This window comes from Tateyamaria algicola (assembly GCF_047715485.1).
Taxonomy (GTDB): domain Bacteria; phylum Pseudomonadota; class Alphaproteobacteria; order Rhodobacterales; family Rhodobacteraceae; genus Tateyamaria.
The window spans coordinates 1,238,582-1,461,510 of record NZ_CP180422.1; the positions used below are offsets into that span (position 1 = coordinate 1,238,582).

The window sequence follows — 222,929 nt, forward strand, 5'->3', positions numbered from 1 at the left end:
ATTAGCGGGAAGACTTACGACTAAGTCTATGTTTCCATGGAAAAACTCAATACAACTTGCACCGCGCATCAATGGCCAATTGAGACCTTTCATTGAGGAATATGATCCAGCGACGATCGGGTCAGCCGATGACAGAGTTCAAAGCTATTGCATCCGACCGACCCTTACCAACATCAACATACCAGATCTTAAAACGCCCATAACGAAGCCTGAGGACTTCGATTTCAGCACATTTGATCTCTTCCGTGAGATGTCGCAACACTTACCGAATGCAGTTGTTCGCTCTCGGTGGCATCAAAACATGGGTACAACATTCAAGTCTGGCTTTTTCAATCTTGCTGAAGTTCCACAAGGCAAATGGGACATGAACTCTGGGCCGCTTGCACCAATCAACAATCCATTTTTAACTAAAGGTTGGTTAGACGCTTCATTTGAAAAGAGGAAAGACATCGCGGAACAGTTCAGACGTTATACGCAAGCGATCCTTTACTTCATTCAAAATGATGAATCCGTACCAAAACCAGTAAGACTGTTTTTCTCAGATTTTGGGCTTCCTGCGGACGAGTATACTGATACCGGAAATTTACCCTCGGCCGTTTATGTCCGGGAGGGGCGACGCCTTTCCGGAGAAGACACGTTCACCCAACATCACATTGAAGGCGGCGGAGTGGACGACTGCGAAGCAGTATGCGAAGGGAGGTATTTTCTCGATTGCAAACCGGTTGTTTGGCGTGAAAATCAGAAAGGCAACAATATCGTGCGCGAGGGGATGTTCTTTTCGCCCAGTGAACCCCTTAAGTACTCGATCCCAAGCTGGGTCATGCTGCCAAAGCGAAATGATGTGCTTAACTTGATGTCACTGTGCGCTGTTTCAGCAAGTCATGTTGCGTTTGGATCGTTCCGGATGGAGCCAATCTGGATGGAAATTGGCAATGTTGCTCCAATTATTGCGCACTTGGCGGATGAGCGGCGTTTATTCCCTCACGATGTTGATGCCAAGTCTGTTCGGGAGATTCGAGACCGTGACTTGATGCTATTCAGAGAGAACGATGTCGTTGCAGCCTGAAGTATTTACAAAAGACTGAAGTATAGCGGTTGAGCGCGACAGCAATATTGTTGGATACTCACCTACCCATCCATTTTCAGGGCACTGATGAACGCCTCTTGCGGGATATCCACCTTCCCGAACTGGCGCATCTTCTTCTTCCCCGCCTTCTGCTTGTCCAGCAACTTCCGCTTGCGCGTGGCGTCCCCGCCGTAGCATTTCGCCGTGACGTCCTTGCGCATCGCGGACAGCGTTTCGCGCGCGATGACCTTGCCGCCAATCGCCGCCTGGATCGGGATTTTGAACATGTGGCGGGGGATCAGGTCTTTGAGCTTTTCCACCATCGCGCGCCCGCGCATTTCGGCCCGGTCGCGGTGCACCATGATCGAGAGCGCGTCGACGGGTTCGTCGTTCACGAGGATCGACATCTTGACCAGGTTGTCCTCGCGGTAGCCCGTCAGTTGGTAGTCAAAGCTCGCGTAACCCTTTGTTACGGATTTCAGGCGATCATAGAAGTCGAACACCACTTCGTTAAGCGGCAGATCGTAGACCACCATCGCGCGGGTGCCGGCATATGTCAGGTCCAGCTGGATGCCGCGCCGTTCCTGGCAGAGTTTCAGCACGTCGCCAAGGTAGTCGTCAGGCACGAGGATGGTCGCCTTGATCCGCGGCTCTTCCAGGTGGTCGACGATGGAGAGGTCGGGCATGTCGGCGGGGTTGTGCAACTCGAGCATCGTGCCGTCGCGCATGTAGACGTGGTAGATCACCGAGGGCGCGGTGGTGATCAGCTCGATATTGTATTCCCGCTCGATCCGGTCGCGGATGACCTCGAGGTGGAGCAGCCCGAGGAAGCCGCAGCGGAAGCCGAAGCCGAGCGCGGCGGAGGTTTCCATTTCGAAGCTGAAGGAGGCGTCGTTGAGCGCGAGTTTGTCGATGGCGTCGCGCATGTCCTCGAACTCGGCCGAGTCCACGGGGAAGAGGCCGCAGAAGACGACCGGTTGTGCGGGTTTGAAGCCGGGGAGCGGTTCGACCTCTTTGCGTTCGTGCGTGATGGTGTCGCCGACGCGGGTGTCGCGGACCTGTTTGATGCTTGCCGTGAGGAAGCCGATTTCGCCGGGGCCGAGGCTGTCCACCATCTCCATCTGCGGGCGGAAGACGCCGACGCGGTCGACGTGGTGGAGCGTGCCGTTGGAGAGGAACTTGATCCGTTCCCCTTTCTTCAGCCGTCCGTCGATGACGCGGATGAGGACGATGACGCCGAGGTAGCTGTCATACCAGCTGTCCACCAGCATGGCCTTGAGGGGCGCGTCGGGGTCGCCGGTGGGGGCGGGGAGCAGTTCGACGATCGCCTCGAGCGTTTCGTGGATGCCCTGGCCGGTCTTGGCCGACACCGCGATGGCGCCGGACGCGTCGATGCCGATCACATCCTCGACCTGTTCGGCGACGCGGTCGATGTCGGAGGCGGGCAGGTCGATCTTGTTGAACACGGGCACGATTTCGTGGTCGGCGTCGATGGCCTGGTAGACGTTGGCGAGCGTCTGCGCCTCGACCCCTTGGGTGCTGTCCACGACCAGCAGGGAGCCTTCGACCGCGCGCATGCTGCGCGACACTTCGTAGGCGAAGTCGACGTGGCCGGGGGTGTCGATGAGGTTGAGCACATAGGCCTCGCCATTGTCGGCCGTATAGTCGATGCGCACGGTGTTGGCCTTGATGGTGATCCCGCGCTCGCGTTCGATATCCATGCTGTCGAGCAGCTGTTCCTTCATGTCCCGGTCGGCCACGGTATTGGTGGACTGGATGAGCCGGTCGGCGAGGGTCGATTTCCCGTGGTCGATATGGGCGACGATGGAGAAATTGCGGATATGTGAAAGCGGTGTCATGGTTGGGATATGTAAGGGTTTTTGAGGTTTGGCAATGGGGTTGGTGTCGCAGGTGGGGTGCTGGTGTGAGTGAAGTTGATTTTTCGGACCAAGAAAGTGCAACAGCGTGGTTTGAGGCGCAAAGCGACGAGAAACGGTGCGCGATGGCCAGCCGGGCGGCTTTGCGCATGGTGGCAAATATCGGCCGCGTTGATGATCCATCACGGCACCGGCTTGCGTTGTCTGTTTTGCGCGCGATCATAACGTCAGCGGCGTGCGGCGTGGGTCACACCGCTGAAGTGCGAACGATGTTACACTCCGCCGCCCGCTCCGCCACCTTCTCCGCCCGCTCCTCCGACTCCGCCGCCCTCTCCGCCATCCCTTCCTCCATCCGCTCCGCAGCCCTCTCCGCCGACTCCGCCGCCCGCTCCGCCGCCGCCTCCGCCGACTCCGCCTTCTCCGCCCGCGCCGCCGCCTTCTCCGCCCGCTCCGCCGCCTTCTCCGCCCACTCCGCCCGCTCCGCCGCCTTCTCCGCCACTCAAACTGATGCTGCATTCGATCCAGAAGCTTTGGTCAGATCAGCGGTATGGAGCGGTACTCCTGTTCCCGACGCGATCTTTCTTGCCCACGGCGTTTTCATGCAGAGCCTGTACAGCCACCCGGACTGGGCGTTTTGGGCACAGTGGTATCGCGGCATGTGGGATGGCACATTTCGCAACTGGGAGTTGGCGACTGAGGTGGCGCTGATCCCGGATGAGGTTTGGGAAGGCGAGGATGCGGTGGGCAAGGTAGCGGAGGCGATCCGGGGGATTGAGGCCGAGCGCGCCGAAAAGTTTGATCGCCCTGACAATGTGCCCGAGCTACAACGGCAAAAGCTCTTGGATCATGTTCAGCGCCTGCTTGCAGCGCCTGACATGACCGCCTTGGCCGCGGAAGGTGCTGCGGACACGCTGGAGCGCGCAATTGCGCAATATCTCAAAGAGGCTCCGGCGAACTGCCTGCCGGATGCGTTGCAGCACTTGGAGGGCGTGCCGCCGCTGTTTAGGCGGATAGCGACGACGGTGAAAGGCACCGAGCGCGCGGATGCTAAGGAAGCGAAGTTGGCGACGGTTGTTGAGGCGCTGAACGCCAAGATTGCGCGGCTGGAGGCAGATTTGCATGATGCCCGAGCGAAGACGGTTCATGGGCTGTTCACGCAAAACGCGCTGAAAGCTGCGGGTACGACGTTTGGCGCTGGCCTTGTTGGATCGCTGGGTTTGGCAGTGAGCCATTTCTTTGGAGAGTGGCCGAGTGATATCACGTTGGAAAACCTGCGCGGATGGCTCTCTGATGTCAGCACGGCTGAGCCAAAAACGGCTGAGCCAAAAAGCGAGGCGCAGACACTCCCCTCGGATATTGAGGTTTAGCCTGTAGCGCAGTTTTTTGGTCGGGGCTTGGCGGGCTGAAGCCCCCTACGGAGGTGCGCTGGAACCCACGCTTCCCCTCTCGTGCATCGGCTGACGCCGATACCCTGCCGGGTTACGCGCGCGACCCTTTGGGTCGCACGCTTAAATCGCGCGGTCCACGGCGTCGGCGGCGCGGGTGATGTCGCGCCCGACGCCCTTGGCGGTTTCACAGGCGGCGAGGGTCACGGTGGCAGTGACGGCGAGCAGGATCAGGACGGTGCGGGACATGGGGCCTCGGATGTTGTTTTGCGCAGCAATAGCCTGTGCCGCATGGTCGGTCAAACCTGCGCTGTCTCAACTTCTTCGTGAATTGCTCTTGGTTGCAAAATCCGCCATAGTCACGCCATCAGAGCGGGCAAACCCGCCAGAGCAGAGACGGGCCATGAAACCAACCACGATACTGATCGCGGGCGTTGCCGTACTGGCGCTGACCGCATGTTCGAGCGGTGGCAGCCGCTATTCCTCCGCCAATGCCGTGCGCACTGCGGCTGTGCCCTTTGCCACGGGTCCGATCTTTTCGGCCTGCCAAAGCGCCGGGCGCAAACAGGCCAGCCGTGCGCGCTGCGGCTGTGTGCAGGCGGTCGCCGATCAATCGCTGACCTCGAGCGAGCAGCGGCGCGGCGCGGGCTTTTTCAGCGATCCGCACCAGGCGCAGGTCGTGCGCCAGTCGGACAATACGCTGGACGAACGGTTCTGGCGCAAGTGGAAGGACTACAGTTCCAGCGCCGCACAGATGTGCACCTAGAGGTCGCGCATCCAGAATTGCAGCGGCTTTTCCGTTTCGACCGCCTGATCCACGTCTTTCCACGGGAAATGCGCCACCACGCCGGGTAGGCGGACATAGCCGCGCCCTTCCCAAAAGCTGTCGAGCGACCGATAGGCCGGGGGACGCAAGGGGTGGTCAGAGGGGCGCACCACGGCCGCAAAGCAGATGTATTCGTATCCCATGCCGCGCGCGTATTCCTCGCGCAGATCAAAAAACCGGTGCCCGATCCCCCGCCCCCGATAGCGCGGCAGCAGTACGCTTTCCCCGCAATAGAACGTTTTTTCGATGTTCACCGTCTTTCCGGTGAAGGCGGAAGAGAAATCATCGGCATGTTCGGACAAGGGCGCCCCTGTCGCTGCCCCGACCAGCCAATCGCCGTCATAGGCCCCGACCACGATGGACTGCGGGCTTTGTTCGTAGACCTGCAAATAGCGGCGTTCGTAGTTGTAGTCGCCGTCATAGAGATAGGGCCAGTCGCGAAACACGGCGATGCGCAGGCGGGCGACATCATCCAGCGCTTCGGTCACGGCAGCGCCGGTGAGGGGTTCGACCCTCATGGGCTGACCTGCCGCACCCAGTCGGCGAGGTTGTAATAGGTGGTGACGCGGGTGATCTGCCTGTCCGTGACCTCGAAAAACGAGCCTGCGGGCAGGCGGTAGGATTGGCCGCGTGCGGGCGGCAGACCCTCGTCGCTTTCCAGGTAGGTGCCATTGACCATGTATTCGGCTGCGGCGCGGGTGCCTGTGGCATCGCTCAAGATCACGAGGTCGGTCAGGGTCTCGCTGTAGCAGCAGTTCATGTGCGCGCAGAAGGCGGCGAATGCGGCCTTGCCGGTGCGGATCTTCCCTTCGTTCACGTGATGGGCCACGTCGTCGGACAGGCAAGCCAGCATCCCGTCCACATCCCCTGCATTGAAGGCGTCGAAGTAGCGGGCAATCACGTCCATCAGCGTATCTCCTGTGCCGGGCCCCAGCGGTCGATCAGCCGGGCGATGATCTGGTCGCGTGCGGACCGGTAACTTTCCAGCTTGGCCTCGCGCGTTTCGCCGAGGCCCGTGGGGTCGAGGATGGGCCAGTATTCGACGTCGAGGTGGTAGTAGCGCGTCAGTTCCAGCGCGCGCCGCTGGCTGGCGGGACTGAGTGCGACGACCAGATCGAAAGAGCTGAGATCATCGCCCCAATCCTCCATCTCGTCAAAGCTGCGCGAGCGGTGGCGGCTGAGTTCGACGTCGAGTTCCTGGCACACGGCGATGGAAAAGCCGTCGATTTCCATGTCGTTCTTGACCCCGACGGACTGCACATAGGTGCCCTGCCCGTAGAACTTTTTCATGATCCCCTCGGCCATGGGGGACCGGACCGCATTGTGATCGCAGCAAAAGAGCACGGATTGCGGGAGGGGTTTGATCATCTATCCGCCGAAGTGAAGGACGCAGATCAGGGTGAACAGGCGGCGGGCGGTATCCGTGTCGACCTCGACCTTGCCCTCGAGCCGTTCCTGCAGCACGCGGCTGCCCTCGTTGTGGATGCCGCGCCGGGCCATGTCGATGGTTTCGATCTGGGAGGGGGGCAGTTTCTTGACCGCCTCGAAATAGCTTTCGCAAATCTGGAAGTAGTCCTTGACCACCTGCCGGAAGGGGCCGAGCGACAGGTGAAATTCCGCCGCCTTTTCAGCCGCTTCCGTCTCGACGTCAAAGACCAGCCGCTTTTCACGGATCGACAGGCCGACGTGGTAGGGCCCGGCGGGCACGGCGCGCCCGTCGCGTTCGGGCAGGACGAATGTGTTGTCCTCGAGCAGATCGAACATGGCCACCTTGCGCTCTTGCTCGATCTCGGGCGTGGGCGGGGGCAGGTTCGCGTCGTCAAGGGTGATCTGGGCAATGCGTGTCATGGGTATGCGTCACTGGACAAAAGGGGCATCCGACGATGCTTACGCAAGCGTTTGGGCTAACACAATGGCGCGTCCGTAATTTCGCGATTTGGTCCCTGCGCGGCCCTCAACCGTTGAGTTTGCGCAACCGTGCCGTGACCGACAGGCCATGCGCCTCGAGGCTTTCGGAGGCGGCAAGCCGTTCGGCGCCCGGGCCGATGGCGCGCAGCGCCTCTGGCGTCATCTGCGCAAGCGTCGTGCGTTTCACGAAATCCATGACCGACAGACCGGAGGAGAACCGGGCCGAGCGGGCCGTGGGCAGCACGTGATTGGGGCCGCCGATATAGTCGCCAATCGCTTCGGGCGTCCATTGCCCGAGAAAGATGGCGCCTGCATGGGTGATCTTGTCTGACAGCGCGTTGGGGTCGGCGACGCACAACTCGAGGTGTTCGGGCGCGATGCGGTCGGACAGCGCGGCGGCCACATCAAGATCGGGCACCGTGATGATCGCCCCGAAGTCACGCCAACTGGCCCCGGCGATGGCACGCCGTTCCAGCGTCTCGAGCCGTTTGTCCACCGCCTCGGCCACCGCGCGGCCGAAATCGGCATCCGTGGTGATCAGCAGGGATTGCGCGCTTTCGTCATGTTCGGCCTGGCTGAGCAGATCGAGGGCGATCCAGTCGGGATCGGTGTCACCATCCGCGATCACCAGGATTTCGGACGGCCCGGCAATCATGTCGATCCCGACCTTGCCGAAAACCCGCCGCTTGGCCGCTGCCACAAAGGCGTTGCCGGGGCCGGTGATCTTGTCCACGGGTGCAATCGTGTCGGTGCCATAGGCCAGCGCCGCAACCGCCTGCGCCCCGCCAATGCGGTAGATCTCATCCACGCCGGCAATCTGGGCGGCAAGCAGCACGAGCGGGTTCAGCACGCCATCCGGCGTCGGCACGGTGATGGCGAGCCGCCCCACCCCAGCAACTTTGGCCGGGATCGCGTTCATCAGCACGGAGGATGGGTAGCTGGCCAGCCCCCGGGCACGTAGAGACCCGCCGCCGACACCGGCGTCCAGCGCCAGCCCAGTGTTGCGCCCGCCGCGTCCGTCCATTGCGCATCTTCCGGCATCTGGCGTTCGTGATAGGCGCGGATGCGGGTGGCGGCGAGGTCCAGTGCGGCGCGGTCGGCAGCGTCGACTTGCGCGGTGGCCTCGGCAACTTCTTCAGGCGTGATGCGCAGCGTCTCGGGCGTCAGCGTGATGCGGTCGAATTTCTCGGTCAGGTCGATCACGGCAGCGTCACCGCGTGCGCGCACATCCGCGATGATGTCTGCCACCACGGCGTCCACGTCGGGGCTGTCCTCGCGCTTGGCGTTTAACAGCGCGGTAAAGCGGGTTTCGAAATCCGCATCGGCGTGGTCAAGAAACTGGGGCATTGGCATTTCTCCGTTCACGCCGGGACATAGCGGGGCATTGGTGCGGTCTCAAGGGCAGGCAGGTTCATGCGGGATGCGAGGTGCGCACCATGATCGCATCGCTTTCCAAACCTGCGGCGCCGCGAATGGCATTGGGGATTTCGCCGCTATGGACAAAGCCGTGGCGCGCGTAAAATGCAATCGCGCGGGCATTGTCGCGGTTCACGTAAAGCTCAAGCTGCCAGACGCCATTGGCCTGCGCCCAGTCGAAAATGGCCGCCATCAACCCATCGGCCACACCAGCGCCGCGTGCGGCTGCAACAACGTAAAACGGCCCAATCTCTGCGCGGTGATTGCCACGAGGGATGGTGTTGCGATGGACGCCTGCAAGGCCGACGAGGGTATCGCCCAGAAAGGCGAGAAATCGATCCCCGTGGTCCAGGCGCTGCGCCTCTGCCTCGACAGAAATGGCGCGCGCCTCGTCCTCGGTCAGAATGAACGCTTCGGGATGCTGCGCGATGCCCTCGAGGCGCAAGGCGCGCCACGCCGCGACGTCTGTCGCGGTCGCGGGCCTGACGGACAGGTCAGTCATCGTGGGTCGGAACGGCCTTGGACGGGGCCACGTAGGGGCGCGTGACGTCTTTCAGGGTCGCCTCGATCGCCTCGACAGACAGGCGGATTGCGCCATCACCCGCCAGCGTCAGGAGGATGTCCCCTGCCCCGTCTTCGCCCGCCTCGAAAGCGATGGAGAGCAGTGACAGGATGGTGTCCTTGTCCGACCGGTCGATGCCGTTGCTCGCCACTTTCAACACGTGATCAAAGGCCAGCACGGTCTGGACGCGTTCCGGCGCGTGGCGGGATTTGCCTGCGTCCTCCCAGCGGAACCGATTCAGCAGCAGGGCAAAGCGGCGTTGCCGGCTGTTCCATTTCATTTCGGTGATGGGAAAGACCGCATCCTGTGCGAGGGACGAGATCACCGACAGGTCTTCGCTGTCCAGCGCGCCAAGGTTCAGCGGCGCCTCGCGCCCGTCCTCGAACCGCGCGTCGGTGTTGGTGTCGTTCATTCGCCTTGCACCCGTTCGATATCAGCGCCCACGCCGGACAGTTTGCGCACGACATGTTCATAGCCGCGATCCAGGTGATAGACCCGTGCGACGCGCGTTTCCCCTTCCGCTGCCATGCCCGCGAGGATCAGGCTGACGCTGGCGCGCAGGTCGGTGGCCATCACAGGCGCGCCTTTCAACTTTTCAACGCCTTTGACAGTCGCCGTGCCGCCATGCACTTCGATATCCGCCCCCATACGCATCAGTTCGGGCGCATGCATGAACCGGTTTTCGAAAATCTTTTCTTCCAGGACGGAGGTGCCCTCGGCAGTGCAGAGCAGCGCCATCATCTGCGCCTGCAGATCCGTGGGGAATCCCGGGAAGGGTTCGGTCGTGACGTCCACCGCCCGGATGCGCCCGTTCTTGCGCTGCACCTTGAGGCCCTTGGCCGTCTCTTCGACACTGATCCCGGCGGCGTCGAGTTTTTCGCAGAACGCCCCCACCAGATCGATGCGCCCGCCCAGCAGCTCGACCTCACCGCCGCACATGGCGGGGGCGAGCATGTAGGTCCCCAGCTCGATCCGGTCGGTGACGACGCGGTGGGTGGCGCCGTGCAGGCGATCGACCCCCTGGATCGTGATCGATGACGTGCCGTCGCCCTCGATCTGTGCGCCCATGGCGCGCAGGCAGGTGGCGAGGTCCACGATCTCGGGCTCGCGCGCGGCGTTGTTGATCACCGTGGTGCCCTTGGCCAGCGTGGCGGCCATCATGATGTTTTCCGTCGCCCCGACAGAGGCGAAGGGGAAGTCGATCACCGCCCCTTTCAATGTGCCGCCATCCGCCTTGGCGTGCAGGTAGCCGTCACGCAGGTCGATCTCGGCCCCCATCTTGATCAGCCCGTCGGTGTGGATGTCCATGGGGCGCGCGCCGATGGCGCAGCCGCCGGGCAGGGAAACCTCGGCATGTCCTTCGCGCGCCAGGAGCGGGCCCAGCACGAGGTTGGAGGCCCGCATCTTGCGCACGATGTCATATTCGGCTCGGGTGTTGATGTCGCCGTGGCAGGACATGGCCAGCACCTGCCCCTCTTGCAGCGAGGTCACCTCGGCCCCCAGCGATTGCAGCAGTTGCGTCATGGTGCGGATGTCGCTGAGGCGCGGTGCATTGGTCAGCGTCAGCGGCTCATCGCTGAGCAGGGTGGCGGGCATCAGGGTGAGGCAGGCATTCTTGGCCCCTGCAATCGGAATTTGCCCGTTCAGCGGACTGCCACCGCGTACCAAAATACTATCCATCGTCCTGCTCCTTGGGCTTGCCCATATCGTTGCCTGTGTCCTGACGCGCCCGTGCCTGTGCCTTGCGTTTGGCCATATTGGCCTTGAGCGCCGCCTTGAGGCGTGCGTCGCGGTCGGCATTGGCTTTGGATTTGGGTGCGGATTTATCTGCCATGCGCACTCTGTATCGCAGGGGGCATTGGGCGTCCAGAATGGGCTTGCGCGGGGGGCGATTGAGTCTAATCACCCGCCCACGGCGCTGTGGTAGCTCAGTGGTAGAGCACACCCTTGGTAAGGGTGAGGTCGAGAGTTCAATCCTCTCTCACAGCACCAGCCGGTCCTCTGCCTGTCGAAATGTCTTGCCCAGTCGAAACGTCCGGTCTCGACTGACGCGCGTCCCTGCGGGCCATGTTGAGTGCCAGAGTTCAATCCTCTCTCACAGCATCAGACTCAAAACATATCATGATCGTGTAACACGCCGGCATGCATATGCGTTCGTCGGCGCGTGCCGGTTCGGTCGTTGGATGCACCCTGTACCTTCATTGTTCTTCAAATATGCAATCGCACCGCCAGCGTTCAGCGATCGAGTTGCATATTTTCCGGAACAATGAAGCCTACTCTGCAGCGACTGACATCGGTACGCGCATCTGGCTCAAGCGGCCTGCCACGTCGCCGCACAGATGGGTCCAGCGTCCGTTGCACATGGTGGCCTCGATCCGGCGGGTGTCAGCATTGATGATAGTGAGGTCCGCGCGCTGTCCGGGTGCGAGCGTGCCGCGGTCGCTCAGGCCCATGATCTCTGCCGGGCGGGACGAGATCATGGCCCAGGCCTCGGGCAGCGTGCGCAGGCCCCTGTCGACCAGCGCAAAGGCCGCTTGCGCAAGGGCTGGGTAGTAGTAGTCGGACACCAGCGCGTCACAGGCCCCTTCCGCAATCAGTGTCGTGGCGGCGATATTGCCCGACTGGCTGCCGCCGCGCACGATGTTCGGCGCGCCCATCAGGATCGGATCGTCCCACGTGCGGGCCACCACGGCCGCGCCCATCGAGGTTGGAAACTCACAGATCTTGGCCCCGATCATGGAATAGCGTTCGCGCGTTGCCCCGTCACCATCGTCGTGGCTGCCATAGGTCACGCCCATGCGGTCGAACGCGGTGGCGAGGTTGCACAGATAGCGGGGCACCTCGCTGTCGCGCGCCTTGGCGGCGTTGACGAGGGCCATGTGGTCCTCGGCGCTGCGCCCCGCCTTTTTCGCCCAAAGCACGATCTTTTCCGGCTTGGCGGCGGCAAAGGCGACGGCCTCATCGAGGTGGTTGTTGAAGATCACGTAGTCGATCCCGAACTGCGAAATGGCGGCAAGCAGGCGGTCCTGGCTGTCCATCGTGTGGGTTTCGCAGCGGATCTGAACCCGCAAGTCGGTCTGCATCTGCGCCTTGTAGGCCGCGTGGGCCGACAGAAAGGCCTCGGCATAGTCCGGGCCGCGATGCCCGCCCTCCCACGACCAGCTTTGCGCCATCCAGGCGGTGGTGACGCCATTGGCCGCCGCATCGCGGTCCGTGCCGACAAGGCCCGTCAGATAGGGGAACGGGGCCGAGGGGCGCGGGGCCATGTGGTGTTCGAAGGCGTCGCCATGCAGGTCGATGATGCCCGGCATGACGAGGTAGCCTGACAGGTCCAGCGATGGCAGCGTGGCCTCCGAGATCGCGCCACCTTCGACGCTGATGGGTGTGTCGGCCAGGATGCCGTCGCGCAAAACGCGGGCACCGATCAGGCGCAAGGTCGGGGCGTGATAAGGCATCTGAATGCTCGGGCGTGAAAGAACTGAAATGATCCTGATTTGCAGCAGTTTAGCCTGTGGATATGTCGTTGGCATGACAGCCGCGCGCAAATCGCCCCGCGCTCAGTCAGCGCCAAGCGTCAGCGTCACGCGATCCCCCGCAAACCACGTGCGCCCGTACTCGACGGGTCGCCCGTTTGTGTCAACGTTGATGCCGACGCTGCGCAAGATCGGGGCCCCTTCGGCAATCCGCAGGTGCAGGGCCTGCGTCGCGGTGGCCGCCTTGGCCGTCAGCCGGGTCGAGGCGCGGGTGTAGTCGGACACCCCGGCTTTGGTAAGGGCCGCCGTCACCGAGCCCGAGACGCGCAACGCGTCCGGCAGGTCGGGAAACGGTGCTGCGGGAAAGACCGAGCGGAACAGAGCGATAGGTTGCTCATCTGCAAGGCTGAGCCCTTCATAGGCATGCACCAGCGCATCTTCGGCAATCTCCAACGCCTCCCGTTCGGCGGGGCTGGCCAGCCGGGTTTCGACAGACAGCACGGTCTTGGCCGGGGTCCGGCCCGCGGCAACGAGGTTCTGGTGAAACCGCACCCGCTTGCCGATGGGATAATCCGTGGGTGTCTGGGCGACAAATGCACCCGCGCCGCGCCGTGTGTGCACGGTGCCTGCCTTAACCAAAGCGCTGAGCGCATGCCGCACGGTGTGCCGGTTCACCCCGAACCGCGTGGCCAGTTGCGCCTCGGTCGGGAGCTTGTCACCGGGCAGGTAGAGCCCCTCGGCAATCTCGCCCGACAGGGTGGCAGCAATGGAGGACCAGATCGGGGTGCGCGGCATCTGTCACTGAACTTTCACAAATGATGCGTGGACGCGCCGGACCGACTCGCCTATGATTTGTCTAGTTGTATAGCAATCTCGACAACTTCGCAAGGTGTATAGATGGACGGATCATCGGACCCGAATGCAGCCCGCACGGCGTGGCTGTCGGTGCTGGCCAAGGCGGATGCGACGGATGTCGCGGCACATTGGGCCGCCGCCGCCCTGAACCCTGACCATGAGACGCTGCGCGCCCCGGAAATCGGTGCGGTGATGGTGCGCGGCCGGGCGGGGGCGGTCGGCGCGCCCTTCAACCTTGGTGAAATGACAGTGACCCGCGCATCGGTGCGCCTTGCCTCGGGCGAGGTCGGCCATGGCTATGTGCAGGGTCGCAGCAAGGAGCACGCGCGCCGCGCCGCGCTGGTGGATGCGCTGATGCAGACCGATCGGGCCGCAGAGGTCGAGGCCGCGATCATTGCCCCCTTGCGCGACAAGGCAGCCGCCCATCGCGCCGACCGTGCGGCCAAGGCTGCGGCCACCAAGGTCGACTTTTTCACAATGGTGCGGGGGGAGGACTGATGGATCACGCAAGCCTTGCGGGCGGTTTTGCCGACCCGCCCCACCAATCCGCGGATGCCTTTCGCGCGATCATGCAGGCCATGGCCCGCCCCGGAACCATCTGCGATGTGGCGGGGGCCGTACCGCCCGCCCCGCTGTCGGTGGCGGCGGGAACCGTGCTGATGACGCTGTGCGACCCGGACACGGGCATTCACCTGACAGGGGATTTTGACACGGCAACAGCGCGCGATTGGATCACCTTTCACACGGGCGCGCCGGTGGTGGATGCACGGGACGCCGCGTTTGTCGTTGGCGCGTGGGACGCGCTTGATCTTGCGCCCCTGCCCATTGGCACGCCGGAATATCCGGACCGCTCTGCCACCGTGATTGTGGAGATGTCGGCGCTGGAGACGACCGGTGCCACGCTGCGCGGGCCGGGCATCAAAGAGACAGCGGCCCTGAACCTGCCCGAACGGGTGGCCTTTCAGGCGAACGCGGCGCTGTTTCCGTTGGGGCTGGATTTCATGTTCACATGTGGGGCGCAGATTGCCGCCCTGCCCCGCAGCACAAAGGTGTCCTGAGATGTATGTGGCGGTGAAAGGCGGCGAACAGGCGATTGATGCGGCCCACGCGTGGTTGGTCGAGGAACGGCGCGGGCCGGTGGATGTGGCGGAGTTGTCCGTCGATCAGATCAAGGGCCAGTTGAAGCTGGCGGTGAACCGGGTGATGGCCGAAGGCTCGCTATATGATCCGGACCTGGCCGCGCTGGCGATCAAGCAGGCGCGCGGTGACATGATCGAGGCGATTTTCCTGATCCGCGCCTATCGCACCACCCTGCCCCGCTTTGGGGGCTCGGCGCCTGTGGATACCGATGCGATGGCCTGTGACCGGCGCGTGTCGGCCACGTTCAAGGACGCGCCGGGCGGTCAGGTGCTGGGCCCGACCTTTGACTACACGCACCGTCTGCTGGATTTCAAACTGGCGGCGGATGGGGAGGTGACTGAGGCGCCGCGACGCGAAGATGACGCCAAGCCCAAGCCGCACATCATGTCCTTTCTGGATCGCGAGGACCTGATCCAGCCGGAGCCTGAGGGTGTGCACACGCCCCCCGATTTGACCCGCGAACCACTGGAACTGCCTGCTGCCCGCGCCCTGCGCCTGCAATCGCTGACGCGGGGGGACGAAGGGTTTGTGCTGGGCATGGCCTATTCCACCCAGCGGGGATACGCGCGCAACCACGCCTTTGTCGCCGAGCTGCGCATCGGCACCTGCGCGGTCGAGATGGACATCCCCGAATTGGGCTTTGCCATTGATATCGGCGAGGTGGAGTTGACCGAATGCGAGACGGTGAACCAGTTTCAAGGGTCAAAGACCGAGCCGCCCCAGTTCACGCGCGGTTATGGGCTGGTCTTCGGCATGTCCGAGCGCAAGGCGATTTCGATGGCGCTGGTGGACCGTGCGCTGCGCTGGAAAGAGTTGGGCGAGGACAATGTTGGCGCGCCGGCGCAGGACGAGGAATTCGTGCTCTACCACGCCGACAATATCCAGGCGACGGGGTTCCTGGAGCATATCAAGCTGCCCCACTACGTCGATTTCCAGTCCGAACTGGAACTGATCCGCAAGCTGCGTCGTGAGGCGATGGGGCTGTCTGAGCATCAGGAGGCTGCGGAATGATCTGCGTGTGGTCTTTGCATATTTTTGGAACAATGAAGGTGCAGGGATGAGCGAATACAACTTTGCATATCTCGACGAGCAGACCAAACGGATGATCCGGCGCGCAATCCTGAAAGGGCTGGCCATCCCCGGCTATCAGGTGCCCTTTGCCAGCCGCGAGATGCCCATGCCCTATGGCTGGGGCACGGGCGGTGTGCAGGTGTCGGCGGCGGTGATGACCGAGGCGGATGTGTTCAAGGTGATCGACCAGGGGGCGGACGATACGACCAATGCGGTGTCTATCCGCCGGTTCTTTGAGCGCACGGCTGGGGTCGTCACGACAGAGGCGACGGGTGAGGCCACGGTGATCCAGACCCGCCACCGCATCCCCGAAGAGCCGTTGAGCGAGGATCAGATCCTTATCTATCAGGTGCCGATCCCCGAGCCGCTGCGGTTCCTCGAACCCTCAGAAGTCGAGACCCGAAAGATGCACGCGCTTGAGGATTATGGGCTGATGCATGTGAAGCTGTACGAGGACATCTCGGCCCACGGCGCGATTGCAACCGCCTATGCCTACCCCGTGCGGGTCGAGGGGCGCTATGTGATGGATCCGTCGCCCATCCCAAAGTTCGACAATCCCAAGCTGGGCATGGCCGCGATTCAGCTGTTTGGCGCGGGCCGCGAACAGCGGATTTACGCCCTGCCGCCTTACACACAAGTGGTCAGCCTCGACTTTGACGATTTCCCGTTCGAGCCTAGCAAGGCGGATCACCCGTGCGGATTGTGCGGGGCGACCGACAGTTATCTGGACGAGCTGATCGTGGACGATGCCGGGGGGCGGATGTTCATGTGCTCGGACACGGATTTTTGTGCAACCCGCCGCGCGTCGGGTCACGTCGGCGCCCAAGGCGTTCCCGAGATGGAGGATACGGCATGATCAACCAATTGCGCATATACGAGGTGCCTCCGGGCAATGCAGGCCCCTTTCTGGACCGGTTTCGCGACCATGCCGCGCGCCTGATGGCCGCGCATAGGTTTCGCATTCAGGCCATGTGGACGGATCAGGCGGAGGGGCGCATGCGCTTTGTCTACCTGCTGTGCTGGCGCGATGAGGACGAGATGAAACAGGGCTGGGCCGCATTCATGGCCAATGAAGAGTGGGCGCAGATCAAGGCGGACACCGCCGCGCGACATGGCGACTTTGTTCTTGGTATCGAGGATATGGTTCTGACCCCCACCGACTTCAGCGCAGCGATCGGAGACCTGGCATGACACCCCTGTTGCAGGTCGAGGGCCTGTCCAAATTCTATGGTCAGCGGATTGGTTGCGCCGAGGTCAGCTTTGATCTGTTTCCGGGCGAGGTGATGGGCATTGTCGGAGAAAGCGGGTCGGGCAAGTCGACCTTGCTAAACTGTCTGGCCGGGCATCTGCCCCCGGACGGAGGCCGCGTGCTGTTTGACACCCGCGCCGAGGGGTTGCGCGATACCGTCACGATGAGCGAGCCGGAGCGGCGGATGCTGGGACGCACCGACTGGGCCTTTGTCCACCAGCATGCGCGCGACGGGTTGCGCATGAACGTCAGTGCGGGCGGCAATGTGGGCGAGCGGCTGATGGCCGTGGGTGCGCGCCACTATGGTGACATTCGCGGGGCTGCCATCGACTGGCTGGGCCGGGTCGAGATCGCGGAGGATCGCATCGACGACCGCCCGCGCCAGTTTTCCGGCGGTATGCAGCAGCGTTTGCAGATCGCGCGCAACCTGGTCACCGGCCCGCGCCTTGTGTTCATGGACGAACCCACCGGCGGTCTGGATGTGTCGGTGCAGGCGCGCCTGCTGGATTTGTTGCGCGGCCTGGTGCGCGAGATGGGGCTGAGCGCGATCATCGTGACCCATGATCTGGCCGTGGTCCGCCTGCTGGCGGATCGGTTGATGGTGATGAAGGATGGGCATGTGGTGGAAACCGGGCTGACGGATCAGGTGCTGGACGATCCGCAGCACGCCTATACCCAATTGCTGGTGTCGAGTGTGTTGCAGGTGTGAGTGCGCTGGGGGCCAGCCCCCAGACCCCCGTGGTATTTATGGTCAGAAGAAGACTTGGACATGATTGAGATCGAGAACGTTGCCAAGAGTTTTGTCCTGCACAATCAGGGCAGTACGGTGATCCCTGTGATGCAGGGTGCATCGCTGGACGTGGCGCGTGGGGAATGCGTGGCGCTGATCGGGGCATCCGGTGCGGGCAAGTCCACGTTGATGCGGATGATCTATGGCAATTATACCGCGCAGGCGGGCCGGATCGTGGTTGGGGATGTCGACGTCGCCTCGGCCCCGCCGCGTGACATCCTGAGCTTGCGCCGCGAGACATTGGGCTATGTCAGCCAGTTTCTGCGCGTTGTGCCCCGTGTGCCGACGCTGGATGTGGTGGCCGAGCCGTTGCGCGCGGTGGGTGTAGATGAGGCCGCGGCCCATGCGCGGGCGCGCGATCTGCTGGCGCGGCTGAACATTCCGGAGCGTTTGTGGGGGCTGAGCCCGACCACCTTTTCCGGCGGCGAGCAACAGCGTGTGAACATCGCGCGGGGCTTTGCCCATGACTACCCTGCCCTGTTGCTGGATGAGCCGACAGCCAGCCTCGATGCCACCAACCGCGCCGTTGTGCTGGGGTTGATCGAGGCGGCCAAGGCGCGGGGCGCTGCCATTGTCGGGATTTTCCATGATGAGGCAGCGCGGGCGCAGGTTTGTGACCGTGAAGTGGACGTGAGCGCATTCGCCCCGCAGGCTGCGGCATGAGGGGGCGCCTGATCGCCGTTGTCGGCCCGTCCGGCGTGGGCAAGGACACGGTGATGGATGCCATGGTTGCGGCCGACCCACGCCTGGGGCTCGTGCGCCGCGTGATCACCCGACCGACAGAGGCTGGCGGCGAGGTGTTTGACGGCGTGACCGTGCCTGTTTTCAACGCGATGCGGGATGCGGGTGAGTTTGCCCTGTGGTGGCCTGCGCATGCGCTTTTCTACGGTATTCCTACCGCTGTCGACGCAGAGCTTGCCGCCGGGCGTGACCTGCTGGCCAATCTGTCGCGCGGCGTGCTGGTCAAGGCACAGGCACGGTTTCCGGGGCTTGTTGTGATTTCGCTGACTGCCTCGACCGACGTGTTGGCCGAGCGGCTGGCGCAACGCGGGCGCGAGGATCGGGAACAGATCACGCGCCGGCTGGCGCGGGCGGGGTCGGGCCTGCCTGACGGGGTGGATGCAGTTGAGATCGACAATTCTGCCGACCTTGATGCGACGGTGCGTGCCGCGCTTGGTGCGCTTTACCCGGTGAGGGCGTAGCGGTGGATTTGATGGAACATACCCGCCGCATCCTCGCCCAGCAGCGTCAGGCCTGTCATGCGATAGGGTGCGAGGGTGAGCTGCGACAGCGGCGTTTCCAGTGCCGCCTCGGTCGCGGTGGCCAGATCGGGGTCGAGGCGACCGCTCAGCGTAAGGTGGAACCGGAACTCATCCAGCACGTACGGATACCCCCACTGCACCAGATGTGCGTCCTGGGCCGGGCTGAGGCGCGCGGCGCGCCGCTTGGCCAGTTCGGCGTCGGTGGCGGGGGCGCGGAAGGCGTCCAGTTCTTTCACCACGCGTGCCGCCAAACCCGCAAGGGCGCTGGCGTCACCAGTTGGCACGAGGGCGAGGAACCGGCCGAGCCGCGCAAGATGCAGACCGTCCAGCGTGACCGGGCTTGCCGTGGCGCAAAGGGCTGCCAGAGCGTTCTTCAACGCCTCGGGGCTCATGCCGTCTGCCAGCCGGAAGGGCGGTTTGATGGTGCCGTGAAACCCGTACTTTCGGGGCGTCGCCGTGATCTGCGGCAGGTCCAGCCCGTCCATCGTGGGATGGGTGCGGGCCGCGCCCGTGGCACTGTCCCAGCCCAGCCAGTCCGCGCCAAACTCGGCCAGGGGCGTGCCCGGTTCGGGCGTGTAGTAGACGGCGTAACGATGAAACATGACCCAACCCATTCCAGTTCGAGATGACAGGCACATGACACAAGACACGATCCTCGCCAACGCCAAGCTGATCCTCGAAGACGAGGTGGTGACCGGCTGTCTGACCCTGCGCGACGGCCAGGTGGCGGCCATCGACACGGGCGCGTCTGTGCCGACCGGCGCGAAGGACTGCGACGGCGACTACCTCGCGCCCGGCCTGATCGAGCTGCACACCGACAACCTTGAGCGTCATATCTCCCCCGCCCCCGGGTGCCCTGGCCCCACGGCCCTGCGATCCTGGCCCATGACCGGGAACTGGCCGGGTGCGGGATCACCACCGTCTTTGACGCAATGCGCGTCGGGTCCATCCCCTCAGGCAAGGGGCGCTACCTGAAATACGCGCGCGAGTTGTCGTCAGAGATGCTGGCCCTGCGCGCGCAAGGCGTCCTCAAGATCAGCCACTTTCTGCACCTGCGCGCCGAGATTTGCTCGGAAACATTGCCGGACGAGTTGGCCGAATTCACGCCCGAAGACCGCGTGGGCATTGTCAGCCTGATGGATCACACACCCGGGCAGCGCCAGTTTCGCGACCTCGCCAAGATGCGGGCCTATGTGATGGGCAAGAACAACCTGACGGACGCAGAGTTTGATGAGCATGTCGCACGGTTGCAGGATTTGCAAAGCCGTTTGGGCGCGAAACACGAGGCGGCGGCGGTGGCCGAAGGCGTGCGGCTGGGCGCGGTTCTGGCCAGCCATGATGACACCACTGCACCGCAGGTTGCCACCTCGGCGGGACACGGAGTCGCCGTCGCCGAATTCCCCACCACCGTTGAGGCGGCCCAAGCCTGCCGTGATCATGGCATCGCCATCATCATGGGCGCGCCCAACCTTGTGCGCGGCGGGTCGCATTCAGGCAATGTGGCGGCGGCCGATCTGGCAAGGCACGATCTGCTGGACATTCTGTCGTCGGATTACGTGCCTGCCGCCCTGCTGATGTCCGCCGTGCAACTGGGCGACATCTGGGGCGACATGGCGCGTGGCATTGCCACCGTCACCGCCAATCCGGCGCGTCACGTGGGGCTGGAGGATCGGGGCGTGCTGGCCATTGGCAAACGCGCGGATGTGGTCCGATTTGCCCATGTGGACGGGATCGCCGTTGCGCGTCAAGCGTGGAGCCAGGGCGTGCAGGTCGCTTGATCGGGGTGCCGTATCGGCTACGGTGCTTTCATGAAAAACACCTGTGATCTGTGCGACGACTATCGCGATGTCCTGACTGTCCTGCCCTTTGGCCTGCACCACTATGGCGGCACCGCCGCGTTCCATGGGCCAGTGGAAACCGTCAAATGCTTTGAAGACAACAGTCGGATCAAGGAGTTGTCCGCCACGCCCGGCGCAGGCCGTGTGCTGGTTGTCGACGCGGCGGGATCGCTGCGCCGCGCAGTGTTGGGCGACATGATCGCGGGCGCATTGGCCACCAATGGCTGGGCCGGGATCGTGATCTGGGGGGCTGTGCGCGATGTCGTCGAGATGGGCGAGCTGGACCTTGGCGTGATGGCCCTGGGCCATGTGCCGATGCCGGGCACGCGGCGCGGTGAGGGTCACATTGGCCTCGATCTGATGATCGGCGATGTGCTGGTGCAGCCGGGCGCCTATCTGGTGGCTGATGTCGAAGGGGTCGTGCTGTTTCCCAAAGAGGGGCCGCGCCCCTAGCCTGCCCAGATGCTGCGCGGCACCATGACCTCGCCCCGCGCGAGCAGACGTGCGGTGCGGGTGACACCGGCGGAGATGAACTTGAACCCATCCGCCCCGTTTTCGAATTGGACGCGCACGTCCATCGTGCCCATCGGGTGTTCGATCTGGAAGGTTGCGGGGGATGTCTCCGGTACGGTTGCCAGCCCTTCGGCCACCGTACCCGGCGCAAGCGCGCAGGCGGCGAGGCATTGCGAGCCGGTCACGGCCAAGGTGGGATGCGTCGTCCATGGCATGAAGTAGCGCGCGGCCATGTTGCTCCCTTGCGCCGGTGCGGCGATCAGGCCAACCTTGGGGACGACTGACTTGGTCACATCACCAAAGCCCATGCGTTTGCCTGCTTCCATGCGCAGCGCTTCGATGCGGGCAAAGAGTGCTTTGTCCTCGTCCAGCACCTCTTGGCTTTCGTGGCCCGTGATGCCCAGATCAGCGGCGCGCGCGATCATCATGGGCATGGCGACATCCACGCAAGAGACCTCGATACCGTCAATCACATCAATGGCTTGGCCGGTGGGGAACAGCGCGCCGGTACGCGCGCCGACCACCTCCATGAAGTTCAGTGGCACGGGGGCTGCCGTGCCCGGCACACCGTCGATGGCCACATCCCCGTCATAGGTGACGGCGCCGCCGGGGGTCTGCACCTCTGCCTCGACCAGCGCACCGGTGTTGACGGCGCGGATGCGCACGCGGGTGACATCGCCCGTCACCGGCACCAGCCCCATCTCGATCGCGGCCGGGCCGACACCGACAAGGATGTTGCCGCAGGTGGGGGCGAAGTCGACCAGCCGTTCCTCGACCGCGACTTGCGCGAAGAAGTAATCGACATCCGCCGCCGGGTCATCCGAGCGCGACAGCATCGCCGTCTTGGTGGTCACGGCATTGCCCCCACCCAGCCCGTCGATGTTGCGCGAATTGCCTGCGCCCATTGCGGTCGCCAGCACCTCGGCCAAGGTCTCGCGATCATCGGGCAGGTCGGCGCGGTTGAAATAGGGCCCGCGCGATGTGCCGCCCCGCAGGAACAGGTAGGGAATGGCGGTTTGGGTCATGTCAGCGGCCATGGCAGATCGACGTATTCCTGAAGCAGTCCGGGCGGGAAATCACGGTTGAGCAGGCCCGCCATGCCACACATAAACCCGATGCCGATGGCTGTATAGGCGGCGGCAAACCCGGCGCTGCGCCCGGCGCGCACCTTGATGAAGGCAAAGAGGAAGATGGCGAGCGCGAGGATGAAACCAAGGAGCGCGGTCAGGACCAGCAACGCGGCAAACCACGCCAGTGTGGCCCAGAGCCCATGAGCGTTGTCGGGCGCATCCGTGACCTCGCGGTCGGCAAAGATCGGGTGCACCTCGGGGCGCAGCATCATCTGCACCAGCAGGATCACACAGCCCACGATGGCGACACCGGCCACAAAGGTCGGGAACACGCGGTCAGCCGAGGCATAATCGGGGATCATCGCGGCATTGGTGAACGCGACCAGCAGATAGCCGAGGATCACCAGCAGGAAGATCATGGGCGCGCGTTTGGTGCCGGCCTCGACCTCGCCCTCGGCCATGATGGATTTGGCCTGGCGCAGCCCCACGACGACCGAGATCACGGTGATGATGATCAGCACGATCACGATGGGGGAGAAGATATAGTCGATCCCCTCCTCGAACCCTTTGCGAAAGCGCGAGCGGGCGATCTGCACCGCCTGGTTGGCGTAGGTTTCCGCCGGGTTGGACAGGACAAAACCGATCAGGAAGGCGGGCCGCGACCAGTCAAAACGGCGCATCATGATGCCGAGGAGGCCGATGCCGAAGAGCGCGACGAGGTCCATCAGGTTTTGCCCCGACTGGAAGGCGGCGAAGCTGATGATCATGAAGAGGAAGGGCGCGAGCAGGCCAAAGGGCACTGTCGTCAGGCGCGCAATCCCGCCAGATGCGGCGATGCAGATGAGCGTGCCCACAACGTTGGCCATCGCGAGCAGCCAGACGATAGCGTATGTGATGTCGAGGTTGTTTTTCAGCATCGACGGCCCGACCTCGATATTGCCCGAGCCGAGCAAGGCAATTGCCCCGATGAAGATGGCCATGGAGCCCGAGCCGGGAATGCCGAAGAGCAGCGTGGGCACGAGCCCACCGCCTTCCTTGGCGTTGTTGGAGCTTTCGGGGCCGATCACGCCGCGCACTTCGCCCTTGCCGAAATTAGACTTGTCCGGTGTGGTCTGGACCGCGTGGCCATAGGCGATCCAGTCGACGACCGACCCGCCAAGGCCGGGGATGACGCCCACGACGACGCCGATGATGGAACAGCGCACGGACAACCAGATATTGGCGAACCAGTCCTTGACCCCCAGCAGCCAGCCACCGCCCAGTGCAGAGCGGTCGGAAATGGCGCGGTCCTGGCGCAGCAGCGCCACGATTTCGGGGATGGCAAAGATGCCGAGGCCCACGATCACCAGTTTGAACCCGTCCACGAGGTAGGGCATGTCGTAACTCGCCATGCGCAGAGCGCCTGCGCTGTCGCCTTCGCCGATTGTGCCCATCATCATGCCGAGGCCCGCCGCCGCGATCCCCTTGATCGCGACACGGCCTGCGAGGATGCCGACCATGGAGAGGCCAAAGATGGTGATCATCAGCAGCTCGGGCGTGCGGAATTCCAACACAATGGGACGTGCGACAAGGATGAACACGGTGAGGAAGGCGGCCCCGACCAGCCCGCCGAACAGGGACGAGGCAAAGGCGGCAGACAGCGCCCGCGCGGCCTCGCCCTTCTTGGCCATGGGAAAGCCATCGAGCACGGTCGCCTGGCTTGCCGATGATCCGGGGATGCCCATCAATACGGATGCGAATGTATCAGAGGTTGGAACGACCGCCACCATGCCGATCATCAAGGCAAGGCCCAGCACAGGGTCCATCCCGAACATGAAGGGCAAGAGCAGGGACAGGCCGGCAATGCCGCCTAGCCCCGGAAACACACCGATACACAGGCCCATCACGACACCAAGCACCAGGTAGCCCAGCACGATGGGTTGGAAGATCAGCCCCGCAGCATCACTGAGGGCGGGCAATGCAAGCGTGAAAAAATCCATGAGACTGTCTTTCGGTCAGCCGTGGCAGACAGAATTGCCCACTCTACCGGCGGGGGGCTCGGGGTGGGCAAGCGCTGCCCACCCCCTTTGCATCACTTCAGCGACACGCCATAGCGGTCCATCAGCCAGGTGGTGACAAAGGTTTTTGCCGCATCCGGCACGGATGTCGCGCTGTTGAGCGCGCCTGTCGCTTCGTCGCCTGTCATCTGGGGATACTTGCCCAGACGCGCACCCGAGATTTCGGCAAAGTCTGCGCGGGCTTTGACCGCTTCGAACGCTGCTGTGTAGGTCACGATGGCATCACTGGATGCGCCCGCAGGCAGGAACACCATTTTCTGCGCAGGGAAGCCCGCGACAAAGAACGCTTTCCACGCATCCCATTGCTCGCCGCTGGTTTCGCAACCCTCCGTGGCTTCGCAGACCTCTTTGAACGTGGGCATGTCGGGGAAGGTCGGATCGCGCACGACGTTGCCGTCCGCATCCAGCGCGCCCCAACTCATCATCGGCACGGCTGTGCCCGCCTCGACCAGCGGTGTCACACCTTTGAGGTAGGACGAGGATGTCTGGTAGTCGATGTTGGCTTCGCCGCGTTCGAACATCAGGCGACCGTCACCGCGCCCCTTGATGCCGAACACCGGTTCGACATTCAGGCCCAGCATTTCCCATGCCAGCAGCGGCACGAGGTCAAGACGCGTCGCGCCCTGGCTGCCATAGATGAAATCGGTGTCACGCAGCGCCGAGGCATCAAGCCCGTTCATCTGACCGGCCAGATCGGGCGGCAGATAGGCGACACCGCCGGTGCCGGACGCCAGCACGACGTTCCAGTCCGTGTATTCATAGCGCACGCGCGGATCGCCCAGCAGATAGGGGAACTGGGTCGAACCGGACGAGCCAAAGATCAACGTGCCTTCACTGTCGTCATAGGACTGTTCCTGGAACCAGTTGGCCCCTTTGGTCGAGCCGGCACCGGGCATGAATTTCACCACCACCGTGGGCTGGCCGGGCAGTGCCTCGGACAACAGGGGCGCATAGAAGTTCGCCCATTTGGCCGAGCCGCCGGTTTCCGAGAACGGGATCACCCATTCGACGGTCTTGCCTGACAGGTCGATGCCGTGGCCACCGGCCATCACCTCGGTTGTGGTTGCAAAGCTGGCGGCAACAACCGCAGCTCCAAGGGCGGCCCGACGGGCCGTTTTGTGTAGTGTCATTGTCTTCCTCCCAATGTGCGCGGCCTCCTCCTCGGGGCCGCTGTCACGAATCGACGGGATTGCCCCGTCTCATAAATCGACGTTAACTGTTGAAACTTGCGTGAAGCTAACGGATGCGGAAATTTTCGTGCGGATTGCCATTGTCGAAGACAACGAAAGCGTGGCCAAGGGAATTTCCTATCGCCTTGAAGACCGCGGGCATGCGACCGATCTGATCCACGATGGCGCGATGGCTGACGTGTTTTTGCAAAGCGATTCCAATGACATCGTCATTCTGGACGTGAACCTGCCCCACCTTGACGGCCTGTCGGTCCTGCGCAACCTACGGGCCCGTGGGGACGCGCGCCCCGTGTTGCTGCTGACCGCCCGTGCCGAGGTGGAGGCACGGGTGGCGGGCCTTGATGCGGGGGCGGATGATTACCTGACCAAGCCTTTTGACATGGATGAGCTGGAAGCGCGGGTGCGTGCATTGTCGCGCCGCAGGGCCCAACCTGTCGAGACGCAGCACACCTTTGGCAGGCTGGTGTTCAACCTGCAGACCCGCAGTTTGTCGGGCGGCGGCAGCATGCTGGACCTGCCCCGGCGCGAAGTGGCCGTGATCGATGCGTTGATGACGGCCCAAGGGCGCGTCGTGGCCAAGGCCGAGCTGATCGAACAGGTCTATGGCACTGGCGCAGATGTGGAAGAAAGCGCGATCGAGGTCCATGTCTCGCGCCTGCGCAAACGCCTGCGCCCCCACGGCGTCGATATCCGCGCCCAGCGCGGGCTGGGCTACAGGTTGGTTGTGACATGAGGCGCTCCTCTCTTCGCCTGCGCCTGTTCGTCATAATTCTGGCGCCACTCCTCGCGATTTCTGTGGGCGCTGGCATCTGGCGGGTGAGCGAGGCGCGCCAGACGGCGCAGGACCTTTACGACAATGCGCTGTTGATCACGGCGCTGGCCGTGTCGCGCGATGTGGCGCTGGCCGATGGCGATCTGATCTCGCCCGAGACGCAGGATTTGCTGGCCGAAACCGCCGGGGGGCCGGTGCGCTATCACGTCTATGCGCCCGATGGTGTGTTCGTCACCGGCTATGCCGTGCCGCCCATTCCAATCGACATAGGCGCGACACAGACCGAACCCTATGCGTTCTTTGATGCCACCTATCGTGGGCGCGATGTGCGGGTCTTGCGGTTGAAATACGTGACGCAAATCGACGGGTTCTCGGGCACATTCACCGTGACGCTGTGGCAGGATCAGGGGCTGCGCCAGGCCTTTGTGGCCGCGCTGGCCTATCGCGCGCTGGCGGTGATTTCGGTGCTGATCCTCACCACGGGGCTGGTGGTCTGGTTCGGGGTCAATCTGGGCCTCAAACCACTCCTTGACCTCGAAGACGCGATCTCGCGCCGCAACCCCGAAGACCTGAGCCCGATCCGCCGCCATGTGCCGATCGAGACCAGCGGCATTGTGGAGCGTTTGAACCGGCTGTTCGGCCTTGTCAGCCAGTCGATGGAGGCGCAGGCCGCCTTTATCTCGGATGCGTCCCACCAGTTGCGCAACCCGATTGCCGGGGTGCGCGCGTTGGGCGAGGCGATCCTGACGGCGCGATCACTGGACGCCGCCAAGGAACGCGCTGGCGACCTCGTCACGGCGGCAGAGCGCGCCGGTGATCTGGCAGAGAACCTGATGACATTGGAACGCGCCCGCGCGGCAGTCGGCGATGCGACGCATCCCGTGGACATCGCGCAGATGCTGCGCAGCACGGTGGCCGATTTCGAAGGGCGCGCCGCGCGGATGGGCGTCACCCTGACGCTGACCGGTGCGCAAGAGAGGGCGGTCCTGCGCGTAGATCGCACGATGATCCAGGAAGCCGTCAAGAACCTGATCGACAATGCGTTGCTGCATGGCGGACCGGCCCTTGGCGCCGTCACCGTGGCCCTGCACCAGGGGCACGCATGGCGGATCACGGTCGCGGATGACGGCCAGGGCGTGCCTGCCGACGATTTCCCAAAGATCCTGGCGCGGTTCGGGCAGGCAGATCCAAGCGATGGTAGCGGCCTTGGCCTGTCCATCGCCGAAGCCGTGGCACGCAGGCATGGCGGCGCGCTGACGCTGGACGCGGTGCCCAAAGGGTTCAGCGCGTCGATGCGCCTGCCGCGCAGCGCCTAGCGGCCCATCGCATAGGCCTGCATCAGGCGCGGCGTGGCCGCGGCCCTGAGCACCCCGTCAGGCATCCGCATCGCTGCCGTCAACCGGCCCACGGTCCAGGGCGCGGCGACCTCTAGCGCATGTCCCTTGTCCCGCAGTGCATTCAGGGTGTCCTCGGCAAAATGCGGTTCGGCCATCAGATGACCGGGGCGGATGTCGCGCGGATAGAAGCTGGCTTGGAGGTGTGCCGTGTGGAACAGTGGCGCGTCGATGGCCTCTTGCAGGTTCATCCCGTGATGGGCAAGGCGCAGGAAGAAGGCGAGTTGCCACTGATCCTGCTGATCCCCGCCCGGCGTGCCAAAGGCCAGCGCCCGCCCGTCTTCATGCAGCGCCAGTGACGGCGACAGGGTGGTGCGCGGGCGACGACCCGGGGCCAGGGATGTGGGCAACCCCTCGGTCAGCCAGAACATCTGGGCGCGGGTGTTCAGGGGCACGCCCAGCCCCGGCACGACGGGATTGGATTGCAACCAGCCGCCCGATGGCGTGGCAGAGACCATGTTGCCCCATTGATCGACCACGTCGATATGCACCGTGTCGCCCTTGCGGTTGGTCAGGTGCGCCATTGTCGGCTCGCCACCGCCCACGCCCTTTGCCTGCGGTGCCACGCGGGTCGTGCGGGTGTGATAGGCGTCGACCTGGGCCTCGTATCCGGGGATCACGCCGGGGCGGTGATCATGCGTGGCGGTTTCGGTGATGTCTGCGCGATGCGCATCGGCATGGGCCTGTGACAGCAGCGTCTCCAGCGGCACCTCGGCATGATCAGGGTCGCCATAGTAGGCTTCGCGGTCTGCAAAGGCGCGTTTGAGCGCCTCGGTCGTCAGATGCACAAAGTCGGCGCCGTTCGGGTCCATGTCGCCCACGGGATCGTTGCGCAGCATCTGCAAACATTGCAGCAGCGCTGGCCCCTGGCTCCACGGCCCGCATTTGAAGACCTCCCAACCGTGGTGATCCACGCTGATCGCGGGTTCATATGTGGCGCGCCAGTTGGCCATGTCTTGCCCGCTCAGCACGCCCTTGCGCCGTTCGCCCGTGCCGTCCATGACGCAGGCCTCTGCCATGTAGTCGTCGATGGCTTGCGCCACAAACCCGCTGGCAAAAGCGCGCCGCGCCGCCTCGATCTCGGCCACGCGGCCTGTGGCACGTTCGGCCTCTTGCAACAGACGTTCCCAAAAGGCGGCGAGGTCCGGGTTGGCAAAGAGCGCGCCAGCCTGCGGTGCCTGCCCCCCGGGTGTCCAAACCGATGCCGATGTCGGCCATTCCTTGGCGAAAAAGGCGGCCTGCCCTGCAATCGTGTCCGCAACCCGTGGCAAGAGCGGATGGCCCGCCCTCGCATAATGGATCGCGGGTTCGAGCACGTCGCGCAGGCGCAGGCGCCCGTGATCGCGCAGCATCAGCATCCAGGCGTCAAAGGCGCCGGGCACCACCGTTGCCAGCAGGCCTGATCCTGGGATCATCTCCAGCCCTTCGCCGCGGTAGTGATCGAGTGTTGCGCGAGCCGGGGCGACACCCTGCCCGCAGACCACCACAGGTGTCTCGCCCGCCACGCGGATCAGCGCGGGCATGTCGCCCAGGGGGCCGTTCAAATGCGGCTCGACAACGTTGAGGACAAAGCCCATGCCTGCCGCCGCATCAAAGGCTGATCCGCCCGCCTCCAGCAGCTTTAACCCCACCGCAGAGGCCAGCCAATGGGTGCAGGTCACCATGCCAAAGGTGCCGGAGAGTTCGGGGCGGGTGGTGAAGGTCATCGGGTACACTCGGGTGTGGGGGTCACCCGCCATGTGTCGCCCGGACAGGGAAAAGATGCAAAATCAAAAAGGTTGCGGCGGGCCACTTGGGGGTGGGCCCGCCGCGCTCGGATCACGGCAGACGGGACAGCAGGCCCGCCGGTCCGAGAGTGTGGGTGCCAATCAGGGCAGCAAAACGCTGTCGATCACATGGATCACACCGTTCGAGGTCAGAATGTCTGCCTGCGTCACGTTTGATTTCTCGACCTTCACGCCATTGCGCCCGTCGATGTGGACGTTCTTGCCGTTCACCGTCGCCACGCTCAGGCGTTTGCCCGCCAGATCAGCAGCCAGCGTCTGACCGGGCAGCACGTGATAGGTCAGGATGGCGGTCAGCTGGTCCTTGTTTTCGGGCTTGAGCAGGTTTTCGACCGTGCCCGCGGGCAGCTTGGCAAAGGCCGCATCGGTTGGGGCAAAGACGGTGAAGGGCCCGGGGCTTTTCAGCGTGTCGACCAGATCGGCCGCCTGTACGGCTGCAACGAGCGTAGTGAACGACCCGGCGGCGACGGCGGTGTCGACGATATCGGGCTGCGTGGTCATCTCGGCGCAGGCGCCAAGGGCGGCAAGAGTGGCACCTGCCACGGACATCTGGATGAAGGAACGGCGTTTCATAATCTGGTCTCCTGTTCAGTTCGGGCGCTGCTGGCCGTCGCAATTTGTCAGTGGGAATATTTCCCACAAGCGCCAAAGTGACGCAGCGCGCGTGCATTTCAAGGATTTGCGTGGAAAAAATTTCCACGGCTCGTATTGTGCGGTTATGGCAAAGACGGATCAGACAGGCGGATCGGACGCATTTCAGCGTGTTCTCAGGGGGCTCCTGCGCCCCCTCGTGCGCACGATGATTGCGCATGGGCTGACAGCGCCGGTGATCTACGGCCTGCTCAAGCGTGTCTTTGTCGAGGTGGCCGAGGAATCCTTTCGCCTCGACAACAAGCCGCTGACGGACAGCCGCATTGCGATGCTGACCGGTGTGCACCGCAAGGACATCCGCACGATCCGCGCTGAGGAAGACGGCAGCCCGGCGCAGGCCCGGCGCAAAAGCGCGCTGCTGGCGACCGTGATTGGCCAATGGATGACGCATCCGGATTTCGCCGACGGATCCGGCGCACCAATGTCCCTGCCCCGCGCCGCCGAAGGCACTCCGAGCTTTGAGGCGCTGGTGCAATCAGTGAGCAAGGACGTGCGCCCGCGCACCGTGCTGGACGAGTTGAACCGCGCTGGCCTGATCGACACGGGCGATGACGGTATGCTGCACCTACGGGCCGAGGCGGTTGTGGGCACGGCGACCCCCTCGGACAAGGAGGTCTTTTTCGGCGCCAATGTCGGGGACCATCTGGCCGCAGCGACCGAGAACCTGTTGTCGGACACGCCGCCCTTCTTTGAACGATCGGTATTTTACAACCAGTTGAGCAGTGACAGTGTGGATGCGGTCGAGGCCGCGGCCCGCGCGCAGTCCCAGGCGTTGCTCGAAGACCTCAACCGCCAGAGCAGCGCGTTGCACCGCAAGGATGGCGAGAGCGCGGGCCCACGCCAACGCTACCGCCTTGGCATATACTTTTACCGCGAGGATACCGATCCCGCATCAGACGCACAAAGGCCCGAAGACACGTGACACGTATGAACCGACGCCACACCCTTGGCCTATTGGGCGCCACCGCGATTGCGGGCTGTGCCCCCGGCATTCCCGTGGCCCAACTGGGTGAGGACCCGTTCGAGGGTGGCATCGGCGGCACCGGCATTGTTGGCGTGATGACCGGAACCGGCAGCGTGCTGGTCAACGGGCTGCGCGTCGAGCTTCCCTCCGCCACCCGCATCTTTGCGAACGGGCGACGCGTGGGCGATAGCGCGCTGGTGCCCGGCATGGCGCTCAGCATCGTTGCGCGCACCCGCGCCGACCGGTTCGAGGCGCAGCGCATCGATATGGACGCCCCCTTGATCGGTGTGTTGCAGCGCCATGGCGGCGGCTATGCGATCAACGGCACCGGGTTGAGCCTGGATGGCGTTGCCGCTGCGCGTCTTGTGGGTCACCGGGTGCTGGGCAGCGGTGTCTGGCAGGCCGATGGCCGGTTGCGCACCAGCCTCTTGTCTGCCGCACCGGATGGTCCTGACAGCGTGTCCGGGGTTCTGGTCGGGTCGGCGGCGCAAGGCTGGCAGATCGGGCAGACGCCCTTGCGCACCACAGCCGCCAATCGCCTGACAGCCGGGCAGTTTGCCGTGGCCAACGGGCGTTTTGCTGACGGCGTGCTGGCGGCTGACACGGTGCAAATGGGCCGCTTCCGCGAAGGCGGGGGCACGTTGCGGCAATTGTCGGTCGAGGGCTATCTGGAACCCATCAGCACGGCACCGGGTTTCCGGGTGTCCGGCCTTGGCCACAGCTTTGACCAGCGCCTTGCACTGGACCCGTTCGCCGCGCAACGCGCAGTCTATTTCGGCCCCTATGACGGGCGGTTCCGCGCCCGCCGGGCCGTTCTGCTGCCCGAAGCGCAGATACAGCGGCGCGCCTTGTTGCAGCCCGATGATGGTGCAAAGTTCGCAGAAGGTTTGACAGGCCCTGCGGCACGCGCCGTGGGCACCACCTAAGCGCGTCTAGACCGAAACGGCTGCCAGCAAAGTGTCGCGCGGAATATCCCCTGCGCGCCCGCGCAGTTTCTCCGCACCCCGTTCCAGCACGAGGAACTGATCCCCCAACTCGCGGGCGAAATCAAAATACTGCTCGACCAGCACAATCGCCATGTCACCGCGTGCGCGCAGTTGTGAAATCACGCGCCCGATCTGCTGGATAATGTTGGGCTGGATGCCCTCGGTCGGTTCATCCAGCAACAGGAGTTTGGGCCGGGTGACAAGCGCGCGGGCGATGGCCAGTTGCTGCTGCTGCCCGCCTGAAAGGTCCCCGCCACGGCGGCTCAGAAACTCCTTGAGGATGGGGAACAGATCGAAAATCTCGTCCGGCACCGTGCGGTCACTGCGTGGCAGGCAGGCAAAGCCGGTTTCAAGGTTTTCGCGCACCGTCAGGAACGGAAAAATCTCGCGCCCCTGAGGCACATAGGCGACGCCCTGTTGTGCCAACGCATGGGCACTGGCGCGCCCGATCTCGACCCCGTCCAGATGGTAGGAGCCGCCCGAGCGGGGATGCGTGCCCGAGATCGCCTTGAGCAGGCTGGTCTTGCCCACGCCATTGGTGCCCATCACGCAGGTCACTTCGCCCCGCTTGGCGGTGACATTGACCCGGTTGAGGATCTGGCTGCCGCCATAGTGCAGCGTCAGATCGCTGATCTGCAGGACTTCATCGGCCAAGATACACCTCGATCACTTTCTCATCCGCCGTCACGTGGTCCAGCGACCCTTCGGCCAGCACGGACCCTTCGTGCAGCACGGTCACCTTGCAGTTCAGGCGGCGCACGAATTCCATGTCATGTTCCACCACCACAACCGCGCGCGTCTTGGCCGCCTCGACCAGAATGTCGGTCGTGTGTTCGCGTTCTGCAGGGGTCATCCCCGCGGCGGGTTCGTCCACCAGCAACAGGCGCGGGTCCTGTGCCAGCAACATGCCGATCTCGAGCCACTGTTTTTGCCCATGGCTGAGTTCGCCCGCCTTGCGGTGCAGCTGGTCAGTCAATCCGATCTCATCCGCCAACCGTGCCACCGCGGCATGATCCTCGCGTGCGGGGCGAAAGCGGAGCACGGCCCAGGGGCTGCGATCCTTTTTCAGCGCCATCATCAGGTTGTCGGTCACCGACTGGTCCTCGAACACCGTCGGGCGCTGAAACTTGCGCCCGATGCCCGCCTGCGCGATCTGGCTTTCGGACATGGAGAGGAGCGACACGGACTTTTCGCCAAAAATCGCGCGGCCCTCGTCCGGTTTCGTTTTACCCGTTATGATGTCCATGAAGGTTGTCTTGCCTGCCCCGTTGGGGCCGATCACGGCGCGCAATTCAGGCTCGCCGATCTGGAAGGACAGGTTGTTGATCGCCTTGAACCCGTCAAAAGACTTTGACACGCCGGAGACTTCGAGAAGGGTGCTCATTTATCTGCCTCCCTTTCGCGCAAGGACCCTGCATCGGGGCCGAGGTCCGCACCGTGGCGGTTCGGGCCGGGCATCAGATCAATCAGCCCACCGATGCCCTTGGGCGCAAAGAGCGTCACCACAACAAAGGAAAAGCCCAGCAGGACGGTCCACCAATCCACCCAGGAGATCGTGTAGAAGCCGAGGTTCACATCCGGCGCCTGCCCGCCTGTGAACCATGTGGAGACAAGGGAGACAAAGGCCGCCCCGATCACCGCACCGTAAAGCCGCCCGCGCCCGCCGATGGCGACCCAGACCGCAAGGTAGATCGAGGCGATGGGGGCAATCTCCGCCGGATTGATGATGCCCGCCTGTGGGTAGTAGAGCGCGCCGGCAACGGCCGCGATGACCGCCGTGAGGGTGAAAACGGTCAGCTTGTAGGCCTCGACCGAATAGCCCAGAAAGCGCACGCGCGCCTCGTCATCGCGAATGGCACGGATGACGGAGCCGAACTTGCCCGACACCACCCAGGCACAGAGCAGATAGCCAAGGCCCAGCGCCACTGCGGAGGCCCATAGGAACCAGATCGACACGGTTGATTGCGGCACATCGCCAAGGCCGGGCAGGTTTTGCAGGCCGGAGAGCCCGTTATTGCCGCGCAGCCCACTGTCGTTCTGGAACAGGTAGAGGGCGAGGGCCAGTGTCATCGCCTGTGTCAGGATCGAGAGGTACACACCCGTCACCCGGCTGCGGAAGGCGAGCCAACCAAAGATCAGCGCCAACAGGCCCGGCACGATCACCACGGCGGCCAGTTGCAGGGGCAGCGAATGGGCAACGGCCCAGATGGGCGGGAATTCGGAAGCGCCGACAACGCCGAAGATCTGCGTGGCGATGCCTTGCGATATCTCTCCGGCCGTGGGGGGCAGCGGGGCAGCCGCAAGGCTTTGCACCACGATGATTTCGGTGCGCGCATACATCAGCCACATGCCGATGGCGTAACCGCCGATGCCGAAAAACGCCATGTGCCCGAGGCTGAGGATGCCGCAATAGCCCCAGACGAGATCCATGGCGAGCGCGACGAGGCAGAGGCACAGCGTCTTGCCCAGCGTCTTGACAAAGCTGGTCGAGATGACGCCGATCCCGAACCCTTCGGACAGCACCGTGACGCCAAGCGTGAACAGCGCGAGGCAGGCGATGAAGATCAGCACCGAGGGGTGGCGCGCGATGAAAGGGCGGGGTTTTTGTGCATATTTGGGGAACAATGAAGCTGTATCGGTCATGCCCTACGCCTCCGCCGCGCGGCCCTTGAGGGCGATGATGCCCCGGGGGCGGAACTGGATGAACAGGATGATAAACAGGATCATGTAGGTTTGCGCCGCCAGCGTGTTGGACGGGTTCAGCCACTCGATCCCCTTTTGCAGGAAGCCGACCATGGTGGCGCCCAGCAGCGTGCCCCAGATGTTGCCGACCCCGCCCACGACCACGGTCATGAAGGATTGAACGATGTAGTCGGCGCCCATTTCCGAGGTGACCTTGGCATAGAGCCCGATGGCAACACCTGCGATGCCTGCGATGCCCGAGCCGAAGCCGAAGGTCAGCATATTGATCCGATCCGGGTTGATGCCCATGGAGGCGGCCATGCGCGGGTTCTGTGTGACGGCCCGCACCTCGAGCCCCAGCCGGGTGCGGTTCATCACGATCAGGAACACGGCCAGGAAGATGAGGGCGAGGATGAAGATCGCGATGCGGATATAGCTGATCGCCACGATGTCGTTGATCACCATGGACCCGTCGAGCCAACCCGGCGCCGTCAGCGGGCGGGCCTGGGTGCCAAATATATTCTTCGCCAGTTGTTGCAGCGCAATGGACACACCGAACGTGGCCAGCAAGGTTTCCAGCGGGCGGTGGTAGAGCCAGCGGATCACCAACCGCTCCATCGCGACACCGGCGGCGAAGGTCACCATGAACGCCAGTGGGATCGCGAGCAGGATCGACAGGGTGTGATCGGGCACGAAGAGTTGCACGACATAGCCCGTATAGGCGCCCATCATGATGAATTCGCCGTGCGCCATGTTTATGACGCCCATGACGCCGAAGGTGATGGCAAGGCCAATCGCGGCGAGGAAATAGATCGAGGCGAGCGATACACCATCAAGTACCAGATCCGCCGTCTGGTTCAGCGCGACGCTGGTTTCGATGCCTGACAGCACGTCCTGCGCGGCGATGGCGACATTGGGCGGGGCCCCGATGAACACCTCGAAGAATTGGAATGCCGCGAGGGAGGCGTCGATCTCTTCCACGGTGGCGGCGGGTTCGGCCAAGCCTTGTTCGACCAGCGTGGCAAAGGCGGCATTCCGGGCGCTGTCGGTGGAGAGGGTGGCGACCTGCACGCCCGCCACGGCACCGCCGTCGATGTTGCGGATCAGCGCCTCGCGCACCTCGCTGGGCGGGATCAGGGGCGGTGCCAGATCGTTGCGCACCAGCAGCGCGTAGGCGTCGACCTTGGGCAGTGCGTCATCGCCCGGTTCAAGAACGCGCACGACCTCTGGTGATTGAGGGACGGCCTCGGCCACTTCGATCCGTGTGGCGACCAGCGGGTTCAGCGCGGCGCGCGCATCCACGCCCAGATCACCCTTGAAGAACGCAATCGCATCGATGCGTTCGCTATCGTCGGCACCGAACGCGATCGTCAACAGACGCTCTTGCCGGGTCATGAGGGCGGCCAGCGCGGGGCTCGGCTCTGTCGCGATCACATCGCGCAGGGCGCCCAGATGGCTTTCCTTGGGGTCGCGGGCAATCGCATCGAGCGCAAGGCGGCGAATGGCGGGGCTGTCATCGGTCAGCTGGAATTTGACCAGCGAGGCAGCGATCAGGCCGCGCACACCACTGTTGGGTTTGAGCTGCTTGTAGCCCTTGTCCTCGACCTCTCCGATCTCGGCCCCATCGGCCACGTCAAAGATGCGGATCGTGTCGCGGTCGATCTCTTCGGCAAAGACGAACAGACCCGTTTCTTTTTCCTGCCACACCTCTTTGGCCTGCCAGCGTTCCATCACGTCCTGCGCGGCGGGCAAGCCACTGGCGGTCAGTGCGTCAATCGCGGGCTGGATGGTGCGGCGCGAGGCCTTGGCGATCTCATCGCCATGGGTCTGCATCAATTGCTGGATGGGGGCGTCGGCGTTCTGGGCAGCCGCAGGCAGGGCGCACATCACGCACCAGATCATAAACAGCAATCGTCGCATGCGCACGTGTTCCTTGATGGACCGGAGGGCAGCGCGCCGCCCCCCGGAGTGTCATTTGAGAGTGATCAGTAGTTCGACTTGATCTGCACGCAGGTGCTGGTTTCGGTGTTGTACATACCGCAACCCAGTTCTTTCCAATCGGACTTGAGCACAGCCGATTCCGGCAGGAAGTCGGTCCAGGCATCGCCCGGCACTTCGGCTGTCTGGCTGATGATGTCGAACTGCCCGTCTTCCTGGATTTCGCCGATCAGGACCGGCTTGGCCAGGTGGTGGTTGGGCAGCATGACGGCCGTGCCGCCCGTCAGGTTCGGGAATTCCTGACCATACATTGCGTCGCGCACCGCATCGACATCTGTCGTGCCTGCCGCAGTGGCCGCGTTCACCCACATGTTGAAGCCGATATAGTGGGCCTCCATCGGGTCGTTGGTCACGCGCTCTTCACCCATGCGGGCTTTCCACGCTTCGACCCATGCGTCGTTGGCATCGGATTCGGCGGATTGGAAATAGTTCCATGCGGCGAGGTGCCCGACGAGGTTGGAGGTGTCGAGACCGGCAAGTTCTTCCTCACCGACCGAGAAGGCGACGACGGGGATGTCATCGGCAGAGATACCGGCAGCGGCCAGTTCCTTGTAGAAACCCACGTTGGCGTCGCCGTTGATGGTCGAAATCACGCCGACTTTCTTGCCGTCTGCGCCCAGCGCGACAACGTCGGCGACGATTTTGGACCAGTCAGAGTGGCCAAAGGGTGTGTAATTCACAAAGATGTCTTCGCCCGCGATGCCCTTGTCCTTCAGATAGGCCTCGAGGATGTTGTTCGTGGTCCGGGGATAGACATAGTCGGTGCCCAGCAGCGCGAATTTCTCGACACCCAGTTCCTCGAGGAAGTAGTCGGTGGCCGGGATCGCCTGCTGGTTGGGCGCGGCGCCGGTGTAGAAGACGTTTTTGGAGGATTCTTCACCCTCGTATTGCACAGGGTAGAACAGAAGGCCGTTCAGTTCCTCGATCACGGGCAGCACGGATTTGCGCGACACGGATGTCCAGTTGCCGAAAATCACGTCAACCTCGTGCACGGTCAGCAGCTCGCGCGCCTTTTCCGCGAACAGTGGCCAGTCGGAGGCGGGGTCGACAACCACGGCTTCGAGCTCGCAGCCCAGCACGCCGCCAGCGGCGTTTTGCTGTTCGACCAGCATTTCCATAGTGTCTTTGAGCGTGGTTTCAGAGATCGCCATCGTGCCAGACAGCGAGTGCAGCACGCCGACCTTGATGGGGGCGTCGCAGGCCAGTGCGGGCAGAGCGGTGCCCATCAAAATAGCCGCGGTTGTACCGAGAAGGGATTTTTTCATTGCGTTTCCTCTAGCGCATCACACCAGGGGCATTGCGAAACAGGCAGACACGCCTCATATCACCCCCGGCACATTCATGTTGCCACGTGCGGTGGTGTTCAGGTTTCCAGGCCAACACTGCCGCACATCCAAACAGCCCCTGTCGGGCCGCTCGGGCATTTATGAAGGTCGTGTTGCGGGGGCCGAGTCCGGTCTGCCTGTTTGTTGTGCTAACAACAGCCCATGATTGTTTTTTGGGCAGGTTTCGCGGTGTGTGCGCAATAAATCAGCGATAAAATCGCACTGATGCGCAGTAATCAGCCGTCGAGCAGCAAGTTTTGGCAATCTTGGACCCGCACCATCGCCTGCCGCTTTGCCATCCGCGCCAGCTTGGGATCCGTGCCGAAGACGGCCGTGGTCAACATGGCGGAATGCGCCATCTTGGCGTCGATCCGCATGTTCAGGGTCTCGCGGGCCTGATCGCGCGGCATGATGGCCTGAAGGATAGAGACAAATTGCAGCCGCTGCGCCTCAAGCACCTCGGCGCGGTCGTCGTTCATCAGCCACGCATGTTCCATTTCAGCAGAGATGCGACCGGCACAGCCTGCAAACAAACGCAACAGCGCGTCGTCAGCGAATGCGGGGCCCGGCAGGCACAAGATGATCAGGGCGCGCAGTATTTGCGTCCTTTTTCTGCTCATAAATTAATCTATGCAGCATATTTTGCGCCGCGCAAGCGTGCAGTTTGAAAACTTTTAGCCGCCGCCATGTCATTGCCTGCGCGGTTGATCGCAGAACACCGTGCGGGCCAGCTTGGGCAAAGCGCCTGAATTTCAGATAGTTATACGGCGCTGATCAGGGGCGGCTCTACTTGGCCCAGACATCCAGCAGCGACAGCGACATCGCATCTTTCGTGTCGGCGTAGATCGCCACGTCGAGCGGTTCTTGACCGAACCGGTTGGCAAGAGAGATCAGTTCGCCACTCTCGATCTCGCGATGCGCCATGCTGTAGGGCAGCCACCCCACCCCAAGGCCCCGCAACACGAGTTCCCGGATGCCGCTGGAAAACGCCGTTTCGCAGGTGGGGTTGCCGCTGAAGCCCTGTGTGCCGAACATGCGTTCGCCCTTGCGCAGGACCTCTGCAAAGTAGCTGTTGTCGGGATAGACAATGGCAGGTGTGTCGGCCGGCACGTCCCCGTTGTCCTTGACCGCATAGCGCAGCGGCCCACCGACCACCGGCACAAGATAGTCGATGCCCCAAAGTGCGCGCCGGATACCCGGCCCGAACTGCAACGTCCCTGCGTTTTCGGATTCGTAGCACAGCAGCATGCTGGTATCGCCGCGCAGGAACATCGACACGCAGTCCCGCAAATTGCCCGCCCGCAGCCTGAACCGCAACGACGGCAGATCGCGCTTGGCCCGCAGCGCCATGTCGGGAAAGGTGGAAAACACCGGGGCGTGTTGTGCCGCGATGGAAACGGTCGAACTGGCAGCATCGAAATGCACAATTTTTGCGCGCAGATCCCGGATACGAGTGACCAAGGCCCGGATCTCTGCCTCGTTGGAAAACAGCGCGTCGCTGATATCAACGCGATTGGTGCCCCGGTCGAGAACACGCACCCCAAGCCAATCCTCGAAACTGCGAATGCGCCTTGAAAACGCAGGCTGGGTTATGTTTCGCCGGGCAGCAGCGCGGGTCATGTTGCGCTCTTCCAGCAACACCAACACATCGTCCAACCACTGCATATCCATGCGCAACACCCCTCTTTGCCCAAAGCAACGGTATGAGCGGCCCAACAAAAAAGCACTATTTTTCCGCCATGCACTTAGCGAAGCTTGTGGCCGACTCAGAGCGGAGGACCATGGGGCGTGACCGAAACCGATCAGATCGCTGAGCGCGATGCATCCAACTCACCGGAATTGACCGCCAGCCTCTGCAAGGAGCTGTCGATTGCCCTTGCAAAATTTCCCAAGGTGCGGCTGGGCCACCTGCCGACCCCGCTGGAGCCGATGGACCGGCTGAGCGAAATCCTTGGCGGGCCGCGTTTGTGGGTCAAACGGGATGACTGCACCGGGCTGTCGTCGGGCGGGAACAAGACCCGCAAGCTGGAATACCTGATGGCCGACGCCCAGCAACAGGGGGCGGATACGATCATCACGCAAGGTGCAACGCAATCCAACCACGCCCGACAAACCACGGCGGCGGCGGCGAAACTCGGCATGGCCTGTCACATCCTGCTGGAGGATCGCACGGGGTCGAACGATCCCAACTACATCATGAATGGCAATGTGCTGCTTGACCGTCTGCATGGCGCGAGCGTGTCCAAACGCAACGGCGGCACCGACATGAATGCCGAGATGGAGGCGCTGGCCGAAACCCTCATCCAGGATGGCAAGACACCCTATATCATCCCCGGCGGCGGCTCGAACCCGATCGGGGCCTTGGGATACGTGAATTGCGCCCGCGAACTGGCGGAACAGGCGGCACAGACGGGTTTGACGATTGACGCGCTAGTGCACGCGACGGGCAGTTCGGGCACCCAAGCCGGACTGGTCGCAGGCCTGGCCGCGATCCAGAGCGATATCCACCTGCTGGGCATCGGAGTCCGCGCGCCACAAGACAAACAGGAACAGATGGTCTTTGACCTGGCCCAGCGCACGGCAGACTACATGGGCACCGGATTGCACATCGCGCGCAGCGATGTGCGGGCCAATTGCGACTATGTCGGGCCGGGTTACGGCCTGCCGACGGATGGCATGATCGAAGCCGTCAAACTGCTGGCACAGACCGAGGGGCTTTTGTTTGATCCCGTCTATTCCGGCAAGGGCCTTGATGGGTTGATCGATCAAATCCGCAAAGGCTACTTTGACGGAATGGACAACGTGGTGTTTCTTCATACCGGCGGGAGCGCGGCACTTTTTGGATACACAGACACGTTTGGCCTGCCCGGATATACGGAATAACAAACAAAAAAAGCACTTCAACAAGGAGACTAGGAATGTCACTCAAAAACAAAATCTTGACGGCGACGTTGCTGACAGCGATCAGCGCGCCCGCCTTCGCCGAGGAAGTCAAGATCGGCGTACCAACCTGGACGGGCGCGCAGGCCATCGCGCATCTGCTGGGCGCGGTTGTCGAAAACCGCATTGGCGGCACTGTGGAATTTGTGCCCGGCAACAACGCGACCATCTTCCAGGCGATGGATCAGGGCAAAGGCGATATCGACGTGCACCCTGACGTTTGGCTGCCCAACCAGGAAAGCTTTACCAAGCAGTATGTGGATGGCGCCGGCACGGTGACCCTGTCCTCGAACCCCTATGCGGGCAACCAGGGCTTCTGCGTGTCCAAGGACTTTGCAGCCGCCAACGACATCACCGACATTGCTGATCTGGGCCGCCCGGATGTGGCCGCGCTGATGGACAGCGATGGCAATGGCAAGGGCGAGATGTGGATCGGCGCACCCGGCTGGGCCTCGGCCAACGTGAACGAGGTCAAGGTGCGCGACTACGGCCTGCTTGATTTCATCGAGCCGATCCGCGCCGAGGAAAGCGTGAAAACCGCGCGCATCAAGGATTCCATCGCAAAGGGCGAAGGCTATGCGTTCTATTGCTATGAGCCCCATGCCGTCTGGTATCAGTTCGACGTTGTCATGCTGAGCGAGCCGACATTTGACCCGGCGAAATACGTCATGGTGCAGCCCTCGGATGATGCCGACTGGTATGAAAAATCCAGCGTCGCCACCAAGGACGACCTGAAAGAGGTGCAAATCGCATGGTCGAATTCGCTGGCTGATCGTTCGCCTGCGATTGCGGAATTCTTCGAACGCTTCTCGCTCGAAGCCAGCGATGTCAGCAACTTTGCTTATGAGATCAGCGGCAAGGGTCGTGATCCGGCTGAAGTGGCCAAAGAATGGGTCGACGCCAACCCCGAGCGTGTTGACGCGTGGCTGGGTCTGTAAGCTGCAGATGACCTGAAAAGACCGTTGGGCCCGACATGTGCGGGCCCATCCCACCCACCGGCACTGCCCCTGCGCCGCGCCCCCGGAAAACGGACCCCGTCATGAGTGATGAAACCGTTATCGAAATCTCCAATGTCTGGAAGATTTTTGGCGCGCACCCCAAGGACGCGTTGAAGGCGATCCGCGAACAGGGGTTGAACAAGGCCCAAGTGCTCGACAAATTCAACGCCGTTGTGGGCGTGGCCGATGTCAGCCTGTCGGTCAATCGGGGCGAGATTTTCTGCATCATGGGCCTGTCCGGCAGTGGCAAGTCGACCCTGGTGCGCCACTTCAATCGCCTGCTCGAACCCACCGATGGCCAGATCCTGATCGAAGGCACCGATGTCATGGGCCTGGGCCCGAAAGAGCTGCAATCCTTCCGCAATCGCAAGATCGGCATGGTGTTCCAGAACTTTGCCCTGATGCCGCACCGCTCGGTCCTCGACAACGTGGCGATGCCCTTGGAAATCCGGCAGGTCAGCAAGAATGACCGCATGCGTCAGGCCGCCGCGATCCTCGACATTGTCGAGTTGGGCGCGTGGGGATCCAAGTTTGCACATGAATTGTCGGGCGGCATGCAACAGCGCGTGGGGCTGGCCCGTGCGCTGGCCGCCAACCCGGACGTGTTGTTGATGGACGAACCCTTCAGCGCGCTTGATCCGTTGATCCGCCGCCAGTTGCAGGATGAATTCATCCGTCTGTCGAAAATCCTCAAGAAAACCACCGTATTCATCACGCACGATCTGGACGAGGCCGTGCGCATCGGCGACCGCATCGCGATCATGCGCGACGGGCGATTGGTGCAAACCGGCACGGCCGAAGACATCGTGATGAACCCCGCCGATGACTATGTGGCCGATTTCGTCGCTGGCATCTCGCGCCTCAAGGTCGTCCATGCCCATGCGGTGATGCAGCCCCTTGATGCCTACATGCAGCGCGAAGGGCCATTGGCCGATGGTGCGCCCCGCGTGGGCGCCGACGAAACACTCAGCACGCTGATCAATCTGGCGATTGATCATGACAGCGCAATCCTCGTCACCCGGGACGAGGCTGACGTTGGCGTCATCACCCGCAGCGATATCCTGCGCACCGTTGTTGAAGGGACCGAAATGTCATGAAAGATGATATGCAAAACCCGCTGGAAGCGACGGATACCGAAGCCGCCCTTGCCTACGCATCAGAGCGGCGCGACAACATCCGCCGGTTTGTTCGGACGAACCCAGATTACTACATCGCGCAATTCGACAAGATCGGCGAAAGCGCCAAGTTCACCGCGACCTTCAATGCCATGGCCGGTCTGTTCGGACCCGTCTGGTTCGGTGCGCGCGGGTTGTGGTCATGGGCCCTGCCCTTCCTGATCCTGGAAACGCTGGCCTTCGTCCAGATGGCGCGGGGGCTGTTCGGCGATCTGGCGGCCGATGCCTTTGCGCGCATCGCCTCGATCGAAGGCACGCTTGAACTGCGCCGCCAACAACTGGCCGCAGCCATCGAAAGCGAGTCGGATAAGGTCGACGTCTATCAACGCACCGTCGACTCGCTCGAGGGGGCCATCGGCGGCATCCGGGCCGAGGCCGAGGCGCTGTCGGAACAGGGGATATGGATTGCCCTAACCGGCCTGATCATCCTGATCGTCGTCAAGGCCGTGCAGGCCACCGTTGCCAACTGGGCCCTTGAGTCGCGTTTTTCCGAGTGGCTGTCGAACTCCGACGTGCGCTCTGGCCTGCCCGTGCCGCACATCGTCTTCAGCGCGATTTTCATGGTGCTGATCGTGGTCGCCGCCATGATGCACTACAGCTTTCCGGGTCGCTTCAGCCTGCTCAGCGACTTTCCGACCAACCCGGAGTACCGCCTGACCAGCATCGCATGGGTCGAGGCGTTCTTTGCCTTCTGCGTGGCCAATGGCGAGGTGCTGTTTGACTTCATCACTTATGGTATCCGGATGATCCTCGACGCGCTGGAGCTGGTCTTTGTCAGCACGCCGTGGATCGTGATCGCGAGCCTTATCGTGCTGCTCACATGGCTCACCGCTGGCATTCGCACCGCGATCTGGTCGGCGGCTTTCCTGTCCTACATGGGGCTGTTGGGGTTCTGGGAAAAGGCGATGACGACGCTGGCGCTGCTGGGCACCGCCGCCTGCCTTTCGATCATCATCGGCATCCCGCTGGGGATGTTCTGTGCGCGCCGCCCACGGTTCTATTCGTTCATCCAGCCCATCATGGATTTTATGCAGACGATGCCCGCCTTCGTCTTCATGATCCCCGTGATCGCGTTTTTCGGCACCGGCAAACCGGCCGCCGTTGTCACCACGATGATCTTTGGCGGCACGCCTGTTGTGCGCCTGACTGTCCTTGGCCTGCGCGGCGTGCCGGATAGCGTGCGCGAGGCCGCAATCTCGTTCGGGGCGAACAAGTGGTATCTGCTGACGCGGGTTGATCTGCCCCTTGCCAGTCCGTCCATTCGGGCGGGGATCAACCAGACGATCATGCTGTCGCTGGCGATGGTTGTTGTGGCCTCGCTGATCGGGGCCAAGGGACTGGGCGAGGACGTGCTGGAAGCGCTGCAATACGCCAATGTCGGTCAGGGTATCCTGGCCGGGTTCGCGATCCTGTTCTGCGCCATGATCCTTGATCGTATCGTGCAGGGCCAGCGCAAGTGACACCCCTCGTTCTGGTCCATGGGTTCATGGGCGGAAGTGGGCAATGGGCGCCGCAGATGCGCGCCCTGGCGCAGCATCAGGACATCATCGCCGTCGATCTGCCGGGGTTCGGCAACAGCGCAGACCAGCCCCCCATTGCGGCGATCCGCGAATTTGCGGACTGGGTGATCGGGGACCTCACGCGCCGCGGGGTTGGGCGCTATCACCTTCTGGGTCATTCGATGGGTGGCATGATCGCGCAAGAGATCGCGCGCCTGGACAGTGAGCGCATTGAACGATTGGTTCTATACGCAACGGGCGCCGTGGGCGTGTTGCCCGGACGGTTCGAGACGATTGAAACCAGCAAACAGCGGGCGGTAAGCGACGGGGCACGGGCCACCGCCCGACGCATCGCCGCCACCTGGTTTCTGGATCGCGAAGACGCCCCCGCATTCGAAGGCTGTGCAGCAATTGCAGAGCAGGCCGGGCTGCCCGCAATCACGGCGGGGCTTGACGCCATGCAGGCCTGGTCAGGCGAGGGATCACTGGCGCAGATCAGCGCCGAAACGCTGGTGATGTGGGGCGATGGCGACCGCACCTATCCGTGGCAACAGATCCAGTTGCTGTGGCAGAACATCCCAAAGGCCGGTCTGGCCGTCATACCCGGATGCGCCCACGCCGTTCACCTGGAAAAGCCGGATATGTTCAACGCGTTGCTGCACGACTTTATCGGGCCGCGGGACAGGTAGGCCGCCCGCCCGCCGCTACATCCTGAAAACCAGCGTCGACACTGGCGACAGCCGCGCGATCCGGGCCGAGTTTGGGCCCAGCAGCTTGTCTGCCATGTCGGGCTTGTGCGCCCCCACGATCACCATGTCCGCGTTGCTTTGCCCAATGGCTTTCAGCACCTGTTCATAGACCACGCCGATTTCAACGATGTGCTGCACCTGTTCACGGTCAGGCAATGCGGATTTGACCAGCGCATGCAGCGCCTCGTTTGCCGCCTGCGCCGCCTCTTTCAACGTGCCATCCTTGAAAAAACTGCCCACCCAGGACGAGTTGTAGTCGGGCAGGACAGTCACCACGCTGAGCGTCGCGTCGTACAGGTTTGCAAGGCGATCCGCCTCTCTCAGCAGGCTGCGTGCGTCTTCGGAATGGGTCAGATCGACCGCGCAAAGAATATGCTCTGTCATGCGATTGCTTCCTCAGCCTCATGTGTACGCTTGCGGCGCATTTGCAGCAGCCAGACCACCAGCAACAACAGCAGCGCAGGGATGTAGAACAGCTCTTTGGGTGCGCGGTCTGCGGCGACGTCCAGTTCGACCACCTCCCAGTCAAAGTCGATGCCCAACTGTTCGGCGGGTCCGCCAAAGTTCAGGTTGTCGACAAAAATCTTGCCGTCCTCATCGCGGAATTCGATACCCGCACCGTTCAACAATCGGGTGCTGCCATCCTCGCCCATCGGGCCCACCGGCAACAGGTACCGCGCGTCCACCATATCCCCGTTCAGGTTCTCGCCCGACAGGCGCACCCGCAGCGATGCATTGTCATCTGCCGCCTCGGCCATCGTGAACAGCTCGGCCCCTGGACGCGAGACAAATTCAGGCTGCAACTGGTTCAGGAAGTATCCCGGCTGGAACAGGATGAACGCGGCCAGCAATAGCGCCGCACTTTCCCACAGTCGTGATTTCACCATGAAGTAGTTCATCGTGCCCGCCGCAAAGAGCAGCATGGCAATCAGCGCGGTGATAAAGACGAACACGGCCTGCACCGGCCCCACGTCGATCAGCAGCAGATCGGTGTTGAAGATGAACAGGAACGGCAAAAGCGCGGTCCGGATCGAATAGAAGAACGCTTGGAAACCGGTCTTGAGCGGATCCCCCTTGGAAATTGCGGCGGCCGCGAAACTGGCGAGGCCCACAGGTGGCGTCACATCCGCCATGATCCCAAAGTAGAAGACGAACATGTGGACCGCGACCAGCGGCACGATCAGACCGTTTTGCGCACCCAGTTCAACCACGACCCCGGCCATCAGCGACGACACCACGATGTAGTTCGCCGTTGTCGGCAGACCCATGCCCAGGATGATCGAGATCACGGCAACAAAGAACAGCATGGCGAGCAGATTGCCCCCCGACAGGAACTCGACAAATTCGGCCATCACCTGGCCAATGCCGGTCAGCGTCACAGCGCCGACGATGATCCCGGCAACACCCATCGCAGCCGCAAGGCCGATCATGTTGCGCGCGCCCGCGATCATGCCTTCGGCAATGTCCGAAAACCCGTTCTTGATCTGGCCCACGACGTCACCCTGTTTGCGGAAATATGCCTTGAGCGGGTTCTGCGTGAGCAGGATGAAAAGCATGAACACCGTCGACCAGAACGCCGAGAGGCCCGGCGATTTCCGCTCGATCATCAGCAGGTACATCAACAGCAAAATCGGCATGAGGTAGTGGATGCCGGTTTTGAAAATCTCCTTGGTTGGCGGCAGGTGCTGCATGGACTCAAGGCTCATGTCCAAATCCGGCCCCTGCGCGGCAAAGCGGACGGCGGCGATGTAGGCCACCAGTATCAGCCCAAGGATCACATAAAGCGACGCGCCCCCGAAAACCGAGCCGAGCGTGTCGACAACCAGACCGGTCGCAAACAGCAGGCCGCCCGCAATCACGATGGAAATGGCGATGATAAAGATCGCGCCCAGCATGAACTTGATCGGGTTCATGCGGCTGGTGCCGGTCATGCCCATCTTCAGCGCCTCGAGGTGGACGATGTAAACCAGGGCGACATAGGAAATCGCCGCCGGGACAATCGCGGTCTTCACCACCTCGACATAGGAAATCCCGACATACTCTGTCATCAGAAAGGCTACGGCCCCCATCACAGGCGGTGTCAAAACGCCGTTGATCGAGGACGACACCTCGACCGCGCCCGCCTTGGTGGGGGAAGCCGACCTTTTTCATCAGCGGGATGGTGAACGTGCCGGTGGTCACGACGTTGGCGATGGACGATCCCGAGATCAGGCCCGTGGCGGCAGAGGCGATGACGGCGGCCTTGGCCGGTCCGCCACGCAGGTGGCCAAGGGCGGCAAAGGCGAGTTTCAGGAAGTAGTTGCCCGCGCCCGCCTGGTTCAGAAGCGAGCCGAACAGCACAAACAGAAACACGAACCCAGAGGACACGCCCAGAGCGACGCCGAACACGCCCTCGGTCGTCAGCCACATGTGGCTCATCGCCTTGTTGAAGGATGCCCCCTTCCACTGCACGACTTCGGGCAGTCCGGACCACGACCCGAAGAAGACGTAAGCGAGGAAGAACAGGGCCACGCCCATCAACGGCAGACCAAGCGAGCGGCGCGCAGCCTCGAGCAGCAGGACGAGGCCCACACCGGCCATGATGACATCTGTCGTGCTTGGGTTGCCGGTCCGCTGCGCGACGCCGCGATAATCCCACCATAGGTAAGACGCGGCAATCGCAGCGACGATCGCCACCACCCACGTGATTTTCGGGATGTGGTGGCGCGGGCTGGATTTCAGGCCGGGAAAGGCAAGGAAGGCAAGAAGAACGGCAAAGCCGAGGTGGATCGCGCGGGTCTGCGTGTCATTCCACACGCCCATGCCCAGCATGAAGGGCAAGGGAGATGCGATCCAAAGCTGGTAGATGGCCCAGACCAGCGGCAGATACCAAAGGGCCGCCTTGTCAAAGCCTCCGGTCGGGGACCGTCCGCCTGTATCCGCATCCGCAAGGATGTCCTCCAGAGCGGTGTCGCCCTTGTTGGTTGCCGCGTCCGTCATACCATCCCCCAGCTTTTATCTTGTTTTGGGTGTGCTCCGGCCCGCGCGCAACGCGGGGCCGGAACCTTTGTCATGGCGATGCCGGATTACATCCAGCCACGCTCGGCATAGTATTTTGCGGCACCGGGGTGCAGCGGTGCAGACAGACCGTCCTTGATCATCTGCTCTTCTGTCAGGCGACCGAAGGCGGGGTGCAGTTTCTTGAAGTCATCGAAGTTTTCAAAGATCGACTTCACCAGCACATAGACCACCTCGTCAGGCGTTTTCGCATCTGTCACGAAGGTCGCCTTGGGGCCCCAGGAGGCCACATCGTCTTCGTTGCCCGGGTACAGGCCCGCGGGGATCGTGGCCGCAGCATAGGCCGGGTTGGAGGACAGCACCTTGTCTGTGCCCGATGTGGTCAGGTCCAGCAGTTTGATGTCACAGGTCGATGTCGCTTCCATGGTCGAGCCATTGGGCAGACCGGCGGCCCAGATGGCGGCGTCGATCTTGCCGTCGCACAGGGCGGCGGATTGCTCGGAGGACTTCAGTTCGGCAGCCAGGGCGAAATCAGATGGCGACACGCCAGCGGCTTCCATCAGAACATCCGCCAGAACCCGTGTCCCGGACCCGGGGTTGCCGATGTTGACGCGCTTGCCCTTCATTGCACCGACACTGTCGATGCCGCTGTCGCCGCGCACCATCACGTGCATCGGTTCGGGGTGGACCGAGAAGACGGCCCGCAGATCGCCGTAAGGCTCGTCACCGTCAAAGGCGCGCACACCTTCGATGGCCGCCGATTGCACGTCCGACTGCACGACGCCAAAGTCCAGTTCGCCCTCACGGATCGTGCGGGTGTTGTAGACAGAACCACCCGTCGATTCGACCGAGCAGCGAATGCCGTGCTCTTTGCGTCCCTTGTTCACCAGACGGCAGATCGCGCCACCGGTGGGGTAGTAGACGCCGGTCACACCGCCGGTGCCGATGGTGATAAAGGTCTGCTGGGCACTTGCCGCCCCGGCAAGACCCAAGGTCGCGGCCAGCGCTGCGCCCGTAAGAATATTTTTCACAAACATATGGTTTTCTCCCTGATGAGGTTTGCGGTTCTTGGTTATGAGGCCCAGTTTTCTCCCAGGCGGTCAATCTGTATTTCAGCGGCGCGGATCATATCCTCGGCCTCGGGGCCTGCGCGCGCAAGCAACATGCTGACAATTGCCTCCATCAGCACGAGCGTTGCGACATATGATGAAAAGAATTGCGGGCTTTCTGTCGAGGTGACAAAGCCGTAATCGGAAAATTGCAGCGCGGGTGACGTCCGGCTGTCGGTAATGACCAATGTGACGGCACCTGCCTCTTTTGCGACCTTTAGGGCGGCGATGGTGCGGCGCGCATAAGGTGCCTTGGCCAGTGCAAACACCACATCCCCGGGGCCAAGCCGCGAGAGCGAGGGTGACAGTTCGGTGCCATTGCGCCCCACCGTCTTCCAGTTGGCCTTGAACCAATGGGCCATGTAGGCAAAGTAGTCCATGATCCCGGCCGACCCTTTGGCCCCGACCAGCAACACCGTGCGCGCATCGTGCAGACACTGCACTGCCGCATCCAGTCGTGCCGGGTCAATCGCGCCCTGAAGCGTTTCGATATTGGCGATGCACGCCGCTGCCTGGTGCCGCAGGATCGCCGCGCTTTCCTGTTCAGAGGCGGCAATGCGCAGCGAATGCGCCCGCTCGGAAAAGGGTGAAATCTTGCGTTCGACGGCTTCACGGCCATCTTCGCGCATCTCTTCGTAATCGACATAGCCCAGCGCGCGCGCCAGCCGGGAAAACGTTGCGGGCGACACGCCACTCGTCGATGCGACAGCGCGCAAGGACCGCGTGGCCACATCGACCGGGTTCTCAGCCACATACTTTGCTGCAATCTGCAGCTTGTCGCTCAGCCCGGCATAGGACCCGTTGATGCGGTCCTGAATGGTCACGGTGTCGTCCACGAATCCCCCAATGCGGCGTGAAACTGACTGTTTCAATTGTTTTCCGTCTTGTCAACTTTTGAAACAAATGTTTCATTTGAGCGCAACCAAGGGACTCACCATGTCAGATTCCGCACTCCCCTCCCATGCTTCCGTTGTCGTCATCGGGGGCGGCATCATGGGCTGTTCTACCCTTTATCACCTGGCGGAAATGGGCCTGTCCGATGCTGTCCTGCTTGAACGCAACACGCTGACGTCCGGCACCACATGGCATTCCGCAGCGCAGGTGCGCGCCTTGCGGCACTCGCACAACCTGACGCGCATGATCCAGTACTCGGTCGATCTGTATTCCCGCCTTGAACAGGAAACCGGGCAGAATGTCGGGTGGATACAAAAGGGCAGCCTGTCAATTGCCACCACACCGGATCGGGCCACACATGTACGCCGCCAAGAGGCATTGGCCCACGCCTATGGCATTGCAGCCAACTGGATCAGCGCTGGCGAAGCGAAGGAACGCTGGCCCCTGATGAATGCGGATGACGTGCTGGGCGCCGTGTGGTCGCCCGAAGACGGTCGTGTGTCACCCTCGGACGTGTGCGCCGCACTGATCAAAGGTGCAAAATCGCGCGGCGCCCGCATTTTTGAAAAGACAGGGGTCACCGCCGTTTTGACCCGCGATGGCCGCATCACCGGCGTGGAAACCACACAAGGTACGATACGGTGCGACGCGATTGCCCTGTGTGCCGGGCTGTGGTCGCGCGAGATTGGGGCGATGGCGGGCGCAGAGGTACCCGCCCTCGCCTGCGAGCATTTCTATCTGCTGACCAAGCCCATTGATGGCATCACGGGCAACATGCCAACGCTCAGCGACCACGACAACCATCTGTACATTCGGGATGACAGCGGCGGCCTGTTGGTCGGGTGTTTCGAACCCATGGGCAAACCCATCGCTCCGGGCGTTCTGGGCAAGGATTTCGAATTCGGCTTGCTGGGCGAGGACTGGGACCATTTCGAGCCGATGATGTTGAACGCCCTCAACCGTTTGCCCGCGCTCGAGACGGCGGAGGTCAAGATGCTGCTCAACGGGCCAGAGAGCTTTACGCCCGACGGGATGTTCATGCTGGGCGAGACTGCTGAAACGCGCGGCCTGTTCCTGGGGTGCGGGATGAACTCGGTCGGCATGGCGTCGGGTGGCGGGGCCGGCATGAACCTGGCCCATTGCATCGTGCACGGGCACACAGCCTACGATCTGGGCGAAGCGGATGCGAAACGCTTTGCACCGGTATTCAACTCGGTCGATCACCTGATGGCCCGCGCACCCGAGATCCTGGGCACGCATTACGAAATTGCCTATCCCGGCCGCCAGTTGAAAACGGCCCGTGATCTGCGCCGCCTGCCCCTGGATGCGGAGTATCGCGCGGCGCAGGCCCATATGGGGCAGGTCTATGGCTGGGAACGCCCTCTTTACTTCGGCAAGACGCATCAGCCGCAGATGTCATTCGGGCGCCCCGACTGGTTCGAAAACGTCCGCGCCGAAGTACAGGCCGCCCACGAAAGCGCCGCGATCTTTGACGCCTCCCCCTTTGGCAAGATCGAGGTCCAGGGGCCAGACGCCTGCGCCTTTCTGCAACATGTCTGCATGCGCAACATGGATCGCCCCGCAGGACGCGCGATCTATTCCGCCGTGCTGAACGCACGTGGCACATACGAGTCCGACCTCACCGCTCACCGCATCGGGCATGATCACTATCGCCTGTTTGTCGGAACCAACGCGATCAAGCGCGATCTGGCCTGGCTGGCCCGGCATTCGGCAGGCTTTGACGTCACCCTGACCGACAGCACCGAAGATTACGCCGTTCTGGGCCTCATGGGGCCAGAGGCCGCCCGGATTGCCGCTGAAGTCGGCGCAGCCGAGTTGAACGATCTCGGTTACTTCCACGTGGGCCCGGCGCATATCGCAGGCAAGCACGTGCGCGCGGTGCGCATGTCCTATGTCGGTGAAGCGGGCTGGGAGATCACTTGCAAATCGGGAAACGCCCCGGCCATCTATGCGGCCCTGACCCAAGCCGGCGCGCGGCCCGCGGGCCTGTTTGCACAGACCTCGATGCGGATCGAGAAGGGGTTTGCGGCCATGGGCCACGAGTTGGACAGCGATATCAGCCCCGTGGGTGCAGGTATGGAAGGCATGGCCAAGACGCAGGGCGGCTTTGTCGGCGCAGACGCATTGGCGGAGCGGGTCAAGACCGAGACGCGATCGCTGGTGACCATCCTGTTGGACGACGATGATGCGGTGCCGATTGGGCATGAACCCGTGTATCTGGGCAACCGGATCATCGGGCAAACCACCTCGGCCGCCTATGGCTACCGTGTTGGTGCGCCCATCGCGTTGGCGCATGTCAGCGATGTGCAGGACGGGGCCATCATCACGCTGGACATTGCCGGGGTCAGGGTGCCGGGCCGCATGCAGATCGCGCCCGCCTTCGATCCGAAGGGCCTGAGGATGCGACCTTGAACCCCATTCCCAGGATCACCGTCGCCCCGAACGGCGCGCGTTTGCGCAAGGCAGATCATGCCGCCCTTCCCATGACGGCGCAGGAGTTGGCGCAGACCGCGTACGCCTGCCAAATCGCGGGTGCTGATGCAATTCACCTGCATGTGCGTGACGCACAAGGGCGTCACAGCCTTGATCCGGATATCTACAGAGATGCCATGGCGGCGGTGTCGCAAAGCGCGCCGGGCATGGGCATTCAAATCACGACCGAGGCCGGGGCGCGCTACGACGTCGCAGACCAGTTGCGTCTGCTGCAAACCCTGAAACCCGCAGCGGCCAGTATCGCCATCCGCGAAATAGCGCGAGCGCCTGAAATGGTGGCAGAGGTCTATGCCACGGCATCGACGCACAAAACGGATGTGCAACACATCCTCTATGGCCCCGGCTGCCTCGATCAGTTGCAAGACTGGTGGGCGCGCGGCTGGGCGCCCGAAACCATGCGGGATGCCATACTCGTTCTGGGCCGATATGACCCGCCGCGCGCGGGCAGGCCGGATGAGGTGAAGCCACTGGTGGATCTTGCGCACCGGGCCGGGCTGCGCGTCACTGTCTGCGCCTTTGGACCGGACGAACAGGCGTGTCTGTTGGCAGCAGCCGACATGGGCTGTAACCTGCGAGTCGGCTTCGAAAACAACCACGTTGCGCCAGCCGGAACCGTTTGGCCCGACAACGCAACGGCAGTGGCGTCCTTGCGAACTGCATTGCATACACATGTGGTAACAGGTTCACGCGACGCCAATCATGCTCAACCCAACGGAGTGTTCTGATGTCCCACGTCTTTCCTCGTCACTGCCACAAGACCCCGCCCGTCGCGGTGCGCGGCGCGGGCTGTTATCTTTATGACGACACGGGCAAGGCCTACCTTGACGGGTCGGGTGGTGCAGCGGTGTCCTGCCTTGGGCACGGCGATGCGGATGTGATTGCGGCGGTACAACAGCAGGTGGCCGACCTCGCCTTTGCCCATACCGGTTTTCTCACCTCCGAACCTGCGGAGGCGCTGGCGGATTTGCTGGCCGCACATGCGCCGGGGCGATTGGACCGGGTCTATTTCGTCTCTGGCGGGTCTGAGGCGACCGAGGCGGCGATCAAGCTGGCGCGGCAGTACTTTGTCGAAACGGGACAGCCCGAGCGGCGGCATCTGATTGCGCGCCAGCAAAGCTATCACGGCAACACGCTGGGTGCGCTGGCGGCGGGCGGGAACGCACTGCGCAAACGCCAATTCGAACCGCTGCTGGTCGAAGTGAGCCACATCGCGCCCTGCTACGAATATGTTCTGCGCGCCGATGACGAGAGTGCTGCGGAGTACGGGCAGCGCGCCGCGCAAGAGCTGGAGGACGAAATCCTGCGCCTCGGGCCCGACACAGTCATGGCCTTCATGGCGGAACCGGTGGTCGGTGCGACCCTTGGCGCGGTGCCTGCGGTCGAGGGGTATTTCAAACGCGTTCGCGAGGTTTGCGACCGATATGGCGTTCTGTTGATCCTGGACGAGGTGATGTGCGGGATGGGGCGCACGGGTCATCTGTTCGCCTGCGAGGCAGACGGGATTGCCCCGGACATCCTGTGCATCGCCAAGGGCCTTGGGGCCGGGTATCAACCCATCGGCGCGATGCTGTGCACCGACGTCATTTACGACGCGATCAAGGACGGCAGCGGGTTCTTTCAACACGGGCACACCTACCTCGGGCATCCCGTTGCCGCCGCCGCGGGTCTGGCGGTGGTGCGAAAGATCCTCGACCAGAACCTCGTGCAGCGGTCTGCCACGCAGGGCAAAACCTTGGCCGCCGCCTTGCACACACGCTTTGGGCAACATCCCCATGTCGGAGACATCAGGGGGCGTGGCCTGTTCCAGGGGATCGAACTGGTCGCCGACAGGGAAACCAAGGCACCGTTCGATCCGGCGCGCGGTCTGGCTGGCAAGATCAAGGCAGCGGCCTTTGAGGCCGGATTGATCTGCTATCCGATGCCGGGAACGCGCGATGGGCGGATTGGGGATCATGTCCTGCTCGCCCCGCCTTTTATCATCGCGGATGATCAGATCAATGAGTTGGTGAGCAAGCTGGGCGACGCCATTGATCGGGTCGTCTGATGGCGCAGCTATTCGGGAAAGCGCTCGGTCAAGATAGGCACACCTAGCGCCTTATCCTCACGCCTTTACGCTTAATCGCGTTCGGCAACATCCGGCCCTGCCCGGCGCCCAAGGCTCCAATTCATAGCTGAAACCGGCGGTTTCATAGACCGCCTCGTCAAACGCGGTTGCGCAGCGCAACAGTGTGCATACCTCTTCTTTGCTGCATCCCATGTCCAGCCACCCGTCCTTGAGGGGGCAGGTCATCATCTGGACATCAAGGCAGTTGTCGCTCAGTTCCCTGACTTTGGGCGCATAGGTTGCGCCCTCGTCCGGCCCAAGGAAATACGCCTGCAGCATGCCTTGAAAGTCGTCCGGCGAAAGGTGGGCAAGCGATGCGCCGACCTCCAGCCCATGCGCCCGGCTGGCGGCACGCATGACACTGACGGTCTCATCCTCACCGTAGCGCGCCGACAGTTCGCGAAACACTGCGAGGTAAATCCGCCCCCGATCCCGGACTGCGCTGTAGTGGAGTGTGGTCATCTCATCCTTGATCATTGTGCTGCCACCGCTTCGATTTCCAACAGCCACGCTTCGTCGAAAATACCGGCGATGATCACCGTCAACGCAGGCTCGTGTGCGCCCAGGACCTTTTTTCGCACGGCGCTGTTTTCGGCGCGGTATTTGCGATCCGACAGGTATGTCGTGTGGCGCACGATGTCGCCCATGCCCATACCCGCCGCCGCAAGCTGTGCCTCGACGTTTGCCCAGGCCTGTTCTGCCTGCGCGGTAAACGTGTCGGGCACGCTGCCGTCGGGGCGCACCGGAATTTGTCCGCTGACATAGACAGTGCGCGCACCACCCGACACAGCAACGCATTGCGCGTATCCGCTGTTGAGCGTGTGTGCCTGCGGGGACGTGATGTAATCGAGGGTCATGGCGCGCCTTTCACTGGTTCGAGGTTCGCCGCAACGCTATGCGCCACGGGGCCGCCCTCTCAACGCAGAAGACCTCTGGCAGAGGCATAGAAATACTAAGTCTGCATTGGCGATCATTTGTGCCATTCTTGGGCGGAAAGGATCGACATGACCTACAGGCTTCCATCATTGAACACCCTGCGCGCTTTCGAGGCCGCGGCCCGGCATCTCAGCTTCAAGACGGCCGCAAGCGAGTTGGGGGTGACGGCCGGCGCGGTCAGCCAGCAGGTCAAGAAACTCGAGGCGTCGTTGGGCATTGCGTTGTTTCGCCGCCTGCCGCACGGCTTGCTCTTGACCCATGAGGCAGAAACCTATCTGCCTGCCGTCACCAAGGTCTTTGAAGATCTGACCGCAGCGACCGAAGCCATAGCGCCAGAGATCAACGGCAAGAAGTTTCGGGTCGGTGTCTGCCCCTCGATCAAGGACGTGCTGCCAGCGCAGTGGCCACACCACACCGACACCCTGAAACACCATATCCGCGAGCGTGTCGAAACCGGTGATGTCGCGATGATCTGGACCAATGAAATCGACTGCCTGATCCGCAAGGCCGGCGGACCTTACGGAGAGCTGGCTGTCGCCAGTGTTCCCGGCGCACCCCCGTTGCATTTCGTGTGCAGGCCAGGTGTCGCGGACTGCCGGCAGTCGCAGGCCATCCTACATGACCTGTTCCACCACTTTACACCGGCTGTTTCCTCAAAGTGACCGCGGGCGAGTGGGCAATGATCGCCGCCTGCAGCCCAAAGCCGATCATGGCCACCCACAGGCACGCCTGCGCGCCGAAGGCACCGCCGACCAGCGCGGCAATGCCCGCACCCAGTGGGCGCGCACCGCGGGACAAAACGTTGATGGCCGACACACGCCCCAGCAGGGCGTTCGGGGTCACGGACTGGCGCAATGTGTTGGTGCTGATCACCCACAGCGTCGGCCCGATGCCGAGCAGCAGAAAGCTGATGGCGGCAAGCCAGGGCGATGGCACCCAGATCGTGATCACCATCAGGAGTGACGCGACGAACCCGCATATCGGGCCAACGGCGATCAAAGTGCCGAATGGCAGCAAGTGCAGCATCCTTGGCGCCAGAAAGGCCCCGCCCAGCATGCCGAGCCCCAACAGGCTCATGATCGCCCCCGTTTCCGATGCTGACAGGTGCAGATTGCGGATTGCGTAAGGCACGAACACCGCCATGAGGACAAAGAAGGCGGCGTTAAAAACGAATTGAGTGGCAAAGACCGGGGCGAGATAGGGATGCCCGAACACAAAGGCCGCCCCGTCCCGCACCTCTCTCCATGGGTGTTTCGTGGCAACGGGCGCGCGCGCAGGTTCAACGATGCGCGCCAGCAACGTCGCCGCCGCAATGGAAAGCCCACAGGCGAGCGCGAAAGCCGCCGCAGCGCCTGTCCAGCCCACCAGGGCGCCCCCGATGGCAGGCCCCGCGACAAAAGCCGACGTTGCGGCAAGTTCAAGCCGGCCATTCGCCCTGCCATAGTGGACTGAGGGCACAAGGGACGGGACCAACGCAGGTGCCGCCACAGTGAAGACAACGGTCCCGCACAATCCGATCATCCCGACAAGCCCCAGCACCCCAAGCGTCAGTTGATCGGCCATGAGCAGTGCGATGATCACTGCCAGCGATGTCGCGCGCACCGCCTCGGCAGTCGCCATCAGCCTTTGGCGCGGCATCCGGTCTACCAGCAAACCGGCGGGGATCGCCACCACCAGAAACGGTATGGTCAGCGCCACCTGCAGCCAGCCGACCTGCGCCACTGACGCGCCCAGAACGATCACTGCAATCAAGGGGGCCGCCGCCAGCACTATCTGTTCCGCCGATTGGGCAAGAAGGTTGGACCAGGCAAGACAGGCAAAGTTTCGACCGAGGGACGTTGATTGGGCGTGTTGCATCGTGGCGTCCGGGTTTGTTTGGCATGTCCCCAGTTGTCCGACGCTGTCCAAAACCGCACCAACCGTTTCTTGCGCATTCGTTCTGCCCGTTTCGGCGTGCGCGCGCGCATGGAGCAGCGCCCCGCCGTCCGCCGCATTATCGCCTTTCCATTTGCCCCGTCCTCGCTATCCTCACCGCCAAGATGAACCTGAACCGACGTCATTTCCTTGCCACCTGCGCCACGTTGAGTGTTGCCGCCTGTACGGGCGGGACACCCTCCCGGGCACCCTCGGGCGGGGGTGGTTTGCCAGCGGATTTGCGACCCACCCGCAATCCTGGTTTCGATGCGTGGGTGCAGGCGTTCAAGCCCCGTGCAACCCAGTCGGGGATCAGTGCCGCGACCTTGAATGCAGCGTTTGCCGATGCGGGGTATTTGCCCGGCGTCGTCACCCGCGACGGAAACCAGATCCAAACCCGCCGCACCCTCGAAGATTACCTGTCGATCACAGCCTCTGACGAACGGATCGCCAAGGGGCGTGCCGCCTATTCCAGAAACACCGGAACGCTGCGCGCCATCGAAGCACAATATGGCGTCAGCGCGTATATCGTGGCCGCGATCTGGGGTGTGGAAAGCCAATATGGCGAGAAACGGGGCGAGATACCGGTGATTTCTGCCACGGCGACCCTCGCTTATGACGGGCGTCGAGGTGACTTTTATGAATCGCAGCTGCTGGCCGCGTTGCGCATTCTTGATCGCGGCGACACGACACTGGCGCAACTGACCGGCAGTTGGGCCGGGGCGATGGGCCATACGCAGTTTATCCCCACATCCTATCAATCCTTTGCCGTTGATTTCACGGGCGACGGACGGCGCGACATTTGGGGCAGCGACCCCGCGGACGCGCTGGCCTCGACCGCGAGCTACCTGTCGCGCAACGGCTGGCGCAGCGGTTTGAAATGGGGGGCAGAATCTGGCACCGGTGGCCCCACGGGGCGCACGATCCAGCCGCAACGCGACGGGGTGCAATTCACCGTCACGCGCAACTTCAATGTGCTGAAAAGCTATAATAACTCAGACCTCTACGCGATTGGCGTTGGTCATCTTGCGGATCGGATCGCCGGGGCTGGGCCACTGCGAGGCACCTTCCCCCCGATGCCAATGGGCTGACCAAGGCGGATCGGTTGGCCGTCCAACGCGGGTTGGCGCGGCGCGGCTATGATGTCGGGACACCCGATGGCGTCATCGGCACAAAATCAAAGGCCGCCATCAGCGATTTTCAACGGCGTCAGGGCCTGGATGTCACAGGCGTTGCGACCCAAGACGTACTGGCGCGCCTGCGCTAAGCCCGGCACAAACACCCGATCTCGTTCAGCCAACCAACGCCTTGCATCTTGCTTTATGCTCCTAAATTCGTAAATATTCGCATATAAGAATTTATGGGGGTAAAGATGAACTTCAACCGACGGTCATTCCTGTCACGCGGTGCCGCGCTGTCTGCTGCGGCGTTGTCACTGCACCCCAAACTGCTGCGCGCCGACATCGGTGCAGCAACACTCACCACCGTCAGCGACGGAAGCCTGGTGCTGCCGGGAAGTTTCATTTTCGAGCCGATGCAACAGGATCAGCTCGCCCCAATTCTTGCTGATTTCGGCATTTCAAACGATCACCTGACCCCGGAATGCAATCTCGCGCTGTATCAGGATCAAGAGCGGACCGTTTTGTTCGACGTTGGCGCGGGGCCTGATTTCATGCCGACGGCAGGTCAGATCCTGAACAGCCTAAACGCTGCCGGTGTCGCGCCCGAGGACGTGACGCATGTCATCTTTACCCACGCGCATCCGGATCACATCTGGGGGTTGCTCGATGAATTTGACGACCCGCTTTTCTACAACGCGACCTACATGATGGGCCGGGCCGAGTGGGACTATTGGTGGAACCCGGAAACGGTGAACACGATTGGCGACGCGCGCGCCGCCTTTGCTGTGGGGGCCAAACGCCGGATGGAAGCCATCGAAGATAGCGTAGCGTTCTTTGATGATGGGCAAGAGGTGCTGCCCGGTATCGCCGCCGTGTCATCCCCCGGACACACGCCTGGCCACATGAGCTTTGAGATCCGCAGTGGCACCCAAAGTGCCCTGATCCTCGGCGATGCAATCGGCAATCACCATGTCGGGTTTCGCAAACCGGAGTGGATCAGCGGCTCGGACCAGGACGGCGCGTTGGCGGTCCAGACGCGGCAAATGCTGTTTGACCGGATCACATCCGAAGACATACAGATCGTCGGCTTTCACCTGCCAGAGGGCGGTATGGGCCGGGTCGACCGGGATGCAGAGGGGTATGTCTTTGTACCCGGAGCGGCATGATGCGCGGCCTTCTTGCACTGTTGGCCGTCGTGGCCCTACCCGTCTTCGCCAGCGAAGACATTGCGGACCAGTATCCGGGATCGCTTCTGTACTCGAAACCTGTCGAGGTCATCCCGCATGTGTGGTCGGCCATCGGGGCAACCGCGCCTCCGACCTATGAAAACAGCGGCCACAACAACAACCTCAGCTTTATCGTGACTGGCGACGGAGTTGTCGTGATCAATGGCGGCGCGGCTTACCTGTTGGCCAAGGCCCTGCATGACGAGATCAAGGTGATCACCGATCAGCCGGTAAAGCTGGTGATTGACGAGAACGGGCAGGGTCACGCGATGCTGGGCAACTCGTATTGGGCAGAACAGGGTGTGCCCATCCTGGCCCATGTGGATGCCGCCCACGAGATCGAAGAGCGGGGCAATCGCATCCTCGAGAACATGAAGCGGTACAATCGTGACAAGGCCGAGGGCACCTTTGTCGCGCCGCCGACCCACACGTTCGAAGACAATGAGGTCATCGAGATGGGCGCGTTCCGCATCGAGGTGCTGCATCTGGGCCCCGCGCACGGCCCCGGCGACACGCAGGTGTGGTTGCCCGAACAGGGCATGGTGATTGCGGGCGACATGGCCTTTCACGAGCGGATGTTGCCGATTTTCGAAGACACCATCATATTTGACTGGATCGAGACATGGGACTGCTGTTTTGAACCACTTGGCGCCACCTATGTCATTCCGGGGCATGGGCATCCGACCAACATGGCGCAGGTCCGGCGGTACACACGCGACTACCTTTTGCATCTGCGCGCAGTCGTCGGGGCGCATCTGGAGGCGGGCGGCGATCTGGCCGACGCCTACTATGTCGACCAATCGCCCTACGCCCATCTCGATACGTTCGAGGAGCTGGCCACGCGCAATGCGGGCCGGGTGTACGAGCAGATGGAGTTCGAGTGATCGACGGGTTTGCGCCAGATCAAGGACACAGCATCAACCGTTGGGTAGGTCATCCGGAAAAGACCAAAGGCGAGGCGCGTATTCAGCGGTTCGAGCCTGACACACCGATGGAGCGTTACCTGCTGGGCGGCATGTTGATGGGGTTCGGCAGCATGCTGGCCGGGGGCTGCGCCGTGGGCGCAGGCATGTCCGGTGGCGCAGTGCTTGCCGTGACCGCGTGGCTTGCGGTCTTCTGCATGTGGGTGGGCGCGGTGCTGACCAGCCTTGCCCTCACCTTCCGCCTTGATCGGGCGGCGATAGCTGGCTGACCTATTGTGCCGCCAGCGGCTGTCGTGCCAGGGCGCATTGGGTCCACAGCTGCCCGAGCGCGTGGATCAGCCGGTCGATATCCGCCGCTGAATGCACCGGCGACGGCGTGATCCGCAAACGTTCGGTCCCCTTGGGCACCGTGGGGTAGTTGATCGGCTGGATATAGATACCGTGGTCGCGCAACAGGATGTCCGAGATGTATTTGCATTTGACCGGATCGCCGACCATCACCGGGATGATGTGGCTGGGGTTGTCGATATGCGGTAAGCCGATTTCATCCAGCCGCGCGCGCACGGCGGCCACCCGGTCCTGCTGCGCCGCGCGTTCTGCCCCGCTGGACTTCAGATGACGGATCGAGGCTGCGGCCCCGGCTGCCACCGCTGGCGGCAGGGCGGTGGTAAAGATGAACCCGCTGGCAAAGGAACGCACGAAATCGCACAACTCGCCAGAGGCCGCGATATAGCCACCCATGACGCCAAAGGCCTTGCCCAGCGTGCCCTCGATCACGGTAAGGCGGTCCATCAGCCCTTCACGCTCGGCAATACCGCCGCCGCGGGGCCCGTAGAGGCCCACGGCATGCACCTCATCGAGATAGGTCATGGCGTTGTAGCGGTCGGCCAGATCGCAAATCTCGGCAATGGGCGCGATGTCACCGTCCATCGAATAGACGGATTCGAAGGCGATCAGCTTGGGCTGGTTCAGCGGCAGCGCGGCCAGTTTCGCCTCCAGATCGCGCAGGTCGTTGTGTTTCCAGATCAGCTTTTGCGCCTTGGAATGGCGGATGCCTTCGATCATGGACGCGTGGTTCAGCGCGTCCGACAGGACCACGCAACCGGGAATGCGCGCCGCCAATGTGCCAAGGGCGGCCCAATTCGACACATAGCCCGAGGTAAAAAGCAGCGCCGCCTCCTTGCCGTGCAGATCGGCCAATTCGGCCTCGAGCAAAACGTGGTCATGGGTGGTGCCTGAGATGTTGCGAGTGCCCCCTGCCCCGGCCCCCGTCCGATCCAGCGCGGTGTGCATGGCGCTTAGCACCGCAGGGTGCTGGCCCATCCCGAGATAGTCGTTCGAGCACCAGATGGTGACCTCGCCCGGTCCGTTGTGACAGGTCGCTTGGGGGAACGTGCCGCGATGGCGCTCAAGTTCGGCAAAATCGCGATAGTTTCCGTCGTCGCGCAGTTGGTCGAGTTCGGACCGGAAGAAGTCTTGGTAGTTCATCAGTTCTCGGCAGCCTCGGCAACGATATCGGCCAGCAGTTGCTGGACCTTTTGCATTTCACCCTCGGGGTATTGACGGTAGCCGATCATCACCCCGTCCGCGTCCTCGGCGACAAAGATACCGTAGGGGCAGTGGGCGATGTTCATCGGGTTTGCTTCCATCACCTCGCGCGACAGGACGGCAGAGCAGAAGATGTAGATGTCCGCCTCTTTGAACAGCGCGACCGTGCTGCCTACATCCGGGCCCGTCCGGTTCAGCATCTCGCCCGTGTGACTGACATAGTCGATGACCAGCCCCTGGCCGACAATCGCGCTTTCCAGAGCAAAGGCGGCATCCTCGAAACTGCCATCGAACGGTACGGTGATGGCCTCATCCGCATGCGCTGCTGCCGCCGCACCGAGGGCAGCGGCGAAAATCAGATGTTTCATGGACAGTCCTCCTTTTTCCCATGCCGTTCGATTTTGACCGGGTTTCGCAGCCCGTCCCTTGAGCAAGGTCAAGGGGCGGGGCCTATTTGCGATCAGCCGAACATGTCGGTGGTGATGCCCGTGTACCACCCTTCGGATTCCTCGTAGGTGGCCTTGCGCACTTCGGCGGATTCCCCGGTTTGCGAGATGAACCCGTCAACCTTGGCGATCTTTTCGTCCGTCGCCTCGTATGTGGCGCCAACCTTGACCCCGTCATTGGCGTCGATCAGCGACCAGCAGGTATTGGAGAATTTGGCCGGGAACACCTTGGATCCCGTCAGCGCGCCGCGCACGGCGTTGGCACAGACCTTGGCCTGGCTGTTGGCGGAAAAGCCTGATTTCGGCATATCGCCCTGCTGGCTGGCATCGCCCAGCACATAGACATCCGGGTCGGCCTTGGTCGACATGTCCGCGGCGTTGACCGGGGCCCAGTTGCCGTCAGTCACACCCGCGATGTCGGCGATCCTTCCTGCTTTCATCGCCGGAATCACGTTGCAGACGTCCACATTGGTGTCTTCGCCGTCGATGGTCACCACCATGTTGGCCGGGTCAACGGACACATTGCCGCCACCAAAGTCATCCCCGATCCAGTCGATCATACCCTCGTAGTGGTTGGCCCAACCTTCCTGGAACAGCGCCATTTTCGAGAACTTGGGCTTGGGATCGGCCACGATGATCTTGGCCGTTGGATTGTTGGCCTTAAGATAGTGCGCAACCATGGATACGCGCTCGTATGGTCCGGGCGGGCAGCGATAGGGGTTGGGTGGGGCTACCATGGCGAATGTGCCACCTTCGGGCATCGCCATCAGTTGCGCCTTGAGCAATTCGGTCTGTGAACCGGCCTTGTACGCATGCGGCATCGCGTTTTGCGCGGAGATGTCCCAGCCAGGGACGGCCATATCGACAAAATCGATGCCGGGGCTGAGGATCAGCTTGTCGTATTTCAGAGATGCGCCACCCGCCAGCGTCACCGTCTTGGCATCACGGTCGACCCCCACGGCCCAGTCATGCACGACATTCACGCCATTCGCGGCAAGGCCGCCATAGCTGTGGCCGATCTCGTCAATCTCCTTGAACCCGCCGAGGTAGAGGTTCGAGAAAAAGCAGGTGTAGTAGGTGCGCGTCGGTTCGATCAGCGTCACATCGACCGCGCCCTTGCTGTCCTTGGCGATGTAGCGCGCCGCGGTCGCCCCGCCTGCCCCGCCGCCGATCACGACGACGCGCGGTTTGCCATGGCCATCGGCCAACACCATCGGCGCGGCAACGCTTGCCGCGGCAATGGCAGATGTTCCAAGAAATGTCCGTCTGTTCAAAGTCATGTTTCTCTCCTCCCTAGGGTCGCCTCAATTTTCGAGGTCTTTGAAATACGCAGCCAACGCCGCGATCTCTTCGTCGCCCAATCGCCCGGCGATCATCTGCATGACCGGGTGATTGCGTTGCTTCTTCTTGTAGGCGTGCATGGCCACGACAAACTGATCCTCGGGCCAGAGCGTGATGGACGGAATGCCATCGTCACCCCCACTCACCTGATGGCATGTCGTGCATTCTCCGCTCAGGTAAGCGCCATATTCCGGGTCCCCCACAAGGGCGAGGATGGCCGGATCAAGGTCATGATCCTGCGCCTGTGCTGTCGGGTCCGCTTCGGGGATGTTCGACGGATCGTCCGAGAACTGCCGCAAATAGACGATCAGGTCGGCGCGGGCCTTGGGATCCCTGATCCCGCGAAAGCTCATCCGCGTTCCGCTTGTCATGGCGCGCGGATTTTCCAGGAACACATCGAGCGTGTCCGCATGCCATTCGAGCCCGCCCGCACCCGCGCGCTCGAAGCTCTTGGAATAGCGGAAGTCATCGAGGCTCGCGGCCTTGCGTCCGAAGAGACCGTTCAAATGCGGCCCGCTGCGGTGCTTGGCGCCTGATCCGATCTGGTGGCACCCTTTGCACTGCTGAAACACCTTTTCACCCGCCTCGGCATCGCCGGTCTCTGCCTGCACCGGCAGGGACAGCAGCCCAGCGATGGCCCATGGCAAGAGATATGCAAGCGCGCGGGTCATCATTACTCCGCAAAGGTCTCGAGATAGGCCGTGATCGCGGTGAGGTCCTTGTCCTTCTTCAGGCCGGCAAAGGCCATTTTCGTGCCTTTCATGTAGGCCTTGGGCTTGGCAAGGAAGGCGGCAAGCGCTTCCGGCGTCCAGGTCCGCCCCTCGGCCCCTGCCGCGACAAATCCGTCCGAGTACTTGAAGCCATCCACGGCCCCCATCGTGCGCCCAAGAAGGCCGTTCAACTGTGGACCGGACTTGTTCCTGGCACCATCACCGACGGCGTGGCAGGCGGCACATTTCTTGAAAACCTTTTCGCCATGCGCCAGCACTTCGGGATCGACAGAGGCAACTTGTGTGGCCTCTGCGCCCGCCGTTTCTGCCGGGGCTGTGTCAGCGGTAAAGGTTGGCCCCTCGGTTGCGGCGGCGTGGTTCATCACCGACTCGCCGCCATCGTCGGGCGTCACGTCAAGGAAGGTCGCGCGCATCGTGATCGTCACGCTGTCCTTGCAGTTTTCCATGCAGGGTTCGACAGACCATTTCGCGTATTCCGTATCGGCCCTGTCGTCGATGATGAAACCATCCGCGTTGTACATTGCGAACTCGGCAAAATTCTCGTGGCTCAACTCGAACTCATCATCCACCAGATCATTGGAATAAAGGATGTAGGCCACGATGGCATATACCTCGTCATCGCTGAGCGTTTGGGCTGCACCAAACGGCATCGAACGGTGCACGTAATCCCAGACCGTGGACAGATATGGCCAGTAGGAGCCCACGGTTTTCACAGGATCCTTGTCGCCAAGCGTATCGAACCCGCCCGCAAGAACGGGCCAGTTATCCACGCCTTCGGCAAAGTCGCCGTGGCATGAGGCACAGGCATCGGCAAAGACTTCTTCGCCCGTAAACACGTCGCCGCGCCCTTCGGGCAAGCCGCGCCCGTCGGGCAGGATATCGACATCCCACGCGGCCACTTCTTCGGGGAGGGCGGCGCGGCCCAGGCCATAACGCCCCTCGATCTGCGGTGCAGGTTCGGCGACGGAACCACTTGTCACGCGCGCCGCAGCCGCGGCCTGGATCTCGGCCACCTTCAGTTCCAGTTCTGCCGCGCGGGCGGCTTCGGCATTCGCCTTGTCGGCCGCGGTGCTTGCCTGCGCGGAAACCTGATCGACCCGCGTTTCCAGCACCTCGATCTTGTCGCTGGCATAGTCGCGGTTCATCACGCCAAAGGCGACACCAAGGACAAGGGCGGTGCCGCCCAGCGCGGGAATAAGGAAATTAGGAGACTTCGACATTCTCGGCGATCCCTTGTGCGTTTACATACCAGGTCTGGATGCAGTTGTTGTGATAGACGGAGTTTTCACCGCGCTGTTCGCGCAGTTGCGCCTTGGTCGGCTGGACGTAACCGGTGTCATCCATGGCGCGGGATTGCAGCAGCATGTCGCTGCCGTCCCAATCTGTGTCGAGGTAGAAACGCGTCAGCGCCTTTGTATCGCCTTGCTTGCCCAAACGCGCGGTTTCCCATGTGATGCCGCCATCCTTGGACACGTCCACGCGCGTGATCTGGCCGTGGCCCGACCAGGCGAGACCGGAAATGACCATCGGCCCCGGACCATGTCCCACGGGCGATTGCGGGCTTGGGGTGGTGATGACCGATTTGGCATCCATCACCCATGTCCATTTACGGGCCGTGCCGTCCTCAAGAACATCCGTGTACTTCGACGTCTCTTCGCGGCTTTCGACGGCGGCATCGGTCACTTCGATGCGGCGCAGCCACTTGACCCACATGTTGCCTTCCCATCCCGGCACGACGAGGCGCACCGGATACCCGTGCTCCATACGCAAAGCCTCGCCATTGGCCTTGAACGCGACAAGCACGTCGTCCAAGGCTTTTTCCATCGGGATCGAGCGGCCATTTGATGACGCATCCGCGCCTTCAACATAGACCCATTTGTCGGGCGAGATGTCTGCGCCCGCCTCTTGCAGCAGGGTGCGCAGCGGCACGCCGGTGTATTCCATGTTGTGGATCATGCCGTGGGTGAACTGCACACCGTTCAACTGTGCGCCCGCCCATTCCATGCCCGTATTGGCCGCGCATTCGCAGAAATAGACGTGGTTTTCACGCGGGAACCGTTCGAGGTCGGCATAGGTAAAGACCAGCGGTTGATCGACCAACCCGTTGATCATCAGGCGAAAGTCCTGCTTGGACAGTTCGATCGCGCCTGAGTGATGCCGCTCGAACGCGCAGCCCTGCGGGGTGATCGTGCCGTCCAGTGCATGGATCGGGGTAAAGTTGATGGACGAGATCGGCGAGGCGGTCAACCACTCCACGTTGCGGCGGACCACATCACTTTCGAAGCTGATGGGCAAGCCATAGGGTGTTTCATCGACACCCGCGCCCGTGTAGGTCGCCCAGTCCTGCAATTCGGTGATCAGCGGGTCGGGTCCGTTCGCCGACGCGGTCCCTGCAACGGTGCCTGCAGCCACGGCTGCACTGCCGCGTAGGAAGGCCCGTCGGGATGGTTTGAACATATCATCCATGTCTGAGGTTTCCCTTTTCTATACGCCTGTGACGACGACGCTGTTGTTGTCCTGGTTGACCGTGACGGTGCCCATTTTGCGGATGTGGTTTTCGACCACGTCCCAGATTTGCGGCCCTTCGGTATCTTCGTTGACCGATGCCCACCCCGCGACGGTGTATGCGTGTGCCGGGTCAATGGCCTCGCCCGTCTTGAGCAGGGTCATCTCGCTGATGCGGCTGCCTTGCGGCTGGCTGACGTCGATGCGGTAGCCCAGCCCGCCGGTGCGCACCATGTCGCCGCCCTGCTGGTAATAGGGGTCGGGGTTGAAGATGTTGTCGGCCACATCCTCAAGCACGACCTTGAGAAATTCGCCCGTCATTTCCGTGCGGTAGGCTTTGCCATAGGTCATGGAGGTGACGTTGAAGATATCCTCGCGCGTGATGTCCTGACCGGGGATCAGGGAGGGGCCCCAGCGCACGCCGGGGCTCAGCGCGATCTCCGCGTCGCGCTCACTCAGCAGCGCGTCGCAGATCAAATCGTCCCACGTGCCGTTGAAGTTGCCGCGACGATAGAGAAGGCTGTCGGTCTGACCGATGACCTCGCTCAGTTCGGCCTCGAATGGCGCACGTTCTGCGTCAATCAACGCGGCCATGTCGGCGTCGGGTTCTATCACGTCCGAGAAGATGGGGATCAGTTTCGAGCGATACCCCATCATGCGCCCGTCGCGGATGTCGAGGTCGATCCGCGTCACGAACTTTCCGTTGGACCCGGACGGGAAAATCAACGTCTCGCCAGACAGGACGGGTTCGGGCAGCGCGTCATGGGTGTGGCCCGACAGGATCACGTCGATGCCGCTGACGACCGTTGCCATCTTCTTGTCGACGTCAAAGCCGTTGTGGCTGAGGACGACAACACATTCAGCCCCTGCAGCACGAACCTCATCCACCATGGCCTGCATGTTCTCGTCCCGGATGCCGAAAGCGTATTCCGGGAACATCCAGCCGGGATTGGCGATGGGCATGTAGGGAAACGCCTGCCCGATCACGGCGATCTTGGTGCCGCCACGCTCGAACATCTTGTAGGGCGGGAACAGTTCGGTCGGTTCGTCCCATTCGACGTCGAATATGTTCTGGCCAAGGGCTGCAAATGGCAGGCTTTCGACCAGTTCGTTCACACGGTCAGATCCCAGCGTGAATTCCCAGTGGAACGTCATCGCGTCCGGTTCCAGCGCGTTCATGACGTTGACCATGTCCTGGCCTTGCGTCTTGAGGCAGGTGTAAGAGCCGTGCCATGTATCGCCCCCATCCAGCAGGATCGCGTCAGGGCGGTCAGCGCGAATTGCATTGATGACCGTTGCCACACGGTCCAACCCGCCGACGCGCCCATAGCCTTGTGCAAGAGCTGAGAAGTCACCCGAGCTCAACGCGTAGTGGCTGGGGCTGCCATCCGCGATGCCATAGAGTTTGCGAAAATCAGCGCCGGTGACATGGGGCACCGCCCCCTTGTTGGCGCCGACCCCGATGTTCACCGACGGCTCGCGGAAATAGATGGGTTTGAGTTGGGCGTGGATGTCCGTGATGTGGATCAGCGACACATTTCCGAATGTGTCGAACTGCAACAACTGGTCCTGCGTCAGCGACTGTTGCGCCGCCAGCCGCGCCCAGTTGCCAAAACCCGAGGTTCCCAAAAGGGCCGAAGCCGCCATGCCAACCTGAAGAATGTCACGCCGCGAGATCATGTGTGATCAATCCCTTAATACATATGCGTATGTTTGAATTTATACGCGAGAAATTGGCCCCGCACCCATGGGTACGAGGCCACGTTACAGATCAGTTGCGGACGGAAGGTGTCTCGATCGACAACCCTTGGCCGCGCGACGCCAGATAAAGCTCAAGCGCCTTGAACTCATCCCCGCCTTCCTTGAACGGCGTGGCGCGGATGTTTTTCATGCACCCTTTGAAGCGTCCGTGGATGGAGTTCAGCTTGGCATTCTTCAGGCGGTAGGTCGGAAACCCGTTGATCTGGCCCTGGCTCAGGTGATCCGCGCGGATCATCACACCATAATTGTCCTCGTGACAATTCGAGCAGGACATATCCAACTGGCCGACGCGGGTGTAGTAGAGTTCCTTGCCCTGCTCCCAGAACGGGGCTGCGTCACCGTCGATGGCCACGTCCATCGGCATGCCGCGCGACTGCAAACCGATCAGCGCCGTTACGGCCGTCATCTGACCACCCGACCACTTCCAGGGCTCCGCGCCCATACGCTCGGTCCGGCAATCGTTCACCAGGTTTTCCACGGTCACCAGTTCGCCGTCTTGCACCCGGGGCAGCTGCGTGCGCAGCCCCGCGAAGTCCTCGACATTCTCGTGGCACGACGAACAGGCCTTGCCCTCCGTCCCGTCCACTTTGTCGAACAGATCAATGCCCTGATCGACAAACACAAAGGCCGGGTTGTCGAAATCGTCGGTTTCCAGCGCCTGTGTTTCGCCGGAACGGAAGCGCCATCCCGAATAGATCGTGTCCACATTCTCCATGTGTGCAGGTGCTGACGTCTCAGTGACAAAGGACTGACCTTCGATGGTGAGCGTGTTGCTGTCTTGGGCAAAGGCAGCGCCGGCAAAGCCGACGACCGCCAGAGTCATCCATGGTTTCATGTTCATTTTGGTCCCTCCCTGGCTGACCCGGACCGGGTCTGGCTGGATCGTGTCGCTCTTAGGAGACTTCGATCTTCTTGCTTGTGTCGTAGACAGACCCGTCGTCGTCATACCACGTGAACTTGAACTCGCCCGTTTCCGGCACGACGGCCTCGAACTGGAAGTAAGGGTTGGTCGAAATCGCGGGTTCCAGCGTCACGTCGATCACGTTCTCGCCGTTGAAGTCGGCGGTAAAGCGATTGATGATCGAACGAGGGATGACGTTGCCATCATCGTCCTTGCGCTGACCGCTTTCCATCTTGTGGCTGATCAGGGTCTTGATCGTGATCGTGTCGCCAGCAGCCGCCGATTTGGGGACCTTGACGCGGGGTTTCACACCAGATGCCATGTTGTTTCTCCTCGTCTATCTGATCAGCCGCCGCAGCCGCCGATGGTCACTTTTACGTTGGCCGATGCCTTCTGGAACGACCCGTCTTCCATCTGCGCGATGGCGACGACGTTCTGAGTGGTAGCCAGACGGATGCGTGTGGATGCGCTGCGCGATGCGCTCAGCGGGCCGAACGTGAACGTGGCCACGTTGGGCACGGGGTTGCCATCGGCAAACAGCGTGATGGCGACCGCGCCTGGGACGCTCACCTCGACCGGAACAGTATTGCCATTTTCGGCGATCTCAGGCGCGGTCAGTGTAATCGCCCCTTCGCCAAGCGTCGCACCGCCGGTCAGCTCCGTGATTGCGTCATCGGTCAGCGATGCGAACGCAGGCAGCGAGCCCATCGCCGTCGCCGCCATGCCTGCCGAACTCAGGATCAGCAGATTGCGCCGTGTCAGTTTCATGTCATTTCTCCTCGATCGAGTGATATCACTGCTCTTTGAGCGTCAGCAGGTATGCGACGACATCCTCGACCTGCTGTGCGGTCAGAATGCTCTTGCCTGCGAAGTCGTCCAGCGGGCGGGCATAGCCTGCGTCGATGTAGAACGCCGGCATGATGGTCCCCTCGAACATCATCTTCGAGTTGGTGACGATGCCGCGCAGTTCAGCTTGGGTCCAACGCTCTCCAACACCGTCCATGGGCGGGCCGACTTCACCGTGAAACCCTTCTTCAGCCAGATCGGCGTTCATGTGACAGGCCAGGCAATTGCCCTGCTTGCGATTGGCGAACACCTTGCGCCCCTCGACCGGATCCCCGGCCTTGGACGTCAGGGCTTGCTCGACGGTTCCATCCACGAACGTGACGGCTGTCGGCTTGACCTCGTCCGCGATAGCGGTCGATGCGCTGATTGCCGCGGCTACGGCCAGTCCAAATGCGTATTTCATGCACCCTCCCTTGGACGATTCTTGTTGGTCCTTGCGGGTACACTACTGTACACATTTGCGATCACGCAACATCAAATTCAACTACATGAATTTTTGTATTTGTTTGCATGCGCAGCATTCCAAGCAACAATCATCTTGCACATGCAGCGACGTCGCTAGCCCTTCTGCGCCTCGAATTTGCGCGCGTGGTACTTCTGGAACGGCTCATCGCCCTCATATCCCTTTTCCACCACCCAGTTGAGCATGTTGAACGTGGTCCAGCGGCCAAAGGCACCGGGCATGGTCGCAACAGCCGCCTGAACGGCAGTGGTGTCATCGCCGACATCTTCCGGGAAAAAGTAGATGCTGGGCGTAAACAGGGCACCCCAGCGCTTGACCATCTCCTTTTCCGGCAATGCGGTGCCGTCGAAATCGGTGACTTCCACGTCTCCGAACATGTTGATCTGCACGACAAAGAAATTGTCCTCGATGAATTGCGCGATCTCGGGGATGACCAGCACCTCTTCGTGCATCTTCTTGCAGTAGATGCAGCCGCGCTGTTCGACCATGATCATCAGGCGTTTGCCTTCGGCATTGGCCTCGCCTAGGTCTTCGGTCAGGTCTTTGAATGTATCCCGCATCCACGGCGCCTTGTGCAGGCCGTCATCCCCCAACTCGGCAGCGGCCAGAGGCACGGCGACACAAAGTGCAGTCAAAAGAGCAAACAGGCGAAACATGATATCCTCCCAAGGTTATCCAATGGCGCTGAACCACGGAATGTGCTCCAGCATCCATTGCGCGATGTAGTTGATGGAATTGGTGGCGATGAGAACGCCAAACAGGATCAGCAGCGCCCCCATGGCCTTTTCGATCAGGCCGAGGTGGCGGCGAAACCGTGCCATCCAGGACATGAATGGGCCAATGAACAGGGCCGCCACCACAAAGGGCAGTGTCATGCCCAGGCCATAGACGAACAACAGGCTGGCCCCTTGCGCGGCCGTGTCCTGTCCTGCGGCGGTGAACAGAATGGCGGCCAGCACCGGCCCGACGCAGGGCGTCCATCCAAATGCAAAGGCAAGTCCGATGACATAGGCGCCAAACAGACCCACATTCGACGTGTTCCCGGCGTCTGCCCGGAACTGGCGGTACAGGAACCCGATGCGCAGCACGCCCAGAAAATGCAGACCCATCGCGATGATGATGGCCGCGGCGACCCAGCGCAGGATGTCGAAATACTCCCGCACCGCCTGACCAAAGGCTGTCGCCGTTGCGCCCAGCCCCATGAACACGGTGATCACGCCCAAGGCAAAGCAGCACGCTGCCAGAACGGCCCGCAAGCGGACCGAACCCGATATCTGTGCCTCTGCTGAAATCTGGTTCATGCCCACCCCGGCCAGATAGCTGAGGTAGAAGGGCACGATAGGCAGGATGCACGGTGACAAAAAAGACAGCAACCCGGCCAGCAAAGCGCCCAAATATGTGACGTCAAACATGTCCGAGCGGCTCCTTGCCTTGAGATATTCAAACATTAGATTATGATGAAAGATGAAAAGACGTCAATCGGAGGGGCCAGTGAAGGTTCTGCGCGTGATACTGCTGGCCACCCTTGCTTGGGCGCCGTTGCCTGCATTGGCGGATACATATCTGCTGATGGCGGAAGAGGACGGATGTTACTGGTGTGCCAAGTGGAACGAAGAGATCGCGCACATCTATCCCAAAACGGCAGAGGGCAGGACGGCCCCCTTGCAGCGCTATAACCTGCACAGCGAAACGCCGGACGTTGCTTTTGGCAAGCGGGTGCATTTTACCCCCACGTTCATCCTAGTCGAGGATGGCACGGAAGTTGGCCGCATCGAGGGATACCCGGGCCAGGATTTCTTTTGGGGCCTGCTCACGATGATGTTTGAACGCGCCAACATCCCCTTGGACAAGACAGGTTAAATAGGTATGACACTCGACGTGACCTCAGAGCTTGATAACTCCATCGACACGCCTTCGCGCTTGCCGGTTTTCGACGCCAACATGTGTGCCGAGGACATGGACAAGATGATGCGCAACGCGCAAGCGGCGTCAAACTTTCTCAAGGCGATCAGCCATGAGGGGCGATTGATGATCCTGTGTCATCTCGCGTCCGGGGAAAAATCGGTGACCGAGCTTGAGGACTTGCTGTCTGCGCGCCAGGCCGCCGTGTCCCAGCAACTGTCGCGTCTGCGTCTTGAAGGGCTGGTCAAACCCCGGCGGGACGGCAAGGCGATTTACTACAGCTTGACAGATGACCGCCCGAAGCAAATCATGGAAGTGGTCTACGACCTGTTCTGCAGGGAAGACTGACCGATCACCTCGCCAGCGATCGGTCTTCGGGAGGAAGCCGACATGCTGGAAACGCTTGGAGAAGCCAACACCGTTGCTTTGATTGGTCTTTTGGGTGGTATCGCCCTGGGGCTTGCGGCACGTATTGGCAGATTTTGCACGCTGGGTGCGATCGAAGATATCCTGTACGGATCCGATGACAGACGCATGCGTATGTGGGCAATTGCCATCGGCGTTGCCATCATCGGCACGCATGTTTCCATGCACGTGGGATGGTTCGATGCAACGCAATCGGCCTATCTGGATCGCGTCTGGAACCCGCTTGGCACCATCGTGGGCGGCTTGCTGTTCGGCTATGGCATGGCGCTCAGCGGCAACTGCGGTTACGGCGCGCTGGCGCGTTTGGGCGGCGGTGATTTGCGATCTTTCCTGATCGTGATCGTCATGGGCCTGTCCGCCTATTTCGTGATGTCCGGCCCGCTTGCCCACCTGCGTGTCTGGCTGTTTCCAGCCGAAACGGGGGCCACACATCCCCAGGGCGTCAGCCAACTGCTTGAGGGCAGCCTGGGCGTTACGCCGCTGATCACAGGACTTGTCGTGGGGCTTGGTATCATCGCCGCGGGATTGGGCAGCGCCGAGATGCGCAGATCGCCAAAACACATCTTTTGGGGATGCGTTGTCGGGCTGGCCGTCGTGTCGGGCTGGATCGGCACGTATTGGGTGACAACAACCGGGTTCGAGCCGGAACCGATTGAAACGCACAGCTTCGTCGCCCCCATCGGCGACACGCTTATCTATGTCATGACAGCCTCGGGAAACACGCTGTCCTTCAGTGTCGGGTCCGTCGTTGGCGTCATGCTGGGGGCCGCCCTTGGATCATATTCCAAGGGCCATTTCAGATGGGAAGCCTGCGATGATCCCCGCGAATTGCGCCGCCAGATCGGTGGGGCCGCGCTGATGGGGCCGGGCGCGATTCTGGCCGTCGGATGCAGCGTCGGGCAAGGTGTCTCTGCATTCTCAACACTTGCCTACAGCGCGCCAGTCGCCTTTGTGGCGATTTTCATCGGTGCGACGTTCGGCCTGAAACAGTTGATCACCGGATTTTCGCCCGCTGAATGAGATTGCTGATCAGCGCAAGCCCATGGCAGATCCGTTTGTCAAACGACAAGATCAATGTCTTTGTCCGAAAACCCGAACGTTTTCATGGTCTTGCGATGCTCATGCCCACCAAGAAAGGCATCCAGAACTTCATCCACAGCATTCCTGAAGGCCGTATCTGCCGTCGGAAATCCAAAACAGCCAAAGGCGGGCGGTTTCTCTGACACGGGAACCACAACTGTCTGCAAACCCGGCGCGCGACTGTGTTCCAGATACCCGTCATGCGCACGCGCGACACTGGCATAGGCGTCCGCCCGCCCGTCATGCACGGCGCGCGTAGCCTCCAGATAGGTGTCACACACCACAATCCGGTCCGGCGGCACGCCAAACTCAAGCGCTGTCATATGCTGGAACTGGTCGCGGATCACTGCCAGCGTCAGCGTGTCATCATCCGCCAGACTGCGATAGCCGGTGATACGCCCCACATCTGCCGATCTCACCAGCACGCCATCAGGCAAGGCCCAAATGGGGCGGCTGAAGATGGCGTGTCTGCGTCGATCCTGCGTCGCAAACAGGCCGGTCGTCATCTGCCATGTGCCAAGTGTGAGACCGGGCAGAAGGTCCGCAAACTCCGCTTCGACAAAGGTGATGTCTGCCACACCCAGTTCACGCAGGACGTACCGCGCCAGTTCAACGTCACAGCCCGTGACAAGGCCCGCATGATCGTGAAAGTTGAACGGCGGCTCGATCAGATAGGCGATTTTCACGGCTGTAACCTCATTCCGCGATCACGACTTGGCCGGTCATGGCTCCCTCGACACATTTGACAAAGGCGCGGCCCACGCGCGCCGATGAAACACGCTCATGCCCTGGGAAAAAAGCGCCATAGCGCGCCTCGGACTCTTCAAGCAGACCAGGGCTGACAACGTTGATGCGCGCACCTGCGGGCATTTCAATCGCGGCGCCTTTGACGAAACCGGCCAAGGCCGCGTTCGCCGTGGCCGCCCCAACCCCCGTGACGATGGGATCACGGTCCAGAACACCGCTGGTCAATGTAAACGATCCGGCACCTGAAACCCGGCGCAGCCCGGCAAGCACAAGGTTGATCTGGCCCATGACCTTGTTTTCAAGGCCGAGCATAAAGGTCTCTTCGGTGAACTCTGCAAGAGGCGCGAAGTGTACGTTACCTGCCGTGGACGCCACGGCATCGAATGCCCCAACCGCATCATACATCGCCTCGATCGAACGCCTGTCGCCAATATCAACCGTGACATCCGCGCCATGACGACCTGCGTGCACGACGTCGTGGTGTGGTGACAGGGCAGCGTATGCTGCCTGCCCGACGTCGCCCGAGGCCCCAACCAGAATGATTTTCATCGCAAATACTCATCGTAGATTTCGAGTTTTCGGTTCAGGATCGCGGCGCATCGATCCAGATCACTGCGCCGCTGCGCAAGCCGTTCCGCGTGATCCAGCAGGATCGCCTTGCGCCCCTCGATGGTACTATCCCCTTGGGCATAGAGCGCTGCAAACTGCCGCATGACCCGCATCGGCATACCCGTCTCTCGCAGCCAATAGAGCAGCGTGAGCCAGTCGACATTCTCGCGCGAGAATGCACGCTGCCCATCTGCACCCCGCATCACCTTGGGCACGAGGCCCTCGGCCTCGTAGTAGCGAATTGTATCGACCCCAAGCCCGCTTTCCGCCGCTGCCTCTGAAATGCGCATGACTGCTCCCTTCTCATAGCAAGGGCATACCGGCCTCGAGTAACTCCAGGTCAAGAAGAATTTGGCACGACGTTCGGTGTGGCGGACCACCGGTGCCCGTTCAGGGTTGTCCAAAAATGACGGCAGAGGCCCAGAAGGCAGGGTTCGCCGTGGGTCCGCCCGCCGCAATCATGTCCCGTTGCGCCTTGCCCAGGGCGGCCGCGTTCGAACTGCCCAGCATCTTTTCTTCGTAGAATGCTTCGGCGAGGGTCCGTGCGGCCAGATCATCGACCTGCCACAGCGTTGCGACCACCGCAGGGGCCCCGGCATGTGCAAAGGCATGGGCGATGGTGCGGTACTCCAGCCCGTCCCGTCCCAAACCGCTTTCGCAGGCAGACAGAAAGACAAGTTCGGCATCCTGCATCGGCAAAGTCATGATCTGGGGAATGCTCATGCGCCGATTGTCGGCCATCAGCAGATAACTGTCTTTGGGCGACAGGTGGTCCAGCTTGCCATGGGTCGCTAGATGAATGAACCGGGCATCCTGCGCATAGCTGACCAATTCATCGTAGGTGGCCTCGTCCCCGATCCGCAATTCGACCAGATCATCCGACAGGATGTCGGCAATTGCCTTGGCCTCGATACGTGCATTTGCCAGCGACCCATCGGGATCGCCGAACACAACATGCGAGGCCGCGAATGACGGACCGGCATCTATGATCATGTCCAACGCATAGAGGCTGGGGGCGGACACGATATCAAAGCGCTCGATCGCATATTCGGGTGTTGCCGTTTCCGCGTCTCGCACCAGTGCTGAAAACGGCAGATAGGCGAGGTTTCCAGTCTGTGACACAACCAAAGTCACGCCTGTCGGGATCGAATGCTCGATGGGTCGCAACAACTGGTCATAAAGCCAGGCCAGCGCTTGCGTCGTTTCATCTTCGGCGCCGGCCAGCACGCCCTCCAACCCGGTTGCGGCGTTGGGATCAGCACCCGGCTCTGCGCTATCGGCCACTTCAAAGAACCGGGTCTTGCCCAGCGCGTCCCTCGCGATCCGTTCTGTCACAAACTGCGTCACGCGCTCGAGCATGGCCGCATCCACAGCAATCTCCTTGAGTTCTGCGCCGTCGCGGCTGACCAGATTGATGTAAAGCGTATCCTTGCCCGGCAGGTACTGCGCGATCACCACATCTTCGGGCAACTTGCGGCCAAGCGCGCGCAAATCCAGCGGGTTCAGTTGCAGCATGCTGAACACCAGCGGCTCGTCCCGCTCGAGCTTGGCCAATAGGGCGAGGTCACGCTGCTGCGCGCGGATCACCTTCTTTTCCAGATCGCGCACGGGCCTGCCCGCATCCAGGGCCGTCGAAAGCTGACCCTCCAGTTCCGCCAGTTTCTGGCGCGTCTTGCGGAACGCCTCTGTCAGCCGTTTGGCATCGCTGTCCTCTGGCAAGGCTTCAAGCAGGATGTCGTTCACCTCGCCCATGCGATCCCGTTCCAGTGCGCCAAAGGCAAAGTCACTGCGCTGCTCCGAGATCAGGAAAGATTCCGGCCCGGCGCCGCTGGGGTCATAGACGGTCAGCCCTGCATCGGTGCCGATGTAGATGCGGCCCTGCGCATCCGTCTGGATGGCGTGCACTGTTCTGGACCCGTAATTGGCTGCCGAATGATCGGGCAGCATCCAGTTCAACCGATCCGGGTAAAACCACGTGTTCCCCTGAAGGGCGACAACACCGCCGACGCTGCCAAACAGCCACACATCATCGCCAAGCGGCGCACCTTCGGTGCCCAGATACAGCGCAGGCAGCCGGTCACGCAGAGCGAGGTAGGACGCGTCGTCCGACTGGTCGAACTCGTCGAGAGTCTCTGCGGTGAGGCGCGCAAATCCGCCCGCTGTGCCGACAATCGAAGTGTCGTCACCCATTGGAGTCGCACTGGTCAGGAACCAGCTGCCCAACACATCCAGCGTGCTGGGGCGAAATCCTGTGCCCGTGAATTCAAACAACCCGCCATGCATGCGTTTGGAGTTGTGATTGCGGTGCTCTTCGTTGGAGGCAACGACCAGAATGCGCCCATCCGGGGCTTCGTGTACGGCAAACAGCATGTCCGAGCGGAAGGGGGCAGTCGCCTCATCCAGGTAGATGGAATACTCCGTCACGCCTCCCTCTGCGCGCCACTGGAACACGCTGGCGCCAGCCACCGCCCATATCGAACCATCTGATGCCGCTAGCAGATCGCTCAGAGCAGCCTGGTCAAGATCATCGGGCAAGGTCTGGGTGACGGCAAACAGCTCTTGCGGCTCGACCGCGCCGCGGGCAAAGCGCAAAACGGTCTGCCCATCATGGGTGACGATGGCCCCATCGGGTGCCTGTTCGAGCACGCGCGCGCGTGCCCCCGAAAACCGGAGAGGATCGGCATGGGGTGCATCATGATCGACCGTCATGATCTCGGTGCCTGTCGCGATGAACGTGGTTGCAATGACGGGGTCGGACAACAGGTCGTGGACACGCCCAATATCGGCATAAGCCGCCTCGCCACGCACGACGGCGGCGACGCCCTCGGTCGTGATCATGAACAGGCGCCCATCCCGTTCGTCCGCGGCCGTGATCCCCACAGGCCTGTCCGACTGGGGCTGCTTGAACTGCTCAAACCCGCCATGTTGCATGACCGACCCGCCAAGATCGGTCAGCACGGCCAGCGCGGAAGCATCGGCTGAGATGTCGACAACGGCCAACCCGAACGGGTCGTCATTGGCGGCAATCGTTTCCTGACCCGCAACGCGGTCCAGCGTGAATGCCCCGCTCCTCACATCTGTGATAGGCACACGCTGTAATGTCTTGCCACTCAGCACAAAGATCGCAGCGCCATCGGGGCCAAGACGCGCATCCTGCACCTGCGCGTTCAGTATCTCGATGCGTTTGTCGCCCTCTTGCAACCACAGCGCCGTGCGCCCGATGGCCAGCACGCCCGTGCCCGCGTCCCGCAGCTTTGCCACCGGGTCCGAGGACGCGATCCGCGCCGCCAGCGTTTCGGTGTCGATCAGGGACAGCCCTGCACCACCACCGGCAGCAACAAAACCGTCATAGGCCGCGACCGCATCAATCGCACCGCTGATCATTTGGTCGCTGGCAGGCCGGAACGTGGTCGCCACAGCGCTATACCCCTCAGGCAGCATCACAAGCCCGGCGCGCGAGCCGACCCAAAGCCGCCCAGCCGCATCTTCGGTCAGGCTGGTCAGGTTGGACGCACCATCGATGTCGGCATAGTCCATGTTCGGCGTGAACCGCCCGACACGGCTGTCAAAGGCCAGCCATTCCCAATATCCGCGGCGCAGAACAGACAGACCCACATTCGAGGCGACAACAACATCGCCATTGGCCCGCACGAGAACGTCGCGCAGCCGCAAATCATCCGTATTCAACCCTTTGGGCACCACGTCTGCATGCGAGAATGTGCGCCAGAAGCCGGGATTGCTCAGGTGCGTCTCATCGATCCAGCCAGCATTGGACTGGGCGCGCAATGCGTTCTGGCGAACTTGTGCTTCCAGACGCGCTTGTGCGCCAACCAGATCGGGGTCTTGCGTCTGCAAACTGCGCACCCAGTCCTGCATGGCCGTCCATGTCTGCCAAGTCGGGCCTGCCAGGCCGTCCGGACGCGTCGCTGCCATCAAGGCGTGCCACTGGCGCACCGCCTCGATTGCGGTATCCGCCAGGGCCTGTGCGTCCGGTTGCGTTACATCGCGTGGATCAATGTCCTCACGTGCGCCGTCAAAGATGCTCTCGAGGTTGTAGCGCGCCTCGGATACATAAATCGGGTGATTGGCCCGGTTTGCCCCGAGGTATTGCGCCAGCGCCAACTGGCGTGCTGCAATGTGCGCATAGGTCGATCTGCTGTTGTCCATCGCAACGAACAATTGCGTTTCGAGGGCATCCAGCGCCGCATCGGGCATATCGAAACTGGTTGTCTTGCCGTTCTGGATGTCACGTATGGTCTGTGCGTGTTGCAACATCTCCTGAAAGGCCTGCGTGACAGCGATGGACACCTGGAACTCGCTTGTGTCCGGGTCCTGCACCTCGACCGTCACGCCTGTCGTTTCGCCATTTTCACTCCGCTGCACCCGCATCACACCCAGATCGCCGACCTGTATGTCCATCTGCCCGTCGGCACGGTAGGCAAAAACCAACTGCGGGTGGCCGCGCACGTGCAACCGCGTGACTTCCCGTTTCAGTCCGAGGGCATCCAGCGGTCCGTGCTCCATGTCGAGCACCCTTTCGCCGCCAATCGTCATCCCGGCAAGGTGGCCATCATCGGTGTAGTCAACCGCGCCCGCGAATGCGCCGATGCGAAAGGCAATCATCGCTCCGGATTGCGGGTGGTATTGGCGCATCTCTTCGATACCGTCGGGCGTCAGCGTCGTGACGGACATCGCGTCGAGATCCAGGCTTTTCAGGGTCGCCTGATCCTTGGCCGTGTTGCGGCGCGCATTTTCGAACCAATCGACATAGCGCTGCGAGGCCGAGATCGAGCGGGCGCTGTTATACTTGCTTTCAAAGTAGCGTTTGTGCGCGCCCAGAGCGCCGTAGGCGTATTCAATCTCTGCATCCAGATCGACATCCGCGTCCCAGCGCTTTGCCTCTTCCAGCGCGGCCAGGGCGACAACGGGCGATCCGCCCCATTTGTTCTGGCGCAAGGCAAATGACTTGAGCCGCGCACCATCGCGCGGGCGGCGCTGTGCATAGCGCGCAACGTGGATCATCCCGATATTCGACGAACTCAGGAACTGTCCGACATTGTTCTGAAGCATGGATATCTGCGCGTTCAGATCGTCAGGCCGCACCAGTGCCCGCGCGCGTGTCGCGGCACTTTGCGCCTTGGACGGTCCGCCATGTCCCAGCAAATAGGTGCGCATTTGCCAATAGGTCGGCTCGTCAAGGCCGAGGTCACGCGCCGTGTCGAGATCATCAAGGGCAGTACGAACATGGGTGAGGTCGTCGGCATGATCCGAGAAAAAGGCGCTGTCCGTGATGCGCGCGCGTTCATGATAGGCCTTGGCGATCTCTTCATCCGGCGCGCCCGCGGCCCGCATGTCTTTGATCCGTTTGCCAAGCAGCGACACGGCCGCGTTCCATGCGCCGGGATCGGCCTTAAACTGGTTGGCCGCCGCCTGAACAGATGGAAAGGCCAGCGTGGGCGCCTTGGACCGGGCCTGTTTCATGACAGGGCCGTCCAACCCCTTCAGCTTGATCAGCGTATCCCAGACCGACGCACGGTAAGGATACCTGTGTGCAAAGCTCTCAAGCAGGAAACGCGCATCGGACAACCGCTCCGCGGCCAGACCGTACTCCCGGATCCGCGCGATACGCCAGTCCGATGTGCTGTCGCGCAAGGTGACATCGCGGATCAGATCGAACGCCTTGTCATGCATACCGCCTGCATTCAGGCTCATCGCGATGTTGCCAAACACCCACGTGGCGTCAGGCAACGTGTCTTGCGCGGCCTCCAGAACCGCATCGACCTCTTCAAACCGCTCCAGCGCATGCAGGGCCGCGCGCCAGCCATTCAGAATGTTGCTGTTTGGCGCTCCGCCCGCGATGCGGTAGTCGGCGGCGAACGACACGGCCTCTTGATGGCGTCCTGCCGCGTTCAGGGACTGGATCATCTCACCGGCAGCATGAAAGTGTGTCGGGTCACGGATGAGTACCGGCCCCAGGATATCCACGCTGTCCTGTGCAAACCCTTCGCGGCGCAAGGTGACAGCCGTTTCCAAGCGGATCTGGTCACTGTCAGCATGCGCCGTTATCGCGGCCAGCCCATGGGCACGGGCGCGTCCGAATTCACCGGCATGACGCAAAACGCGTTGTGTTGCGATTGCGGCCCAGGCCTCCCGCCCATCCGCAGGATAGGCCCGTGCGGCCCACCCGCGCACGGTGGCCTCGGATGCATCGAAATCCAGTTGTGCCGCCTGTACCCGCGCGATGCGCTCGGGCGCATCTCGGAAAGGATAGACATCATCCTCTGTCTGAAACAGATCAAGCGCCGCGTCATGGCGTTTGAGCGTTTCGAACTGATAAGCCGCCCGACGCAACCCATTCGGGTCCCGTGGCGCATGGGCGAGCCACGCCTGCGCAGCGATGAGCGTTTCACCCGGTCCTGCGGTCGGATTTTCCAGCGCCCATCTAACCAACCGCTCCGCCGGAGCGCCCTTGATGCTGGGCGTCGCCGTAAGCCAGTCCAGAGTTTCGCCGGGCGCTTGCCTGCCCTTGTCAGCAACGGCGTAAACGGCCCCGAAATCGGACGGAAAAGCCGCCGCCAATCGCTGCAAGACCGCGCGGCACAGCGCAAGGGCATATGTATCACAGCTGGCATAGGCGATTTCGTAATCCGCCCAATATGTGGGTTGCTCCCGTGCCAGAGTCGCGCGTGGCATCTGCGCCAACAGATCAACGCGGCCCCGCTGAAGATGGCCAAACGCCTCGGCCTCAAAGGCGAGGACCGGGCGCAGGTCGGCAGGATAGTCGGGCTCTGCCCCGTCAACAAACGCGCCCAGCGCCCAGTGCGCGCTGACCCAGACATGACTGGCCCACGGATGTGGCGCGGGCTGACGCAAATCCTGTTCCGTTTCAGAGATCAGCGCGTCCAACTCCCCGCCCTGAAACATCCCGCTCCACCGCACAACCCGTTCATCGGCGGCGAGCGAGGTCACCCCGTCAAAAGCACCCTCCAGATCGCGCGCGGCCATCGGGGTGTATACCCCGTCCACCGAAACGGCGCCCGTCGGATCCGGTGGAAAATCATGGCCTTGGGCAAGTGCAGAGCCCGCAATCGAAACGACGCACACAAGGCTGAGAACGCGGGAAATATGCTTTAGCAACGAGAAGGTCCAATTCTAGAAATCAAAAAACGGGCGCCTCGCAAGACGCCCGGTCAGTCGTTGAGACGTTGATCCACAACGGTCAGAACACCCTGCCAGAATTGCAGTTGTTCGCCGGGTGCGCTGTCATATCTGCGCTGTGCCTCGGCCACGGCATCGGCACCGTAGTTTGCGATCAAATCCCCTGCCGCGCGCACTTGCTCGACCGGGCAGCCCTCGGGGCGAATGTCCCACTGACGGGCGCCTGACTTGGGCGCCACGCCGCAGCGCTCTCCGGGTTGCCAGCCCAGCTTGACCAGCCCGACGATGTCACCCAGCAATTGGGGCGCGTCCGCGAAATAGGTGTGGCCCAACATGTCCCCCTCGATCAGCGATGCGTCGACGGCATCCACCCCGGCCAATTCGACCAGACCATCGCCCGAGTCACCCAGCCTGACCCCGCCGTTGACGGTGCGCGACACCTGCAAGGCGCGGTCAAACCGCGAAGCATAGAGGGTGATACCATCCGTATAATCCAGCAGGCTGGAATACTCGGCGACAAAGCTGTCACGATCCACATCCGGTGCAGCAAGGACAAGCTGGCCGATCCGGCGCTCTGGATAGGCATCCAGAAAACTGTTCAACGCCGCGAGCGTGTATTGATTGCCCATCGAGTGCGCGATGATGTGCAACGTCCCCTCACCCCGCGTTGCGATTTCCAGAAATGCCTCCATCCCCGGCACGGTCGGCCGGACATTTCCCGCATCCGTCAAGTAGCCATAAAGCGACCCCTTGGACGGCCAGCTGAAGAACATCATGTCGCCCGAAAACTCGAGATCATAGGATAGCTGCGCCGCGCGCAATGCGCCGTCATGAAAGCTGGTGTTGTATCCGTGCACGAACAGCAGCCGATCATTGGCGCCGCAGCAACCTTCGGCAAAGGCGGTGCGCGCCATCTCTTCTATCTCGGCCAACACGACATGTTCCTGCGGGTCCAGATGATCAGTGAACGACCAACTGGTTGGCCGCTCGATCATCCCGGCCAGATGGTTCTCGGGGATGGTCACGGTCAACCTGCCCACAGTCAGGCGGTCTGGCTTGGTCCCGAAATACTGCGCAGGGTCAGTGGATTGAGAGACGTTGCGCGTTGTCCCATACCAAACGGTCACAGCCGTCGGGTCCCCGGCGGCGCGCACATTGGCGCCCGGCTGGTTGCCGACGATGATCTCTTCGCGCATCCGCTCGAGGGCGGACAGCAGTTCGGGCCGCAATTCGCGCACCTGAGCCTCGAGCGCATCAAGGCGCGGCAACAGGGCCTTGTTCTCGCCGCCCATGCGCGCCTTTGCGCTGTTGAATGCACGCAGCGCGTAGTCGAGGGCGACAGCATCTTCTCCCAACGCCAGATGCGCCTCGGAGAGCATATCCAACACTTCGGTCAAACGCGGATCAACCTGCGCCAGCCCGTCCATCGCGGGCAACAGGTACGAAACGGCACGATCCGGCGCGCCCGCGCCAAGTGCGGCATGGGCAAAACGCAGGCGCAAATCCGGGGTGTCATCGCTCAGCAGCATTTGGTCGGCAATGGCGAGCGCGGCATTCGGATCATCCGGCAAAGTCTGTTCAAACCGCGCGTAGGTTTCAAAGGCAGTACGGTCAGGTATGTCCGTCGCAGACTGGGCAAACGCACACGTCCCCCAGACCATCGTCAGCAAAACAGGTATCCATTGCCGTACCATCCGCACCTCGCCTATGCACCGTCTGCATTCGGCAGCGCGCACCGGGCACGCAAACCGCACTGACAGCAATTGCTACCGATCAAGCCCCGGCTGTCAAAACAATAATTCTTTGAAATTCCTCAAGATTGATGCGCGGCTGTTCCCGACCCGAAGTATTCTTTCCACACAAAGGGAACACAACGCCAGCCAGATGCGTTTGGTCCGATAGGCAAGTCGGAGACATTGAACCCATGGACAAGAAACAAGCCGAAGTCGCGATAGACGAGGCAGAAGGGCTGCCACCCAAGCTGATCTTTGAGGTGATACGCCGCGACGGCCAGGAAGAACTGGACCGTCCCAACGGCTCCCTCATGTGGTCGGGCATTGCCGCGGGGATCATGATTTCACTGTCGGTTTTGGGCGAAGCGATTTTCCGCACCTACCTGCCCGATGCCGACTGGGCCTATCTGGTTGAAAACCTCGGCTACAGTCTGGGCTTTCTGGTCGTGATCCTTGGGCGCATGCAACTGTTCACCGAAAACACGATCACGACGGTCCTTCCGGTCATGCACAGCCCGTCGGCAGCGCTGTTTCAACGCACTGCCGTGCTCTGGACTATCGTCTTGCTGGCCAATGTCGTGGGCGCCTTTGTTGTGGCGTCCCTCTTCGCCTTTACGGCGGCGATACCGGCGGAATTGCTTCCAGCGGTTGAAGAGCTGTCGCGCCACGCCACAGGCTTTCCGCCTGCCGAGGCATTCCAGCGTGCCATCCCGGCGGGTGTTCTGGTGGCCGCCATCGTATGGATGTTGCCACAGTCGGACGGGTTCGAATTCTTCCTCATCCTCGCATTCACATGGCTGATCGCTGCCGGAGATTTCACCCACGTGGTCGCAGGCTCGGTCGAGATGGCGTTCCTGTTGGTTCAGGGCCTCCTGTCACCTTCGGACGCGCTGTTCAGCTTTTTCCTGCCGGTGCTCGCCGGCAACATTCTGGGCGGCACGCTGATCTTTACCCTGCTCGCCTTTGGGCAGGTCCGCAAAGAGCTGCCGGAGCAATAAAGCAGGCATCACGGAACTTTCCACGCCGAAGTGTGTTGGTTCTGCAAGACATCACGCTTTAGGAGGGCTTTGGTCATGGAATATGCTGGTATCGGTGGATTTATCGTTCTGGTTCTGAACATCTGGGCAATCGTGTCGATTGTGGGATCAAGCGCATCGACAGGCTCGAAAGTGGTGTGGACGCTGCTGGTGCTCGTCCTGCCGGTGATCGGGTTTATCATCTGGCTCATTGCAGGCCCACGCGCGGCCAAAGGCATCGCGTAACCTGAACTGACAAAGGTGGTGCGCGGAGATGTCCGCGCGCCGCTGCGCGACGGCCTAAACCACATGTCCCGAGACAATTCATCCGACGATACGCCGGACTCGCGCACCCAATGGGCCGAGGATCGTACTGTTCTTGCAAATGAAAGGACGTTCGCGGCCTGGATGCGCACGGGCATGGCCTGTGTGGGCGTCGCCCTCGGCCTCAAGGCCGTATTTTCAGCAACCGATTACCCGATCATCGCCAAAGTAGTGGCGGAGTTGTTCATCCTGTCTGCAATTTTGATTTTCTGGTCTGCCGCACGGCGCAGCCAAAGCACACAACGTCGCATAGATGCCCATGATACCAACGCACAATCGGTGCGGAACATGGTGTTGACGTCCATCGTGCTCACGGTGGGCGCTATCGCGACCGGCATCATCTTGTGGTTGCTCTAGCCCCGCTATGAAAAAGGCGGCGGATAACACCCGCCGCCGCTTTGACGTTATTCGCTGATAACAACCGATGGAGTGGTGACCGTCACCTCGCCATCATCGGCCTGCGAAACGGTCCAGGCCAGAAACGCCACAAACAGCGCACCCACGGCTGCGCCAACGACGGCCATGCCAATCAGCGGTGCCTTGTGGTGTGTCACTTGCTTGTCGATATTCGTGTCAGGTGCTGACATCTCAAATCTCCTTGTTGCTTCGCAAAACCAACGCCCGAACGGCAGGAAAAGTTCCATTCAACCGGAACGCATTCACCGCTCTGGGTGTTGTGTCGAGAAGGGGTAAGTCAATGAACAGACAGCATGTGCAGGCGACCTGCATCAGCATTCTGGCGGTCGTCGCAATCATCCTGGTCCTGCAACAGGCCAAGGATATCCTGGCCCCGATCATGGCTGCACTGCTGACGGGGATTGTCCTTACACCGCTGTCCGATATCTGGGAAAAGCTGCGCCTTCCCGCAGCCCTCGCCGCCTTCTTTTCAGTTCTGATGGCACTGTCTGCGATACTGCTCTTGCTGTTGCTGATCGAACCTTACGTGACCGAAGCCATCAACCGCGCCCCCATCATCTGGAGCGAACTGCGCGGCACAATCGAGCAACTCAAAGGGCTGTTGCGCGGCATCGAAGAGATGTCCGCCGATGTCGCCGCCGCCATCGAACCTGACGCCGAAGGGGATGGGGCAAAACCCGTTGCGCTCCCATCCGCGATGGACGCCCTGTTCTTTGCGCCGCAATTCGGTGCGCAGATCATGATCTTTACCGGCACGCTCTACTTTTTCCTGCTGGCGCGAAAAGCGCTTTGTGACTGGTTCGACACATCCTTTGACGGGATCGGCAAGGTCGAGCTGCGCCATGCCAGCAACCAGGTGGCGCGCTATGTGTTGACCATCAGCGCCATCAACTTCGGGCTTGGCTGTCTTGTGGCCCTCGCGATGAACCTGTTGGGCATGCCCACCCCGGTGCTGTGGGGCGTCTTGGCCTTTGTTCTCAACTACATTGTCTATCTCGGCCCCATTGCGCTGATTGCCGCGCTGTTGATCACAGGAATCGTCATGTTCGATGGTGCCGTCAGCTTTGTTCCGGCGGCGGTCTACTTTGCGATGAACGCGACCGAGGCACAGTTTGTGACGCCCACGCTGGTGGGCAAAACCCTGTCGGTGAACCCGCTGTTGGTGTTTTTGTCACTGGTGTTCTGGCTGTGGCTGTGGGGGCCCATTGGCGGCATCATCGCGATCCCCCTCCTGATCTGGGGGCTGGCCGTGTTCAAGGGGATGGACAATCAGGCCATTTCTTCGGGAACGCCGGGCAGATTATAGGCCAACTCCTGGGCCGCATCCGCCACGTAGGGCAGAATGAACCCGCGCCGTTGCTCGGGCCGTCTTTGCGCATTGTCCGCCGCGCGCGCGGCCCAGGCGGCACATGCGGTGTCACAGGCGAAGTATTCAGGCCCCGCATCCGCACCCAGCCAATGATCAAAGCACCGCGTTTTCAGCTGCTCCACGTCCTCTTTGATCCCGGTTTGCACGCCGACCTCGGTGTCCCAGGACATGCTGCGCCCGTTCAGGTTGGCCGAAGACACGATGCCCGCCCTGTCATCAAAGATCGAAACCTTGGCATGCAGATAGACTAGCGGTGCACCGAAATGCGTGGCCCGCCCATTGTTTGCGGCCGGGCGCAACTGCGCGGGCGAGCCGACGAAGAGACGTTTGCCAAACGCCTTCTTGATGATCTCAAGGGATTTGATCTGCAAATGCTCGCCATAAGCGACATCGCTGCCCGGCGCGTCATCAAAGGCGGCGTCTTCGGGGGCCGCCGGCAGGATCAGGATCAGCGCCAACTCGGGCACTTGTGCCGCACGTCTGGCCAGCTGTTTGGCAAGCGTTCGGTCGCGAAAGAATTGGGTTTCGAGATAAATCAACGACTTTGATTGCGCGATCTGCGCGGCATGCGCCTCTGCCAGTTCGCGCACAACAGGCTTGGGCGAGAGAGAAGCCAGGGAAAACCCGCGCTTGGCCGAAATCGTTCTGAGCAGGTTGCCCTTCGGGGCCGGATCGGCGCCCAATGTCACGCCTTCGAATGTGCGCAGGTGCGCCGCGGCTTCCGCGGCGATCGGGCCACTGACCAGCACTTGGGTGTCGTGCCACGTCTGATCGGCAGCCCGCTCATGTTCCGGCGTGTCATACCGCCGATCGTTCAGATCAAGACCGCCAACATAAAGCGTCTTTTCATCGAACACCGCGAGCTTCTGGTGATGGGTGACAGGCACGAGCGGCGGCGGGGCAAAGCGGGGGACAATGCGATCCCCATCCCATCTCAACATGGGCCGAAGGTACGGGCTGTGGGTCAGGTACGCGTCCTTTTCGGCGGATGATTTGCGGTTCACCTGCGCAAGGTTCTCGTTGATCTCCTTGATTGACCGGGGCCACAGTAAGAAACGCGGCAGCAGGCCGACCCGGGCCGGGTGCATCGAGGCGCGCGCTGACAAAAGGTCGGGGTTCCGGGATGCCTCGCCCGCAGCCAACAATCCCCGGACGCACGCCCACGCATATGCGTGCATCCCCGGGCGCGCCACGGGATCGAAATCGCTGAGGGTCAAGGTGATGCGCACCCCGCGATCCAAGGTTGCAACAATCAGATCAAACCACGTTGTCCCGACACGCCGTGCCTCGGGCGAGCGCAGCCTGGTCCAGGGATCGAAGATGCGGAAACCCGCAATGATCTCGCGTTCAGCCTGCAAGAATTGCGCCTCCAAGGCCGGAAACGCCTCTTGCGCGGTCAGCAATACTTCAAACTGGCGCGGTGCGCTGTCGTCCATCAGAAATCACGCGTTTCAGGCTCAAATTCAGCGACCTTGAAGGCGACAGTCATCGCAAAACGATCCGGCGACGCGTCTGTCTCGATCCGAGCGCCCAGCTGAATGGCAAACGCGTCCATCAACTGCGCGCCAAGGCCGGTGCTTTCAGCAGTCGTGACTGCGCCCACCGAATTGACCAGTTGCAGCACACATTCCGGCCCGTCCTGTTTCATCGACACCTTGATCCATGGCTTTCGGCCATCAGCCGCACCCAGATACTTCATCGCGTTTGTCATGGCCTCGGCCACCAGCAGCGACAGGGGCACAGCCTGATCCGGGTACAAGAGAACCGGGTCAATGTCGGTGCCCAAATCCACCGAACCGCCCGACACGGCTGCCACCTCCAACGATTTCTCGACAACTTCGGACACGAGCGTGCCCACATTCACCAGCCCCCCGTTTTGGGACTGGTACAGATCCCGGTGGATCGTGGCGAGGCTAAGCACACGGTCCTGAAGGCGGTACAGCACCGATTTGGTCTCGTCATGCTCGGCTGTGCGGATCTGCATGTTCATGATGGACGAGATGAGCTGCAGGTTGTTCTTGACCCTGTGATGCACCTCTTTGACCAGCACGTTCTTGGCGCGCAGTGCATCCTCAAGGCTGGCCTCATCCCGGATGAGATTGTTGATCATCAGGTCGAAATGTCCATAGAGCGCGCGCACCTCATTGGGCATGCTCTCAGTGTCTTCGGACACGTCGATGCTGCGGTCATTGGCGAAGGCGTTCATGCGCGTGCTCAGCCGGGTGAGGTGGCGCAGGACCAGCATATAGATCGACAACATCGCGACACACATGCTGGCAAACCACATCAGCACGGGAAACAGCCACGGTCGCACAAAGGTCGCAACCTGCCGCGCCAGACCTTCATCCACACGCCAGACGCCGATGACGGTGGCGGGGCTGCCTTCGATCGGGACGACAGTATAGGTCCGGCGTTGACCCAAGGTGTTCTTGGCCTGAAATGCATTGCCGCGCATCACGGTCAGGTCCTGCAAGGCGCGATCACCCGGCAACTCGGGCAGCGCTTTGTCCCTGTCTGACCGAGAGGTCAGAACATCACCGTCGCCATTGAACGTCATCAGGTCGACGAGGCCAAGTTCGATCAGACGCTCAGGCGTATCGGGCAGGCCGGAATGGGGGATAGAGATGGACACGAAACCGCCAAATTGCCCGCCGATCTCGTAAGGTTCCGAGATGACGAACACCGAACCATTGCTCAGCGGAGCATCCGTGTTGACGACGATGGTGGGGCTTTGGTCCTGCATGGCCAGATCAAAACCCGGCCAGCCGGAAAAGTCATAGGACGTGCCCGTGGACGTACATGACATCTTTCCCGAAAGCGGCAGGAAGCCGACGAAACTGTACCGTGGATCATTCTTTACGAACTCGCCCAGGCCGGTTTCGCACCGGTCGGGATTGTCGGTGAATTCGCCCGCGATGGTCGCAAACACGCGCGCCGCACCAAAGGCGCGTTCGATCAACAGTTCTTCGGCCTTGGCAGCCCGCCCTGTGATCGCCAGCAGCGCCAGTTGCGCGTTGTTCTGTGCCTCTGCCGCAACGCGATTGGTCTGATAGATGGCCACCGCCCCCAATGGGAACAGTGCCAGGGTCATCAACATCACGGTCAGCACGCGCAGGCTGTTGTACCAGCGCCCTTGCGTCACGCAGGCAGCCCCGGATTGCCGACAACGGCGATGGTCGCGGTGTCAGTCAACTCCAATGCTTCATCATCATCCAGATGCAACAGTTCGGCCAGTTTCGCCCTTGCGCGGTTGACGCGACTTTTGATCGTGCCAGTGGCCACACCACACATCTCGGCGGCCTCTTCATAGGCAAAACCGGATGCGCCAACGAGAACAAGCGCCTCGCGCTGTTCATCGGGAAGCTGATTCAGCGCCGCCTTGAAGTCGGTCATCTGCAGACGTCCATCGTGGTCGGGCTTAACCGAAAGCGTGTCGGAAAACACGTTATCCACATCGGCGACTTCGCGATTCAGCTTGCGGCGCGAGGTGTAGAAATTGTTGCGCAGGATGGTGAACAGCCAGGCACGCATATTCGTGCCGGGTTCGAATTTATCCATATTTGTCCATGCCTTGAGGACAGTATCCTGTATCATGTCATCCGCTGTCGCACGGTTGCGCGTGAGGCTGAGCGCAAAGGCCCGCAAGGCTGGTAAATGCGTGACCAGCTCATCCCTTGGATCAAGATCGCTCATTTCTTGGCCTTCATCTCTTCGTCCTGTGCACGCAGGACGGACAGCAGATCGGTGATCTGGTCGGGCATCTCGTCTGTTTCCAGTTCGGAAAACACCTTTTTCAGGCTCTGATCGATATAGTTGTCTATTCTGGCTTTTCTTGGGTCTTGCTTGCTTGCCATCTTTATCCCGAGCCTCACTTAAAAAATCACGCATTTGAGGGAACCAACTGCGTCCTTCTGTGTTTGGTTCCAATAAAACCGCAAAAAAGGTCAAAAAACATGAGCGACACGCGTACAGAGGCGACATTCTCCGACCTCCTTGCCGCCGAACTCCCTTACCTGCGTCGATACGCACGTGCCCTGACAGGGTCACAAGCGCGGGGCGACCAATACACCGTCGCAACGCTCGAAGCCATTCTCAAGGACAGATCGCCCTTTGAAAATGATGATCCGATCAAGGTGAATCTGTTCAAGTGTTTCCACTCGATCTGGGTATCGTCCGGACAAGCGCTGTCCGAACCCGAAGACACGGTGCGCAGCCGGGCGCACGGCCTGCTGGCAAAGCTGACGGAAAATTCACGCGAGGCCCTGCTGCTGCGCACGATTGAAGAATTCAGCCCAAGCGCCATCGCGTCGATCATGCAAACCGATGTAGATGATGTCCGGCACCTGATTGCCACGGCCAACAAGGAACTCGCCAGCAGCGTGTCGGGCCGTGTGATGATCATCGAGGATGAGCCGATCATCGCCGCCGACATTCAGGCCATTGTCAAAACCCTCGGTCACGAGGTCACTGGCATTGCCCGCACGCACAAAGAGGCTGTCGCACTGGGCAAAGAGCAGAACCCCGATCTGATTTTGGCCGACATTCAACTGGCCGACAACTCATCCGGTATCGATGCTGTGAACGATCTGCTCGAAGTTATGGATGTGCCGGTGATCTTCATCACCGCCTTCCCCGAGCGTCTGTTGACGGGTGACCGGCCCGAACCGGCTTTCCTGATCTCCAAACCGTTCCAGGAGGCGCAAGTCATGTCCGCCGTCAGCCAGGCCATGTTCTTTGCCTCGACCGCGACGCTGAAGTAACGAAACGCCCCGCACGTGTTTCAGCACGCGCGGGGCGAGCCCTTATTCAGTGGCAAGCGCACGCAGCATCCACGCCGCCTGTTCGTGGAATGCCGAACGTTCTGTCGCAAGATCCTCGGTCACCGGATCGTTCTGCTCTGCCGCAATATCGATCAGCGCATGCAAACGATGGGCGATACGCTGGTGATCTTCGGCAAGAATGCTGCACATCTCGCCCGCGCTCGGTGCTTGGTCCGGGTCCTTGATCACCGATGTTGCCATGATCTCGCTCATCTTCATGGGGGCCATCTGACCGATGGCACGGATACGTTCGGCCAGCTTGTCGGCGGCAGCAAACATATCCTCATAATGCTCTTCGGTCAGGTTGTGGATCGAGTAGAACAGCGGCCCTTCGACATTCCAATGAAACGCATGGCTCTTGAAGGTCAGGCGATAGGTATCCGCCAACACGTCTGTCAGCCCTTCGGCAATGGTTTCGGGTTTGCGCACACCTGACGAGATATCTTTGGGTGCGCCAACTACGTTCAGAGAGTTTGTCATGTCTTCATCCTTTCAGATTGTTTGATCAACGTGGTTCAGCCCGGCATCAGCCGCGCAAGGCGCGGACGATCAGCGTGGCGACAAACAGCACCAGGAAGATCACGAACAGGATCTGTGCGATGCCCGCCGAGGCCGAGGCGATGCCACCAAAACCAAAGACAGCCGCGATCAGCGCGACGACGAAAAAGATCAGCGCATAGTGTAACATGTGTATGCTCCTATTACTCACAGCGCGGTTGAAACTCGCCACGCTTTCCACCCCCTCAACCCAAAGGATCGCCGTCCGGTTCCAAATTTTTTCCTCAAGAAATTTTGGAACAATCCGGACCTCCGCGTGTTTGATTGGCAGACAACACAAGAGGAGAATGACAATGACGAGTAAGTTGCAAACGCTGAACAAAACGACCGATACGGGCGATCTGGCCGCGCAAGTTGAAACGCTGCGCCATGACCTCGCATCGCTGACACAGACCATCGCGGACTTGGGTCGCGCCAAGGGGGACGAGGCGGTGAGTGCCGCCAAATCCAAGATGGCGGATGTGCGTGAGCAGGCGGCCGACACTGCGGAAACCGCACGGCTTCAGGCGATGGAAATGCAGGACAAGGCTGACACCTTTATCAAGAACCAGCCAGCAACAGCGCTCGGCATCGCGGCAGGCGTCGGTTTCCTTGTCGGTTTTCTCGGGTCGCGGAAGTAACTGATGTTCGGCATCGAGAAAAAAGTGGCGCACACCGCCAAGCGCGCAGGCCTCCTTTCGGGGGGCCTGCTGCTTTGCACAATCGGGGCCGGGTTTCTGACGGTTGCGGGCTGGTTTGCCCTCTATCCGCTGGTTGGTGTGCAAAACACCGCTCTGATCTTTGCCGGCGTCTATGTCGGTCTGGGGCTAATCCTGATCGGCGCGGGTGCGCACCGGTCATCCAGCGCCGCACATCAATCGCAACCACAGCCGCATGCGCAGTCCGGATCTGCTCCTGCCGTCGTCGAGGCGTTTATGTACGGCCTTCAGGCTGGTGCGCGGGCGGACAAGGCAAGACGTTAGGCAGCGCCTCGAGGATCATCGCGGTCGAAAACGGCACATCCAGTGTCGTGGCATGTATCGAAGGCGCGGCTGGGCCACCAATGCTGACAACCTGACCGCCGCCCTCGACCACGGGCTTGAGGACGTGCGCAGACAGCTCGGACAGCATCGCGCCGTTCACAAACACGCTGACGGGGCCACGCGCTGTCACAAGCAACTGCTCCAAATCATCCAGGGAGTTACAATCCTCGACACGGCTGGTCGGAAAATTATGTTCCAACGCACCCGCCACATCCATGCGCACGATCGGATCAGGCTCAACAACGACAAAGCAATGATCCACGCAGGACCCTCCAAGATATCTACATGTGATTTCTAATAGGGATTCTGCGCAAGCACATTAAACTATGACATAGCTTGGAGAATAAAAAATGGCGACGAAATGTGAAAACTGCCCGCTCCGCAGGCACGATGCATTTGCCGATATGACGCCGGACGATATCCGCTTCATGCAACGTTTCAAGGTGGGCGAGCTTGTCGTCGAGGCTGGCACACCCATCCTCATGGAAGGCTCCAACAGCCCACAGCTGTTCACGGTCCTGCATGGCATGGGTTTACGGTACAAGGTGCTGCCGAATGGTCGGCGACAAGTGGTCAGCCTGATCTTTCCGGGCGATTTTGTCGGTCTGCAGGCGGGGATCATGGGCGAAATGGGCCACTCGGTCGAAGCGACGACAAACATGACCCTGTGCGTGTTCGACCGTTCGGAAATCTGGACGCTGTTCAAAGAGCGCCCCGAACAGGCCTTTGACCTCACGTGGCTCGCCGCCGTCGAAGAGCATTTTCTGGGCGAGACACTGTCCACCCTCGGCCAACGCACCGCGATGCAGTCGCTGGCCTGGGCCCTTGCGCGCGTGTTCATCCGCGGGCAAAGCTTGGATCTCGTGCGCAACGGCGCGATGCCCTTTCCATACAAGCAACAGGATATTGCCGATGCCCTGGGCCTGTCCCTTGTTCACACCAACAAGACGCTGGCTGCGTTGAAACAGAAGCAACTGGTACATTGGTCCGAACAAACATTGCGGGTGACAGACCTCGATGCACTGGCTGAACATGCCATGATGGACGATCTGACCCCCGCGAAACGGCCCCTCCTGTGACGGGCGGCGCGGCGCAGACATGAAGTACCGGGCAAAACTGCTGCAATCGGCGCAGGCGATCCGCGCCAGTTACTGGTTCATTCCCGCGACGATGGTGCTGTTCACCTTCGCGCTCGCCAATCTCGCCATATGGATGGACCGATCCACCGATATGCTGCCCTTCCAACTGCCAAGGGTCTTGGCCAATACCCAGATCGAGGGGGCACGCAGCACGCTGACGACAATCGCCACGTCGGTGATTGGGGTCACCGGGGTCATGTTCTCGATGACGGTCGTGGCTGTGTCATTTGCCGCAGGGAATTACGGGCCGCGCCTGATCGGGAATTTCATGCGGGATCGGGGAAACCAGATCAGCCTTGGCATCCTGATCTCTACCTTTGTTTATGCACTGTTCATCCTGCGGGTTGTGCAAAACCCCGTGGACGAGGGCGGCATCGCGGCATTTGTCCCCCAGTATTCGCTGTTGCTGGCTGTCATCGGCTGCATCGTGGCCGTGTTCACGATGATCTATTTCGTGCACCACGTGCCCGAAACCATTAACGTCTCGAACATCACCGCCAACCTCGGCCGTCGGCTCGAGCGTGACATCAAGGCCCTCATCGACGCAGATGCCGAACATGAGACACCCGACGATGAAGGCTTTCCCGAAACGGACCCTGATCGACAAATCTGTCTGCCCGACACAGGCTACATTCAGGTCCTGCGCTACCATCGGATCAAGGAGTTGAGCGATAAGGAATCCTGCCGGATCAAGGTGCTGCAATACCCCGGCGACTTTGTCACCCGGTTCACGCCCGTGCTCGGCATATGGGGTGCTGAAACGCTGGACGACGAAGAGATATCGCAACTGCAAGAATGCTTTGCCGTCGGCACAAGCCGCACCGAACACCAGAATATCTTTTTCCTCGTCGATCAGTTGGTGGAGATGTTGGCGCGCGCCCTGTCGCCCGGCGTCAACGATCCGTTTACAGCGATCAATTGTCTGAACTGGATGCATAACGGCCTGAAGACCGCACAGCACCACGCGGGCGGGCTGCCCGACGTCGGCGCGCGCAGCTTTGAACTGGGCCCCTGCCTTACCTTCGACAAGCTGTTCGCGCGCAGTTTCGAGGCGTCGCGCCCCTATTGCGAACCCGATCACCTGGTCATGGCGCGCTATAAGGAACTGGCCGACGATGTGAAAGCCGGTCGATAGGCCGCCTGTCACCAAATCTGCCCGTGTCAACGAAGAACCGACACGTCAGTCTGTTTTCCAAACGTAATCGCATGCTCAATGCTGCCTAAATGGACGGGTGCGCCCGGCATCGGAGGTTTGTCGCCGATGCTTTGGCCTCTTCCAACTTTTGTGATGTATAGTGCACGCATTTCTACCAATCTTTGCAACCATATGGCGACGTCGATGCGTCAGCATCAGACGGCCCAACGCGCAAACATCAGGGAGACACACATGACCAAACATGGACTTTTGACCACTTCGGCAGTGCTGGCGCTGGCCCTTTCCACCCCAATCTGGGCGCAGGACACGCATCCCGTGACCGGCGAAACGCTGGCCGCTGACCAGACCTTCAAGTACCGCCTGCTGGATCAATTCCCCTCCATCGACCCGCAATTGATCGAGGAAACGGTGGGTGGGCACCTCGCGCGGCAACTGTTCGAGGGGCTGTTGACGCAAAATGCCGACGGCAGTCTGCGCCCCGGTGTGGCCGAGGAATGGTCATCGGACGACAACACGACATGGACCTTCAAGCTGCGCAATGACGCGCGATGGTCCAACGGTGATCCGGTCGTGGCGCAGGATTTCGTCTATGCCTGGCGACGCGCAGCCGACCCGGCCACGGCATCCGAATACGCCTGGTATGTGGAACTGAGCCAGATCACCAATGCCGCCGCGGCCATCGCAGGTGAGGCCAGCACCGAAGAACTGGGCGTGCGCGCGATTGACGATCACACGCTCGAGGTCACGCTGGAACAGCCCCTGCCCTATTTTCCGCAGATGACGGTGCACTACACCTTCATGCCGACGCATCAGCCGACGATCGAAGCCCACGGCGCGGATTGGACCAACCCCGCCAATATCGTCTCGAACGGCGCTTACAAGCTGGACGACATAGCGGTGAACGAATTCGTGCGATTGGTCCAGAACCCGGAATACTGGGCGGCGGATGACGTGATCATCACTGAAATCACCGGCTACGTCATCAACGACGCCAACCAGGCGCTGAACCGGTTCAAGGCGGGCGAATTCGACATGATGGATGACCTGCCAGCGGGCAGCTATCCCCGGCTTGAGGAGGAAACACCAGATGTGGCGCATTCCGTGCCCCGCCTGTGTTCGTACTATTACACTGTCAACCAGTCCGAAAGCGGGCACGAAGCCCTGCAAGACCCCCGCGTGCGCAAGGCCCTCAGCTACATGATCAACCGCGAGGTCATCACGGATCAGGTGCTCAAGGCCGGTCAGGCCCCCGCGTTCAGCTTTACCCATTGGGCGACCGCCGGGTTCGAACTGCCCTCGATCGACTATGCTCTGTGGAGCCAGCAGGAACGCATGGAACGCGCCATGGCGCTGATGCAGGAGGCGGGCTATGGCCCGGGCAATCCGATCGAGGTGGACCTGATCTACAACACCTCGGAAAACCACAAACAGATCGCCACCGTAGTCAGCCAGATGTGGCGCCCGCTGGGCGTGACGGTGAAACTCAGCAACTTTGAATGGCAATCCTATCTCGACATTCGCGGCAACCAGAACTTCGACATCGCGCGCTCTGCATGGTGCGGCGATTATAACGAAGCGTCGACCTTCCTAGATCTTCTGACCACCCGCAACACCAACAACGACGGCAAGTACAGCAGCGAAGACGTCGACCGGCTGATGGTCGAAAGCGTCACCATGTCCGACCCGCAACCGGTCTATACGCAGGTCGAAAAGATCCTGGCCGAAGACATGGCGATCCTGCCGATCTACCACTACACCCAGACCTTCGTTCTTGATCCGACCATCAAGAACTGGCCGATGGAGAACGTGGAAAACAACTGGTACGTGCGCGACATCTACCGCGTCGCTGCCGATTGATGGCCCTTGGGGCGGGTGAACGCGCCCGCCCCAACGCCTGGTCACTCACATGATTTCATTCATAATCAAGCGCATGTTGGTCGCGATCCCGGTTCTTTTGATCCTGATCGTGGGCACCTTTGTGCTGATGTACGCCGCGCCCGGCAGCCCCTTCGCGACCGAGCGTGGCATCCCCCCTGCCGTGCTCGCCAATCTCGAGGCGCAATACGGCCTCAACCAACCCTTTCTCGTCCAGATATGGCGCTACATCGTCGGCATCGTGACGGCCTTCGACTTCGGCCCCTCGTTCATCTACCGCGATCAGGATGTGAATGACCTCATCGGCCAAGGGTTCCCGGTGACCCTCACCTATGGGTTCTGGAGCTTTGTCGTCGCCGTTCTGGTGGGCGGTGCGCTGGGTATTCTGGCGGCGGTGCGCCACAACACATGGCTCGACTATCTGGCGGTCGGTGTGTCCATCGGGGCGCAGGTGCTGCCCAACTTCGTGTTGGCGCCGATCCTCGTCCTGGTCTTTACACTGTGGCTGGGCTGGCTGCCCGGGGGTGGATGGCAGGGCGGTCAGTGGCAATTCCTGGTCCTGCCGGTCATCGCGCTGTCCACGAGTTTCATGGCGTCGATTGCCCGCATCTCGCGGGCCTCCATGCTCGAAGTGCTGACCTCGAACTACATCCGCACCGCGCGCGCCAAGGGGCTGCCGATGCGGCGGGTGATCTTCCGGCACGCGCTGAAACCGGCCCTGTTGCCCGTCATCTCTTACCTCGGCCCGGCCTTTGTCGGGATGATCACCGGGTCGGTCGTGATCGACATCTACTTTTCCACCGGCGGGATCGGGCAGTTCTTTGTCGCCTCGGCGCTCAACCGGGACTACGGCGTGATGATGGGCATCACGGTGCTGCTCGGCACGCTGACCGTCTTTTTCAACTTGCTGGTCGATATCCTCTACGCGTGGATCGACCCGAAAATCAGGTACTGATCCCGTGCTCGCAACCAAATCTGTCGCTGACCATCTTGCCAGTACGGCCCCGATCAAGGGCCGCTCGCTCTGGGCCGACGCGCGCCGGCGGTTTTTTCGCAATCAAGCCGCCGTTGTCGGTCTGGTTGTGCTGGTGCTTGTCGCGATCTTTGCCCTCATCGGCCCCTTCATTGCGCCGTGGAATTATGAAGATATCGACTGGAACGTCCTGGGGAACGTCGCCGAGGGCGGGCGCCCGTCGCTGGAGACCGGACACTGGTTCGGCACCGACGCGCTAGGCCGGGACCTGTTTGCGCGCACGGTGCAAGGCACGCAGATCTCGCTGATGGTGGGGATCGTGGGTGCGCTGATCTCGGTCGTCGTGGGCACGCTTTATGGTGCGGTCGCCGGGTACTATGGCGGGCGGATCGACAGCGTGATGATGCGGATCGTCGATGTGTTGATGTCGATCCCCTACATGTTCGTGCTGATCCTGCTGCTGGTGGTGTTTGGCCGCTCGCTTGTCATGCTGTTCGTGGGGATCGGGCTGATCAGCTGGCTGGACATGGCGCGGATCGCGCGGGGTCAGACACTGACCCTGCGCGGCAAGGAATTCATCGAGGCGGCGGTGGCCACGGGTGTGCGCCCCTTCACCATCATCCTGCGCCACATCATTCCGAACCTGCTGGGCGTGGTCATCGTCTACGCCACGCTACTGGTGCCCTCGATGATCATCTACGAAAGCTTCATCAGCTTTCTCGGGCTTGGCGTTCAGGAGCCGCTGACCAGTTGGGGCGCCCTGATCAACAATGGCGCGGCAGAGATGAACAACGGCACACTCTGGATGCTTCTGGTCCCGCTGTTTTTCTTCGTGATCACCCTGTTCGGGTTCTTCTTTGTGGGGGACGGGCTGCGCGACGCGCTCGATCCCAAGGATCGGTAAGGCATGGCACTCCTCGACGTTACAGACCTCACCGTCAGCTTTGACACACCCGATGGCACGGTGAAGGCCGTCAACGGCATGACACTCAGCCTCGATCCCGGCGACAGCTTGGCCATTGTCGGCGAAAGCGGGTCGGGCAAGACGCAACTGGCCTTCGCGATCCTCGGGCTGCTTGCCAAGAACGGGCATGCCGCCGGGTCCGTGCGCTTTGACGGGCAGGAAATCCTGAACCTGCCCGAGGCCAGGCTGAACAAGATCCGCGCCAACGAAATCGCGATGATCTTTCAGGATCCGATGACCTCGCTCAATCCCTACATGCGGGTGGGCGAGCAGATGGCCGAGGTGCTGATGCTGCACACGGGCACGTCGAAACGCGATGCACTGGCTGAAAGCGCCAGGATGCTGGACGCCGTGCGTATCCCCGATGCCCGCGCACGGCTCAGGATGTATCCGCACGAGTTTTCGGGCGGCATGCGGCAGCGGATCATGGCGGCCATGGCGCTGTTATGTCGCCCAAAGCTCCTGATCGCGGATGAGCCGACGACAGCGCTGGATGTCACGGTGCAGAACCAGATCATGCAGCTGATGGCCGACATTCAGCGCGACTTCGGCACCGCCCTGATCCTGATCACCCATGACCTTGCGATTGTTGCGGGCTCCTGCCTCGAAACGCTTGTCATGTATGGGGGCCGGGTGATGGAGGTCGGGGCCACGGACGACGTGTTCGAAGCGCCCTCGCACCCATATACCCGGGGGCTGTTGAACGCGATCCCGCGCCTTGATGTGCCCCAAGACGCCTTGCAGACCATACCGGGCGATCCACCGGATTTGACCGCACTGCCCGCCGGGTGTCCGTTCAGCGCCCGCTGCCCCGCCAGCCACGACCCCTGCATGCAAACCATGCCCATTCTCAAAGGCTTCGACACGGGCCGGTTCCGGGCCTGCCACGCCCCGCGGGAGGCCATCCAATGACGGCACCATTGCTCGATGCCCAGAACATCAGCGTCACCTTCAAGGTGCCCCGGCAAGGCGCGTGGCCATGGACGCCACCAGACGCATTGCAGGCCGTGAAACAGGCCTCGCTCACACTCGAGCCGGGCAAGACACTCGGCCTTGTGGGCGAAAGCGGGTCCGGAAAATCGACGCTGGCCCGCGCGATCGTCGGCACGGTTCCCGTCAGCGGCGGGCAGGTGCTGTGGCGGGGCGAGGATGTCCTCGCCATGGACCGGGATCGCAGTCGCGCGCACCGGCGCCACGTGCAGATGGTGTTTCAGGATCCGCTTGCCGCGCTCAACCCGCGCATGACGGTCGGCCAGATCGTGGCCGAACCCTTGCGCACCCATTTCCCGGACATGTCCAAGGACGACATGCGCAAGAAGGTCGGCGCCATGATGGAACGGGTGGGCCTGCTGCCCGCACTCGTCAACCGCTACCCGCACGAGTTTTCGGGCGGTCAATGCCAGCGGATCGGGATTGCCCGTGCCCTGATCACCGAACCCGACCTTGTCGTCTGTGACGAACCGGTCAGCGCGCTGGACGTCTCGGTCCAGGCGCAGGTGGTGAACCTGTTGCAAGAGCTGCAACGCGAGATGGGCCTGTCGCTCTTGTTCATCGCCCACGACCTGAGTGTGGTGCGCCACATCTCGCACCGGATCGCGGTGATGTATCTGGGCCGCATCGTCGAAACGGCCAGCGCTGCCGCGTTGATCGAGAACCCGCGCCATCCCTACACCAAGGCGCTGATTGCCTCTGTTCCGATCCCCTCGCCCAAGGCCGAGCGGGCCCGCTTCCGCCCCGTTCTGGAAGGCGAACTGCCCTCGCCCCTCGCCCCGCCCTCGGGCTGTGTCTTTCGCACCCGATGCCCGATTGCCCGCCCCAGCTGCGCCGAGGCGATGCCGGAACCAGCATTCGTCGCAAGCGATCACATGGTGGCCTGCCCACATTCCGACGCAGCCTAGCCTACGGGGCCGTCCGAGACCAGGCACGCCACCTCAACGCGGGACGCAGGTGCTCGACCTTTCGCAAGATGGCGGAAAACACCGCGTTAACGACAGACTGGCGATCCCTGAAGGACTCGAACCCTCAACCTGCTGATTAGAAGTCAGCTGCTCTATCCAGTTGAGCTAAGGGACCGCTGGGGTCAGTCATGCCGCAGGTGCGCGGATGTGGCAAGCCGTCAAAGGGTGCGGGTCATGAAAACACTGAGCGGGTCGTGGACATAGGCCCCGAACGGCGGGCAGGTGACAAAGCCATGCGCCGCATAAAGCGCACGTGCCGGGGCGAACAACTCGGCTGAACCGGTTTCAAGACTCACGCGGGCCATGCCGCCATCGCGCGCATGATCCAGCAGCGCGGTCAGGATCAAACGGCCCACACCGCGCCCGCGCGCCTGAGCCGCCGTGTGCATCGATTTCAACTCGCCATGGTGCGCATCCAGTTGCGCCAGCGCCCCGACGCCCAACAGCACATCCCCATCACGCACGGCATACAGAACGGCGCCCCGGTCCAGCAGTGCGCCGGGCTCCATCACGTGACAGCTTTCTTCGGGGGACGACGCGCGCATCAGATCGAAATGGCGCGTCAGCAGAGCCTGAACGTCCGACGCCTCTGGCGTGTCTCGGGCTACGCTTAGTGCGTCCATGCCCCGCGCCGACCTGTGGCAAAGTTTTCGCCATATCCGCCGGGGCGGATGTTGGCCTTGCGCTTGTTGGGTTCTTGCACGACCGCATCAATGCCGTGTTCCTGCGCGTAATCCAGCGCGGCCTCCTTGGTGTCGAAGGACATGCGCACCTGCGCCTGGGTGTCACTGGACGAGGTCCAACCCATCAGCGGATCCACCGACCGGGCCGAGGCCGGGGCAAATTCCAGCACCCAGTGCTTGGTCTTGGCCGTGCCGGACGACATGGCGGTCTTGGCAGGCTGGTAGATGCGTGCACGCATGATGGGCTCCTTGAACTCTTGCCCCGATATATCGGCAATTCACACCTCCGTCGCAAGATGCGAATTGTCTCAGGACGGCAGCAGCACATATGATAGGAATGATCGACACCCAATCCCACGTCGCCTGGATCCTGAACACGGGCCGCATGGATGGCCTGCAGGCGATGGCCGACGGGCTGGGCGCGCGCCTGATCGAGGAGGGCATGTCACTTATGCGCATCCGCATCGGGCTGCGCACCACGCATCCGCTTACCGCAGCGCTCAGCGTGGTCTGGGAGGCCGCGGGCGGCCCCATCGTGCAGGTGGCCGCGCCCCACGGGCTCGAACAACGCTCGGGCTACATCGGCAGTCCGATGGAATATGTGAACCGCACCCACCGCCCGCTCCGGCGCAACCTGTCGGATGCGCTGACCGAAGACGACCACGTCGTCCTGCACGAAATGAAACTGCGTGGCGCCACGGACTACTATGCCCTGCCGCTGTTCAGCGCCCAGGGCTCGGGCGCCATCGTGATGTATGTGTGCGACGGTGCGGGCGGGTTCAGCGATGACGAAATCGCCGCGCTGGACACCATCAGCGCCGTGCTCGCCCCCGTGATCGAGGCACACGGCAACCACCACCTCGCCACCGCCATCGCCGAAAGCTACCTGGGACAGCGAACGGGACAGCGCGTGCTGGATGGGCAGATCACCCGAGGCGACATCGAAACGATCGAGGCGGCGATCCTGTTTTCCGACATCCGGGGCTGGACTGCGCTCAACGCCACCCGCCCCGCGACCGAAGCGCTGGACATCGCCAACCGCTATTTCGAGGTGATCTCGGACGCGGTCGACAACAATGACGGCGAAATCCTGAAATTCATGGGCGACGGCGTGTTGGCGCTGTTCCCGAGCGACGGCAGCGACCAGGGGCGGCAACAGGCCTGCCGCCAGGCGATCGCCGCGGCCCACGCCGCGCACGGTATTGCGGCACTGGCTGAACTGCCCGTGCCCTTCGGCATCGGCATCCACTACGGCGCGGTGCTTTATGGCAATGTCGGCGCGCGGGCCCGGATCGATTTCACCATATTGGGGCAAGCGGTCAACATCGCATCCCGCGTTGAATCCTTTTGTGCACGGCTCGATCAATCCGTGCTGGTATCCGACAGCGTCGCGCAGATCGCCCAGGTGCCGATGCGCTTAGTCAGCACCGAAACGCTCAAGGGCGTTGACGCTCCCATGGGTCTCCACACACCAGAACCGGGCTAGGGCTGCCGCTGTCAGCGGCGCATCTCGAGCGCCAGCGGATAGGCTGCGGGCCGTGTCCATGCCTCGTCCCCGCTGACGTTCCTGTTGCGTGCGGCCTGCACCTGCAAGACATCGCGCGCCTCGCGCATGCTCAACAACCGGCAGGCAGGGGGATATGCAGTGCCGAGGTCAGGCACATCGTCATCCCCGCCCGTGGCATCCCTGTCCTGTTCGGACAGGCCTGGGATCAGGGACATGATGCGCACCTGCGCCAGAACACCCAGCCGCCCTAGCGCCATACGGCCGGGAAATAGGGTCTCGACCGGCAAGCCCTCGGCGCGGATCACGGCGTGGTACTCCGTCAACAGGCTGAAATAGGTGATGTGCCGCTTGCCCATCATCTGACGCACACCGGGCAAAGACATCAGCGCCTTGGACGGGGCCAACCCCTCGGGCTGATCAAACAGATACTCGACCGCAGAGTTACGCAGCAGAACACGGTGATCGGGCGACACGACCAGGTCGCGCTCCGGCAGATCGGGGCCAAGGCTGCCTGCCCGTATCGCCACGGGCTTGCTCGCCGCATCCGCCTGGCTGAGGTCGACACGCCGCGACGCCGTCCACCGCAACTGCACATGCGCGTCCCCATTGGTCGCCAGCATGTCACCCGGCGCAAGCGTTTCAACTGGGCGCGGCCCGGTCGGGGTGTCGATCAACGTCCCCTCCGCAAAACAGGGAAAGTCGGCAAAGTCGAGCTCTCCGTCATCATCACCGTCCGAGCCTGCAACCTCATCCGCATTGGCATATTGCACCTCCTCCGGCCCGACCGGCACGCCGCCCAGATCAATCACGACATTGCGCTGGTTGAGGATCAGATGCTCGTCACCGGCACCCAAACCCTGCTGGGTGTCCGGCTGTACGTTCGTGCGCTGCACAACCACATCGCCGTCCGCATTGCGGATGGTCACGAACTGCCCGTTCTCGAACTGAGTATCGCCAGTACTCACCTGTTCGACGGTCACTTCAAACATCTGCGATGCCGTGCCCAGGGCCTCCACGTCCTCCAGCGTCACCGCGCGGTTCACGCCGTTGCCCGTACCACTGAGCGAAGAATAGGTGCCCAGCTGATCGCCACGCAATTGCAAGATTACCGTCGCCATGCCAGCCCCCTCGGGAAAAGCATCAAGTCGAAATATGTCTGAAATTGCTGCTGCCGATTATTGATCAAATTCAACCAGAGCACGAGACCACTCATTGGCAACCGGCAGAGTCCCGCCTGCTGACAAAGCCGGGCCTGCTGCCTGTTTCTGTCAGGACCCACCCTTGCATCCGCGCCGCGCTGTGACACATTGATCAGGCAAGGAGACGCGCCACATGCCCCATGTCCACACCGATTCCTCAGACACCTTCCTTGCCAACCCGGCCGAGGACGTGCGCACCCGCCTCAAACTCGAAGGCGGCAAGCGGCTGGTGATGAATACCGAGTTCGAGCCCGCAGGCGATCAGCCCACCGCGATCGAGGAATTGAGCGCAGGCGTGCTGGCGGGCGACCGCGACCAGGTGCTGCTGGGCGCGACGGGCACGGGCAAGACCTACACCATGGCCAAGGTGATCGAGGAAACCCAGCGCCCCGCCATCATCCTTGCGCCCAACAAGACGCTGGCGGCGCAGCTGTATGGCGAGTTCAAGGGCTTCTTCCCCGACAATGCCGTCGAGTACTTCGTCAGCTTCTACGACTACTACCAGCCCGAGGCCTACGTGGCGCGGTCCGACACCTACATAGAAAAAGAATCCCAGATCAACGAACAGATCGACCGCATGCGCCACTCGGCCACGCGGGCGCTCTTGGAACGCGACGACGTGGTCATCGTCGCCTCGGTCTCGTGCATATACGGCATCGGGTCGGTCGAGACCTACGGGGCCATGACGCAGGACATCAAGGTCGGCAAATCCTACGACCAGCGCCAGGTCATCGCAGACCTCGTCGCTCAGCAATACAAACGCAACGATTCCGCCTTCTTTCGCGGCTGCTTCCGGGTGCGCGGCGACTCCCTCGAAATCTTCCCTGCCCACCTCGATGACCGCGCCTGGCGGCTCTCTTTTTTTGGCGAGGAACTGGAAAGCATCACGGAATTTGACCCCCTGACGGGGGAAAAAACGGACACGATGGAACACATCCGCGTCTATGCGAATTCGCACTACGTCACGCCCAAACCGACGATGTCCCAGGCCATCATCAACATCAAGAAAGAGCTGAAAATCAGGCTCGACCAACTCGTGAACGAGGGCAAACTGCTCGAGGCGCAACGGCTCGAACAGCGCACCAACTTCGATCTCGAGATGCTCGAAGCGACAGGCGTGTGCAACGGGATCGAGAACTACTCGCGCTACCTCACGGGCCGCGCGCCGGGCGAGCCGCCCCCCACCCTGTTCGAATTCATCCCCGACAACGCCATCGTGTTTGCCGATGAATCCCACGTCTCCGTCCCCCAGATCGGCGGCATGTACAAAGGCGACTACCGGCGCAAGTTCACGCTGGCCGAACACGGCTTCCGCCTGCCCTCCTGCATGGACAACCGTCCCCTCAAATTCGAGGAATGGGACGCCATGCGCCCCCAGTCCGTCTTCGTCTCGGCCACGCCTGCCGCGTGGGAGCTGGAACAATCCGGCGGTGTCTTCACCGAACAGGTGATCCGCCCCACCGGCCTGCTCGACCCGCCCGTCGAAATCCGTCCCGTGTCCATGCAGGTCGACGATCTGCTGGACGAGGTGCGCAAGGTCACTGCAGACGGCATGCGCACGCTCTGCACCACGCTGACCAAGCGGATGGCCGAGGATCTGACCGAATACATGCACGAACAGGGGATCAAGGTCCGCTACATGCACTCCGACATCGACACGCTCGAACGGATCGAAATCCTGCGCGATCTGCGCTTGGGCGCCTTTGACGTGCTGATCGGGATCAACCTGCTGCGCGAGGGGCTGGACATCCCCGAATGCGGGCTGGTCGCAATCCTCGATGCGGACAAGGAAGGGTTCCTGCGCTCCGAAACCTCGCTGGTGCAGACCATCGGGCGGGCCGCGCGGAACGCCGATGGTCGCGTGATCATGTATGCCGACAAGGTGACAGGATCGATGGAGCGCGCCCTTGCCGAAACCAATCGCCGCCGGGCCAAGCAAGAGGCCTACAACCTCGAACACGGCATCACACCCGCGACGGTTAAAAAGAACGTCGAGGATGTGCTGGCTGGCCTTTACAAGGGCGACACGGACCAAAGCCGCGTGACGGCCAAGATCGACAACTCGCTGGCAGGCGGCAACCTGCAGGCGGTGCTGGATGGCTTGCGCGCCGACATGCGCAAGGCCGCCGAGAACCTCGAGTTCGAAGAGGCCGCACGGTTGCGCGACGAGGTCAAACGACTGGAGGCCGTGGACCTCGTGGTCGCCGACGACCCCATGGCGCGGCAATACGCGGTGGAAAAGGCGGTCGGGGACGCGCAGAAGGCTTCGGGGCGGTCAACGGCGGGGCGGGCTGGGCAACGCGGCGGGAATGTGAAGCGGCGGGGGCGGTAGTCCGGCTTGCTAATACTTCAGGCCGTATCGATACATAGTTCTTTAAAAAGCTTTGATCCAAACGGATCGTAATACATCTTTGGCCATGTTTCCGCACTAAAGTCGGCTAGCCGCTCGGGTATTAGCGTCAAGATTGGCCCCGTCTTAAACTCTGTGTATTCTAATGATAGCGAGAATTCTAGAGGTAATTCTGGAACTCCAAATAACTGAGAAATTCTTTCCAGCTTTTTTCGAGAACCTATCTCAAAAAACGTGATGAACTCTTCACTCCCTTTGGCGCGGTACACGCGTAGGCTATCTCCAAAGTCATTAAAATCACTTGCCGATGGCACAATGCAGTCAACCTCCGAATATTTGAAACCTACATCTGATTGGAATGACTCAAATCGATCACGGGTTCGGGAAGAAGATAACTCGTGAAATGGCTCAGGCTCTTTAGTCCAGGCGGCTAAAATTGCATCGCCTGTTGTTTCGGCGACAACAAAAACGAAAATACTAGACAAAGCTGCTCCGGCAATAACCAGATTTCTTGATCCACCACCCTTCGGATTTTTGTCACTCAATAAAAAATCTCCTAGCAGTTGCTATGTGAGTTAAACAAATCTTCTGACTGATCTTATTAAAAAGTACTTGTATGCCGATGCTAGTACATGCTTGTTTGAATATGCAAGAAGCTTTGTTGCAGCAATGCAGAAAGACGGTGAACCAAAACCACCAGCTTCCCAATATCCAATACCGCTATAGTTGCTCGTAGATTAATACACCAAAGCCAAACTTTTGTCGCCAATACTACCGTACATAACTGATACCCCGAACACTATTGTGTTTATCGTCATGGAACAGGTCCAAACTGGAGGATTAGACAACGGCAAGGCATACGAATGTCTAAGGAGCCCTGATGCCCCCTTATGAGTTGTCCCGCTCCGCTAAGTCGCGCCTCTAAAACACCCCCGCCACCTCGTACATCACCGGCTCGAACCGCGTGCACAGCCCTGCGATCTCACGGTTTCGCGCCCGCATCTCCTCACTCCGCAACATCGCCTGAAAATCCTCCCTACGCGCCCACTGCGAGTAATTGGCGATCCGCGTCTGCGCGTCGTTCACGTGCAGCCCGGCGGCAATGAACCCCGGCTGATGCGAGATGAAGTCAGCGTAGGCCCCTTGCAACTTGTCCAGCAGGTCAGCGCAGGTGCCGGGCGAGCATTCGAAGGTAGTGATGACGGTTTGGCAGTCGGTGGCAGCGTCGATGGTGAGCATGGGCGTCCTCCTCCCGCCCATCATAACACATCCAAACCGCTCCGGTGTACGGCTCTGACAAACCCGAGATCACTCGGCTCCGCTTAACCCACAATCAGCACCCCGAAACAGCCTCCGCACTGGCGAGGCGGCCAAACCACCCTACCTCCGCCCCATGCGTACACTGATCGCCCTCGCCCTCCTCACTGCCCCGGCCCACGCTTGGGAGTTCTCCGCAGCCCCCATCTGCACGCTCACCCACACGGAAAACGGCGCAGAGGTCACCGTCACCTATGACCATGCCACGCGCCTCTATGCCATCGCGCTCACCACGGCAGACGGGTGGCCCGCGGCCCCCACATTCTCGATGCGCTTCGATGGGGCGAACCCCAACACCATCTCGACCCCGCGCCACGAGATCAGCGGCACGACCCTGACGGTGACGGATACAGGGTTCGGCAATGTGCTGGACGGGCTGCAATACAATCAGACCGCCACCGCCTTCACCAACACGGCCGCCATTACCCTCTCACTCGACGGGGCGGCACAGCCGGTGGAACAGTTCCGGGCCTGCACAACCGCGCCCATCGCCTGAAGGTGGGGAATACCCCACTACGGGCCACGCGCGGCACCTGATACCCTCAGTCCATTCATTCACAGCCCCGCGCATTTCAGCGGAGCCCTGAACAAAGGGCGTCAAGATGAGTCATATTCTATTTGGTTTCGGGTTTGCATTTGTCACGGCACTGATCGTGATCATCGGTGACTACGTCATCAAAGTGGCCGCGGACGGCAATCAGCCGATGTGGTCGGGCCTCGTGATGCTGGGCTGCGTGCTTTATGCGGTTTCGGCCCTGTTCTGGTTCTTTGCGATGCAGCACGTGTCGCTGGCGCAGGCGGGCGTGGCCTATTCCATGCTCACGCTGATCGCGCTGGCCATCATCGGTGCGCTCTACTTCAACGAGACGCTGCATGCCCGCGAATATGCAGGGCTGGGATGTGCCCTGCTTGCCATGGTGCTGATGAGCCGGGTGGCCTAGAAATCGAAGATGTCGCCGAGGAAATCGCCCATCCCGCTCTTTTTCTTGCGCCTGCGACCGGTGTCATAGCTGCGCGCGTCGTGATCCCGGTCGTCATAGCCGCGCTGGGGCGGCGGGGGCGGCGTTTCGGCATAGGCGGCGGAACGTTCGATGATCTTGTCCAACTCACCCCGGTCCAGCCACACGCCGCGGCAGGCCGGGCAATAGTCGATTTCCACACCAGAGCGGTCGGCGATCACAAGGGCAGTTCCGTCAATCGGGCATAGCATGGGCATCCTCCATCATTCGTTTCATATGATGTAAGCGCAACCCGCCGAATTGCATCCCCACAACTGGGTATCACCAGTGCCGCGTACCGGGCGCGCCCTTGATCTGGCCTTGCAGGTTCGGCGTCACCCAACCGCCGTAGAATTCGCCGGGCTGGGGCTGCACGCGCACGTCCCCGACATAACAGGCATCAAGGCTGGCGGCGTAAAAGGCAAGGTAGTCCTTGAGCGGTTCAAAGGTTGAGGTGGGGGATGGATAACTCCACGCCGCGGCCTCGGCCACAACATTGCCTGCCTGAACAGACCAGTAACTCGCCTGCCCCTTCCATTCGCAAAAGGATGCGCCGGGTGCAGGCCGGATCGCGGCCTCTACATCATCGGGCGGCACGTAGTAGGTGGGCGCATGATGCGTCTCGAGGACCCGCAAGGCACCTGTCGTGTCAGTCACGACGACACCTCCCAACACGATACGCACCCTTTGGGGCACAGGTTCCAGCGCCGGAGGGCGCGGGTAGGATTGAACATTCTCGATCGGTAAATTCATCGCCCAAACATAAGTCACCAACCCGCCGCGGCCAGTCCGGCACAGGCCGTCCTAACTGTTTGTTAACCAAGATCGGGCCAACTCGGGGGATTCCAACCCGAACGAGATTGGCGCCATGCGCACGCTCCCTTTTCTTGTGGCACTTGTACTGGCAGGCCCTGCCACAGGTGGCGCGTGGCTAAGGGAGGAGGGAACCGGATTTCTGGCCTATAGCGGCGTCTACAACGAAGACGGGCGCCTTGATGGATCGGTCTACCTCGAATACGGGTTCCGCCCCAAACTGACACTCGGGGCCAAGGTCGATATCGACATGACAGATGGGCGCGCGGGGGATGGCACGGTGTTCCTCTTTGGGCGCAAAGCAATCCCGACAGGCGAAAGACGCTTCAAACTGGCCTATGAGTTCGGGATCGGCAGCACGTTCGGGGACGATTCCGAAATGCTTCTGCGCACTGGCCTCAGCTATGGGCGCGGCATCACACTCTGGAACAGGAATGGCTGGGTGGCGGTGGACAGCGCGGTTGAATGGGCCCTGCAAGACGGCAACGACACGGCCAAACTCGACGCAACTTTCGGCCTGACGCTCAATGACCGGTTCAAGGTGATGATGCAGGCGTTTTACAGCGAAACCGACGGGGCCAGCACCACGACACTGGCCCCGTCGGTGATCTGGCAGCGCAACAAGGAAACCCCCAGCTACCAGCTGGGGGTCGAGGCCAAGGAAGGCGAGTTTGCCGTGAAACTTGGAGTGTGGCGGACCTTTTGATCAGGCTGGCCGGGGCACATACACACCCCGGCCAGAGGATCACTTGTCCATGCGCACCGTGGCACGGATCTGGCCGCGCACGTCCGAGGCAAATTCAAGCGTGAATTCATCCTCATTCGCCCCCACACGGCCCTTGCCCACCGGGTTTTCATAAACCTTGACGTTGCTTGTGTTGCGCAAGTCACCAGTCAGCGCGACCGAGTCCACGAACTGGCAGAACCCTTCGAACGGCAGCTTGTTGCTGGTGCCCACGGTCCAGGTCTTGGCATTGGTGTTCTGCGTGTGCAGCACCACCAGCGGGTTCTGCGCATGCTCGCTCACATTGTGATACGAGTTGCCATCGTAGAACACCGACTGGTTCCGATCGTGGTTCAAATCGGCAAAGCTGGTGTCGACACGTTCCGCCCGGGTGATGACCCCGTTGATGCAGCGGAACCGGTTGCCCTTGACCGTCACACCATTCAGGAAATGCCCCGAGCCGTGCGGCTTGACCACGAGGTAGCTGAACCATGGTGCGACGGCGCTGGCCAGAAACACGTTGTCGGTCATGCTGAACGAACTGAACGAAAACCCGCCCGAGAATGCCGGCGTGGGGTCACGTTCATTGGTCCACTCGATAAAGCAGTTGTCGACATAGTTCCCCGAAATGACCGACGCGGTAAAGTTGTCCTGCAGGATGATGCCCGCCGTGCGCACACCGTTCTGCACCCCGTCGCCCTGAAAAAAGTGGTTGCCCATGACCAGGTGGTTCTGACCCGCCAACACGGCAAAGTGGCGGAACTGCGTGGCACGGCAATCGCGCACCTTGGCGTCGTTCGAGTTGACGTTCATCGCGATGGACGACCGGTTGTCGACCGTCTCGCTTTCCTCGTTGGACAGGAACTGGCAACGGTCGATCAGAATGCCCTGACAGCCCCCGCCGATCGAGGTGATGCCGCGATCTTTCGGACGGCTGATGAAACACTCCTGCAGCTCAAAGGTCGGGCCTGCCGGGGCCAGCATGATGCCGCTACACTTGCCGTTACATTGGAATTCGATATTGGACATGTTGAACTTGGACAGCTTGGAAAAGCCGCTCAGATCGACAAGGTACTGGAACCGGCGGAAGGTGTAGTTCTGCGTGCCCGCCGCATCATAGAGCGGGGCGTTCAGCTCGATCTCGCCCGCACCCACGTTCTTGCTGCGCACATAGATCTCGCGCCCCACACCATTGCCGGTGACATAGGCACCGACCGGAATGTTGGCGATGTTGGTCACATTGGTCAGGCGGCGCGTATTGGATGTGCTGTAGGTCGCCTGGCTGGTGGCAACCACGTCGTTCCAGTTGTCGCCCACTGCCTCAAGCTGACCGTTGCGGATCACCCGGCGCGTGTTGAACTGGTCGCGATTGGGCACGGCGGCCTGCATGTCCAGCGGTTCGGTGATCGACACCCGACGCCCGCCCAGATCAAGGCTCTCGTGATCCGAGCTGTTCAGCAGCGCCTGAAACGCCTTCTTGAACGCCAGTTCTTCGTCCTTGAACGCTTCGATATAGGTCGGCAGGTCGAAATTCTTGCGCAGTAGCAGCATCTTGTCCGTGGGCATGGTCACGCTGCCCTCGAACTTCGCCTGATCCTCGAATGCCACGTCCTTCTCCAGGCGGAACACGCCCGACGGCACAAGGATCGTGCGCCCGTCCGCAGCCGCAGCCGCGGCGTCAAACGCATCCGAGTCGTCGGTGACCCCATCCCCGACCGCGCCAAAATCGCGCACATCTACAAAAGACAGCAGGTCGCGCAGAAAGACCGATGTCACATCCTCGATCTCGATGTCATCGATGCGAACGATGCCGCCGTTGGGGCCCGTCAGATCAAGGCCGAAATGGCCGTAAACCGCGCCTGTGCCCCACACCATGTCGACACCGCTGCGATTGCCCGCCCCGATGATGGCCGACACCTCGACAACCTCGCCATAGCTGGTCAGCGCAACGCTTGGGCCCACCGTATCCACGCCGGACACAGCCGACCCATTGGCCTGCGCAGCATAGCCTGCAATGCGCACCGATGGCAGGCTGCCACTGATCGCCTTGACCCGCGCCGTCACCCGCAAATAGCACCCCGGCAACAGCGGCGTCTCACCCATGTAGCGCACGCGCGTCGGGTTGGTGGTCTTTTGCAGCTCCAGACACCCGCCAAAGTCCTGATCCGCAGGCACAAACGCCGCATTCGCCGCATTCTGATAGGTGTCCGAGCCCGGGGTTCCATCCCCGCTCGACCAGACATTCAGACCGTTTTCAAAGGCTGGCGGCATCAGCAGCACGCCATCAGTGATCGCCTTGTTCATCCATTTATCCCTTTTGTCGCCGTGGCCGGGGGGTCCAGCCGGTTCGGGCAAGGGAAGTATCAACAAGGGGTTAACGGCAGGTCATGCAGGCGCGCGGTGGGGGCGTCATGGATGCAACAGCCAACCGGCCCAAGCCGCGCACCACTGGCGCAATGCGTCTAGAGACGCTGTCGAAAGAACACGACCCGCTCGGTTTCCTCGAACCCCACCGCCTGATGGAACGCGTGGCTCGCCCTGTTGTCGAGGTCCGCATCCGATCCCAGCTCCGAACAGCCCCGATCCCGCGCCCAGGACCGCACCGCTTGCAGCAAGCTTGTGCCAATCCCGGTGCCCCGGTCCTCGGGATGCACATAGATACCCTCAAGAAACGCAACAGGTGAGGTGTCGCACCCATTCACGTGGTCACGGCGCAAGGCCACCTCGGCAAAGCCGCGAGGGCCGACCCCCTCAACATCATGCAAAAAGGTGACGCATGCCCCATCAGGTGCTGCCAACATCTCACGCGCTTCATCCCGATGTTCCTCAAGGGACGTGTCCGGCCACAACCGGGCGCGCAACTGAACCCAGGCATCAATGTCAGCAGCAGTGGCAACGCGGATCGACATAACCGAACTCTGCCGAGATTCCGAAAAACGCGCAACCTGACCCGCTTGAAACCACTCGGAACCATGGTTTTACGGTCAGCACCCGCCATCCCCCTACGCAGCCAACTCACGCTCCAGACGCCGCATCTCTTCGGCGCGCGGTTTCGAGAATCCGGCCAGCAGGCTGTACACCACGGGCGTCACGAACAGGGTGGCCAGCGTGGCAAGGCCAAGGCCACCGAAAATCACCCAGCCCAGCGCCTGACGCGCCTCCGCCCCCGCGCCCGAGGACAGGATCAGCGGCACACTCCCCAGCACGGTCGACACCATCGTCATCATCACCGGGCGCACGCGCTGCAAGGCCGCCTGTTGTGCCGCATCGCGAACACTGGCACCCGCATCGCGTAACTGGTTTGCAAACTCGACGATCAATATCCCGTTCTTGGCCATGATCCCGACCAGCAGGACCAGTCCGATCTGGCTGTAGACGTTCAGCGTCATGCCCGTCAGCGCAAGGGCAAAGACGGCGCAGGCCAACCCCAATGGAACAGTGCCGACAATGATCAGACTGCTCAGAAAGCTCTCGAACTGGGCTGCCAGAACCAGAATGACAATGATGATGGCAAATCCGAACACCATGCCCAGACCGCTGGACGTCTCGTTCAGCGTGGCCGCCTCCGACAACGGGATCAGGCCGGTGCCGGGGGGCAGAATGTCCTCCGCAACCGCCTCCAGGCGGTCCATCCCATCACGCAAGGCAAGGTCCGCAGACAATTCCGCGGTGACCACAATCGCCCGCAACCGTTCTTCCCGGCTCAGCGAGGGCGCAACCGCGCGTTCCTCGACCGTCACGATAGAAGACATGGGCACCGTGCGCCCGTTCGACGCCATCAGGTATATGTTCTCAAGGTCGGTGGGGTCATTCACCGGATGGGTGGTCGAAACCAGCTTGACCGGGATCGCATCGCCATCAACGAATACATCGGTGATCTCGTCCCCATCCAGCAGCGCCTGCATGGCCGTGGACAGGCCCGACACGTCGATGCCCAGATCATCGGCCCGTTCACGGTCGACACTGACAAAAATCTGCGGCTGCGTTGTCTCGTATGACAGCCGGATCCGGCCCATATCACGGTCGGCTTCCAGCGCCAGTTTCAACGCTTCGGCGGTCTCTGACAATTCGTCGTAATCGGTGCCGGTGATCGCCATGCGCAACCCGCTCCCGCCCCCCGGATGCCAAGGGAATTGGGCTGGATGACGAATGCCTGAACGGAATTGACGCTTGCCAGAAGGCCATTGATCTCCTCAACGATCTCATCCTGACTGCGCGTGCGCTCGGACCAGTCGGCCAGTGTCATGACCATGCGCGCCGTGTTGGTGCTGTTGCCAAAGCCAATGATCGAAAACACATATTCTATCTCGCCGCTCTCCCGGTAGGGTTCCAGCAGTGCCTCGATACGCCTGAGTTGGCTGTCGGTGTAGGCGAGGCTGACGCCTTCGGGGGCCGACACCCGCAGCAGGGCAACGGCGCGGTCTTCGGTGGGCGTGATCTCTTCGTTGAGGGTACCAAAGGTCAGCCAGGCAGCAGCGGCAAACATCGCGGCAATCGACAAAACAACGAGCGGCGCGCTTAGGCAAAACCCAAGGATGGCCGTGTACCGGCGATTGGCCCAGCGCCCAAAGGCAGACATGAGGCCACCCGTCTGGCCCGCCTCCGCACTCTTTTCACCCGTCAGCAGGCGCGAGGCCAGCATCGGACACAAGGACAGCGCGACAAAGGACGAGATGGTGACAGCCATCGCCAGCACATATCCGAATTCCTGAAACAGCCCGCCCGCCTTGCCGGGCAGGAACGACAGGGGCACGAACACCGCCGCCAGGGTCGCCGTGGTGGTGATGACGGCAAAGAAGACCTCGCTTGTGCCACGCACCGCCGCCGCCCGGGGCGGCATACCGGCGTCGCGCTTCTTCACGATGTTTTCCAGGACGACAATCGCATCATCCACCACCAGACCCGTGGCCAGAACCAGCGCCAGCAGCGTCAGGATGTTCACCGAAAAGCCAACAATCCAGATACCCGCAATCGTGCCGATGATCGCCACCGGCATCGTGACGGCAGGGATCAGGGTCGCGCGGATGTTCAGCAGAAACACGTAGATGATGACGACCACGATCACGATGGCGAGGATCAGCGACTTCAGCACTTCGGTGATCGCGCCGTTGATGAACGTCGCATCGTCACTGGTGACATCGATGGTAACGCCGTCAGGCAGGATGGGCGCCATACGCGCAATCGTGTCATGCACCGCGGCAGAAATTTCAATCGTGTTGGCACCGGGCTGGCGGACAATGTTCATGCCGATGCCCACCTTGCCATTGGCGCGCAGGGTCGTGGACTCCGTGTCCGGGCCAAGACTGACAGTGGCCACATCCTCCAGCCGCACATTATCAGCCACGATCAGGCGGGTGAAATCCTCGACCGTTTGCAGGCCCGCCGTGGCGCGCACGGTAAAATCCTGCGTGGCGTTGCCCAGCGACCCGGCAGGCACATCCAGCGCCACATCATCCAGCGCATCCGCCAGATCCGCCACGGTCAGCCCGCGTGTCGCAAGCTGGGATTGATCGACATCGATGGCAAAAACACGTGGCCGGTCCCCGTACACCGTGACTTCCGCCACCCCGTCGATGACCGAAAACTGCTCGCTGATCTCGTCCTCGACCAGATCGGTCAGCGCATCAATCTCCAGCGTGTCCGAGGTGACGGCCAAGCGCAGGATGGGGCTCGCATCCGCATCCGCTTTGACAATGGTGGGATCGTCATCCAGGTCGTCCGGCAGGTCATTGCCGACGCGGCTGACCTCGTCGCGCATGTCGGATGCGGCAACATTCAGATCGGTCGCCGTGGTGAATTCCACGGTCACGCGGCTGCTCTGGTAGGATGAAGATGACGACATCGACTTGACCCCCGACACCTGCGCCGCCGCCGTCTCAAGCACACTCGTCACTTCCTGATCCATCGTTTCGGCAGAAGCGCCGGAATAGCTGGCCGAGACCGTGATCGTGGGGCTGTCGACCTCGGGCAACTCGCGGATGGGAACCCCCGACAAAGCAGCCAGTCCCGCGACGAGGATCAGCATGTTGGCAACGATGGCCAGCACAGGGCGACGCACGAACAACGCGGTCGAGGCTGACAGGTTGGCGCGCGGGTCCGGACCGGTGTCGTCAGCCATGCGCCCTCACCCTTCCCGCTCGGTCTGCGCTCCGGGCACCTCGGGCCGCCTTGCAGCCGCCGCCGTATCCGACGCACCAAGGCCGCTGTCGGCAGTGACGTTCATGCCCTCGCGCAGGGTCAGCAGCCCTTCGGTGACAACCAACTGCCCCTCGGTCAGCGCCCCCTCGACCAGCACGGCATCGCTGTTGCGCTGGATGATCCGCACGGGCGTGCGCTGTGCGTTCTGATCCTCCGACACCGTCCAGACATAAGAACCATCCGCATCCCATTGCACGGCCAACGGATCGACACTGGGGTACGGATCCCCGTCGAACGACAGCGAGACGGAAAACGCCATGCCGGGGCGCAGCTGGTCGTCCCCGTTGTCGAGCGTCGCGCGGACCTGCAAGGTGCGGCTGTCGGTCTCGATCCGGCTGCCAATGCCACTGACCGTACCCTCAAACACCTGCCCGGGATCGGCCAGCCGCTCTGCCGTGACGGACTGGCCAAGGGCAACCCGGCTGGCGAACCGCTCCGGGATCCACACGTCGACGACGATACTCGAGCGGTCATCGAGCATGGCAATCTCGGTTTCCGTGGTGATGTAATCCCCCGCCTCGACAGGCAGGATACCGACACTGCCATCAATCGGCGCAAAGATGGACCGCTCGCGCAGATTGATGGACGCATCACGATAGTCGAGTTGGGCGGCGTCGAAAGCCGTCTGCAAATCCTCCAACTCGACCTGCGAGGCAATGTTGTTGCGAGCCAGCGCAGTATAGCGCGCAAGGCTGTCCTCGGCGGCCCTCAGCGCGACCTGGGCCTGATCCAACGCAACTTCCTCGCTGTCGGAATTGAGCCGGGCGAGCAGGTCGCCCTTCCGGACACTGTCCCCCGAAGAGATGGCCAGTTCGGTGATCACACCACTGTCCAGCGGCACCACGGACACCGAATGCTGCGCCTCGCCACTGCCAATGGCGCGGACCGTGTCACTGATCGTACCGGAAACGACCGGCACAGTGGTCACGACAGCCGAGCGCGCACCCCGACCCGCGCGCGGTCCGCCTTCGGGGGCCGCGTCCTGCTGGGCACCCTGCGTGGCAATGGAAATGAGCGTGGGCGGCACGCCGCTGTCCAGCAGAAAGGCGCGGGCTTGCGGGGCGTGCCGCACGGCCATCACACCGACCCCAAGGCCCAGGGCAACGACAAGGATCAGCTGTTTCACAAGGCTCATGCTCAAGCTCCATCAGAAATCGGCCACACCACCTGTCCAGAACGCGCACAGACCGCAGCCCACCAACCGGCCCCCGCACAGACGGGTCCATGTCACCGCCAGTTGCAGAGTTATACGCTGCGACGCAGAACTTCCGTCGCAGGCATCTCACCAAAGGCGGGCAGTCGCCGACCCCGCGGACGCGCCGCAAACCAGCGTGCAGGCATCACTGTGAAATTGTCATGCGGCACAACACGGTGTTGTCCTGAACAAGGTCATCGCTCCACACCAGCATCGCGGCACTGTCCCAGGACACCTCGTCATACCCGTCCTTGGGATCGACGGCACGCGCGCTGTGGGTCACAGCCGCCGGCCAGTCGCTGTCATCGAACGCGGGCGTTACCCACTCCGGCGCGACCGCCGTCTCGACAAAGTCGCACGCACCCTCGCCCGCCACCGGGTTGCTCTCACGCGCACAGGACACGTCAACCGGCGCGCGGTGAACCACGAGGCAGCGCATGTCGCTGTCGGTCACGGCCACCGTCTCGCCCGTGGTGGCATCGCGAAACTGGGCGATCATGCCGCCGTCACCCATCTGCTGACGGTTGGAGCCGATGTATTCGAGACCCGTGTCATTTTCGCGAAAGTCCATCGCGCGGATGGCAACCGTGATGGGCAACTCGGCGGTGAAGGTGGCACTTTCGGCGTTGAACGACCGCTCGGTCGTGATCGACACGCTGTCCTCAAGAACCTTCTGGCCGTTCACATACATCTCGAACCAGTTGTCGACCCAGACATCGGTGGTCAATGTCACTGTCTCCGCAACGGCGGGTCCGGCACTCAAAAAAACGATAGCAGTCAGCAGGTTACGCATGTGGTTTCCTTTTTTCAGGGGCTGTGCGCAGTCTCGTGTCAGTTCGAGAAAGAGATCGACGAGGCGGCAATGACCTTGCCGGTGATCGCCTCCAACACGGTGGTCCAATCCACGCTCACATCGTCGCCCGCAGGCAATGTGTCGAGCGGACTGTGCAGGGCATAGAGGGTGATCGTATATTCATGCGGTGGGCCCGGCGGCGAACAGGGCGGGGTATAGCCCGTGCGCTGCTGGTCCTTGTCCGCGCCCTCATCACCGATCGATGCCGGGTTTCCCCGCGGCAGGGCCATGGTGTCGGACGGTATGTTCCACAGCAGCCAGTACTGGCTGGGCGGGTCGATGCCCGGCACGGCGTTGGCGGGATAATGGTGCATGGTCAGGGCAAGGCTTTGGGTGCCTTCCGGCACGGACGTCCATTCAAGCGGCGGGCTTTTGCCGTCGCCACCGTCCCGCGTACACTTGAGGTCGGCAGGCAATGTTCCGCCATCCTCCAGCGCCGGACTGCTCAGGGTAAAGTAATCCTGCGCCGCCAGCGGACCTGCCAGCGCGGCGCCTATCAGCAGCGCAAGGGCACGCGACAGCGCTGCGATCACCGGCAATACTCCCCGGTTCGCACCTCTCCGCCATTGGTGACGGTGCGGGTCTCGAACGCGTAGCACCCGGGCGTCTCGGTCGGTCTGTAGCGCATGTAATAGGCTTCCCCCTGATAGGTGTAGTCCATGCTGCGCACGCCATCAGCGCTTTCGGAGTATATCAGATCGTCGACCCCACCTCGAGGTGGGCGGCCGGGATCAAGCGGCGGTCCGCCGTCCGCCGGAGTAAGGGGCGAGATGCGCGGCAGATCGCGAATGTCCGCGACCGCCCCCATCAGGCACTGGATGATGTAAGGGGCACCGTTCGACGTGTGGTAGCGATAGCCAAACACCGCATCCGCCTGCCCGTTGCACACATCAAGCGTGTCAGCGGCAATAGGCGATCCATCCGGGTTGTCGTCGCCATAGATCGGGAACCCGTCAAAGGCCCAGCCGATGATCGGGTTGGCAGCGGCATTCTCCATCATCTCGATCATGCAGGTCGGCTTGACGTGGTAGTGATAGTCATCCCCGCGCCCGGCATGCCCGCCGCAGACATCCAGCTGTTGGGTCTGCAACGTGTCGTGCTGGGTCTGGTGGTGATACAGGTCCTGCATGCTCATCTCGCCACCGCCGGTGTAGTCAAAGATCGGAACGCCGTTGACCGCCACACCCAGCGATGAATCGCGGGTCTGGGGCACATCGCCCAGCTCGGGGACAACGGGGATCGGCGCGGCGTAGTCCTCGGCCGGGACAGGCAATTGTTCGTTGGTGCCCACGATACCGGTCATTACCGTGTGATCGGGATAGGTGTCGGACGAGATGACCGCATGGCCATCTTCGCACGTCACGGTGACCGTGTCGGCAAAGCCCGCCTCTTCAACCGACGCAATCACTGCGGCGCAGTGTTCTTCGGCATCATGGGCGTGGGCAACGGGCGGGATCAGCATCAGCGCAAATGGCGCGGCCCTGCGGCACGACCGCCATGCAATAGACACGAAAAAACGGAGAACGGCGGTCGGTAAAGACATGCGGTGTTCCTTTTGATGTCAGTCGTCTTGCGTGGTCTCGGCGGTGGTTGTCTTGGGGCTTTGTCCTTTGCGCGACGGACCCTGCCCATGTCCGGGGGGATGCCCGCCCAGCGCGTTGCGCAGGCTCCGGGCAAGAGCCGACAGCGCTTGCGCCTCTTGCGCACCGATGGCGCTTTCAATGATGTCGTCAACTGCGCGCCAGGCGTCAAAGACACCGCTCAGCAGATCGCGCCCGCTGTCGCTCAGGGACAGCACGTTGCTGCGCAATTCCCGATCATCAATGCGGCGCAGGATAAACCCGGCCGCGATCAGCCGTGTGGTCATCGTGCTCATGCTGGCGGGGCTGACGTTGAATTCGCGTGCCAGCGTCGCCTGCGAACACGTCTCCATCCGGTCCAGCGCCTCCAAGATACGCGCCTGTCGCGGCGTGATGCCAAGGGGCGAAAGCTGAATGCGCAACCGCTCTTCGACGAGGTCCGCCGAGTGGAGCAGCATGTGAAGTTTCGGCTCGACCCTTTGCATATTAACAGTCTGTATGTTAACAATTTGAAGAGCGCAACGCCTATATGCACCGACATCCTGCATCGGCGGAAGGTTGAACACCGCGCCCGCCACAGCGGCGCTGAAAACCAGAAAAATCAATGCAGAAAGGGCAGATAAATGGGCACGCCGACCACCTATGGACTGATCTCGCGGGCCAATCACTGGGCCATCGCCCTCGCCATGATCGGGATGCTGTGCTTTGGCCTTTTCCTCGAATATGGCGGGTTGGAGCGCGAGGCGCGCAGGCCGCTCGTGGGCATTCACCGCTCCATCGGCGTTATTGTGCTGATCTTTGGCACGTGGCGCGTCGTCTGGCGGCTGGTCGAGGGGTTTCCCGCCGATGCCTCGGCCATGCCACGCTGGCATCAAAGGGTATCGCGGCTCGTTCACTGGAGCTTGCTTGCAGGTATCCTGATCATGCCGCTCTCCGGGATCACCTCATCGGTCTTTCGCGGGCGACCCGTGGACGTGTTTGGGTGGTTCACGATCCCCGCCCAGTCCGAAATCCCCTGGCTTGCCACCGCCGGCGGGGCCATGCACTCCTATGTCGGGATCGGGCTTTCCGCGGTGGTGGTGCTGCACGTGCTCGCCGCCCTCAAACACCATCTGCACGACCGCGATGCCACGTTGACCCGCATGCTCATCGGACAGGCCCGGACCGATTAGACAAATGCCAGCCGCCGCCACAAACCATGCGCGCCCCACACGGAGGGTCACGGGATGCGGCGCAGCTCGGCCATCCTCTTTGCCGTTGTGATGACAGGGGCAGCCACGACCCCGATGTCCACCCGCTCAGACAGCACCCGTCCTCCTGAGGGATGTTTCGACGCGGCCCTCGCCACCGCACGAGAGATCGTGCCTGACAGCACCCTGATCGACGCCCGGCTGATCACGGACGGGCGCAAAACAGTCTACGAAATCCTGCTGATGGACACCCTCGGCGTGCTGCATACCGTGCGGGTGGACGCGACGCCATCTGCCGCGCCGCATGCACACCCGCACAAAAACAAAGACGACAGACCGCAGCGACATGGCCCGCCAGGCAGGCGGAACTGACATGCGCCTGCTGCTGATCGAAGACGAAAGCCGTGTCGCGGCACAGATCGTCGAGGCGCTCGAGGCTGAGCGGTTCACCGTCGACATAGCCTGTAACGGAGAGGACGGACACCACCTCGGCGCGACCGAACTCTACCGCGCGATCCTGCTCGATTTGTCCCTGCCCCGCCTCGACGGCGTCTCGGTGCTGCGCGCCTGGCGGAACGCCGGGCTGACGACGCCCGTGCTGCTGCTGACAGCGCGCAACCGGTGGCAGGACCGGGTCGAGGGGCTGAACGCAGGCGGCGACGACTACCTTGGCAAACCCTTCCGCATGGAAGAGCTGATCGCGCGCATACATGCGCTGCTGCGGCGCGCGGGCGGACTAGCGGCACCGACCCTCAGCGTGGGCGGCATCACGGTTGATCCACAGGCCCGCCGGGTGACGCAGGACGGGCGCGCAGTCACCCTGACAGCACATGAATACAAGGTGTTCGCGACCCTCATGCAAGCCCCCGAACAGGTCCACACCAAGGGGGACATCGCCGAAATCGTCTACGGTCTGCATGACGACCGCGACAGCAACACGATCGAGGTTTTCGTCGCCCGGCTGCGGCGCAAACTCGGGCCGAGCGCGATCGAAACGGTGCGCGGGCTCGGCTACCGGCTGGGCGCGGGATGAAGCTGCGCTCATTGCGCCTGCGCGTCCTGATCAGCGCCACACTCTGGATCGCGCTGTCACTCGGCATCGGGGGCTACGCCATCCTCGCGGTCTTCGAAAAGGCGACCATGCGCCAGTTCGACCAAAGGCTGCACGAGGAGTTGGCCGTGCTGCGGGTCGCGGTCGCGACAGACCCCCGCAACCCCGCCGCGCGGATGACCTCTCCGTCCTTCTCGCGCGTCTATTCCGGCCTCTATTTCCAGGCCGAGACCGAAGGGCGCACCGTCACCTCACGCTCCCTCTGGGATCGGCACCTCACACTGGGCGCGCCCAGCATCGTGCCGCAGCAACGGCTGGTCACCGGCCCCGACGGTCAAAACCTGCGCCTTTTGTCCCAAAGCGTGCGGATCAATGACGGCAAGCGCTGGCGGCTCGGGGTCGCAAGCGATCTGGCAAACACAGAGGCGCATATGGCCGCGTTCCGACGCAGCCTGTGGCTGGGCCTCTGCGCATTCGGGGTTGCGCTGATCACGGCCGCGGCGCTGATGCTGAACGCCGCCCTCGGCCCGCTCAAACGTCTGCACCACGCGGTCGTCCGGCTGTCCCATACCGAAGCGCGCCCCACACCCGAAGCCTTCCCAAGCGAGGTGGCCCCACTGGTGCGCGACCTCGACCGGCTGATCGAGCGCAATCGGCGTCAACGCGACCGGGGCCGGTTGCAGGCGGCCGGGCTGGCACATGCGCTGAAAACCCCGACGACAATCCTGTCCGGCGAAGTGCAGCGCGCCGCACAAGGCCGTCCGCTCGACATCGCCGTGGCCGAAGACGCGCTCGACAGGCTCAAAGAGGCCACGACGCTGCATCTGGATCACGCCGCCACAGGCCCCGAGGCGATGCTGCCCGGTGAACGGGTCGATATGATGGCGGCCCTTGGTGACCTCGTGCAGGCAGTGGGCAGGCTCTACCCCGAAACGCATGTCGAGGTGACCGGGCCCAGGGCAATCGGCCTGGCCGTGACCTTGCCCGACCTGCAAGAGATGCTGGGCAACCTGATCGAAAACGCGGCCCACTGGGCAGAGGGCAGCGTGCAGATCGACGTCAGACAGATGGACAGCGCGGTGATCGTCACAATCGAGGATGATGGCCCCGGCATAGCGGAACAGGATCGCGCGCGGGTGTTTCAGCGCGGCGTGCGGCTTGCCTCCGGGACAAGCGGCTCGGGACTGGGCCTGACAATCGCGCGCGATGTTGCGGGGCTCTATGGCGGCGCGATCCAGCTTGGTACTGCCACGCTTGGCGGCTTGAGGATCACCCTGCGCCTGCCGTTCGAGCGCTAAAGGTGTGGGCCAGCGCAAGGGCGGCGCTGGCCCGGCATCGCCTCAGGCGATTAGCAGAAGCGAGGACAAGTCCTCCTCCACCACATCCGTCAGCACGATCTCGCTGTCACCATAGGTGATGGTCGTGTCCGTGCCGTCGGTCGCGACTTCGATGTCGCTGGCATCGACACCGCTGAACGTCAACGCATCCACACCCACGTCGAAATCAGTCACCACATCGGTGCCATCGCCCTCCACGAACTCGAAAACATCCGCGCCAGAGCCGCCGGTCAGAACGTCATCGTCCGTCCCGCCATTGATCGTGTCCTCGCCGCGACCGCCTTCGATGACATCCTCGCCAGCGGCACCGGTCAGCAGGTTGTCCTGGCGGCTGCCCACGATCTGGTCGTCATTGTCGCTGCCCAGCACGTCCACGAAGTTCTCCAGCGTAAGCGAAAACGTGTCCCCTGCCGCAAAGCCGCCCGTGTCTTCGATGATGGTCCAGGTATAGGCCCCACTGGCCAGGTTCACATCCGTCGCAACCGCGCCCTGAACCGAGGTGGAATCGACCACGTTCTGTTCGCCCTTATCGCCGATCACCGTCTCGACCACGGCGATTTCCCCCGCAGCGACGTCAAAGGTGCCAAGGGTGTCCGTGCCAAGGTCGCCCTTGTCCAACCCACCCGCTGAACTGATCGAGATGGGGGCGTCCAGATCGGAATAGTCGATGATGTCGGTGCCGTCGCCGCCCACGATCACATCGTCACCGGCGGACCCGATAAAGACGTCGTCGCCATCGGTCCCCAGAAACGTGTTGTCGCCGTCGGTTCCGATCAGCGTGATGGAGTCGCCGACCGACATGTCGATCTCGGCCGTCTCATCAACCGTGCCGTCCCCATCCGTATCGATTTCGGCGCTGTATACGCCATCCTCGCCGATCACACTCAGATCAAGGTCCACATCGCTTGTTCCGGCAAGCTCCGCCAGATCAATGATCTCGCGGTCGTCCTTGCCTCCCTGGGATTGTCCCTGCCGCGTGCTGCCACCGCCGCCATTGGACAGCGTTTGTGTGTTCGATTGCATCGTCATCGTCCTTTCCGGTTGTTTCCAAACGATCTGCCGTGACGCCCGGAGGGTCGGGCCGCCTGGTGGATCGTGCCGCGCAGGTGCGGGCAACCGGGTCTATGACATGCGCAACTTGAAGCGGCGCTGAACAGCGCATTCATCCAGCGTTCAGCTTTGCGCCCTCGTGCGGAATGGGCGCGCTATTGCCAATGACGCCCGCGCGGCGGACCGGCGGGCGTCATGTGATCTATGTCTTGTCCGGCACGGCCACACCGGCTGCGGCGCGGCGGTTCATACAGCTCGGATCAGGACAGGTACGTGTTGAACCAGCCGATGGTGCGCTCCCATGCCAGCTCTGCCATGGCCTCGTCATAGCGCGGCGTGCTGTCATTGTGGAAACCGTGGTTGGCCCCTTCGTAGATGTAAGCCTCGTACACCTTTTCATTGGCCTGCAACGCGGCCTCGAAGTCGGGCCAGCCCGCATTGATGCGCTCGTCCAGCTCACCCATCTGGATCAGCAGGGGGGCTTCGATCTTGGGCACATCTTCGCTCGCCGGCTGACGCCCGTAAAACGGCACACCGGCAGCCAGTTCAGGATAGGCAACGGCGATGGCACCCACGACTCCGCCACCATAGCAGAACCCCACAGCGCCGACGCGGCCCGTGCTGTCCTCGCGTGCCAGCAAATGCTCGAACCCCGCGAAAAAGTCGTTCATCAGCGCGACCCGGTCCACCGTGCGCTGCAACTCGCGCCCATCCGCATCATTGCCCGGATACCCCCCGACCGAGGTCAGACCATCCGGCGCCAGCGCCATGAACCCCGCCTTGGCCAGACGGCGCGCCACGTCCTCGATATACGGGTTCAAGCCGCGGTTCTCGTGAATGACCAGCACGGCGGGCAGCGGGCCTTCCACCGCCGCCGGGCGCACCAGATAGCCACGCACATCGCCTGTGCCATTGGGCGACGGGTACATGATGTAATCGGCGTGAATGTCGGGATCGTTGAACGACACCTGCTCGGCCATCGCATAGTTCGGGCTCAGCATGTTCAGCAGCGCAACAGCCGTCACACCGCCCACGGCAAACTTGCCCGCACGGTCCAGAAACTCGCGCTTGGTGATTTTTCCGTGCGCATAAAAGTCATAGAGATCAAGTAGTTCCTGATCAAAATCCTTGGCAGTCATTCGGTTCATCAGCTGTCTCCAATGTGTCGGGTTTCAGTAAATCGGCGTGGTCCATCATGCACCAGAATACGAGTGCGGTCACTGTCCGGGCGGGGGCGCCAGGGCGGAGCCCGGCACCGCCAAAACGGCCGCAATACCCGGACTCAAAGGGGTTTTTCGTGAAACCACCATGTGTGCGTCCCTTGAGGTGCTATTGGCGTCACCGGTTAAACGCCCGGGCAGGGATTTTCCGTCGAAATTAATTTCTGCACGCACGACGCACGGCCCTAAGCCCATCAAGCGTTACCCCGATGGCTGCACCCGCGCCAGCATCGGCGCCTCGTCACGGCGCAGGGTCAGCACCTCGACACCCGTTCCGGTCACTGCAACCGTGTGCTCGAACTGGGCCGAGAGCTTGCGATCGCGTGTCACCACCGTCCATCCATCGGCCTCGGTGGCCACCACACGACTGCCCCTGTTGACCATGGGTTCGATGGTAAAAACCATGCCCTCGCGCAGTTTCAATCCCGTGCCCCGCTTGCCGAAATTCAGCACCTGCGGGTCCTCGTGCATCTCGCGGCCAATGCCGTGCCCGCAATATTCCCGCACAACTGTGCAGCCATTTTTCTTGGCATGGCGTTCAATGGCAAAGCCAATATCGCCCAGATGCGCGCCGGGGCGCACCTGTCTTATGCCCTGCCACATGGCCCCTTGTGCAATGCTGACCAGCCGCCGTGCGGCGGGGGCGGCCTTGCCAACCAGGTACGTCTTGCTCGAATCCGCGATGTATCCGTTCTTTTCCAGCGTAATGTCGAAATTGACGATATCGCCCGCGCGCAGGATCTCCCGTCGGTCCGGCACGCCGTGGCAGACCACGTGATTGACCGAACAGTTCAGAACATATTGGAACCCGTACTGCCCCTTGCTGGCCGGGCGCGCCCCGAGGTCAACGGTGATGAAACGTTCCACAAGGTCATTGACCTGCAATGTGGACATACCCACAAGGTCCTGCGCATCCAGCATCTCGAAAACCGAGGCCAGCAGCCTGCCCGATATCCGCATCAACTCCAGCTCACCGGGTGTCTTGACCATGTCAGGCCGCCACGTCCGGAACGCGCACCTCGGCGGCTTGCAACTGCATCCTGATGATGTCGTTAAAGGACAGCGTCGGATTGGCCTCTGCCAGCATGCCAACCTTGATCCAGAACTCCGCCTGCGCGTTGATGGACCGGCACAGAACAGCGCTGGCGCGGCGCACGTCCTCATGCAGGTCGTCGTTGATCTTTACGATGCCCATGATGTTTCTCCAAGCCAGCGACCATACGAAACATATACGTTTCGTATCGCCTTTGGTCAATCAGCCCTCATGACACGGGGAAAGCCGCCGATACCGGGGATGGTAGAAAGCATTGTTCGCAAGGCAGTGGACGGCACAGCCCCACCACTCTAGGCGCATGGATATGACCATCTCAGACAGCCCCGCGGCGGCTCTGTCCCATGTGCGCTGGATCGGTGGCGGCAGCGGGGCCGCCAAATCGACGGTCGCCCGCAGGCTGGCGGCTGCACATGACGCGGTTCTTTATGATTCCGACGCGGCCATGCGCGCACATGCCAATCAATGCCGCCCCGAAGATTGCCCAAGGCTTGCTGCGTTCAAGGCTATGGATATGGATGAACGTTGGGTTAACAGAACGCCCGAGATCATGCTGGACAGCTTTCACTGGTTCGCGGGCGAAGGGTTCGACCTGATCATCGACGATCTCCGCGCACTGCCGCAGGACAGACCGATACTCGCCGAAGGGTTTCGCCTCCTGCCCCGCCTCGTCGCACCGCTTCTTCAGGACAAATCCCATGCGACCTGGTTGCTGCCGACCCCTTGCTTCCGTCGCCGCGCCTTTGACGGGCGGGATACGACATGGGACATTCCGCGTCAGACGCGCGATCCCGAGCGGGCGCTTGAAAACCTGTTGGCCCGCGATGCGCTCTTTACCGAACGTCTTCGCAGTGACGTCTCTGCCCTAGGGCTGCATTCAATTGACGTTGACGGAACCCTCGGCAAAGACGCGCTTTTCCAGGCCGTGGACAGATGGCTGTTCGGATAGATCCAATGCGCACCGCTTCACGGCGACGCCTCAATCTCTCGTTGCAAAACGCCTAATTCAAACCGTCAGGTGCCGTGCCCGCGCACCGCGTTCGATCGCAGCGGCGTGCAGGCGGTCGATGTTCAGCTCATACCGCATCTCTTCCAGAAGGCGCAGCTCGGTCTCTTCCAGCGTGCCATCTGCCGCCGCCACATCGCAGGCCAGCGCATAGGCCGTCTCGAACAGGTGCTCGGGCAGTGCCTCGCGCACCAGTCCGAACAGCGCATCCAGCCCGTCCTCCTGCTCGAACAGATCGAACACTGTCTGCGCCGTGACGTTCAAGCGGTCGAGGTCATAGTCGGCAAACACCGGCAGGTGGTTCACAGCCGAGTTAATTTTTACCAACTCCGCCGTGCGGATGTCTTCATCCGAGGCCGAGATGGCGATCATCATGGCCACAAGCGCATCCTGCGCCGTGAGGGAAAGCTGTTCGGTGTCTGACATGGCCACGATCCTTTTACGCTCTGTCCTGTCCTCAATATTGACGCTTGGGTGCGCCCGCAATAGGTAGCGGCGGGATGTCGCCCCGCGGGGCTGCACCGCAAGGGTCGCGCGATGGGCGTGTACCGGATGAGTAGGACAAATCAGATGTCGAGTTTGCGTGACGCCGCGATGACGAGCAAAGCCTGGCCCTTCGAAGAGGCCCGCAAAGTGCTCAAACGCTACGAAAAGGCGCCGCCCGAAAAGGGGTATGTCCTGTTTGAAACAGGCTATGGCCCCTCTGGTCTGCCCCATATCGGCACGTTCGGAGAGGTGGCGCGCACGACCATGGTGCGCCGCGCCTTCGAGGTGATTTCGGACATCCCGACCAAGCTGGTCTGTTTCTCGGACGATCTCGATGGCATGCGCAAGGTACCCGGAAACGTGCCCAACCCCGAGGCGTTGGAAGAATACCTGCAAATGCCCCTGACTTCGGTGCCTGATCCATTCGGCAAATACGAGAGCTTTGGCCACCACAACAACGCCATGCTGCGCCGGTTCCTCGACACGTTCGGGTTCGAATACGAATTCATCTCGGCCCGCGAATTCTACCGCGCGGGCAAGTTCGACGAAATCCTGCTGCGCTGCGCCGAGCGGTACGATGACCTGATGAAGATCATGATGAAATCGCTGCGCGAAGAGCGTCAGCAATCCTATTCGATCTTCCTGCCGATCCACCCCGAAACAGGGCGGGTAATGTATGTGCCGATGAAGCATGTGGATGCCGCCGCGGGCACCATCACCTTTGACGATCCCGACGGGGGCGAGATGACCCTGCCCGTCACCGGCGGCAACGTTAAACTGCAATGGAAGCCTGACTTTGGCGCCCGCTGGGCGGCCCTTGGTGTCGATTTCGAGATGTATGGCAAGGAACACGCCACCAACGAGAAAATCTATGACGCGATCTGCCGGACCCTTGGTGGCCGCCCGCCTGCGCATTTTTCGTTCGAGCTGTTCCTCGATGACAAGGGCCAGAAGATTTCCAAGTCGTCGGGCAACGGCGTCAGCATTGACGAGTGGCTGACCTATGCCAGCTCCGAAAGCCTGTCGTATTTCATGTATCAAAAGCCCAAGACCGCCAAGCGCATGTATTTCGACGTGATCCCCAAGGCGGTGGACGAATACCACCAGCAACTGCGCGCCTATGCGACACAGGACGAGGCGCAGCGCCTGAACAACCCGGTGTTCCACATCCACGGGCACAACGTACCCGCCAGCGACATGGTGGTGCCGTTTGCCATGCTCTTGAACCTCGCCTCGGTCAGTTCGGCCGAGACAAAAGAGACGCTGTGGGGCTTCATCCAGCGCTATGCGCCGGACACGGGGCCCGAGACGCATCCGGGCATGGACCAGGCCGTGGGCTTTGCCGTCCGGTACTACAATGACTTCGTGAAACCCGCGAAATCCTACCGGCTGGCAAATGAGCAGGAGCGTGAAGCGCTGACGGCATTGCGCGACGCACTTGCGGCCTATGACGGCCCTGCGGAAGACGAAGCGTTGCAGTCGGTGGTCTATGCCGTCGGGCGGGATCGGTTTGACCCGCTGCGGGGCTGGTTCACGGCCCTTTACGAAGTGCTGTTGGGCGCCAGCCAGGGCCCGCGTTTCGGGGGGTTCATCGCCCTTTACGGGGTGCCGGAAACCATCGCTTTGATCGACAAGGCACTGGCCGGAGAGCTGGTTGGCTGATCTGTCCCCGCGGGGACAGGCTGTTCGCGCGCGTCACGGGATCTTAACCGGTCTCGTATCCTTGGCGCGTCCCAAGGGCTTGCGCGGCGCACGCCTCGGTCAGGCGAATTTAACCACGCAAATGGCACCCTCGTGCCCGTCGGGGCGCGCGCAGCGCTTGGCGCGGGGGCGCGCCGCACTACCATCCCCAAATCGACAAGAGGAGATGGTGACATGCGCAAGTGGATGATGGGCGCGGTTCTGGCCGCCAGCATGGCGGGGGCGGCCCTTGCCCAGGGCAGCGAAATCCAGGGGGTGATCAGCAGCCAGATCGAAGCCTTCAAGGCCGACAATTTCACGGAAGCGTTCGAGTTCGCCTCGCCTTCGATCCGGGGCATGTTCCGCACGCCCGAGAACTTTGGCCGCATGGTCACCCAAGGCTATCCCATGGTCTGGCGCCCTGCCGAAGTCACCTATCTGGGGCTTGAGGACAACAACGGCATCCTGTCACAAACCGTGCGCATCGTGGACGCCGAAGGCCGGGTGCACCTGCTGAAATACAGCATGCTGGAAACCGATGCGGGCTGGAAGATCAACGGCGTGCAACTGCTGGAAGCGCCGGGCGTCAACGCCTAGACGTCAGGGCGTGTACTTCGAAATCTCGCGAATGCTCCATTCGACGGAATCGCGCATCGTGTCGCCCAGCGCCTCGTCAAAGGCGGCGACCACATCGCGCGGCGCGTCCGATGTGGATGGCACGATCTCTTCAAAGGAACGCGACCCGATAATCCGGTCTTCGAACGCATCCACGATCTTGATGTTCAGGCGCACATCTACGCGCAGGGGTGCGGTGCTGTCTCCGGGTGGGACGATGGCCTGAAACTCGCGGATGTCCGTCACGATCAGAAAATCGGCGCGCAAGCCGATGGTCGAACTGCCCACGGCGGGCACGCGCTGGCTGTTCTCGTAACTCTCGATCAAAAGCGCCTGCACGATCAGCGGGGCGCGGTCGACCCAGCGTGCGCCCGGCAGGTACTGCACCTCGAGCGGGTTGGGCTGCACCGCGATCTGATCGGTATCCACAGCCGCCGTCGCGGTCGGCTGTTCCACGACAATCTGGTATTTCAGATTGGGCAGCGACGATGCAAAGGTGCTTTTGGGTGTGAGCACATAGTTGTCCACCGGAGTGGCAACGTCGGTCAGACTGGCAAGGCCCGCGCAGCCAGTCAGCGCGCCCATCAGGACCGCGCCCATGGCGCATTTCAGAAAGCGTGACGTCATCGGCTGAACCTTGAATTTTGTGTGCCCAGCAAAAAGCGGCCGGGGTCGCGTTCGATCTTGTTCACCAGCCGTTCGAGGTTGACGGTCAGGCTGCGCGCCTCTTCGGTAAAGCGCAGGAATTCGGGCAGGCCGAGGCGCAGGAATTCGGAAATCTGGCGTTCGTTGCCCGAGGCGATGGTGTCGAGCGTATCGGCAAAGCTGGCCGCCGACCGGGACGCGGCCAGCACCTCGGTCGAGACCGCGTCGATATTTGTCGAGGCGTTTTGGACCGTGTCGGTAAAGGCGGTGGCGGCCTTGCGCAGATCGCCGATCACGCCCTCGGACGAGCTGCTGAAGGTGGTGGCAAAGTTGGAGGCGGCGGCGCGCAGATCGGTGATGATCCCGCCGATGTCGTCCCGGATCACCTTGTTTGCATTGGCAAAGGTCTGTGTGGCGATGTCGAGCGTGTCGGTGGCCCCGGTCATGGCCGTGGTGATCCAGCCCAGTGTTTCGTCGGCGTTGTTCATGGTGATCGAGAACGTCGCCAGCGCCTGGGACGCCTCGCCCGTCAGCGTGTCGAGCCGAGTGGCGAGTGCAGCGGTGCGCGTGCCCACGTCGTCGATCACGCGGTTGGCGGTTTGCGAGGTGGTGCGCAGATCGTCCGTCAGCGGTGTCAGTTGGTCGGTGGTGAACTGGCCAAAGCCGGTTGCGGCCTCGTCCACCGACCTAAGCGCGTTTTGTGCGTCCGCCAGGGCGGTTGTGGCACTGCCTGCCAGTGTGTCGAGGCGCCCGGCGATGCGCTGCGCATCCGCCCCCACCCGGTCGATCACCCGCGTCGCGGTCTGTGAAGTTGTCCGCAGGTCTTCGCCCAGGGGGCCCAGTGTCGTGGTGGTGAAATCGTTGATGCCCGAGATGGCGGTATTGGCCGTCTCGAAGGTTTGGTTGGCCGTGTCCAGCACCACGTCACCCCGGTCGGCCAGCTGGTCGATCCGCCCGCCGATCCGCGCGACCTTCTCCCCCTGCCTCGTCAATCACGCGGGTGGCGGTTTGCGAGGTGGTGCGCAGATCGTCGGCCAGCGGCACGAGGTTGGTAGTGGTGAACGTGTCGATGGTTTCGATCGCGCCGGTTGCGGTTTCCAGCGTGGTCGTGGCCGTTGTCAGCGTGGTGTCGGCGGTGTCCGACAACTCTTCGAGCCTGCCGGTAAAGGCCGCAACCTCGCGCGCGGCGGCACCCAGATCGTCAGAGAGTGTTTCGAAGTTCGCGAGCACCCCGTCGAGCCGTTCGGAGGATGTGGCGAGGTTGCCGAGCAGTGTCGAGACGGCCTCGCGGTTGTCATTGTCAAAGACGTCGTTCACGTTTTCCAGCAGCACGATGGCCCGGTCGAGCAGTTCCGGTGCCCCCTCGAACACGGATTGCAGCGCGGTGCGTTCGGACGGGATCACAGCATCTTCGGGCAGCGGGGCCGAGGTTTCGGACCCGCCCGAGAGACCCACAAAGCTGACGCCGGTGACGCCCTGTGATTGCAGCTTGGCCACTGTTTCGGTGTTCACGGGCGTGTCTGCCCCCACCTCGATCCGCACGCGGACCTGGCTGCTGTCCTCGGCGTCCAGACCAAGATCGACCACCTGCCCCACGGGCAGGCCGTTATAGCGCACGTCGCTTGCCGCGCCGAGGCCCGAGACGTCCTCGAACAGGATGTCGTAATAGGTGTATTGGCGGTCCACCTCGACCTTGGCCAGCCACAACAACAGCCCGAGCGCGCCAAAGATCCCCGCGAGGGTGAACAGGCCGATCAGCACGTAGTTGGCTTTGGTTTCCATGGTTGGCGGCAGCCCCTCAGGTCTTTTCTTGCGCGGCGCGGGCGCGTGGTCCGGTGAAGTATTCCTGCACCCAGGGGTGATCGACGTCTGTCATCCCCTCGATGGGCCCTTCGACCAGCACCCGCTTTTCCGCAAGCACCGCAATTCTGTCGCAGATCGCGTAAAGAGAGTCGAGGTCATGCGTAACCATGAACACGGTGAGGCCCAGCGAGCGCTTGAGTTCGCCGATGAGGTCGTCATAGGCGGCCGCCCCGATGGGGTCGAGGCCCGCGGTCGGTTCGTCCAGAAACACGATTTGCGGATCAAGCGCAAGGGCGCGGGCAAGCGCTGCGCGTTTGCGCATACCGCCCGAAAGCTCCGAAGGCAGCTTGCCACAGGCCAGGGGCGGCAGGCCGACAAGGCTAATCTTCAGCTCACCCAGCGCCTTCATCAGCGCATGGGACAGGTTGAGGTGTTCGCGCATCGGCGCCATCACGTTTTGCAGCACGCTGAGCGAGGAAAACAGCGCCCCGTCCTGAAACGCGACGCCCCAGCGTTTTTCGGCCCCCAGCCGTTCCTCGCGCGTGCCGTTGACCACATCCGCGCCGAACACGTGGATCGACCCGGCGGCGGGCCGGTTCAGCCCGACGATGGTGCGCAGCAGCACGGACTTTCCCGTGCCCGAGCCCCCCACAATACCCAGCACTTCGCCCCGCCACACGTCGAGGTCGAGGTTGTCATGTACCACCTGCGGGCCAAACTGGTTGCGCAAGCCCCGCACCTTGATGATCGCCTCGCGCGCGCTCACAGCCCCAGCTCCGAAAAGAAGATCGAGAATACGGCATCCGCCACGATCACGAGGAAGATGGATTGCACCACGGACGTGGTGGTGTGCCGCCCCACGCTGTCAGCCGAGCCCTTGACCTGCATCGCCTGCCAGCAGGCGACGGTCGAGATGATGGCGGCAAAGAACGGCGCCTTGATCATCCCGATGGCGAGGTGCCAGACATCGGTGTTTTCCTGCAACCGCGTGATGAACATGGACGGGCTGACGCCCAGTTCGATCCAGCTCATGATCGCGCCGCCCACAAGGCCCGACACATTGGCGATAAAGCCGAGGATGGGCAGCATGATGATCAGCGCAATCACACGGGGCAGCACCAGCACCTCGATCGGATCAAGGCCGAGGGTGCGCATCGCGTCCAGTTCTTCGCGCACCTTCATCGACCCGATGGAGGCGGTGAAGGCGGAGCCCGACCGCCCTGCCACGATGATGGCGGTCAGAAGGATGCCCAACTCGCGCAGGATCGAGATCGCGATCAGGTCGACCACGAACACCTCCGCCCCGAACTGGCGCAATTGCGAGGCCCCCTGAAAGGACAGGACTACCCCGATCAGAAAACTCATCAGCACCACGATGGGGATGGCGTTGAACCCGACTTCCTCCATCTGGCTGACCAGTGCCGCCGTGCGCCAGCGGCGCGGGCGCACGATGCTGTAGCCGAGGCGATACAACGTCTCGCCCATGAAACTGAGCAGCGAGGTGATGGCCTTGCCCACACCGGCCGTCTTGGCCCCGATATCCGCCAGCCAGGGCAGCAGGCCGCGCGGGGCTTCCTCGATCCCTTCCTCGTCGGGCAGGGCCGCGATGACGGCATCAATCAACTCGGTCCGGTTGCCGGACGTATCCTGTAACTCGACCGCAATGCCATCCGCTTCCAGCCGGGATTTCAGGTCTGCGATCAGCCATGCGCCGCCGGTATCCAGAGCCTCGAGCCCATCCAGATCAATGCGCGCCTTGCCCCCCGTCGGTGACACATTTGCAAAGGCCGCCTCGACCGTGCCGAGATGTTCGGTGACCAACCGCCCCGCAAGGCGCAGAACCGCGCCGCCGTCGCTGTCGTCCAGGGTGAGGGTCGGTGTGGTCATGGCACCTTTGGGGCAGCGGCATATGCCGGGTTTTGGACGTGTTTTCAGAAAACTAGGCGATGATAGCCCAGAGGAAAAGCATTGACCACGGCTGCGCACAACTTCGCCCAGTCCCCATGCCTGTGGCGCGCGCAGCACGGTCACGCCAGGCTGATCACGCGTGACAACAATTCGTTTGCCCGACTCGGGGCCGTTTCCTATATCGGGCGCAGTCGACAAGGCCGACATGGGAGAGCGCGGGGAGACCCGCCGCCGAAGGAGCAACGCCCCGGAAACTCTCAGGCACAAAGAACCGTGTTTGCCGCGCCCGATCTGGGCATGTTGACGATCTGGAGAGCGGTCAGGGCTGACGTCCCTGCCCCACCGAAGGAGAAAGCGCCGCGACTAGGCGTCAAACTCTCAGGTCACGCGACAGATGGGGACGTGGAACCGGCACGGTGCCGGGCGCGTCCTGATCTCAATCGCGTCGCTTTGGGAGGACCCCCAATGACCCATATCGCCGTTATCGGTGCCGGTATCACCGGCATCACCACTGCCTATGCCCTCGCGCGGCGCGGCTATGCCGTGTCCGTCTTTGATCGCAACCGCTATGCGGCGATGGAGACGTCATTCGCCAATGGCGGGCAGCTGTCGGCCTCGAATGCCGAGGTGTGGACCCGCTGGGGCACGATCTTCAAGGGCCTCAAGTGGATGCTGCGCTCGGACGCGCCGCTGCTGGTGAACCCGCGCCCAAGCTGGCACAAGCTGAGCTGGATGGCCGAGTTCATGGGCAACATCCCCCATTACGAATCCCACACCGTTGAAACCGCACGGCTGGCCATCGCGGCCCGCGCCCATCTGCTGGACTTTGCGCGCGAGGTCGGTGTCGATTTCGACATGGAGCAGCGCGGCATCCTGCACATCTACAAGAAACAGTCCGAATTCGATCACGCCCGCCGCGTGAATACGCTGCTGGAACGTGCCGGGCTGGAACGCCGCGAAGTGTCGGCGGACGAGGTGCAGCGCCTTGAGCCGACCTTGCAATCCAAGACCATCGGCGGCTTTTACACCGAGAGTGATTTCACCGGCGACATCCACCGCTATGCCCGCAAGTTAAGCGAGGGCTGCGCGCGGATGGGCACCACGTTCCACTACAAGACCAGGGTGACCGACATCCACCACACCGGCACCGGCATCCGCCTCGACTGGAGCGGGGCCGAGGGCGATCAGCAGCAGCATTTCGACGGCATCGTCGTTTGCGCGGGCGTGGGCAGCCGCGATATCGCGGCCAAGCTGGGCGACCGCGTGAACATCTATCCGGTCAAAGGGTATTCCATCACCGTGAACCTCGATGACGTCGAAAGCCAGGCGGCGGCGCCTTGGGTCAGCCTGCTGGATGACGAGGCCAAGATCGTGACCTCGCGTCTGGGCCGCAACCGTTTCCGCATCGCGGGCACGGCCGAGTTCAATGGCTACAACCTCGACATCCGCGACGACCGGGTGCGCCCGCTGCGCGAGTGGTGCGAAGCGTTCTTTCCCACCGTCTCGACCGAGCATTGCGTACCCTGGGCGGGTCTGCGGCCCATGTTGCCGTCAATGATGCCCAAGGTGGGGCCGGGCGCAAAACCGGGTGTCTATTACAACACCGGGCACGGGCATCTGGGCTGGACCCTGTCCGCGGCGACGGCGCAGGCGACGGCGGATTTCGTCGATGTGGCACGGATGAAGAACGCGGCCTGAGGCGTAAGGCGCAGCTGTGCTGCGCCCCGCATCGCTATCTGCTGCGCGCTGTTTTGCCGTAAGGCGCACGTATCCGTGCGCCCCCGCCTCAACTGCCGTAAAGCGTGCCCCAGCGTTCGATCAACTGCTGCTGCATCGCCTTGGCGCGCCGGTTCCAGCTGCGCGCGCCCTGCGGAGCCTCGCGGTTCGCCTTGGAAATGCGGGATCGCGTGGCCTCGTCCGCGGCAAAGATGGCAAATGCCATGACCGTGCCATCCTTGGCCGTCATGTAGCCGCCAAGGCCAGAGACGAAATTCAGCGTGCCGGTTTTCGCATCGACCTTGATCGGGTGGTTCTTGATCGCGCGCCGTTTGGAATCGAGCATCGGGATCGCTTTGAGGATCGGGCGCAGTGTCGCGCTCTGATGCGCCTTGATCAGCGCCTGCACCATGTCGTCCGCCGTGATCTTGCTTGCCCCGCCGAGGCCCGAGTGATCGACCAGCCGCATGGTTTGCGTGCCCAGCCGCGCGCCCGCCCAGCGGTTCATCTCCGCCGCCGAGGCCTTGAGGCCGCTGGCCCGCCCGGTGCGTTTGACCGTGGCCGCCAGCCCCACCATTTCCGCCGTGATGTTGGTGGAATAGCGCAGCATGCCCCGCAGGATCGTGCGCAATTCGTCACTGGCATGGGTGACCAGCGTGGTGCCACTGGGCGCGCGGTCCACGACCTTGGGGTTCTTGAGGACGATCCCTTGCGAGCGCGCCAATGTCTGGAACACGTCGCCCGCATAGAGCGCGGGCTTGCGCACCGGCAGCCAGCGTGCCCCGCCATTGCCAAGCGCGCCCTTGGCCACCGTCCAGTTGTCCGTGCGCCCGCCGTCCTTGTAGGTGTAGACCGGCAGGCTGCGCGCCGCGATCTGCATCTTTGCCATCGCCACATCGGGGCGGTAGCGGTCCGAGCGCGCGTCCATCGTTACCCCGTACCCGTTGCCCGCGCGCCGCCATTCGAAATGCACGCGGTTGTAGTTCAGGGCAATGCCGGTGACGGCGGGGCTGTAGCCGACGTGATCGGGCTGATCCGTGTCGATCGTCTTGACGAAGGGCAGTGCGCCTTCGGCCACCTTGAAAGCACCGCGCACCTCGCGGATGCCCTTGGCTTTCAGCGACGCGGCCATGTCCGCCAGCGCGTTGGTATCAAGGGTCGGATCGCCCCCGCCGACAAGGATCAGATCACCCTGCACCACGCCCCCCGACACGCCACCCGTGGCCACGAGGTGCGTGCCAAAACGGTGGCCCGGGCCCAGAACGTCGAGCGCGTAAAGCGCGGTGATCGCCTTGGCCACACTGGCCGGGGGCGCGCCGACCTTGGCGTTACTCCCCTCCAGCCGCAGGCCGGTTCGTGCATCCGCAACGGCGTATGTGACCCGCCCGTCCAGCCGCGCCGCCGCGATGATGGCCTGCGGATCGGCGATGGATTTCTTGAAATGTTCGGCGCCGCGCGCCATCGGGCGCAGCGAGGCCGTTGGCGGGGCCGCAAGGGCCGCCGTGGCGGACCCGGAGGCCAACATGCCCAGAAATACTCGTCTCGAAAAAGCGCGCAACATGGGCGCATGTAACCCCAGCTTTGCGGGGCAAACAAGCGCTCAAACCATCACAAATTCGAAGTCGTGCCCCAAGCCCCCGCCGCACGGATCGCGCTGGAGGACTGACCGGACATCGCCACGTTCACAAAGCACCATGCGGGCGCATCCGCGCGGCCCAGCATCTGGCTCGCCTTGCCCGAAATCCGGTACTGCCGATAAAGCCGAGCCGCCGGGCTCATCCGGGCCGAGATGCGATCGCCGGGACGGGCCAAAACCCCCACGGGCACGTTCTCCATGATCCAGGTCCAGTCCTGCCAGTGGTGGAACTGGGCGAGGTTGTCCGCCCCCATCAGCCACACGAACCGCACACCGGGATAGGTGGACATGAGGGCAGAGAGCGTGCCCGCCGTATAGCGCGTGCCAAGCGCCGCCTCGATATCCGTGACGACCACGCGCGGGTCCTGCATGACTGCGCGCGCCCGCGCCATGCGCTGTGCCAGCGGCGCGGGACCGCGCGCCTTGAGCGGGTTGCCGGGGCTGACTAGCCACCAGACGCGCGCAAGGCCAAACCGCTTCATCGCCTCGCGGGTGATGTGCACATGCCCCTCATGCGCGGGATCGAAGGATCCGCCCAGCAGGCCGATGGTTTGCCCGGGCCGGGCAAGGGGGAAACCGTGACGCATCACGCGCATATCCTGATCACGCAGTCAAACTGCGCGCGAGGAGGACCCCACCGGGCACGTATTGTCAATCAATCGGGCGCACCGCGTCACCCAAGGTCACCACACCGGGTGTCACCACCTCGGCGCACCAGCCGCCATGCCCCCGCACCGCCGCATAGCCGCCGGGGCCAAAGAAACGCTCCATCAGGCTGCACGGCGCGCAGATCGTGGTAAAGCGCAGAACAGCGGTGCCGACCTGCACCTCGCGGCCCTTGAGGCCGGACAGATTGATCCCGCGCACATGAATGTTGCGCCGCAACATCACCGGATCAATCGCGTCGCGCCCCAGGAACGACGCGATGGCGGGCAAGTGTTCGGCCTGCACCAGCGTGACCGCCCGCTTGCCCGCGCGCCCCCGGTCACCGACAATGCCGTCCAGGGTGATCTCGGCCCGGTCCAGAACTTCGATATCGGCTGCGCGCGCCGGGCGCACCCCGATCCAGTCAACCACGCCGGGCTGTGCCCAGCGATTGATCATGGCGTGCGGCTCGCTCATCTTTCGTCGCTCGCCCTGTTGCGTTCATCAATCCGCGACAAGTCCGGCAACCGGTCCAGCGGATAGTTCGGGTGCAGCACCCAGACACCGCCCGGCCCGTCCTGATCCAGCGGGCGCAGCGTGCCCCCGGGAAAGGCGCGTGTGCGCAGCGCCAGCACCACATCCGATAAAACCGCCGGGTTGTCGCGGAAATAGGAATGACCGAAACCGCCCCGCACCTCTTCGACCCGGATGAAGTGCACCAGCCCTTCTTTGCGCAACCCTTCGAGTTCGCCGGGTTGGAAATCTGCGTTCTTGAGCGCGCCCAGCCGCGTCGAGCGGGTCAGGTAGGCCGACAGGCGCAGCGCGCCGTCGTCGGGATTGATGTAAAGGTTGATCTGTTCAAAGGCTTCGGCAAAGCGTTCGGCCTGCAGGCGCTGGCGCACGATGTCCACGTCAAGATCGGGGGCCGCCATGATCAGCGTCCCGGTCTTGAGCGCAAGCTTGGGGCGCTTGCCCGCCCCCCGCGCCTCGATCATCAACTCGCGCAGTGCCGTTGTGGCCACGTCATTTCCCCGGGAATGGGCGATGATGTCGATCTGTTCGACCTCCGGCATGGCCGCCAGTATCCGCAAGAACTCCTTGGTGTGATGCACTGAAAACGTGCCCGCATCGCGGTCGCGAAAGTATCCCAGCGGCCCGGCCCCGTTGCCCGCAGGCCAGGTGAAGGACACCGGCACCGCGCGGCGCCCGGCAAAGTGCCAGATATTGGCCAGCGCCGTCAGGCTGTCATCAAAGGCGTTGTTGAAGCCGTGGATATAGACCAGCACACGGCGGTTGCCGGTCTTGGCCATCTCATCCGCGATGGCCGCCTGAAATTGACGGGCCTGCGCATCATAGGCGTCGCGCGCCTCCCTGCGGTGGCTCAGGCGGCCGTCCCGACGCTCGACCGGCAGCGGTGTGGAAGAAAAGCGCACAAGTTCGCGCACCTCGGGCACCCAGAGACTGGAGATGTTTTCATCTGAATCCGCACGGGTGCGCATCAACAACTCGGACCAGTCAAGATCACGCCCGAACTTGACCGTCGCCGCGCCGAAGGCCATCGATTGCGACCGGGCCGAGCCATAGCTTGCCCCCTCGGGCGCGCGGTCGGTCACGTAGAATATCTGCGGCTCGGCGCTGCGCAGCGCGACGGGCACCTGCGCCTCGGGGTAATTGGTGCCGGCGCGGTAGAGGTTGGGCGGCGGCGCGAGGCCGATCCCGGCGGCACAGGCGCCCAGCATCAGGCAGGCCGCCATCGCGATGAACCGCTGCATGTTGATCATCCCCCCACCGTCGTGAAGGTATCGCTAACACAGGATTTCATCTGTGACCAAACACGATTTGGGAACGCGCGATGCGCATTGCCCTTTGGCCCCGTCATGGCTAGATGATGCTGTCTCAGCTGCAATCGGAGAAGCCCCATGGCCGCCTATCAATTCGTCTACCACATGTCCGGGGTGTCCAAGACCTATCCGGGCGGCAAGAAATGCTTTGAAAACATCCACCTGAACTTTCTCCCCGGTGTAAAAATCGGCGTGGTCGGCGTGAACGGTGCCGGTAAATCCACGCTGATGAAGATCATGGCCGGGCTGGACAAGGATTTCTCGGGCGAGGCCTGGGTCGCCGAGGGCGCCAAGGTCGGTTACCTGCCACAAGAGCCGCAGCTGGACCCGGCACTGACAGTCCGTGAAAACGTCATGCTGGGCGTGGCCAAGAAGAAGGCCGTGCTGGACCGCTACAACGAGTTGGCGATGAACTATTCCGACGAGACGGCGGACGAAATGGCGGCCTTGCAGGACCAGATCGACGCCGAAAACCTCTGGGACCTCGACAGCCAGATTGACGTGTCGATGGAGGCTCTGCGCTGCCCCCCGATGACGCCGACATTTCGTCCCTGTCAGGGGGTGAGGCGCGCCGCGTCGCGCTGTGCAAGCTGCTGCTCGAAGCGCCCGAGATGCTGCTGCTGGACGAACCGACCAACCACCTTGATGCCGAGACCATCGCGTGGCTGCAACAGCACCTGATCGACTACAAGGGCACGATCCTGATCGTCACCCACGACCGCTATTTCCTCGACGACATCACCGGCTGGATCCTGGAACTGGACCGCGGCAAGGGTGTGCCGTGGGAAGGCAACTATTCCTCGTGGCTGGAACAAAAGGCCAAGCGGCTTGAGCAGGAGGCCCGCGAGGACAAGTCCCGCCAGAAGACGCTGGAGCGCGAACTCCAGTGGATGCGGCAGGGCGCCAAGGCGCGGCAGGCCAAGTCCAAGGCCCGGATCAACGCCTATAACGACATGCTCGACACGTCCGAGCGCGAGAAACTGGCCTATGCCCAGATCGTCATTCCGAACGGCCAGCGGCTGGGATCGAAGGTGATCGAGGTCGAGGGGCTGACCAAGGCCATGGGTGACAAGCTGCTGGTCGAGGGGCTCGATTTCTCTCTGCCACCCGGAGGGATTGTCGGCGTGATCGGCCCCAACGGCGCAGGCAAATCCACGCTGTTCAAGATGCTGACCGGGCAGGAAACGCCCGATGCGGGCACGGTCGAGATCGGGGACACGGTGCAGCTGTCCTATGTCGATCAGTCGCGCGACGATCTGAACCCCGATGACAACGTATGGGAGGCGATTTCCGGCGGGGCCGAGTTGATCGCTTTGGGGGATGCCGAGGTGAACAGCCGCGCCTATTGCTCGTCCTTCAACTTCAAGGGCGGCGACCAGCAAAAAAAGGTCGGGTTGCTGTCAGGGGGTGAGCGCAACCGCGTCCACATGGCGCGCCTGCTGAAATCGGGCGGCAACGTGCTGCTGCTGGACGAGCCGACCAACGACCTGGACGTGGAAACGCTGCGCGCGCTCGAGGACGCTTTGGTGGATTTCGCTGGGTGCGCGGTTGTGATCTCGCACGACCGCTTCTTCCTCGACCGGATCTGCACGCATATCCTGGCCTTTGAGGGCGAGGCGCATGTTGAGTGGTTCGAGGGCAACTTCGAGGACTACGAGGAAGACAAGAAGCGGCGGTTGGGCGCAGATGCGCTGGAGCCGAAGCGGTTGAAGCATAAGAAGTTTGTGCGGTGATATGCGCTGCAAAGTAGCTGCAACGTTCATTCTCTGCGCAAGCGCAGCTCACGCTCAGGGCATAAACTTCAGTCTGGCCGAATTCTCCGAACGGTTTGGCGGTAAGTGGCAACAGAACGAAATTGAACTGACGGAGGACACCCTCGACAAGTACATGGAGGGTGTTGAACTCAGGCAGCCGGACATTGCGCGTAGGTTTCGAACTGCGCTCGAACAGCGCTATCAAAACGCGGTTGTATTTTCTGCGTTCTCCAAGTCCAACCCGGTGTCCTTGGCTTGGCTTGAAAGCCAAGGCGACATCGTGCTGCTTCGTTTGTTTGTCAACACTGTGCACCCACAGGCAAACGCTCTTTTTAGTGCGCCTCAAGACTTCGAACTCTGGTTCTCCGAAGTCAATGGCGCCCCGCTTACAACGTCTATAAGCGCGCTTACCAGCGAAGTTTGGGAGGGCTATTTGGACCCGACCAAACGTGTTCTATCACACGGCTGGGTGGATGCGTCAGGTATTGATAATCGGGCAATGGCGTGGGGCGTACCGCCGGACTTTATTGAAATTACAGTGACGACGAGGCCAGATTGCGAGTTCGCGCCAGTCCCCGAGTGGTTGGTCCGCCAACTCTGTCCGTGACGTACACCGCCGAAGCGATGTTTGGATGGAACAGGCATGTCTTTTGCTCATGCCATGCAATCAATTGGCGCGATCAGTTGCCCTACAACAAAACCCACCACACCAGAAACGGCGGCACCGCGCACCCGAATGCGATCATGAACAGCTTGGCCGCGTGCGCCGTCTTGCCAAACAGCCCGTCGCCCAAAGCGCCCTCGCCAAAGCCCATGGCACCCGACATCACCGCATATCCATTGCGCTCCCGGTCGCGCTTGGACGCGTTCAGCGACTGCATGGCGGCCTGATACACGGCGTCCTGGCGGGTTTGCTCGTCCAGATCGGGTTGCAAGTCTTCCATATGTGTCATGTGGTGCGCTCCTGTTATCGGGTCAAGACATGGGGCGGACACCAGCCAAGTCCAGCCCGTCCAACAAAAAAAGGCCAGCCCGCAGGCTGACCTTTGCCGATCATTTCAAAGCCGCCTCAGTTCAGCGCCTTGTCCGTGATCGCGTGGGTCCAAGCCCCTTCGGGTGCCTTGGAAATCACTGGGTCCGAGCCACCCGACAGGAGCGACGCCACCGTGCGTTCGTAATCCGCCGGGTCCAGCGCGCCGTTGCTGCCTGCGGTCAGCTTGGCGACCTCGCCCATCATGCGTTTCTGATGCTCTTCGGTCTGTGCACCCGAGGCATCGTTGTCCAGAACGATCTCGGCCGCTTCATCCGGGTTGTCCTCGGCATATTTCCAGCCCTTCATCGAGGCACGCACAAACCGCACCATCTTGTCCTCGAATGCCGGGTCGGCGAGGTTTTCTTCCAGCGCATAGAGCCCGTCTTCGAGTGTGGCGACGCCCTGGTCCTCATATTTGAACACCTGCAACTCCTCGGGCGTCAGGCCCGCGTCAATGATCTGCCAGTATTCATTGTAGGTCATGGTCGACACGCAGGCCGCCTGCCCTTGCAGGATCGGATCCACGTTGAACCCTTGCTTGAGCACGGTCACACCCGCGTCAGACCCGTCGGTGGGAATGCCTAGTTGGCTCATCCAGGACAGGAACGGGAATTCGTTGCCAAAGAACCAGACGCCCAGCGTCTTGCCGGGGAAATCGTCGGTGCTGGTCACGCCCGCATCCTTGCGGCAGGTCAGCATCATGCCCGAGGATTTGAACGGCTGGGCGATGTTGACCATCGGCAGGCCCTTTTCACGGGCGGCCAGCGCGGCGGGCATCCATTCGACTGTCACATCGGCACCGCCACCGGCCAGCACCTGTGTGGGCGCGATGTCGGGCCCACCAGGCTTGATGGTCACGTTCAGGTCTTCTTCTTCGTAAAACCCCTTGTCCAGCGCGACGTAGTAGCCGGCGAACTGTGCCTGGGTGACCCATTTCAGTTGCAGCGTGACATCGTCGGCGGCCTGGGCGGCGAGGGCCGACAGGCCAAGGGCGGCGCTCGCGGCGTAGGTTGCGATCATTTTCATTGGTGTACTCTCCTTGTTGATAATGTGTTCGGGCCTCTAGGCGCGGGCCCGTTGGGATGGATGCCAGAATGTCACGGCCCGCTCGATCAGGGCAACACCGCCATAGGCGGCAGAGCCCACGAGGGCAGCGACGACAATTTCGGCCCAGACGAGGTCAAGCGCAAGCTGCCCCACAGAGACCGAGATGCGAAAGCCCATGCCACGGATGGGCGAGCCGAAAAATTCGGCAACAATCGCGCCGATCAGCGCGAGGGTGGTGGCAATCTTGAGCCCGTTGAAGATGAAGGGCATGGCCATGGGCAGGCGCAGTTTCATCAGGGTCGTGACGGGCGTGGCCGCATAGGTCTGCATCAGGTCGCGCTGCATCTGCGTGCTGGCCTGCAACCCCTGCACCGTGTTCACAAGTACGGGAAAGAAGACCATGACAACGACCACCGCCGCCTTGGACTGCCAGTCAAACCCGAACCACATCACGAGGATCGGGGCCATGCCGACAATCGGCAGTGCGGCGACAAAGTTGCCGACAGGCAAGAGGCCCCGGCGCAGGAAATCCGAGCGGTCGATCAGGATGGCGGTCAGGAAGGCAGACCCGCAGCCGATGATATAGCCGCTGAGCGCGCCCTTGATCACGGTCTGGACAAAGTCCTCCCACAGGATCGCGGTGGAATTGACAAAGGTGACGGCGATGACGGACGGGGCAGGCAGCAGCACGGCCGAGATGTCGAACCCGCGCACGACCCCTTCCCAGATCGCGATCAGGGTCAGGCCAAAGACGATTGGCATGGCCAGCCGTATCGCCCCTGTCGCAGGCTGACGCGCCAGCCAGACGTTCAGCGCCCACCCAAGGGCCCAGGCAGCCACGGCAAAGACAATCCAACCCATCACGCCATCCCCATGCGTTTCAGGGTGATGCGCTGGATCACCCCGATCAGCGCCACCAGCACCGCCGCCAGGGCCGCGGCCATGATCAGGGCCGACCAGATCTGGATCGTCTGCCCATAGTAGCTGCCCGCCAGCAGCCGCGCGCCCAGGCCCGCGACCGCACCTGTCGGCAACTCACCCACGATCGCACCCACAAGGCTCGCCGCCATCCCGACCTTGAGCGAGGCAAAGAGGTAGGGCATCGAGGCGGGCAAGCGCAGGCGCCAGAAGGTCTGGGAGGGCGATGCATTCCACGTGCGCATCTGGTCCAGCTGCATGACCTCGGGGCTGCGCAGCCCCTTCACCATGCCGACCACGACCGGGAAAAACGACAGGTACATCGAAATCATCGCCTTGGGCAGCAGCCCAGAGATGCCAACCGCGTTCAGCACGACAATGATCATGGGCGCGAGGGCAAGAATGGGAATGGTCTGACTGGTAATGACCCAGGGCATGACGGACCGATCCATGACAGTGTTATAGACAATGCCCACCGCCAGCAGGATGCCCAAGCCGGTGCCAAGGGCAAAGCCCAACAAGGTCGCACTCAACGTGATCCACGAATGATAAATCAGCGACCGCTTGGAAAAGGCACGGCCCTTGGCCACCATCGCTCCGGTCGTCTTCCAAATCTCGGCGCCCACCTGATGCGGCGCAGGCAGCTTGGGCTTGTCCTGCGCCCAGGTGTCGGCCACCAACTCGGACGCAGACAGTTCCACACCGCCCCGCGTGGCCTTGTCATAGGCCCAGGGCGCATTCAGCCAGATGGCGGCCAGATACCACAGCGCGAATATCGCTCCGACAACGCTCAACACAGGCACCACGCTACGCATGTGACACCCCTACCCGTGCTTCATTGTTCCACAAATATGCAAATGCCGACGCCAGCAGCGGACGGAGTTTTTTGCATATTTTAAGAACAATGAAAGGAATACTGGCCACGCTGATCCCACGGTACAGGCAGGCATGCCGATGACCGTGAACGATGAAGATGGGCGTGGCCGCGCCCTCACGCCAGATGCGGTTCGGTTGCAGGGCGTGGATCGCGACCACGCTCTGCGCCGGTAAGCGCGCCCTAGTCATCCGCATGCCCCGCGCGCAACCCGTCCCGCACCCGGTGCGCCACCTCAAGAAACTCGGGCGTCTCGCGGATGTCCAATGGCCGTTCCTTTGGCAGCGGACTGTCGATCACATCCGTGATCCGCCCAGGGCGCGGGGACATGACCACGATCTTGGTGCTCAGATACACCGCCTCGGGGATCGAATGGGTGACAAAGGCGATGGTCTTTTCCGTGCGCGCCCACAGGTGCAAGAGCTGCTCATTCAGATGGTCGCGCACGATCTCGTCCAGCGCACCAAAAGGTTCGTCCATCAGCAGAATGTCCGCGTCAAAGGCCAGCGCCCGCGCGATCGACGCACGTTGCTGCATCCCGCCAGAGAGCTGCCAGGGAAACTTCTTCTCGAACCCCGCCAATTCCACCAGTTCCAGCACACGCGCCACCCGCTCGGCCTGATCCGCCTTGGAATACCCCATGATCTCGAGCGGCAGAGAGATGTTGCGCCCGATGGTGCGCCACGGATAAAGCCCCGCCGCCTGAAACACATAGCCATAGGCCCGCGCCATCCGCGCCGCCTCGGGCGAAACGCCGTTGACGGTGATGGTGCCGCCCGTGGGCTGCTCCAGATCGGCCATGCAGCGCAGGAACGTGGTCTTGCCACAGCCCGACGGGCCGATGAAAGACACGAAGTCGCCCTTGGCGATCTCCAGAGACACGGCCTTGAGGGCGTGGACCGGTCCATCGTTGGTCTGGAAGGTGAGGTCGAGGTTATGGGCGGTAACAACCGACATCATGCAAAAGCCACTTGTGCAGCCAGCACGACCACTACGCTCGTCGCACACAACCACATCATTGCCACCCCGTGAACTATCCATCGTATGAACCACTTTGGTTTCACTTCAAATTTACCCAAGAAGTCGAAAACAACAGAGACCGTCAGCATGTTCAAATAGAGAGCCAAGAGCACAAAAACGGTTCCGCCTACGTAGGCAACACCCTTTATTACGCTGTCAAAACCTGGTCCGTAGCCGGCTGCAACAGAAATTGTCGAAGCACCATCAAAACAAATGCCTGCCATGGCAAAGAGGAACACTTGCCGTATCAGAAAACCACAGAAGTCAGACAGACCCTTGGCATATGAAAAAGACATGCCATGTGTCACTGAAGGTTCAGCTCCTTCAGACATCAAATCCCCGCCGGAATGTTCAACGGATCGCGCTCGATCATTTTGGGCGCGGTCAGCGCCTTCCACTTGCTCAACGCCACCGACGCAGACGCAAACGCAGGGCGCGGCACGAACTTACCCCGACCGGGCGCGGGCTGTGAATTCTGCCCCCAGGCCCAGATCACTTCACCCCGGCTCAACGTATAGCGCGACTGCGCCCGCACCTCGAACCCCTCGAACACGTTGTAGTCCAGCACCGAATGGTGGTTGGCAGGCGAAATCGTCTTGGTGATCTTGGGATCCCACACCACGATATCGGCATCCGCCCCCTCAACAATCGCCCCCTTCTTGGGATAGATGTTCAGGATCTTGGCCACGTTGGTCGACGTCGCCGCCACAAATTCGTTGGGTGTCAGCCGCCCCGTCTCCACCCCTTCGGTCCAGAGCACGGCGAGGCGTTCTTCCAGCCCGTTCGAGCCGTTGGGAATAATGCGGAAATCATCGCGGCCCGCGCGCTTCTGCTCGGTGTTGAAGGCCGCGTGATCCGTCGCCACGACCTGCAGTGATCCGGCCTGCAAACCGGCCCAGAGCGAGATCCTGATGATCCTTCGACCGGAACGGGGGCGACATCACGCGGCGCGCGGCATAGTCCCAATCGGTGTCGAAGTAGACGCTTTCATCCAGCGTCAGGAACTGGATCAACGGCTCACCATAGACCCGCATGCCCTTCTGGCGGGCCCGGCGGATTGCCTCATGCGCCTGCTCGCAGGACACATGCACAATGTACAAAGGCACACCCGCCGCATCCGCAATCGTAATGGCGCGGTTCGCCGCCTCGCCCTCGAACTCGGGCGGGCGGCTATACGCATGCCCCTCAGGCCCCGTAATCCCCTGATCGAAGTATTTCTGCTGCATCTCGGCGACCAGATCGCCGTTCTCCGCGTGGACCATGGGCAGGGCCCCCAACTCGGCACAGCGCTTGAACGAGGCGAACATCTCGTCATCCTCGATCATCAACGCGCCCTTGTAGGCCATGAAGTGCTTGAAGGAATTGACGCCCATATCGACGGCATCTTTCATCTCGTTGAACACATCCTCGTTCCAGCCGGTGATCGCCATGTGATAGCCGACATCCGAACAGATCTGCGGCGCGGACTTGCGGTGCCACTCGTTGATGGCGTTCTTGATCGACCCATCGGCGCCGGGCAGGCAGAAATCCACGATCATGGTCGTACCGCCGACGGCAGCCGCCCAGGTGCCGGACTCAAACGTCTCGGCCGCCGTGGTGCCCATGAACGGCATCTCGAGATGGGTGTGCGGATCAATCCCGCCGGGGATGACATAGGCCCCTTCGGCGTCGATATACTCGTCGCCCAACAGGTCCTCGCCAATCGCCTTGATGGTCTCACCCTCGATCAGCACGTCCGCTTTCCAGGTCCGGTCCGCCGTGCAGACCATCCCGCCCTTGATCACTTTGGTCATGTCATCTCTCCTCTGTCAGCCGTTTCTTCTGACTGAAAATACCACGGGGTCTGGGGCAGAGCCCCAGGTCACACGCTCGCAAAACACCCCAACGCCGGCCCATGCACGCCAATGTCCAAAGGCCCGAAATCACTTTCTGCGCACAGGGAAAAGTACCCCGCGCGGGGCAAATATACCACGCGATAGGCGCCATCGCTGCGGGTCACGGTCCAGCAGCGCTGCGTGATACCGCCGCTGAACGTCACCGTTGTTTCGAACGGCTGCACGAGCGCGTCCTCAAAGGCGGCCACCGTCGCCCGGTCCGCCTCACTCGCGCGCGGCGCATCCAGCGCCTCGGTGGCGACCAGATCGGCAATCCGGTCGGCGAGGGAGAGGTCGGGGTCGATCACCCCACGATCTCCGCCGTCTCGACCACCGCATGCATCAACACATCCGTGCCCGCCGTGGCCCAGTCCTTCGAAATCTCCTCGGCCTCGTTGTGACTGAGGCCGTCGACGCATGGGCACATCACCATGGCCGTCGGCGCCACCTGGTTGATCCAGCAGGCATCGTGCCCGGCCCCCGAAATGATGTTCTGGTGGGAATAGCCCAACCGCTCCGCCGCGCTGCGCACCGCTGTCACGCAGCCCTCATCAAAGGCGACGGGGTCAAAGCCGCCCACCTTTTCAAAGGCAATCTCCAGCCCCATCTCGTCCGCGATCCTTTGCCCTTCGACGCGCAGGCGCGCCTCCATATCCTCGATCACGCTCAGATCGGGCGAGCGGAAATCGACCGTGAACACCACCTTGCCCGGGATCACGTTGCGCGAGTTCGGATAAACGTCGATATGCCCGGCAGCACCGACCGCATGGGGCGCGTGGCTCCACGCGATCTGATCCACCGCCTCCAACACCCGCGCCATGCCGAGGCCTGCATTCTTGCGCATGGGCATGGGGGTGGACCCGGTGTGGCTGTCCTTGCCCGTGATCGTCACTTGCGTCCACGACAGACCCTGCCCGTGGGTGACAACACCGATATCCTTGCCCTCGGCCTCGAGGATCGGGCCCTGTTCGATGTGCAGTTCAAAGAATGCGTGCATCTTGCGCGCGCCGACCTCTTCATCCCCGCGCCAGCCGATGCGGGTCAACTCATCGCCAAAACTCTTGCCCTCGGCATCGACGCGACCATAGGCCCAGTCCTGCGTATGGATGCCCGCGAACACGCCCGAGGACAGCATGGCCGGGGCATAGCGCGTGCCTTCCTCATTGGTGAAATTCGTGACCACGATGGGGTGTTTCGTCTTCACATCCAGATCGTTCAGGGTGCGGATGATCTCAAGTCCCCCCAGCACACCCAGAACGCCGTCATACTTGCCACCCGTCGGCTGGGTGTCGAGATGCGAGCCGACATAGACCGGCAGCGCGTCCGGGTCCGTGCCCGCACGCTGCGCAAACATGTTGCCCATCTGATCGAGGCCCATGGTGCAGCCCGCCGCCTCGCACCAGCTCTGGAACAGGGCGCGGCCCTCGCCGTCCTCATCCGTCAGGGTCTGGCGGTTGTTGCCGCCCGCCACGCCGGGGCCGATCTTGGCCATTTCCATCAGGCTGTCCCACAGTCGGTCGCCGTTGATGCGCAGGTTTTCACCCGGTGCTGCCATGATATCCCCCTTGCCGATGGTCGCCAGCTTTTTGACCAATTGGTAAAGCTACGATTGCCAAGGGGCGCTTTTCTGTCAAGAACTGGTTTGCGCACAATTGCCCAACCGACGCGCATCTGCCTAGACTTGCAGCAGAACGGACCAAAGGCCGACGAGATCAAAGGATCGCCCATGCACGATGGCGCCAGCAAGAAACCCAGCCGCATCCAGATGCGCAATCGCAAGCTGATCCTGGACGCAGCGCTGGATGTGTTTTCCGCGCATGGGTATCGCGGCGCCACGCTGGATCAGATCGCCGAGGCGGCGGGCCTGTCCAAACCCAACATCCTCTACTACTTCGCGGGCAAGGAAGAGATCCATGTCACCCTGCTCAGCCAGTTGATGCAAACCTGGCTCGACCCGCTGATTGCAATGGACGAGGGCGGCGATCCGATGACCGAGCTGTTGGACTATGTGCAGCGCAAGCTGGACATGGCGCGCGATCTGCCCCGCGAAAGCAGGCTCTTTGCCGGGGAAATCCTGCAAGGTGCGCCGCGCATGCACCCGCATCTGGTGGCCGACCTCAAGCCGTTGTTCGATGAGAAATGCGCCCTCATCCAAGGCTGGATCGATGCCGGGCAACTGGCCGAAGTCGATCCGCAACACCTGATCTTTTCCATCTGGGCCAGCACCCAGCACTACGCCGATTTCGCCGCACAGATCGAAGTGCTGCTGGACACCGACGCCCCCGCGCCGGGTGCGGATGCCTTCCTCGCCAACCTGTTCACCAAGCTCCTGCGTCCTTAACCTGTCTTAACCTTCGTTACCGAAAATGACCGCCCCGAAAGGGTCTGTTTACCTTTGAGCACGATGTTGAGCGTCGGGTGAGGGTACAAAAAAAGTGAGTGAGATATGAGTTTGCTTCCCATTTTGGGCAGCGGGGGCGGCAATTCCGCGCCTGCACCATCGTCATCGTCAAATGACACATCAACTGACCCGACTGCCGAAGAAACGGCGCCCGCCGCCGGGTCTTCCGAACCGTCAGACACATCCGCGCCAGCTGCACCCAGTGAAACGGCAGACAGCGGCACGGACACAACGCAACAACCGACCGATCAGGGCAGTGAGGCCGCCAAGGTGTCCTTGCTGAGTGCCGAGGTGCCGGGCACCGCCGCGCAATCCGTGGTCGAGGCGCAATTGAGCGCGCCCGAAGATGTCCAGGCCAGCGAGGATGATGCGCGCAGGCTCGCCGAAGCGGCCCAACAGCGCCAGCGGTTCGAGGCGCTTCTGGATGCAATCAGCGCCCCGGCTGACGCGCCCCAAGTGGCCGCGGCCCCGGCTGCCGAACAGGCAGAGGTGGGCAATGTGGAGACGGACGGCGTGCCGGTCTGACAGGGCCCCGTTACTCGGCGGCTTTGACGGCCGCCGGGTTGTTGGGATGCGTTGTCCAGTTGGCATAGTCCGGCTCGACAACCTTCCCGGTACGCGGGTCGGTGACACCGGGTGCCATCGCCTCCATCGTGATGCAGCTGTCCACCGGGCAGACGTTCACACAGAGGTTGCAGGCGACGCATTCGTCGTCGATCACCTCGAACACACGGGTCTCGGACATCGAAATCGCCTGATGCGAGGTGTCCTCGCAGGCCGCATAGCAGCGCCCGCAGGAAATGCAGAGATCCTGATTGATCTTGGCCTTGGCCACGTAGTTCAGGTTCAGGTACTGCCAATCGGTCACGTTCGGCACCGCCGCGCCCTGAAAGTCGGCAATGCTGGCGTGGCCCTTTTCATCCATCCATTCCGACAGGCCGCTGATCATCTCTTGCACGATCTTGAACCCATAGGTCATGGCCGCGGTGCAGACCTGCACGTTGCCACAGCCCAGCGTGATGAATTCAGCCGCATCGCGCCATGTGGTGATGCCGCCAATGCCGGAAATAGGCAGACCGCGTGTGTCATCGCCGCGCGCGATTTCGGACACCATCGACATCGCGATGGGTTTGACCGCCGGGCCGCAATAGCCCCCGTGCGACCCCTTGCCGTCAATCGACGGCTCCGGCGACATGGTGTCGAGGTTCACGGAGGTGATTGAATTGATGGTGTTGATCAGGCTGACCGCATCCGCCCCGCCCGCCTTGGCCGCTGCCGCAGGCTTGCGAATATCGGTGATGTTGGGCGTCAGTTTCACGATGACGGGTTTGGAATAGTACTGCTTGCACCAGCGCGTCACCATTTCGATGTATTCGGGCACCTGGCCGACGGCGGCGCCCATGCCGCGCTCGCTCATCCCGTGGGGGCAGCCAAAGTTCAGCTCGATCCCGTCTGCACCGGTATCCTCGACCAGCGGCAGGATGGCCTTCCACGCCTCTTCCTCGCAGGGGACCATGATGGACACGATCATCGCGCGGTCGGGATAGTCGGCCTTGACGCGCTTGATCTCTTCGAGGTTGGTGAACAGGTCGCGGTCGGTGATCAATTCGATGTTGTTGAGACCCAGAAGGCGACGGTCCGCACCATAGATCGCGCCATAGCGCGGGCCGTTGACGTTGACCACGGGCGGGCCTTCGGACCCCAGCGTTTTCCAGACCACCCCGCCCCAGCCCGCCTCGAAGGCGCGGCGCACGTTGTATTCCTTGTCCGTGGGCGGGGCCGAGGCCAGCCAGAACGGATTGGGGGACTTGATCCCGACGAAGTCGCTTTGCAGGTTTGCCATCTGTTGTCCTCCGCTCAGCCCATCAGGCTTGCATGCATGTCCATCGCCGCGTCGCGCCCTTCGGCCACGGCCGTCACGGTCAGATCATCGCCGCCCGTGGCGCAATCGCCCCCGGCCCAGACGCCCTCAACCGAGGTACGCCCGGCGCCGCTGACCGCGATCTTGCCGCGTTCGAGCGTGGGCAGGCCGTCGCCTTTGAGGGTCTGACCAATGGCGCGCAGGACCTGATCGGCGGGCACTCTGACCGTCTGGCCCGTCCCGCTCATGTCGTCGTTCACATATTCGAATTCGACCTCGCGCACCGCGCCATTCCCGTGGATGGCGCGGGCCACCACATGGGTCATGATCCGCACGCCCTTGGAGGCGGCAAGATCCTGTTCGAACACGCTCGCGTTCATCCGGTCCCGGCCCCGGCGATAGGCCAGCGTCACGTTCAGGGCGCCCAGCAGTCTGGACTGCACCGCAGCGTCAACCGCAGTCATGCCGCCGCCGATCACAACCACGTCGCGGCCCACGGGCAGGTCGGCCACGTCGCTCGCCTGACGCAGATCGGCGATGAAATCGACCGCGTCCAGAACACCGTCCTTGTCGTCTCCGTCAACACTCAGACCGTTCACGCCGCCCAGACCCATGCCCAGGAACACCGCGTCATGATCCGCCACCAGACTGTCGAGCGTGATGTCCGCCCCCAGCGCGGTGCCGTAGGACATGGTGATACCACCAATCTGCAGCAGCCACGCGACTTCCTCCTGGGCAAAGCCTTCGGGCGTCTTGTAGGCGGCGATGCCATATTCGTTCAGCCCGCCGGGCTTGGGGCGCGCATCATAGACGGTCACGTCATGGCCCAGCATCGCCAGCCGATGCGCACAGGACAGACCCGCAGGCCCCGCCCCCACCACGGCCACTGTTTTACCAGTGACCGCAGCGCGGGAGAACGGGTGCACCCCCTGTTGTTGCAGGTGGTCGGTCGCATAGCGTTGCAACTGGCCGATCAGCACGGGCTTGCCTTCGGCGACTTCGCGCACGCAGGCCTCTTCACACAGGGTTTCGGTGGGGCATACACGGGCGCACATGCCGCCCATGATGTTCTGCGTCAGGATCGTCTTGGCAGCGGCATCCGGCGTGCCCGTCGCGATCTGGCGGATGAACAGCGGGATGTCGATATCGGTGGGGCACGCGGTGATGCAGGGCGCGTCGTGGCAGAAATAGCAGCGATCCGCCGCTACAAGCGCCTCATGCGCGTCCAAAGCCGGGTGCAGGTCGGAAAAATTTTCCGTGTAGGTTGCCGCGTCCAGACGGCCTGCGGCCACACCGGGTGAGAAAGGAGATTGCGTCATATCCGCTCCGTCGCAACAATCGTTCGTTTCAAAACGGTCTCACAAGTGATTATTTTTATCAACTGGTAAAAAATGCTGAAGGGGGCGAAAACAGCCCCTGTGCACAAAGAAGCGGCAACTCGCCGTTATTGAGACAACGCCCGTGAATCACTTGCAATGCAGGCCAGATGCACCATATCTGACCGTGCTACATCATCTATCGACCCACTGCTCCTATCGGCTCAGTCACTCGATCTCATGACAATGCCAAGCTGCCACATGCTGTGGGCAGCATTATTTTAGGAGTAACGACGATGGCCAACGGCACCGTCAAATGGTTCAACACAACAAAAGGTTACGGCTTCATCGCACCTGAAGATGGCGGCAAAGACATTTTTGTCCACATCTCTGCAGTCGAGCGTTCGGGCCTGACCGGTCTGGCCGACAACCAGAAGGTCACATTCGACCTCGAATCCGGCCGTGACGGCCGCGAAAGCGCCGTGAACATCGCGCTGGCCTAACGGTTACCGAGATCACGAATTTGGCAGGCGGTGCATGGTAAATGCGCCGCCTGTTTTCGTTTGAGGGGGCGGGTGCCTCCGGCGGTGGTATTTCCGGTCAGAAGAAACAGGGCCGGCGCGTCAGGGGCCGTCCCAGTCCACATCGTCCGCCTGCGTGATCCTGAGCCGCCCGACAGGCCACGGCACCATGAATGCTTTGACCGCGCCCAGATCATCGCTCATCCACGTGTTCAGCGCATCGCGCTCCAACAGCACACCCATGCGGTGGTGGATCGGGGCGACATCCGCGTTGGGCTCGCAGGTGACCGCCGCAACCTGCGGCACCTCCAGCCCACCAGGGGCCGTCCACATATCGGTGATCGCTGCAAAATAGAGGTATCCGCCATCCTTGGGCGCGATCCGCCAGGCCGTCTTGCGCCGCTTCTCGCCCGTCCATTCATACCAGCCGTTCACCGGGATCACGGCCCGCCCCACGCCCTTGAACGTCGTCTTTTCAAACAGCGTTTCGGAGCGTGCATTGATCAGGTTCTGCATGACCGGGCGCCCCCGCGCGTTGACCCGCCCCACCGGCACGATTCCCCAGCGCATCCGTTTCAGCGCGCCGTCGAACACCACGATCTCCTGACTGGGCGAGATGTTGTGGCGGGCCGGTTCGTTGCCGACAATCCCGGCGGGCACATCCAGCGCATCCGCCAGATCGGCAATGGGATCGGTCATGAAGAAACGGCCTGGCATGTCAGTTCACCCGTGCGACGAGGTCCTGCACCGCCGGCCCAACCCCCTCGACAATGCGCGCCACGCCTTGCGCGTTCGGGTGGATGCCATCGGCCTGCATATAGTCGCCCAAGGCGGCCGGGTCGGTGCCTGCGCCCCCCAGCCCTTCAAAGAAACTCTCGAGGTAGAGCGTGTCATATTGCGCGGCGATCTCGGGATACATCGCGTCAAATTCGGCCTTGTATTCGGGGCCGTAATTGCCCGGCGCCTGCATTCCGATCACCAGCACCGCCACACCCGCCTCGGTGGCGCTACGCACGATGCCGTCCAGATTGGCGCGGCTGACCTCGGGGCCGATGCCGCGCAGCAGGTCGTTGCCGCCCAGCGTCACGATCATCGCATCCACCTCGGGCGTCAGCGTCCAGGCCACGCGCGACAGCCCGCCCGCCGTCGTGTCCCCCGACACACCCGCATTGATCACGGCGACATCCGCGCCCTGGTCCTGCAACCACGCCTCGAGTTGCGGCACGAACCCTTGATCAACCGGCAGCCCATATCCTTGCGTCAGACTGTCGCCCAGCGCTGCAATCGTCACCTTTTCCGCCGCCGCAAACCCGGCCCAGAAAATCAGGACAATCGCGCCCATTACCTTGCCCATGCTGATCCAGCCTCCATATGACCTCGTACACGACACTATGAGCGTGTCGGCGTACACGACAGTATTCGCGTGTCTGCGTACACGACAATAAAGGCACCTTTTCATGTCCGATCCAGTCCTGTCCCTGAATAATGCGGCGCTCAGCCTTGATGGCAACGCCGGGCGGGTCGATATCCTGCACGGCATTTCGCTTGAGATTGCGCGGGGCGAGACGGTGGGGCTGGTGGGCCCCTCGGGGTCGGGCAAGTCGTCGCTCCTGATGATCATGGGCGGTTTGGAGCGGGCCACGGGTGGCAGTATCCACGCGCTTGGGCAGGACCTGACGGCGATGAACGAGGATGCGCTGGCCCGGTTCCGGCGCGGGCATATGGGCGTGGTCTTCCAGTCCTTTCACCTGATCCCGACCATGACGGCCCTTGAAAACGTGGCCACGCCGCTGGAACTGGCAGGCGCGCGCGACGCCTTTGACCGGGCCGAGGCGGAACTGGATGCCGTCGGCCTTGCCCATCGCAGCGGCCACTACCCCAGCCAGATGTCAGGGGGCGAACAGCAGCGCGTCGCCCTCGCCCGCGCCTCTGTCACGCGCCCAGAAATCCTGCTGGCGGATGAGCCGACGGGCAACCTCGACGGGGCCAATGGCGCTGCGATCATGGACCTGCTGTTCGGCCTGCGCGACCGGCACGGCGCGACATTGGTGCTGGTCACCCACGCGCCCGACCTCGCCGCGCGCTGTGACCGCGTGATCCGGCTGGCCGATGGCCGCATCGAAACCGGCGTCAAGGCTGCCGCCGAATGACCCTCGCCACCTCTGCCCGCTTTGCCCGGCGCGAATTGCGCGGGGGCCTGCGCGGCTTTCGCATCTTTCTGGCCTGCCTCGCCCTTGGGGTCGCTGCCATCGCCGCCGTCGGCTCTGTCCGCTCGGCCATCGAGGCGGGGCTGGAACGCGAAGGCGCCGCATTGTTGGGGGGTGAGGCCGAGTTGGACTTCACCTATCGTTTTGCGACCGAGGATGAGCGGGGCTGGATGGAAAGCGTCGCGACCGACGTGTCTGAGATCGCCGATTTCCGCTCCATGGCCGTGGTTGACCGGGGCGGCACAACGGAACGCGGCCTGACGCAGATCAAGGCCGTAGATGGCGCCTACCCCCTCATCGGCGCGGTGGAACTGACCCCCGACATGCCGCTGGCCGAGGCCCTGGGCGATCAGGGCGGCCTGCCCGGCGCCGTGATGGAGCGTGCGCTGATCGACAGGCTGGGCCTGTCCGTGGGCGACAGCTTCCGCCTCGGCACGCAGGATTTCATCCTGTCCGCCGAACTCAGCCGCGAACCGGACAGCGCCGCGGGCGGCTTTGGCCTCGGGCCGCGCACCATCGTGTTGCGCGACAGCCTGGCCGACGCGCAGCTCTTGGCCGCAGGCACGCTGTTCAACTCCAAGTACCGGCTCGCCCTGCCTACAGGCACCGATCTGGAGGCCCTGGAAACGGACGCACGCGCGCAATTCGAAAACAGCGGCATGCGCTGGACGGATGCGCGCAACGGCGCGCCCGGCGTGTCCGAATTCGTCGAAAGGCTGGCCGCGTTTCTGGTGCTGGTGGGCCTGTCGGGCCTCGCCGTCGGCGGTGTAGGCGTGTCGGCAGCCGTGCGCGCCTACCTCGCGGACAAGACCAGCGTGATCGCCACCTTGCGCACGTTGGGGGCTGAACGCAGCACGATCTTCCAAACCTATTTCCTGCAAATCGGCGCCCTGTCCCTGCTCGGCATCGCCATAGGCCTCGCACTTGGCGCCCTGATCCCGGTCGCACTGGCCCCGGTGATCGAGGCACGCCTGCCGATCCCGGCCAGCTTCGCCATCTACCCCGCACCCCTGATCGAGGCGGCGATCTACGGGCTGCTCACCGCCTTTGTCTTCACCCTTTGGCCGTTGGCACGGGCCAAGGATGTGCGCGCCGCGACCCTGTTCCGCGACGCGCTCGGCACCTCGCGCCTGCTGCCTGCACCGCGCTACCTCGCGTGGATCGCCATCGGGCTGGCCGCCCTGATCGGGCTGGCCGGACTGTTCTCGGGCACGTGGCGGCTGACGCTGTGGACGGCGGGCGGCATCGCCTTTGCGCTCGCCCTGCTGGCGTTGGCGGCAGGCGCGATCCGCTGGCTGTCGCGCCGCGCCGCGCCCCGGGCCAAGGGGCGGCCTGCCCTGCGGTGGGCACTCGGAGCCATTTCGGGCACGCGCGAAGGGGCGGCATCAGTCGTGTTGTCGCTGGGCCTTGGCCTGTCCGTGCTCGCCGCCGTGGGCCAGATCGACGGCAACCTGCGCAACGCGATCACCGGCAACCTGCCCGACATCGCGCCAAGCTATTTCTTTGTGGACATCCAGCGTGACCAGATGGCGGGCTATACCGAGCGGCTGGAAAACGATCCCGCCGTCAGCCGTATCGACAGCGCGCCGATGCTGCGCGGCATCCTGACCCAGATCAACGGCACGCCCGCGCGCGAGGTGGCCGGGGATCACTGGGTGATCTCGGGCGACCGGGGCATCACCTATTCCGCAACCCCATCCGAAAACACCCGCATCACCGCCGGGGAATGGTGGGCCGAGGATTACACAGGCCCACCCCAGATCAGTTTCGCCGCCGAAGAGGCCGAAGAGATGGGGCTGAAACTCGGCGACGAATTGACCCTCAACATCCTGGGTCGCGACATCACCGGCACCATCACCTCCTTCCGCGAGGTCGACTTTTCCACCGCGGGTATCGGCTTTATCCTGTCGATGAACCCCAGCGCCTTGCAGGGCGCGCCGCACACCTTCATCTCGACCGTCTATGCCGAGGATGGGGCCGAAACCCAGATCCTGCGCGACATCGCCAATGCCTACCCGAACGTGACAGCCATCCGGGTGCGCGACGCCATTGACCGGGTTAGCGAGGTGCTCTCGGGCCTCGCGGCGGCCACATCCTACGGCGCGGCGGCCACCCTGCTGACCGGGTTCCTCGTCCTGATCGGGGCGGCGGCAGCCGGCACGCAGGCGCGCACTTACGAGGCGGCCGTGCTGAAAACGCTGGGCGCGACCCGGCGGCGCATCCTGCTCAGCTTTGCCACCCGCGCTGCATTGTTGGGCCTTGGCGCAGGCGCAGTCGCGCTGGCGGCAGGGATCGCAGGCGGCTGGGCCGTGTCGCATTACGTGATGGACACCGACTTTACCGTCATCTGGCCCTCGGCCCTCGCCATCATCATCGGCGGGGTCACGGCAACGCTGATCGCGGGCCTCGCCTTTGCCTGGGGTCCGCTTGCCGCACGGCCCGCCCAGGTGCTGCGGGGGCGCGAATAAGCGGCGTTGCGGCACGTGCCACGGCATGCAACACAACAGCCAAGCAATGGAATCAAGGAAAGGCCGTGCCATGACCGCCCAGTTGCCGATGCCCGTGACAGCGCCGCTGTCGCAGGCGCAAAAGACCCAGCTGATCAACCTGGTGCGCCGCGCCGCGCGGGCCGAGATCATGCCGCGCTTTCGCCGCCTCGACGCAGGCGAGATCGACACCAAGAAAGATGAAACCGATCTGGTGACCCAGGCCGACACGGCCGCCGAGGCGATGATCACGCGCGGTCTGCAAATGGCCTTTCCCCACGCGCTGGTGATCGGAGAAGAGGCGATATCGGCCAAGCCCGACCTGCTCGACGGCGTTGGCGAGGCCGAATTGAGCTTTATCATCGACCCCGTCGACGGCACCTGGAACTTTGCCAAGGGCATGCCGCTGTTCGGCACCATGGTCGCGGTGTGCCGGTTCGGCCAGCCTGTCTTCGGGCTGATCTATGACCCGGTGGGCGACGATCTGGTGATGGCCGACAACACCAGCCCCGCACAGTGGCAGACCCAGACCGGACGGTATCGCGCAATACAGACGGCCCCGGCCAAACCGCTGGACCAACTGGCAGGCTACATGCACATCCGCCTGATGCCCCCTGCCGACCGCGCGCTGATGTGGACCAAGGTCGGGGCCATCGCCTTCACCGGATCGCTGCGTTGCTCGGCCCATGAATACCGCCTGCTCGCCACCGGCGCGGTGGACTTTGTGCTGTCTGGGCATCTCAACAGCTGGGACCATGCGGCGGGCGTGCTGATCTGCCAACAGGCTGGCGGCAAGGCTGCGATGCTCGACGGGTTACCCTATGACGCAACGGTCAAGACGGGATACCTGCTCTCCGCCTCATCGGAGGCGGTCTGGGACACGGCTGCCGCCCACTTTGGCGATCTGATGTCTGACTCATGACGCCATGGTTCTTTGGCTATGGCAGCCTCGTCAACCGCGCGACACAAGACTACCCGCAGGCCCAAAGCGCCACGCTGAACGGCTGGCGTCGGGTGTGGGTGCGCACCGCCCTGCGCGACGTGGTGTTCCTGTCGATCCACCCGGCAGCGGGGCACCGGATCGACGGGCTGATCGCCGCCGTGCCGGGTGCCGACTGGGCCGCGCTTGATCTGCGCGAAACCGGCTATGACCGCATCGATGCGACCGCGCATGTCGATCACAGCGCCCCCGCCAGCACCATCGCCGCCTATCAGGTCCCACCCGCGCAGCAGCGCAACGGGGGCGATCACCGCATCCTGCTCAGCTATCTCGACGTGGTGGTGCAAGGCTATGCACGCGAGTTTGGAGTGGCCGGGGCCGAGGCCTTCTTTGACACCACCGACGGCTGGGACATGGCCGTGCTGGATGACCGCGCCGATCCGCTCTACCCCCGTGCACAGACGCTCACACAGCAGGAACACGCCCTGACCGACCGGCTACTTGCGCAGGTTCATCAGCGACAATAGGCGCCCCTCGCGGTCAAATCGGTCTCGCGCGACCTCGGGGGCACCATCGTCGATCACCCGGCGCGCCAACACCCAGGCGATAGCGCCAAACAACACGCCCGCCAGCGCCTGCCCGATCAACACGCCCGGCGCACCAAACAACAGCGCCCCCAGCCAGACCATCGGCACCATCGCGACCGTGTTGCGGCCCCAATTCATCCAGGTGGAATAGAACGGGTGGCCCAGGTTGTTGAACGCGGCATTGCTGACAAACAGCACCCCGTTGAAAAAGAACAACAGCGCCAGCGGCCCGCAGAACAGATAAACCAGATCGCGCGTCAGCCCCGTCGCCGTGAACAGATCGGCAATGGGCGCGCGCAAGGCAAACAGAACGGCGGCGATGACTACGCTGACCACGGCGGCAAACAGCAGCGCCGCATTGAACCCCGCCCGCACCCGCTCATGATTCCGGGCGCCAAAGTTCTGACCAAGGATCGGCCCGACCGACCCCGACAGGGCAAAGATCACGGCAAAGGACACCGGCATCAACCGCCCCACGATGGCCATGCCCGCCACCGCCTCAAGCCCATATTGCGCCATCGACCGGGTCACGATGGCCTGCCCCACGGGTGTGGCAAACTGCGTCAGGATCGAAGGAAAGCCGATGGTGACGAGCGGGCCGATATCGCTCAGCATGCCCTTGGGATCAGGGCGCGGCAGCCCGCCATGATGGCGCAGGATCGGGATCAGCGCCGCCGCCCCGATCACCACACGTGCGGCGACCGAGGCCAGGGCCGCCCCCGTCAGATCCAAGCCCAGACCAAAGATCAGGATGGGGTCCAGAACCGCGTTCACACCACCCCCGTAAAGCGTCGCCATCATCGACCGGCGCGCATCGCCATGGGCGCGCAAAATGCCGCCGCCCATCATGCCCACGACCAGAAATGGCAAAGACGGAACAATGATGCGCAAATAGCCCTCGGCCAGCGTGGCCGTCTCCCCCTCTGCCCCGATCAGGGCCACGAACAGGGGGATGTTCAGCCAGACCAACAGCGCAAACAGCGCCCCGAACACAACACCATAAAGCAACCCGTGCGTGCTGCGCGCCCGCGCGCCCGCAACGTCCCCCGCCCCAAGCGAGCGGGCCACGAGGGCACCCACGGCAATCGCCATCCCGATGGAAAAGGAGGTGGTGAAAAACAGGATCGACCCGGCATAGCCCACGGCAGCGGCCAGTTCGGCCTTGCCCAGCATCGCGATGAAAATCATGTCGATGAAATCGACCAGAAACACCGCCATCAGACCGACGCTCGAGGTCAGGGACATCACCGTCACATGACGCAACAGAGACCCGGACAGGAACTTGGCCTGCGCGTCAGCCATGCACGCGCATCTTCATCTTGCCAGAAAAACTCCCCCCGGAGGGCCGATCCGCCACATGCCCCCCGCGTCGCAGCATCAGCGCGCCTTGACCACCTGCAACAGCGGCATCAGCGCGGCCATGTCCGGCCCATGCGCCTGCCCCGTCAGCGCCTTGCGCAGGGGCATGAACAGCCCGCGGCCCTTGCGCCCGGTGGCCGCCTTGACGGCCGCCGTCCACGCAGACCAGGTATCCGTATCAAAGGGGCCCTCGGGCAGCAGCGTCATCGCTTCGGCCACAAAATCGGCGTCCTCATCTTCGATCACCGGGTCGGCCCCGTCGCGGCACAGGGTCCACCATGCCTCCAGATCGTGCAGGGTTTCGATATTGTCGCGGGTGACGGTCCAGAACGGCTCGGCCAGATTGGCAGGCACACCCAGATCGGCGATGCGGTCCTGCACCTCTGCCAGCGGCAGGGATTGCAGGTAACGGCCCGTCAGCGGGAACAGATCGGCCTCGTCGAACTTGGTCGGGGCAGAGCCGAACCGCGAAATGTCAAAGCCGTCGATCAACTCGGCCATCTCGGTGCGCAGCTCAACCGGATCGGACGAGCCAAGGCGCGCCATCAGCGACAACAGCGCCATGGGCGCAACACCGCGCGCGCGCAGGTCGCGCAAGGCCAGCGTGCCCAGACGTTTGGACAGCGCCTCGCCCTGCGGGCCGGTCAGCAGGGAATGGTGGGCAAAGCGGGGGGCCGTGCCGCCCAGCGCCTCGATCATCTGGATCTGCGTGGCCGTGTTGGTCACGTGATCCGATCCGCGCACCACGTCCGTCACACCCATCTCGGTGTCATCCACGACAGAGGCGAGGGTATAGAGCACCTGACCGTCCTGCCGGATCAGCACCGGGTCGGACACGCTGGCCGCATCAATGCTGATGTCGCCCATGATCCCGTCCGTCCACTCGATCCGCGCGTGATCCAGTTTGAACCGCCACACGCCCTGACCGCGCTCGGCCCGCAGGGCGTCACGCTCGGCTTCGCTCAGCGCCAGCGCTGCGCGGTCATAGACCGGCGGCTTGCCCATGTTCAGCTGCTTCTTGCGCTTGAGGTCCAGTTCGACCGGCGTCTCGAACGCCTCGTAAAACCGCCCCGCGGCGCGCAACTGATCCGCAGCCGCCGCATAGCGGTCCAGACGCAGGGATTGCCGCTCAACCCGGTCCCAATGCAGGCCCAGCCACTCGAGATCGCGCTTGATTGCGTCAACATATTCCTCTTTCGAGCGTTCGGGATCGGTGTCGTCGATGCGCAGGATAAAGGTGCCCCCGGCCTTGCGGGCAATCAGGTAGTTCATCAGCGCAGGGCGCAGGTTGCCGATATGCAGGTAGCCTGTGGGCGATGGGGCGAAACGGGTGGTGGTCATTTATGCTCTCCGGGCTCTTGGGCCTGCCTTGTCACAGGGGCGGTGGCTTGTCCAGATTCGCAAGGTTAACAGGCGGCGCGGACTGGCCAATGCCCCGCCAGATCACGCAGACCCGCCCGGATCAGCTCGGCCAGCACATCCGTGTCCACGCGGGCGAGCCGGGTGATGTAAAGGCAGGACTTGCCCTTGGAATGAGGCCCAAGCCGATCCAGGATCGGGCCGAAATCGGCATAGCCCGGCATGATGTAGATGCTGAGCCGCGCCTTGCGCGGGGCAAAGCCCGTCGCCATCCACGTGCCCGTCCGGCCAGAGGCGTAGGTATAGTCATAGGCCCCATACCCCACGATCCCTCCGGTCCAGACCTGCGGGTCAAAGCCCGTGGCGGCGCGAAACACAGCATCCAGCGCGCGCGCTTCCTCCTGCCGGATCTGCGGCGTCACCGTGCTGAGCCAGTCGGCAAACGGGGTGTCGAGAACCTTGGTTTTTGCCTCTGCCATCTGCGCCCCTTCAAAAAAATCGATAATTTTTGCGTGAAGACCCGTGACTGCGCGCAAAGCGCACTATGTAGAAGGTCTCTGACAGGAAGGATAACACCCATGTCCACAGCCCCCAAATTCTCTCGCCGTACAGCCCTGATGGGCGCCGCTGCCCTGCCGCTGGCGGCAGCGACAGCCACCTCAACCCGCGCCGCAGCCCCGATGCTGGGCGTCGCGCAGTCCAGTTTCCGACGCGTGAAGGTCGGCACTTTCGAGGTCACGACCCTGCTTGCCGGCACGCGCGCGGTGGAAAACCCGCACAGCATCTTTGGCCTGAATGTCGATGACGAGACATTCAACACGGTCTCGTCCGATGCGGGCCTGTCCACGGATGCCGCACAGTTCTTTTTCACGCCGACACTGGTCAACAACGGATCCGAACTCGTGCTGTTCGACACCGGCCTGCAGGGCGCGGCCACCGTCGCGGCGATCGAGGCGGCGGGATACACCGCCGATCAGGTCGACAAGGTGGTGATCACCCACATGCACGGCGACCATATCGGCGGTCTGTCCACCGATGGCACGCCGACCTTCGCCAACGCGGCCTATGTGACGGGCGCGGCCGAGTTCGACGCCTGGGCCAAGGCCGACAACGAGAACTTTGAGGGCAAGGTGCGCCCGCTGGCCGAACAGATGGCGATGATCGACGATGGCGCCTCGCCCGCCTCGGGCATCACGGCGATGGCCACGTTCGGGCACACGCCCGGGCACATGGCCTACATGATCGAGGATGGCGGCACGCAGCTTGTGATCGGTGCGGATTTTGCCAACCACTATGTCTGGTCGCTGGCCCACCCCGATTGGGAGGTGAAGTTCGACATGGACAAGGCGGCAGCCGCCGCCACGCGCAAGCGCCTGCTGGACATGATGGCCGCCGACAAGACCGCCTTTATCGGCTATCACATGCCCTGGCCCGGCATCGGCTATGTCGAGACCAATGGCGAAGGCGGCTATCGCTATGTCGCACACAGCTATCAGCTGATGCTGTGACCCGGCGGGGCGGACCACAGGTCCGCCTTACCCAGACCCCTTTTCAAACCGGCGTCCCTGACCCGGTTTGAACCACGACCATGGGGAGGTCGCAGCAAGCTGCGCCTTACACCTTGCCCGCTGCGGCCAAACGGTCCCACGCGTAGGACAGAAAGCCCCGGCGGAAGGAATGCCCGCCCGGAAATGTGCAGAACTCGAGCGCATCGCCCGCCGCATTGCGTTGCCGGGCGCAGGACAGATCATCGACCACCGCCGTTTCAGCCCCTTCGAAACCGCCCATCGCGCGGTACATGGACAGCACCTCCATCACATCCCCCTGCCGCGTCTGCGCAATCGCGCGCCCTGCCAGTGGCACTGTGCGATCCTCGGTGCCGTGGATGTGGATGATGCTGGCGGGGGCCGCGCACCCGTCCGGTGGCCCTTGCCAGAACGTGCCCGCAATCGGGGCAAAGCCTGCGAACAGGTCCGGGCGCTTGCACGCCACCTCCCATGTGACCATGCCGCCCGCGGAAAAGCCCGACAGCATGATGCGCTGCGGATCAATGGCAAAGCGGCGGGTCGCATCGGCCACCACCGCCTCGAAATAGGCCATCTCTTCGGCCCCGGTCGAGGCCATGTCGCTGGGCACGCCGGGAATGTCCCAATCGTCGCCCGCGGATTTCACGGCGATAAAGGCCAGCCCCATGTCCGACACCATCCGGCGCATGTTCATGTTGCGCATCGCACCGCGGGCCGAGCCGCGATAGCCGTGAGCAAAGACGATGGCCCCCACGGGCGCCGCACCGTCATGCCCCTCGGGCATCGCAATGCGGTAGTAACGCGCGCCGATCTGGCAATCGGTCTCGGGGCCGCAGGCAAACGCCGCCGGGGCGGTGATCATCGCGCCGCTGATAACGGCAAGGCAGAATATCAAAACACATCGGATCATCGGGCGGGTCCTGTCTGAAAACACAGGCACAAGGGATGCCAACACCCCCATCCGCACAAGTCACATGACCGTGTGCACCCACGCCTCAACCGGCAAAGAAAAAGCTGGGCGGCTTGACCGAGACATCCTTGGGCTCCAGCCCCAGCAGGGGGCGCAGCAGGTGCGCCTCGGAGCGCTTGAGGATATTGCGCGCGGGCTTGTAGCAGCGCCGCACGGGAAAGGGGCCGCCGAACACATCGGCAAAATCGGCACGCGCCTCGGGGCCCATGACACCGTTCATGTCGTCGCCCAACAGCAGGCTTTCGCTGTACAGGCCATGACTGCGCAGGATCTCATGGCGCTCGAGCAGAATATGGTAATAGGCGGTCATACCCGCATTCTGACGGCGTATCCTGACCCCATCGACCAGATGGGTGGCGGCAATCAGCAACTCGTTCACGCCAAACAGCGGCTCGCAACGCGGGTCTGACACCAGCACACGGTGCTGAGGGGACACGCGCACCGGCGCCTCGGCCCCCAGCACGCCCGGCTCAATGGTCACCGGCGCCCCGCGCCCAAGCCCCGGCACCACCGACCTGGCAATCCACAAAACCGGTTCCAGACGGTTGTCGCGGGTGACCAGCATGTCGCCGGTGCACAATTGCTCGACAGCGCGCGGACCAGCCTCGGTATCGATCAACGTCCCTTCCATGAAACAGGCGAACTTGTATGTGTCCGCGTTCTGATCCGTGGTGTAGAAACCGGGCGAGGCGCCCGCGTCGAAATTGTCGTAATACCAGCCTTCAAGGTCAAAGTTGGGCGACCACACGACCTGCACCAAATCGCCTTGCGGGTTCAGCCCCTCGAACACGATCGCACCCTCATTCCCGCTCAGTGGATCGCTGCGGATCACGGTGGCGTTTTCGATGCTGGTACCGCCATTGCCCTTGAAGGAAATCGAATAGGTATCGCCCAGCGAAAACAGGCGCGCATCGTCATCATCGGCATGGGACGTGACCACCAGATCAAAGGTCGAGGTGGGCGGATAGTCAAACGTACTGGTGCCGTTGCCACTGTTGACATTGTCACCAGTGGACGCTGCGAACTCATTGCGCGCGGCATAGAATGTAAAAGCCATCGGTCACCTACTCCGGCAACCAGACTGGCATCACACCCCCTGCCAACGCCTTAAGCGGCACAACAGAGCAAGCATTTAATCGCTTGGATTTACGTCAAATCAGCTCGGATCGCGCCACGCGTTCACAATCGGATAACGGCGGTCCAGCCAGAAGGCGCGCTTGCTCAGGCGCGCGCCGGGTGCGGACTGAAACCGTTTGTATTCGCTGAGATAGATCAACCGCTCGACCTTGCGCGCCACATCACCGTCAAACCCGGCTGCGACGCAGTCGGCAATCGACCCATCCCGATCCACCAGGATGTCCAGCAGCGCATCCAGCTCAGGGTAATCGGGCAGGCTGTCGCTGTCCTTCTGATCTTCGCGCAGCTCGGCACTGGGCGGCTTGGTGATGATGCGATCCGGGATCACCTCACCGGCATTCCCCATCATCCAGTCGCGCATGTTGGCGTTGCGCCAGCGGCAGGTCTCAAACACGCGGGTCTTGTAGAGATCCTTGATCGGGTTATAGCCCCCCGCCATGTCGCCGTAGATCGTGGCATAGCCCACCGCGACCTCGGATTTGTTGCCGGTGGTCAACAGCATCTCGCCAAACTTGTTGCTCAGGGCCATCAGCAACAGACCGCGAATGCGGCTTTGCACGTTTTCCTCGGTCAGCCCCTCCTCGAGCCCTGCAAAGAGCGGCGCAAGGGTGCCCGTCACCGCCTGGCGCACATCCGAAATCGGGACATAATCATAGCGGCAGCCGAGCGCCTTGGCGCAGGCTTCGGCATCCTCCAGCGAGTGGGGCGAAGTGTATTCCGAGGGCAGCATGACACAGCGCACGTTGTCCGGGCCCAGCGCATCGGCGGCAATGGTGGCGACAAGGGCGGAATCAACGCCCCCCGACATGCCCAAAAGCACCTGTTTGAACCCGGTCTTGCCGCAATAATCGCGCAAGGACGTGACCATGACGCGGTAATCCTGCTCCCATGCGTCGGGGTGATGCGCCTTTTCACCTTCGACCACACGCCAGCCGTCAGGGCCACGGGCCAGATCGACATGGGTCACCACCTCGTCAAAGACGGGCAGTTGCAGCGCCAGTTGGCCACCGGGGTTGAGGGCAAAGCTGCCCCCGTCAAACACCTGATCGTCCTGCCCGCCCACCATGTTGAGGTAGATGAGCGGCAGACCGGTCTCGACCACGCGGGCGACCATGTGGTTCAGGCGGGTCTCGAACTTGTCGCGGTAATAGGGCGAGCCGTTCGGCACCAGAAGGAACTCGGCGCCGGTCTCCTGCAAGGTTTCTGCGACCTCGGGATGCCAGGCGTCTTCGCAAATCGGGCTGCCCACACGCGTATTGCCGACAGAGTATGGCCCGCCCAGCGGACCGGCATCAAAGATGCGCACCTCGTCAAACACAGTCTCGTTGGGCAGATTGTGCTTCAACAACCGGCTGACAATCCGGCCGCCGCGGCAAATCAGATAGGCGTTGAACAGCTCGGCCCCCTCGGCCCAGGGGCAGCCAATGGCCAGCGCCGGGCCATCGGCGCAGTCCTCGGCCAGGGCGCGCACGGCCTCCATGGCGGCAGTGTGAAAGGCGGGCTTCATCACCAGGTCCTGCGCGTTGTAACCCGCGATGAACATCTCGGGCAGGGCCACCAGATCGGCACCCGCCGCGCGCCCCGCCTCCCAGGCGGCGCGGGCCTTGGCCGCATTGCCGGGAATATCCCCGACAGTCGGGTTCAACTGGCCCAGCGTGATGCGAAATGTGTCAGCCATGGCGGCGCTCCTTCAAAGTCGCAGATGATGTAGCAGAATGCAGCCCAGAGGGAACCCACCCGCGACATCACGGCCAAGGGCTTCTCTGTTCTGAAAAAATCCCGGGGGAGGCCGCAGGCCGGGGGGCTGGCCCCCTGCCCCGCCCGCCACACAGCACACCCGGTCACAAGTGGTTAAGGCCATTGCCCCGCACGCGCCCCTGTCTTACCTTCACGACGCTTGCCCGCAGGGGCGGGCCAACGAATCTGAGAGGTGAGCCATGTTCGTGCGCAGTTTGATCGTCTGCCTTGCACTGCTTCCGGGGGCCGCGCTGGCCCAGTCGGGCAACGTGTTGACCAAGCAATATGACGATGGCGGCATCTACGAGGGCACCTTCCGGGGCGGCTTGCAGCACGGGCAGGGCACCTACCGCCTGCCCAATGGCTACGAATATACCGGCGCGTGGGTGGACGGAGAGATCAAGGGCGAAGGCACCGCGCGCTTCCCCAACGGCTCGATCTACGAAGGCAACTTTTCCAAGGGCAAGCCGGACGGCTTCGGCAAGATCACCTTTGCCGACGGCGGCACCTATGAAGGCACGTGGGAGGCCGGGGCCATCGTGGGCGAGGGCGTGGCCCTTTACGCCAACGGCGTGCGCTACGAGGGCGAGTTCCGCAATGCCAAGCACCACGGCAAGGGCGTGATGCAATCCCCGGGCGGGTACGAATACAAAGGCGACTGGATCGACGGGATCAAGCAGGGGATGGGCGTCATCACCTATCCCGACGGCGCGGTCTATGACGGCCAGATCGAGGCCGGCAAACGCCAGGGCACCGGCACGCTGACCATGCCCGACGGGCTGATCTATGTAGGCCTGTGGAACAACGGCCAGATCGACGGCACCGGCACGCTGACGCAACCCAACGGGGATGTGTACGAGGGCGACCTGGTGTCAGGCAAACGCGAAGGCAAGGGGCGGGTCACCTACGCCAATGGCGATATCTACGAGGGGCAATTCACCGACGACCGCCGCCACGGGCAGGGCACCTTCATCGGCAATGACGGCTATACCTATATCGGCCAGTGGGTCGAAGGGCAGATCGAGGGCGCGGGGCGGGTCACCTACCCCGATGGCGCGGTCTATGAGGGGGCGTTCAAGGACGACCTCGCCGATGGGATGGGCAAGATCACCTATACCGATGGCTCGACCTATGAAGGCGACTGGGTCGCAGGCGTGATCGAAGGGACCGGCAAGGCGACCTATCCCAACGGAGTGATCTACGAGGGCGGGTTCAAGAACGCGCGCAACCACGGACAGGGGGTGATGACCTATGCCGACGGCTACCGTTACGAGGGCGCATGGCTCGACGGGCAGCGCCACGGGCAGGGCACGGCCACCTACCCCGATGGCACCGTCTATACCGGCACATTCGAGGCCGGGCAGCGGCATGGGACGGGCAAGATCGTGATGGCGTCGGGCTTTGTCTACGAAGGGGCGTGGCAGCGGGGCGAGATCGACGGCCAGGGCATCGCCACCTACGCCAATGGCGACATCTACGAAGGCACGTTCGAAAACGGCAAACGCCAGGGCACCGGCACCATGCGCTATGCCTCGGGCGAGGAAGCGACCGGCGAATGGGAAAGCGGCGCGCTGAATGAGGACGGCGAGGACAACAGCGAAAACGACGCCGAAAACGCCGACAGCCCCGCCAACACAGAGAACGAAGACAGCTAGGCCCGATGCGCGCGCTGATCCTGATGCTTTGCCTGTGCGCAGGCCCGGCCATGGCCGAATGGCGCTTTGTGCCCAAGTGGAGCGATCCCATCGACGGATTCGACACGCGCGCGGCAACCAGCACAAACGCGGACGGCTTCACCCTGCACCTCTACAGAAACCCCATCGGGCGGGTCTACGCGCTCTATTCCCTTCCCGACGGCACGGCCGATCTTGCCACGTCCGGGCAGGTGGCCACACTCACCCCGCAGGATTTCGCACCAAAGGCAATCGAGGCCCGGGATGAACGGGGCCGGATCGTCGAATACGCGATCAGCACAGGGCGGACCCTGCGCGACCGGCTCTGGCACGGCGAGGGGCAGGCCCCCGCTTTCGGCACCTTCCATGACGTGCTGGAAGCAGAGGCGCTTACTGTGTCCTTTACCCTGTCGGATGGCAGCACGGCCAAGACCACATGGGCCATGGCAGGCTCAGAACGGCCCATCGCCCAGGCGCTCGGGATCGCAAGCGAAGGCATCCCCGCAGGCGCCGAATGGGAAGACGCCGCAGCCCAGGCCCTCCTGGCGGCAATGACCGCCTGCCAGTTCCCCAAACTCGATGTGCTGTGCGTGCAAAAAGTGACAGCCTGCAGCACCCGGATCAGCGATGACCGGGACATCGACGGATTTGACGCCTGCGTGGCGGAAGATGGTGGGTGAGCGGGACTTGGCGGACGTTCATCTACACCAACTCTAGGTCCACTTCAGGCGAGAATGTTAACGACTGGATATGTCATAGAGAAGCTTTGCTCTCGAACGTTTCATTAAATTTGGAAGGGTTTACTTATAACAATACATCCTATTTGAAGTGCTCTTTATGGTTAATTTTTTGGCCCTGCAATTTTCGCCAAATCCTTCCTGACCTCATCAATAGAGATATTCAACTTCTCAATTTCCTGTTCCGTCTCTGCAATCGCTGTTTCAAGCCTTGGCGGCACGAGTTGCCCTCCGTGCTTTGCTTTTTCTATCTCAAAGCGATTTAGGTTCGAGGTCTGAACATTGAGTTGGGTAAACAACCCCGACAGCTTCGTCCGCAGAACTTCTGCCTCAAGCTTATTATCCTCCCATACTGAGGTGGCATGTGCTTCTGAAGATGCTGCTACTACGTTTTTACTGATTTCCCCAAGCTTACTCTGGACCTGAATCTCTTCTAATCTTTCTATTTCTTCGGGTGTTTCAGATAGGATACTTTGCGCTTGCTGGACATCTCTTTGTAGTTCCAGAATGCGCTGGTTCAGAGAAGCATTACCCATCTTTCCTACGATTTCTGCAAGATCGTTGAGCAAGATAACAAGGCGCTTGGATTGAGTAGAAGCGGACGCAAGCGCTACAGCTCGCTCATAAAAGACTTCTAGGTCTTGAGAACTGACGGCTTCGCGTGCAAACAACGCTAAGGTCACGACTTCAATGCCGGTTTTCGCTGAAAGATAGTCTGCAATTGAGTTTGTCATTACCTCTGCTGCCAGATGGAATGGAAATCTTGCCACTCCCGTTCCTAATGCTGGAAATGCGAGAGACTTGACCCCAAGTGTGTCGGCCAACTTGAGGCATCTCAGCGTTGCACTTTGAACACTATCTTCGGTTGCAAATCTCATATGCGAGTAGTCAATAGTGATGGCGTGAAACACATATTTTGCTGACAATGCTCCGCCAGATGTTACTGCTACGTCACCTAGACTGGCCGGTACATGTTTTTGTGCCTCTTTTGCTATTATCTCACCGCCACTCCGTCGTATAGCAGCGGAGACGCCACCACCCATTGAAAGATAATTATCATCTGAACTAACCACGACATCAGCGTGTATCCTAGTGATGTCGGCGTAGCTGACTCTAAAAACACTATTATTTATTAGATAATCGGATGTACGATTATTCAAAGCGCTTCAATCTCCGGAGTAGTGATTTTTTTACCGTAAACCTTACTTAAGACTGACTGAATATCTATTGTGGTTTCAGCTATTGCACTTTCGGCACTTGCAAGCTCATTCACGACAATCGGAGGTACCAAAGCAGAACCCCATTGCGCATACTTCTCCTTTGCAAGTCGATAGTTTCTTGAATGAATCTCTAAGAGTGAAAGCAGGTGTTCGACGTGTTTCTCAGAGTCATTCCATGCTGCTAAAGAAAATCTTTGAGCAAGAGCATCATCTCGTGAAACAACAGCATCGCTTGGAACGCTGCCGGTCAGCAGTTCTGCTTCATCTCGGGCGGGTTGTTCAGAGGACTCAAGCTGAGCATTCCGCCGTTCACGACGCTCTTCCAAGACCTTACTACCTTCACCAAAAATCCAATCGATTGCCTTCAATACTGCCGGGACGGCTGCGGCTTCTAACACTGTAAAACCTCTTTCGAAAAAGTCATATGACTGCCCTTTGACGTTCGTCCGCACAAATAGCGTATCGCATATCTTCTGATAATGGGAGCCCTTATGGTTCTAGTGGACTAACCCCTACTAAACTTGTGCTTCTTGCAATAACACTTTCCGGTACTGCTAGTAGCCGCGAAACCATGCTGCACTTCACGACCGATTAGAACCGGCTCGCATATCAAAGATAAGCAGACGTTGATCGAGATCGTAGCATCCGTTCCTTTGGGCTCGAACCGGTCATTTGCACCACAATGCTTAATCAATAGTTACCCTCGTCCTGCAAACGTTAACGCCCGCCAAAACTGAACACATGGTTAACACAGAACCAAAGACGAAACTGCGCAGTTTCGCACCACATCTGTACAGTTCCCAAATACCCCCCGATATCCACCGGAATACGGCCTCCAAAAACGTACAGTTTCCCCTACCATCTGCACATTTAACCCGAACTTAACCATCGCACGCCGCGTTTACACAATGTCGCCCGCCGACATCCGCTCCAGAAACACCTCCGCCTCCGTCAGTACGGTTTCGCGCTTTTCCGCATCCATCCGGTCCCAGGTCCGGTACATGTTCCCCATGCGCGCGTTGTTCGAAAACCGGTCCCGGTGGCGGTCCAGAAAGTGCCAGTAGAGCAGGTTGAACGGGCACGCCCCTCCCCCGTCTTGACGCTGACCTTGTAGTGGCAGCCCTTGCAGTAATCCGACATGCGGTTGATGTAAGCCCCTGAACTCACATAGGGTTTCGAGGCGATCACACCCCCGTCGGCAAACAGCGACATGCCCACGACATTCGGGGCCTCAACCCACTCGAACGCATCCGCATAAACAGCCAGGTACCACTCGGACACCTCCGCAGGATCCAGCCCTGCGAGCAGCGCAAAGTTGCCCGTGACCATCAAGCGCTGGATGTGGTGGGCATAGGCCTCGGCCCCCGTCTGCTCCACCGCCTTGGACACGCAGCGCATCCGCGTCTCGGCCCCCCAGTAGAAATCGGGCAATTTTCGCTGATGATTCAATCCGTTACGGCGCGGATAGTCCGGCCCTTCAAGGAAATAGATACCGCGCACATATTCACGCCAGCCGATGACCTGCCGGATGAATCCTTCCGCGGCGTTGATCGGCACATCACCCGCCTTCCACGCGGCCTCGACCGCCTGACACACCTCCAATGGATCCAGCAGTCCAATGTTCAGATAAGGCGACACCAGAGCGTGATAGAGGAACCGATTGTCGGCCAGCATCGCGTCCTGATAGTCGCCGAACTTCGCCAGTCCGTGCTGCACGAAATGCGCCAGTGCACGGCGCGCCTGCCCCTGATCCGTGGCAAACCAGAACGGTCGTAAATCCCCGAAATGATTGCCAAAACGGCGCTCGACCAGCTCCAGCACCTCCTCGACAACATCGTCCGGCGTAAACTGCATCGGCCCGCTAAAATCGACCTCATCCGGCGCAGGCTTGCGGTTGTCGTGATCAAAATTCCACTTGTCCCCCGCTGGTTTGTCATCCTCCATCAGCAGGCCCGTCTTGCGGCGCATTTCGCGATAGAAATACTCCATCCGCAGCGCCTTGCGCCCCTCGGCCCAGGCCTCGAATTCCGCATGGGACGCGATAAAGCGGTCGTCTTCCAGCAGCGTTACCTTCAGCGGGCAGTCCTCCAACGCCGCGATCAGGCGGAACTCGCCCGGACGGGTCGCGATGACCTCCGAGGCGTCGTATTGTTCGGCCCGGCGCAGCAACTCGCCACAGATCGACTGGCTGTTCTCGGTGTCGTCCAGCTCGGAATAGGCCACCTGCCAGCCGTCATCGCGCAAGGCAGCCGCAAACTTGCGCATGGCCACAAGGATCAGCGCGATCTTCTTGGGGTGGTGGGGGACGTAACTGCCCTCTTCGGCGACCTCGGCCATGACCACCACATCGCGGTCTTTGTCCGCCGCCTTCAACGCGGCCACGTTCGCACTCAACTGGTCGCCCAGCACCAAAATCAAACGGCTCACCACGCAACCTCCGCACCCGAATAGTCAAGAAACCGGCCCGTATCAGCGGGCCCCAACCCGTCCATCACGGCGATCAGATTGCCCGCCGCATCAGCCGGCGATACCGACGGATGGCGGCCCAGATACTTCTCGGTGAACGCAGTCGCCACCGTGCCGGGATGCAAGGCCACAACCGCCGCAGACTTATGCGTGCGGCCCAACTCGACCGACGCGGTGCGCACCACCTGGTTCACCGCCGCCTTGGCCGCGCGGTAGCTGATCCAGCCGCCGATCCTGTTGTCGCCAATCGACCCAACGCGTGCGGACAAAACCGCAAACACGGCAGGCGCATCACGATCCAGCAGCGTATGCGCATGGCTCAGAACCAGCGCAGGGCCAACAGCATTCAACGCAAACTGATCCAACATCGCCTGCGCCTCCAGCCCCTTGATCGTCTTCTCCGGACCCGCCCCGCCAATCTCCAGCGCACCGGTCGCCACCACGACCCGGGCATAGGGCCCACGCCCCACCAAGTGCTCGGAAACCGACGCAGCATCCGTCACATCAAACCCGTCGACCGAGCGTGACAGCCGATCCACCTGCGCGCCCCGACGCTCAAATCCAGCCGCCAGGGCCGACCCGATTCCGCCCGAGGCCCCTAATATCAAAACCTTTTCCATGACCGCACGAGGTAGCCGCCAAACCCGATCCATCAACTTCATCTTGCAAAATAAACTCCCGCCGGAGGCTCCCGAACCCGCCCCATGCGCACCGTTCCGAAATTCCACACTTCCCATTCACCAAAGGCGCGGTATAAACGGCGCCATGACACATGCCACGCATATCCCATTGCCGCGCCCTTCCGGCGCAGCCCTGCGTGGCCTCCTGCTCCTAATCCGCCTCTGAGCGTGCCCAAAGGCGCGACCGCTCAGAGGATGGCTTGCGCGCCAAGGCTTTAGGACCAGAAAAAGAGATATCAACATGACCCAAGATCGAGTCGTCATCTTCGACACAACTCTCCGCGACGGCGAACAATCCCCCGGCGCCACCATGACCCACGCAGAAAAGCTCGAGATTGCGGGCCTGCTGGACGACATGGGCGTCGACATCATCGAGGCCGGATTTCCCATCGCCTCCGAAGGGGATTTCAACGCCGTCTCCGAAATCGCCAAGAACGCCGAAACGGCGGTGATCTGCGGCCTTGCGCGCGCGCAACTGCCCGACATCGACCGCTGTTGGGAGGCCGTCAAACACGCAAAACGCCCCCGCATCCACACCTTCATCGGCACCTCGCCCCTGCACCGCGCCATTCCGAACCTCACGCAGGACGAAATGGCCGAGCGGATTGAACAGACGGTGACCCACGCCCGCAACCTTTGCGACAACGTGCAATGGTCGCCCATGGACGCCACGCGCACGGAACTCGACTACCTCTACCGGGTCGTCGAAATCGCGATCAAGGCGGGGGCGACCACGATCAACATCCCCGACACGGTCGGCTACACCGCCCCACGCGAAAGCGCCGATCTGATCGCCAAGCTGATCGAAAACGTGCCCGGCGCGGATGAGGTCATCTTTGCCACCCACTGCCATAACGATCTGGGCATGGCGACGGCGAACAGCCTGGCGGCCGTCGAGGCGGGCGCGCGCCAGATCGAATGCACGATCAACGGCCTGGGCGAACGCGCAGGCAACACCGCGCTCGAAGAGGTCGTGATGGCGCTCAAGGTGCGCAACGACATCATGCCGTTCACCACTGGCATCGACACCCGCAAGATCATGAACATCTCGCGCCGCGTCGCCACCGTCTCGGGCTTCCCCGTCCAGTTCAACAAGGCCATCGTGGGCAAGAACGCCTTCGCTCATGAATCCGGCATCCACCAGGACGGGATGCTGAAAAACGCCGAGACGTTCGAGATCATGCGCCCCGAAGACGTGGGCCTGTCCGGCACCTCCCTCCCGCTTGGCAAACATTCGGGCCGCGCTGCCCTGCGCGCCAAGCTGGAAGAGCTCGGCTTTGACGTGGGTGACAACCAGCTCAAGGACGTCTTTGTGCGTTTCAAGGACCTCGCGGACCGTAAGAAGGAAGTCTTTGACGACGACCTCGTCGCGCTGATGCGCACGTCCTCCGACCCCGAGGACGAGCGGCTCAAGATCGAGAAACTCGCCGTGCGCTGCGGCACCGAGGGGCCGCAAGTAGCTGATCTCGTGATGGAAATCGACGGCGAGCGGCAGATGACCACGCAAACCGGCGACGGCCCCGTCGATGCGACCTTCAACGCGGTCAAGGCGCTGTTCCCGCACGAGGCGCGCCTGCAACTTTACCAGGTCCATGCAGTTACCGAAGGGACAGACGCCCAAGCCACCGTGTCCGTCCGGATGGAGGAAGACGGGCGTATCGTCACCGGCCAGTCGGCAGATACCGACACGGTTGTGGCGAGCGCCAAGGCCTATGTCCACGCGCTCAACCGTCTGCTGGTGCGGCGCGAAAAGGGCGGCTCCGACAAACGCGAGGTCAGCTACAAAGACGTCGGCTGATCGCGTAGGGTGGGCGTCTCAGCCCACCCGAACCCCGCACGGAGGCGCAAGTGCAATACCACGAAAACGGCTTTCGCCCCGGCGACCCCACACTGCACCCGCGCGCAGACATCACCCGGACGGACACCGATATCCTGATCGTGGGCTGCGGCCCGGCGGGCCTCACCCTTGCCGCCTACCTCGCCCAATTCCCCCACATCCGCACCCGCATCGTCGAACAGCGCGACGGGCCGCTGATCGTGGGACAGGCCGACGGCATTGCCTGCCGCACGATGGAGATGTTCCAGGCCTTCGGCTTCGTCCACCAGGTCATGCAAGAGGCCTATTGGGTCAACGAAACCACCTTCTGGAAACCCGACCCGGACGCGCCCGCGCAGATCACGCGCACCGGCCGCATTCAGGATGTCGAGGACGGGTTGTCCGAATTCCCCCACGTGATCCTCAGCCAGGCGCGGGTGCAGGATTTCTACCTCGACCTCATGCGCAAGTTCCCCACCCAGCTGGACCCCGACTATGCCACCCGGCTGGTCGACCTCAGCATCCCCGACACGCCGGGCGCGCCCGTCTCCGTCACGCTCGAACAGGCAGGACAGACCGAAGTCACAACCGCCCGCTTCGTGGTGGGATGCGACGGGGCGCGCAGCCAGGTGCGCCGGTCCCTCGGGATCGAACTGCGCGGTGAGGCCGCCAATGCCGCCTGGGGTGTCATGGATGTGCTCGCCGTCACCGATTTCCCCGACATCCGCCTCAAATCCGCAATCCAGTCCACCGCCGAGGGCAGCCTGCTCATCATCCCGCGCGAGGGGGGCTACATGGTCCGCCTCTATATCGAGCTGGACAAGCTGCGCCCGGACGAACGCGTGGCAGATCGCGACATCACCCCCGATCACATCATCGCCGCCGCCCGGCGCATCCTGCACCCCTACACGCTCGACGTGAAAGAGGTCGCCTGGTGGTCCGTCTACGAAATCGGGCAGCGGGTGTCGGACCAGTTCGCGGACACCACGCGCGACGATGCCACCACCCCCCGCGTCTTCATCACCGGCGATGCCTGCCACACGCACAGCCCCAAGGCGGGGCAAGGCATGAACGTGTCCATGGCGGATGCGTTCAACCTCGGCTGGAAACTGCACGCCGTGCTCGACGGGCGCGCGGACCCTGCCCTCCTGCACAGCTATTGCGACGAACGCCGCGCCATCGCGCAGGAATTGATCGACTTCGACAAGGCCTTTGCCGCCATGTTCAGCGCAGGCGCACCGGATGCGGCACAGTTCCAGGCCTATTTCCAGAAACAGGGCCGCTACACCGCAGGGGTGGAAACCCGCTACGCGCGCTCCCCCCTCACAGGCCCGGACACGTGGCAGCATCTGGCGACGGGGTTCCAGATCGGCACCCGCTTCCACTCCGCCCCCGTGATCCGCTGGGCGGATGCACGGCCCCTGCATCTGGGCCATACGGGTGCGGCGGATGGGCGATGGCGGCTGATGGTGTTTGCGGGTGTGGACTCGTGCCCGGCATACGCCTTCGCAGGCCAGATCGACCCGGCGCTGGATATGCGGCTGATCCTGCAAACGGCCCACCGCGACACCCATCTCGACACCACCAACAGCGCCCTGTTCCCGCCCAAGGGGCGGCTTGGTTTGCGCGATTACGAAAAGGTGTTCTGCCCCGACCCGGCCGCCGACATCTTCGATCTGCGCGGGATCGACCGCGAAACCGGGGCCATGATCCTCGTGCGGCCCGACCAATATGTCAGCCATATCATGCCCTTGGACGCAGCGGACGATCTGGCCGCATTCCTGGCGCGCGCGATGGGAAAGTGATCGGCACATAAGCGCCGCAATGCCCAAGAATACGGCCTTTAATCCGCTTTGGCGCGACCTTATAAGGCCCCAATCAATCGCGTCCCGAGTCGGGGCGCTAAAAGCATTCGGGGTGCGTGGCAGATGTCGGCTTTTGGAAATCTTGGTGGCTTGTTTTCGTCCGACATGGCGATTGACCTCGGCACGGCCAACACGCTGGTCTACGTCAAGGGCAAGGGCGTCGTTCTGTCCGAACCTTCGGTCGTGGCCTACCACATCAAGGACGGCGTGAAAAAGGTGCTCGCCGTGGGCGAAGACGCCAAGCTGATGCTGGGCCGCACCCCCGGCTCCATCGAGGCGATCCGCCCCATGCGCGAAGGCGTCATCGCCGACTTCGACACTGCCGAAGAGATGATCAAGCACTTCATCCGCAAGGTCCACAAACGCTCGACATTCTCCAAGCCCAAGATCATTGTCTGCGTCCCCCACGGCGCGACTCCGGTCGAAAAACGCGCCATTCGCCAGTCGGTGCTGAGCGCCGGGGCGCGGCGCGCGGGCCTGATTGCAGAACCCATCGCGGCGGCCATCGGCGCGGGCATGCCCATCACAGACCCCACCGGCAACATGGTCGTGGACATCGGCGGCGGGACGACCGAGGTGGCCGTGCTGTCCCTTGGTGACATCGTCTACGCCCGCTCGGTCCGCGTCGGGGGTGACCGCATGGACGAGGCGATCATTTCCTACCTGCGCCGCCAGCAGAACCTTCTGGTGGGCGAAACCACGGCCGAGCGGATCAAGACCTCGATCGGCACGGCGCGCATGCCTGACGATGGGCGTGGCACATCCATGCAGATCCGCGGACGCGACCTGCTCAATGGCGTGCCCAAGGAAATCGAAGTGACCCAGGCCCAGATTGCCGAGGCACTGGCCGAACCCGTGCAGCAAATCTGCGAAGCGGTGATGACCGCGCTGGAAACCACACCGCCCGATCTGGCGGCTGACATCGTGGACCGGGGCGTGATGCTGACCGGCGGTGGCGCATTGCTTGGTGACCTTGATCTGGCGCTGCGCGAACAGACCGGTCTGGCCGTGTCCATCGCCGATGAAAGCCTAAATTGCGTGGCCCTCGGCACCGGCAAGGCGCTGGAATACGAAAAACAACTGCGCCACGCCATCGACTACGACAGCTAGGTATTTGTAAATAATAAGGTAATGTTTGGCGCGATCTGCATATGATGTCCCCGCGGGGACAGCCCCAGCGACAAAGAGTTGACTTGCCCGAAACCGGGAAATCGCAGACCATCCGCGCAAGCGACCCAAGTGAGGTGAGACCGCCTTGGCCAAGGACCGCAACACTGTGGACTATGGTGGCCCGCTCCGGCGGCTGGTTCTGGCTGTGCTGGTGTTGGCGCTGTCGGGTGTCTTCCTGCTGTGGCGGATCGACAGCCCCCGGGTCGAACGGTTTCGCGCGCAGGTGACAGACCGGATCGTGCCCAACATGGATTGGGCCATGGCCCCGATCACTGGCACCATCAACCTGGCCCGCGACTTCCAAAGCTACCGGCGCATCGCAGAACAGAACACCGAGTTGCGGCGCGAACTGCGCCAGATGCAGGCCTGGAAAGAGGCGGCACTTCAACTCGAACAGGAAAACGCGCGGCTGCTCGACCTCAACAACGTGCGGCTCGATCCGCGGCTGACCTACATCACCGGCGTGGTGCTGGCAGATTCAGGTTCCCCCTTCCGCCAGTCCGTGCTGCTGAATGTGGGCGCGCGCGATGGCATCGTCGAAGGCTGGGCGACCATGGACGGCATCGGCCTTGTGGGGCGCATCTCGGGCGTGGCGCAGAACACCGCGCGCGTGATCATGGTTACCGACGCCTCCAGCCGGGTGCCGGCCGTGATCCAGCCCTCGGGGCAGCGCGCCATCGTGGCGGGCGACAACTCTGCCGCGCCGCCCATCGACTTTCTCGAAAACCCCGACCTCGTGCGGCCCGGCGACCGGGTTGTGACCTCGGGCGATGGCGGCGTCTTTCCGGCCGGTCTGCTGATCGGGCAGGTCGCGGCGGACCCGGGCGGCAGGCTGCGGGTGCGGCTGGCGGCCGATTACGAACGGCTCGAATTCCTGCGGGTGCTGCGCCATTACGGCACCGAACCGGTGTCGGATGACAGCAGCGTGCTACGGCCCGACGCGGCGGCCCTGCTGAACACGGTGGTGACGGAATGAGCGAGCTTGCCCCCTCCTCCCGCCTCTGGACCATGCGTCTGGCCTTTGCCGCGCTGGTGCTTGCGATCCTGTTCTTTCACCTGTTGCCGCTGCAAACGGCGACTGGTGGACTGATCTGGCCCGACCTGCTGTTGACCTTTGCGCTGGCCTGGTCGGTGCGGCGGCCCGAATATGTGCCCGCGGCCCTGCTGGCCGGGGCGTTTCTGATGGCCGACCTTTTGCTGCAACGCCCGCCCGGCCTTTGGGCGGTGCTGGCCCTGATCGCCTGCGAGCAGGTCAAGGCACAGTCGCGCACCCTGCGGGACGCCACATTGGTGACTGAAATGATCTCGGTCGCGGCATGGATCGTGGGCATTGGCGTCGCCTACCGGGTCATCCTCGCGGTGTTGCTGATCGACGGCCCGGCCCTGGGCCCGACCCTGATCCAGATCATCGTCACGGTGCTGGCCTATCCGCTGGTGGTGGCCATGACCCATGCGTTCATGGGCGTGCGCAAGGCTGCCGCCAACGACATCGGCGGCAAGGGGGCACGCTCATGAAACGGCCCCGCGTCGATACCGAGGCGAACCACCGCCTGATCACCCGCCGCGCCGCGATCCTGGGCGGGGTGCAACTGGCCTTTGTCGGTGCTCTCGGCGCGCGGATGCAGTTCCTGCAGGTTGACCAGGCCGACCAGTTCCGCCTGCTGGCCGAGGAAAACCGGATCAACATCCGCATCATCCCGCCTGCACGTGGCGAAGTCTTTGACCGCAACGGGGTCGCATTGGCGCGCAACGTGCCCAGCTACCGCATCGTGATCGTGCGCGAGGATGCGGGCGACGTCGAAGAGGTGGTGGAACAACTGAGCAAGATCGTGCCCCTCGACCCGGTCGAGGTCGAGCGCGCGATGGCCGAGATGAAACGCTCAGCCCCGTTCCTACCCATCACCTTTGCCGATGAGGTCCGGTGGGAGGACCTGAGCCGCGTCAGCGTCAACGCCCCCGCCCTGCCCGGCGTCACGCCCGAAGTGGGGCTGAGCCGTGTCTACCCGCTGGGCTCGGACTATGCGCATGTGCTGGGCTATGTGGGCCCGGTCAGCGATTACGACCTCGAACGGCTCGAAGACCCGGACCAGCTGCTGCGCATCCCCCGGTTCCAGATCGGCAAGGTTGGTGTCGAGGCCAAGATCGAGAACGAGTTGCGCGGCAAGGGCGGTGCGAAACGGGTCGAAGTCAACGCCACGGGCCGCGTCATGCGCGAGTTGGACCGGCGCGAGGGCACGCCCGGATCAGACCTGCAACTGACCATCGATTCCAAGCTGCAAAGCTATGTGCAGGCCCGCCTGAGCGGCGAGAGCGCGAGCGCCATCGTGATGGACGTCAACAATGGCGACCTGCTCGCCATCGCCTCGGCCCCCACATTCGATCCCAACCTGTTCGTGCGCGGTATCTCGACCCGCGACTATTCCGCACTGACGGAAAACAAGTACCGCCCGCTGGCCTCAAAGACGGTGCAGGGCGCCTATCCGCCCGGCTCGACCTTCAAGATGATCACGGCCATGGCCGCGCTCGAGGAAGGGCTGATCGGGCCAGATGAGACCGTCTATTGCCCCGGCCACCTCGAAGTGGCGGGGCGCAAGTTCCACTGCTGGAAACGCGCAGGCCACGGCTGGGTCGATTTGCAGAACTCGCTGAAACAGTCCTGCGACGTCTACTATTACGACCTCGCCCTCAAGGTCGGGATCGAAAAGATCTCGGCCATGGCCAACCGCTTTGGCCTGGGCATCCGCCACGATGTGCCCATGTCCGCCGTCGTCGCCGGCCTGACCCCGACCAAGGACTGGAAGGCGCGCGTGCACGGGCAGGACTGGGTGATCGGCGACACGGTCAACGCCTCGATCGGCCAGGGCTATATGCTCGCCTCGCCCCTGCAACTGGCGGTGATGACCGCGCGGCTGGCCAGCGGGCACGAGATCAACCCCCGCCTTGTGAAATCCGTCGACGGGGTCGAACAGCCCTCGGGCCGGGGCGAGAGCATGGGCATGAACGAAAACAACCTGCGCAAGATGCGCCGCGCGATGTACGAGGTCGTCAACGACCGGCGCGGCACGGCCTATGGCAGCCGCATCATCGAGGACGCGATGCGCATGGCGGGCAAGACCGGCACCAGCCAGGTCCGCAACATCACAGCCGCCGAACGCGCGCGCGGCGTCACCAAGAACGAAGACTTGCCCTGGGAGCGCCGCGACCACGCGCTGTTCGTGAACTTTGCCCCCTATGACAACCCGAAATACGCCGTGGCCGTGGTGGTCGAGCATGGCGGCGGCGGGTCCAAGGCCGCAGCCCCCATCGCCCGCGATGTGACGCTTCAGGCGCTCTATGGCGAGGACCCCCCGCTCGAAGCCTATCCAACCAAGGACCGTGGCCGCATCCGCGAACAGCAACGCGTGCTGCGCGGGGTGCAGCCCGTCGCCAACATCTCGGGTAAAGATCAGGCATGAGTTATCTCGAGTATACGGTCAAACACGTCCCCGTCGGGCCGCGCAAGATCCTCTATATGAACTGGCCCCTGGCCCTGTTGCTGGCGGCCGTTGCGGGCGTCGGGTTCCTGATGCTGTACTCGGTCGCCGGTGGGTCCTTCAGCCCCTGGGCCGAGCCGCAGATGAAACGCTTTGCCCTCGGGTTCGTGCTGATGATGCTGGTGGCGATAGTGCCCATCTGGTTCTGGCGCAACATGGCCAGCCTCGCCTATCTCGGCTCGCTGGCCCTGCTCTTGGCGGTGGAACTCTTTGGCTCGGTCGGCATGGGCGCGCAGCGCTGGATCGACCTTGGCTTCATGCGCCTGCAACCGTCCGAGTTGATGAAGGTCACGCTGGTGCTGATGCTTGCGGCCTATTACGACTGGCTGCCGCCGCATCGCAAATCCAAGCCCATCTGGGTGATCCTGCCCGTCATCCTGATCCTGATCCCCACAGCCCTTGTGCTGCGCCAGCCCGATCTGGGCACCTCGATCCTGCTGCTGGCGGCGGGGGGTGGCCTCATGTTTCTGGCCGGGGTCCACTGGTCCTATTTTGCGGCTGTGTTTGCCGCCGGGGCCGGGCTGATCACTGCCGTGCTGCAATCGCGTGGCACCGACTGGCAGTTGCTGAAAGACTACCAGTTCCGCCGCATCGACACGTTCCTTGACCCAAGCTCGGACCCCTTGGGTGCGGGTTATCACATCACCCAATCCAAGATCGCGCTTGGTTCAGGCGGGTGGACCGGGCGTGGCTTCATGCAAGGCACGCAGTCGCGGCTGAACTTCTTGCCCGAGAAACACACCGATTTCATCTTTACCACGCTGGCCGAGGAATTCGGGTTCATCGGCGCGTTTTCCCTGCTCGCGCTTTATGCGCTGATCATCCTGTTCTGCGTCGTCTCAGCCCTTGCGAACAAGGATCGGTTTTCCTCGCTTCTGACGCTGGGCATCGCGCTCAACTTCTTTCTGTTCTTTGCGGTGAACATGTCGATGGTGATGGGCCTTGCCCCCGTCGTCGGTGTGCCCCTGCCGCTGGTCAGCTATGGCGGGTCCGCCATGCTGGTCCTGATGCTCGCCTTTGGTCTGGCGCAAAGCGCGCATGTCCACCGCCCGCGATGACTCATCTTGCCCCCTTCAAGGCGCGCGACGTGCTGGCCCTTGCCCCGGTCACGGCCAAGGGCTGGACGCTGAAACGCTACGCGATCCTGGCTGAGGGGCGTGATTATGACGAAGCGGTCGCAACTGCCGCCACCGATGCGGCACTGGCCCGCCTGCCAGAGGCGGGGCCGTTGGAGGACGCAAGCGGCAATCACGGGCTCGGCTTTCAGATCATCCACTTTGCCGAAACGGCTGTCGTCGCGCCGCTGTTCTACTGGCAATGGGGCAGCGTTCTTGCCCATGGCGACCAGCTGCGCGCGCCCTGGGATGCGCCAACCGCCTTTGCCACCGGCAGCGCCGAGGTCTTCGGCTGCGTGTGGGAAATGGACATCGTCACCTTCGAAGTGGACGCATGGCGGCGCACGATGCTGGACGGGCACGGCACCCCCGCCGACTACATCGCCGCGATGACGGGCTGAGATGTTGTGCAGGCCCGCACTCTGGCGCTACACCGATCCCAGACATCGCTGACCGGAGGACCCCATGGCCCTGTTCCACCTCGCCTTCAACGTGCGCGACCTTGACGACACACGCGCCTTTTACGGCGACCTTCTGGGCTGTGCCGAGGGGCGCAGCACCGACACATGGGTCGATTTCGATTTCTTCGGCCACCAGTTGTCATGCCATCTGGGCACCCCCTTTGCCAGCGCGCCCACGGGCAAGGTCGGTGATCACGACGTGCCGATGCCGCATTTCGGGGCCGTCCTGCCCATGGCCGACTGGCGCGCGCTGGCCGACAGGCTGACCGCGAATGGCGTCGATTTCATCCTCGCCCCGCAGATCCGGTTCGAGGGCGAACCGGGCGAGCAAAGCACCATGTTCTTTACCGATCCCGCCGGCAACCCGATCGAGATCAAGGGCATGGCCAGCCTCGATGCGGCCTTTGCCACATGAGCGTGAACGTCCTGTTCGCCGCCACCGAAAACCGCTGGCAGGAATACGAAACACCCCTGCGTGACGCCATCGCCGCCCTGGGGATCGACGCGCATCTCGCCACGGACATCGCGCCCGAAGACACAGACTACATCGTCTACGCCCCCAATTCGGATGTGCAGGATTTCGCGCCCTTCACCCGCGCCAGGGCGGTGCTGAACCTCTGGGCCGGGGTCGAGGCCATCGTGGACAACCCCACCCTGCACCTGCCGCTGTGTCGCATGGTCGATCCCGCGCTGACCCAAGGCATGATCGAATGGGTCACAGGCCACATCCTGCGCCTGCATCTCGGGATGGATGCCCATATCAACGCCGCCCCCGGCACGTGGGCTCCCAAGGCCCCGCCGCTCGCCTTCGACACCCGCATCACGGTGTTGGGCCTCGGCGAATTGGGCGCGGCCTGCGCCACAGCGCTTGCCACCTTCGGCTTTGAGGTCACGGGGTGGAGCCGGAACCAGAAGCAGATCGACGGCCTCACCTGCCTGTCCGGGCCGGGCGGCCTCGACGCAGCCCTCAACCGCGCCGACTACTGCGTGCTGCTGCTGCCCAGCACACCCGCCACGGAAAACACGCTCAACGCGCGCACCCTCGCCCTGATGCCGCACGGCGCGCGCATCCTGAACCCCGGGCGCGGGCCGCTGATCGACGATGACGCGCTGCTGGCGGCGCTGAACACAGGCCAGATCAACCACGCCACGCTGGACGTGTTCCGCACCGAACCGCTGCCCGCCGATCACCCCTACTGGACCCACACACGCGTCACAGTCACACCGCATGTCGCCTCAGAAACCCGCGCCGCCTATGCGTCGAAAACCATTGCTGAAAACATCCGCAGGGGCGAAGCAGGCGCACCCTTCCTCCACCTCGTCGACCGACGGGCGGGCTACTGATCTTCTTCTGACCGGAAATACCACGGGGGTTTGGGGGCAGAGCCCCCATTCACTCATAGATAGCGTGGCGCAGCCTCAATCAGATCACGCGGCGAGGCCACGCCCCTTAAGCAACGCCTTGACCCCCGGCAACCGCCCGCGAAACGCGGTATACAGCTCCGCCGCATCCAAGCTGCCGCCCGTGCTCAGGATATGCTCCTCCAGCGCCGCCGCGCGTTCAGGGTCAAACGGCCCGCCTGCCTCTTCAAAGGCGGCAAAGGCGTCGGCATCCATCACCTCGGACCACATGTAGCTGTAATAGCCCGACGAATAGCCGTCCCCGGCAAAGACATGGGCAAAGTGCGGCGTCGCGTGGCGCATGCCAATCGCGGCGGGCATGCCCATCTCGTCCAGCACCTCGGCCTGTTTCGCCATCGGATCAGCAGGCGCATCCCCGTCGTGAAAGGCCAGATCGACCATGGCCGAGGCGACATATTCCACCGTCTGGAACCCCATGTCATAGGTCGCAGCCGCCAGCACGTTGTCCAGCAACGCCTGCGGCATCGCCTCGCCCGTCTCGGCATGCACCGCAAATTCGCGCAGCACCTCGGGCACATCCAGCCAGTGTTCATAAAGCTGGCTGGGCAGTTCGACAAAATCGCGCGCCACAGAGGTGCCCGAAATACTCTCGTAGGTCACATCCGACAGCATCTGGTGCAGCGCGTGGCCGAATTCGTGAAACAGCGTGCGCGCATCGTCATAGCTCAGCAGCGCAGGATCGCCCTTGGCAAAGTTGCACACGTTGATGACGACCGGGGCCTGCACCTCGGGGAACTTGGCCTGCGCGCGCATCGCCGAACACCACGCGCCCGAGCGTTTCGAGCCGCGGGCGAAGTAATCCCCAATGAACACCGCTACATGCTGCCCGTCGCGGGTCACTTCCCACGCGCGGCAGTCGGGGTGGTAAAGGGGGATATCCAGCGGCTTGAACGCCAGCCCGAACAGCCGCGTGGCACAGGCAAAAGACGCCTCGATCATCCGGTCGAGCTGGAAATAGGGCTTCACCTCCGCCTCATCGAGGTCGTGCAACTCCTTGCGCCGCCGTTCCGCGTAAAACCGCCAGTCCCACGGGGCCAGCGGACCGTTCACGCCGTCCGCCTGCATCATCTGTTCCAGTATCCACGCATCGGCTTCTGCCTGCGCCTTGGCCGGTTCCCACACCGCCATCAGCAGATCGCGCACGGCCTCCGGCGTCTTGGCCATCTCGGTTTCCAGCTTGTAGGCGGCAAAACTGTCATAGCCGAGCAGCTTGGCCCGCTCCTCGCGCAGGGCCAGAATTTCCGCCGCAATGGCCCGGTTGTCTGTCGCACCGCCATTGGCCCCACGCGCACCCCAAGCCTTGTAGGCCACCTCGCGCAGATCGCGGCGGGTCGAAAACTGCAAAAACGGCACGATGAGCGAGCGTGACAGCGTCACCACCGGCCCGTCCGCGCCCTTTTCCTTGCCCGCCGCGCGCGCCGTATCCACGACGAACGCGGGCAGGCCCGCCAGATCGTCCAGCGGCATGAACCAGTCCCTCTCGTCCGCGAGCAGGTTCTGGGTAAAGGCGGTGCCCAATTCGGCCAGCCGCCCCTTGATCACCTTCATGCGCTCCTCATCCGCACCTTCCAGCGCCGCACCAGAGCGCACAAAGCCGCGATGGGTCAGCATCAGCACCCGCGCCTGTTCGTCGGTGAGGCCCAGATCGTCGCGCTGCGCCCAAAGTGCGGCGACCCTGGCAAACAGCGCCTTGTTCCCCGAAATCTCGGCAAAATGCGCCGCCAGTTTGGGGGAAAAGTCGCGTTGCAGCGCCTCGCGCGCCGGATTGCTGTCGGCCCCCGCGACGGTAAAGAACGTACCCAGCACCTTGTCCAGATCGCGCCCCGCCGCCTCGAGCGCCTCAACGGTGTTGGCAAAGGTCGCAGCCTCGGCACGGTCGGCGATCGCGTCAATCTCGGCCCTGTGCCGCTCCAGCGCGACCTCGAGCGCCGGGGCGAAATTGTCATCCGAGATGGCATCAAAGGGGGCAATCTGAAACGCTGTGTCCCAGTCCTGCAAAAGCACGTTGGTCATTGGGCTGTCTCCTTTGAGGTTTCATCTAGGGTGCCGACCTGCCCACCGCCACAGGTTGTGCAACCGGGCGCACGTTTCAGCGCGATCTTGCGGCTTTCGCCATAAAGCGCGTCGTAAATCACCATCTCACCCCGCAAGGGCGCACCGGCCCCGGTGATCAGCTTGACCGCCTCGACCGCCATCATCGACCCCACCACGCCGGGCAGCGGGCCGATCACCCCGGCCTCGGCGCAATTGGGGGCCAGTTCCGGCGCAGGCGGGGTGGGGAACACACAAGCGTAGCACGGCGCATCATGGGCCGGGTCAAAGACGCTTACCTGCCCCTCCCATTGCGTCAGCGCGCCCGAGATCAGGGGGATGCCCCGCCGCACCGCCGCCGCATTCACGCGGTAACGGGTGTCGAAATTGTCGGTGCCGTCGATGACCAGATCGTAGTCGGCCAGCAAATCGTCCACGATGTCGTCTGTCAGGCGACGATGATAGGGGCGCACGGTGACAAAGGGGTTCTGCGCCTCCATCATGGCCTGGGCCGAGAACACTTTGGGCGTGCCGATCCGCGCATCCGTGTGGATGACCTGGCGTTGCAGGTTCGCGTTCTCGACCACGTCATCGTCGATCACGCCAATGGTGCCCACACCGGCAGCGGCCAGGTATTGCAGCACCGGCGCGCCAAGGCCCCCGGCCCCGACGACCAGCACACGCGCATCCTTCATCGCCTTTTGACCCGCACCGCCCACCTCGCGCAGCACGATGTGGCGGGCATAGCGGTTCAACTCAGTCTCGGAAAACGGGCCGATCTGCTGGGTCGGCGCGGCCTTGGCTTCCTCCACCTGCGCCTGCCCGCGCAGCTTGCGCAGGCCAAAGCGATAGGCCAGCACAAGGGCCACAAAGGCACCGAGGATCAGCCAGAAGGCCGGGCTTTCCCCCGTGGCCATGCGGACCGGGTGAAAGTCGGGCAGCGCCACCTGCACCGCCAGCACCGCGACATATAACAGGCCGATCATGATCCAGCGCGCGCGCCGGGGTGTGTTCATCGCGGCCCCGATCCCCCACAGCGCCGCCGCAATGGCAAAGACCAGAACCATCAGCCGTGCCCCGTCGAGCCAAAGCCGCCCGCGCTGCGCGGCGTGTCGTCCAGCGTGGCGACCTCGGCGAAGGCCGCCTGCACCACCGGGGCAACGACCAACTGCGCGATACGCATCCCGTGCGCAATCTCGAAGGCCGCATCAGAGGTGTTCAGCACGATCACCCCCACCTCGCCGCGATAGTCGCTGTCGATGGTGCCGGGGCTGTTGACCAACGCAATCCCGTGCTTCAGCGCCAGACCCGAGCGGGGACGCACCTGCACCTCGAACCCCCGCGGAATGGCCATGGCCAGCCCCGTCGGGATCAGCGCACGCGCACCGGGTGCCAGGGTCACGGACTGCCGGTCAGGAAAATTCGCCCGGATGTCAGCCCCCGCCGCGCCCGCCGTCTCGTAGGACGGCAACGGCACGGACATATCGGCACCTGCAACCCACATCACATTCAATGACACATCACCCATCTTCATTGTTCCAAAAATATGCAAATCCAACGCATCCACGCGCAGTCAAGCCAGCGCATCCGCGATCCGCTGCGCCAACCGCGCCGCCACCGCGGCCTTGGACATGCGCGGCCATCCTTCGGCCCCGGCGTCCGAAATCAGGGTGATGGCATTCTCGCTCCCGCCCATGATCCCGGTTTCGGGCGACACATCATTGGCCACGATCCAGTCACAGCCCTTGCGCGCGCGCTTGGCCGTTGCGTTGGCCACCACATCGTCCGTTTCGGCGGCAAAGCCCACGACAAGGCCAGGTCGCCCGTCCGTCATCTGCGCCACATGGGCAAGGATGTCTGGGTTTTCGGCGAATGCGAGGGCGGGCAGGCCGTCTTTCGATTTCTTCAGCTTGTGCGCACTGGCGCCCGCCACATGCCAATCAGCCACGGCGGCGGCAAAGACGGCGGCATCGGCAGGCAGACCGGCCAGCACCGCGTCTTTCATCTGGTGCGCCGTCTCGACCCGCACCACATCCGCGCCCACGGGCGGGGCCACGTCTGCCGGGCCGGTCACAAAAGTCACCGCCGCCCCAAGGTCCAGCAGCGCGCACGCCAGCGCCGTGCCCTGCGCGCCCGAGGATCGGTTGGCGATGTAACGCACGGGGTCAATCGGTTCGTGGGTGGGCCCCGAGGTCACCAGCACCCGTTTGCCCGTCAGCGGGCGCGGGCCGAAATGGGCCTCGACCGCCGCGACAATCTCCAGCGGTCCGGCCATGCGCCCGGGGCCGAATTCGCCACAGGCCATGTCGCCGTCATTGGGGCCGACAACCGTCACCCCGTCCCCCTTGATCTGCGCCAGGTTGCGCTGGGTCGCGGCGTGGTCCCACATGCGCACATTCATCGCCGGGGCCACCATCACCGGCGTGTCCGTGGCCAACAAAAGGGTCGAAGCCAGATCATCCGCCCGCCCCTGCGCCATCTTGGCCATGATGTCTGCCGTGGCAGGCGCGATCAGGATCAGATCGGCGGACCGCGACAGCTGGATATGCCCCATCTCGGCCTCGTCCGTGAGGTCAAAGAGGTCGCGATAGACCTTTTCCCCCGCCAGCGCGGACACCGACAGGGGAGTCACGAACTGTTCCGCCGCGCGGGTCAGCACCGGGGTCACCGCCGCGCCGCGTTCGCGCAGCCGCCGGATCAGATCGAGGCCCTTATAGGCCGCAATCCCGCCGGTCAGGATCAGGAGTATCCGCTTGTCTTTCAGCATGGTCGGGCGCCTGCACAGTGTTGATCGCCCGACCATAGGCCGGTGTCCTGCCAAGGGCCAGCCCCGCGCAACGCGGGTCCCTCAGTCGCCGGTCTGAAAGGCGGCACAGGGGTCGTCACGCTCTGGCGAGGGCGCGCCGTTCAATGTCCAGTCGTAGACGCCCGCAGGGGGTTCCTGCCGTTCGCCCTGCCCAACGCTCGTCACTGCAAGGTCGGGGCGGGCGCGCGCCAGATAGGCCGGCACGCCCCAATCGGTGCGGGCATGGCCGTTGCCTGTGATCAGCAGTACCGGGCTGCCATGGGCCTCGACCGCGTCGATCACCGAACGGGCAAAGGCGGCGTCGCGCAGGCGTTGCGCGGCGACCATCCCGCCCATCATCTCGCGCGGCATGGCGGCGCAATGGGCATCGAACTGGGCATCCTCGCGGATCGCCTGTTCATCCGCGCTCAAGTCCTCGGTCAAACCATAAGCGGCAGCCCCCGTGCCAAAGACCGCAGCCGCCCCGTCACTGAACGCCGCGCGCATGTCATCGCGGGACAGGGCCGCGCCAAGGATTACGGGGCTGGCCGCCAGCACATCCGCATAGTCCGCGATGTTGGACCAGTGAAACCCTTGCGTCGCCTCCACCATGGCACCGGGGTCGCGCGCGGTGTCCGACAGCGCAGCCGCCTCCTCCGGGATCAGCATTTCGAACACAACCGCCTTGGGCTGGATCACCCGCGCCGCATCGGCCTGCACGCGGTGATGCTGGGGATTGTCGTGGAATTCGCCGATGATCAGCACGTCGCCCGCAAAATCCGACCAATCCGTGGCCGCAAACAGAAATGCCGCCGTCGACATCGTCGCAACGGCGGCACCTATAACTGTCTTTAGCGCTTGTCTCATACGAGGAAGTGGTGGACTTCCCGGCTCTGGTTTTCAAGCGACTTGCGCATTTTGGTGAAAGCCGCGGCCTCAAGCTGGCGCACGCGTTCCTTGGACAGGCTCAACTCCTGCCCGAGGCTTTCCAGCGTGCGGGGATCATCGCGCAACTTGCGCTCGCGCACGATAAAGCGCTCGCGCTCGTTCAGCGCGTTCAGGGCCAGCAGCAGCCATTCGCGCAGCTGTTCGGTGTCATGGGAATGCTCGACCGTCTCAGCGGCCTGCGCGCTGTCATCTTCCAGCGCGTCGATCCATTCGCGCCCTTCGTCCTCGGCGGACTGCGTGGCGTTGAGGGAATAGTCCGACCCGGACAGACGCCCCTCCATCATCTCGACGTCGTGCAGGGGCACACCGATCTCGGTCGAGATCATCTGGCGCAGCTGGTGCTTGTCCAGCGTCTCGCCCGCTGCCGCGCTTTCGCGTTCCAGGCGGGCCTGCACACGGCGCATGTTGAAGAACAGGGATTTCTGGCTACTGGTCGAACCGGTGCGCACCATGGACCAGTTGCGCATCACGTAATCCTGAATGGATGCCTTGATCCACCAGACGGCATAGGTGGAAAAGCGCACGCCGCGATCCGGGTCGAACTTGTCCGCCGCCTTCATCAGGCCCAGACCGGCCTCCTGGATGAGGTCATTCATCGGGGCGCCGTAGCGTTTGAACTTGGAGGCCATCGAGATCGCGAGGCGCATATAGGCGGTAATCAGGCGGTGCAGCGCGGCTTCGTCCCGCTCATCCCGCCACGCATAGGCGAGCCGCAACTCGGTCTCTGCATCAAGCAACTCAGCTTTCATCGCGGTGCGGGAAAGCGAAAAATCACGAACGTTGTCCAACGCCATTCGGTCATCCCCCTGGATGGTTATACTTGTTTTGCGCACTTACTAACCTTACGCACGACCTCAGCGATTGGTTCACTTCGAAGGCGAATAAATGTTGTCTGCTATGACTTTCGTGCTAGGCGGTGCGGCATCGGGCAAATCGCTGGTCGCGGAAAACCTGATACTTAACAGTGGGTTGGAACCCGTCTATCTCGCCACATCGCGGATCTGGGACGACGAGGTGCAAACCAAGGTCGATCTGCACCGCGCCCGTCGTGGCCCCGAATGGGTGACGGTGAACGCGCCCCTCGACGTCGCCACGCCCTTGCGCGCGGCGCAGCCGGGTCAGGCGGTTCTGCTCGACTGCGCGACCATGTGGCTGACCAACGTGATGCTGGACGAGAGGGATGTCGAAACGACCCAGGCCGAGATGATGGCGGCACTGTCCGCCTGCCCGGCCCCGGTGGTCGTCGTGTCGAACGAAGTCGGCCAGGGCATCGTGCCCGACAACGCGCTGGCCCGCCGGTTTCGCGAGGCGCAGGGGCGGCTCAACATCGCGCTGGCGGCGCAGGCGACCTGCGTGGTGCATGTGGTGGCCGGGCTGTCACAGGTGCTCAAGGGGATCATCCATGACCACATGGCACTGGATACGGCATGGGCCGACCCATCAGAAAAGCTTTACCGGCTGGCGCGATGTGCCTGCCGATCTGTCGGACGATGGCGCCGTGCAGCGCCTTGCCGCCCATCTGCCCGCCGAGGCGCTGGTGATCTCCTCCGATCTCACCCGTTCGGTCAACACGGCCACGGCCATACAAGGTGCGCGCGCCCGCCTGCCCCATGACCCGGCCTTGCGCGAATTCCACTTTGGCACCTGGGACGGCGTGCACTTTTCCACCGTGGCCGACTGGCACCCGGACCTTAGCCGCGCCTATTGGGAAACCCCCGGCGATCACAGCCCACCCGGCGGCGAAAGCTGGAATGCCTCGGCTGCACGCGTGGCCATGGCCGTCCGCCGGATCGAGGCGGCGCATCCACACGCCCATATCATCGCGGTGGCGCATTTCGGGGTGATCCTGACACAGGTGCAGGCGGTGCTGGGCATCAGTGCCCAAGCCGTGCTGGCGCACAAGATCGACCCCCTGTCGGTCACCACCCTGCACCCCGCCAAAGGTACGGCCGAGACCATCAATCACCTGCCGTGATGCCCCCCTCACAAATCACCGTTGGTCAGGCCGCGCCGCCCTCGCCTAGGGTCGCGGCCATGACCTATGACCTCTATATCGGCGATCGCACCTTCTCGAGCTGGTCCTTGCGCGGCTGGCTGATGATGGAAAAATTCCATATCGCACACCGCGTCCACATGATCGGGCTTTATGCCGGAACGATGCAGCAGGAGATGGCAGCCCTTGCGCCTGCCCGCCTTGTGCCCGCGATGCGCTGCCCGGACGGAACGGTCGTGGGCGAAAGCATGGCCATGGCCGAAACGCTGGCCGAAGCACACCCGGACGCGCATATGTGGCCACAGGAGGCCCCCGCCCGCGCCACGGCCCGCTGGCTGTGCGCCGAGATGGCGAGCGGGTTTTCCGCCCTGCGCGGCGCCTGCGCGATGCAGTTGCAACACGTGAACGTCGGGTTCGAGGCGTCCGAGGCCGTGCGCACCGACCTCGCCCGGATCGAGACGTTGTGGGACCACGCCGCCACGTTCAAAACGGATGGGCCGTGGCTCTTTGGCAGCTACTCGCTTGCGGATGCCTTCTATGCGCCCGTGTGCGCACGCATCATCGGCTACGACCTGCCGGTCAGCGCTGCGGCACGCGCCTATTGCATGACGACGATCAACGACCCGCTGTTCCAGCAATGGCGCGCCGAGGGGCTCAAGATCACCTACGATCCGTTCCCCTACGACATGGGCGTGCCCACAGCGGAGTGGCCCGCCTGAGCGTCAGCGGCGCATGAATTTCTGCCGGGCCTCGCGCGCGATGTTGTAGCGCAATTCGAGGCGGGCCAGTTCCGCCATCGCCTTTTTGCGCGCCTCCGGGTCGTGCAGGGTGGCCAGATGCGCGCGCTGTGCCGCCATGGCCTTCTTGATCTCGATCTCTTCGGGGACAACGCCCGCCTGCGCCATGATGCGAAAGCCCGCCGCATCGCCCGGATCGACCAAGGCGTCACTGCGGCGGTCGGGCAAGGGCTTGCCTTCCCCCTCCAACCCCTCAAGCTGGCCTTGCGTGCGGGCCTTCTGGATCTGACGTTCGATCAATTGCCGAAAACTGCGCATCATGCACGCAGTATACCGCAACACGTCGGATAGCGGCAGTGTTAACCAATCCTAAACCACCCCCCGCTAGCCATTAACCAACTGCAAAGGGTGAGCGGATGGTGGCACGGGCCTATACGGTGGCATTTCAGGGGGTCGAAGCGCGCGAGGTCGAGGTCCAATGCGCGCTGACGCCCGGCATGCCCGCCTTTTCCATCGTCGGCCTGCCGGACAAGGCCGTGTCCGAGGCGCGCGACCGGGTGCGCACGGCGCTCACCGCGATGTCCATCGCGCTGCCGTCAAAACGGATCACGATCAACCTGTCGCCCGCCGATCTGCCCAAGGAAGGGTCGCATTTCGACCTGCCCATCGCGCTGGCCATGCTCGCCGCCCTTGGCATCCTGCCCGAGGATGCGGTCGAGGGCACCGTGGCGCTGGGTGAGTTGTCGCTCGACGGCACGCTGGTGCCGGTGCTGGGCGCACTGCCTGCCGCCATGGCCGCCGCCGAACAGGATCGCGGATTGCTCTGCCCCGCCGGGTCGGGGTCAGAGGCGGCCTGGGTCGATGCGACCAAGGTGATCGCCGCCGCGTCATTGGGCGACGTGGTGCGCCACTATACCGGGCAAGTGCCGTTGGAACCGGCCAAGGCGGGCCGCGTGTCGCGCGGCACCGGCCTGCCCGACCTGCGCGACGTCAAGGGGCAGGAACGGGCCAAACGCGCGCTCGAGGTCGCGGCTGCCGGACGGCATCACTTGCTGATGGTGGGCACGCCGGGGTCGGGCAAATCCATGCTGGCCGCGCGCCTGCCCGGCATCATGCCGCCCCTGTCGGCGATGGAGGCGCTGGAAACCTCGATGATCCACTCGCTGTCCGGGCTGCTGGATGCAGGCGGCATTTCCATGGACCGCCCCTTTCGCGAACCCCACCACACCGCCTCGATGGCGGCCATCATCGGCGGCGGGCGGGGGGCAAAGCCGGGCGAGGTGTCGCTGGCCCATAATGGCGTGCTGTTCATGGACGAATTCCCTGAATTTCCCCGCACAGTGCTGGAAACCCTGCGCCAGCCGATCGAGACGGGCGAGGTGATGATCGCCCGGGCCAACAACCACGTGAAATACCCCTGCCGCTTCATGCTGGTGGCCGCCGCCAACCCCTGCAAATGCGGCTACCTGTCGGATGCGTCGCGCGCCTGCGGGCGGGCCCCGGCCTGCGGCGAAGATTACATGGGCCGCATTTCCGGCCCCCTCATGGACCGGTTCGATCTGCGCGTGGACGTGCCGCCCGTGGCCTATACCGACCTCGACCTGCCCCCCTCGGGCGACAGTTCGGCAGAGGTGGCCGCGCGGGTGGTCGCCGCACGCGCCGTGCAGGCGGCCCGGTTCGGCGACACGACAGCGCGCTGCAATGCGGATCTCTCCGGCGCGGCGCTCGATGACTGCGCCAGCCCGGATGACGAGGGCCGCGCCTTGCTGACCCGCGTCGCTGACCGGTTCGGGCTGTCCGCGCGCGGCTATCACCGGGTGTTGCGGGTGGCGCGCACCATTGCCGACCTTGATGGATCAGAGGGCGTGCGCAAACCTCATGTGGCCGAGGCCGTCAGCTACCGCGTCGGATCGCTGGCCGCCGTCTGACCCTTGATCCACTGTGCCAACTGGTCCAGCGTCTCGCCCCCCTCGGGCAGGATGTTGTGAAAGATGGGCCAGACATGGGGCAGGTCTGGCGCGACGGTCAGCTCCACCGGTGTGCCTGCGGCACGCAGCTTTTCGGTCAGGCGCATCGTGTCGTCCTGCAAGATCTCGGTATCTCCAACGCACAGCCAGACCGGCGGCGCCCCGTCGAAATCGGCATGGAGCGGGCTGGCACGCGGGTCTTCCGCAGGATGCCCATCCAGATAGCCTAGCGCCGTCTCCCAAATCCGGCTGGCGGGCAGGACCACATCCGCCGCCGCGTTGCCCAGAAAGCTTTTGCCGGTGAACCCCAGATCGAGCAGCGGGGACAGGCCGAACACACCCGCAGGCAGCGGATCGCCCGCAGCCAGCAGGTCGGCCAGCAAAACAAAGGCGAGGTTGCCGCCCGCGCTGTCGCCACCCACGACCAGAGTGGCCGGATCGACCCCCTCGGCCAGCAGGGCGCGGTAGGCGGCAAGGCAATGATCAACCGCCGCTGGAAACGGATCCTCGGGCGCGAGGGGGTAGCGCGGCAAAACGGCCTGCGCACCGCTGCGCGCGGCCAGCGCGCCCAGCATCGCCGCATGGGTTCTGGGGCTGCCGAACACATGCGCCCCGCCGTGGAAATAGAGGATGGTGCGGCCGCCCGTCGACCGGCGCGGCCTGATGCGCAAGGCCGGGGCACCTGCCAGATCGCGCCATTTGTGGCGAACACTGAGAGGGCCGTGAAAGAACAGCGCGGCCTTGAACTGGAAACTGCGGCGCAGGGCCAAGGCGCTTTGCGCATTGGTCAGGAACGGCTTTTCCGTCCAGCGCAGCCACCTGTTGAGTGCAGTGGCCTGCCAACTCATCCGCGCCTGGCCTCGATCGCCTGCCAGATCTTTTCGGCGATGTTCACGCCGTCAAAACGCTCAAGTTCCTGAATGCCGGTGGGCGAGGTCACGTTGATCTCGGTCAGGTACTCGCCGATCACGTCGATGCCGACGAAAACCTGCCCCTTTTCGCGCAGCAACGGGCCGATGGCCGCGCAAATCTCGCGGTCGCAGTCGGACAGGCCGATCTTTTCCGGACGCCCGCCCACATGCATGTTCGAGCGGGTCTCGCCCGCGGCAGGCACGCGGTTGATGGCGCCAACCGCCTCACCATCCACAAGGATCACACGCTTGTCGCCGTTGGAGACGTCGGGCAGGAATTTCTGCACGATCAGCGGCTCCCGGGAAAAGCCGGTGAACAACTCGTGCAGCGAGGTCAGGTTGCGGTCATTGGCATCAAGGCGGAACACACCCGCGCCGCCATTGCCGTAAAGAGGCTTCAGGATCACGTCGCCATGCTTGGCCTTGAACGCCTTGATCGTGTCCAGATCACGGGCGATGGTTGTGGGCGGGGTCAGGTCGGGAAAGTCGAGAACCAGCAGCTTTTCCGGATAGTTGCGCACCCAGAACGGGTCATTCACCACCAATGTGCCGGGCGCAAGGCGGTCCAGCAGATGGGTCGAAGTGATGTAGTGCATGTCAAAGGGCGGGTCCTGGCGCAGCCAAACAACGTCGAACTCGGCCAGATCCACCTCGCGCATGAGCCCCAGTTGGGCATGATCGCCCTGCACGCGCTGCACGGTAAAATCATGGCCGCGCGCGGTGATGCGCCCTTCCTGATAGGCGAGGTGATCGGGCGTGTAGAAAAACAGGGAATGCCCGCGCGCCTGTGCCTCTTCGGCCAGCCGGAAACTGCTGTCGGCATTTATGTCAACGGCCCCAATCGGGTCCATCTGAAAGGCGATCTTCATGGCGCATCTCCGGCTTTTTCCTCGCCTTAGATGGCCCACCGCGCGCCCGCGCGCAATGGCAGAGGACTGTGCACAGATGCACCGGCCCCTGCGCCAACTTCAAATCGCGCTAAAACATGTGGCCAAATGCGTTTTCGACGACCTGTACCTGCCCCGCGCTGTCCACCAGCGCCACGTCAAAACGCACATCCGTCAGACTGCCGCGGGGCAGACCACCAAGATATTCCTCGCCCGTGGCATAGAGGCGGCGCACCTGCGCAGGCGTGACACGCGACATCGCCGCGTCAAAATCGCGGCTCTTCTTGACCTCGACGAAAACGATTCCGTCGCCATCCTCCATCACAAGGTCGATCTCGCCCCGTTTGCCGCGCCACCGACTGTCACGCAGCGGATGACCCCGGCGGGCGTAGTCGCGCGCCACGATATCCTCTGCCGCAAGGCCCGACAGGTAAGAGGCGCGACCACGGTCCGCCCGCGCACGCGCAACCGGTGCCGCCGTATGAAATTCTGCATGCGTGAGCCGCGTCATGGGTGCATATCCCTAGTCCCGGCGCGAAACATCCAACGCCTGTTGATAAATCTGCCGCCTGGGCAAGCCAAAGGTTTCGGACACGAACGCCGCCGCATCCTTCACCGACATCGTCTCCAGTGCTGACTCTAGCGCCGATTCGATGTCTTTTTCCCTAACAGCCGCCACTTTTCCCCGCCCGATCAGCACGACGACTTCACCTTTGACGTTTGCATCCGCATAGGCGTCCGCCAGCTCACTCAGCGTGCCGTGGCGCGTTTCCTCGAACTTTTTCGTCAATTCGCGGCAGACCGTAGCGGGCCTGTCACCCAGCACCCGCGCCGCATCTGCGAGCAGCGCGCCGACCCGTTTGGGCGATTCGTACATCACCAGCGTGGCCTGCACCCCCGCCAGCGCGGACAGCGCGCTGACACGGGCGCTGCGGGTCGCGGGCAGGAAACCGGCGAAGTGGAACGCATCCGTGGGCAGGCCCCCCACCACCAGCGCGGTCAGCACGGCGGACGGCCCGGGCGCGCAGGTCACCGCAACCCCGGCGGCCCGCGCGGCGCGGGCCAGTTCGAAACCGGGGTCCGCAATCAGCGGCATGCCCGCTTCGGATGCGTAGGCCACGCTCTCTCCGCCCGCGGCACGCGCCACGAGGCGATCCACCACCGCGCCCTTGGAATGCTCGTGCAGCGCCTCGATCCGCCGCCCGTCCAGCGGGACGCCGTGGATGTCCATCAGTTTGCGCAAAGATCGCGTATCTTCGGCCACCAACACATCGGCCGAGGCCAGCACATCCAGCGCCCGCAAGGTGATATCCCGCGCCGTCCCGATGGGCACGCCGACAAACCACAGCCCCGGGGCCAGAGCGACTTTGACATGATTCAACGCTGGACCCGCCTTTCCTGACGTTTATTATCCGCCCAACGAAAAAGAGGGCAGTCACCACCTGCCCGACAAGTTGGGAGTGAGAGTAATCATGTTTGCGTTTTTCCAGACCCTGCGCAAGGCGACACGCCGCGCAATCCTGCCCGTGGCCGCGTTGGCCCTTGCCGCCTGCGACCCCGCCGCCCTTGGCGGGCTGACGGCGGGCAACAACAGCGGGCCGCGCATCGACGCCACGAAACCCGTACCCGTGGCGCTGCTGGTGCCGCGCGGATCGGGCCAGGGCAGCGACGATCTGCTGGCGCAAAACCTTGAAAACGCAGCACGTTTGGCGATGCGCGATCTGGGCAACGTCCAGATCGACCTGCGGGTCTATGGCACCGCAGGCAACGCGCAGACGGCGGCAAGCCAGGCCGCGCTGGCCGTGAATGACGGGGCGCAGATCATCCTTGGCCCGCTCTATGCCGAAGCCGCCAATGCGGCAGGCGTCGCGGTCGCAGCCTCCAACGTCAACGTGCTGGCCTTTTCCAACAACACGACCATCGCAGGCGGCAACGTCTTTGTGCTGGGCTCCACCTTTGACAACACCGCCAACCGGCTGGTGCGCCACGCCAAGTCGCAGGGCAAGGACAACATCGTGGTGGTCCATGCGCAGGATGTCGCTGGCCAGATCGGGCGCAACGCGATCCAGCGCGCGATTTCGGGCAATGGCGCCACGCTGGCCGGGACGGTCGACTACCCGCTGTCGCAACAGGGGCTGATCGCCGCCGTGCCGAAGGTGAAATCCATGGTCGACAGCACGGGTGCCAACGGCGTCTTCCTGACGGCCGCCCCGGCGGCGGGCCTGCCCCTGCTGACACAGCTGCTGCCCGAGGCGGGCGTGTCCCCGGCAAACACCCAATACATCGGCCTGACCCGCTGGGACATCCCGCCGCAAACGCTGGAACTGCCCGGCGTGCAGGGGGGCTGGTTCACCATGCCCGATCCCAACCGCTCTGCCGCCTTCCGCGCCCAGTACCAGGCGGCCTATGGCGGCGCCCCGCACCCGCTGGCGGGCCTTGCCTTTGACGGGATCGCCGCCATCGGCGCACTGGTCAGCCGGGGCAATGCCAACGCGCTCTCGGGCGCCGCACTGACACAAGGCTCGGGCTTTCAGGGGGCCACCGGCATCTTCCGCCTGCGCCCGGACGGCACGAATGAACGCGGGCTGGCCGTTGCCACAGTGCAGAACAACCAGGTCGTGATCATCAGCCCGGCCCCACGCGGATTTGGTGGCGCAGGGTCCTAACGACCGCTGCGCCCCAGCAGGAGCCTCACGTGACCGAAACAGCGCTGCGCGCGCCCTCCGCCACAGCCCCGTCGCTGATATGCCCCGCCGCCGACATCTTTGATGCGGCGGGGTTCGATGCCGTGCTGGCTGCGGCGCAGGCCACGAACAAGACCAAGGGGCGCGCCGATGTGGTCGCCTATCTCAAGGATGCGCAAATCGACGCGCGCGGGCGCATCGCGGATGCCTTTCGCGCGGACCCGTTCCAGTCGCGCCCGACCACGCGCGCCTATACCTACCTGACAGACTGCCTTGTCGATGCGGCCCTGCGCACCGCCAAGGCACTGCATCCCAACCCCACGCCCACCAGCGGTGAACGCCTGGCCGTGCTGGCCGTCGGGGGCTACGGGCGCGGTGAAATGGCGCCGTTCTCGGACGTCGATCTGCTGTTCCTGACCCCCTACAAGATCACCCCCTGGGCCGAGAGTGTGATCGAGGCGACGCTCTACATCCTGTGGGATCTCAAGCTGAAGGTCGGGCACGCCAGCCGCACGGTCAAAGACTGCCTGCGCCTCGGGTCCGAGGATTTCACGATCCGCACCGCCATGCTTGAACACCGGTTCCTTTACGGGGACGCGGCGCTGGCGGCCGAACTGGACAGCAAGCTGAACACCGACCTCTTCCAGGGGACCGAACGCGATTTCATCGAGGCCAAGCTGGCCGAACGCGACGCCCGCCACAAGCGGCAGGGCCAGCGCTATATCGTCGAGCCCAACGTGAAAGAGGGCAAGGGCGGCCTGCGCGACCTGCAATCGCTGTTCTGGATCGGCAAGTATATCCACCAGGTGCAGGACGCCGCCGACCTCGTGCCTCTGGGCCTGTTCACCGCCGAAGAGTTCAAGGATTTCGTCGCGGCCGAGGATTTCCTCTGGGCCACGCGCTGCCACCTGCACCTGCTGACGGGGCGGCCCACCGAACAGCTGACCTTCGACATGCAGGTCTCGGTCGCCGAGGCGATGGGCTATACCGACAAGGCCGGGCGGCGCGGGGTCGAGGTGTTCATGCAGGACTACTTCCTGCAAGCGACCGAAGTGGGCGACCTGACCCGCATCTTCCTGACAAAACTCGAGGCCGTGCACCTCAAGGCCGAACCGCTGCTGGAACGGCTGTTCAAGCGCAAGCCGCGGGTCAAGGACGGCTATGCCGTCATCCACAACCGGCTCGCCATCGCGGATGACGACACCTTTCTGGCGGACAAGCTGAACCTGCTGCACATCTTCGAAGAGGCGCTGCGCACCGGCATGCTGATCCACCCGGACGCGATGCGGCTGATCAAATCCAACCTCGACCTGATTGATGACGGGCTGCGTAGTGACCCGGAGGCCCAGCGCATCTTCCTCGGACTGCTGCTGAAACACGGCAACCCGGAACGGGCGCTCAGGCGGATGAATGAATTGGGCGTGCTCGGCGCCTTCATCCCCGAATTCCAGAACATCGTCGCGATGATGCAGTTCAACATGTATCATTCCTACACCGTCGACGAACACATCATCCAATGCGTGGCCCAACTGGCCATGATCGAAAAGGGCGAGTTGATCGAGGACTTGCCCGTCGCCTCGTCCATCCTTGAGGGCGGGGTGAACCGCCGCGTGCTCTATGTGGCGCTGCTGCTGCATGACATCGCCAAGGGGCGGCCCGAAGACCACTCGATTCTTGGCGCGCAGATGGTGCGCAAGATCGCGCCACGCCTCGGCCTGAAACAGGACGAGGTCGACACCGTCGAATGGCTGGTGCGCTATCACCTTCTGATGTCGGACGTCGCACAGAAACGCGACATCGCCGACCCGCGCACCGTGCGCGACTTTGCCAAGGCGGTGAAAGAGGTCAAGCGTCTCGACCTCTTGTGCGTGCTGACGGTCTGCGACATCCGCGGCGTCGGCCCCAACACCTGGAATAACTGGAAGGCCGTGCTGATCCGCGCGCTTTATCGGCAGACCAAGCGCGCGCTCGAGGACGGGATGGAGGCGCTGACGCGCGAAGGACGCGGCACCGAGGCCAAGAAGACGCTGCGCGCCGCGCTGGCCGACTGGCCACGCAAGGACCTGCAAACCGAAACCGCGCGCCACTACGCCCCCTATTGGCAGGGGCTGCACGTCACGGCGCATGTCACCTTTGCCAACCTGCTGCGCAATATCGGCGAAAACGAGATCGTCATGGACCTGCACCCGGACGAAGACCGCGACGCCACCCGCGCCTGCTTTGTCATGCCCGATCATCCCGGCATCTTTGCCCGGCTCACCGGCGCGCTGGCGCTGGTGGGGGCCAACGTGGTCGATGCGCGCAGCTACACGACCAAGGACGGGTTCGTGACGGATGCGTTCTGGATTCAGGACGCCGACGGCAACCCCTTCGAGGCGTCGCGCCTGCCCCGCCTGCGCAAGATGATCGAACGCACGCTCGCAGGCGAGGTTGTCACCCGCGAGGCGATCCGCGACCGCGACAAGATCAAGAAGCGGGAAAAGGCGTTCAAGGTCCCGACCCACATCACCTTCGACAATGATGGCTCCGACATCTACACGATCATCGAGGTGGACACCCGCGACCGACCCGGCCTACTCCACGACCTGACGCGCACGCTGGCGGCCTCGAACGTCTACATCGCCAACGCGGTCATCGCGACCTACGGCGAACAGGTCGTCGACACGTTCTACGTCAAGGACATGTTCGGGCTGAAATACCACTCCGAAAGCAAGCAGCGCACGCTCGAGAAAAAGCTGCGCGCCGCCATTGCCGAAGGGGCAGAGCGCGCGCAATCCTGACGCCCAAGGGGGGCACAGACATGGACCCGTTCACGCCCGCCACGTTCGGTGAACTCAACGCCAAGGACTACGACGCCGTGCACGACCCCGGCACGACCGAGGCCAGCGTCGCCCTGATCTCGGACCTCGCTGGCACGGGCCGCATCCTCGAACTGGCCATCGGCACCGGGCGCGTCGCCCTGCCGCTCGCCGCGCGCGGACATGACATCGCGGGCATCGAAGGCTCACCCGAGATGGTGGCCAAACTGCGCGAGAAACCGGGCGGGGGCGATATCGACGTGGTGATCGGCGACATGGCCGATGTGGGCATGGACGGCCCCTTCGATCACGTCTTCCTCGTGTTCAACACCCTCTTCAACCTGCAAAGCCAGGCCGATCAGGTCCGCTGTTTTCAGAACGTCGCCGACAGGCTCGCCCCCGGCGGCACCTTCCTGATCGAGGCGTTTGTGCCCGACTTTTCCGGCTTTACCGACAACCAGCGCGTGACGGCCCGCAACCTGACCCAAACCGGTGTCTGGCTTGATGCCTGCACCCACGATCCGGTCGCGCAACTGCTGGAATTCCAACGCATCCGCATGACCGATCAGGGCCTAAAGCTGGTGCCCCTGCGCCTGCGCTATGCCTGCCCACCCGAACTGGACCTGATGGCGCAAATGGCAGGGCTGACACGGGCGCACCGCTGGGGCGGCTGGGGCAAGGACCCCTTTGATGCGCACAGCCGCATGCACGTGTCGGTCTACCAAAAACCGGCATAGGCCCGCCATCGCGGCGCCAAAGCGGCTTTACACTCCGGCCAAGCTGTTCGAACCTGACGGGACGCGCCCGGACAGTGCCGGGCCATATCCCGAAAACAGAAACGGTGCCGCCATGTTCCTCGAGACCCTCTTGCCTGTCGCACTGGCCTTTCTGGTCGTGACCGCCTCGCCCGGCCCGGCCGTGATCGCCGCCGCGCTTGTCACCATGCAGCGCGGGCGCAGGGATGGGCTGCTGTTCGGGCTGGGCCTGTCGGTCGGCCTCGGCGTGTGGGGCGTGGTCGCGGCCACGGGCCTTGGCGTGCTGCTGGAAAGCTCGGCACAGGCGCTTGTCGCGCTCAAGATCGTCGGCGGGCTGTACCTGTTGTGGCTGGCCGCCCAATCCATGCGCAGCGCTGCGCGCGCCGCATCTGCGCCGCAGGCCATAGCCGCCACGCGGCGCTGGTTCTGGAAGGGCCTGATGCTGAACCTGTCGAACCCAAAGGCAGTGTTTGCCTGGATGGCGGCCCTGTCCATGGGGCTGGGCGCGCAGGCGGGCGGGACCCTCGTCGCCACCGCAACGCTGATGTGCATGGGCATCGGCCTGCTGACCTACACCGCCTATGCGCTCGCCTTTTCCCTGCCCGGCCTCATGGCGGGCTACCAGCGCGTGCGCCGCTGGGTTGATGGGGTCGTCGCGGGGCTCTTCGCCATTGCAGGGTTCAGCCTGATCCGGTCGGCGGTATCACGATGAGAACCGAGCGGCAAAAGATGGAGGCGGGCGACTGGTACACCTGCCTCGATGACGAACTCGAACAGCTGCGCGTCACCGCGCGCGACGCCGTGCATGAACACAACACCCTGCCCCCCGGCGCACGCCCCTCCATGGGGCCAAAACTGGCCGCACTGATCACGGCCAAACGTGCGATCATCGAGGCGCCCTTTCACTGCGCCTACGGGATCAACATCACGCTGGGAACCGACGTGTTTCTGAACGCAGGCTGCACCATCCTCGACTGCGCGGCGGTCACTATCGAAGACCAATGCCAACTGGGCCCCAACGTGCAGATCTACTGCGCCGAGCACCACAAGGACCCCGTCAAACGCAGTGTCGAGGGGCTGGAACTGGCAAAGCCCGTCCATATCGGCAAACGCGTCTGGATCGGGGGCGGGGCCATCCTGCTGGCCGGGGTCAGCGTCGGGGACGGCGCGGTGATCGGCGCCGGCAGCGTGGTGACGCGGGATGTCGCGCCGGGGCAGATCGTTGTCGGCAATCCCGCCCGCCCGATCACGCCCAAGGGTTGATGCGATCATCTGCGCAGGCACCACTTCCACAAGCCCGCAATACCTGTTACGCACTGTGCACAACCCGGAGATTTCATGTCCTAGTCAGAGCCGACGGCACATGCGCCGTCGCACACACCACACGAAAGTCAGCCGCTCTGCGGCCCTGTTCGTGTGACATTTCCTGACATCACCAGACCCGCCGACAAACCGTCAGCGGCTGGGATATGAGAAAGCTTCAAAGCAATGATAAGACACTACCAAGCCAGCGACACGGACGCGCTGGTTGCCCTTTGGCACAAGGCCAACGCCCTCGCACATCCGTTTCTGACAAAGGCGTTTGTGGCGAAAGTCGCGCAGGACATGCGGGACATCTACCTGCCCAATGCCGAAACCTGGGTTTGCGTCCAGAACGGCGCACCGGTCGGGTTCATCGCCCTTGTCGGCACTGAAATCGGTGGGCTGTTTGTCGACCCGGACCATCACGGCCACGGGCACGGCAAGGCACTGACCGATCACGGGGTCGGGCTGCACGGCCCTCTCAGCGTCGAGGTGTTCGAGGAAAACAGCCTCGGGCGGCGGTTCTATGACCGCTACGGCTTTGTCGAAACGGGGCGTTACCTGCACGCACCATCCGGTGCGATGACGCTGCAAATGGCGATGCCTACATAACGCATCGCGACACTAGGGGGCGCGGCGACGCGCCCCTCAACCTTGCGGATAGGTGATACATGACCGAACTCATTGCACGCATTGCCGGGCCCTACCTGTTGCTGACGGGTCTCGGCTTCCTGATCTCGACCGGGTTTTACCGCCGGATGATCGCAGGGCAGACCGGGGCAGACCCGATCCTGATCAACCTGTCGGGCGCTGCGCATTTCATTGTCGGGCTGACCGTGCTGGCCAATCATTTCCTGTGGACGTCAGCGGCGGAAATCGTGGTCTCGCTGACAGGGGTCGCCGCAACGCTCAAAGGTGCGGGCCTGATCCTTCTGCCCGAGCGGCTGACCCAAGCGCGGCAATTGGGCAAGGCGGGTCTGTACGCGACAGGGGCCGCATTCATCTGCGTCGGCGCCTATCTGGTCAGCGTCGGCTACCGCGCGCTTTAGTGCCGTCGATAGACGCCCATCGTCACACCGCCCGGCGATGATCCGGACCGCACACAGGTCAGATGCCGTGGCCCTGTCTCTGCGCCAAACAGGCGCTTTCCGCTGCCCAGCACAACCGGAAAGGTCAGCAGGCGAAACTCGTCCACCAGATCCTGCGCGATCAATGTCTGGATCAGGGCGATGCTGCCATGCGCCTGTATCCGTGGCCCGTCAGTGGCCTTGATCCGGCGCAGTTCGGCAATGACGTCGCCCGTGATGATCCGTGCATTCTGCCAGCCGGGATCGTCCAGCGTGGTCGTGACCACGTATTTCTGCGCCGTGTTCAACAACATCCCGTGCGCCGTTGTGGAGTTGGGCCAATGCCCGGCAAACATCTCGAATGTCTTGCGACCAAAAAGGAAGGAAACAGGCGTTTCCATCAGCTCCGCGTTGACCAGCTCCATCGCCTCCTCAAGGTGGGCCGAGGCCCATCCGCTCTGCGCAAACCCGCCCGAGGTGTCCTCGTCCGGCGCAACGGGGCCCTGCGCGACACCATCAAGGGAAACGAAGGATATGACGGCGAGGTCTCTCATATTTTGTCCTGACATAGTCATGGGAAATTAGTGAAGCACTTGCTTGACTATTGTAGGGACGCTATAGGTTAGTCAAGCATTTACTTCACTATCCACAAGGACGCACATGCCAACCCTGAACCAGACCTTTGCCGCGCTGGGGGACGACACCCGGCGCGCCATCCTCGCCCAGCTCAAGACCGGCGAGGCGCCCGTCTCGGAACTGGCCAGACAGCACGACATGACGCTGACCGGAGTGTCCAATCACATCCGGGTGCTGGAAGGCGCGGGCCTGCTGACGGTGGAAAAGCGCGGGCGCTCGCGCCATTGCCGGATCAACCCCGGCGCGCTCAAGGACGCCTCGGACTGGCTGGCCGACTACCGCGCGTTCTGGGCGGATCAGCTAGAAAACATGGCGCATGTGCTAAAGGACATGGACGACTGATCATGCACTATGTCTCCAGCGCCGTGGGCGCAGACCCGATCATCGTCGAGGGGTACTTCCCCGCGCCGCCATCCGCCGTATACCGCGCCTGGACCGAGCCCGAGATCGTGATGAAGTGGTTCGGACCGACGCCGGGCATTCTGCGCTCTGCCGATATCGATCTGCGGGTGGGGGGCGCATGGCGGTTTGTCATGCGCGACGATGGTGAACAGGTGATGGGGTTCGAAGGGACCTATCGCATCATCGACCCCAACGCGCGCCTTGTGTTCAGCTGGTCCAAGTTCACGCACCGACCCGCACAGCACAGCGAGGTCACGGACATCTCGGAGGTCGATATCACGCTGTCCGCCAAGGGATCGGGCACCGATGTGCGGATCGTCCATGCGGCCATCGATGACGTGGACTTGCGCACAGGCTTTACCGGCGGGTGGGAACACGGCATGGCCAATTTGTACGATATGCTGGCGGGCTAGCACCCCGACAAAACCAGCCCCTGCACAGCCCCTGCACATCTGACCAGTTGCGCCGCCCCGGCAAGGCGGCTACGCAAACCCGCATGAAACCGATCCGCCTCATGTCCGGCTTTTTGACCGTGGGCTTCTGGACACTTGCCAGCCGCATCCTCGGCTTTGTGCGCGAGATCATGATCCTGTCGCTGATCGGGCCGGGGCCGCTGATGGACGCCTTTGTCGCCGCGTTCCGCCTGCCCAACATGTTCCGCCGCTTCTTTGCCGAAGGGGCGTTCAATGCGGCCTTCGTGCCCATGTTCTCCTCAAGGCTCGAGGGGGAGGAGAACCCGGCCCGCTTTGGCAGCGACGCGCTCAACGGGCTGGCCTTTGTCACACTGGCGCTGACGGCACTGGCCATGATCTTCATGCCCGCGCTGGTCTGGGCCACGGCGGGTGGGTTTGATGCGGAACGTTTCGATCTGACCGTCGGCTTCGGGCGGATCGTCTTTCCCTACATCTTCTTCATGTCCCTCTCGGCCCTGTTCTCGGGCATCCTGAACGCCACGGGCCGCTTTGCTGCCGCCGCTGCTGCACCCGTACTGCTGAACGTGCTGGTGATTGCGGCCATGACGCTGGCCTGGGCGACGGGGGGCACGGCGATCACCTGGCTGGTCTGGACCATCCCGCTGGCAGGCATCGCGCAACTGGCCCTGACGTGGAGCGCATCGGCAAGCGCCGGGTTCGCCCTGACACCCGGCCTGCCCCGCTGGACACCGGATATGAGCCTGATGGTGCGCACCGCCGTACCCGCCGCGCTCGCCACCGGTGTGATGCAGATCAACCTTGTCGTGGGGCAACTCGTCGCCAGCCGCTTTGACAGCGCGGTCAGCTGGCTCTTTGCCGCCGACCGGCTCTATCAACTGCCGCTGGGGGTCGTGGGCATCGCGGTGGGCATCGTGCTGCTGCCGGACCTGTCCCGCAGGCTCAAGGCCAACGACACCGACGGGGCGCGCAGCGCCTATTCCCGCGCGTCCGAATTCTCAATGGCGCTCACCCTGCCCTCTGCCGTGGCGCTGGTGGTGATCCCGCTGCCGCTGGTGTCGGTGCTGTTCGAACGCGGACAAACCGGCGCGGATGACACGGCGGCCATTGCCGTGGCAGTGGCGATCTACGGGCTCGGCCTGCCCGCCTTTGTGCTGCAAAAGGTCCTGCAGCCGCAGTATTTCGCGCGCGGCGATACCAAGCGGCCGTTCCACTTTGCCGTGGTGGCGATGGTGGTCAACGCGGTGATCGCGGTGGGCCTTGCCCCCGTGCTGGGCTGGATCGCACCGGCCATTGCCACAACGGTTGCAGGCTGGGCGATGCTCGGTCTGCTCTATTGGGGGCTGCGGGGCATGGGGGATGTGGTGCAACTGGATGACCGTTATCGCAAACGCCTGCCGCGCATAGTGGTTGCGTCCCTCGTGATGGGCGCAGTGCTGTGGATCGCGGCCACGCTGCTGAAACCGGCGCTTGGGGCGGATTACGTGCGCTACGCTGCCCTGCTGGGCCTGATCGCGCTTGGGGCGCTCAGCTATTTCGGCACGGCCCATGCGACCGGGGCGCTGAAACTGTCGGATATCCGCAGCGCGGTGCGCCGTTAACGGCGGCGCAGCACCGCCAGCACCCGCGCCATGCCGCCCGGCATCACAAAGGCCGCCAGCGCGAACCCGGCGACAAAGCCCGCCAACTCGCCCACCCAGGCATAGCCCACCTGAAACAGCGCGCCAAAGACCAGTTGGATCGCCATCAGCACGCCAATCAGCTGAAACGCCTGCACCTGCGGCCCGCCCGAGGCGACCTGCCGCTGCCAGTAAAGGAAGGTGAACGTGCCAATCAGCCCGTAAACGCTCGGGTATGCGCCAACAAGCCAGGGCTGTTCAGTCAGCAGGCCAAAGACAAGCGCGCCAAAGACGCCACACAGGACAAAGATCAGGACAACAGCCCAGCCGCCCATGACCTCGCCCACCATCTTGCCCATGGCCAGAAGGATCACACAGGCAAAGACGGTCGACACCAGTGCACCATGCACGAACGGATAGGTGACAAAGCGCAACAGATGCTCGGGAAGCAGGCGCAGGTTCGAGGCCATGAAATCAAAGGCCTCTCCGGAAAAGGCAAACTGGTTGAGCGCGTTCAGCCGCCAGCCCACCGCCGCAGGCCCGCCAATCACACCCGCCTCGCCCAGGCTAAAGGCCAGTTCGGGCAGCGCCACGGCGGCAAACAGCAACCAGACGGCAGGGGGCAACGGGTTCACGGGGCTTGGTTCGCGGTAATCTGACATGGGCTGGACTGCTCGGGGCTCACTTGCTTGACGGTGACTGCCCCCATGGGTAAGCCAGCGGCGCAGATTTGCCCAGAGGTTAGCGATGTCAGACAGCCAATTCACACCCCGCGTGTTCTCGGGCATGCAGCCTTCGGGCGGCCTGACGCTGGGCAACTACCTCGGCGCGCTCAAACGCTATGTCGAAATGCAGGACGAAGGCACGTACGAGACGATCTATTGCATGGTCGATCTGCACGCGATCACCACCTGGCAGGACCCCGCCGATCTGGCGGCCAAGACCCGCGAACTCGCCGCAGGATACATCGCGGCAGGCGTGGACCCCGCGCGCTCCATCCTCATCAACCAGTCCCAGGTGCCCGAACATGCCCAGCTTGGCTGGGTCTTCAACTGCGTGGCCCGCATGGGCTGGATGCAGCGCATGACCCAGTTCAAGGACAAGGCGGGGAAGAACACGCAAAACGCCTCGCTCGGCCTCTTTGGCTACCCGGCCCTGATGGCGGCAGACATTCTGGTCTACCACGCCACCCACGTGCCCGTGGGCGACGACCAGAAACAGCACCTCGAGCTGACACGCGACATTGCGGCCAAGTTCAACCACGACTACGGCGTCGACTTCTTTCCCCTCACCGAACCGGTGATCCAAGGGGTGGCGACGCGCGTGATGAGCCTGCGGGACGGGTCCAAGAAAATGTCGAAATCCGACCCCTCGGATGCGTCCCGGATCAACATGACCGACGACGCCGACACGATCGCGAAAAAGATCCGCAAGGCCAAGACCGATCCAGACGCCCTGCCATCCGAGGCGAAGGGGCTCGAAGACCGGCCCGAGGCGCGCAACCTGGTCAACATCTACGCCGCCCTCGCCGACATGAGCGTGGAACAGGTGCTGGCCGATCATGGCGGCGCACAGTTCGGCACGTTCAAACCGGCGCTGGCGGAATTGGCAGTGGAAAAACTCTCGCCCATCTCTGCCGAGATGGCGCGGCTGATGAACGACACCGCAGAGATTGACCGGATTCTGGCACGCGGCGCCGAACAGGCCCGCGAGATCACAGCGCCGATCCTGAAAAAGACCTACCAGATCGTGGGGATGGTCGGGGCCTGAGGGCGCCGACCCCCACACCCGACGCTACCCCAACGCCTCCGCCAGGAACCGGACGAACAACAGCGTGAGGTTCTCGCGGCGCGACTGATCGGGCCACACCGCGTGCAGGCCCAGCGGGCGCAGGGACCACTCGGGCAGCACATGCACCAGATCGCCGCGCTCGAACCCCCGGCAGGCCAGATGCTCGGGGATGACGGCCAGGCCCAGGCCCCGCGTCGCAAACTCATACAGCGCATCGGCTGAATTCACCGACACGCTCGACGCCCCCGTCACCGACACGACGCCACCATCGGGCGACATCAGATCCGTGTGGTCCGGGCGCACGACAAAACGCAGCCAATCCCAGTCTTCAAGGTCGTGGGGATGGACCGGCGGCGGGCGCGTGCCGACATAGGCCGGGCTTGCCACCAGCAGACGGTCGGCATGGCCAAGGTTGCGGGTCAAATGCTCGCTATCCTCCAGCCAGCCCGCCCGGATCGCCACATCATACCCGTCCCGGATCAGATCACTGGGCTGATCCGAAAAATGCATGTTCAGGCTGACCTTGGGGTGCGCTTTGGCAAAGTCGGAAAAGGCCGCCATCATCGCCGTTTGCGTCACGAAGGCGGGGGCCGTCACACGCAACACGCCCGCTGGCGTCGTCGCGCTGGGGCTGATGGCATCCAGCCCGCTTTCGGCCGCATGCAGCATCGCTCGCGTCTTTTCATACAGGATGTTGCCCTCGGTCGTCAGCGACATCTGCCGGGTCGAGCGATAGAGCAGCGTCACGCCCAGCGCGCGCTCCAGCTCTGTGACCGTCTCGCTGATCCGGGACGGGGCCAGGCCCAGATGGGCCGCTGCCGCGCGAAATGTCCCCTGATCCACCACGGTGGCAAAAATGGCCATGCTGCGCAATCTGTCGATCATTGTTCGGCTCACCGGACTTATTCAATCCGAATATTCCACGTTATCCGGAACAACAACAGCCCCTACTCTCTATACCGACACGCCGCAGCCAGGCGGCACATCCCGATCGGAAAAGGAGCACACCATGCCCATGAAACACCTGATTTGCGCAGCCACACTCGGCCTCGCGGTCCATGCAGGCCCGGCCCTGGCCGATGATACCGCAGCCGTCACCGCCTTTTACGACCTGCTCAGCAATCCCGGCGAACAGGCGCACGTCGATGCCTTCCTCGCGACCACCACGGACACATGGGAAAGCATCGGCACCTATTCGGGCAAGGCCAAGACACGCGATGCCTTCCTCGGGCAGGTCGGCGGCTTTGGCCAACTGATCCCCGACCTCGACTGGGCGATCCAGGACATGCACGTGGCAGATGATGCGATCACCGTGCGCAGCCGCGCCACGGGCACACCGGTCGCACCCTTCTTTGGTGTCGACAGCGCGGGGCGCAGCTTCGACATCATGACCATCGACATTCACGAGGTCGAAAACGGCACCATCCTGCGCACCTACCACGTCGAGGATTGGGCCACCGCCCTGCAACAACTCTCCGGCCAGTAACCCCACCCCAGCAAGGAACACATCATGCACCGCAGAACTCTGTTCACGACCTCACTGGGCACCGCCCTCGCACTGACCCTCGCCAAACAGGCCGGGGCGCAAACGCTGGATGCAGACAGCCAGGCCTCGTTTGACACGGTCATGGCCTTCATGGGGGCCATGGGCGGGGGCGATATGGACGCCATGGGCGCGCTGATGGCCGATGACATGGTCTGGCACAACGAAGGCGACCCAAGCCTGCCATGGATCGGTGAAACCGTCGGCAAGGCGGCAATCTTCGACTTCCTCGGCGTCTTCTCCTCCAACCTGCAGACGACACTCTGGGAAAACACCGACGCCTTTGCATCGGGCGACACGGTGGCCGTCTTTGGGCGCATGAACGCCGTCACCACGCAGTCGGGGGCCGAAACCGGGGTCTTCACCTTTGCCCTGCGCGCCAAGGTGCGCGACGGTCAGGTCATCCTGTGGCACTGGTTCGAAGACAGCTTTGCCGTCAGCCAAGCCTACCACGCGTAACCAAGGACAGGAGACAGGGACATGGGCGCAGGCCTCGACAATGTGCGGCGGATCTATCTGGAAGGCATCGCAGGCGGACAGGCCCGCGACGCCGTCCAGGCCTATACCGGGCACCGCTACACCCAACATTCGACAGGTGTGGGCGACGGGGCCGAGGGGTTCCTCGCCTTCTTCGAACCCTTTGTCGCCCGCAACCCCAAGCGCGAGATCGAGATCATGCGCATATTCGAGGACGGGCCGTGGGTGTTCTGCAGCGCCTATCAGTCGCTCAATTATGGCGCGGCGCTCTGGGTCACGATGGACATGTTCTACACCGACGCCAACGGGCTGATCCTCGAACACTGGGATACGATTGCGCCATATGTCGATGACACGGCGGCAGGCAACAACATGGTCGGCGGGCCGCGCGAGGTTGATCCGGGCGCGGACACGCGCGCCAACAAGGCGCTGGTTCTGGAGTACACCAAACAGGTGCTGCAACAGGGCGATCACGACAGGCTCGACCACTTCATCTCCGACGACCTGATCCAGCACGCGCCCGACATCGGCGCAGGACGCGCCGGGCTGACCGCGTGGTTGCGCTCGCCCACGGCGGGCACTTACGAGATGATGTTCCAGACCATCGGGCAGGGCGATTTCGTCGTGACCTATGGCAAGCGGCACGCGAACGGTGCGGACATCGCTGTCTTCGACCTCTACCGCGTCGCCGACGGGCGAATTGTCGAACACTGGATGAACGCCGAAACGATCGGGCCACGCGACACGTGGGGCAATTCGGGCAAGTTCTGATGCGGGGGCCATGCTCGCCCACGCACGATCCCTGTGCGCCCATCCGCTTTGCGCAGACATGCGCCGCTCCTTATGTGTCCCTGACAAGGAGAGACAGACCATGCCCGCAACTGTTCCAGCCACCACCACGGTCGGACACATCCACCTCAAGGTGTCCGACCTCGACCGCGCGATCCATTTCTACCGCGACGTGCTCGGCTTTCCCCTGACACAGCGCTATGGCGAACAGGCCGCGTTTCTCGGGGCGGGCGGGTATCACCACCACATCGGTCTCAACACATGGCATTCGCGCGGGGCGGGCCCGGCCCCGGAACGCGCGCCCGGGCTTTATCACAGCGCCTTCCTCTTTCCCGACCGCGCCTCGCTCGGCGCTGCACTCCAGCGGGTGCTGGATCATGGCACGGCCCTCGATGGCGCGGCAGATCACGGCGTGTCCGAGGCCGTCTATTTCCGCGACCCGGACGGCAACGGGGTCGAGCTGTACCGCGACCGCCCGCGCGACGACTGGCCACGCGATCCGGACGGGCGGATCGCCATGGTCAACGCCCCTCTCGACGTCGCCGCCCTGCTGGCCGAAGCTGCGACATAATCGACCGCATTAACCCTTTTTCTCGGGGGTTCGCGCAGGTCTTGGAGAAAGTGAACACTTTGACGGACAAACTGCACAGTTCGGGAAAAACCGGTGGATTTCGGGCCAGAACGGCCTCGCAAAAACGTACATTTTCCGGGGAAACCTGTGCATTTCTGGCCAAATTCGCTCCACGCAACGCGTCCGGAGGGCCCTCAAAGGCCCCGTTAACACAGCGCACGGTGATGGTGGACAACCTCCCCCGCTTGGGCACGGTGCGCCCCGTACTTGGCAGGGAGAGCGCGGGTGAGCACGGCATTCTACTGGGACGAACGCACCATGTGGCACGCAGGCGGCAACTACGCCTTTACCGTGCCCCTGGGCGGTCTGGTCCAACCTCTGGCCGCCGGTGGCCTGCCAGAAAGCCCCGAAACCAAGCGACGGCTGAAGAACCTGATGGACGTGACGGGCCTGACCGGGGACCTGTCGGTGATGACCGCCCCCGCCGCCACGCAAGACCAGTTGCGCCGTGTGCATCCCACAGAATATCTCAATGCTTTCAAAGAGATGTCGGACACTGGCGGCGGAGAGATCGGCCACCACGCACCCTTTGCCCAAGGCGGTTACGAGATCGCGGCCCTGTCCGCAGGCCTCGCTGTTGCGGCGGTCGAGGGCGTGCTGACAGGCAGTCACGACAACGCATATGCCCTCACCCGCCCGCCCGGCCACCACTGCGTCGCAGACGGGCCGATGGGGTTCTGCCTGCTGGCCAATATCGCCATCGCCATCGAGTCCGCCAAGGCCACCCGCCCCGACCTGCGCGTCGCTGTCCTGGATTGGGACGTCCACCACGGCAACGGGACCGAAGCGATCTTTTATGACCGCGCTGATGTGCTCACCCTGTCCTTCCATCAAGAGGGAAATTATCCCTTGGATACCGGCAACTTAGCGGATCGCGGCACCGGTGCGGGCGCCGGGTTCAACGTCAACCTGCCCCTGCCTGCGGGGGCCGGGCACACCGCCTATCTGCACGCCATCGACCGGGTCGCGGTGCCAGCCATCGAGGCGTTCCAGCCCGACCTGATCATCGTCGCCTGCGGTTATGATGCAGGCGCGGTCGACCCCCTCGCCCGGATGCTCGCCACCGCCGACACCTTCCGCCAAATGACATTAAAGATCAAAGCCTTGGCCCAGCGCCTCTGCGACGGGAAACTGGTCCTCTGCCATGAGGGCGGCTATTCCGAAATCTACGTACCCTTCTGCGGCCACGCCACGCTCGAGGCCCTCTCGGGCAGTGACATCACCGCCCCAGACCCCATGAAACGCGCACTCACCAACCGCCAGCCCGGCCCGCGGTTCGATGCGTTCCTGCGCGGTGAAATCGACCACATGGCCACCGAACTCGGCCTCTAACCCCTTGACGTCGCAGCCTGCAGCCACGACATGATCCCCAACATGTAAAAAGGCGTAACATATGCCCACCCCAAATCCTGCGGCCCTCGATTTCCTTCAGACACGGCGGTCGCGCCCGGCCAAGACCTTGTGCGCTCCGGTGCCTGATCGCGCGACATTGGAGATGCTGCTGACGACAGCCGCGCGCACGCCCGATCATGGAAAACTGGAACCCTGGCGGTTCATAGTGCTGGGCAAAGGCGCGATGCCAAGGCTGGCCAAGATTGCCGAAGAGCGCGGCCAAGCCCTTGATCTGGAAGCAGAACAGATCGCCAAGGGGCGCGCGCAGTTCGACCAGGGACACCTCGCCGTGGCGGTGATCGAGGTGCAAAGACCCTCGCCCAAAATCCCCGCTCTGGAACAGACCTACTCCGCCGGGGCGGTCTGCCTTGCCCTGCTCAACGCGGCGCTCGCCGCGGGTTGGGGTGCCAATTGGCTGAGCGGATGGCCCAGCCATGACCGCGGGTTCATGCAAGCCGCATTGGGTCTGGAAGACCATGAACGCATCGCGGGCCTGATCCATATCGGCACAGAAACCAGCGCCCCGCCAGAGCGTCCCCGCCCCGACATCAGCACCATCACCGAGTGGGTGGAGACATGATCCTCGCCTCCTTCTTCGCAGCCCTCGGTCAGATCGGCGACCGGCGCTTTCGCCGTGTGTTGCTGCTGGGCTTTGTGCTGACAGTCGCGCTGCTGATCGGGGCAACGTCCGGCTTTGTCTGGCTGATCGGCAGCCTGACCTCGGACAGTGTCACGGTGCCCTGGATCGGAACGATCACATGGCTGGATGACATCGTGACCTGGGGGTCCTTCTTTCTCTTCTTCGCGCTGTCGATTTTCCTCATGATGCCAGTGGCTTCGGCCATCACATCCATGTTTCTGGACGAGGTCGCCCAAGCCGTCGAAGACCGCCACTATCCGCAGCTACCGCCCGCGCACAACGTGCCCTTCGGCGATGCGGTGGTCGACACGATCAACTTTCTCGGCGTGCTGATCGGCGCGAACATCTTGGCGCTGATCCTCTACGTGATGTTCCCACCGGCGGCGATCTTCATCTTCTGGGGGCTGAACGGGTATTTGCTGGGACGGGAATACTTTACCCTCGCCGCCATCCGCCGCGTGGGGCGCGCGCAGGCCAAGGAGTTACGCCGCGCGCACAATGGGACGATCTGGCTGGCCGGTACGCTGATGGCGATCCCGCTTTCGATCCCGCTGGTGAACCTGCTGATCCCGATCATCGGGGCGGCCACGTTCACGCATCTGTATCACCGGCTTACAGGGGCTCCAGCGACCGGTCAAACCAGCTCATATCGCTGAGCGATACCCATCCCGATACGATGATCCCGGCGATGATCACCCACAAAACAAGGGCCACCCAGGTCACGATCCACGCCTTGCGCCGGGTGTGATGGTGTTCGGGCGCACCTGCATGGGTGCCCGGCTCGACCTGCCCCAGATCGCCCTGGGTCTGCACCTTGATCGGCAGGGCGATCAGGAAACACATCCACCAGATCACGGCATAGAGAACCAGGGCCGACGTAATGCCCATCAGACTTGCTCAAGCTCGGTCAGGGTGCCGTTCATGTCCTTGGGATGCAGGAACAGCACCGGCTTGCCATGGGCGCCGATCTTGGGTTCACCATTGCCCAGCACGCGCAGCCCGCTCGCCTTGAGGTGGTCGCGCGCGGCGATGATGTCGTCGACCTCGTAGCAGACGTGGTGGATGCCGCCCGAGGGGTTCTTTTCCAGAAAACCGTTGATCGGGCTGTCATCGCCCAGGGGATAGAGCAGCTCGATCTTGGTGTTGGGCAGCTCGATGAAAATGACGGTCACGCCGTGGTCAGGCTCGTCCTGGGGTGCGCCGACATTGGCACCCAGCGCGGTGCGATATTGCGCGGCTGCGGCCTCGAGGTCGGGGACGGCGATGGCGACATGGTTCAGGCGACCGATCATCAGATGCTCCTTTTTTCACGGGTTGCGCCCTTATCGCCAAGGGTCCGA

Annotated in this window: 224 protein-coding genes, 2 tRNA genes, 8 pseudogenes and 2 riboswitches (1 of these 236 cut by a window edge); of the genes and pseudogenes, 105 read left to right on the forward strand and 129 right to left on the reverse strand. The window is 62.8% G+C overall.

Annotation, left to right across the window (positions count from 1 at the left end; all coding sequences use genetic code 11):
• Positions 1-1,066 carry the 3' portion of an FAD-dependent oxidoreductase gene (locus ACMHLQ_RS08435; RefSeq protein WP_415404333.1) on the forward strand. It extends 488 nt beyond the left edge of the window, so only the last 1,066 of its 1,554 coding nucleotides appear in the window; the start codon falls outside the window, past its left edge; it ends in the stop codon at positions 1,064-1,066.
• Between the two features lie 62 nt (positions 1,067-1,128).
• On the opposite strand, the gene lepA is transcribed toward ACMHLQ_RS08435, so the two are convergent.
• The gene (gene lepA / locus ACMHLQ_RS08440; protein WP_415404334.1) at positions 1,129-2,925 is read right to left on the reverse strand and encodes a translation elongation factor 4; all 1,797 of its coding nucleotides are present in this window, start codon (positions 2,923-2,925) and stop codon (positions 1,129-1,131) included.
• A gap of 65 nt (positions 2,926-2,990) precedes the next feature.
• Between lepA and ACMHLQ_RS08445 the strand changes: the two genes are divergently transcribed.
• Positions 2,991-4,310: a hypothetical protein gene (locus ACMHLQ_RS08445; RefSeq protein ID WP_415404335.1), complete on the forward strand. Its 1,320-nt coding sequence runs from the start codon at positions 2,991-2,993 to the stop codon at positions 4,308-4,310.
• Positions 4,311-4,451: 141 nt separating this feature from the next.
• Here ACMHLQ_RS08445 and ACMHLQ_RS08450 read toward each other — a convergent pair whose 3' ends face one another.
• Entirely contained in the window at positions 4,452-4,577 is a 126-nt protein-coding gene (locus ACMHLQ_RS08450) for an EcnA/B family entericidin (RefSeq protein WP_415404336.1), read from the reverse strand.
• Between the two features lie 154 nt (positions 4,578-4,731).
• Between ACMHLQ_RS08450 and ACMHLQ_RS08455 the strand changes: the two genes are divergently transcribed.
• A complete protein-coding gene (locus ACMHLQ_RS08455) occupies positions 4,732-5,094 on the forward strand; it encodes a hypothetical protein (RefSeq protein ID WP_415404337.1) in 363 nt (120 codons plus the stop codon).
• On the opposite strand, the gene ACMHLQ_RS08460 is transcribed toward ACMHLQ_RS08455, so the two are convergent.
• The 9 genes and pseudogenes from ACMHLQ_RS08460 to ACMHLQ_RS08500 form a co-directional block, all read right to left on the reverse strand.
• Positions 5,091-5,672 (reverse strand): GNAT family N-acetyltransferase, encoded by a 582-nt coding sequence (locus tag ACMHLQ_RS08460; protein WP_415404338.1) that lies wholly within the window; start codon positions 5,670-5,672, stop codon positions 5,091-5,093. The genes ACMHLQ_RS08455 and ACMHLQ_RS08460 overlap by 4 nt on opposite strands.
• A complete protein-coding gene (locus ACMHLQ_RS08465; RefSeq protein ID WP_415404339.1) occupies positions 5,669-6,061 on the reverse strand; it encodes a ketosteroid isomerase-related protein in 393 nt (130 codons plus the stop codon). The genes ACMHLQ_RS08460 and ACMHLQ_RS08465 overlap by 4 nt, the downstream gene beginning before the upstream one ends.
• On the reverse strand, positions 6,061-6,522 hold the full coding sequence (locus ACMHLQ_RS08470; protein WP_415404340.1) for a low molecular weight phosphatase family protein: 462 nt from the start codon (positions 6,520-6,522) through the stop codon (positions 6,061-6,063). Before ACMHLQ_RS08470 ends, ACMHLQ_RS08465 begins: the two co-directional genes overlap by 1 nt.
• On the reverse strand, positions 6,523-7,002 hold the full coding sequence (locus ACMHLQ_RS08475; protein ID WP_415404341.1) for a UPF0262 family protein: 480 nt from the start codon (positions 7,000-7,002) through the stop codon (positions 6,523-6,525).
• A 106-nt stretch (positions 7,003-7,108) separates the two neighbouring features.
• Positions 7,109-8,409 (reverse strand): annotated as a pseudogene (hisD, locus tag ACMHLQ_RS08480) (histidinol dehydrogenase).
• Positions 8,410-8,473: 64 nt separating this feature from the next.
• Positions 8,474-8,980 carry a GNAT family N-acetyltransferase gene (locus ACMHLQ_RS08485; protein ID WP_415404342.1) on the reverse strand — a complete coding sequence of 169 codons (507 nt, stop codon included), beginning with the start codon at positions 8,978-8,980 and terminating at the stop codon, positions 8,474-8,476.
• Positions 8,973-9,452: a DUF2948 family protein gene (locus ACMHLQ_RS08490; RefSeq protein ID WP_415404343.1), complete on the reverse strand. Its 480-nt coding sequence runs from the start codon at positions 9,450-9,452 to the stop codon at positions 8,973-8,975. Before ACMHLQ_RS08490 ends, ACMHLQ_RS08485 begins: the two co-directional genes overlap by 8 nt.
• A complete protein-coding gene (murA, locus tag ACMHLQ_RS08495) occupies positions 9,449-10,720 on the reverse strand; it encodes a UDP-N-acetylglucosamine 1-carboxyvinyltransferase (RefSeq protein WP_415404344.1) in 1,272 nt (423 codons plus the stop codon). Before murA ends, ACMHLQ_RS08490 begins: the two co-directional genes overlap by 4 nt.
• Positions 10,713-10,874: a hypothetical protein gene (locus ACMHLQ_RS08500; RefSeq protein ID WP_415404345.1), complete on the reverse strand. Its 162-nt coding sequence runs from the start codon at positions 10,872-10,874 to the stop codon at positions 10,713-10,715. The genes murA and ACMHLQ_RS08500 overlap by 8 nt, the downstream gene beginning before the upstream one ends.
• Before the next feature lie 83 nt (positions 10,875-10,957).
• On the opposite strand from ACMHLQ_RS08500, the gene ACMHLQ_RS08505 reads away from it, so the two are divergent.
• Positions 10,958-11,032 (forward strand) — tRNA-Thr (locus tag ACMHLQ_RS08505).
• Positions 11,033-11,313: 281 nt separating this feature from the next.
• Here ACMHLQ_RS08505 and ACMHLQ_RS08510 read toward each other — a convergent pair.
• A complete protein-coding gene (locus tag ACMHLQ_RS08510) occupies positions 11,314-12,495 on the reverse strand; it encodes an alpha-D-ribose 1-methylphosphonate 5-triphosphate diphosphatase (RefSeq protein ID WP_415404346.1) in 1,182 nt (393 codons plus the stop codon).
• A gap of 102 nt (positions 12,496-12,597) precedes the next feature.
• Positions 12,598-13,308 (reverse strand): phosphonate metabolism transcriptional regulator PhnF, encoded by a 711-nt coding sequence (gene phnF / locus ACMHLQ_RS08515; RefSeq protein ID WP_415404347.1) that lies wholly within the window; start codon positions 13,306-13,308, stop codon positions 12,598-12,600.
• Positions 13,309-13,410: 102 nt separating this feature from the next.
• Between phnF and phnG the strand changes: the two genes are divergently transcribed.
• The 8 genes from phnG to phnN are packed head-to-tail and all read left to right on the forward strand — an operon-like array spanning position 13,411 to position 18,820.
• Positions 13,411-13,866, forward strand: a complete 456-nt coding sequence (gene phnG, locus ACMHLQ_RS08520) for a phosphonate C-P lyase system protein PhnG (RefSeq protein WP_415404348.1) — start codon at positions 13,411-13,413, stop codon at positions 13,864-13,866.
• Entirely contained in the window at positions 13,866-14,426 is a 561-nt protein-coding gene (phnH, locus tag ACMHLQ_RS08525; protein ID WP_415404349.1) for a phosphonate C-P lyase system protein PhnH, read from the forward strand. The genes phnG and phnH overlap by 1 nt, the downstream gene beginning before the upstream one ends.
• A 1-nt stretch (position 14,427) precedes the next feature.
• Positions 14,428-15,519: a carbon-phosphorus lyase complex subunit PhnI gene (locus ACMHLQ_RS08530; protein ID WP_415404350.1), complete on the forward strand. Its 1,092-nt coding sequence runs from the start codon at positions 14,428-14,430 to the stop codon at positions 15,517-15,519.
• Between the two features lie 46 nt (positions 15,520-15,565).
• On the forward strand, positions 15,566-16,435 hold the full coding sequence (locus ACMHLQ_RS08535) for an alpha-D-ribose 1-methylphosphonate 5-phosphate C-P-lyase PhnJ (RefSeq protein WP_415404351.1): 870 nt from the start codon (positions 15,566-15,568) through the stop codon (positions 16,433-16,435).
• On the forward strand, positions 16,432-16,770 hold the full coding sequence (locus ACMHLQ_RS08540) for an NIPSNAP family protein (protein ID WP_415404352.1): 339 nt from the start codon (positions 16,432-16,434) through the stop codon (positions 16,768-16,770). The genes ACMHLQ_RS08535 and ACMHLQ_RS08540 overlap by 4 nt, the downstream gene beginning before the upstream one ends.
• Positions 16,767-17,537 carry a phosphonate C-P lyase system protein PhnK gene (gene phnK, locus ACMHLQ_RS08545; protein WP_415404353.1) on the forward strand — a complete coding sequence of 257 codons (771 nt, stop codon included), beginning with the start codon at positions 16,767-16,769 and terminating at the stop codon, positions 17,535-17,537. Before ACMHLQ_RS08540 ends, phnK begins: the two co-directional genes overlap by 4 nt.
• Positions 17,538-17,597: 60 nt before the next feature.
• Positions 17,598-18,281, forward strand: coding sequence for a phosphonate C-P lyase system protein PhnL (phnL, locus tag ACMHLQ_RS08550; RefSeq protein ID WP_415404354.1), 684 nt, complete (start codon positions 17,598-17,600; stop codon positions 18,279-18,281).
• The gene (gene phnN / locus ACMHLQ_RS08555; RefSeq protein ID WP_415404355.1) at positions 18,278-18,820 is read left to right on the forward strand and encodes a phosphonate metabolism protein/1,5-bisphosphokinase (PRPP-forming) PhnN; all 543 of its coding nucleotides are present in this window, start codon (positions 18,278-18,280) and stop codon (positions 18,818-18,820) included. Before phnL ends, phnN begins: the two co-directional genes overlap by 4 nt.
• Here phnN and ACMHLQ_RS08560 read toward each other — a convergent pair.
• On the reverse strand, positions 18,802-19,482 hold the full coding sequence (locus ACMHLQ_RS08560) for a DUF1045 domain-containing protein (RefSeq protein WP_415404356.1): 681 nt from the start codon (positions 19,480-19,482) through the stop codon (positions 18,802-18,804). The two genes, phnN and ACMHLQ_RS08560, sit on opposite strands and share 19 nt — an antisense overlap.
• A 34-nt stretch (positions 19,483-19,516) precedes the next feature.
• Between ACMHLQ_RS08560 and ACMHLQ_RS08565 the strand changes: the two are divergent.
• Positions 19,517-20,658, forward strand: a pseudogene (locus ACMHLQ_RS08565) (alpha-D-ribose 1-methylphosphonate 5-triphosphate diphosphatase).
• A 30-nt stretch (positions 20,659-20,688) separates the two neighbouring features.
• Positions 20,689-21,171, forward strand: a complete 483-nt coding sequence (rraA, locus tag ACMHLQ_RS08570) for a ribonuclease E activity regulator RraA (RefSeq protein WP_415404357.1) — start codon at positions 20,689-20,691, stop codon at positions 21,169-21,171.
• Here rraA and ACMHLQ_RS08575 read toward each other — a convergent pair.
• From ACMHLQ_RS08575 to ACMHLQ_RS08585, 3 genes are all read right to left on the reverse strand, one after another.
• Positions 21,168-22,256, reverse strand: a complete 1,089-nt coding sequence (locus tag ACMHLQ_RS08575) for a 4-oxalomesaconate tautomerase (protein ID WP_415404358.1) — start codon at positions 22,254-22,256, stop codon at positions 21,168-21,170. The genes rraA and ACMHLQ_RS08575 overlap by 4 nt on opposite strands.
• Positions 22,253-24,280, reverse strand: a complete 2,028-nt coding sequence (locus ACMHLQ_RS08580; protein ID WP_415404359.1) for a tripartite tricarboxylate transporter permease — start codon at positions 24,278-24,280, stop codon at positions 22,253-22,255. The genes ACMHLQ_RS08575 and ACMHLQ_RS08580 overlap by 4 nt, the downstream gene beginning before the upstream one ends.
• A gap of 92 nt (positions 24,281-24,372) precedes the next feature.
• Positions 24,373-25,488 (reverse strand): tricarboxylate transporter, encoded by a 1,116-nt coding sequence (locus ACMHLQ_RS08585; protein WP_415404360.1) that lies wholly within the window; start codon positions 25,486-25,488, stop codon positions 24,373-24,375.
• 100 nt (positions 25,489-25,588) lie between these two features.
• Between ACMHLQ_RS08585 and ACMHLQ_RS08590 the strand changes: the two genes are divergently transcribed.
• A complete protein-coding gene (locus ACMHLQ_RS08590) occupies positions 25,589-26,281 on the forward strand; it encodes a response regulator (protein ID WP_415404361.1) in 693 nt (230 codons plus the stop codon).
• Positions 26,278-27,636, forward strand: a complete 1,359-nt coding sequence (locus ACMHLQ_RS08595) for a sensor histidine kinase (protein WP_415404362.1) — start codon at positions 26,278-26,280, stop codon at positions 27,634-27,636. Before ACMHLQ_RS08590 ends, ACMHLQ_RS08595 begins: the two co-directional genes overlap by 4 nt.
• On the opposite strand, the gene ACMHLQ_RS08600 is transcribed toward ACMHLQ_RS08595, so the two are convergent.
• Together ACMHLQ_RS08600 and ACMHLQ_RS08605 are read right to left on the reverse strand one after the other, a co-directional pair.
• Positions 27,633-29,420 carry a gamma-glutamyltransferase family protein gene (locus ACMHLQ_RS08600; protein ID WP_415404363.1) on the reverse strand — a complete coding sequence of 596 codons (1,788 nt, stop codon included), beginning with the start codon at positions 29,418-29,420 and terminating at the stop codon, positions 27,633-27,635. The genes ACMHLQ_RS08595 and ACMHLQ_RS08600 overlap by 4 nt on opposite strands.
• A 162-nt stretch (positions 29,421-29,582) precedes the next feature.
• Positions 29,583-30,071, reverse strand: a complete 489-nt coding sequence (locus tag ACMHLQ_RS08605) for a fasciclin domain-containing protein (RefSeq protein WP_415404364.1) — start codon at positions 30,069-30,071, stop codon at positions 29,583-29,585.
• Between the two features lie 145 nt (positions 30,072-30,216).
• Between ACMHLQ_RS08605 and ACMHLQ_RS08610 the strand changes: the two genes are divergently transcribed.
• Both ACMHLQ_RS08610 and ACMHLQ_RS08615 read left to right on the forward strand, forming a co-directional pair.
• Positions 30,217-31,071 carry a DUF6502 family protein gene (locus tag ACMHLQ_RS08610; protein WP_415404365.1) on the forward strand — a complete coding sequence of 285 codons (855 nt, stop codon included), beginning with the start codon at positions 30,217-30,219 and terminating at the stop codon, positions 31,069-31,071.
• Positions 31,068-32,039: a hypothetical protein gene (locus ACMHLQ_RS08615; RefSeq protein WP_415404366.1), complete on the forward strand. Its 972-nt coding sequence runs from the start codon at positions 31,068-31,070 to the stop codon at positions 32,037-32,039. Before ACMHLQ_RS08610 ends, ACMHLQ_RS08615 begins: the two co-directional genes overlap by 4 nt.
• A gap of 6 nt (positions 32,040-32,045) precedes the next feature.
• Here ACMHLQ_RS08615 and urtE read toward each other — a convergent pair whose 3' ends face one another.
• The 7 genes from urtE to ACMHLQ_RS08650 all read right to left on the reverse strand — a co-directional run bounded on the left by urtE (position 32,046) and on the right by ACMHLQ_RS08650 (position 39,775).
• Positions 32,046-32,753, reverse strand: coding sequence for an urea ABC transporter ATP-binding subunit UrtE (gene urtE, locus ACMHLQ_RS08620; RefSeq protein ID WP_415404367.1), 708 nt, complete (start codon positions 32,751-32,753; stop codon positions 32,046-32,048).
• On the reverse strand, positions 32,743-33,483 hold the full coding sequence (urtD, locus tag ACMHLQ_RS08625) for an urea ABC transporter ATP-binding protein UrtD (protein ID WP_415404368.1): 741 nt from the start codon (positions 33,481-33,483) through the stop codon (positions 32,743-32,745). The genes urtE and urtD overlap by 11 nt, the downstream gene beginning before the upstream one ends.
• Positions 33,480-34,742: an urea ABC transporter permease subunit UrtC gene (urtC, locus tag ACMHLQ_RS08630; protein ID WP_415404369.1), complete on the reverse strand. Its 1,263-nt coding sequence runs from the start codon at positions 34,740-34,742 to the stop codon at positions 33,480-33,482. Before urtC ends, urtD begins: the two co-directional genes overlap by 4 nt.
• A gap of 3 nt (positions 34,743-34,745) precedes the next feature.
• Complete coding sequence (gene urtB / locus ACMHLQ_RS08635) at positions 34,746-36,701, reverse strand: urea ABC transporter permease subunit UrtB (RefSeq protein ID WP_415404370.1); 1,956 nt, start codon at positions 36,699-36,701, stop codon at positions 34,746-34,748.
• Between the two features lie 65 nt (positions 36,702-36,766).
• Positions 36,767-38,044 (reverse strand): urea ABC transporter substrate-binding protein, encoded by a 1,278-nt coding sequence (gene urtA / locus ACMHLQ_RS08640; protein ID WP_415404371.1) that lies wholly within the window; start codon positions 38,042-38,044, stop codon positions 36,767-36,769.
• A gap of 296 nt (positions 38,045-38,340) precedes the next feature.
• Positions 38,341-38,724: a hypothetical protein gene (locus ACMHLQ_RS08645; RefSeq protein ID WP_415404372.1), complete on the reverse strand. Its 384-nt coding sequence runs from the start codon at positions 38,722-38,724 to the stop codon at positions 38,341-38,343.
• Between the two features lie 166 nt (positions 38,725-38,890).
• Entirely contained in the window at positions 38,891-39,775 is an 885-nt protein-coding gene (locus ACMHLQ_RS08650) for a LysR family transcriptional regulator (RefSeq protein ID WP_415404373.1), read from the reverse strand.
• Between the two features lie 198 nt (positions 39,776-39,973).
• Between ACMHLQ_RS08650 and ACMHLQ_RS08655 the strand changes: the two genes are divergently transcribed.
• The 5 genes from ACMHLQ_RS08655 (at position 39,974) to ACMHLQ_RS08675 (ending at position 45,405) form a co-directional block, all read left to right on the forward strand.
• Complete coding sequence (locus ACMHLQ_RS08655; protein ID WP_415405255.1) at positions 39,974-40,987, forward strand: D-cysteine desulfhydrase; 1,014 nt, start codon at positions 39,974-39,976, stop codon at positions 40,985-40,987.
• 35 nt (positions 40,988-41,022) lie between these two features.
• Entirely contained in the window at positions 41,023-41,982 is a 960-nt protein-coding gene (locus ACMHLQ_RS08660; protein WP_415404374.1) for a glycine betaine ABC transporter substrate-binding protein, read from the forward strand.
• A gap of 101 nt (positions 41,983-42,083) precedes the next feature.
• Entirely contained in the window at positions 42,084-43,139 is a 1,056-nt protein-coding gene (locus ACMHLQ_RS08665; RefSeq protein WP_415404375.1) for a quaternary amine ABC transporter ATP-binding protein, read from the forward strand.
• Positions 43,136-44,677: an ABC transporter permease gene (locus tag ACMHLQ_RS08670; protein WP_415404376.1), complete on the forward strand. Its 1,542-nt coding sequence runs from the start codon at positions 43,136-43,138 to the stop codon at positions 44,675-44,677. Before ACMHLQ_RS08665 ends, ACMHLQ_RS08670 begins: the two co-directional genes overlap by 4 nt.
• Complete coding sequence (locus ACMHLQ_RS08675) at positions 44,674-45,405, forward strand: alpha/beta fold hydrolase (protein WP_415404377.1); 732 nt, start codon at positions 44,674-44,676, stop codon at positions 45,403-45,405. The genes ACMHLQ_RS08670 and ACMHLQ_RS08675 overlap by 4 nt, the downstream gene beginning before the upstream one ends.
• 15 nt (positions 45,406-45,420) lie before the next feature.
• Here the strand turns inward: ACMHLQ_RS08675 and ACMHLQ_RS08680 are convergent, their stop codons facing one another.
• From ACMHLQ_RS08680 to ACMHLQ_RS08695, 4 genes and pseudogenes are all read right to left on the reverse strand, one after another.
• Entirely contained in the window at positions 45,421-45,849 is a 429-nt protein-coding gene (locus ACMHLQ_RS08680) for a universal stress protein (RefSeq protein WP_415404378.1), read from the reverse strand.
• Positions 45,846-48,444: pseudogene (locus tag ACMHLQ_RS08685) on the reverse strand (TRAP transporter permease). The gene ACMHLQ_RS08680 and the pseudogene ACMHLQ_RS08685 overlap by 4 nt, the downstream one beginning before the upstream one ends.
• 86 nt (positions 48,445-48,530) lie before the next feature.
• A complete protein-coding gene (locus ACMHLQ_RS08690) occupies positions 48,531-49,499 on the reverse strand; it encodes a TAXI family TRAP transporter solute-binding subunit (RefSeq protein ID WP_415404379.1) in 969 nt (322 codons plus the stop codon).
• A gap of 35 nt (positions 49,500-49,534) precedes the next feature.
• Positions 49,535-50,407 carry a MurR/RpiR family transcriptional regulator gene (locus tag ACMHLQ_RS08695; RefSeq protein ID WP_415404380.1) on the reverse strand — a complete coding sequence of 291 codons (873 nt, stop codon included), beginning with the start codon at positions 50,405-50,407 and terminating at the stop codon, positions 49,535-49,537.
• A gap of 100 nt (positions 50,408-50,507) precedes the next feature.
• Here ACMHLQ_RS08695 and ACMHLQ_RS08700 point away from each other — a divergent pair, with 100 nt between their 5' ends.
• Genes ACMHLQ_RS08700 through ACMHLQ_RS08710 form a run of 3 tightly spaced genes read left to right on the forward strand, consistent with a single transcriptional unit; the run spans position 50,508 to position 55,023 of the window.
• Complete coding sequence (locus ACMHLQ_RS08700; protein WP_415404381.1) at positions 50,508-52,898, forward strand: GcvT family protein; 2,391 nt, start codon at positions 50,508-50,510, stop codon at positions 52,896-52,898.
• Positions 52,895-53,704 (forward strand): 3-keto-5-aminohexanoate cleavage protein, encoded by an 810-nt coding sequence (locus tag ACMHLQ_RS08705; protein WP_415404382.1) that lies wholly within the window; start codon positions 52,895-52,897, stop codon positions 53,702-53,704. The genes ACMHLQ_RS08700 and ACMHLQ_RS08705 overlap by 4 nt, the downstream gene beginning before the upstream one ends.
• Positions 53,704-55,023 (forward strand): aspartate aminotransferase family protein, encoded by a 1,320-nt coding sequence (locus ACMHLQ_RS08710; protein ID WP_415404383.1) that lies wholly within the window; start codon positions 53,704-53,706, stop codon positions 55,021-55,023. The genes ACMHLQ_RS08705 and ACMHLQ_RS08710 overlap by 1 nt, the downstream gene beginning before the upstream one ends.
• 57 nt (positions 55,024-55,080) lie before the next feature.
• On the opposite strand, the gene ACMHLQ_RS08715 is transcribed toward ACMHLQ_RS08710, so the two are convergent.
• Together ACMHLQ_RS08715 and ACMHLQ_RS08720 are read right to left on the reverse strand one after the other, a co-directional pair.
• Positions 55,081-55,560 (reverse strand): L-2-amino-thiazoline-4-carboxylic acid hydrolase, encoded by a 480-nt coding sequence (locus ACMHLQ_RS08715; RefSeq protein WP_415404384.1) that lies wholly within the window; start codon positions 55,558-55,560, stop codon positions 55,081-55,083.
• On the reverse strand, positions 55,557-55,940 hold the full coding sequence (locus tag ACMHLQ_RS08720) for a RidA family protein (RefSeq protein ID WP_415404385.1): 384 nt from the start codon (positions 55,938-55,940) through the stop codon (positions 55,557-55,559). Before ACMHLQ_RS08720 ends, ACMHLQ_RS08715 begins: the two co-directional genes overlap by 4 nt.
• A 147-nt stretch (positions 55,941-56,087) precedes the next feature.
• Here ACMHLQ_RS08720 and ACMHLQ_RS08725 point away from each other — a divergent pair, with 147 nt between their 5' ends.
• Positions 56,088-56,681 (forward strand): LysR family transcriptional regulator, encoded by a 594-nt coding sequence (locus ACMHLQ_RS08725; protein WP_415404386.1) that lies wholly within the window; start codon positions 56,088-56,090, stop codon positions 56,679-56,681.
• On the opposite strand, the gene ACMHLQ_RS08730 is transcribed toward ACMHLQ_RS08725, so the two are convergent.
• Positions 56,656-57,876 (reverse strand): MFS transporter, encoded by a 1,221-nt coding sequence (locus ACMHLQ_RS08730; protein WP_415404387.1) that lies wholly within the window; start codon positions 57,874-57,876, stop codon positions 56,656-56,658. The two genes, ACMHLQ_RS08725 and ACMHLQ_RS08730, sit on opposite strands and share 26 nt — an antisense overlap.
• 182 nt (positions 57,877-58,058) lie before the next feature.
• Here ACMHLQ_RS08730 and ACMHLQ_RS08735 point away from each other — a divergent pair.
• The 4 genes and pseudogenes from ACMHLQ_RS08735 to ACMHLQ_RS08750 all read left to right on the forward strand — a co-directional run bounded on the left by ACMHLQ_RS08735 (position 58,059) and on the right by ACMHLQ_RS08750 (position 61,472).
• Positions 58,059-59,200, forward strand: a pseudogene (locus ACMHLQ_RS08735) (lytic murein transglycosylase).
• A 105-nt stretch (positions 59,201-59,305) separates the two neighbouring features.
• Positions 59,306-60,220: an MBL fold metallo-hydrolase gene (locus tag ACMHLQ_RS08740; protein WP_415404388.1), complete on the forward strand. Its 915-nt coding sequence runs from the start codon at positions 59,306-59,308 to the stop codon at positions 60,218-60,220.
• A complete protein-coding gene (locus ACMHLQ_RS08745; protein WP_415404389.1) occupies positions 60,217-61,164 on the forward strand; it encodes an MBL fold metallo-hydrolase in 948 nt (315 codons plus the stop codon). Before ACMHLQ_RS08740 ends, ACMHLQ_RS08745 begins: the two co-directional genes overlap by 4 nt.
• On the forward strand, positions 61,161-61,472 hold the full coding sequence (locus ACMHLQ_RS08750; RefSeq protein ID WP_415404390.1) for a YeeE/YedE thiosulfate transporter family protein: 312 nt from the start codon (positions 61,161-61,163) through the stop codon (positions 61,470-61,472). The genes ACMHLQ_RS08745 and ACMHLQ_RS08750 overlap by 4 nt, the downstream gene beginning before the upstream one ends.
• 1 nt (position 61,473) lies before the next feature.
• Here ACMHLQ_RS08750 and hemA read toward each other — a convergent pair whose 3' ends face one another.
• From hemA to ACMHLQ_RS08815, 13 genes are all read right to left on the reverse strand, one after another.
• Entirely contained in the window at positions 61,474-62,691 is a 1,218-nt protein-coding gene (gene hemA, locus ACMHLQ_RS08755; RefSeq protein ID WP_415404391.1) for a 5-aminolevulinate synthase, read from the reverse strand.
• Entirely contained in the window at positions 62,691-63,119 is a 429-nt protein-coding gene (locus ACMHLQ_RS08760) for a DUF302 domain-containing protein (protein WP_415404392.1), read from the reverse strand. Before ACMHLQ_RS08760 ends, hemA begins: the two co-directional genes overlap by 1 nt.
• Before the next feature lie 92 nt (positions 63,120-63,211).
• Complete coding sequence (locus ACMHLQ_RS08765) at positions 63,212-64,477, reverse strand: FCSD flavin-binding domain-containing protein (RefSeq protein ID WP_415404393.1); 1,266 nt, start codon at positions 64,475-64,477, stop codon at positions 63,212-63,214.
• A gap of 24 nt (positions 64,478-64,501) precedes the next feature.
• The gene (locus tag ACMHLQ_RS08770) at positions 64,502-65,209 is read right to left on the reverse strand and encodes a c-type cytochrome (RefSeq protein ID WP_415404394.1); all 708 of its coding nucleotides are present in this window, start codon (positions 65,207-65,209) and stop codon (positions 64,502-64,504) included.
• A 2-nt stretch (positions 65,210-65,211) separates the two neighbouring features.
• Positions 65,212-66,489, reverse strand: coding sequence for a c-type cytochrome (locus ACMHLQ_RS08775; RefSeq protein ID WP_415404395.1), 1,278 nt, complete (start codon positions 66,487-66,489; stop codon positions 65,212-65,214).
• The gene (gene soxC, locus ACMHLQ_RS08780) at positions 66,473-67,735 is read right to left on the reverse strand and encodes a sulfite dehydrogenase (protein WP_415404396.1); all 1,263 of its coding nucleotides are present in this window, start codon (positions 67,733-67,735) and stop codon (positions 66,473-66,475) included. The genes ACMHLQ_RS08775 and soxC overlap by 17 nt, the downstream gene beginning before the upstream one ends.
• A gap of 18 nt (positions 67,736-67,753) precedes the next feature.
• Complete coding sequence (gene soxB, locus ACMHLQ_RS08785) at positions 67,754-69,454, reverse strand: thiosulfohydrolase SoxB (RefSeq protein ID WP_415404397.1); 1,701 nt, start codon at positions 69,452-69,454, stop codon at positions 67,754-67,756.
• Between the two features lie 91 nt (positions 69,455-69,545).
• Positions 69,546-70,376 (reverse strand): sulfur oxidation c-type cytochrome SoxA, encoded by an 831-nt coding sequence (soxA, locus tag ACMHLQ_RS08790; RefSeq protein ID WP_415404398.1) that lies wholly within the window; start codon positions 70,374-70,376, stop codon positions 69,546-69,548.
• A 52-nt stretch (positions 70,377-70,428) separates the two neighbouring features.
• Positions 70,429-70,758, reverse strand: coding sequence for a thiosulfate oxidation carrier complex protein SoxZ (gene soxZ / locus ACMHLQ_RS08795; protein ID WP_415404399.1), 330 nt, complete (start codon positions 70,756-70,758; stop codon positions 70,429-70,431).
• Between the two features lie 23 nt (positions 70,759-70,781).
• The gene (soxY, locus tag ACMHLQ_RS08800) at positions 70,782-71,204 is read right to left on the reverse strand and encodes a thiosulfate oxidation carrier protein SoxY (protein WP_415404400.1); all 423 of its coding nucleotides are present in this window, start codon (positions 71,202-71,204) and stop codon (positions 70,782-70,784) included.
• A 25-nt stretch (positions 71,205-71,229) separates the two neighbouring features.
• Complete coding sequence (gene soxX, locus ACMHLQ_RS08805; protein ID WP_415404401.1) at positions 71,230-71,685, reverse strand: sulfur oxidation c-type cytochrome SoxX; 456 nt, start codon at positions 71,683-71,685, stop codon at positions 71,230-71,232.
• A gap of 155 nt (positions 71,686-71,840) precedes the next feature.
• Positions 71,841-72,401, reverse strand: coding sequence for a SoxW family protein (locus tag ACMHLQ_RS08810; protein ID WP_415404402.1), 561 nt, complete (start codon positions 72,399-72,401; stop codon positions 71,841-71,843).
• A 15-nt stretch (positions 72,402-72,416) separates the two neighbouring features.
• Positions 72,417-73,157: a cytochrome c biogenesis CcdA family protein gene (locus ACMHLQ_RS08815; protein WP_415404403.1), complete on the reverse strand. Its 741-nt coding sequence runs from the start codon at positions 73,155-73,157 to the stop codon at positions 72,417-72,419.
• 79 nt (positions 73,158-73,236) lie between these two features.
• Here ACMHLQ_RS08815 and ACMHLQ_RS08820 point away from each other — a divergent pair, with 79 nt between their 5' ends.
• The 3 genes from ACMHLQ_RS08820 to ACMHLQ_RS08830 are packed head-to-tail and all read left to right on the forward strand — an operon-like array spanning position 73,237 to position 75,093.
• Positions 73,237-73,605, forward strand: coding sequence for a hypothetical protein (locus tag ACMHLQ_RS08820; RefSeq protein WP_415404404.1), 369 nt, complete (start codon positions 73,237-73,239; stop codon positions 73,603-73,605).
• 6 nt (positions 73,606-73,611) lie between these two features.
• Positions 73,612-73,995 (forward strand): ArsR/SmtB family transcription factor, encoded by a 384-nt coding sequence (locus ACMHLQ_RS08825; protein WP_415404405.1) that lies wholly within the window; start codon positions 73,612-73,614, stop codon positions 73,993-73,995.
• A 42-nt stretch (positions 73,996-74,037) separates the two neighbouring features.
• Positions 74,038-75,093, forward strand: coding sequence for a YeeE/YedE family protein (locus ACMHLQ_RS08830; protein ID WP_415404406.1), 1,056 nt, complete (start codon positions 74,038-74,040; stop codon positions 75,091-75,093).
• 38 nt (positions 75,094-75,131) lie between these two features.
• Here the strand turns inward: ACMHLQ_RS08830 and ACMHLQ_RS08835 are convergent, their stop codons facing one another.
• The 5 genes from ACMHLQ_RS08835 to ACMHLQ_RS08855 form a co-directional block, all read right to left on the reverse strand.
• A complete protein-coding gene (locus tag ACMHLQ_RS08835) occupies positions 75,132-75,839 on the reverse strand; it encodes a transporter substrate-binding domain-containing protein (RefSeq protein ID WP_415404407.1) in 708 nt (235 codons plus the stop codon).
• 10 nt (positions 75,840-75,849) lie between these two features.
• Complete coding sequence (locus ACMHLQ_RS08840) at positions 75,850-76,449, reverse strand: short chain dehydrogenase (protein WP_415404408.1); 600 nt, start codon at positions 76,447-76,449, stop codon at positions 75,850-75,852.
• Complete coding sequence (locus tag ACMHLQ_RS08845) at positions 76,446-76,799, reverse strand: MerR family transcriptional regulator (RefSeq protein WP_415404409.1); 354 nt, start codon at positions 76,797-76,799, stop codon at positions 76,446-76,448. The genes ACMHLQ_RS08840 and ACMHLQ_RS08845 overlap by 4 nt, the downstream gene beginning before the upstream one ends.
• A gap of 100 nt (positions 76,800-76,899) precedes the next feature.
• A complete protein-coding gene (locus ACMHLQ_RS08850; RefSeq protein ID WP_415404410.1) occupies positions 76,900-83,646 on the reverse strand; it encodes a CHAT domain-containing protein in 6,747 nt (2,248 codons plus the stop codon).
• A 53-nt stretch (positions 83,647-83,699) separates the two neighbouring features.
• A complete protein-coding gene (locus ACMHLQ_RS08855; RefSeq protein ID WP_415404411.1) occupies positions 83,700-85,361 on the reverse strand; it encodes an alpha/beta hydrolase in 1,662 nt (553 codons plus the stop codon).
• A 230-nt stretch (positions 85,362-85,591) separates the two neighbouring features.
• Between ACMHLQ_RS08855 and ACMHLQ_RS08860 the strand changes: the two genes are divergently transcribed.
• The 3 genes from ACMHLQ_RS08860 to ACMHLQ_RS08870 all read left to right on the forward strand — a co-directional run bounded on the left by ACMHLQ_RS08860 (position 85,592) and on the right by ACMHLQ_RS08870 (position 87,097).
• Positions 85,592-86,398 carry a formate/nitrite transporter family protein gene (locus ACMHLQ_RS08860; protein WP_415404412.1) on the forward strand — a complete coding sequence of 269 codons (807 nt, stop codon included), beginning with the start codon at positions 85,592-85,594 and terminating at the stop codon, positions 86,396-86,398.
• Between the two features lie 75 nt (positions 86,399-86,473).
• Complete coding sequence (locus ACMHLQ_RS08865; RefSeq protein ID WP_415404413.1) at positions 86,474-86,662, forward strand: PLDc N-terminal domain-containing protein; 189 nt, start codon at positions 86,474-86,476, stop codon at positions 86,660-86,662.
• A gap of 18 nt (positions 86,663-86,680) precedes the next feature.
• Positions 86,681-87,097: a YidH family protein gene (locus ACMHLQ_RS08870; RefSeq protein ID WP_415404414.1), complete on the forward strand. Its 417-nt coding sequence runs from the start codon at positions 86,681-86,683 to the stop codon at positions 87,095-87,097.
• 47 nt (positions 87,098-87,144) lie between these two features.
• Here ACMHLQ_RS08870 and ACMHLQ_RS08875 read toward each other — a convergent pair whose 3' ends face one another.
• Complete coding sequence (locus tag ACMHLQ_RS08875) at positions 87,145-87,327, reverse strand: hypothetical protein (RefSeq protein ID WP_415404415.1); 183 nt, start codon at positions 87,325-87,327, stop codon at positions 87,145-87,147.
• Between the two features lie 110 nt (positions 87,328-87,437).
• Between ACMHLQ_RS08875 and ACMHLQ_RS08880 the strand changes: the two genes are divergently transcribed.
• The gene (locus ACMHLQ_RS08880; RefSeq protein ID WP_415404416.1) at positions 87,438-88,463 is read left to right on the forward strand and encodes an AI-2E family transporter; all 1,026 of its coding nucleotides are present in this window, start codon (positions 87,438-87,440) and stop codon (positions 88,461-88,463) included.
• On the opposite strand, the gene ACMHLQ_RS08885 is transcribed toward ACMHLQ_RS08880, so the two are convergent.
• The 4 genes from ACMHLQ_RS08885 to ACMHLQ_RS08900 are packed head-to-tail and all read right to left on the reverse strand — an operon-like array spanning position 88,427 to position 92,380.
• Positions 88,427-89,962 (reverse strand): phospholipase D family protein, encoded by a 1,536-nt coding sequence (locus ACMHLQ_RS08885; protein ID WP_415404417.1) that lies wholly within the window; start codon positions 89,960-89,962, stop codon positions 88,427-88,429. The genes ACMHLQ_RS08880 and ACMHLQ_RS08885 overlap by 37 nt on opposite strands.
• On the reverse strand, positions 89,962-91,668 hold the full coding sequence (locus ACMHLQ_RS08890) for a sensor histidine kinase (protein WP_415404418.1): 1,707 nt from the start codon (positions 91,666-91,668) through the stop codon (positions 89,962-89,964). Before ACMHLQ_RS08890 ends, ACMHLQ_RS08885 begins: the two co-directional genes overlap by 1 nt.
• Complete coding sequence (locus ACMHLQ_RS08895; RefSeq protein WP_415404419.1) at positions 91,665-92,219, reverse strand: RNA polymerase sigma factor; 555 nt, start codon at positions 92,217-92,219, stop codon at positions 91,665-91,667. The genes ACMHLQ_RS08890 and ACMHLQ_RS08895 overlap by 4 nt, the downstream gene beginning before the upstream one ends.
• Positions 92,216-92,380 carry a hypothetical protein gene (locus ACMHLQ_RS08900; protein WP_415404420.1) on the reverse strand — a complete coding sequence of 55 codons (165 nt, stop codon included), beginning with the start codon at positions 92,378-92,380 and terminating at the stop codon, positions 92,216-92,218. Before ACMHLQ_RS08900 ends, ACMHLQ_RS08895 begins: the two co-directional genes overlap by 4 nt.
• 99 nt (positions 92,381-92,479) lie before the next feature.
• On the opposite strand from ACMHLQ_RS08900, the gene ACMHLQ_RS08905 reads away from it, so the two are divergent.
• Positions 92,480-93,286, forward strand: coding sequence for a response regulator (locus ACMHLQ_RS08905; RefSeq protein WP_415404421.1), 807 nt, complete (start codon positions 92,480-92,482; stop codon positions 93,284-93,286).
• Between the two features lie 42 nt (positions 93,287-93,328).
• On the opposite strand, the gene ACMHLQ_RS08910 is transcribed toward ACMHLQ_RS08905, so the two are convergent.
• Positions 93,329-93,826, reverse strand: coding sequence for a Dps family protein (locus tag ACMHLQ_RS08910; RefSeq protein WP_415404422.1), 498 nt, complete (start codon positions 93,824-93,826; stop codon positions 93,329-93,331).
• Positions 93,827-93,872: 46 nt separating this feature from the next.
• Positions 93,873-94,034 carry a DUF1328 domain-containing protein gene (locus ACMHLQ_RS08915; RefSeq protein ID WP_415404423.1) on the reverse strand — a complete coding sequence of 54 codons (162 nt, stop codon included), beginning with the start codon at positions 94,032-94,034 and terminating at the stop codon, positions 93,873-93,875.
• Positions 94,035-94,197: 163 nt separating this feature from the next.
• On the opposite strand from ACMHLQ_RS08915, the gene ACMHLQ_RS08920 reads away from it, so the two are divergent.
• The gene (locus tag ACMHLQ_RS08920; protein WP_415404424.1) at positions 94,198-94,524 is read left to right on the forward strand and encodes a DUF883 family protein; all 327 of its coding nucleotides are present in this window, start codon (positions 94,198-94,200) and stop codon (positions 94,522-94,524) included.
• 3 nt (positions 94,525-94,527) lie between these two features.
• Positions 94,528-94,866 carry a phage holin family protein gene (locus ACMHLQ_RS08925; protein ID WP_415404425.1) on the forward strand — a complete coding sequence of 113 codons (339 nt, stop codon included), beginning with the start codon at positions 94,528-94,530 and terminating at the stop codon, positions 94,864-94,866.
• On the opposite strand, the gene ACMHLQ_RS08930 is transcribed toward ACMHLQ_RS08925, so the two are convergent.
• Positions 94,817-95,188, reverse strand: coding sequence for a hypothetical protein (locus tag ACMHLQ_RS08930; RefSeq protein ID WP_415404426.1), 372 nt, complete (start codon positions 95,186-95,188; stop codon positions 94,817-94,819). The two genes, ACMHLQ_RS08925 and ACMHLQ_RS08930, sit on opposite strands and share 50 nt — an antisense overlap.
• An 88-nt stretch (positions 95,189-95,276) precedes the next feature.
• Here ACMHLQ_RS08930 and ACMHLQ_RS08935 point away from each other — a divergent pair, with 88 nt between their 5' ends.
• The 7 genes from ACMHLQ_RS08935 to ACMHLQ_RS08965 all read left to right on the forward strand — a co-directional run bounded on the left by ACMHLQ_RS08935 (position 95,277) and on the right by ACMHLQ_RS08965 (position 102,931).
• Positions 95,277-96,005, forward strand: a complete 729-nt coding sequence (locus ACMHLQ_RS08935; RefSeq protein WP_415404427.1) for a Crp/Fnr family transcriptional regulator — start codon at positions 95,277-95,279, stop codon at positions 96,003-96,005.
• Between the two features lie 19 nt (positions 96,006-96,024).
• On the forward strand, positions 96,025-97,200 hold the full coding sequence (locus ACMHLQ_RS08940) for a DUF2254 domain-containing protein (protein ID WP_415404428.1): 1,176 nt from the start codon (positions 96,025-96,027) through the stop codon (positions 97,198-97,200).
• A 252-nt stretch (positions 97,201-97,452) separates the two neighbouring features.
• Entirely contained in the window at positions 97,453-99,078 is a 1,626-nt protein-coding gene (locus ACMHLQ_RS08945) for a peptide ABC transporter substrate-binding protein (protein WP_415404429.1), read from the forward strand.
• Between the two features lie 49 nt (positions 99,079-99,127).
• Positions 99,128-100,051 carry an oligopeptide ABC transporter permease OppB gene (gene oppB / locus ACMHLQ_RS08950; RefSeq protein WP_415404430.1) on the forward strand — a complete coding sequence of 308 codons (924 nt, stop codon included), beginning with the start codon at positions 99,128-99,130 and terminating at the stop codon, positions 100,049-100,051.
• Positions 100,052-100,055: 4 nt separating this feature from the next.
• Complete coding sequence (locus ACMHLQ_RS08955; RefSeq protein WP_415404431.1) at positions 100,056-100,973, forward strand: ABC transporter permease subunit; 918 nt, start codon at positions 100,056-100,058, stop codon at positions 100,971-100,973.
• Between the two features lie 3 nt (positions 100,974-100,976).
• Positions 100,977-101,945 carry an oligopeptide/dipeptide ABC transporter ATP-binding protein gene (locus tag ACMHLQ_RS08960; protein ID WP_415404432.1) on the forward strand — a complete coding sequence of 323 codons (969 nt, stop codon included), beginning with the start codon at positions 100,977-100,979 and terminating at the stop codon, positions 101,943-101,945.
• On the forward strand, positions 101,942-102,931 hold the full coding sequence (locus ACMHLQ_RS08965) for an oligopeptide/dipeptide ABC transporter ATP-binding protein (protein ID WP_415404433.1): 990 nt from the start codon (positions 101,942-101,944) through the stop codon (positions 102,929-102,931). The genes ACMHLQ_RS08960 and ACMHLQ_RS08965 overlap by 4 nt, the downstream gene beginning before the upstream one ends.
• Before the next feature lie 98 nt (positions 102,932-103,029).
• Here the strand turns inward: ACMHLQ_RS08965 and ACMHLQ_RS08970 are convergent.
• From ACMHLQ_RS08970 to ACMHLQ_RS08980, 3 genes are all read right to left on the reverse strand, one after another.
• A tRNA-Arg gene (locus tag ACMHLQ_RS08970) sits at positions 103,030-103,106 on the reverse strand.
• Positions 103,107-103,149: 43 nt separating this feature from the next.
• Positions 103,150-103,614, reverse strand: a complete 465-nt coding sequence (locus tag ACMHLQ_RS08975; RefSeq protein ID WP_415404434.1) for a GNAT family N-acetyltransferase — start codon at positions 103,612-103,614, stop codon at positions 103,150-103,152.
• On the reverse strand, positions 103,602-103,913 hold the full coding sequence (locus tag ACMHLQ_RS08980) for an ETC complex I subunit (RefSeq protein WP_415404435.1): 312 nt from the start codon (positions 103,911-103,913) through the stop codon (positions 103,602-103,604). Before ACMHLQ_RS08980 ends, ACMHLQ_RS08975 begins: the two co-directional genes overlap by 13 nt.
• A 98-nt stretch (positions 103,914-104,011) precedes the next feature.
• Here ACMHLQ_RS08980 and ACMHLQ_RS08985 point away from each other — a divergent pair, with 98 nt between their 5' ends.
• The gene (locus tag ACMHLQ_RS08985) at positions 104,012-105,160 is read left to right on the forward strand and encodes an adenylate/guanylate cyclase domain-containing protein (protein ID WP_415404436.1); all 1,149 of its coding nucleotides are present in this window, start codon (positions 104,012-104,014) and stop codon (positions 105,158-105,160) included.
• Positions 105,161-105,171: 11 nt separating this feature from the next.
• Here the strand turns inward: ACMHLQ_RS08985 and ACMHLQ_RS08990 are convergent, their stop codons facing one another.
• Positions 105,172-106,299 (reverse strand): Hint domain-containing protein, encoded by a 1,128-nt coding sequence (locus tag ACMHLQ_RS08990; RefSeq protein ID WP_415404437.1) that lies wholly within the window; start codon positions 106,297-106,299, stop codon positions 105,172-105,174.
• Between the two features lie 214 nt (positions 106,300-106,513).
• Between ACMHLQ_RS08990 and uvrB the strand changes: the two genes are divergently transcribed.
• Complete coding sequence (gene uvrB / locus ACMHLQ_RS08995) at positions 106,514-108,712, forward strand: excinuclease ABC subunit UvrB (RefSeq protein WP_415404438.1); 2,199 nt, start codon at positions 106,514-106,516, stop codon at positions 108,710-108,712.
• Positions 108,713-108,729: 17 nt separating this feature from the next.
• Here uvrB and ACMHLQ_RS09000 read toward each other — a convergent pair whose 3' ends face one another.
• Together ACMHLQ_RS09000 and ACMHLQ_RS09005 are read right to left on the reverse strand one after the other, a co-directional pair.
• A complete protein-coding gene (locus tag ACMHLQ_RS09000) occupies positions 108,730-109,275 on the reverse strand; it encodes a hypothetical protein (RefSeq protein ID WP_415404439.1) in 546 nt (181 codons plus the stop codon).
• Positions 109,276-109,651: 376 nt separating this feature from the next.
• On the reverse strand, positions 109,652-109,969 hold the full coding sequence (locus tag ACMHLQ_RS09005) for an antibiotic biosynthesis monooxygenase family protein (RefSeq protein ID WP_415404440.1): 318 nt from the start codon (positions 109,967-109,969) through the stop codon (positions 109,652-109,654).
• Positions 109,970-110,123: 154 nt separating this feature from the next.
• Here ACMHLQ_RS09005 and ACMHLQ_RS09010 point away from each other — a divergent pair, with 154 nt between their 5' ends.
• Positions 110,124-110,543, forward strand: coding sequence for a hypothetical protein (locus ACMHLQ_RS09010; RefSeq protein WP_415404441.1), 420 nt, complete (start codon positions 110,124-110,126; stop codon positions 110,541-110,543).
• Between the two features lie 106 nt (positions 110,544-110,649).
• Positions 110,650-110,988, forward strand: a complete 339-nt coding sequence (locus tag ACMHLQ_RS09015) for an EamA family transporter (protein ID WP_415404442.1) — start codon at positions 110,650-110,652, stop codon at positions 110,986-110,988.
• On the opposite strand, the gene ACMHLQ_RS09020 is transcribed toward ACMHLQ_RS09015, so the two are convergent.
• Both ACMHLQ_RS09020 and ACMHLQ_RS09025 read right to left on the reverse strand, forming a co-directional pair.
• A complete protein-coding gene (locus ACMHLQ_RS09020; RefSeq protein WP_415404443.1) occupies positions 110,985-111,257 on the reverse strand; it encodes a zf-TFIIB domain-containing protein in 273 nt (90 codons plus the stop codon). The two genes, ACMHLQ_RS09015 and ACMHLQ_RS09020, sit on opposite strands and share 4 nt — an antisense overlap.
• A gap of 70 nt (positions 111,258-111,327) precedes the next feature.
• A complete protein-coding gene (locus ACMHLQ_RS09025; RefSeq protein WP_415404444.1) occupies positions 111,328-111,798 on the reverse strand; it encodes a DUF427 domain-containing protein in 471 nt (156 codons plus the stop codon).
• Positions 111,799-111,913: 115 nt separating this feature from the next.
• Between ACMHLQ_RS09025 and ACMHLQ_RS09030 the strand changes: the two genes are divergently transcribed.
• The gene (locus ACMHLQ_RS09030; RefSeq protein ID WP_415404445.1) at positions 111,914-112,564 is read left to right on the forward strand and encodes a hypothetical protein; all 651 of its coding nucleotides are present in this window, start codon (positions 111,914-111,916) and stop codon (positions 112,562-112,564) included.
• A 39-nt stretch (positions 112,565-112,603) separates the two neighbouring features.
• Here ACMHLQ_RS09030 and ACMHLQ_RS09035 read toward each other — a convergent pair whose 3' ends face one another.
• From ACMHLQ_RS09035 to ACMHLQ_RS09075, 9 genes are all read right to left on the reverse strand, one after another.
• Positions 112,604-114,886: a glycosyl hydrolase family 28-related protein gene (locus tag ACMHLQ_RS09035; protein ID WP_415404446.1), complete on the reverse strand. Its 2,283-nt coding sequence runs from the start codon at positions 114,884-114,886 to the stop codon at positions 112,604-112,606.
• A gap of 158 nt (positions 114,887-115,044) precedes the next feature.
• Positions 115,045-115,491: an aminoglycoside 6'-N-acetyltransferase gene (gene aac(6'), locus ACMHLQ_RS09040; protein WP_415404447.1), complete on the reverse strand. Its 447-nt coding sequence runs from the start codon at positions 115,489-115,491 to the stop codon at positions 115,045-115,047.
• Between the two features lie 93 nt (positions 115,492-115,584).
• The gene (locus tag ACMHLQ_RS09045; protein ID WP_415404448.1) at positions 115,585-116,679 is read right to left on the reverse strand and encodes an efflux RND transporter permease subunit; all 1,095 of its coding nucleotides are present in this window, start codon (positions 116,677-116,679) and stop codon (positions 115,585-115,587) included.
• Complete coding sequence (locus tag ACMHLQ_RS09050; protein ID WP_415404449.1) at positions 116,625-118,700, reverse strand: efflux RND transporter permease subunit; 2,076 nt, start codon at positions 118,698-118,700, stop codon at positions 116,625-116,627. The genes ACMHLQ_RS09045 and ACMHLQ_RS09050 overlap by 55 nt, the downstream gene beginning before the upstream one ends.
• A gap of 6 nt (positions 118,701-118,706) precedes the next feature.
• Positions 118,707-119,915: an efflux RND transporter periplasmic adaptor subunit gene (locus ACMHLQ_RS09055; protein WP_415404450.1), complete on the reverse strand. Its 1,209-nt coding sequence runs from the start codon at positions 119,913-119,915 to the stop codon at positions 118,707-118,709.
• A gap of 205 nt (positions 119,916-120,120) precedes the next feature.
• Positions 120,121-120,768, reverse strand: a complete 648-nt coding sequence (locus ACMHLQ_RS09060; RefSeq protein WP_415404451.1) for a PEBP family protein — start codon at positions 120,766-120,768, stop codon at positions 120,121-120,123.
• Positions 120,769-120,806: 38 nt separating this feature from the next.
• The gene (locus ACMHLQ_RS09065) at positions 120,807-121,361 is read right to left on the reverse strand and encodes a YbhB/YbcL family Raf kinase inhibitor-like protein (RefSeq protein WP_415404452.1); all 555 of its coding nucleotides are present in this window, start codon (positions 121,359-121,361) and stop codon (positions 120,807-120,809) included.
• Positions 121,358-122,290 (reverse strand): YHYH protein, encoded by a 933-nt coding sequence (locus ACMHLQ_RS09070; RefSeq protein ID WP_415404453.1) that lies wholly within the window; start codon positions 122,288-122,290, stop codon positions 121,358-121,360. Before ACMHLQ_RS09070 ends, ACMHLQ_RS09065 begins: the two co-directional genes overlap by 4 nt.
• A gap of 99 nt (positions 122,291-122,389) precedes the next feature.
• Positions 122,390-122,866 carry a MarR family winged helix-turn-helix transcriptional regulator gene (locus ACMHLQ_RS09075; protein WP_415404454.1) on the reverse strand — a complete coding sequence of 159 codons (477 nt, stop codon included), beginning with the start codon at positions 122,864-122,866 and terminating at the stop codon, positions 122,390-122,392.
• Positions 122,867-123,031: 165 nt separating this feature from the next.
• Here ACMHLQ_RS09075 and ACMHLQ_RS09080 point away from each other — a divergent pair, with 165 nt between their 5' ends.
• From ACMHLQ_RS09080 to ACMHLQ_RS09095, 4 genes are read left to right on the forward strand one after another with little or no spacing between them, the layout of a single operon-like run.
• Entirely contained in the window at positions 123,032-123,580 is a 549-nt protein-coding gene (locus ACMHLQ_RS09080; protein WP_415404455.1) for a cytochrome b, read from the forward strand.
• Between the two features lie 54 nt (positions 123,581-123,634).
• Complete coding sequence (locus ACMHLQ_RS09085; RefSeq protein WP_415404456.1) at positions 123,635-123,970, forward strand: PepSY domain-containing protein; 336 nt, start codon at positions 123,635-123,637, stop codon at positions 123,968-123,970.
• Positions 123,945-124,631, forward strand: a complete 687-nt coding sequence (locus ACMHLQ_RS09090) for a response regulator transcription factor (RefSeq protein ID WP_415404457.1) — start codon at positions 123,945-123,947, stop codon at positions 124,629-124,631. Before ACMHLQ_RS09085 ends, ACMHLQ_RS09090 begins: the two co-directional genes overlap by 26 nt.
• On the forward strand, positions 124,628-125,947 hold the full coding sequence (locus ACMHLQ_RS09095; RefSeq protein WP_415404458.1) for an ATP-binding protein: 1,320 nt from the start codon (positions 124,628-124,630) through the stop codon (positions 125,945-125,947). The genes ACMHLQ_RS09090 and ACMHLQ_RS09095 overlap by 4 nt, the downstream gene beginning before the upstream one ends.
• Before the next feature lie 42 nt (positions 125,948-125,989).
• Here ACMHLQ_RS09095 and ACMHLQ_RS09100 read toward each other — a convergent pair whose 3' ends face one another.
• The 4 genes from ACMHLQ_RS09100 to ACMHLQ_RS09115 all read right to left on the reverse strand — a co-directional run bounded on the left by ACMHLQ_RS09100 (position 125,990) and on the right by ACMHLQ_RS09115 (position 129,451).
• Positions 125,990-127,009, reverse strand: a complete 1,020-nt coding sequence (locus ACMHLQ_RS09100; protein ID WP_415404459.1) for a calcium-binding protein — start codon at positions 127,007-127,009, stop codon at positions 125,990-125,992.
• A 287-nt stretch (positions 127,010-127,296) separates the two neighbouring features.
• Positions 127,297-128,184 (reverse strand): YghX family hydrolase, encoded by an 888-nt coding sequence (gene yghX / locus ACMHLQ_RS09105; protein ID WP_415404461.1) that lies wholly within the window; start codon positions 128,182-128,184, stop codon positions 127,297-127,299.
• A 273-nt stretch (positions 128,185-128,457) separates the two neighbouring features.
• Positions 128,458-129,246, reverse strand: a complete 789-nt coding sequence (map, locus tag ACMHLQ_RS09110; RefSeq protein WP_415404462.1) for a type I methionyl aminopeptidase — start codon at positions 129,244-129,246, stop codon at positions 128,458-128,460.
• A gap of 1 nt (position 129,247) precedes the next feature.
• A complete protein-coding gene (locus tag ACMHLQ_RS09115; RefSeq protein WP_415404463.1) occupies positions 129,248-129,451 on the reverse strand; it encodes a ParD-like family protein in 204 nt (67 codons plus the stop codon).
• A 163-nt stretch (positions 129,452-129,614) separates the two neighbouring features.
• On the opposite strand from ACMHLQ_RS09115, the gene ACMHLQ_RS09120 reads away from it, so the two are divergent.
• Complete coding sequence (locus ACMHLQ_RS09120; protein WP_415404464.1) at positions 129,615-130,256, forward strand: hypothetical protein; 642 nt, start codon at positions 129,615-129,617, stop codon at positions 130,254-130,256.
• A gap of 57 nt (positions 130,257-130,313) precedes the next feature.
• Here the strand turns inward: ACMHLQ_RS09120 and ACMHLQ_RS09125 are convergent, their stop codons facing one another.
• Positions 130,314-130,739 carry a tellurite resistance TerB family protein gene (locus ACMHLQ_RS09125; RefSeq protein WP_415404465.1) on the reverse strand — a complete coding sequence of 142 codons (426 nt, stop codon included), beginning with the start codon at positions 130,737-130,739 and terminating at the stop codon, positions 130,314-130,316.
• Positions 130,740-130,883: 144 nt separating this feature from the next.
• On the opposite strand from ACMHLQ_RS09125, the gene ACMHLQ_RS09130 reads away from it, so the two are divergent.
• Positions 130,884-132,461, forward strand: a complete 1,578-nt coding sequence (locus ACMHLQ_RS09130) for a lysine--tRNA ligase (RefSeq protein WP_415404466.1) — start codon at positions 130,884-130,886, stop codon at positions 132,459-132,461.
• A gap of 213 nt (positions 132,462-132,674) precedes the next feature.
• A complete protein-coding gene (locus tag ACMHLQ_RS09135) occupies positions 132,675-133,076 on the forward strand; it encodes a DUF4864 domain-containing protein (protein ID WP_415404467.1) in 402 nt (133 codons plus the stop codon).
• A gap of 3 nt (positions 133,077-133,079) precedes the next feature.
• Here the strand turns inward: ACMHLQ_RS09135 and ACMHLQ_RS09140 are convergent, their stop codons facing one another.
• The 5 genes from ACMHLQ_RS09140 to ACMHLQ_RS09160 are packed head-to-tail and all read right to left on the reverse strand — an operon-like array spanning position 133,080 to position 137,429.
• On the reverse strand, positions 133,080-133,721 hold the full coding sequence (locus tag ACMHLQ_RS09140; protein ID WP_415404468.1) for an ABC-type transport auxiliary lipoprotein family protein: 642 nt from the start codon (positions 133,719-133,721) through the stop codon (positions 133,080-133,082).
• On the reverse strand, positions 133,718-134,731 hold the full coding sequence (locus ACMHLQ_RS09145; RefSeq protein ID WP_415404469.1) for a hypothetical protein: 1,014 nt from the start codon (positions 134,729-134,731) through the stop codon (positions 133,718-133,720). The genes ACMHLQ_RS09140 and ACMHLQ_RS09145 overlap by 4 nt, the downstream gene beginning before the upstream one ends.
• Entirely contained in the window at positions 134,664-135,521 is an 858-nt protein-coding gene (locus tag ACMHLQ_RS09150; RefSeq protein WP_415404470.1) for an MlaD family protein, read from the reverse strand. The genes ACMHLQ_RS09145 and ACMHLQ_RS09150 overlap by 68 nt, the downstream gene beginning before the upstream one ends.
• 16 nt (positions 135,522-135,537) lie before the next feature.
• On the reverse strand, positions 135,538-136,308 hold the full coding sequence (locus ACMHLQ_RS09155; RefSeq protein ID WP_415404471.1) for an ABC transporter ATP-binding protein: 771 nt from the start codon (positions 136,306-136,308) through the stop codon (positions 135,538-135,540).
• On the reverse strand, positions 136,305-137,429 hold the full coding sequence (locus ACMHLQ_RS09160; protein WP_415404472.1) for an ABC transporter permease: 1,125 nt from the start codon (positions 137,427-137,429) through the stop codon (positions 136,305-136,307). The genes ACMHLQ_RS09155 and ACMHLQ_RS09160 overlap by 4 nt, the downstream gene beginning before the upstream one ends.
• Positions 137,430-137,646: 217 nt before the next feature.
• Positions 137,647-137,734, forward strand: a riboswitch (glycine riboswitch).
• 14 nt (positions 137,735-137,748) lie between these two features.
• Positions 137,749-137,854: riboswitch (glycine riboswitch) on the forward strand.
• A 61-nt stretch (positions 137,855-137,915) separates the two neighbouring features.
• Between ACMHLQ_RS09160 and ACMHLQ_RS09165 the strand changes: the two genes are divergently transcribed.
• On the forward strand, positions 137,916-139,148 hold the full coding sequence (locus ACMHLQ_RS09165; RefSeq protein ID WP_415404473.1) for a D-amino acid dehydrogenase: 1,233 nt from the start codon (positions 137,916-137,918) through the stop codon (positions 139,146-139,148).
• A gap of 88 nt (positions 139,149-139,236) precedes the next feature.
• Here the strand turns inward: ACMHLQ_RS09165 and dacB are convergent, their stop codons facing one another.
• The 4 genes from dacB to ACMHLQ_RS09185 all read right to left on the reverse strand — a co-directional run bounded on the left by dacB (position 139,237) and on the right by ACMHLQ_RS09185 (position 143,228).
• Positions 139,237-140,727: a D-alanyl-D-alanine carboxypeptidase/D-alanyl-D-alanine-endopeptidase gene (gene dacB / locus ACMHLQ_RS09170; RefSeq protein WP_415404474.1), complete on the reverse strand. Its 1,491-nt coding sequence runs from the start codon at positions 140,725-140,727 to the stop codon at positions 139,237-139,239.
• A 47-nt stretch (positions 140,728-140,774) separates the two neighbouring features.
• Positions 140,775-141,389 (reverse strand): nicotinate-nucleotide adenylyltransferase, encoded by a 615-nt coding sequence (locus ACMHLQ_RS09175; RefSeq protein WP_415404475.1) that lies wholly within the window; start codon positions 141,387-141,389, stop codon positions 140,775-140,777.
• Positions 141,390-141,453: 64 nt separating this feature from the next.
• Positions 141,454-141,924, reverse strand: coding sequence for an MOSC domain-containing protein (locus ACMHLQ_RS09180; RefSeq protein ID WP_415404476.1), 471 nt, complete (start codon positions 141,922-141,924; stop codon positions 141,454-141,456).
• Complete coding sequence (locus ACMHLQ_RS09185; RefSeq protein WP_415404477.1) at positions 141,921-143,228, reverse strand: alpha/beta hydrolase; 1,308 nt, start codon at positions 143,226-143,228, stop codon at positions 141,921-141,923. The genes ACMHLQ_RS09180 and ACMHLQ_RS09185 overlap by 4 nt, the downstream gene beginning before the upstream one ends.
• Positions 143,229-143,366: 138 nt before the next feature.
• Here ACMHLQ_RS09185 and ettA point away from each other — a divergent pair.
• Together ettA and ACMHLQ_RS09195 are read left to right on the forward strand one after the other, a co-directional pair.
• Positions 143,367-145,021 (forward strand): annotated as a pseudogene (ettA, locus tag ACMHLQ_RS09190) (energy-dependent translational throttle protein EttA).
• A 1-nt stretch (position 145,022) separates the two neighbouring features.
• A complete protein-coding gene (locus ACMHLQ_RS09195; RefSeq protein ID WP_415404478.1) occupies positions 145,023-145,649 on the forward strand; it encodes a hypothetical protein in 627 nt (208 codons plus the stop codon).
• A gap of 82 nt (positions 145,650-145,731) precedes the next feature.
• On the opposite strand, the gene ACMHLQ_RS09200 is transcribed toward ACMHLQ_RS09195, so the two are convergent.
• The 9 genes and pseudogenes from ACMHLQ_RS09200 to ACMHLQ_RS09240 all read right to left on the reverse strand — a co-directional run bounded on the left by ACMHLQ_RS09200 (position 145,732) and on the right by ACMHLQ_RS09240 (position 153,363).
• Entirely contained in the window at positions 145,732-145,995 is a 264-nt protein-coding gene (locus ACMHLQ_RS09200) for a hypothetical protein (protein ID WP_415404479.1), read from the reverse strand.
• 116 nt (positions 145,996-146,111) lie between these two features.
• Positions 146,112-147,101, reverse strand: a complete 990-nt coding sequence (locus tag ACMHLQ_RS09205) for an ABC transporter substrate-binding protein (protein ID WP_415404480.1) — start codon at positions 147,099-147,101, stop codon at positions 146,112-146,114.
• 36 nt (positions 147,102-147,137) lie between these two features.
• The gene (locus ACMHLQ_RS09210; RefSeq protein ID WP_415404481.1) at positions 147,138-147,983 is read right to left on the reverse strand and encodes an ABC transporter permease; all 846 of its coding nucleotides are present in this window, start codon (positions 147,981-147,983) and stop codon (positions 147,138-147,140) included.
• The gene (locus tag ACMHLQ_RS09215; RefSeq protein ID WP_415404482.1) at positions 147,983-148,855 is read right to left on the reverse strand and encodes an ABC transporter permease; all 873 of its coding nucleotides are present in this window, start codon (positions 148,853-148,855) and stop codon (positions 147,983-147,985) included. Before ACMHLQ_RS09215 ends, ACMHLQ_RS09210 begins: the two co-directional genes overlap by 1 nt.
• 242 nt (positions 148,856-149,097) lie before the next feature.
• Complete coding sequence (locus ACMHLQ_RS09220) at positions 149,098-149,874, reverse strand: ABC transporter ATP-binding protein (RefSeq protein WP_415404483.1); 777 nt, start codon at positions 149,872-149,874, stop codon at positions 149,098-149,100.
• Entirely contained in the window at positions 149,871-150,266 is a 396-nt protein-coding gene (locus tag ACMHLQ_RS09225; RefSeq protein ID WP_415404484.1) for a hypothetical protein, read from the reverse strand. The genes ACMHLQ_RS09220 and ACMHLQ_RS09225 overlap by 4 nt, the downstream gene beginning before the upstream one ends.
• Positions 150,266-151,727: pseudogene (gene hydA / locus ACMHLQ_RS09230) on the reverse strand (dihydropyrimidinase). Before hydA ends, ACMHLQ_RS09225 begins: the two are co-directional and overlap by 1 nt.
• Before the next feature lie 68 nt (positions 151,728-151,795).
• Positions 151,796-152,116, reverse strand: a complete 321-nt coding sequence (locus ACMHLQ_RS09235) for a hypothetical protein (protein WP_415404485.1) — start codon at positions 152,114-152,116, stop codon at positions 151,796-151,798.
• Positions 152,113-153,363 (reverse strand): Zn-dependent hydrolase, encoded by a 1,251-nt coding sequence (locus ACMHLQ_RS09240; RefSeq protein WP_415404486.1) that lies wholly within the window; start codon positions 153,361-153,363, stop codon positions 152,113-152,115. Before ACMHLQ_RS09240 ends, ACMHLQ_RS09235 begins: the two co-directional genes overlap by 4 nt.
• Before the next feature lie 171 nt (positions 153,364-153,534).
• Between ACMHLQ_RS09240 and ACMHLQ_RS09245 the strand changes: the two genes are divergently transcribed.
• Both ACMHLQ_RS09245 and ACMHLQ_RS09250 read left to right on the forward strand, forming a co-directional pair.
• Positions 153,535-154,149, forward strand: coding sequence for a TetR family transcriptional regulator C-terminal domain-containing protein (locus tag ACMHLQ_RS09245; protein ID WP_415405256.1), 615 nt, complete (start codon positions 153,535-153,537; stop codon positions 154,147-154,149).
• Between the two features lie 105 nt (positions 154,150-154,254).
• Positions 154,255-154,734, forward strand: a complete 480-nt coding sequence (locus ACMHLQ_RS09250) for a hypothetical protein (protein WP_415404487.1) — start codon at positions 154,255-154,257, stop codon at positions 154,732-154,734.
• A gap of 10 nt (positions 154,735-154,744) precedes the next feature.
• On the opposite strand, the gene preA is transcribed toward ACMHLQ_RS09250, so the two are convergent.
• Positions 154,745-156,052 (reverse strand): NAD-dependent dihydropyrimidine dehydrogenase subunit PreA, encoded by a 1,308-nt coding sequence (preA, locus tag ACMHLQ_RS09255; RefSeq protein WP_415404488.1) that lies wholly within the window; start codon positions 156,050-156,052, stop codon positions 154,745-154,747.
• A gap of 14 nt (positions 156,053-156,066) precedes the next feature.
• A complete protein-coding gene (locus tag ACMHLQ_RS09260; RefSeq protein ID WP_415404489.1) occupies positions 156,067-157,389 on the reverse strand; it encodes an NAD(P)-dependent oxidoreductase in 1,323 nt (440 codons plus the stop codon).
• Between the two features lie 293 nt (positions 157,390-157,682).
• On the opposite strand from ACMHLQ_RS09260, the gene ACMHLQ_RS09265 reads away from it, so the two are divergent.
• A complete protein-coding gene (locus tag ACMHLQ_RS09265) occupies positions 157,683-157,889 on the forward strand; it encodes a cold-shock protein (protein WP_189367848.1) in 207 nt (68 codons plus the stop codon).
• 120 nt (positions 157,890-158,009) lie between these two features.
• Here ACMHLQ_RS09265 and ACMHLQ_RS09270 read toward each other — a convergent pair whose 3' ends face one another.
• Both ACMHLQ_RS09270 and ACMHLQ_RS09275 read right to left on the reverse strand, forming a co-directional pair.
• Complete coding sequence (locus ACMHLQ_RS09270; protein WP_415404491.1) at positions 158,010-158,606, reverse strand: SOS response-associated peptidase; 597 nt, start codon at positions 158,604-158,606, stop codon at positions 158,010-158,012.
• 19 nt (positions 158,607-158,625) lie between these two features.
• On the reverse strand, positions 158,626-159,261 hold the full coding sequence (locus ACMHLQ_RS09275; protein WP_415404492.1) for an arylesterase: 636 nt from the start codon (positions 159,259-159,261) through the stop codon (positions 158,626-158,628).
• Between the two features lie 103 nt (positions 159,262-159,364).
• Between ACMHLQ_RS09275 and ACMHLQ_RS09280 the strand changes: the two genes are divergently transcribed.
• From ACMHLQ_RS09280 to ACMHLQ_RS09295, 4 genes are all read left to right on the forward strand, one after another.
• Positions 159,365-160,057 (forward strand): ABC transporter ATP-binding protein, encoded by a 693-nt coding sequence (locus ACMHLQ_RS09280; protein ID WP_415404493.1) that lies wholly within the window; start codon positions 159,365-159,367, stop codon positions 160,055-160,057.
• Positions 160,054-162,582 carry an ABC transporter permease gene (locus tag ACMHLQ_RS09285; protein WP_415404494.1) on the forward strand — a complete coding sequence of 843 codons (2,529 nt, stop codon included), beginning with the start codon at positions 160,054-160,056 and terminating at the stop codon, positions 162,580-162,582. Before ACMHLQ_RS09280 ends, ACMHLQ_RS09285 begins: the two co-directional genes overlap by 4 nt.
• 70 nt (positions 162,583-162,652) lie before the next feature.
• Positions 162,653-163,522, forward strand: coding sequence for an inositol monophosphatase family protein (locus ACMHLQ_RS09290; RefSeq protein ID WP_415404495.1), 870 nt, complete (start codon positions 162,653-162,655; stop codon positions 163,520-163,522).
• Positions 163,519-164,067: a gamma-glutamylcyclotransferase family protein gene (locus tag ACMHLQ_RS09295; protein ID WP_415404496.1), complete on the forward strand. Its 549-nt coding sequence runs from the start codon at positions 163,519-163,521 to the stop codon at positions 164,065-164,067. Before ACMHLQ_RS09290 ends, ACMHLQ_RS09295 begins: the two co-directional genes overlap by 4 nt.
• On the opposite strand, the gene ACMHLQ_RS09300 is transcribed toward ACMHLQ_RS09295, so the two are convergent.
• The 3 genes from ACMHLQ_RS09300 to ACMHLQ_RS09310 form a co-directional block, all read right to left on the reverse strand.
• Entirely contained in the window at positions 164,038-165,429 is a 1,392-nt protein-coding gene (locus ACMHLQ_RS09300; RefSeq protein ID WP_415404497.1) for an MATE family efflux transporter, read from the reverse strand. The two genes, ACMHLQ_RS09295 and ACMHLQ_RS09300, sit on opposite strands and share 30 nt — an antisense overlap.
• A 75-nt stretch (positions 165,430-165,504) precedes the next feature.
• Positions 165,505-166,827 carry a glutamate--tRNA ligase gene (gene gltX, locus ACMHLQ_RS09305; RefSeq protein ID WP_415404498.1) on the reverse strand — a complete coding sequence of 441 codons (1,323 nt, stop codon included), beginning with the start codon at positions 166,825-166,827 and terminating at the stop codon, positions 165,505-165,507.
• A 65-nt stretch (positions 166,828-166,892) separates the two neighbouring features.
• On the reverse strand, positions 166,893-167,324 hold the full coding sequence (locus ACMHLQ_RS09310; RefSeq protein WP_415404499.1) for a DUF1801 domain-containing protein: 432 nt from the start codon (positions 167,322-167,324) through the stop codon (positions 166,893-166,895).
• Positions 167,325-167,423: 99 nt separating this feature from the next.
• On the opposite strand from ACMHLQ_RS09310, the gene ACMHLQ_RS09315 reads away from it, so the two are divergent.
• Positions 167,424-168,353: an MBL fold metallo-hydrolase gene (locus tag ACMHLQ_RS09315; protein ID WP_415404500.1), complete on the forward strand. Its 930-nt coding sequence runs from the start codon at positions 167,424-167,426 to the stop codon at positions 168,351-168,353.
• A gap of 106 nt (positions 168,354-168,459) precedes the next feature.
• Here the strand turns inward: ACMHLQ_RS09315 and ACMHLQ_RS09320 are convergent, their stop codons facing one another.
• The 3 genes from ACMHLQ_RS09320 to ACMHLQ_RS09330 form a co-directional block, all read right to left on the reverse strand.
• Entirely contained in the window at positions 168,460-169,281 is an 822-nt protein-coding gene (locus ACMHLQ_RS09320; RefSeq protein WP_415404501.1) for an alpha/beta hydrolase family esterase, read from the reverse strand.
• 85 nt (positions 169,282-169,366) lie between these two features.
• Positions 169,367-170,398 (reverse strand): Hint domain-containing protein, encoded by a 1,032-nt coding sequence (locus ACMHLQ_RS09325; protein ID WP_415404502.1) that lies wholly within the window; start codon positions 170,396-170,398, stop codon positions 169,367-169,369.
• Between the two features lie 99 nt (positions 170,399-170,497).
• Positions 170,498-172,156, reverse strand: a complete 1,659-nt coding sequence (locus ACMHLQ_RS09330; RefSeq protein ID WP_415404503.1) for an NAD+ synthase — start codon at positions 172,154-172,156, stop codon at positions 170,498-170,500.
• Positions 172,157-172,415: 259 nt separating this feature from the next.
• Here ACMHLQ_RS09330 and ACMHLQ_RS09335 point away from each other — a divergent pair, with 259 nt between their 5' ends.
• Together ACMHLQ_RS09335 and ACMHLQ_RS09340 are read left to right on the forward strand one after the other, a co-directional pair.
• A complete protein-coding gene (locus ACMHLQ_RS09335; RefSeq protein WP_415404504.1) occupies positions 172,416-173,870 on the forward strand; it encodes an MORN repeat-containing protein in 1,455 nt (484 codons plus the stop codon).
• 5 nt (positions 173,871-173,875) lie between these two features.
• Positions 173,876-174,568, forward strand: coding sequence for a hypothetical protein (locus tag ACMHLQ_RS09340; protein ID WP_415404505.1), 693 nt, complete (start codon positions 173,876-173,878; stop codon positions 174,566-174,568).
• Positions 174,569-174,729: 161 nt separating this feature from the next.
• Here ACMHLQ_RS09340 and ACMHLQ_RS09345 read toward each other — a convergent pair whose 3' ends face one another.
• From ACMHLQ_RS09345 to ACMHLQ_RS09360, 4 genes and pseudogenes are all read right to left on the reverse strand, one after another.
• On the reverse strand, positions 174,730-175,698 hold the full coding sequence (locus tag ACMHLQ_RS09345) for a macro domain-containing protein (protein WP_415404506.1): 969 nt from the start codon (positions 175,696-175,698) through the stop codon (positions 174,730-174,732).
• 83 nt (positions 175,699-175,781) lie between these two features.
• The gene (locus tag ACMHLQ_RS09350; RefSeq protein WP_415404508.1) at positions 175,782-176,243 is read right to left on the reverse strand and encodes a hypothetical protein; all 462 of its coding nucleotides are present in this window, start codon (positions 176,241-176,243) and stop codon (positions 175,782-175,784) included.
• A gap of 503 nt (positions 176,244-176,746) precedes the next feature.
• Positions 176,747-178,272 (reverse strand): annotated as a pseudogene (locus ACMHLQ_RS09355) (cryptochrome/photolyase family protein).
• Positions 178,269-178,931, reverse strand: a complete 663-nt coding sequence (locus tag ACMHLQ_RS09360; RefSeq protein WP_415404509.1) for an SDR family NAD(P)-dependent oxidoreductase — start codon at positions 178,929-178,931, stop codon at positions 178,269-178,271. The pseudogene ACMHLQ_RS09355 and the gene ACMHLQ_RS09360 overlap by 4 nt, the downstream one beginning before the upstream one ends.
• Before the next feature lie 301 nt (positions 178,932-179,232).
• Here ACMHLQ_RS09360 and ACMHLQ_RS09365 point away from each other — a divergent pair, with 301 nt between their 5' ends.
• The 10 genes from ACMHLQ_RS09365 (at position 179,233) to ACMHLQ_RS09410 (ending at position 190,295) form a co-directional block, all read left to right on the forward strand.
• A complete protein-coding gene (locus tag ACMHLQ_RS09365) occupies positions 179,233-180,789 on the forward strand; it encodes a 2-isopropylmalate synthase (protein WP_415404510.1) in 1,557 nt (518 codons plus the stop codon).
• Between the two features lie 50 nt (positions 180,790-180,839).
• On the forward strand, positions 180,840-182,612 hold the full coding sequence (locus tag ACMHLQ_RS09370) for an FAD-dependent monooxygenase (protein WP_415404511.1): 1,773 nt from the start codon (positions 180,840-180,842) through the stop codon (positions 182,610-182,612).
• A 123-nt stretch (positions 182,613-182,735) separates the two neighbouring features.
• Positions 182,736-183,782, forward strand: a complete 1,047-nt coding sequence (locus ACMHLQ_RS09375) for a rod shape-determining protein (RefSeq protein ID WP_415404512.1) — start codon at positions 182,736-182,738, stop codon at positions 183,780-183,782.
• A 145-nt stretch (positions 183,783-183,927) separates the two neighbouring features.
• On the forward strand, positions 183,928-184,818 hold the full coding sequence (gene mreC, locus ACMHLQ_RS09380) for a rod shape-determining protein MreC (protein WP_415404513.1): 891 nt from the start codon (positions 183,928-183,930) through the stop codon (positions 184,816-184,818).
• Positions 184,815-185,357 (forward strand): rod shape-determining protein MreD, encoded by a 543-nt coding sequence (locus ACMHLQ_RS09385; protein WP_415404514.1) that lies wholly within the window; start codon positions 184,815-184,817, stop codon positions 185,355-185,357. Before mreC ends, ACMHLQ_RS09385 begins: the two co-directional genes overlap by 4 nt.
• Positions 185,354-187,297, forward strand: coding sequence for a penicillin-binding protein 2 (gene mrdA, locus ACMHLQ_RS09390; protein ID WP_415404516.1), 1,944 nt, complete (start codon positions 185,354-185,356; stop codon positions 187,295-187,297). The genes ACMHLQ_RS09385 and mrdA overlap by 4 nt, the downstream gene beginning before the upstream one ends.
• The gene (gene rodA, locus ACMHLQ_RS09395) at positions 187,294-188,433 is read left to right on the forward strand and encodes a rod shape-determining protein RodA (protein ID WP_415404517.1); all 1,140 of its coding nucleotides are present in this window, start codon (positions 187,294-187,296) and stop codon (positions 188,431-188,433) included. The genes mrdA and rodA overlap by 4 nt, the downstream gene beginning before the upstream one ends.
• Positions 188,430-188,891: a hypothetical protein gene (locus ACMHLQ_RS09400; RefSeq protein ID WP_415404518.1), complete on the forward strand. Its 462-nt coding sequence runs from the start codon at positions 188,430-188,432 to the stop codon at positions 188,889-188,891. Before rodA ends, ACMHLQ_RS09400 begins: the two co-directional genes overlap by 4 nt.
• 64 nt (positions 188,892-188,955) lie before the next feature.
• A complete protein-coding gene (locus ACMHLQ_RS09405; protein WP_415404520.1) occupies positions 188,956-189,366 on the forward strand; it encodes a VOC family protein in 411 nt (136 codons plus the stop codon).
• A complete protein-coding gene (locus ACMHLQ_RS09410; protein WP_415404521.1) occupies positions 189,363-190,295 on the forward strand; it encodes a 2-hydroxyacid dehydrogenase in 933 nt (310 codons plus the stop codon). The genes ACMHLQ_RS09405 and ACMHLQ_RS09410 overlap by 4 nt, the downstream gene beginning before the upstream one ends.
• Positions 190,296-190,379: 84 nt before the next feature.
• On the opposite strand, the gene ACMHLQ_RS09415 is transcribed toward ACMHLQ_RS09410, so the two are convergent.
• From ACMHLQ_RS09415 to ACMHLQ_RS09440, 6 genes are all read right to left on the reverse strand, one after another.
• Positions 190,380-192,386: a M3 family metallopeptidase gene (locus ACMHLQ_RS09415; RefSeq protein ID WP_415404522.1), complete on the reverse strand. Its 2,007-nt coding sequence runs from the start codon at positions 192,384-192,386 to the stop codon at positions 190,380-190,382.
• Positions 192,383-193,471: a HesA/MoeB/ThiF family protein gene (locus tag ACMHLQ_RS09420; RefSeq protein WP_415404523.1), complete on the reverse strand. Its 1,089-nt coding sequence runs from the start codon at positions 193,469-193,471 to the stop codon at positions 192,383-192,385. The genes ACMHLQ_RS09415 and ACMHLQ_RS09420 overlap by 4 nt, the downstream gene beginning before the upstream one ends.
• Positions 193,471-193,932 carry a dUTP diphosphatase gene (gene dut / locus ACMHLQ_RS09425; RefSeq protein WP_415405257.1) on the reverse strand — a complete coding sequence of 154 codons (462 nt, stop codon included), beginning with the start codon at positions 193,930-193,932 and terminating at the stop codon, positions 193,471-193,473. Before dut ends, ACMHLQ_RS09420 begins: the two co-directional genes overlap by 1 nt.
• A 45-nt stretch (positions 193,933-193,977) precedes the next feature.
• Positions 193,978-195,171 carry a bifunctional phosphopantothenoylcysteine decarboxylase/phosphopantothenate--cysteine ligase CoaBC gene (gene coaBC, locus ACMHLQ_RS09430; protein ID WP_415404524.1) on the reverse strand — a complete coding sequence of 398 codons (1,194 nt, stop codon included), beginning with the start codon at positions 195,169-195,171 and terminating at the stop codon, positions 193,978-193,980.
• Positions 195,172-195,252: 81 nt separating this feature from the next.
• The gene (locus tag ACMHLQ_RS09435) at positions 195,253-196,011 is read right to left on the reverse strand and encodes a ChaN family lipoprotein (RefSeq protein WP_415404525.1); all 759 of its coding nucleotides are present in this window, start codon (positions 196,009-196,011) and stop codon (positions 195,253-195,255) included.
• A 41-nt stretch (positions 196,012-196,052) separates the two neighbouring features.
• The gene (locus ACMHLQ_RS09440) at positions 196,053-196,931 is read right to left on the reverse strand and encodes an RNA polymerase factor sigma-32 (protein WP_415404526.1); all 879 of its coding nucleotides are present in this window, start codon (positions 196,929-196,931) and stop codon (positions 196,053-196,055) included.
• Positions 196,932-197,034: 103 nt separating this feature from the next.
• On the opposite strand from ACMHLQ_RS09440, the pseudogene ACMHLQ_RS09445 reads away from it, so the two are divergent.
• The 3 genes and pseudogenes from ACMHLQ_RS09445 to ACMHLQ_RS09455 form a co-directional block, all read left to right on the forward strand.
• Positions 197,035-197,472: pseudogene (locus ACMHLQ_RS09445) on the forward strand (bifunctional adenosylcobinamide kinase/adenosylcobinamide-phosphate guanylyltransferase); the annotation flags it as partial.
• 67 nt (positions 197,473-197,539) lie between these two features.
• Positions 197,540-198,112 carry a histidine phosphatase family protein gene (locus ACMHLQ_RS09450; protein WP_415404527.1) on the forward strand — a complete coding sequence of 191 codons (573 nt, stop codon included), beginning with the start codon at positions 197,540-197,542 and terminating at the stop codon, positions 198,110-198,112.
• Positions 198,112-198,849 carry a glutathione S-transferase gene (locus ACMHLQ_RS09455; RefSeq protein ID WP_415404528.1) on the forward strand — a complete coding sequence of 246 codons (738 nt, stop codon included), beginning with the start codon at positions 198,112-198,114 and terminating at the stop codon, positions 198,847-198,849. The genes ACMHLQ_RS09450 and ACMHLQ_RS09455 overlap by 1 nt, the downstream gene beginning before the upstream one ends.
• Before the next feature lie 3 nt (positions 198,850-198,852).
• On the opposite strand, the gene ACMHLQ_RS09460 is transcribed toward ACMHLQ_RS09455, so the two are convergent.
• On the reverse strand, positions 198,853-199,188 hold the full coding sequence (locus tag ACMHLQ_RS09460) for a DUF1992 domain-containing protein (RefSeq protein ID WP_415404530.1): 336 nt from the start codon (positions 199,186-199,188) through the stop codon (positions 198,853-198,855).
• A gap of 95 nt (positions 199,189-199,283) precedes the next feature.
• Here ACMHLQ_RS09460 and ACMHLQ_RS09465 point away from each other — a divergent pair, with 95 nt between their 5' ends.
• On the forward strand, positions 199,284-200,795 hold the full coding sequence (locus ACMHLQ_RS09465; RefSeq protein WP_415404531.1) for a YifB family Mg chelatase-like AAA ATPase: 1,512 nt from the start codon (positions 199,284-199,286) through the stop codon (positions 200,793-200,795).
• Here the strand turns inward: ACMHLQ_RS09465 and ACMHLQ_RS09470 are convergent.
• The 4 genes from ACMHLQ_RS09470 to rsmI all read right to left on the reverse strand — a co-directional run bounded on the left by ACMHLQ_RS09470 (position 200,765) and on the right by rsmI (position 204,013).
• The gene (locus tag ACMHLQ_RS09470; protein ID WP_415404532.1) at positions 200,765-201,682 is read right to left on the reverse strand and encodes an alpha/beta hydrolase; all 918 of its coding nucleotides are present in this window, start codon (positions 201,680-201,682) and stop codon (positions 200,765-200,767) included. The genes ACMHLQ_RS09465 and ACMHLQ_RS09470 overlap by 31 nt on opposite strands.
• The gene (gene gshB / locus ACMHLQ_RS09475) at positions 201,679-202,614 is read right to left on the reverse strand and encodes a glutathione synthase (RefSeq protein WP_415404534.1); all 936 of its coding nucleotides are present in this window, start codon (positions 202,612-202,614) and stop codon (positions 201,679-201,681) included. Before gshB ends, ACMHLQ_RS09470 begins: the two co-directional genes overlap by 4 nt.
• A 109-nt stretch (positions 202,615-202,723) precedes the next feature.
• Positions 202,724-203,143: a YraN family protein gene (locus tag ACMHLQ_RS09480; protein WP_415404535.1), complete on the reverse strand. Its 420-nt coding sequence runs from the start codon at positions 203,141-203,143 to the stop codon at positions 202,724-202,726.
• 12 nt (positions 203,144-203,155) lie between these two features.
• Positions 203,156-204,013 (reverse strand): 16S rRNA (cytidine(1402)-2'-O)-methyltransferase, encoded by an 858-nt coding sequence (rsmI, locus tag ACMHLQ_RS09485; RefSeq protein ID WP_415404536.1) that lies wholly within the window; start codon positions 204,011-204,013, stop codon positions 203,156-203,158.
• Positions 204,014-204,104: 91 nt separating this feature from the next.
• Between rsmI and ACMHLQ_RS09490 the strand changes: the two genes are divergently transcribed.
• The 7 genes from ACMHLQ_RS09490 to ACMHLQ_RS09520 all read left to right on the forward strand — a co-directional run bounded on the left by ACMHLQ_RS09490 (position 204,105) and on the right by ACMHLQ_RS09520 (position 211,220).
• Positions 204,105-205,298, forward strand: a complete 1,194-nt coding sequence (locus tag ACMHLQ_RS09490) for a penicillin-binding protein activator (RefSeq protein WP_415404537.1) — start codon at positions 204,105-204,107, stop codon at positions 205,296-205,298.
• A gap of 29 nt (positions 205,299-205,327) precedes the next feature.
• Positions 205,328-208,096, forward strand: coding sequence for a [protein-PII] uridylyltransferase (locus ACMHLQ_RS09495; RefSeq protein ID WP_415404538.1), 2,769 nt, complete (start codon positions 205,328-205,330; stop codon positions 208,094-208,096).
• Positions 208,097-208,116: 20 nt separating this feature from the next.
• Positions 208,117-208,851 carry a class I SAM-dependent methyltransferase gene (locus tag ACMHLQ_RS09500; protein ID WP_415404539.1) on the forward strand — a complete coding sequence of 245 codons (735 nt, stop codon included), beginning with the start codon at positions 208,117-208,119 and terminating at the stop codon, positions 208,849-208,851.
• 112 nt (positions 208,852-208,963) lie between these two features.
• On the forward strand, positions 208,964-209,581 hold the full coding sequence (locus tag ACMHLQ_RS09505; RefSeq protein WP_415404540.1) for a LysE family translocator: 618 nt from the start codon (positions 208,964-208,966) through the stop codon (positions 209,579-209,581).
• A complete protein-coding gene (locus tag ACMHLQ_RS09510; protein WP_415404541.1) occupies positions 209,578-210,132 on the forward strand; it encodes a sugar O-acetyltransferase in 555 nt (184 codons plus the stop codon). The genes ACMHLQ_RS09505 and ACMHLQ_RS09510 overlap by 4 nt, the downstream gene beginning before the upstream one ends.
• Positions 210,133-210,357: 225 nt before the next feature.
• Complete coding sequence (locus tag ACMHLQ_RS09515; RefSeq protein ID WP_415404542.1) at positions 210,358-210,783, forward strand: GNAT family N-acetyltransferase; 426 nt, start codon at positions 210,358-210,360, stop codon at positions 210,781-210,783.
• Between the two features lie 59 nt (positions 210,784-210,842).
• Positions 210,843-211,220 (forward strand): hypothetical protein, encoded by a 378-nt coding sequence (locus tag ACMHLQ_RS09520; protein ID WP_415404543.1) that lies wholly within the window; start codon positions 210,843-210,845, stop codon positions 211,218-211,220.
• Here the strand turns inward: ACMHLQ_RS09520 and ACMHLQ_RS09525 are convergent.
• On the reverse strand, positions 211,217-211,792 hold the full coding sequence (locus tag ACMHLQ_RS09525) for a dihydrofolate reductase family protein (protein WP_415404544.1): 576 nt from the start codon (positions 211,790-211,792) through the stop codon (positions 211,217-211,219). The genes ACMHLQ_RS09520 and ACMHLQ_RS09525 overlap by 4 nt on opposite strands.
• Positions 211,793-211,898: 106 nt before the next feature.
• Here ACMHLQ_RS09525 and ACMHLQ_RS09530 point away from each other — a divergent pair, with 106 nt between their 5' ends.
• The 3 genes from ACMHLQ_RS09530 (at position 211,899) to murJ (ending at position 214,308) form a co-directional block, all read left to right on the forward strand.
• Entirely contained in the window at positions 211,899-212,216 is a 318-nt protein-coding gene (locus tag ACMHLQ_RS09530; RefSeq protein WP_415404545.1) for an ArsR/SmtB family transcription factor, read from the forward strand.
• Between the two features lie 2 nt (positions 212,217-212,218).
• The gene (locus tag ACMHLQ_RS09535; protein ID WP_415404546.1) at positions 212,219-212,689 is read left to right on the forward strand and encodes an SRPBCC family protein; all 471 of its coding nucleotides are present in this window, start codon (positions 212,219-212,221) and stop codon (positions 212,687-212,689) included.
• Between the two features lie 83 nt (positions 212,690-212,772).
• Positions 212,773-214,308 carry a murein biosynthesis integral membrane protein MurJ gene (gene murJ / locus ACMHLQ_RS09540; protein ID WP_415404547.1) on the forward strand — a complete coding sequence of 512 codons (1,536 nt, stop codon included), beginning with the start codon at positions 212,773-212,775 and terminating at the stop codon, positions 214,306-214,308.
• Here murJ and ACMHLQ_RS09545 read toward each other — a convergent pair.
• A complete protein-coding gene (locus tag ACMHLQ_RS09545) occupies positions 214,305-214,988 on the reverse strand; it encodes a rhomboid family intramembrane serine protease (protein ID WP_415404548.1) in 684 nt (227 codons plus the stop codon). The two genes, murJ and ACMHLQ_RS09545, sit on opposite strands and share 4 nt — an antisense overlap.
• Before the next feature lie 85 nt (positions 214,989-215,073).
• On the opposite strand from ACMHLQ_RS09545, the gene trpS reads away from it, so the two are divergent.
• Entirely contained in the window at positions 215,074-216,096 is a 1,023-nt protein-coding gene (gene trpS, locus ACMHLQ_RS09550; RefSeq protein WP_415404549.1) for a tryptophan--tRNA ligase, read from the forward strand.
• Positions 216,097-216,120: 24 nt separating this feature from the next.
• Here the strand turns inward: trpS and ACMHLQ_RS09555 are convergent, their stop codons facing one another.
• Positions 216,121-217,002, reverse strand: a complete 882-nt coding sequence (locus tag ACMHLQ_RS09555) for a LysR family transcriptional regulator (RefSeq protein ID WP_415404550.1) — start codon at positions 217,000-217,002, stop codon at positions 216,121-216,123.
• Positions 217,003-217,126: 124 nt separating this feature from the next.
• Here ACMHLQ_RS09555 and ACMHLQ_RS09560 point away from each other — a divergent pair, with 124 nt between their 5' ends.
• From ACMHLQ_RS09560 to ACMHLQ_RS09590, 7 genes are all read left to right on the forward strand, one after another.
• Positions 217,127-217,603, forward strand: coding sequence for an ester cyclase (locus tag ACMHLQ_RS09560; protein WP_415404551.1), 477 nt, complete (start codon positions 217,127-217,129; stop codon positions 217,601-217,603).
• A 24-nt stretch (positions 217,604-217,627) separates the two neighbouring features.
• Complete coding sequence (locus ACMHLQ_RS09565) at positions 217,628-218,119, forward strand: nuclear transport factor 2 family protein (RefSeq protein WP_415404552.1); 492 nt, start codon at positions 217,628-217,630, stop codon at positions 218,117-218,119.
• Between the two features lie 21 nt (positions 218,120-218,140).
• Positions 218,141-218,908, forward strand: coding sequence for a nuclear transport factor 2 family protein (locus tag ACMHLQ_RS09570; protein WP_415404553.1), 768 nt, complete (start codon positions 218,141-218,143; stop codon positions 218,906-218,908).
• Between the two features lie 100 nt (positions 218,909-219,008).
• On the forward strand, positions 219,009-219,497 hold the full coding sequence (locus ACMHLQ_RS09575) for a VOC family protein (RefSeq protein WP_415404554.1): 489 nt from the start codon (positions 219,009-219,011) through the stop codon (positions 219,495-219,497).
• Positions 219,498-219,782: 285 nt separating this feature from the next.
• Entirely contained in the window at positions 219,783-220,889 is a 1,107-nt protein-coding gene (locus ACMHLQ_RS09580; RefSeq protein ID WP_415404555.1) for a class II histone deacetylase, read from the forward strand.
• 61 nt (positions 220,890-220,950) lie between these two features.
• A complete protein-coding gene (locus ACMHLQ_RS09585) occupies positions 220,951-221,529 on the forward strand; it encodes a nitroreductase (protein ID WP_415404556.1) in 579 nt (192 codons plus the stop codon).
• Positions 221,526-222,245 carry an EI24 domain-containing protein gene (locus ACMHLQ_RS09590; protein ID WP_415404557.1) on the forward strand — a complete coding sequence of 240 codons (720 nt, stop codon included), beginning with the start codon at positions 221,526-221,528 and terminating at the stop codon, positions 222,243-222,245. Before ACMHLQ_RS09585 ends, ACMHLQ_RS09590 begins: the two co-directional genes overlap by 4 nt.
• On the opposite strand, the gene ACMHLQ_RS09595 is transcribed toward ACMHLQ_RS09590, so the two are convergent.
• Positions 222,202-222,477 (reverse strand): DUF1467 family protein, encoded by a 276-nt coding sequence (locus ACMHLQ_RS09595; RefSeq protein WP_415404558.1) that lies wholly within the window; start codon positions 222,475-222,477, stop codon positions 222,202-222,204. The two genes, ACMHLQ_RS09590 and ACMHLQ_RS09595, sit on opposite strands and share 44 nt — an antisense overlap.
• Positions 222,477-222,881: a methylmalonyl-CoA epimerase gene (gene mce / locus ACMHLQ_RS09600; protein ID WP_415404559.1), complete on the reverse strand. Its 405-nt coding sequence runs from the start codon at positions 222,879-222,881 to the stop codon at positions 222,477-222,479. The genes ACMHLQ_RS09595 and mce overlap by 1 nt, the downstream gene beginning before the upstream one ends.
• Positions 222,882-222,929 lie beyond the last annotated feature (48 nt).

Excerpts from the sequence above, each read along its gene's own strand:
- lepA (WP_415404334.1), bottom strand. The coding sequence starts at position 2,925 with ATGACACCGCTTTCACATATCCGCAATTTCTCCATCGTCGCCCATATC.
- ACMHLQ_RS08450 (WP_415404336.1), bottom strand. The coding sequence starts at position 4,577 with ATGTCCCGCACCGTCCTGATCCTGCTCGCCGTCACTGCCACCGTGACC.
- ACMHLQ_RS08455 (WP_415404337.1), top strand. The coding sequence starts at position 4,732 with ATGAAACCAACCACGATACTGATCGCGGGCGTTGCCGTACTGGCGCTG.
- ACMHLQ_RS08460 (WP_415404338.1), bottom strand. The coding sequence starts at position 5,672 with ATGAGGGTCGAACCCCTCACCGGCGCTGCCGTGACCGAAGCGCTGGAT.
- ACMHLQ_RS08465 (WP_415404339.1), bottom strand. The coding sequence starts at position 6,061 with ATGGACGTGATTGCCCGCTACTTCGACGCCTTCAATGCAGGGGATGTG.
- ACMHLQ_RS08470 (WP_415404340.1), bottom strand. The coding sequence starts at position 6,522 with ATGATCAAACCCCTCCCGCAATCCGTGCTCTTTTGCTGCGATCACAAT.
- ACMHLQ_RS08475 (WP_415404341.1), bottom strand. The coding sequence starts at position 7,002 with ATGACACGCATTGCCCAGATCACCCTTGACGACGCGAACCTGCCCCCG.
- ACMHLQ_RS08485 (WP_415404342.1), bottom strand. The coding sequence starts at position 8,980 with ATGACTGACCTGTCCGTCAGGCCCGCGACCGCGACAGACGTCGCGGCG.
- ACMHLQ_RS08490 (WP_415404343.1), bottom strand. The coding sequence starts at position 9,452 with ATGAACGACACCAACACCGACGCGCGGTTCGAGGACGGGCGCGAGGCG.
- murA (WP_415404344.1), bottom strand. The coding sequence starts at position 10,720 with ATGGATAGTATTTTGGTACGCGGTGGCAGTCCGCTGAACGGGCAAATT.
- ACMHLQ_RS08500 (WP_415404345.1), bottom strand. The coding sequence starts at position 10,874 with ATGGCAGATAAATCCGCACCCAAATCCAAAGCCAATGCCGACCGCGAC.
- ACMHLQ_RS08510 (WP_415404346.1), bottom strand. The coding sequence starts at position 12,495 with ATGCCTTATCACGCCCCGACCTTGCGCCTGATCGGTGCCCGCGTTTTG.
- phnF (WP_415404347.1), bottom strand. The coding sequence starts at position 13,308 with ATGCCGCGCACCCCGATCTGGTCCTCCATTGCTGCCACCCTGTCGGGC.
- phnG (WP_415404348.1), top strand. The coding sequence starts at position 13,411 with ATGGACGGATCATCGGACCCGAATGCAGCCCGCACGGCGTGGCTGTCG.
- phnH (WP_415404349.1), top strand. The coding sequence starts at position 13,866 with ATGGATCACGCAAGCCTTGCGGGCGGTTTTGCCGACCCGCCCCACCAA.
- ACMHLQ_RS08530 (WP_415404350.1), top strand. The coding sequence starts at position 14,428 with ATGTATGTGGCGGTGAAAGGCGGCGAACAGGCGATTGATGCGGCCCAC.
- ACMHLQ_RS08535 (WP_415404351.1), top strand. The coding sequence starts at position 15,566 with ATGAGCGAATACAACTTTGCATATCTCGACGAGCAGACCAAACGGATG.
- ACMHLQ_RS08540 (WP_415404352.1), top strand. The coding sequence starts at position 16,432 with ATGATCAACCAATTGCGCATATACGAGGTGCCTCCGGGCAATGCAGGC.
- phnK (WP_415404353.1), top strand. The coding sequence starts at position 16,767 with ATGACACCCCTGTTGCAGGTCGAGGGCCTGTCCAAATTCTATGGTCAG.
- phnL (WP_415404354.1), top strand. The coding sequence starts at position 17,598 with ATGATTGAGATCGAGAACGTTGCCAAGAGTTTTGTCCTGCACAATCAG.
- phnN (WP_415404355.1), top strand. The coding sequence starts at position 18,278 with ATGAGGGGGCGCCTGATCGCCGTTGTCGGCCCGTCCGGCGTGGGCAAG.
- ACMHLQ_RS08560 (WP_415404356.1), bottom strand. The coding sequence starts at position 19,482 with ATGTTTCATCGTTACGCCGTCTACTACACGCCCGAACCGGGCACGCCC.
- rraA (WP_415404357.1), top strand. The coding sequence starts at position 20,689 with ATGAAAAACACCTGTGATCTGTGCGACGACTATCGCGATGTCCTGACT.
- ACMHLQ_RS08575 (WP_415404358.1), bottom strand. The coding sequence starts at position 22,256 with ATGACCCAAACCGCCATTCCCTACCTGTTCCTGCGGGGCGGCACATCG.
- ACMHLQ_RS08580 (WP_415404359.1), bottom strand. The coding sequence starts at position 24,280 with ATGGATTTTTTCACGCTTGCATTGCCCGCCCTCAGTGATGCTGCGGGG.
- ACMHLQ_RS08585 (WP_415404360.1), bottom strand. The coding sequence starts at position 25,488 with ATGACACTACACAAAACGGCCCGTCGGGCCGCCCTTGGAGCTGCGGTT.
- ACMHLQ_RS08595 (WP_415404362.1), top strand. The coding sequence starts at position 26,278 with ATGAGGCGCTCCTCTCTTCGCCTGCGCCTGTTCGTCATAATTCTGGCG.
- ACMHLQ_RS08600 (WP_415404363.1), bottom strand. The coding sequence starts at position 29,420 with ATGACCTTCACCACCCGCCCCGAACTCTCCGGCACCTTTGGCATGGTG.
- ACMHLQ_RS08605 (WP_415404364.1), bottom strand. The coding sequence starts at position 30,071 with ATGAAACGCCGTTCCTTCATCCAGATGTCCGTGGCAGGTGCCACTCTT.
- ACMHLQ_RS08610 (WP_415404365.1), top strand. The coding sequence starts at position 30,217 with ATGGCAAAGACGGATCAGACAGGCGGATCGGACGCATTTCAGCGTGTT.
- urtD (WP_415404368.1), bottom strand. The coding sequence starts at position 33,483 with ATGAGCACCCTTCTCGAAGTCTCCGGCGTGTCAAAGTCTTTTGACGGG.
- urtC (WP_415404369.1), bottom strand. The coding sequence starts at position 34,742 with ATGACCGATACAGCTTCATTGTTCCCCAAATATGCACAAAAACCCCGC.
- urtB (WP_415404370.1), bottom strand. The coding sequence starts at position 36,701 with ATGCGACGATTGCTGTTTATGATCTGGTGCGTGATGTGCGCCCTGCCT.
- urtA (WP_415404371.1), bottom strand. The coding sequence starts at position 38,044 with ATGAAAAAATCCCTTCTCGGTACAACCGCGGCTATTTTGATGGGCACC.
- ACMHLQ_RS08645 (WP_415404372.1), bottom strand. The coding sequence starts at position 38,724 with ATGAGCAGAAAAAGGACGCAAATACTGCGCGCCCTGATCATCTTGTGC.
- ACMHLQ_RS08650 (WP_415404373.1), bottom strand. The coding sequence starts at position 39,775 with ATGGATATGCAGTGGTTGGACGATGTGTTGGTGTTGCTGGAAGAGCGC.
- ACMHLQ_RS08660 (WP_415404374.1), top strand. The coding sequence starts at position 41,023 with ATGTCACTCAAAAACAAAATCTTGACGGCGACGTTGCTGACAGCGATC.
- ACMHLQ_RS08665 (WP_415404375.1), top strand. The coding sequence starts at position 42,084 with ATGAGTGATGAAACCGTTATCGAAATCTCCAATGTCTGGAAGATTTTT.
- ACMHLQ_RS08670 (WP_415404376.1), top strand. The coding sequence starts at position 43,136 with ATGAAAGATGATATGCAAAACCCGCTGGAAGCGACGGATACCGAAGCC.
- ACMHLQ_RS08680 (WP_415404378.1), bottom strand. The coding sequence starts at position 45,849 with ATGACAGAGCATATTCTTTGCGCGGTCGATCTGACCCATTCCGAAGAC.
- ACMHLQ_RS08690 (WP_415404379.1), bottom strand. The coding sequence starts at position 49,499 with ATGTTTGTGAAAAATATTCTTACGGGCGCAGCGCTGGCCGCGACCTTG.
- ACMHLQ_RS08700 (WP_415404381.1), top strand. The coding sequence starts at position 50,508 with ATGTCAGATTCCGCACTCCCCTCCCATGCTTCCGTTGTCGTCATCGGG.
- ACMHLQ_RS08710 (WP_415404383.1), top strand. The coding sequence starts at position 53,704 with ATGTCCCACGTCTTTCCTCGTCACTGCCACAAGACCCCGCCCGTCGCG.
- ACMHLQ_RS08715 (WP_415404384.1), bottom strand. The coding sequence starts at position 55,560 with ATGATCAAGGATGAGATGACCACACTCCACTACAGCGCAGTCCGGGAT.
- ACMHLQ_RS08720 (WP_415404385.1), bottom strand. The coding sequence starts at position 55,940 with ATGACCCTCGATTACATCACGTCCCCGCAGGCACACACGCTCAACAGC.
- ACMHLQ_RS08725 (WP_415404386.1), top strand. The coding sequence starts at position 56,088 with ATGACCTACAGGCTTCCATCATTGAACACCCTGCGCGCTTTCGAGGCC.
- ACMHLQ_RS08730 (WP_415404387.1), bottom strand. The coding sequence starts at position 57,876 with ATGCAACACGCCCAATCAACGTCCCTCGGTCGAAACTTTGCCTGTCTT.
- ACMHLQ_RS08740 (WP_415404388.1), top strand. The coding sequence starts at position 59,306 with ATGAACTTCAACCGACGGTCATTCCTGTCACGCGGTGCCGCGCTGTCT.
- ACMHLQ_RS08745 (WP_415404389.1), top strand. The coding sequence starts at position 60,217 with ATGATGCGCGGCCTTCTTGCACTGTTGGCCGTCGTGGCCCTACCCGTC.
- hemA (WP_415404391.1), bottom strand. The coding sequence starts at position 62,691 with ATGAACTACCAAGACTTCTTCCGGTCCGAACTCGACCAACTGCGCGAC.
- ACMHLQ_RS08760 (WP_415404392.1), bottom strand. The coding sequence starts at position 63,119 with ATGAAACATCTGATTTTCGCCGCTGCCCTCGGTGCGGCGGCAGCAGCG.
- ACMHLQ_RS08765 (WP_415404393.1), bottom strand. The coding sequence starts at position 64,477 with ATGACTTTGAACAGACGGACATTTCTTGGAACATCTGCCATTGCCGCG.
- ACMHLQ_RS08770 (WP_415404394.1), bottom strand. The coding sequence starts at position 65,209 with ATGACCCGCGCGCTTGCATATCTCTTGCCATGGGCCATCGCTGGGCTG.
- ACMHLQ_RS08775 (WP_415404395.1), bottom strand. The coding sequence starts at position 66,489 with ATGTCGAAGTCTCCTAATTTCCTTATTCCCGCGCTGGGCGGCACCGCC.
- soxC (WP_415404396.1), bottom strand. The coding sequence starts at position 67,735 with ATGGATGATATGTTCAAACCATCCCGACGGGCCTTCCTACGCGGCAGT.
- soxB (WP_415404397.1), bottom strand. The coding sequence starts at position 69,454 with ATGATCTCGCGGCGTGACATTCTTCAGGTTGGCATGGCGGCTTCGGCC.
- soxA (WP_415404398.1), bottom strand. The coding sequence starts at position 70,376 with ATGAACATGAAACCATGGATGACTCTGGCGGTCGTCGGCTTTGCCGGC.
- soxZ (WP_415404399.1), bottom strand. The coding sequence starts at position 70,758 with ATGGCATCTGGTGTGAAACCCCGCGTCAAGGTCCCCAAATCGGCGGCT.
- soxY (WP_415404400.1), bottom strand. The coding sequence starts at position 71,204 with ATGAAACTGACACGGCGCAATCTGCTGATCCTGAGTTCGGCAGGCATG.
- soxX (WP_415404401.1), bottom strand. The coding sequence starts at position 71,685 with ATGAAATACGCATTTGGACTGGCCGTAGCCGCGGCAATCAGCGCATCG.
- ACMHLQ_RS08810 (WP_415404402.1), bottom strand. The coding sequence starts at position 72,401 with ATGTTTCGCCTGTTTGCTCTTTTGACTGCACTTTGTGTCGCCGTGCCT.
- ACMHLQ_RS08815 (WP_415404403.1), bottom strand. The coding sequence starts at position 73,157 with ATGTTTGACGTCACATATTTGGGCGCTTTGCTGGCCGGGTTGCTGTCT.
- ACMHLQ_RS08825 (WP_415404405.1), top strand. The coding sequence starts at position 73,612 with ATGACACTCGACGTGACCTCAGAGCTTGATAACTCCATCGACACGCCT.
- ACMHLQ_RS08830 (WP_415404406.1), top strand. The coding sequence starts at position 74,038 with ATGCTGGAAACGCTTGGAGAAGCCAACACCGTTGCTTTGATTGGTCTT.
- ACMHLQ_RS08840 (WP_415404408.1), bottom strand. The coding sequence starts at position 76,449 with ATGAAAATCATTCTGGTTGGGGCCTCGGGCGACGTCGGGCAGGCAGCA.
- ACMHLQ_RS08845 (WP_415404409.1), bottom strand. The coding sequence starts at position 76,799 with ATGCGCATTTCAGAGGCAGCGGCGGAAAGCGGGCTTGGGGTCGATACA.
- ACMHLQ_RS08855 (WP_415404411.1), bottom strand. The coding sequence starts at position 85,361 with ATGGTACGGCAATGGATACCTGTTTTGCTGACGATGGTCTGGGGGACG.
- ACMHLQ_RS08860 (WP_415404412.1), top strand. The coding sequence starts at position 85,592 with ATGGACAAGAAACAAGCCGAAGTCGCGATAGACGAGGCAGAAGGGCTG.
- ACMHLQ_RS08865 (WP_415404413.1), top strand. The coding sequence starts at position 86,474 with ATGGAATATGCTGGTATCGGTGGATTTATCGTTCTGGTTCTGAACATC.
- ACMHLQ_RS08875 (WP_415404415.1), bottom strand. The coding sequence starts at position 87,327 with ATGTCAGCACCTGACACGAATATCGACAAGCAAGTGACACACCACAAG.
- ACMHLQ_RS08880 (WP_415404416.1), top strand. The coding sequence starts at position 87,438 with ATGAACAGACAGCATGTGCAGGCGACCTGCATCAGCATTCTGGCGGTC.
- ACMHLQ_RS08885 (WP_415404417.1), bottom strand. The coding sequence starts at position 89,962 with ATGGACGACAGCGCACCGCGCCAGTTTGAAGTATTGCTGACCGCGCAA.
- ACMHLQ_RS08895 (WP_415404419.1), bottom strand. The coding sequence starts at position 92,219 with ATGAGCGATCTTGATCCAAGGGATGAGCTGGTCACGCATTTACCAGCC.
- ACMHLQ_RS08900 (WP_415404420.1), bottom strand. The coding sequence starts at position 92,380 with ATGGCAAGCAAGCAAGACCCAAGAAAAGCCAGAATAGACAACTATATC.
- ACMHLQ_RS08905 (WP_415404421.1), top strand. The coding sequence starts at position 92,480 with ATGAGCGACACGCGTACAGAGGCGACATTCTCCGACCTCCTTGCCGCC.
- ACMHLQ_RS08910 (WP_415404422.1), bottom strand. The coding sequence starts at position 93,826 with ATGACAAACTCTCTGAACGTAGTTGGCGCACCCAAAGATATCTCGTCA.
- ACMHLQ_RS08915 (WP_415404423.1), bottom strand. The coding sequence starts at position 94,034 with ATGTTACACTATGCGCTGATCTTTTTCGTCGTCGCGCTGATCGCGGCT.
- ACMHLQ_RS08920 (WP_415404424.1), top strand. The coding sequence starts at position 94,198 with ATGACGAGTAAGTTGCAAACGCTGAACAAAACGACCGATACGGGCGAT.
- ACMHLQ_RS08925 (WP_415404425.1), top strand. The coding sequence starts at position 94,528 with ATGTTCGGCATCGAGAAAAAAGTGGCGCACACCGCCAAGCGCGCAGGC.
- ACMHLQ_RS08935 (WP_415404427.1), top strand. The coding sequence starts at position 95,277 with ATGGCGACGAAATGTGAAAACTGCCCGCTCCGCAGGCACGATGCATTT.
- ACMHLQ_RS08940 (WP_415404428.1), top strand. The coding sequence starts at position 96,025 with ATGAAGTACCGGGCAAAACTGCTGCAATCGGCGCAGGCGATCCGCGCC.
- ACMHLQ_RS08945 (WP_415404429.1), top strand. The coding sequence starts at position 97,453 with ATGACCAAACATGGACTTTTGACCACTTCGGCAGTGCTGGCGCTGGCC.
- oppB (WP_415404430.1), top strand. The coding sequence starts at position 99,128 with ATGATTTCATTCATAATCAAGCGCATGTTGGTCGCGATCCCGGTTCTT.
- ACMHLQ_RS08960 (WP_415404432.1), top strand. The coding sequence starts at position 100,977 with ATGGCACTCCTCGACGTTACAGACCTCACCGTCAGCTTTGACACACCC.
- ACMHLQ_RS08965 (WP_415404433.1), top strand. The coding sequence starts at position 101,942 with ATGACGGCACCATTGCTCGATGCCCAGAACATCAGCGTCACCTTCAAG.
- ACMHLQ_RS08975 (WP_415404434.1), bottom strand. The coding sequence starts at position 103,614 with ATGGACGCACTAAGCGTAGCCCGAGACACGCCAGAGGCGTCGGACGTT.
- ACMHLQ_RS08980 (WP_415404435.1), bottom strand. The coding sequence starts at position 103,913 with ATGCGTGCACGCATCTACCAGCCTGCCAAGACCGCCATGTCGTCCGGC.
- ACMHLQ_RS08985 (WP_415404436.1), top strand. The coding sequence starts at position 104,012 with ATGATCGACACCCAATCCCACGTCGCCTGGATCCTGAACACGGGCCGC.
- ACMHLQ_RS08990 (WP_415404437.1), bottom strand. The coding sequence starts at position 106,299 with ATGGCGACGGTAATCTTGCAATTGCGTGGCGATCAGCTGGGCACCTAT.
- uvrB (WP_415404438.1), top strand. The coding sequence starts at position 106,514 with ATGCCCCATGTCCACACCGATTCCTCAGACACCTTCCTTGCCAACCCG.
- ACMHLQ_RS09005 (WP_415404440.1), bottom strand. The coding sequence starts at position 109,969 with ATGCTCACCATCGACGCTGCCACCGACTGCCAAACCGTCATCACTACC.
- ACMHLQ_RS09010 (WP_415404441.1), top strand. The coding sequence starts at position 110,124 with ATGCGTACACTGATCGCCCTCGCCCTCCTCACTGCCCCGGCCCACGCT.
- ACMHLQ_RS09015 (WP_415404442.1), top strand. The coding sequence starts at position 110,650 with ATGAGTCATATTCTATTTGGTTTCGGGTTTGCATTTGTCACGGCACTG.
- ACMHLQ_RS09020 (WP_415404443.1), bottom strand. The coding sequence starts at position 111,257 with ATGCTATGCCCGATTGACGGAACTGCCCTTGTGATCGCCGACCGCTCT.
- ACMHLQ_RS09025 (WP_415404444.1), bottom strand. The coding sequence starts at position 111,798 with ATGAATTTACCGATCGAGAATGTTCAATCCTACCCGCGCCCTCCGGCG.
- ACMHLQ_RS09030 (WP_415404445.1), top strand. The coding sequence starts at position 111,914 with ATGCGCACGCTCCCTTTTCTTGTGGCACTTGTACTGGCAGGCCCTGCC.
- ACMHLQ_RS09035 (WP_415404446.1), bottom strand. The coding sequence starts at position 114,886 with ATGAACAAGGCGATCACTGATGGCGTGCTGCTGATGCCGCCAGCCTTT.
- ACMHLQ_RS09045 (WP_415404448.1), bottom strand. The coding sequence starts at position 116,679 with ATGGCGATCACCGGCACCGATTACGACGAATTGTCAGAGACCGCCGAA.
- ACMHLQ_RS09050 (WP_415404449.1), bottom strand. The coding sequence starts at position 118,700 with ATGGCTGACGACACCGGTCCGGACCCGCGCGCCAACCTGTCAGCCTCG.
- ACMHLQ_RS09055 (WP_415404450.1), bottom strand. The coding sequence starts at position 119,915 with ATGAGCCTTGTGAAACAGCTGATCCTTGTCGTTGCCCTGGGCCTTGGG.
- ACMHLQ_RS09060 (WP_415404451.1), bottom strand. The coding sequence starts at position 120,768 with ATGCGTAACCTGCTGACTGCTATCGTTTTTTTGAGTGCCGGACCCGCC.
- ACMHLQ_RS09070 (WP_415404453.1), bottom strand. The coding sequence starts at position 122,290 with ATGCTGATCCCGCCCGTTGCCCACGCCCATGATGCCGAAGAACACTGC.
- ACMHLQ_RS09075 (WP_415404454.1), bottom strand. The coding sequence starts at position 122,866 with ATGCTGCTCCACTCGGCGGACCTCGTCGAAGAGCGGTTGCGCATTCAG.
- ACMHLQ_RS09080 (WP_415404455.1), top strand. The coding sequence starts at position 123,032 with ATGGGCACGCCGACCACCTATGGACTGATCTCGCGGGCCAATCACTGG.
- ACMHLQ_RS09085 (WP_415404456.1), top strand. The coding sequence starts at position 123,635 with ATGCGGCGCAGCTCGGCCATCCTCTTTGCCGTTGTGATGACAGGGGCA.
- ACMHLQ_RS09090 (WP_415404457.1), top strand. The coding sequence starts at position 123,945 with ATGGCCCGCCAGGCAGGCGGAACTGACATGCGCCTGCTGCTGATCGAA.
- ACMHLQ_RS09095 (WP_415404458.1), top strand. The coding sequence starts at position 124,628 with ATGAAGCTGCGCTCATTGCGCCTGCGCGTCCTGATCAGCGCCACACTC.
- ACMHLQ_RS09100 (WP_415404459.1), bottom strand. The coding sequence starts at position 127,009 with ATGCAATCGAACACACAAACGCTGTCCAATGGCGGCGGTGGCAGCACG.
- yghX (WP_415404461.1), bottom strand. The coding sequence starts at position 128,184 with ATGAACCGAATGACTGCCAAGGATTTTGATCAGGAACTACTTGATCTC.
- map (WP_415404462.1), bottom strand. The coding sequence starts at position 129,246 with ATGGTCAAGACACCCGGTGAGCTGGAGTTGATGCGGATATCGGGCAGG.
- ACMHLQ_RS09115 (WP_415404463.1), bottom strand. The coding sequence starts at position 129,451 with ATGGGCATCGTAAAGATCAACGACGACCTGCATGAGGACGTGCGCCGC.
- ACMHLQ_RS09120 (WP_415404464.1), top strand. The coding sequence starts at position 129,615 with ATGACCATCTCAGACAGCCCCGCGGCGGCTCTGTCCCATGTGCGCTGG.
- ACMHLQ_RS09125 (WP_415404465.1), bottom strand. The coding sequence starts at position 130,739 with ATGTCAGACACCGAACAGCTTTCCCTCACGGCGCAGGATGCGCTTGTG.
- ACMHLQ_RS09130 (WP_415404466.1), top strand. The coding sequence starts at position 130,884 with ATGTCGAGTTTGCGTGACGCCGCGATGACGAGCAAAGCCTGGCCCTTC.
- ACMHLQ_RS09135 (WP_415404467.1), top strand. The coding sequence starts at position 132,675 with ATGCGCAAGTGGATGATGGGCGCGGTTCTGGCCGCCAGCATGGCGGGG.
- ACMHLQ_RS09140 (WP_415404468.1), bottom strand. The coding sequence starts at position 133,721 with ATGACGTCACGCTTTCTGAAATGCGCCATGGGCGCGGTCCTGATGGGC.
- ACMHLQ_RS09150 (WP_415404470.1), bottom strand. The coding sequence starts at position 135,521 with ATGGAAACCAAAGCCAACTACGTGCTGATCGGCCTGTTCACCCTCGCG.
- ACMHLQ_RS09160 (WP_415404472.1), bottom strand. The coding sequence starts at position 137,429 with ATGACCACACCGACCCTCACCCTGGACGACAGCGACGGCGGCGCGGTT.
- ACMHLQ_RS09165 (WP_415404473.1), top strand. The coding sequence starts at position 137,916 with ATGACCCATATCGCCGTTATCGGTGCCGGTATCACCGGCATCACCACT.
- dacB (WP_415404474.1), bottom strand. The coding sequence starts at position 140,727 with ATGTTGCGCGCTTTTTCGAGACGAGTATTTCTGGGCATGTTGGCCTCC.
- ACMHLQ_RS09175 (WP_415404475.1), bottom strand. The coding sequence starts at position 141,389 with ATGCGTCACGGTTTCCCCCTTGCCCGGCCCGGGCAAACCATCGGCCTG.
- ACMHLQ_RS09180 (WP_415404476.1), bottom strand. The coding sequence starts at position 141,924 with ATGAGCGAGCCGCACGCCATGATCAATCGCTGGGCACAGCCCGGCGTG.
- ACMHLQ_RS09185 (WP_415404477.1), bottom strand. The coding sequence starts at position 143,228 with ATGATCAACATGCAGCGGTTCATCGCGATGGCGGCCTGCCTGATGCTG.
- ACMHLQ_RS09195 (WP_415404478.1), top strand. The coding sequence starts at position 145,023 with ATGCGCTGCAAAGTAGCTGCAACGTTCATTCTCTGCGCAAGCGCAGCT.
- ACMHLQ_RS09200 (WP_415404479.1), bottom strand. The coding sequence starts at position 145,995 with ATGACACATATGGAAGACTTGCAACCCGATCTGGACGAGCAAACCCGC.
- ACMHLQ_RS09205 (WP_415404480.1), bottom strand. The coding sequence starts at position 147,101 with ATGAAAATGATCGCAACCTACGCCGCGAGCGCCGCCCTTGGCCTGTCG.
- ACMHLQ_RS09210 (WP_415404481.1), bottom strand. The coding sequence starts at position 147,983 with ATGGGTTGGATTGTCTTTGCCGTGGCTGCCTGGGCCCTTGGGTGGGCG.
- ACMHLQ_RS09215 (WP_415404482.1), bottom strand. The coding sequence starts at position 148,855 with ATGCGTAGCGTGGTGCCTGTGTTGAGCGTTGTCGGAGCGATATTCGCG.
- ACMHLQ_RS09220 (WP_415404483.1), bottom strand. The coding sequence starts at position 149,874 with ATGATGTCGGTTGTTACCGCCCATAACCTCGACCTCACCTTCCAGACC.
- ACMHLQ_RS09225 (WP_415404484.1), bottom strand. The coding sequence starts at position 150,266 with ATGTCTGAAGGAGCTGAACCTTCAGTGACACATGGCATGTCTTTTTCA.
- ACMHLQ_RS09240 (WP_415404486.1), bottom strand. The coding sequence starts at position 153,363 with ATGGCAGCACCGGGTGAAAACCTGCGCATCAACGGCGACCGACTGTGG.
- ACMHLQ_RS09245 (WP_415405256.1), top strand. The coding sequence starts at position 153,535 with ATGCACGATGGCGCCAGCAAGAAACCCAGCCGCATCCAGATGCGCAAT.
- ACMHLQ_RS09250 (WP_415404487.1), top strand. The coding sequence starts at position 154,255 with ATGAGTTTGCTTCCCATTTTGGGCAGCGGGGGCGGCAATTCCGCGCCT.
- preA (WP_415404488.1), bottom strand. The coding sequence starts at position 156,052 with ATGGCAAACCTGCAAAGCGACTTCGTCGGGATCAAGTCCCCCAATCCG.
- ACMHLQ_RS09260 (WP_415404489.1), bottom strand. The coding sequence starts at position 157,389 with ATGACGCAATCTCCTTTCTCACCCGGTGTGGCCGCAGGCCGTCTGGAC.
- ACMHLQ_RS09265 (WP_189367848.1), top strand. The coding sequence starts at position 157,683 with ATGGCCAACGGCACCGTCAAATGGTTCAACACAACAAAAGGTTACGGC.
- ACMHLQ_RS09270 (WP_415404491.1), bottom strand. The coding sequence starts at position 158,606 with ATGACCGATCCCATTGCCGATCTGGCGGATGCGCTGGATGTGCCCGCC.
- ACMHLQ_RS09275 (WP_415404492.1), bottom strand. The coding sequence starts at position 159,261 with ATGGGCAAGGTAATGGGCGCGATTGTCCTGATTTTCTGGGCCGGGTTT.
- ACMHLQ_RS09280 (WP_415404493.1), top strand. The coding sequence starts at position 159,365 with ATGTCCGATCCAGTCCTGTCCCTGAATAATGCGGCGCTCAGCCTTGAT.
- ACMHLQ_RS09285 (WP_415404494.1), top strand. The coding sequence starts at position 160,054 with ATGACCCTCGCCACCTCTGCCCGCTTTGCCCGGCGCGAATTGCGCGGG.
- ACMHLQ_RS09290 (WP_415404495.1), top strand. The coding sequence starts at position 162,653 with ATGACCGCCCAGTTGCCGATGCCCGTGACAGCGCCGCTGTCGCAGGCG.
- ACMHLQ_RS09295 (WP_415404496.1), top strand. The coding sequence starts at position 163,519 with ATGACGCCATGGTTCTTTGGCTATGGCAGCCTCGTCAACCGCGCGACA.
- ACMHLQ_RS09300 (WP_415404497.1), bottom strand. The coding sequence starts at position 165,429 with ATGGCTGACGCGCAGGCCAAGTTCCTGTCCGGGTCTCTGTTGCGTCAT.
- gltX (WP_415404498.1), bottom strand. The coding sequence starts at position 166,827 with ATGACCACCACCCGTTTCGCCCCATCGCCCACAGGCTACCTGCATATC.
- ACMHLQ_RS09310 (WP_415404499.1), bottom strand. The coding sequence starts at position 167,324 with ATGGCAGAGGCAAAAACCAAGGTTCTCGACACCCCGTTTGCCGACTGG.
- ACMHLQ_RS09315 (WP_415404500.1), top strand. The coding sequence starts at position 167,424 with ATGTCCACAGCCCCCAAATTCTCTCGCCGTACAGCCCTGATGGGCGCC.
- ACMHLQ_RS09320 (WP_415404501.1), bottom strand. The coding sequence starts at position 169,281 with ATGATCCGATGTGTTTTGATATTCTGCCTTGCCGTTATCAGCGGCGCG.
- ACMHLQ_RS09325 (WP_415404502.1), bottom strand. The coding sequence starts at position 170,398 with ATGGCTTTTACATTCTATGCCGCGCGCAATGAGTTCGCAGCGTCCACT.
- ACMHLQ_RS09330 (WP_415404503.1), bottom strand. The coding sequence starts at position 172,156 with ATGGCTGACACATTTCGCATCACGCTGGGCCAGTTGAACCCGACTGTC.
- ACMHLQ_RS09335 (WP_415404504.1), top strand. The coding sequence starts at position 172,416 with ATGTTCGTGCGCAGTTTGATCGTCTGCCTTGCACTGCTTCCGGGGGCC.
- ACMHLQ_RS09340 (WP_415404505.1), top strand. The coding sequence starts at position 173,876 with ATGCGCGCGCTGATCCTGATGCTTTGCCTGTGCGCAGGCCCGGCCATG.
- ACMHLQ_RS09360 (WP_415404509.1), bottom strand. The coding sequence starts at position 178,931 with ATGGAAAAGGTTTTGATATTAGGGGCCTCGGGCGGAATCGGGTCGGCC.
- ACMHLQ_RS09365 (WP_415404510.1), top strand. The coding sequence starts at position 179,233 with ATGACCCAAGATCGAGTCGTCATCTTCGACACAACTCTCCGCGACGGC.
- ACMHLQ_RS09375 (WP_415404512.1), top strand. The coding sequence starts at position 182,736 with ATGTCGGCTTTTGGAAATCTTGGTGGCTTGTTTTCGTCCGACATGGCG.
- ACMHLQ_RS09385 (WP_415404514.1), top strand. The coding sequence starts at position 184,815 with ATGAGCGAGCTTGCCCCCTCCTCCCGCCTCTGGACCATGCGTCTGGCC.
- mrdA (WP_415404516.1), top strand. The coding sequence starts at position 185,354 with ATGAAACGGCCCCGCGTCGATACCGAGGCGAACCACCGCCTGATCACC.
- rodA (WP_415404517.1), top strand. The coding sequence starts at position 187,294 with ATGAGTTATCTCGAGTATACGGTCAAACACGTCCCCGTCGGGCCGCGC.
- ACMHLQ_RS09400 (WP_415404518.1), top strand. The coding sequence starts at position 188,430 with ATGACTCATCTTGCCCCCTTCAAGGCGCGCGACGTGCTGGCCCTTGCC.
- ACMHLQ_RS09405 (WP_415404520.1), top strand. The coding sequence starts at position 188,956 with ATGGCCCTGTTCCACCTCGCCTTCAACGTGCGCGACCTTGACGACACA.
- ACMHLQ_RS09410 (WP_415404521.1), top strand. The coding sequence starts at position 189,363 with ATGAGCGTGAACGTCCTGTTCGCCGCCACCGAAAACCGCTGGCAGGAA.
- ACMHLQ_RS09415 (WP_415404522.1), bottom strand. The coding sequence starts at position 192,386 with ATGACCAACGTGCTTTTGCAGGACTGGGACACAGCGTTTCAGATTGCC.
- ACMHLQ_RS09420 (WP_415404523.1), bottom strand. The coding sequence starts at position 193,471 with ATGGTTCTGGTCTTTGCCATTGCGGCGGCGCTGTGGGGGATCGGGGCC.
- dut (WP_415405257.1), bottom strand. The coding sequence starts at position 193,932 with ATGGGTGATGTGTCATTGAATGTGATGTGGGTTGCAGGTGCCGATATG.
- coaBC (WP_415404524.1), bottom strand. The coding sequence starts at position 195,171 with ATGCTGAAAGACAAGCGGATACTCCTGATCCTGACCGGCGGGATTGCG.
- ACMHLQ_RS09435 (WP_415404525.1), bottom strand. The coding sequence starts at position 196,011 with ATGTCGACGGCGGCATTTCTGTTTGCGGCCACGGATTGGTCGGATTTT.
- ACMHLQ_RS09440 (WP_415404526.1), bottom strand. The coding sequence starts at position 196,931 with ATGGCGTTGGACAACGTTCGTGATTTTTCGCTTTCCCGCACCGCGATG.
- ACMHLQ_RS09450 (WP_415404527.1), top strand. The coding sequence starts at position 197,540 with ATGACCACATGGCACTGGATACGGCATGGGCCGACCCATCAGAAAAGC.
- ACMHLQ_RS09455 (WP_415404528.1), top strand. The coding sequence starts at position 198,112 with ATGCCCCCCTCACAAATCACCGTTGGTCAGGCCGCGCCGCCCTCGCCT.
- ACMHLQ_RS09460 (WP_415404530.1), bottom strand. The coding sequence starts at position 199,188 with ATGATGCGCAGTTTTCGGCAATTGATCGAACGTCAGATCCAGAAGGCC.
- ACMHLQ_RS09465 (WP_415404531.1), top strand. The coding sequence starts at position 199,284 with ATGGTGGCACGGGCCTATACGGTGGCATTTCAGGGGGTCGAAGCGCGC.
- ACMHLQ_RS09470 (WP_415404532.1), bottom strand. The coding sequence starts at position 201,682 with ATGAGTTGGCAGGCCACTGCACTCAACAGGTGGCTGCGCTGGACGGAA.
- gshB (WP_415404534.1), bottom strand. The coding sequence starts at position 202,614 with ATGAAGATCGCCTTTCAGATGGACCCGATTGGGGCCGTTGACATAAAT.
- ACMHLQ_RS09480 (WP_415404535.1), bottom strand. The coding sequence starts at position 203,143 with ATGACGCGGCTCACGCATGCAGAATTTCATACGGCGGCACCGGTTGCG.
- ACMHLQ_RS09490 (WP_415404537.1), top strand. The coding sequence starts at position 204,105 with ATGTTTGCGTTTTTCCAGACCCTGCGCAAGGCGACACGCCGCGCAATC.
- ACMHLQ_RS09500 (WP_415404539.1), top strand. The coding sequence starts at position 208,117 with ATGGACCCGTTCACGCCCGCCACGTTCGGTGAACTCAACGCCAAGGAC.
- ACMHLQ_RS09505 (WP_415404540.1), top strand. The coding sequence starts at position 208,964 with ATGTTCCTCGAGACCCTCTTGCCTGTCGCACTGGCCTTTCTGGTCGTG.
- ACMHLQ_RS09510 (WP_415404541.1), top strand. The coding sequence starts at position 209,578 with ATGAGAACCGAGCGGCAAAAGATGGAGGCGGGCGACTGGTACACCTGC.
- ACMHLQ_RS09515 (WP_415404542.1), top strand. The coding sequence starts at position 210,358 with ATGATAAGACACTACCAAGCCAGCGACACGGACGCGCTGGTTGCCCTT.
- ACMHLQ_RS09520 (WP_415404543.1), top strand. The coding sequence starts at position 210,843 with ATGACCGAACTCATTGCACGCATTGCCGGGCCCTACCTGTTGCTGACG.
- ACMHLQ_RS09525 (WP_415404544.1), bottom strand. The coding sequence starts at position 211,792 with ATGAGAGACCTCGCCGTCATATCCTTCGTTTCCCTTGATGGTGTCGCG.
- ACMHLQ_RS09530 (WP_415404545.1), top strand. The coding sequence starts at position 211,899 with ATGCCAACCCTGAACCAGACCTTTGCCGCGCTGGGGGACGACACCCGG.
- ACMHLQ_RS09535 (WP_415404546.1), top strand. The coding sequence starts at position 212,219 with ATGCACTATGTCTCCAGCGCCGTGGGCGCAGACCCGATCATCGTCGAG.
- murJ (WP_415404547.1), top strand. The coding sequence starts at position 212,773 with ATGAAACCGATCCGCCTCATGTCCGGCTTTTTGACCGTGGGCTTCTGG.
- ACMHLQ_RS09545 (WP_415404548.1), bottom strand. The coding sequence starts at position 214,988 with ATGTCAGATTACCGCGAACCAAGCCCCGTGAACCCGTTGCCCCCTGCC.
- trpS (WP_415404549.1), top strand. The coding sequence starts at position 215,074 with ATGTCAGACAGCCAATTCACACCCCGCGTGTTCTCGGGCATGCAGCCT.
- ACMHLQ_RS09555 (WP_415404550.1), bottom strand. The coding sequence starts at position 217,002 with ATGATCGACAGATTGCGCAGCATGGCCATTTTTGCCACCGTGGTGGAT.
- ACMHLQ_RS09560 (WP_415404551.1), top strand. The coding sequence starts at position 217,127 with ATGCCCATGAAACACCTGATTTGCGCAGCCACACTCGGCCTCGCGGTC.
- ACMHLQ_RS09565 (WP_415404552.1), top strand. The coding sequence starts at position 217,628 with ATGCACCGCAGAACTCTGTTCACGACCTCACTGGGCACCGCCCTCGCA.
- ACMHLQ_RS09570 (WP_415404553.1), top strand. The coding sequence starts at position 218,141 with ATGGGCGCAGGCCTCGACAATGTGCGGCGGATCTATCTGGAAGGCATC.
- ACMHLQ_RS09575 (WP_415404554.1), top strand. The coding sequence starts at position 219,009 with ATGCCCGCAACTGTTCCAGCCACCACCACGGTCGGACACATCCACCTC.
- ACMHLQ_RS09585 (WP_415404556.1), top strand. The coding sequence starts at position 220,951 with ATGCCCACCCCAAATCCTGCGGCCCTCGATTTCCTTCAGACACGGCGG.
- ACMHLQ_RS09590 (WP_415404557.1), top strand. The coding sequence starts at position 221,526 with ATGATCCTCGCCTCCTTCTTCGCAGCCCTCGGTCAGATCGGCGACCGG.
- ACMHLQ_RS09595 (WP_415404558.1), bottom strand. The coding sequence starts at position 222,477 with ATGGGCATTACGTCGGCCCTGGTTCTCTATGCCGTGATCTGGTGGATG.
- mce (WP_415404559.1), bottom strand. The coding sequence starts at position 222,881 with ATGATCGGTCGCCTGAACCATGTCGCCATCGCCGTCCCCGACCTCGAG.